This window comes from Maribellus maritimus (assembly GCF_022267315.1).
Lineage (GTDB): Bacteria > Bacteroidota > Bacteroidia > Bacteroidales > Prolixibacteraceae > Draconibacterium > Draconibacterium maritimum.
Genome location: NZ_JAIKLE010000003.1, coordinates 115,344 through 297,147 on the forward strand (window position 1 = coordinate 115,344; position 181,804 = coordinate 297,147).

The 181,804-nt window shown below is 38.8% G+C and carries 164 protein-coding genes and 1 tRNA gene (1 of these 165 running past the window's edge); 96 read left to right on the plus strand and 69 right to left on the minus strand.

What is annotated here, in order from left to right; translation table 11 throughout:
* From argC to K5G00_RS03840, 4 genes are all read right to left on the minus strand, one after another.
* Positions 1 to 245 carry the 5' end (the start) of an N-acetyl-gamma-glutamyl-phosphate reductase gene (gene argC, locus K5G00_RS03825; protein ID WP_238764410.1) on the minus strand. 724 nt of this gene lie to the left of the window's left edge, so 245 of the gene's 969 nt are visible here — the first part of the coding sequence; the start codon lies at positions 243 to 245; the stop codon falls past the left edge of the window.
* A 7-nt stretch (positions 246 to 252) separates the two neighbouring features.
* The gene (locus tag K5G00_RS03830; RefSeq protein ID WP_238764411.1) at positions 253 to 1,446 is read right to left on the minus strand and encodes an argininosuccinate synthase; all 1,194 of its coding nucleotides are present in this window, start codon (positions 1,444 to 1,446) and stop codon (positions 253 to 255) included.
* A gap of 105 nt (positions 1,447 to 1,551) precedes the next feature.
* Entirely contained in the window at positions 1,552 to 2,226 is a 675-nt protein-coding gene (locus K5G00_RS03835; protein ID WP_238764412.1) for a GNAT family N-acetyltransferase, read from the minus strand.
* 11 nt (positions 2,227 to 2,237) lie between these two features.
* The gene (locus K5G00_RS03840) at positions 2,238 to 2,717 is read right to left on the minus strand and encodes an arginine repressor (RefSeq protein ID WP_238764413.1); all 480 of its coding nucleotides are present in this window, start codon (positions 2,715 to 2,717) and stop codon (positions 2,238 to 2,240) included.
* 221 nt (positions 2,718 to 2,938) lie between these two features.
* Between K5G00_RS03840 and carA the strand changes: the two genes are divergently transcribed.
* Both carA and carB read left to right on the plus strand, forming a co-directional pair.
* Positions 2,939 to 4,030, plus strand: coding sequence for a glutamine-hydrolyzing carbamoyl-phosphate synthase small subunit (gene carA, locus K5G00_RS03845; RefSeq protein WP_238764415.1), 1,092 nt, complete (start codon positions 2,939 to 2,941; stop codon positions 4,028 to 4,030).
* Positions 4,031 to 4,046: 16 nt separating this feature from the next.
* Positions 4,047 to 7,274 (plus strand): carbamoyl-phosphate synthase (glutamine-hydrolyzing) large subunit, encoded by a 3,228-nt coding sequence (gene carB, locus K5G00_RS03850; protein ID WP_238764416.1) that lies wholly within the window; start codon positions 4,047 to 4,049, stop codon positions 7,272 to 7,274.
* A 332-nt stretch (positions 7,275 to 7,606) separates the two neighbouring features.
* Here carB and K5G00_RS03855 read toward each other — a convergent pair whose 3' ends face one another.
* From K5G00_RS03855 to K5G00_RS03880, 6 genes are all read right to left on the minus strand, one after another.
* On the minus strand, positions 7,607 to 7,924 hold the full coding sequence (locus K5G00_RS03855) for a heavy-metal-associated domain-containing protein (RefSeq protein ID WP_238764417.1): 318 nt from the start codon (positions 7,922 to 7,924) through the stop codon (positions 7,607 to 7,609).
* A gap of 1 nt (position 7,925) precedes the next feature.
* Positions 7,926 to 8,402: a DUF302 domain-containing protein gene (locus K5G00_RS03860; protein ID WP_238764418.1), complete on the minus strand. Its 477-nt coding sequence runs from the start codon at positions 8,400 to 8,402 to the stop codon at positions 7,926 to 7,928.
* A gap of 206 nt (positions 8,403 to 8,608) precedes the next feature.
* Entirely contained in the window at positions 8,609 to 9,106 is a 498-nt protein-coding gene (gene tpx, locus K5G00_RS03865) for a thiol peroxidase (RefSeq protein ID WP_238764419.1), read from the minus strand.
* Between the two features lie 89 nt (positions 9,107 to 9,195).
* Complete coding sequence (gene cysK, locus K5G00_RS03870; protein ID WP_238764420.1) at positions 9,196 to 10,107, minus strand: cysteine synthase A; 912 nt, start codon at positions 10,105 to 10,107, stop codon at positions 9,196 to 9,198.
* 231 nt (positions 10,108 to 10,338) lie between these two features.
* Positions 10,339 to 11,679, minus strand: a complete 1,341-nt coding sequence (locus tag K5G00_RS03875; RefSeq protein WP_238764421.1) for an ABC transporter permease — start codon at positions 11,677 to 11,679, stop codon at positions 10,339 to 10,341.
* Positions 11,680 to 11,690: 11 nt separating this feature from the next.
* Positions 11,691 to 12,614 carry an ABC transporter ATP-binding protein gene (locus K5G00_RS03880; RefSeq protein WP_238764422.1) on the minus strand — a complete coding sequence of 308 codons (924 nt, stop codon included), beginning with the start codon at positions 12,612 to 12,614 and terminating at the stop codon, positions 11,691 to 11,693.
* A 261-nt stretch (positions 12,615 to 12,875) separates the two neighbouring features.
* Here K5G00_RS03880 and K5G00_RS03885 point away from each other — a divergent pair, with 261 nt between their 5' ends.
* The 6 genes from K5G00_RS03885 (at position 12,876) to K5G00_RS03910 (ending at position 20,407) form a co-directional block, all read left to right on the plus strand.
* On the plus strand, positions 12,876 to 14,882 hold the full coding sequence (locus K5G00_RS03885) for a histidine kinase (RefSeq protein ID WP_238764423.1): 2,007 nt from the start codon (positions 12,876 to 12,878) through the stop codon (positions 14,880 to 14,882).
* A 119-nt stretch (positions 14,883 to 15,001) separates the two neighbouring features.
* Positions 15,002 to 15,790: a LytR/AlgR family response regulator transcription factor gene (locus K5G00_RS03890; RefSeq protein WP_238764425.1), complete on the plus strand. Its 789-nt coding sequence runs from the start codon at positions 15,002 to 15,004 to the stop codon at positions 15,788 to 15,790.
* A 49-nt stretch (positions 15,791 to 15,839) separates the two neighbouring features.
* Positions 15,840 to 16,640: a hypothetical protein gene (locus K5G00_RS03895; RefSeq protein ID WP_238764427.1), complete on the plus strand. Its 801-nt coding sequence runs from the start codon at positions 15,840 to 15,842 to the stop codon at positions 16,638 to 16,640.
* A gap of 67 nt (positions 16,641 to 16,707) precedes the next feature.
* Entirely contained in the window at positions 16,708 to 17,109 is a 402-nt protein-coding gene (locus tag K5G00_RS03900; RefSeq protein ID WP_238764429.1) for a hypothetical protein, read from the plus strand.
* Between the two features lie 300 nt (positions 17,110 to 17,409).
* On the plus strand, positions 17,410 to 18,903 hold the full coding sequence (locus tag K5G00_RS03905; RefSeq protein ID WP_238764430.1) for a hypothetical protein: 1,494 nt from the start codon (positions 17,410 to 17,412) through the stop codon (positions 18,901 to 18,903).
* Between the two features lie 112 nt (positions 18,904 to 19,015).
* On the plus strand, positions 19,016 to 20,407 hold the full coding sequence (locus K5G00_RS03910) for an AGE family epimerase/isomerase (RefSeq protein ID WP_238764431.1): 1,392 nt from the start codon (positions 19,016 to 19,018) through the stop codon (positions 20,405 to 20,407).
* Between the two features lie 17 nt (positions 20,408 to 20,424).
* On the opposite strand, the gene K5G00_RS03915 is transcribed toward K5G00_RS03910, so the two are convergent.
* From K5G00_RS03915 to K5G00_RS03960, 10 genes are all read right to left on the minus strand, one after another.
* Positions 20,425 to 21,585: a hypothetical protein gene (locus K5G00_RS03915; protein WP_238764432.1), complete on the minus strand. Its 1,161-nt coding sequence runs from the start codon at positions 21,583 to 21,585 to the stop codon at positions 20,425 to 20,427.
* Positions 21,586 to 21,617: 32 nt separating this feature from the next.
* A complete protein-coding gene (locus K5G00_RS03920; protein WP_238764433.1) occupies positions 21,618 to 22,172 on the minus strand; it encodes a c-type cytochrome in 555 nt (184 codons plus the stop codon).
* A gap of 12 nt (positions 22,173 to 22,184) precedes the next feature.
* Positions 22,185 to 22,685: a DUF3341 domain-containing protein gene (locus tag K5G00_RS03925; protein ID WP_158868486.1), complete on the minus strand. Its 501-nt coding sequence runs from the start codon at positions 22,683 to 22,685 to the stop codon at positions 22,185 to 22,187.
* On the minus strand, positions 22,678 to 24,063 hold the full coding sequence (gene nrfD, locus K5G00_RS03930) for an NrfD/PsrC family molybdoenzyme membrane anchor subunit (protein ID WP_158868485.1): 1,386 nt from the start codon (positions 24,061 to 24,063) through the stop codon (positions 22,678 to 22,680). Before nrfD (K5G00_RS03930) ends, K5G00_RS03925 begins: the two co-directional genes overlap by 8 nt.
* Positions 24,064 to 24,073: 10 nt before the next feature.
* Entirely contained in the window at positions 24,074 to 27,016 is a 2,943-nt protein-coding gene (locus tag K5G00_RS03935) for a TAT-variant-translocated molybdopterin oxidoreductase (protein ID WP_238764434.1), read from the minus strand.
* A gap of 33 nt (positions 27,017 to 27,049) precedes the next feature.
* A complete protein-coding gene (locus K5G00_RS03940) occupies positions 27,050 to 28,381 on the minus strand; it encodes a cytochrome c3 family protein (protein WP_238764435.1) in 1,332 nt (443 codons plus the stop codon).
* A gap of 301 nt (positions 28,382 to 28,682) precedes the next feature.
* Positions 28,683 to 29,813, minus strand: a complete 1,131-nt coding sequence (locus tag K5G00_RS03945) for an AI-2E family transporter (RefSeq protein ID WP_238764437.1) — start codon at positions 29,811 to 29,813, stop codon at positions 28,683 to 28,685.
* A 175-nt stretch (positions 29,814 to 29,988) separates the two neighbouring features.
* Positions 29,989 to 30,912 carry a class I SAM-dependent methyltransferase gene (locus K5G00_RS03950; protein WP_238764438.1) on the minus strand — a complete coding sequence of 308 codons (924 nt, stop codon included), beginning with the start codon at positions 30,910 to 30,912 and terminating at the stop codon, positions 29,989 to 29,991.
* Positions 30,909 to 32,483, minus strand: a complete 1,575-nt coding sequence (locus K5G00_RS03955) for an asparagine synthase-related protein (protein WP_238764439.1) — start codon at positions 32,481 to 32,483, stop codon at positions 30,909 to 30,911. The genes K5G00_RS03950 and K5G00_RS03955 overlap by 4 nt, the downstream gene beginning before the upstream one ends.
* Positions 32,474 to 33,817 carry an oligosaccharide flippase family protein gene (locus K5G00_RS03960; RefSeq protein ID WP_238764440.1) on the minus strand — a complete coding sequence of 448 codons (1,344 nt, stop codon included), beginning with the start codon at positions 33,815 to 33,817 and terminating at the stop codon, positions 32,474 to 32,476. Before K5G00_RS03960 ends, K5G00_RS03955 begins: the two co-directional genes overlap by 10 nt.
* A 157-nt stretch (positions 33,818 to 33,974) precedes the next feature.
* Here K5G00_RS03960 and K5G00_RS03965 point away from each other — a divergent pair, with 157 nt between their 5' ends.
* The 8 genes from K5G00_RS03965 to lon all read left to right on the plus strand — a co-directional run bounded on the left by K5G00_RS03965 (position 33,975) and on the right by lon (position 43,158).
* Positions 33,975 to 34,697 (plus strand): DNA alkylation repair protein, encoded by a 723-nt coding sequence (locus tag K5G00_RS03965; protein ID WP_238764441.1) that lies wholly within the window; start codon positions 33,975 to 33,977, stop codon positions 34,695 to 34,697.
* A 103-nt stretch (positions 34,698 to 34,800) separates the two neighbouring features.
* Positions 34,801 to 35,568 (plus strand): Bax inhibitor-1/YccA family protein, encoded by a 768-nt coding sequence (locus K5G00_RS03970; protein ID WP_158868477.1) that lies wholly within the window; start codon positions 34,801 to 34,803, stop codon positions 35,566 to 35,568.
* Positions 35,569 to 35,734: 166 nt separating this feature from the next.
* A complete protein-coding gene (locus K5G00_RS03975; protein ID WP_238764442.1) occupies positions 35,735 to 36,082 on the plus strand; it encodes a hypothetical protein in 348 nt (115 codons plus the stop codon).
* Positions 36,083 to 36,251: 169 nt separating this feature from the next.
* On the plus strand, positions 36,252 to 37,289 hold the full coding sequence (locus K5G00_RS03980) for a TQO small subunit DoxD (RefSeq protein ID WP_238764443.1): 1,038 nt from the start codon (positions 36,252 to 36,254) through the stop codon (positions 37,287 to 37,289).
* Between the two features lie 402 nt (positions 37,290 to 37,691).
* Entirely contained in the window at positions 37,692 to 38,855 is a 1,164-nt protein-coding gene (locus tag K5G00_RS03985; RefSeq protein WP_238764444.1) for a GNAT family N-acetyltransferase, read from the plus strand.
* A 47-nt stretch (positions 38,856 to 38,902) separates the two neighbouring features.
* Positions 38,903 to 40,114, plus strand: coding sequence for a GNAT family N-acetyltransferase (locus tag K5G00_RS03990; protein ID WP_238764445.1), 1,212 nt, complete (start codon positions 38,903 to 38,905; stop codon positions 40,112 to 40,114).
* Positions 40,115 to 40,237: 123 nt separating this feature from the next.
* The gene (locus K5G00_RS03995) at positions 40,238 to 40,501 is read left to right on the plus strand and encodes a type B 50S ribosomal protein L31 (protein WP_158864054.1); all 264 of its coding nucleotides are present in this window, start codon (positions 40,238 to 40,240) and stop codon (positions 40,499 to 40,501) included.
* A 206-nt stretch (positions 40,502 to 40,707) separates the two neighbouring features.
* Positions 40,708 to 43,158, plus strand: coding sequence for an endopeptidase La (gene lon, locus K5G00_RS04000; protein ID WP_238764447.1), 2,451 nt, complete (start codon positions 40,708 to 40,710; stop codon positions 43,156 to 43,158).
* Positions 43,159 to 43,264: 106 nt separating this feature from the next.
* Here the strand turns inward: lon and K5G00_RS04005 are convergent, their stop codons facing one another.
* Entirely contained in the window at positions 43,265 to 46,594 is a 3,330-nt protein-coding gene (locus tag K5G00_RS04005) for a glycoside hydrolase family 2 TIM barrel-domain containing protein (protein ID WP_238764448.1), read from the minus strand.
* A gap of 232 nt (positions 46,595 to 46,826) precedes the next feature.
* Positions 46,827 to 48,410: a M81 family metallopeptidase gene (locus K5G00_RS04010; protein ID WP_238764449.1), complete on the minus strand. Its 1,584-nt coding sequence runs from the start codon at positions 48,408 to 48,410 to the stop codon at positions 46,827 to 46,829.
* Positions 48,411 to 48,684: 274 nt separating this feature from the next.
* On the opposite strand from K5G00_RS04010, the gene K5G00_RS04015 reads away from it, so the two are divergent.
* From K5G00_RS04015 to K5G00_RS04025, 3 genes are all read left to right on the plus strand, one after another.
* Positions 48,685 to 50,475, plus strand: a complete 1,791-nt coding sequence (locus K5G00_RS04015) for an ATP-binding protein (protein WP_238764450.1) — start codon at positions 48,685 to 48,687, stop codon at positions 50,473 to 50,475.
* 114 nt (positions 50,476 to 50,589) lie between these two features.
* Positions 50,590 to 50,970 (plus strand): hypothetical protein, encoded by a 381-nt coding sequence (locus K5G00_RS04020; RefSeq protein WP_238764451.1) that lies wholly within the window; start codon positions 50,590 to 50,592, stop codon positions 50,968 to 50,970.
* Positions 50,971 to 51,249: 279 nt separating this feature from the next.
* Positions 51,250 to 51,834 (plus strand): T9SS type A sorting domain-containing protein, encoded by a 585-nt coding sequence (locus K5G00_RS04025; RefSeq protein ID WP_238764452.1) that lies wholly within the window; start codon positions 51,250 to 51,252, stop codon positions 51,832 to 51,834.
* Between the two features lie 164 nt (positions 51,835 to 51,998).
* On the opposite strand, the gene K5G00_RS04030 is transcribed toward K5G00_RS04025, so the two are convergent.
* Together K5G00_RS04030 and K5G00_RS04035 are read right to left on the minus strand one after the other, a co-directional pair.
* Positions 51,999 to 52,724 (minus strand): hypothetical protein, encoded by a 726-nt coding sequence (locus K5G00_RS04030; RefSeq protein WP_238764453.1) that lies wholly within the window; start codon positions 52,722 to 52,724, stop codon positions 51,999 to 52,001.
* Between the two features lie 139 nt (positions 52,725 to 52,863).
* The gene (locus tag K5G00_RS04035) at positions 52,864 to 53,454 is read right to left on the minus strand and encodes a hypothetical protein (RefSeq protein WP_238764454.1); all 591 of its coding nucleotides are present in this window, start codon (positions 53,452 to 53,454) and stop codon (positions 52,864 to 52,866) included.
* A 419-nt stretch (positions 53,455 to 53,873) separates the two neighbouring features.
* On the opposite strand from K5G00_RS04035, the gene K5G00_RS04040 reads away from it, so the two are divergent.
* Complete coding sequence (locus tag K5G00_RS04040; protein ID WP_238764455.1) at positions 53,874 to 54,125, plus strand: hypothetical protein; 252 nt, start codon at positions 53,874 to 53,876, stop codon at positions 54,123 to 54,125.
* 91 nt (positions 54,126 to 54,216) lie between these two features.
* Here K5G00_RS04040 and K5G00_RS04045 read toward each other — a convergent pair whose 3' ends face one another.
* A complete protein-coding gene (locus tag K5G00_RS04045) occupies positions 54,217 to 55,299 on the minus strand; it encodes a fatty acid desaturase family protein (RefSeq protein WP_238764456.1) in 1,083 nt (360 codons plus the stop codon).
* 322 nt (positions 55,300 to 55,621) lie between these two features.
* Here K5G00_RS04045 and K5G00_RS04050 point away from each other — a divergent pair, with 322 nt between their 5' ends.
* On the plus strand, positions 55,622 to 56,560 hold the full coding sequence (locus tag K5G00_RS04050; protein WP_238764457.1) for a hypothetical protein: 939 nt from the start codon (positions 55,622 to 55,624) through the stop codon (positions 56,558 to 56,560).
* A gap of 220 nt (positions 56,561 to 56,780) precedes the next feature.
* On the opposite strand, the gene K5G00_RS04055 is transcribed toward K5G00_RS04050, so the two are convergent.
* Positions 56,781 to 57,380 (minus strand): DUF6623 family protein, encoded by a 600-nt coding sequence (locus tag K5G00_RS04055; protein ID WP_238764458.1) that lies wholly within the window; start codon positions 57,378 to 57,380, stop codon positions 56,781 to 56,783.
* A gap of 143 nt (positions 57,381 to 57,523) precedes the next feature.
* Here K5G00_RS04055 and K5G00_RS04060 point away from each other — a divergent pair, with 143 nt between their 5' ends.
* Complete coding sequence (locus K5G00_RS04060; protein ID WP_238764459.1) at positions 57,524 to 57,685, plus strand: hypothetical protein; 162 nt, start codon at positions 57,524 to 57,526, stop codon at positions 57,683 to 57,685.
* A 36-nt stretch (positions 57,686 to 57,721) separates the two neighbouring features.
* Here K5G00_RS04060 and K5G00_RS04065 read toward each other — a convergent pair whose 3' ends face one another.
* On the minus strand, positions 57,722 to 58,174 hold the full coding sequence (locus tag K5G00_RS04065) for a hypothetical protein (RefSeq protein WP_238764460.1): 453 nt from the start codon (positions 58,172 to 58,174) through the stop codon (positions 57,722 to 57,724).
* Positions 58,175 to 58,228: 54 nt separating this feature from the next.
* The gene (locus tag K5G00_RS04070; protein ID WP_238764461.1) at positions 58,229 to 58,480 is read right to left on the minus strand and encodes a hypothetical protein; all 252 of its coding nucleotides are present in this window, start codon (positions 58,478 to 58,480) and stop codon (positions 58,229 to 58,231) included.
* Between the two features lie 225 nt (positions 58,481 to 58,705).
* On the opposite strand from K5G00_RS04070, the gene K5G00_RS04075 reads away from it, so the two are divergent.
* Positions 58,706 to 59,095 carry a hypothetical protein gene (locus K5G00_RS04075; protein ID WP_238764462.1) on the plus strand — a complete coding sequence of 130 codons (390 nt, stop codon included), beginning with the start codon at positions 58,706 to 58,708 and terminating at the stop codon, positions 59,093 to 59,095.
* A gap of 418 nt (positions 59,096 to 59,513) precedes the next feature.
* Here K5G00_RS04075 and K5G00_RS04080 read toward each other — a convergent pair whose 3' ends face one another.
* From K5G00_RS04080 to K5G00_RS04095, 4 genes are all read right to left on the minus strand, one after another.
* A complete protein-coding gene (locus K5G00_RS04080) occupies positions 59,514 to 60,053 on the minus strand; it encodes a hypothetical protein (protein WP_238764463.1) in 540 nt (179 codons plus the stop codon).
* Positions 60,043 to 60,402: an STAS-like domain-containing protein gene (locus K5G00_RS04085; RefSeq protein WP_238764465.1), complete on the minus strand. Its 360-nt coding sequence runs from the start codon at positions 60,400 to 60,402 to the stop codon at positions 60,043 to 60,045. Before K5G00_RS04085 ends, K5G00_RS04080 begins: the two co-directional genes overlap by 11 nt.
* 5 nt (positions 60,403 to 60,407) lie before the next feature.
* On the minus strand, positions 60,408 to 61,280 hold the full coding sequence (locus tag K5G00_RS04090) for a hypothetical protein (RefSeq protein WP_238764467.1): 873 nt from the start codon (positions 61,278 to 61,280) through the stop codon (positions 60,408 to 60,410).
* Between the two features lie 704 nt (positions 61,281 to 61,984).
* Positions 61,985 to 63,226, minus strand: a complete 1,242-nt coding sequence (locus K5G00_RS04095; RefSeq protein ID WP_238764469.1) for a PQQ-binding-like beta-propeller repeat protein — start codon at positions 63,224 to 63,226, stop codon at positions 61,985 to 61,987.
* A gap of 536 nt (positions 63,227 to 63,762) precedes the next feature.
* Between K5G00_RS04095 and K5G00_RS04100 the strand changes: the two genes are divergently transcribed.
* Positions 63,763 to 64,362, plus strand: coding sequence for a hypothetical protein (locus K5G00_RS04100; RefSeq protein WP_238764471.1), 600 nt, complete (start codon positions 63,763 to 63,765; stop codon positions 64,360 to 64,362).
* On the opposite strand, the gene K5G00_RS04105 is transcribed toward K5G00_RS04100, so the two are convergent.
* The gene (locus K5G00_RS04105) at positions 64,363 to 65,706 is read right to left on the minus strand and encodes a sensor histidine kinase (RefSeq protein WP_238764472.1); all 1,344 of its coding nucleotides are present in this window, start codon (positions 65,704 to 65,706) and stop codon (positions 64,363 to 64,365) included.
* A 405-nt stretch (positions 65,707 to 66,111) separates the two neighbouring features.
* The gene (locus K5G00_RS04110) at positions 66,112 to 67,056 is read right to left on the minus strand and encodes an NAD(P)-dependent alcohol dehydrogenase (protein WP_238764474.1); all 945 of its coding nucleotides are present in this window, start codon (positions 67,054 to 67,056) and stop codon (positions 66,112 to 66,114) included.
* Between the two features lie 297 nt (positions 67,057 to 67,353).
* On the opposite strand from K5G00_RS04110, the gene K5G00_RS04115 reads away from it, so the two are divergent.
* The 6 genes from K5G00_RS04115 (at position 67,354) to K5G00_RS04140 (ending at position 73,605) form a co-directional block, all read left to right on the plus strand.
* A complete protein-coding gene (locus K5G00_RS04115) occupies positions 67,354 to 68,034 on the plus strand; it encodes a queuosine precursor transporter (RefSeq protein ID WP_238764476.1) in 681 nt (226 codons plus the stop codon).
* 61 nt (positions 68,035 to 68,095) lie between these two features.
* Positions 68,096 to 68,755, plus strand: a complete 660-nt coding sequence (queC, locus tag K5G00_RS04120) for a 7-cyano-7-deazaguanine synthase QueC (RefSeq protein WP_238764478.1) — start codon at positions 68,096 to 68,098, stop codon at positions 68,753 to 68,755.
* Complete coding sequence (queF, locus tag K5G00_RS04125; protein ID WP_238764480.1) at positions 68,748 to 69,218, plus strand: preQ(1) synthase; 471 nt, start codon at positions 68,748 to 68,750, stop codon at positions 69,216 to 69,218. The genes queC and queF overlap by 8 nt, the downstream gene beginning before the upstream one ends.
* Before the next feature lie 177 nt (positions 69,219 to 69,395).
* On the plus strand, positions 69,396 to 70,835 hold the full coding sequence (locus K5G00_RS04130) for an amidohydrolase family protein (protein ID WP_238764482.1): 1,440 nt from the start codon (positions 69,396 to 69,398) through the stop codon (positions 70,833 to 70,835).
* A gap of 132 nt (positions 70,836 to 70,967) precedes the next feature.
* Complete coding sequence (locus K5G00_RS04135) at positions 70,968 to 72,311, plus strand: FAD-dependent oxidoreductase (protein WP_238764483.1); 1,344 nt, start codon at positions 70,968 to 70,970, stop codon at positions 72,309 to 72,311.
* 79 nt (positions 72,312 to 72,390) lie between these two features.
* Positions 72,391 to 73,605 carry a 4Fe-4S binding protein gene (locus K5G00_RS04140; RefSeq protein ID WP_238764484.1) on the plus strand — a complete coding sequence of 405 codons (1,215 nt, stop codon included), beginning with the start codon at positions 72,391 to 72,393 and terminating at the stop codon, positions 73,603 to 73,605.
* On the opposite strand, the gene K5G00_RS04145 is transcribed toward K5G00_RS04140, so the two are convergent.
* Complete coding sequence (locus tag K5G00_RS04145; RefSeq protein WP_238764485.1) at positions 73,590 to 76,730, minus strand: leucine-rich repeat protein; 3,141 nt, start codon at positions 76,728 to 76,730, stop codon at positions 73,590 to 73,592. The genes K5G00_RS04140 and K5G00_RS04145 overlap by 16 nt on opposite strands.
* A 196-nt stretch (positions 76,731 to 76,926) precedes the next feature.
* Here K5G00_RS04145 and K5G00_RS04150 point away from each other — a divergent pair, with 196 nt between their 5' ends.
* Positions 76,927 to 77,844: a Ppx/GppA phosphatase family protein gene (locus tag K5G00_RS04150; RefSeq protein ID WP_238764486.1), complete on the plus strand. Its 918-nt coding sequence runs from the start codon at positions 76,927 to 76,929 to the stop codon at positions 77,842 to 77,844.
* A 2-nt stretch (positions 77,845 to 77,846) separates the two neighbouring features.
* Here the strand turns inward: K5G00_RS04150 and K5G00_RS04155 are convergent, their stop codons facing one another.
* From K5G00_RS04155 to K5G00_RS04180, 6 genes are read right to left on the minus strand one after another with little or no spacing between them, the layout of a single operon-like run.
* Positions 77,847 to 78,716, minus strand: a complete 870-nt coding sequence (locus tag K5G00_RS04155) for a protoheme IX farnesyltransferase (RefSeq protein WP_238764488.1) — start codon at positions 78,714 to 78,716, stop codon at positions 77,847 to 77,849.
* Position 78,717: 1 nt separating this feature from the next.
* Positions 78,718 to 79,665, minus strand: coding sequence for a cytochrome c oxidase subunit II (coxB, locus tag K5G00_RS04160; RefSeq protein ID WP_238764490.1), 948 nt, complete (start codon positions 79,663 to 79,665; stop codon positions 78,718 to 78,720).
* Positions 79,666 to 79,675: 10 nt separating this feature from the next.
* Positions 79,676 to 79,960 carry a cytochrome C oxidase subunit IV family protein gene (locus K5G00_RS04165; protein WP_238764492.1) on the minus strand — a complete coding sequence of 95 codons (285 nt, stop codon included), beginning with the start codon at positions 79,958 to 79,960 and terminating at the stop codon, positions 79,676 to 79,678.
* Positions 79,961 to 79,974: 14 nt separating this feature from the next.
* Positions 79,975 to 80,595, minus strand: a complete 621-nt coding sequence (locus tag K5G00_RS04170; RefSeq protein WP_238764494.1) for a cytochrome c oxidase subunit 3 family protein — start codon at positions 80,593 to 80,595, stop codon at positions 79,975 to 79,977.
* An 11-nt stretch (positions 80,596 to 80,606) separates the two neighbouring features.
* A complete protein-coding gene (locus tag K5G00_RS04175) occupies positions 80,607 to 82,220 on the minus strand; it encodes a cytochrome c oxidase subunit I (protein ID WP_238764495.1) in 1,614 nt (537 codons plus the stop codon).
* Between the two features lie 13 nt (positions 82,221 to 82,233).
* Positions 82,234 to 83,055: an SCO family protein gene (locus tag K5G00_RS04180; protein WP_238764497.1), complete on the minus strand. Its 822-nt coding sequence runs from the start codon at positions 83,053 to 83,055 to the stop codon at positions 82,234 to 82,236.
* Positions 83,056 to 83,606: 551 nt separating this feature from the next.
* Between K5G00_RS04180 and K5G00_RS04185 the strand changes: the two genes are divergently transcribed.
* The 17 genes from K5G00_RS04185 (at position 83,607) to K5G00_RS04265 (ending at position 103,152) form a co-directional block, all read left to right on the plus strand.
* Positions 83,607 to 84,524, plus strand: a complete 918-nt coding sequence (locus K5G00_RS04185) for a 4Fe-4S dicluster domain-containing protein (RefSeq protein ID WP_238764499.1) — start codon at positions 83,607 to 83,609, stop codon at positions 84,522 to 84,524.
* A gap of 18 nt (positions 84,525 to 84,542) precedes the next feature.
* A complete protein-coding gene (gene nrfD, locus K5G00_RS04190) occupies positions 84,543 to 85,904 on the plus strand; it encodes an NrfD/PsrC family molybdoenzyme membrane anchor subunit (protein WP_238764500.1) in 1,362 nt (453 codons plus the stop codon).
* A 6-nt stretch (positions 85,905 to 85,910) separates the two neighbouring features.
* On the plus strand, positions 85,911 to 86,792 hold the full coding sequence (locus K5G00_RS04195) for a c-type cytochrome (RefSeq protein WP_238764501.1): 882 nt from the start codon (positions 85,911 to 85,913) through the stop codon (positions 86,790 to 86,792).
* Between the two features lie 15 nt (positions 86,793 to 86,807).
* Positions 86,808 to 86,999, plus strand: coding sequence for a cbb3-type cytochrome oxidase assembly protein CcoS (ccoS, locus tag K5G00_RS04200; protein ID WP_238764502.1), 192 nt, complete (start codon positions 86,808 to 86,810; stop codon positions 86,997 to 86,999).
* Between the two features lie 8 nt (positions 87,000 to 87,007).
* Positions 87,008 to 89,464 (plus strand): cytochrome-c oxidase, cbb3-type subunit I, encoded by a 2,457-nt coding sequence (ccoN, locus tag K5G00_RS04205; RefSeq protein WP_238764503.1) that lies wholly within the window; start codon positions 87,008 to 87,010, stop codon positions 89,462 to 89,464.
* Positions 89,448 to 89,642, plus strand: coding sequence for a cbb3-type cytochrome c oxidase subunit 3 (locus K5G00_RS04210; RefSeq protein WP_158864161.1), 195 nt, complete (start codon positions 89,448 to 89,450; stop codon positions 89,640 to 89,642). Before ccoN ends, K5G00_RS04210 begins: the two co-directional genes overlap by 17 nt.
* Before the next feature lie 11 nt (positions 89,643 to 89,653).
* Entirely contained in the window at positions 89,654 to 90,226 is a 573-nt protein-coding gene (locus K5G00_RS04215; protein WP_238764504.1) for a cbb3-type cytochrome c oxidase N-terminal domain-containing protein, read from the plus strand.
* 52 nt (positions 90,227 to 90,278) lie between these two features.
* Positions 90,279 to 91,643: a cytochrome c oxidase accessory protein CcoG gene (gene ccoG / locus K5G00_RS04220; RefSeq protein WP_238764505.1), complete on the plus strand. Its 1,365-nt coding sequence runs from the start codon at positions 90,279 to 90,281 to the stop codon at positions 91,641 to 91,643.
* 18 nt (positions 91,644 to 91,661) lie between these two features.
* On the plus strand, positions 91,662 to 92,102 hold the full coding sequence (locus K5G00_RS04225) for a FixH family protein (RefSeq protein WP_238764507.1): 441 nt from the start codon (positions 91,662 to 91,664) through the stop codon (positions 92,100 to 92,102).
* A 25-nt stretch (positions 92,103 to 92,127) separates the two neighbouring features.
* Positions 92,128 to 92,889, plus strand: a complete 762-nt coding sequence (locus K5G00_RS04230) for a sulfite exporter TauE/SafE family protein (RefSeq protein WP_238764509.1) — start codon at positions 92,128 to 92,130, stop codon at positions 92,887 to 92,889.
* Positions 92,886 to 95,276, plus strand: coding sequence for a heavy metal translocating P-type ATPase (locus tag K5G00_RS04235; RefSeq protein WP_238764511.1), 2,391 nt, complete (start codon positions 92,886 to 92,888; stop codon positions 95,274 to 95,276). Before K5G00_RS04230 ends, K5G00_RS04235 begins: the two co-directional genes overlap by 4 nt.
* A gap of 293 nt (positions 95,277 to 95,569) precedes the next feature.
* On the plus strand, positions 95,570 to 95,794 hold the full coding sequence (locus K5G00_RS04240; protein ID WP_238764514.1) for a DUF4492 domain-containing protein: 225 nt from the start codon (positions 95,570 to 95,572) through the stop codon (positions 95,792 to 95,794).
* Positions 95,795 to 95,801: 7 nt separating this feature from the next.
* The gene (locus tag K5G00_RS04245) at positions 95,802 to 97,358 is read left to right on the plus strand and encodes a cytochrome ubiquinol oxidase subunit I (protein ID WP_238764516.1); all 1,557 of its coding nucleotides are present in this window, start codon (positions 95,802 to 95,804) and stop codon (positions 97,356 to 97,358) included.
* Positions 97,359 to 97,372: 14 nt separating this feature from the next.
* On the plus strand, positions 97,373 to 98,503 hold the full coding sequence (cydB, locus tag K5G00_RS04250) for a cytochrome d ubiquinol oxidase subunit II (RefSeq protein ID WP_238764518.1): 1,131 nt from the start codon (positions 97,373 to 97,375) through the stop codon (positions 98,501 to 98,503).
* 412 nt (positions 98,504 to 98,915) lie between these two features.
* The gene (locus tag K5G00_RS04255; RefSeq protein ID WP_238764520.1) at positions 98,916 to 99,662 is read left to right on the plus strand and encodes a glycosyltransferase family 2 protein; all 747 of its coding nucleotides are present in this window, start codon (positions 98,916 to 98,918) and stop codon (positions 99,660 to 99,662) included.
* Positions 99,663 to 99,667: 5 nt separating this feature from the next.
* Entirely contained in the window at positions 99,668 to 101,737 is a 2,070-nt protein-coding gene (locus K5G00_RS04260; RefSeq protein WP_238764521.1) for an LTA synthase family protein, read from the plus strand.
* Entirely contained in the window at positions 101,734 to 103,152 is a 1,419-nt protein-coding gene (locus K5G00_RS04265) for an ArnT family glycosyltransferase (RefSeq protein ID WP_238764522.1), read from the plus strand. Before K5G00_RS04260 ends, K5G00_RS04265 begins: the two co-directional genes overlap by 4 nt.
* A 32-nt stretch (positions 103,153 to 103,184) precedes the next feature.
* On the opposite strand, the gene K5G00_RS04270 is transcribed toward K5G00_RS04265, so the two are convergent.
* Genes K5G00_RS04270 through K5G00_RS04290 form a run of 5 tightly spaced genes read right to left on the minus strand, consistent with a single transcriptional unit; the run spans position 103,185 to position 109,763 of the window.
* Positions 103,185 to 103,940, minus strand: coding sequence for a class I SAM-dependent methyltransferase (locus tag K5G00_RS04270; protein WP_238764523.1), 756 nt, complete (start codon positions 103,938 to 103,940; stop codon positions 103,185 to 103,187).
* Positions 103,941 to 103,942: 2 nt separating this feature from the next.
* On the minus strand, positions 103,943 to 105,379 hold the full coding sequence (locus K5G00_RS04275) for a glycosyltransferase (protein ID WP_238764524.1): 1,437 nt from the start codon (positions 105,377 to 105,379) through the stop codon (positions 103,943 to 103,945).
* A 9-nt stretch (positions 105,380 to 105,388) separates the two neighbouring features.
* Positions 105,389 to 106,096, minus strand: coding sequence for a VTC domain-containing protein (locus K5G00_RS04280; RefSeq protein ID WP_238764525.1), 708 nt, complete (start codon positions 106,094 to 106,096; stop codon positions 105,389 to 105,391).
* A gap of 5 nt (positions 106,097 to 106,101) precedes the next feature.
* Entirely contained in the window at positions 106,102 to 106,782 is a 681-nt protein-coding gene (locus K5G00_RS04285) for a DUF4956 domain-containing protein (RefSeq protein WP_238764526.1), read from the minus strand.
* Positions 106,783 to 106,793: 11 nt separating this feature from the next.
* Complete coding sequence (locus tag K5G00_RS04290; RefSeq protein ID WP_238764528.1) at positions 106,794 to 109,763, minus strand: right-handed parallel beta-helix repeat-containing protein; 2,970 nt, start codon at positions 109,761 to 109,763, stop codon at positions 106,794 to 106,796.
* A 128-nt stretch (positions 109,764 to 109,891) separates the two neighbouring features.
* Between K5G00_RS04290 and K5G00_RS04295 the strand changes: the two genes are divergently transcribed.
* Both K5G00_RS04295 and K5G00_RS04300 read left to right on the plus strand, forming a co-directional pair.
* A complete protein-coding gene (locus K5G00_RS04295; protein ID WP_238764530.1) occupies positions 109,892 to 111,016 on the plus strand; it encodes a T9SS type A sorting domain-containing protein in 1,125 nt (374 codons plus the stop codon).
* Between the two features lie 134 nt (positions 111,017 to 111,150).
* Entirely contained in the window at positions 111,151 to 113,136 is a 1,986-nt protein-coding gene (locus K5G00_RS04300) for a DUF2079 domain-containing protein (RefSeq protein WP_238764532.1), read from the plus strand.
* A gap of 134 nt (positions 113,137 to 113,270) precedes the next feature.
* On the opposite strand, the gene K5G00_RS04305 is transcribed toward K5G00_RS04300, so the two are convergent.
* Positions 113,271 to 114,902, minus strand: coding sequence for an ArnT family glycosyltransferase (locus K5G00_RS04305; protein ID WP_238764533.1), 1,632 nt, complete (start codon positions 114,900 to 114,902; stop codon positions 113,271 to 113,273).
* A 151-nt stretch (positions 114,903 to 115,053) separates the two neighbouring features.
* Between K5G00_RS04305 and K5G00_RS04310 the strand changes: the two genes are divergently transcribed.
* From K5G00_RS04310 to K5G00_RS04320, 3 genes are read left to right on the plus strand one after another with little or no spacing between them, the layout of a single operon-like run.
* Positions 115,054 to 117,273, plus strand: a complete 2,220-nt coding sequence (locus K5G00_RS04310) for an APC family permease (RefSeq protein ID WP_238764534.1) — start codon at positions 115,054 to 115,056, stop codon at positions 117,271 to 117,273.
* 59 nt (positions 117,274 to 117,332) lie between these two features.
* A complete protein-coding gene (coaD, locus tag K5G00_RS04315) occupies positions 117,333 to 117,818 on the plus strand; it encodes a pantetheine-phosphate adenylyltransferase (protein ID WP_158864203.1) in 486 nt (161 codons plus the stop codon).
* 10 nt (positions 117,819 to 117,828) lie between these two features.
* The gene (locus tag K5G00_RS04320) at positions 117,829 to 119,247 is read left to right on the plus strand and encodes a TlpA family protein disulfide reductase (protein WP_238764535.1); all 1,419 of its coding nucleotides are present in this window, start codon (positions 117,829 to 117,831) and stop codon (positions 119,245 to 119,247) included.
* Here the strand turns inward: K5G00_RS04320 and K5G00_RS04325 are convergent.
* Positions 119,235 to 119,858 (minus strand): NUDIX hydrolase, encoded by a 624-nt coding sequence (locus K5G00_RS04325; protein ID WP_238764536.1) that lies wholly within the window; start codon positions 119,856 to 119,858, stop codon positions 119,235 to 119,237. The genes K5G00_RS04320 and K5G00_RS04325 overlap by 13 nt on opposite strands.
* A 31-nt stretch (positions 119,859 to 119,889) precedes the next feature.
* Here K5G00_RS04325 and pyrE point away from each other — a divergent pair, with 31 nt between their 5' ends.
* Together pyrE and K5G00_RS04335 are read left to right on the plus strand one after the other, a co-directional pair.
* Positions 119,890 to 120,522, plus strand: a complete 633-nt coding sequence (pyrE, locus tag K5G00_RS04330; RefSeq protein ID WP_238764537.1) for an orotate phosphoribosyltransferase — start codon at positions 119,890 to 119,892, stop codon at positions 120,520 to 120,522.
* 70 nt (positions 120,523 to 120,592) lie between these two features.
* Positions 120,593 to 121,042 carry a hypothetical protein gene (locus tag K5G00_RS04335; protein ID WP_238764539.1) on the plus strand — a complete coding sequence of 150 codons (450 nt, stop codon included), beginning with the start codon at positions 120,593 to 120,595 and terminating at the stop codon, positions 121,040 to 121,042.
* A gap of 21 nt (positions 121,043 to 121,063) precedes the next feature.
* On the opposite strand, the gene K5G00_RS04340 is transcribed toward K5G00_RS04335, so the two are convergent.
* Positions 121,064 to 121,807 (minus strand): biotin--[acetyl-CoA-carboxylase] ligase, encoded by a 744-nt coding sequence (locus K5G00_RS04340; protein ID WP_238764541.1) that lies wholly within the window; start codon positions 121,805 to 121,807, stop codon positions 121,064 to 121,066.
* 145 nt (positions 121,808 to 121,952) lie between these two features.
* On the opposite strand from K5G00_RS04340, the gene rsfS reads away from it, so the two are divergent.
* From rsfS to K5G00_RS04375, 7 genes are read left to right on the plus strand one after another with little or no spacing between them, the layout of a single operon-like run.
* The gene (gene rsfS / locus K5G00_RS04345) at positions 121,953 to 122,324 is read left to right on the plus strand and encodes a ribosome silencing factor (protein ID WP_158864215.1); all 372 of its coding nucleotides are present in this window, start codon (positions 121,953 to 121,955) and stop codon (positions 122,322 to 122,324) included.
* A gap of 8 nt (positions 122,325 to 122,332) precedes the next feature.
* Positions 122,333 to 124,387 carry an ATP-dependent zinc metalloprotease FtsH gene (gene ftsH, locus K5G00_RS04350; RefSeq protein WP_238764542.1) on the plus strand — a complete coding sequence of 685 codons (2,055 nt, stop codon included), beginning with the start codon at positions 122,333 to 122,335 and terminating at the stop codon, positions 124,385 to 124,387.
* Complete coding sequence (locus K5G00_RS04355) at positions 124,388 to 125,002, plus strand: LutC/YkgG family protein (protein WP_238764543.1); 615 nt, start codon at positions 124,388 to 124,390, stop codon at positions 125,000 to 125,002.
* 30 nt (positions 125,003 to 125,032) lie between these two features.
* Positions 125,033 to 125,239 carry a putative signal transducing protein gene (locus K5G00_RS04360; protein WP_238764544.1) on the plus strand — a complete coding sequence of 69 codons (207 nt, stop codon included), beginning with the start codon at positions 125,033 to 125,035 and terminating at the stop codon, positions 125,237 to 125,239.
* The gene (locus K5G00_RS04365) at positions 125,236 to 126,066 is read left to right on the plus strand and encodes a phosphatidate cytidylyltransferase (protein WP_238764545.1); all 831 of its coding nucleotides are present in this window, start codon (positions 125,236 to 125,238) and stop codon (positions 126,064 to 126,066) included. Before K5G00_RS04360 ends, K5G00_RS04365 begins: the two co-directional genes overlap by 4 nt.
* Positions 126,063 to 126,716, plus strand: coding sequence for a phosphatidylserine decarboxylase family protein (locus K5G00_RS04370; protein ID WP_238764546.1), 654 nt, complete (start codon positions 126,063 to 126,065; stop codon positions 126,714 to 126,716). Before K5G00_RS04365 ends, K5G00_RS04370 begins: the two co-directional genes overlap by 4 nt.
* A gap of 9 nt (positions 126,717 to 126,725) precedes the next feature.
* Positions 126,726 to 127,472, plus strand: coding sequence for a CDP-alcohol phosphatidyltransferase family protein (locus K5G00_RS04375; protein ID WP_238764547.1), 747 nt, complete (start codon positions 126,726 to 126,728; stop codon positions 127,470 to 127,472).
* 234 nt (positions 127,473 to 127,706) lie between these two features.
* On the opposite strand, the gene K5G00_RS04380 is transcribed toward K5G00_RS04375, so the two are convergent.
* The 8 genes from K5G00_RS04380 to K5G00_RS04415 form a co-directional block, all read right to left on the minus strand.
* The gene (locus K5G00_RS04380) at positions 127,707 to 128,870 is read right to left on the minus strand and encodes a sigma-54-dependent transcriptional regulator (protein WP_238764548.1); all 1,164 of its coding nucleotides are present in this window, start codon (positions 128,868 to 128,870) and stop codon (positions 127,707 to 127,709) included.
* Positions 128,871 to 129,018: 148 nt separating this feature from the next.
* Positions 129,019 to 129,654, minus strand: coding sequence for a rhodanese-like domain-containing protein (locus tag K5G00_RS04385; protein ID WP_238764549.1), 636 nt, complete (start codon positions 129,652 to 129,654; stop codon positions 129,019 to 129,021).
* A 25-nt stretch (positions 129,655 to 129,679) separates the two neighbouring features.
* Positions 129,680 to 130,291: a rhodanese-like domain-containing protein gene (locus tag K5G00_RS04390; RefSeq protein WP_238764550.1), complete on the minus strand. Its 612-nt coding sequence runs from the start codon at positions 130,289 to 130,291 to the stop codon at positions 129,680 to 129,682.
* Between the two features lie 4 nt (positions 130,292 to 130,295).
* The gene (locus K5G00_RS04395; RefSeq protein ID WP_238764552.1) at positions 130,296 to 130,898 is read right to left on the minus strand and encodes a YeeE/YedE thiosulfate transporter family protein; all 603 of its coding nucleotides are present in this window, start codon (positions 130,896 to 130,898) and stop codon (positions 130,296 to 130,298) included.
* A 25-nt stretch (positions 130,899 to 130,923) separates the two neighbouring features.
* Entirely contained in the window at positions 130,924 to 131,454 is a 531-nt protein-coding gene (locus tag K5G00_RS04400; RefSeq protein ID WP_238764554.1) for a YeeE/YedE thiosulfate transporter family protein, read from the minus strand.
* Positions 131,455 to 131,465: 11 nt separating this feature from the next.
* Positions 131,466 to 132,407, minus strand: coding sequence for an NrfD/PsrC family molybdoenzyme membrane anchor subunit (nrfD, locus tag K5G00_RS04405; protein ID WP_158864239.1), 942 nt, complete (start codon positions 132,405 to 132,407; stop codon positions 131,466 to 131,468).
* Positions 132,408 to 132,425: 18 nt separating this feature from the next.
* Positions 132,426 to 132,959, minus strand: coding sequence for a 4Fe-4S dicluster domain-containing protein (locus tag K5G00_RS04410; RefSeq protein WP_158864241.1), 534 nt, complete (start codon positions 132,957 to 132,959; stop codon positions 132,426 to 132,428).
* On the minus strand, positions 132,956 to 135,211 hold the full coding sequence (locus K5G00_RS04415; RefSeq protein WP_238764556.1) for a molybdopterin-containing oxidoreductase family protein: 2,256 nt from the start codon (positions 135,209 to 135,211) through the stop codon (positions 132,956 to 132,958). Before K5G00_RS04415 ends, K5G00_RS04410 begins: the two co-directional genes overlap by 4 nt.
* A gap of 513 nt (positions 135,212 to 135,724) precedes the next feature.
* Here K5G00_RS04415 and K5G00_RS04420 point away from each other — a divergent pair.
* Together K5G00_RS04420 and K5G00_RS04425 are read left to right on the plus strand one after the other, a co-directional pair.
* Complete coding sequence (locus K5G00_RS04420; protein WP_238764557.1) at positions 135,725 to 136,117, plus strand: QcrA and Rieske domain-containing protein; 393 nt, start codon at positions 135,725 to 135,727, stop codon at positions 136,115 to 136,117.
* Positions 136,118 to 138,814: a cytochrome b family protein gene (locus K5G00_RS04425; RefSeq protein WP_238764559.1), complete on the plus strand. Its 2,697-nt coding sequence runs from the start codon at positions 136,118 to 136,120 to the stop codon at positions 138,812 to 138,814. It abuts the gene before it with no gap.
* A gap of 2 nt (positions 138,815 to 138,816) precedes the next feature.
* On the opposite strand, the gene K5G00_RS04430 is transcribed toward K5G00_RS04425, so the two are convergent.
* Together K5G00_RS04430 and K5G00_RS04435 are read right to left on the minus strand one after the other, a co-directional pair.
* Positions 138,817 to 139,380 (minus strand): molybdenum cofactor guanylyltransferase, encoded by a 564-nt coding sequence (locus K5G00_RS04430; protein ID WP_262921278.1) that lies wholly within the window; start codon positions 139,378 to 139,380, stop codon positions 138,817 to 138,819.
* 42 nt (positions 139,381 to 139,422) lie between these two features.
* A tRNA-His gene (locus K5G00_RS04435) sits at positions 139,423 to 139,498 on the minus strand.
* Between the two features lie 112 nt (positions 139,499 to 139,610).
* On the opposite strand from K5G00_RS04435, the gene K5G00_RS04440 reads away from it, so the two are divergent.
* The 7 genes from K5G00_RS04440 (at position 139,611) to K5G00_RS04470 (ending at position 144,807) form a co-directional block, all read left to right on the plus strand.
* Entirely contained in the window at positions 139,611 to 140,513 is a 903-nt protein-coding gene (locus K5G00_RS04440; protein ID WP_238764563.1) for a carbohydrate kinase family protein, read from the plus strand.
* A gap of 38 nt (positions 140,514 to 140,551) precedes the next feature.
* On the plus strand, positions 140,552 to 141,121 hold the full coding sequence (locus K5G00_RS04445; protein ID WP_238764564.1) for an RNA polymerase sigma factor: 570 nt from the start codon (positions 140,552 to 140,554) through the stop codon (positions 141,119 to 141,121).
* A complete protein-coding gene (locus K5G00_RS04450; protein WP_238764565.1) occupies positions 141,118 to 141,627 on the plus strand; it encodes a hypothetical protein in 510 nt (169 codons plus the stop codon). The genes K5G00_RS04445 and K5G00_RS04450 overlap by 4 nt, the downstream gene beginning before the upstream one ends.
* A 15-nt stretch (positions 141,628 to 141,642) precedes the next feature.
* Positions 141,643 to 142,740, plus strand: coding sequence for a DUF4097 family beta strand repeat-containing protein (locus tag K5G00_RS04455; protein ID WP_238764566.1), 1,098 nt, complete (start codon positions 141,643 to 141,645; stop codon positions 142,738 to 142,740).
* Between the two features lie 124 nt (positions 142,741 to 142,864).
* Positions 142,865 to 143,584, plus strand: coding sequence for a head GIN domain-containing protein (locus K5G00_RS04460; protein WP_238764567.1), 720 nt, complete (start codon positions 142,865 to 142,867; stop codon positions 143,582 to 143,584).
* A 28-nt stretch (positions 143,585 to 143,612) separates the two neighbouring features.
* Positions 143,613 to 144,107 carry a hypothetical protein gene (locus tag K5G00_RS04465; RefSeq protein ID WP_238764568.1) on the plus strand — a complete coding sequence of 165 codons (495 nt, stop codon included), beginning with the start codon at positions 143,613 to 143,615 and terminating at the stop codon, positions 144,105 to 144,107.
* 64 nt (positions 144,108 to 144,171) lie between these two features.
* Positions 144,172 to 144,807 (plus strand): hypothetical protein, encoded by a 636-nt coding sequence (locus K5G00_RS04470; RefSeq protein ID WP_238764569.1) that lies wholly within the window; start codon positions 144,172 to 144,174, stop codon positions 144,805 to 144,807.
* Positions 144,808 to 144,865: 58 nt separating this feature from the next.
* On the opposite strand, the gene K5G00_RS04475 is transcribed toward K5G00_RS04470, so the two are convergent.
* Complete coding sequence (locus tag K5G00_RS04475) at positions 144,866 to 145,747, minus strand: sugar phosphate isomerase/epimerase family protein (RefSeq protein ID WP_238764570.1); 882 nt, start codon at positions 145,745 to 145,747, stop codon at positions 144,866 to 144,868.
* 171 nt (positions 145,748 to 145,918) lie between these two features.
* On the opposite strand from K5G00_RS04475, the gene K5G00_RS04480 reads away from it, so the two are divergent.
* The 9 genes from K5G00_RS04480 (at position 145,919) to K5G00_RS04520 (ending at position 152,988) form a co-directional block, all read left to right on the plus strand.
* Complete coding sequence (locus K5G00_RS04480) at positions 145,919 to 146,413, plus strand: MarR family winged helix-turn-helix transcriptional regulator (protein WP_238764571.1); 495 nt, start codon at positions 145,919 to 145,921, stop codon at positions 146,411 to 146,413.
* A 188-nt stretch (positions 146,414 to 146,601) separates the two neighbouring features.
* On the plus strand, positions 146,602 to 147,921 hold the full coding sequence (gene kamA, locus K5G00_RS04485) for a lysine 2,3-aminomutase (RefSeq protein WP_238764572.1): 1,320 nt from the start codon (positions 146,602 to 146,604) through the stop codon (positions 147,919 to 147,921).
* The gene (gene ablB / locus K5G00_RS04490) at positions 147,884 to 148,753 is read left to right on the plus strand and encodes a putative beta-lysine N-acetyltransferase (RefSeq protein WP_238764573.1); all 870 of its coding nucleotides are present in this window, start codon (positions 147,884 to 147,886) and stop codon (positions 148,751 to 148,753) included. Before kamA ends, ablB begins: the two co-directional genes overlap by 38 nt.
* A 1-nt stretch (position 148,754) precedes the next feature.
* Positions 148,755 to 148,955, plus strand: a complete 201-nt coding sequence (locus K5G00_RS04495; protein ID WP_238764574.1) for a hypothetical protein — start codon at positions 148,755 to 148,757, stop codon at positions 148,953 to 148,955.
* 17 nt (positions 148,956 to 148,972) lie between these two features.
* Entirely contained in the window at positions 148,973 to 149,176 is a 204-nt protein-coding gene (locus K5G00_RS04500) for a hypothetical protein (protein ID WP_238764575.1), read from the plus strand.
* Between the two features lie 4 nt (positions 149,177 to 149,180).
* Positions 149,181 to 150,608 (plus strand): sodium:solute symporter family protein, encoded by a 1,428-nt coding sequence (locus tag K5G00_RS04505; protein WP_238764576.1) that lies wholly within the window; start codon positions 149,181 to 149,183, stop codon positions 150,606 to 150,608.
* A 36-nt stretch (positions 150,609 to 150,644) separates the two neighbouring features.
* The gene (locus K5G00_RS04510; protein WP_238764577.1) at positions 150,645 to 151,577 is read left to right on the plus strand and encodes a DMT family transporter; all 933 of its coding nucleotides are present in this window, start codon (positions 150,645 to 150,647) and stop codon (positions 151,575 to 151,577) included.
* A 31-nt stretch (positions 151,578 to 151,608) separates the two neighbouring features.
* The gene (locus tag K5G00_RS04515) at positions 151,609 to 152,112 is read left to right on the plus strand and encodes a YkgJ family cysteine cluster protein (RefSeq protein WP_238764578.1); all 504 of its coding nucleotides are present in this window, start codon (positions 151,609 to 151,611) and stop codon (positions 152,110 to 152,112) included.
* Between the two features lie 69 nt (positions 152,113 to 152,181).
* Entirely contained in the window at positions 152,182 to 152,988 is an 807-nt protein-coding gene (locus K5G00_RS04520) for a hypothetical protein (protein ID WP_238764579.1), read from the plus strand.
* Between the two features lie 72 nt (positions 152,989 to 153,060).
* Here K5G00_RS04520 and K5G00_RS04525 read toward each other — a convergent pair whose 3' ends face one another.
* The 3 genes from K5G00_RS04525 to K5G00_RS04535 all read right to left on the minus strand — a co-directional run bounded on the left by K5G00_RS04525 (position 153,061) and on the right by K5G00_RS04535 (position 156,100).
* The gene (locus K5G00_RS04525; RefSeq protein WP_238764580.1) at positions 153,061 to 154,017 is read right to left on the minus strand and encodes a bile acid:sodium symporter family protein; all 957 of its coding nucleotides are present in this window, start codon (positions 154,015 to 154,017) and stop codon (positions 153,061 to 153,063) included.
* A 457-nt stretch (positions 154,018 to 154,474) separates the two neighbouring features.
* Positions 154,475 to 155,029, minus strand: coding sequence for an REP-associated tyrosine transposase (locus tag K5G00_RS04530; protein ID WP_238764582.1), 555 nt, complete (start codon positions 155,027 to 155,029; stop codon positions 154,475 to 154,477).
* A gap of 870 nt (positions 155,030 to 155,899) precedes the next feature.
* Positions 155,900 to 156,100, minus strand: a complete 201-nt coding sequence (locus tag K5G00_RS04535; protein WP_238764584.1) for a hypothetical protein — start codon at positions 156,098 to 156,100, stop codon at positions 155,900 to 155,902.
* A 260-nt stretch (positions 156,101 to 156,360) separates the two neighbouring features.
* Between K5G00_RS04535 and K5G00_RS04540 the strand changes: the two genes are divergently transcribed.
* The 12 genes from K5G00_RS04540 (at position 156,361) to K5G00_RS04595 (ending at position 169,662) form a co-directional block, all read left to right on the plus strand.
* Positions 156,361 to 157,539 (plus strand): sialidase family protein, encoded by a 1,179-nt coding sequence (locus K5G00_RS04540; protein WP_238764586.1) that lies wholly within the window; start codon positions 156,361 to 156,363, stop codon positions 157,537 to 157,539.
* A 173-nt stretch (positions 157,540 to 157,712) separates the two neighbouring features.
* Entirely contained in the window at positions 157,713 to 158,036 is a 324-nt protein-coding gene (locus tag K5G00_RS04545) for a hypothetical protein (RefSeq protein WP_238764587.1), read from the plus strand.
* 60 nt (positions 158,037 to 158,096) lie between these two features.
* Complete coding sequence (gene porQ / locus K5G00_RS04550) at positions 158,097 to 159,122, plus strand: type IX secretion system protein PorQ (RefSeq protein ID WP_238764588.1); 1,026 nt, start codon at positions 158,097 to 158,099, stop codon at positions 159,120 to 159,122.
* Between the two features lie 244 nt (positions 159,123 to 159,366).
* Entirely contained in the window at positions 159,367 to 160,071 is a 705-nt protein-coding gene (gene cmk, locus K5G00_RS04555) for a (d)CMP kinase (RefSeq protein WP_238764589.1), read from the plus strand.
* Entirely contained in the window at positions 160,061 to 160,939 is an 879-nt protein-coding gene (locus K5G00_RS04560) for a 4-hydroxy-3-methylbut-2-enyl diphosphate reductase (RefSeq protein ID WP_238764590.1), read from the plus strand. Before cmk ends, K5G00_RS04560 begins: the two co-directional genes overlap by 11 nt.
* Positions 160,940 to 160,996: 57 nt before the next feature.
* Positions 160,997 to 163,471, plus strand: a complete 2,475-nt coding sequence (gene priA / locus K5G00_RS04565; RefSeq protein ID WP_238764591.1) for a replication restart helicase PriA — start codon at positions 160,997 to 160,999, stop codon at positions 163,469 to 163,471.
* 194 nt (positions 163,472 to 163,665) lie between these two features.
* Positions 163,666 to 164,661, plus strand: coding sequence for a bifunctional heptose 7-phosphate kinase/heptose 1-phosphate adenyltransferase (locus K5G00_RS04570; RefSeq protein WP_238764592.1), 996 nt, complete (start codon positions 163,666 to 163,668; stop codon positions 164,659 to 164,661).
* A 118-nt stretch (positions 164,662 to 164,779) separates the two neighbouring features.
* Positions 164,780 to 165,583, plus strand: a complete 804-nt coding sequence (locus tag K5G00_RS04575) for a ParA family protein (RefSeq protein WP_238764594.1) — start codon at positions 164,780 to 164,782, stop codon at positions 165,581 to 165,583.
* A gap of 10 nt (positions 165,584 to 165,593) precedes the next feature.
* A complete protein-coding gene (locus K5G00_RS04580; protein WP_238764596.1) occupies positions 165,594 to 166,457 on the plus strand; it encodes a ParB/RepB/Spo0J family partition protein in 864 nt (287 codons plus the stop codon).
* A 59-nt stretch (positions 166,458 to 166,516) separates the two neighbouring features.
* Positions 166,517 to 167,143, plus strand: coding sequence for a DUF5683 domain-containing protein (locus tag K5G00_RS04585; protein ID WP_238764597.1), 627 nt, complete (start codon positions 166,517 to 166,519; stop codon positions 167,141 to 167,143).
* Between the two features lie 5 nt (positions 167,144 to 167,148).
* A complete protein-coding gene (locus K5G00_RS04590; protein ID WP_238764598.1) occupies positions 167,149 to 168,777 on the plus strand; it encodes a lytic transglycosylase domain-containing protein in 1,629 nt (542 codons plus the stop codon).
* Positions 168,778 to 169,017: 240 nt separating this feature from the next.
* Entirely contained in the window at positions 169,018 to 169,662 is a 645-nt protein-coding gene (locus K5G00_RS04595; RefSeq protein WP_238764599.1) for an NADPH-dependent F420 reductase, read from the plus strand.
* Between the two features lie 66 nt (positions 169,663 to 169,728).
* Here K5G00_RS04595 and K5G00_RS04600 read toward each other — a convergent pair whose 3' ends face one another.
* The 4 genes from K5G00_RS04600 to K5G00_RS04615 form a co-directional block, all read right to left on the minus strand.
* The gene (locus K5G00_RS04600; RefSeq protein WP_238764600.1) at positions 169,729 to 169,902 is read right to left on the minus strand and encodes a helix-turn-helix domain-containing protein; all 174 of its coding nucleotides are present in this window, start codon (positions 169,900 to 169,902) and stop codon (positions 169,729 to 169,731) included.
* Between the two features lie 12 nt (positions 169,903 to 169,914).
* Complete coding sequence (locus tag K5G00_RS04605) at positions 169,915 to 172,008, minus strand: ATP-binding protein (protein WP_238764601.1); 2,094 nt, start codon at positions 172,006 to 172,008, stop codon at positions 169,915 to 169,917.
* 144 nt (positions 172,009 to 172,152) lie between these two features.
* Positions 172,153 to 172,734, minus strand: coding sequence for a superoxide dismutase (locus K5G00_RS04610; RefSeq protein WP_238764602.1), 582 nt, complete (start codon positions 172,732 to 172,734; stop codon positions 172,153 to 172,155).
* Positions 172,735 to 173,043: 309 nt separating this feature from the next.
* The gene (locus K5G00_RS04615) at positions 173,044 to 173,643 is read right to left on the minus strand and encodes a superoxide dismutase (protein ID WP_238764603.1); all 600 of its coding nucleotides are present in this window, start codon (positions 173,641 to 173,643) and stop codon (positions 173,044 to 173,046) included.
* Between the two features lie 274 nt (positions 173,644 to 173,917).
* On the opposite strand from K5G00_RS04615, the gene K5G00_RS04620 reads away from it, so the two are divergent.
* Complete coding sequence (locus K5G00_RS04620; RefSeq protein ID WP_238764604.1) at positions 173,918 to 175,219, plus strand: MATE family efflux transporter; 1,302 nt, start codon at positions 173,918 to 173,920, stop codon at positions 175,217 to 175,219.
* Positions 175,220 to 175,334: 115 nt separating this feature from the next.
* Here K5G00_RS04620 and fabF read toward each other — a convergent pair whose 3' ends face one another.
* Together fabF and K5G00_RS04630 are read right to left on the minus strand one after the other, a co-directional pair.
* Complete coding sequence (gene fabF / locus K5G00_RS04625) at positions 175,335 to 176,579, minus strand: beta-ketoacyl-ACP synthase II (RefSeq protein ID WP_238764606.1); 1,245 nt, start codon at positions 176,577 to 176,579, stop codon at positions 175,335 to 175,337.
* Positions 176,580 to 176,630: 51 nt separating this feature from the next.
* Positions 176,631 to 177,191: a TetR/AcrR family transcriptional regulator gene (locus K5G00_RS04630; RefSeq protein WP_238764608.1), complete on the minus strand. Its 561-nt coding sequence runs from the start codon at positions 177,189 to 177,191 to the stop codon at positions 176,631 to 176,633.
* A 348-nt stretch (positions 177,192 to 177,539) separates the two neighbouring features.
* Here K5G00_RS04630 and K5G00_RS04635 point away from each other — a divergent pair, with 348 nt between their 5' ends.
* The 3 genes from K5G00_RS04635 to K5G00_RS04645 all read left to right on the plus strand — a co-directional run bounded on the left by K5G00_RS04635 (position 177,540) and on the right by K5G00_RS04645 (position 181,587).
* Positions 177,540 to 178,556, plus strand: coding sequence for a YeeE/YedE thiosulfate transporter family protein (locus K5G00_RS04635; RefSeq protein ID WP_238764610.1), 1,017 nt, complete (start codon positions 177,540 to 177,542; stop codon positions 178,554 to 178,556).
* 401 nt (positions 178,557 to 178,957) lie between these two features.
* On the plus strand, positions 178,958 to 179,887 hold the full coding sequence (locus K5G00_RS04640) for a magnesium transporter CorA family protein (RefSeq protein ID WP_238764612.1): 930 nt from the start codon (positions 178,958 to 178,960) through the stop codon (positions 179,885 to 179,887).
* A gap of 710 nt (positions 179,888 to 180,597) precedes the next feature.
* The gene (locus K5G00_RS04645) at positions 180,598 to 181,587 is read left to right on the plus strand and encodes a CehA/McbA family metallohydrolase (protein ID WP_238764614.1); all 990 of its coding nucleotides are present in this window, start codon (positions 180,598 to 180,600) and stop codon (positions 181,585 to 181,587) included.
* Positions 181,588 to 181,804 lie beyond the last annotated feature (217 nt).

The following is a 181,804-nucleotide window of genomic DNA, read 5'->3' on the forward strand; positions in this document are numbered from 1 at the left end:
ATAAATTCTTTTGATTTGCCGTGCCCCATACAAAGAAAAATGACATCGACCTTTGAAAAAGGCAATTCTTCCGTAAATTCAATATCCGTTTCACCTAATAAATCAACATGCACATCAGAAATCAAATTTCCGGCATTACTGGAACTCTGAACAAATATAACTTCTGCCTGAGGATGATTTAGCAAAATTCGCAACAACTCTCCGGCAGTGTAACCGGCTCCTCCAATAATTCCAACTTTAATCATCCGTTTTTTATATTTTCTTGTTTACCGAACTATAAATCTTTAGCGAATTGGATAATATTTTGGTAAATCCCTTGATATCATCACCGGTCCAGGCTTTTACAGTCTCTCCGTACTCGCCAAATCCCGAATTCATTAAATCGTGTTCTGACTCAATGCCCTGCAATTCGAAATGATATGGTTTCAATTTTATAAAAACTTTCCCGGTAACATTTTCCTGTGTTGATTCAAGGAATGTTTCCATATTGCGCATCACTGGTTCATGATATAACGCTTCGTGCAAAAACATACCGTACCAGTTGGCAAGCTGTTCCTTCCAATATATCTGCCATTTGGTAAGTGTATGTTTTTCCAGTAAATGATGGGCTTTGATAATTAACATCGGAGCGGCGGCCTCAAAACCAACACGGCCTTTTATTCCAATGATAGTATCTCCGACGTGAATATCGCGCCCGATTGCATATTTTGATGCTATTTCTTCCAGAGCCTGAATGACCCCGGGCCCGCTTTCAAAAGTTTTCCCATCAATGGTTTTTAATTCGCCTTTTTCGAAACCAAGTTCAATTACTTTTTCATCGCTGCATTCGAGCTGACTTGGATAAGCTTCATTTGGTAATCCTTTGGATGAAGTTAATGTTTCTTTTCCTCCCACACTGGTTCCCCACAGTCCCTGGTTAATAGAATATTGCATTTTGATAAAATCTTCTTCCACACCGTGCTTCTGCAAAAAATCAATTTCTTCCTGGCGACTTAACATTAAATCCCGGATAGGTGTGATGATCTCAATCTCCGGTGCCAAAACCTGAAAGGTCAAATCAAAACGAACCTGATCATTACCCGCACCTGTACTACCATGTGCAATATAAGCGGCTCCGATTTTTTTTGCATAGTCGATGGTTGCAATGGCCTGAAAAACACGTTCGGAACTTACAGAAATCGGGTATGTATTGTTTCTGAGAATATTACCATAAACCATGTACCGAATACATTTCTGATAGTATTCTTCTGTTACATCAAGGGTGACATGTTCCTTAGCACCAAGTTTATATGCTTTTTCCTCAATCTTTTTTAGTTCCCCGTCAGAGAAACCACCTGTATTTGCAATTGCAGTGTAAACTTCAAAGCCTTTTTCTTCCTTTAAATATTTTACACAAAAAGAGGTATCTAAACCTCCGCTAAATGCTAGAACCAGTTTTTTACTCATGATAAATATCTTATAAAGAGCAACGAAGACGCCCAAATCCAATTTTAAAACTATTCATTTATTTTGCTGTCTGTATAAAAAATATCTATACTAATTAGCGCTCCGTTACTCTTTGGTTGTTTCTTTGTTATTGTTGATTTCCAGTTGTTTTTTAAATCCTGCCTTAGGTTTTATTTTCTGAATAATATCCATCAAACTGCGTTTTTTAACCGCATTGCCGTTTACTTTTTCCTTATTTTCCCACGCCGGATCATACAGCATTCCTGTGCACAAACATTTCGTTCGTTCCGTACGCATCAAAATATCGTAATTCACACACCCTTTACAACCGTTCCAAAACATGTCATCGGTGGTCAGCTCTGAAAAAGTAACCGGACGGTACCCCAACTCATGGTTAATTTTCATCACCGCCAAACCAGTGGTCAGGCCAAAAATTTTGGCATTCGGATATTTTTTTCTTGAAAGCTCAAAAGCTTTGTGTTTTATTGCTTTTGCCAATCCGTAACCTCTGTATTCGGGCACAACAATTAATCCTGAATTAGCTACAAAACCTTTGTTTCCCCATGTTTCTATATAACAGAATCCGGCAAACTTATCACCGTCGAGTGCCAAAATAGCTTTCCCATCTGTTATTTTTGCAGTTAAATATTCCGAAGAACGACGTGCAATACCGGTTCCACGGTGTTTTGAAGCTACATCAATGGCGTCATTTATCTGGTCTACATATTTAATATGTTTTTCACTTGCAACTTCTACCCTGATATTGTTTAATTCCTTCATCAAATTAAATATTACAATTTGCCCCTCAAATTGGGCATTACATTTATTAACGCATTCACTAAATCTGTTTTTGCAATTCCTTCTCTTTGAATAAGAAGAATTGTGTCATCTCCGGCAACCGTCCCGATAATCTCCCAAGGCTCGGCTTTGTCAATCACAGCGGCGATACTGTTGGCATAACCGGGCGATGTTCTTACCACAGCCAGGTTGCCTGAGAATTGAATATCTTTAAATCCGTCAGCCAAAAAGTTAACACGGTTTCTTTCACTTGAAACTTCTTCTCTTTCTGCTCCCGGAATGGTATATACATATCCTTTGGTAGGATGTGGTACTTTGGCAACCTGCAAAACTTTTAAATCACGCGACAATGTTGCCTGCGTTAATTCAAAGCCTTTTTTTCTCAGCTGCATCAATAATTCCTCCTGGCTGTGAACCTTGCCGTTCAAAATTATTTTTCTGATTTCAAGTTGCCTTTCTACCTTTTTTTTCATTATGAATAAATATTCATTTTCTTTGCAAAATTATTCATTTTTATTAAAAAACAAACCAAATGTTTAAGAAATATTACTATTTTTGTCGGAGAAATGATTTTAATAACATCATTTTAATTTCAATGGGAGAAAAGTTAGTAGTTATTCATAAAAAGACTGAAGAAAGATGCGTTTAAACTATTTTTAGTGGAAACGCATTTTTTTTAATAGAACAACTGAAAATGTTAAAAGTAAAACAAGCAAAACTCACCCTGGAAGACGGGACTGTTTTTACAGGTAAATCGTTTGGAAGTGAAAAATCGGTAGCTGGCGAAGTTGTTTTTTACACCGCAATGACCGGCTACCCGGAGAGTTTAACAGACCCTTCATATACAGGGCAGATTCTGGTGTCAACCTACCCGATGATTGGGAATTATGGTGTTCCGTTTGATTCAAAAGAGAATGGAATTCATAAGTTTTACGAATCTCACAAATTACACATTAGCGGGTTAATAATTTCGGATTATTCCTTTGAGTTCAGCCATTGGAATGCTCAAAAAAGTTTGTCCGACTGGCTCAAAGAATACGAAGTTCCGGGTCTTTTCGACATCGATACACGAGCCTTAACAAAAATTTTACGTGAAAAAGGATCGATGTTAGGAAAAATTGAATTTGAAAACGAAACCATCGATTTTTATAACCCAAACCTGGAAAATCTGGTTGCGAAAGCAAGTTGTACTAATCGGGAAGAATATGGAGAGGGTGAACACCGAGTTGTATTGGTAGATTGTGGTGTAAAAAACAACATTATCCGCTGTTTGCTTGACAGAGATGCTACGGTAATCAGAGTTCCGTGGGACTATGATTTTACAAAAGAAGATTACGATGGTGTTTTTATCTCCAACGGTCCGGGCGACCCGGCCATGTGCATGGAAACAGTAGGCTATATAAAACAAGTTGTTGAGGAAAATAAACCGGTTATGGGAATTTGTTTGGGAAACCAGCTTTTGGCATTGGCTGCCGGCGCTCAAACCTACAAATTAAAATACGGACACCGGAGTCATAACCAACCGGTAATCCTGAAAGATACAAACCGTTGTTATATCACCTCGCAAAATCACGGTTACGCTGTTGAAACTGAAACCCTTCCACCTGACTGGGAAATACTTTTTACCAATGCCAACGATAACACAAACGAGGGTATAAAACATAAAACCAAACCATTCTTTTCCACACAGTTTCACCCGGAAGCTTCAAGCGGACCTACTGATACAGAGTTTTTGTTTGATGACTTTATCGACAACATCAAAAAGTACAAAGGATTGGGGAATTAGAAAATAAAAAATTACCATGATAGAAACACATATTAAAAAAGCAGTCATCCTCGGTTCGGGGGCATTAAAAATCGGAGAGGCCGGAGAATTTGATTATTCCGGTTCACAGGCGTTAAAAGCACTTAAAGAAGAAGGTGTTGAAACCGTACTCATCAATCCGAATATTGCTACGATTCAAACCTCGGAGAATATTGCCGATAAAATTTATTTCCTTCCGGTTACACCCTTTTTTGTTGAAGAGGTTATCAAAAAGGAAAAGCCACAAGGTATTTTGCTCGCCTTCGGAGGACAAACCGCGCTGAACTGCGGAGTTGCTCTGTTTGAATCCGGTGTCCTGGAGAAATACAACATTGAAGTTGTTGGAACGCCGGTTCAATCAATAATTGATACTGAAGATCGCGATATTTTTGCCAAAATGCTGGGTGAAATCAATGTAAAGACCCCACAAAGTATTGCAGCTTCAAATATGTCGGAAGCAAGAGCAGCGGCACAAAAAGTAGGATTCCCTATTATTATCAGGGCAGCCTATACACTGGGAGGATTAGGTAGTGGTTTCTGTGAAAATGAAGAAGAACTGGAAGCACTTGCATCAAAAGCGTTTTCCTATTCACCCCAAATTTTAGTTGAAGAATCGATAAAAGGGTGGAAGGAAGTCGAGTACGAAGTGGTTCGCGATAAATACGATAACTGTATTACAGTGTGTAATATGGAAAATTTTGATCCGCTTGGAATTCATACCGGTGAAAGTATTGTTGTTGCTCCGTCTCAAACACTATCGAATGCCGAATACCATAAACTGCGTGCGATTTCGATCAAAATTATTCGCCGGGTTGGTGTCGTGGGTGAATGTAATGTTCAGTTTGCGCTCGACCCGTACTCAGAAGACTATCGGGTTATTGAGGTAAATGCCCGCTTATCGCGTTCATCGGCACTGGCATCCAAAGCAACGGGTTACCCGCTGGCGTTTGTGGCTGCCAAGCTGGGACTTGGATATGGTCTACATCAGTTGAAAAACTCGGTCACAAAAGTTACAACGGCAGCTTTTGAGCCAGCACTCGATTATTGTGTCGTAAAAATTCCACGATGGGATTTGAATAAATTTATCGGCGTTTCCAAAAACATAGGAAGCTCCATGAAGAGTGTGGGTGAAATTATGGCAATCGGCCGAACCTTTGAAGAAGCCATTCAAAAGGGTATCCGAATGGTTGGACTGGGAATGCATGGTTTTGTTGGAAACCGGGATGAAATCAATATTCAGGAAATTGAAGAAGAACTTTCAAATCCGACCGACAGAAGAATCTTTGCCATTGCCGAAGCATTTAATAAAGGATTTTCTGTTGATGAAATTTACGATAAAACAAAAATTGACCGTTGGTTTTTACAGAAACTAAAAAACATCTTCCTGATTAAAAAGGAACTGCTGAAATTTGAAAAACTGGAAGAACTGCCGGTTGATTTGTTAAAGATTGCAAAACAAGCCGGATTTTCTGATTTTCAAATTGCCAGACTCGTGATAAACAGCCCGAACAAAAATATTCATGAAGATTTGTTACGGGTGCGGGAATACAGAAAAGCAAACGGTATTGTTCCGGTAGTAAAACAAATAGATACGCTGGCAGGTGAATATCCGGCACAAACCAACTACCTGTATCTTACGCACAACGGCTCCGAACACGATATTGATTTTTACAACGATAATAAATCAGTAATCGTTCTTGGCTCCGGGGCTTACCGGATTGGAAGTTCGGTAGAATTTGACTGGTGTAGTGTAAATGCTGTGGAAACCATCAAAAAAGAAAATTACCGTTCGGTGATGATCAACTATAATCCGGAAACCGTTAGTACAGACTATGATACCTGCGACCGGCTTTATTTTGATGAACTGACTTTTGAACGGGTAATGGATGTTTTCGACTTGGAAAACCCTTATGGGGTTGTGGTTTCAATGGGTGGACAGATTCCGAACAACCTCGCCATGAAACTGCACGGACAAAATGTACCGGTACTGGGAACTTCTCCTCTTAAAATTGACAATGCAGAAGATCGTGAAAAATTCTCTTCACTTTTGGATGAACTTAAAGTGGATCAACCTCGCTGGGCGCGACTTTCAACCATTGATGAAATTCACAAATTTGTGGATGAAGTGGGTTATCCGGTGCTTATTCGACCGTCGTATGTTTTATCCGGCGCTGCCATGAATGTGGTTTCCAACCCCGACCAGTTGGAACATTTCCTCGAAATGGCTGCCAATGTTTCAAAAGAACACCCGGTGGTTGTTACTGAGTTTATCGAACAGGCCAAGGAAATTGAAATTGATGCAGTAGCCAATAAAGGCGAAATTGTTGCTTACGCCATTTCTGAACATGTTGAATTTGCAGGAGTTCATTCGGGTGATGCGACCATCGTTTTCCCTCCACAGAAACTGTACGTGGAAACCATCAGAAGAGTAAAAAAGATTGCACGCCAAACGGCCAAAGGGCTTGAAATTACCGGCCCATTTAACATGCAGTTTTTGGCAAAAGACAATGATATCAAAGTCATCGAATGCAACCTCAGGGCATCGCGAAGCTTCCCCTTTGTATCAAAAGTAATGAAAATCAATCTGATTGAAATTGCAACAAAAGTGATGCTGGGAATTGATGTTCCGAAACCCGACAAGTCGTTGTTCGAGCTGGATTATGTGGGAGTAAAAGCACCGCAGTTTTCCTTTGCGCGTTTATTAAATGCCGATCCTGTATTGGGGGTTGATATGGCTTCTACCGGAGAAGTTGCGTGTATTGGAGAAAGCTATTACGAAGCTATTTTGAAATCGATGCTTTCTGTGGGTTATAATTTCCCAAAAAAGAACATTTTGATTTCATCCGGTCCGTCGAGAGGTAAAATAGAATTGCTTGAAAGTGCCAGATTGTTAAAAGAAAAAGGATACAATATTTTCGCTACAGAGGGAACGCACCGTTTCTTCTCGGATAATGGAATAGAAAATACCTTGTTGCATTGGCCCGATGAAGAAGACAGGCATCCGAATACCATAGAATATTTAAAAGAGAAAAAAATTGATTTGGTAATAAATATTCCAAAAAATTATACAAAAAGGGAATTAAAAAACGGGTATAAAATCCGCAGGAATTCAATTGATTTTAATATTCCGCTTATTACCAATGCGCGGGTGGCAAGTGCTTTTATCTACGGAATTTGTAAATACAACATTGAAGATATTACGATTAAAGGCTGGAATGAATATTAAGCAGTAGCAACAACAAATAAAAAAGCATCAGCTAAAAACTGATGCTTTTTTATTTAATTCAAAATAACTTTAATTTTCCAAATCTTTGTCCCGAAATTCATCTTTCGGTTGGTGGTTTTTTCTGACGACAAAACTCTGACATTAACATGCCAGCTTGAAGTTTTATCGTTTAAAACCAAATTGTTTCTGTAATTTTTCTGACTCATTGTTTAATATGTTATGGCAAGTCTAAAATAGATAAATCATTTCTATTTGTAACCTTTTTTTCTGCCAATCGACGAAAATTACAGATAAATGAAGAATTGAACCCGCGAAAAGACTCTTGCAAAAAGCTACGACCCCTTTTTTATTGAATACCCGCGTTTTTCAATTGCAGCTTCAATATGGGCTAAATCGGTTTTCGAGGCATCGTATTTTACAACTGCCGTAGAATCTTCCAGGTTTGCCTTTACAAAACTTATTCCTTCCAATTCGTTGACTCCTTTTTCGATAGAATTTACGCACATATCGCAATGCATTCCTCCGACATTTACAATGGTCTCAACCAATTCAGCATTCGCCGGCTGATCCTGTCCCGATTTTTTTTCTTTGTTTCCCGGCTGACAGGCAACAAATGCCAATACCACAAAAACATACAAATACTTTTTCATTTTAATTGTTTATTACAGGTTCTAAGATTTTTAAATTTTCTTTTGTAGCAACATTCATCACTTCGCTGACTTTATTGCCTAAAAATTTTGAAAATAAACCGGCATTCAACATGGAAACATAAGTCTTTCCACTTTTTTCATAAACTGCAACACGACAAGGCATTAAGGCTGAAACCATTCGTTCATTATCGCCTTTTAAAATTTCATGCGCATGTACCGGATTGCATAAAGAAATCACTTTCACAGGCTGCACGTCAAATCCATTTTTCTGCATGGTAGCCTGCAAATTGTACTGATGCGGGATACTCCAGCCATTCTCTGTTACCGATTCTTCAATCGTTTGCAAAGTCTCATCAAACCCAAGTTTACTTTCATTTACAATAAACATCTGCCCCGGCAATACAAACAATATTACCAAAAAAGGAATCACTATTCCGGCTACTACACCAGCTATAAAAACCGATAATTTACTCTTCATATTACATTGTTTTCTAATTATCCTGAACATGTTACCGGAGAAACATACACCTTACTCCGTTTTTTTCAGTTCATTAAATTCAATAACAACTTTTTCAAACCTTTGTTTGGAAAAGTTGAACAAAGACAATCAAGTACAAATTAAAGGTTTACAAAATCCTTGACAGCAGGCGTTAGGAGGAAATTGTTTTCACAAACAAAATTCTTCTATTTTACCGCCTCTAAAGCGCCCTCATAATTGGGTTCATCCACAATCTCCGGAACTTGTTGAGTAAACAAAATCTTTCCCTCTTCATTCAAAACAATTAATACACGCGAATGTAAGCCCTGCATGGGTCCCTCTGCAATTTCCAGTCCGTAATCTTTTCCAAAGTCACCAGATAAATCGCACAAAGTAATTACATTTTCTATTCCTTCCGCTCCACAAAAACGGGCCTGTGCGAAAGGTAAATCTCTTGAAATATACAAGACTTTTGTGTTTTCAAGATCAGTGGCTGCTTTATTGAATTTCACAACCGACGTTGCACACGTGCTTGTATCGATACTTGGCGAAATATTCATTATAATCTTTGAGCCTTTAAAATCGCCCAAATTTACACGTGATAAATCACTTTTAACCAGGGTAAAATCTTTTGCTGAATCACCTACACCGGGGAGTTCTCCAACCGTGTGAATCTCATTTCCTTTCAGGGTTATTTTTGCCATAATAATTTTTATTTAAGTATTCGCTGAATAAAACAGTTTAAGAAGTTTAAAGTTGAACTATATTCAAAATTTAATACTCTCAATTACAATTAATACAAATCATCAACGGAAAGATAGCGTTCACCATGATCATAAGTAAACGTAAGAATTTTCGAGCCTTCCGGTATTTCTTTTATTTTCTTCGCTACAGCAGCCAGAGATGCACCGGAGGATATACCTGCAAACAGACCCTCTTTCAACGCAGCTTTTTTTGCGTACTCAAAAGCTTCTTCTTTGCTTATCGGGATTGTCCCGTCGAGTAAATCGGTGTTTAAGTTATCGGGAATAAATCCTGCTCCAATCCCCTGAATGGGATGTGGTCCCGGGTCGCCACCACTAATCACCGGGCTTCCGTCGGGTTCAACAGCAAAAACTTTTATATTCGGAAAATGCTGTTTTAAAACTTCTGCCACTCCGGTAATATGTCCCCCCGTACCAACACCGGTGATTAAATAATCCAGCCCATCAGGAAAATCATTCACAATTTCGAAAGCTGTATTTTTTCGGTGTGCATCAACATTGGCAGGATTTGAAAACTGAAAAGGAATCCAAGAATCCTGAATCTCTGATGATAGTTCCTCAGCTTTTGCAATAGCTCCCTTCATTCCTTTCTCTCGCGGAGTTAAAACCAACTCGGCGCCTAAAGCTGTTAAAACTTTACGCCGTTCAATCGACATCGATTCGGGCATGGTTAAAATCAGCCGGTAATCTTTTACAGCAGCAACAAGCGCCAATCCAATTCCAGTGTTTCCCGAAGTGGGTTCAATAATTGTTGATCCTTGTTTTAAAATTCCTTTGGCTTCGGCGTCTTCAATCATCGACAAGGCAATTCTGTCTTTAATACTTCCTCCCGGATTTGTCTTTTCCACTTTCACCCAAACTTCGTATTCCGAGGGATACAACCTGCTTAACCGCACATGTGGAGTATTTCCAATAGTCTCCAAAATACTATTTGCTTTCATATTTATAATTTTAAAATCGGTATAAAAAAAGCCCCCCTGAAATCAGGAAGGCTTTCGTATAAATTATTTTATTTATTCACAATCTATCCACGAAAAGTACCTTCCCTTAAATCCGGGATACAGCAACACATGCAGGTATTTATTTTCGCGTTTCTCATTCACATGCAATATACTCAACTTTTGCAAATTCTAACTTAGAAACAAGAATCGCTTTAAATTGTTTCAAAAAAATTAACTTTTATATCGCAACCACTTTATCAATTCTTTAAGGTTTACTTTTTTACCGTACATTAAAATACCGGTACGGTAGATTTTAGCCGCTACCCAGATTGCTCCAACAGTCGCCAAAACAAGTAAAAACATAGAAAGTAACAGCTCCCAGGTAGGAATTCCGTAGGGCACTCTGGCCAACATCGATACCGGAGATGTAAACGGAATGATTGAACCCCAGAAGGCCACAGGCCCTTCTGGATTTTTAGCAATGGGGAATAACAACATGATGGAAAGAATTAGCGGTATGGTAACCGGAAAAACCAATTGCTGTGCATCTTCGTCGCTGTCGACTGCTGCTCCAACTGCTCCCAGCAAAGAACTGTACATCAGATATCCCACAAGGAAATAGAACACAAAAGAGAAAAGAATTAACGGCAGATTCAGGTTGCCAATCATTTCCAAAACTTCAGTTACCTGATTTTGTCCAGCCATTTGAGATGCCGCCGGACTCATAGCAGACTGCGACTCCATAATGCTTTGTCCCATTTGCTGAGCCGATTCAGGAGTAAACAATCCCTGAACAACTCCCAGAGCAACTGCACCTAAAACAATCCAGATACCTACCTGTGTTAAACCAACCAGCGCTGTCCCGATTATTTTTCCTGCCATTAGCTGCATCGGTTTTACGGACGAAATGATTACTTCGATTATCCGGTTCTTTTTCTCCTCCATCACGCTCCGCATTACCATAGAACCATACATAAATACAAAAAAGTAAATGATAAAACCCATAACGTAACTGGCGATAAACGCAATAGTCGAAGAACTTTTTTTGGTTTCTCCCGATTCCGATATTTTAAGCGTATTGAGTTTTATACTGGTTTTGGTTCCTGCCAGCCTGTCTTCCAAATCCGGAATGCGGGTCTCTTCCACCACTTTTTGGCGTTTGTCATTCTCGATAAAACGACTTAGTTTTCGTTCAATTTGTTCGCTTAATTCGATAGGAACCTGTTTTACCGATAAAAGCTGGGCAACATTTGCAGAATATATATTTGCGGGGATGTACAACAAGGCGTAAAAATCACTCTCTTTTAAATTCGATTTCAACTCATTATATTCTTCCTCGGGTATAAAATGGAAGGTTGTGTAGCCTTGCTGTTCCAGTTCACCCAAAAACAATTGCGACTCGTCGTATACAGCAATAGTCCGTTCTTCTTTATCGTTATTAATGGAAAGAAAAATAATAAGTGCAAACATTCCCGCAAAAAGAAACGGCACCAGCAGTGTAAGAACAATAAACGATTTTTTCTTTACCCGTTTTAAATATTCCTGTTTTAATATTAGTAGTGTTTTATTCATCTTAAACTGATTTACTTTTTATTTGATTCTTCAACAGCGGTAATAAATACATCATTCATGCTTGGAATAATTTCTTCAAACGAGATGATTTCGGCCACGGGAAGCAACTGCTGAATAAGCTTATTATTTGAATCACCGTTCAAGTATTGCACTGTAAGTTGATTTTCTTTTTCACTTTCAGCATGCCCAAGTATTTTCATTTTTTGCCCAAGTGCCTTTTCAACCTCTTCGAACTCCCCTTTATATTTTACTTCGAAAATATTCTGTTTGTATTTTTCCCGAATTTCATCGGTTGGGCCGTCAACAATCTTTTTTGATTTATTTATCAGCGCAATATGATCGCAAAGTTCTTCAACCGACTCCATGTTGTGCGTCGAAAAAATAATTGTAGCCCCTTCATCTCTCAAATTTAATATCTCACGTTTTAAGAGATTGGCATTAATCGGGTCGAAGCCACTAAAAGGTTCATCAAAAATAAGCAACCTGGGTTTGTGGACTACGGTAGTAATAAACTGTACTTTTTGAGCCATTCCTTTTGAAAGTTCTTCCACTTTTTTGTTCCACCAGGTCATTATTTCAAACCTTTCAAACCAATGTTTCAGATTTCTGGTGGCCTCCTGTTTGCTCAATCCTTTCAATTGCGCAAGGTAAATGGCTTGTTCACCGATTTTCATTTTCTTGTACAAACCTCGTTCCTCGGGCAAATATCCAATCCGGGCAACATCTGAGCCTTTCATTTTACGGCCTTCCAGAAGTACTTCCCCACTATCCGGAGCGGTAATCTGATTAATGATCCTGATTAGTGTCGTTTTTCCTGCTCCGTTTGGACCAAGCAATCCAAAAATACTTTGCTCGTTTACCGAAATACTTACATCCGACAAAGCTTTTGTGGTGGCAAAAGTTTTATCAACATTTCTAGCGCTAAAAATCTCCATAAAATTTGTTTTAGAAATAGGTAACTTTTTTAACTCAATAGTTACAAATTATAAGGTTCTAAAAATAGCAGAACAATTTATTGAATTCAAATTTAAATCTGGTAAACATCATGTTTTTACCGACGAACCCTGCTTTTTTACAAAAGATACTGACAACATGGGGAAAAGACTCAACAAGTTTGCCAAATTAGAGTTATCGGAATTTTTGTATTTTGATTTAAAAAATTTATTCTATTTTTACTTATCATAAAAACCCAATCAATGCGTTTCGCTATTTTCCTCATATTTATAATTCTGCTCTCTTTTTCAGGATGCAAAAAGTTGCAAAAAGAAAACCCGACCAATTGTAAGATTCTCAAAGATTCTATTGTCACAAATTTGATGAATCAATCCGGTTTGTTTCCAGATTCAACAATAAAACTGGTACAAAGCTATCAACTCGTTGATTCATTGGCATCAGATAGCAACTTCTTTTTTAGTCTTCAGCAAATACTTGCCCAGAGCAGCTTTTTCCAGGGAAATATTGATTCCTCAATTTATTTCTTTTCTGAGTGTTATCGTTATTGGGAAAAAGATAGTTCAAAACTAGGAAAAGAAAATCAGGCGAAAATTATTCACAACATTGGATTTCTTTACCAAAACCTTGGAGATATTGAAAAAGCCCTAAATAACTATAATGAAATAACATCAATGGCTGAGATACCTGAAATTTATAAAACTCAAGTTACAGCATATCTAAACAAATCAAACATATTAATGGATCAGGACGATTATGCAAATGCAATTGAGTCAGTTGAAAAATGTATTGAAATCTCAGACAAATATAAAGACTCCACTTTAATGATCTCATCTCTTCAAGCATATGCTGACTTATACACCAATTGTGGTTTTTTTGATGAAGCAAAGCAACAGTTTCAGGAAGTTTTAAAATACGAAACATTTTTTACACCCTTGTCTCACTTTGTACATCATAATAACAAAGGAAGAATGTTTTTTTTAGAAAACGATTATGATAATGCAAAACAGGAATTCCTTTTGGCCCATGAGATATCAAAGGAACTGAATACATTTAATCAGTTCATTTCTGTTATGAATTTATTAGAATTACTTCTTACCCAAAAAAACACTGCTGAAGCAAAAAACTATTTAAACCTATTGGATGAATGGTTTTGGATGAGTGAGCAAATACCCGCCTTTCTTTTTAATTGTTATAGTTTGAAAGCTGAATACAATAACCAAATGGGGAATTTGTTACAAGCGAAAGAATTTTTTCAGCGTGCTGACTCTGTTCTTAAACAGAATGAAATCGACAATGTTATAAGAAAGCTACACTATAAAAGAACCTCTAACTATTTCTGCAAAATCGGCAATTACCATAAAGCATTTTATGAATTAGCCGAATTGAATAAAACCAATAGTAACATTCTTCAAACAGATAACCGAAGACAAGTTGCAGCACTTAAACACAAATACCAAAGAGACACTACGCTTATTGCCCAAAAAAACGCGTTAAAAAATCAAGAAGAAAAAATTACCAGCTACCGTTTCCAACTTATAAGTTTGATCGGCTTTTCGTTGATGCTTATGTCCATTGGAGTGATTGCCTATTTATACTATAGAAAAAACAAACAACTTGAAATTGAAAAGAACATGCGAAAAGTTGCCGCTTTAAAAATGGAAAATATCCGCGGACGACTATCTCCTCACCTGATTTTCAATACAATTAATAGTATTCAGGAGAATATTGAAAACAAAGAAACTTCAACAACACAATTTGACAACTTAACAAGAATAATCCGTCAAAGTTTGGTAAATACAGAAAAAACAGCAATCACTTTGAGAGAAGAGATATGTTTCGTAAAAAGTTTTATTGGACTTCAACAAACCAGAGCAAGGCAAGAATTTTCTGTTTATTGGAGAATTACTCGCGAACTTGATGATGAATTAGTTCCGGGCATGATATTACAAATTCCGGTAGAAAATGCAATTAAACACGGGTTTGTTCACAGTTCCTTCAACAACGAATTAACTATAACAGCTAAAAAAGAAACAAATTTTCTTATTCTTACTGTTGCAGATAATGGAATAGGAATTCATAACGCTCATAACTCAACCAGAGGAACAGGAACAGGATTAAAAGTTTTAACAAATACCATTCACAATCTGAATTTATCAAACAAAAAAAAGATGTCTTTTGAAATATTAAACAATGGTGTAAAAGGAACAAAAGTTATTATTCGAATTCCGGTTACTTTTAACTATAATTGAAATTAAAAAAACAAATTACCCCCAATTATGAACCAAATAATCCCCTTTTAAAAATCTCTCACAAAACGATTCAGTGAAATAAAACTATTCTTGACAAAAATTCAATTAACTTATTGAATATGGCTATCCAAGAGATAAATGTTGCGATTATTGACGATCAAAAGATTTCAATAAAAAACCTTCGGGAAGAGATTGAATCCTTTCGTGAACCAAAACTTAATGTTCTATTTACTACAACCGACCCGGCTACAGGATTAAAGAAAACTCTTTATCATAAACCTGATATTTTATTTCTTGATATTGAGATGCCTGGCAAAAGTGGCATAGAATTGTTACGGGATCTTCACCATAATTCAGATTTTGACTGCCATGTAGTTTTTCAAACCAACTATGAGAAATATACTATTGAGGCTTTACGTGAAGCCGCTTTTGATTTTATTATAAAACCAGTGGAGCGCCCTGACCTTTCAAACGTGGTAAACCGTTTTCTAAAATTGAAATACAAAAGTAGTTTTCGTGATAAAATAAACCGAATAAACAACGAAGGGAACCAACGCATCTCATTACCCACTGTTGAAGGATTACTCTTTTTGCAGAAGAATGAAATCATTTGTATTCAATATGTTTCTTATGAAAAAGGGATCAAGCCATACTGGTCGGTAATGGTTTACGATAACCGAAAAATTATTTTGAGGCGAAATATCAAAGGGCAGGATATCCTTGGCATCCTAAATTCTCATGATTTCTTTATGATAAATTCGGGTACCATACTCAATTTAAATCACCTCAGCTTTGTTGATTATAAAAGCCGGGATTGCATTATGGTTCCCCCTTTTGACAAAACCAAACATACCATCGCCCGAAACAAGATGGGAAAATTCAAAGAGAGATATGATAACCTCCATTAAGTAACCGAAAAAACATTTTCATTTCACATAATAAAAAGAACTAAAAAACATGAAAAAAATAATTTTTATTCTCTTCGGAGTGTTATTTATTAACATTTCTGGCTTCTCCCAGGATATTATTACCAAAACAACAGGAGAAGATATCGAAGCGAAAGTTCTAGAAGTTGACAGAACTGAAATTAGATACAAAAGATATAGTAACCTTGATGGCCCAATTTTCACTTTGCAAAAAAGTGATATTTTGATGATAAGATACGAGAATGGGACAAAAGATATTTTTAATACCCGCACCGAATCAAATACAGTGAGTTCAAGGGCACAAAACAAATCATTTTTTGGCAATGAGAATATAGAACGACCCACAAAATGGGAAGGTAATGGAGAGGGCATTTCTCCCGGTAGTCATTTCTGCACAGATATTGGTTTCTATGCAAAAACTGGAGATTATGGTAGAAATCGGATTGCAATAAATGCCATTTACATGTATCAGATAAATCCGTTCTTAGGGCTTGGTTTTGGCACTGGAATACGTGCATTCACCGAGGAAGACGTAGTTTTAGTCCCCTTTTATCCAAGTATAAAAGGATATCTACTCAATAATGATGTTTCTCCCTATCTCTCTTTAAATATAGGTTATGCTGTTGATATATCAGGGAATGAACAAAGCGGATTAAATCTGTCTCCCAAGGTTGGAGTATTTAAAAGAGTATCAGGCAAATCGGTAGCCTATTTTGAATTTGGGTACGAAATGCAAAAACTTGAGTTCGTTACGGTTTATTCTTCGGGGAATGCTTATTACTCCGGCGAAAATTCAGGAGCTATCTGCTTTAACATAGGTTATACATTTTAATAATAAACATAGCATAATATTCTATAAACATACACAACAAAAAATCAAACTTTAAAAATCAAAAATCATGAAACTTAAAAATTTACTTCTTTTATTCTTTATTGTGCCAACAATGGCATTCTTTAGTAGCTGTCAGGATGACGATGATGATATTAGTAATTTCGGCGAAGTTATTTCCGGCACTTACAGTGGCACTTTAAAAATTTTTGAAACTGGTGATTCCGAAAGTGGTTATGTCAAGCTTGAGAGAGCTTCAGATACTTCTGTGTTTCTAAGTTTATTATATTGTGAGAAATTAGAAGTAGATATCGATGAAAATTATGAATTAGTCATTGCAGTAGTAGACAATAATCACTACAAACTTGAGTCTGGATCTAACTATCTGATATCAGGAAACATAAGAGATGATGAATTAAATTTGAATGTTAAAATAGGTAATAATACCTTAATATTTGATGGTAGTAAATAAAGTTATAATATCATAAATACTTTAATTTGTGCTTTTACCAAAATTAGAGTGTTTATGATATTCTTTGTACTATCCAAGTTACCAAAGCAACACAAAAAACATTAATCTAACTAAAATTGAGACACTTAAATCATTCATGATATTAATTTAAGTTCCAATTCTAAAAGAAATCGGGGAGTATTCAATACGAAAAATATACAAAGACTCAATTTTTGTAGTGTTTCACCCATTTTACGCAAATATTTCTTTTGCCTTCTCCAATTTAGAAAAAAACATTATTAAGTCAAAACTAAACAAATCATGAAATTCTATAATTTATTTTTTATCGGGATTATACTAAGTGTATTTATTTTAAGTTGCGACAAAGAAGAAGATCCTTCTTTTCAGACCAAAGATATGAGTATCTATGATATTAAAAGCGAAACTCTCTGGGACTACTGGATTATTGGCGAAAAGGGGGACTATCTTTTTGTCAATGAATCCAATGGAATTCCGAATAAGCTATTCCTAAGCCTGGGAAATGCTAGTGATGGTTATTCTATTTTCATGGACGATTCCGGGCGACCTCAAAAAACTATAATCGGAGACTATATTTTTCTTTTCGACAATTTCAATGGAAATAACTTGGATATGGCAGTCATATTTCCCTCAGGAGAATTAAAAATTGAAAGAGCCATAAATACAGGGGAAAACTGGGATTTATATTCTGAAGATACTTCAGATAACCGGGAATCGATGATAAAATGGACTGGAAACATCGCTAGTGGAGTTGCATCTGGAATAAAAGCATTTGAAGCAAAGCAACCTAATGTTGAATTCCTATTCCCTCTTATCGATTCCGAAGAAACCATTCTGCATACAATAAATGGCTTCACTGTAGATGACTATGAAATTCTAAACTTAAACACAAAGACTTTTCAACCAATATCAAAGATTATTGGGTGTTCCAATAAAGATACAGAATGTGCCCTAAATATTGCAACAACCGCATCTTTGATAAGCAATTCGAGCTTAGAAAAGTTTACGAACAATGAACAAAAAGCATTAGCCATGCAAATACTTTCACTCACTATTACCACAAATAAAGCGAGTGAAGTTACGAACAACAGTGCTCTTTGTAATGTAATTACAGAGTTCGAAGAATATACAAATACAACCAGCACTTATGAATTCAATGTTGGCATCCGTTATTGCCCTGAAAATGATGAGCCAACAGTTTCAGGAACAGTACTCTCACAAAAAATAACATATGGTCCAAATTCAGATTACTCGTTTGACGTTTCATTTAAACTAAATGAATTGGACTCCAATAAAAAATATAAATATTGTGCTTTTATCCAACACGATGATTTTATCGAGTTTGGACACACAAACACATTTGCAACAGTATATGTAAACATTGAATCACTGGCACAAACCGGTTCCGCCAAAGGTTCTTTTACGTATAATAACAAGTCCTATGAATACGAATACTATATTGCAGAAACATGTTTTTTAAGTGGTGATACTTCGTTTATCGGAGAATGGGGTATTTACACAGATTTAAATAGCAAACATCATCCAGCCAGCGATATTGGGCTGGGGGAAATAAATTGGACATGGACCTATTGGAGTAATAACTCTTCAGTATCTGACACGCATACTCCATATATAAAATTTAAAAATGGAGAATATTATTTAGGAAATCCTGTTTACTTATCTGCCACACACGTTGGAGATAAGAGTACAACAATTAATGAAAATAATTTGAATGTGACTAACGAAATTAATTGTTGCAATCGTGAACAGCTATGACCATATTTCCTCAATGACTCCCTTTCTAACTAAAAATACTTAGTTGAAATTAATAAATTCACAGCCAAATTCTTCCTATATTTAATCTCAAATTCAAACCAGACCTATTCAAATGAAAATCAATATTTTTCTGATTTTGGGAGTGGCCCTTTTTGCTGTTAGCTGTGCGGAAAGAATCAATCAAAAACAGCAGCTTGTCAACGAACTAAACTTGTCGCTTCAAACCGAAATTCTGGATGCCTGGTATCCCCGGTCAATCGACTCTGTGTATGGGGGCTTTCTGAGCAATTTTACATTCGACTGGCAGCCCAGTGGGCCGCAAAACAAGATGATTGTTACCCAAACCCGCCACTTGTGGACACTTTCTGAAGCTGCAATTTTCTATCAAAATGATAAATACCGAAAAACAGCTGATCATGCATTTCAATTCCTGAAAAACAAAATGTGGGATAAGCAATACGGAGGTTTTTATACCACCCTGAACCGGGAAGGAGAGCCTGGTACCACCAATTTTGGTGGCGCAAAAATGGCCTACGGAAATGCATTTGGTATTTACGCCCTGGTGGCTTATTATAATCTTACCAAAAATGAAGAAGCGTTGGAGTTGGCAAAACGGACTTTTTTATGGCTGGAAAAGTATAGTCACGACCCGGTGTATTCAGGATATTTCAATAATCTGGAGAGAAATGGAAATCCCCTTAGTGCGGGGAGAATGGAGGAAACTCCGGTTGAACGTCCCGAAGAATTACCGGATTATAAAAGAATGAGTCAGAAAGATCAAAATACTTCGATTCACGTTCTGGAGGCATTAAAAGAATTGTACAAAGTTTGGCCGGATGAATTGGTTAAAATTCGGCTTAACGAAGTCTTTAATCTAATTTCAGAAAAAATAGTAACACCCAAAGGCTATCTCACGCTTTTCCTGGAAAGAGATTTTACACCCATTTCATTCAGGGATTTTACAGAGGAAATAATCCGGCAAAATCTTTCCACCGACCATGTTTCTTTCGGACATGATATTGAAACCGGCTTCCTGTTGCTGGAAGCGGCACACTCTCTTTACGGGAAGATTGATAAAAAAACACTTGCATTGGCCAAAAAAATGGTCGATCACACCATTGACAACGGTTGGGACGAAAAAAAAGGCGGAATTTATGATCGTGGCTATTATTTTCAAGGTTCCGATACCATAACGATTATGCACGATGCAAAGGTTTGGTGGAGCGAGGCTGAAGCTATGAATGCTTTGCTGCTGATGTCAAAACTTTTCCCGGATGAACCCAAATACAGGGAATATTTTGATAAACAGTGGGAATACATCCAAACCTTTCAAATTGACCATAAACACAAAGGTTGGTATTCAGAAGGAATTGACAAAAGCCCGGAACAGGTTTCAGCCCCAAAAGGTTCAGACTGGAAAATCAACTATCATAACTTCAGGACGATGCGAAACTGTATTAAAATGCTTCGCGGCGACCATGAATTGACAACAACAAAACACTAGGCAAATTTTCCCTTTTTCTAAAAATGATGATAAACACTTTCTTCCATATAGGGATGATTCTTCGGTACCAGATTTGCTTTTGCCAACCAGGTTGAAACGACCCATGCAAACAATCCAAGATAACCAACAAATGTCCCGATTTCCAGTAGCCCAAATTTTGCTTCATGCACGGTTGCCGGCCAAATGATGTAATATAATTCAGTATATTGACCAATCATTAGTAAAATAATAACCGGCGTAATTATCAGTTTACTTCTTGATGTTTTTCTTGGCATCAAAACAATAAAAGGAATAAACCAGTTAATTAAAATATTAGCAAAGAACAAAACTTTGTATGCACCATCCCAGCGGTGAACAAACCAGGAAGTTTCTTCGGGGATATTTCCATACCAAATGAGCATAAACTCGGCGAAATTAAAATAACCCCAAATTATACTTGTCATAAATATATAGCGGGTAAAATCATGTAAATGACTGCGGTTCAACAAATCAAAATGACCTGTTCTGGCAAGTATAATTATAATTAATGTTATTACTGAAGAGCCGTGTAAAAATGCAGCAATAAAACTTTTCCCGGCAAACAAAGTACTAAACCAGTGTGGTTCAAGCGACATTAGCATGTCGACCGCAAAAATGCTAAAGGAAAAGGCGATAACAAAAATGAAAACCTTTGAATAAAATTCAGATTTATGAAAATATTCCATTCCGCCAACCTCATCTTCCTTTAAAGAAATCTTCCTTAAATATTTTGAAAGCAATGTCCATGCTCCGAAGAATACAACAACCCGTGCAAAAAAGAAAGGAATGTTTAAATAGGGTGATTTATGTTGAAGCAAATGGTCGTGTTGAACCACTTCATCATGTGTCCATTCAAAAATGGAGTGCATTCCAAAAAACATAATCAGAAAAAATACTCCGGCAAAAGGGATATAAGCAACCATCGCTTCGGGAATTCGTTTGAATGCTGCCGACCAACCTGCATTTGCGATATACTGAATGGCTCCAAAAAAAGCAGCTCCAATAGCCAGCATTAAAAAATAATAATTGTTTAGCAGATAGTTTGCCCAGGTTCTTTTTGCATCAAAAATAAAACCCAGTATAAATGAAAGCACACCTATGCCAATTAATACATATGTGAGCATTTTAAATTTATTCGATACAACTAATTTGTTCTCCATAACCGGTTATTTTTCTCTTATTCGGTATGCTTCTACTGTAATTCCTTTTTAATATACATCGCTATTTTCCAGCGGTCTTCGGGTTTTATCATCGAACCGTGTTCACCCATAACACCAAAACCAACTGTTATAACATGATAAATATCGGCTTCCGGATTGGCCAGCATTTTTTCACTCAACAAACTGGCTGGCGGATAAGGATATTTTTTATTGACATACAACGCTCCCTGTCCGTCTCCTTTTTCGCCATGACATTGCATACAGTAAATACCATACATTCTTTTTCCACGTTCCAGATTTTGAGGAGTCGGTTCCAATTCATTCATCAGTGTTTGCGCTGCCAATGCCCTGTCTTCATCTGTTTTTTCAAAAGCATAGGGGACCATTCCCCGTGGGATTGTTCCTTCCACAGGGGGTTGCATGGTTTTACCATCCGAAAAATTGGAATTGGGTGTGTAACTTTCATAAGCTGCAGAGTGTGCCATGTCGCGACCATATTCCCAGCCCGTGGTCCGTCGGTTGTAATCACACGAAGCCAAAAAAATAAAAAGTAAGCTGAATAATCCTATATATGTGGTATTCTTCATAATCAATAAAAGTTATTCAATTTTTCCGTGCTCTTTAATAATTGAATCTATCTCTGCGGCATTTTCTCCCAGACTATCTTTATCCAGTACCATCACAAATTTATCGTCAGTCGCCCGCTCATGAAAAATCTCCGCCTTTTTTCCGGGAAAGATTTTCGCCCGCACAGAGAAAGTAAAAAGTGTAAGCAAAGTAATGGAAAGAATAGTGGCCACAATGGTAACCACAATAAATGAGGGAAATGAATTAAATGGTTTTCCTCCATACTGAAGAGGCCAGTCGATAACCGCAGCGTAATAAAGAAAGCCTAAAATACCAAGCGCCGCAAACAAACCATAAAAAAATGCAGCATGCGTAATCCTTGTTTTTTTCTCCATCCCCTCCAAAATCTCATGAATAGGATAAGGAGTATACACTTCAACGGGTAAAATGCCTCTGGCTTTTACTTTTTCAAAGGCCTCAACAAGACTGTCTTCGTCGTTAAAAACACCCAACATATACTTCTCTTTATTCATGACCGGCATGTTTTAAGTGATCTTTGCGTGGCTTATTAAACTTGGCCACACTTTTAATTTCAGAAATGGCAATAATCGGGATAAAGCGAAAAAACAATAGAACACCAGCGATAAACATTCCCAATGTTCCTACAAAAAATCCAACTTCAACCCAGCTTGGTGAATAGGTTGCCCAGTTTGCAGGCAAATAATCATGGCTCAGCGAAGTAATTACAATATTGAACCTTTCAAACCACATTCCAATGTTGATAATGATAGAAATTACAAAAACCATCCACATTTTCTGGCGTACTTTTTTGAACCAAAACAACTGCGGAACAATAGCATTGGAAATAAACATGGCCCAAAACTGAAAAGCATATTCACCAAAAATCCTGTTTTTGAAAAAGGTATATATCTCATATTCAGAACCTGAATACCAGGCTAAAAATATTTCTGTCATATAAGCAGTTCCCATTATCAATGAAATAAAAATCAGAATCCGGCAAACTGCATCGATATGAGAATCAGTAACAAAATCATTTAATTTATATAAAACCCGCATCAGCACAACCAGGGTCAGCACCATGGCAAAACCAGAGAAAATTGCCCCTACAACAAAATAGGGTGGAAAAATAGTTGTGTGCCAGCCCGGTTCAACCGAAACGGCAAAGTCGGTTGATACAATGGAGTGAACGGATACTACCAGTACCGCAGCAATTCCCCCCAGAACAAAACTCAAACCTTCAAAACGTAACCATTCTTTGCTCGAGCCGGTCCATCCAAACGAGAAAAAACCATAAACCGCTTTTTTAATTTTTGATTTTGTGGTATCGCGAATCGTTGCAAAATCAGGAACCATCCCAAAATACCAGAAACTTGCTGAGATAAGCAGATAGGCCGAAATTGCAACAAAGTCCCAGAAAAGCGGCGAATTAAAATTCACCCAAAGCGGACCCCGCGTATTTGGATATGGAAAAATATAGAAAAATAACCAGGGGCGTCCCATATGAAGTAAAGGAAATAAACTTGCGCAAAAAACAGCCACAACGGTCATTGCTTCTGCAGCCCGGTTAATTGCGGTACGCCATTTCTGCCTTAAAATCAACAGGAAAATGGAAAACGCGGTACCGGCATGCCCGATTCCAATCCACCACACAAAATTAATGATGGCCCAGCCCCAGGCAATGGAGTTATTTACTCCCCAGGTTCCAATCCCTTTTGTAACCGTAATATATTTGGCGTACAAGCCAAATCCAAACATCCCCAAACTAATTAAAAATGCGGCATACCACCAAAGCGGTGTTTTATCGTTAATAGGAGCCGTAATCTCCCGCGAAATTTGCGAAAAACTTTTATCGCCATCTATTAATTTACCGCGTACCTCTGTTTTATACATAGGCTTTTATTTAAGCTTTTTTGTTTCTTACTTTCGTCAAATATCCTACTGAAGGAAGCGTGTGAAGCTCTTCAAGCAAATGATAGTTTCTTTTGTTTTTAAACAATTTGGAAATTTTACTTTCCGAATTATTCAAATCACCAAAAACGAGTGCATTCCCCGGACAAGACTGGACACAAGCCGGCTGAATTTCGCCATCTTCAATCGGACGGCCATCCACTTTTGCCTGCGCTTTTTTCTCTTGAATCCGCTGAACACAGAAAGAACATTTTTCCACTACACCACGTGAGCGCACTGTTACATCAGGATTCAATACCATTCTTCCCAACTCGCTGTTTGATGCATAATCAAACTCATCATTGTTGATGTACTGAAACCAGTTAAAGCGACGAACTCTGTACGGACAGTTATTCACACAATATTTTGTTCCTACGCAACGGTTGTAGGCCATTTGATTTAATCCTTCCTCGCTGTGCGGTGTAGCCGATACCGGACAAACATTTTCGCAAGGTGCGTTATCGCAATGCTGACACATTACCGGCTGATGATATACTTCCGGGTTTTCAGCATCGTTCGAAAAGTAGCGGTCTACCCTTATCCAGTGCATAATCCGGCGATTTCGAACCTGTTCTTTCCCAATCACCTGAATATTGTTCTCAGCCTGACAGGAAATTGCGCAGTTTCCACAACCGATACAGGAACTCAAATCAACAGCCATCCCCCAGTGATGCCCTTTAAACTCAGGTTCCGGGTAGAGTGTAACATGGTGATCTTCCACCTCCTCATGTTTTTCGTTACCTGAAGCCGGATCGATCTTCCACTCGTCATAAGTTGTTTCGCGAACTATTGGCCGTCCTTCCATGGAATGATGAGTTTGCGAAAGCGCCAGTTTGTATGTTTTCTCCGTTTTTACCACTTCGGCTCCTGCAAGCCAGAATTTTTTTGCACCATTTTCGACAATTGTTTGGGCAAACATATTTTTACCCACTCCTTCACCTACTTTCCCTGCAACCTGACGTCCGTAGCCTAACGCAACAGAAATCGTATCAGGCGCCTGTCCCGGTTGTACAAAAACAGGTAATTCAACACCATTAACCGTGATAACACTTTCGTTGGCAACTCCGTTTTCTTCCGCCCATCTTACCGGTACAGCAGCAAAATTATCCCAGCTAATTTTAGCAATCGGATCGGGTAATTCCTGCAGCCACGGATTGTTGGCAAAGTTGCCGTTCACCATTCCCATGTTCTCATAAAATGCAATTTCCCAACCTGACGATGCAGGTTGGATTGCAGAAAGTGCATTTTCTAATCCATTTTCACTGTAACTTATATTTTGAGAGATTTCCTGTTCTGATTCAAAAACTCCTTTTTGCAGGGCGTCATTCCAAAACATTTGCGTATTTGCAAATTCATCTTGCTGAACAAATATTTCATTCTCCCAATTGTTTTTCAGAAACGTGTAAAAATCGGGAGACTCTGTCCCACTCCATCTCGCCAACGACTCCTGTGGCTGTCGGCTGTCGAACAATTTTGGAATGGTAGGCTGCGCCAAACTGTACACCCCTGATTTGGGTTCAGCATCGTTCCATGCTTCCAGATAATGCGGTTCAGGGCAAACAAACTGACAGGCAGCAGTTGTTTCATCCTTTCTGTCAGCAAAAGAAACCGACAAAAAAATATTTTCCAGGGCCGTTTTTATCGTTTCTCCTTTGGGGTGATTGTACACCGGATTTACTCCCCAACACAAAACTCCGGAAATATTGCCCGAGTTCAGTTCAGAGAGAAAAGACTCGAACTCATCATCCAGTCCCTGGCGGGTATTTAATGTTTTCTTCAGGGAAATAGCGGAGCCATAATTCCCTAATAAATTATTTATTGCATTTACAATAATTTGCACATTCTCGTCATTACTACCCGAAACCACCAGCGATTCTCCTTCATTTTCAATTAAGTCTTCAACCAGGGCGGATAAATCAACCGAAGATTTTTGACCAGACACTGGTGCCATACCTTTTGCGGAGAGCAACTGATTATACAAATCGGCAATAATTACAGCTTCTTCTGAAGGTTTAACCGGAAAACGTACATCTGCATTTGAACCGGTTACAGTCATCCCTGTTTCGAATTGGTAGTGACGATTCATTTCGTCCGAAGTTTCCAAAACCCTTCTTCCGGCAGTATAAGCCTTTGTATATTCCACCGGCGAAAGCCACGTTCCAAGAAAATCGGCACCAAAACTCACAATTACCTTTGCTTTTTCAAAATGGTAATCCGGAAGGAAAGCCTTTCCAAAACTTGCCTGATTCGCCTTCAAAATTCCTGTTGCCGACACAGCATCATATTGCAGCCATTCAGCATTTGGATATTCTTCAAGAAATTCACCAATTACCTTTTTTGTTGAAGGAGATATAATGGTTGAGGTCAATAAAACCACTTTTCTGTTTTCGGCTTTTAATTCCGCAAGTTTTTGAACGATTTCAGCATCCACTTCTTCCCAGGCAGTTGCACTTCCTTGTTTTAGAGGAGTTTTAAACCGCGCGTCATCGTATAAGTTCAGAACCGAAGCCTGCACCCGTGCTGTGGTTCCCTGTTGAGAAACAGAAGACAAATTATTTCCTTCAATCTTTATCGGACGGCCATCACGTACTTTCACCAATACACTGCAATATTCATTTGCATCAAAATAGGTTGATGCATAATAATTGGCCATCCCTGGAGTAACTTCCTCGGGCTTTATCAGATAGGGAATTGCTTTATCAATCGGTTTTTTACAACTCGCAACAACCGCCGCTGCTGCAACGCTAAAACCAAAAGTTTTCAGGAAATCGCGCCTCGACGAAGCCGACTCTTTTTTGAACAACTCCCTTTTGGTGTCGACTTCAAGCTTTAGCTCGTTCTTTTTAAATGCTACCGGATCTTTTAATTCGTCTAAACTTCTCCAATATTTTACCATAGTCTGAACTTACAAACTTTTGTTTTTACAATTTTAATAGTGACAACGCATACAATCGTTAGCGCCAATATCCTCGGCGGTTATGGTATCAATTCTTCCCGCCTTCAAATCTTCATGTAATTTGATATATTGATCGTAATAGTCATTCTCTTCAAAATTCACCTGTGTTTCCCTGTGGCAATTGATACACCATCCCATCGAAAGGTCGCTGTGTTGGCGCATAACATCCATTTCTTCAACCGGACCATGACACGTTGCACAGTCAAGTTTTGCAGAGCCAACATGCACAGCGTGGCTAAAGAACACATGATCGGGGAGATTGTGGATGCGTGTCCATTCAATCGGCTGCCCTGTTTCATTGGCCTCCACAACTTTGGAAATTTCAAATTTTCCACTGTTTGTACCTTCCCTGATAATAATATGACAATTCATACAAAGATTGGCTGCGGGAATTCCTGCAGATTTTCCTTGCTCAACGGTTGTGTGGCAATACATACAGTCAATACCATTTTCACCTACATGGACAGCGTGTGAGAATTTTACCGGCTGATCGGGAGCATAATTTTCCTGGCGTCCCAGACGAATAGCATCCGTCACTATCATTTTTATCTGCCAGCCAAATGCTCCAATAAGTAGAATTACAGGAATAAACTTCCACTTTATTTTTTTAAGGAAAATTAATTCTATGATTGCCCAGGTAAGTAACAAACCTAAAAATAAAAATAAAATTAAATTATTGTAACTGGGTTTTGAAGCTACCGGCCCTTCCGCTGCCATATTATCCAAAAACGATTTTACTGTTCGCAGATCGTCTTCGGTTAATTCAAAGTTTTGGTGTGAAGCTTGTATTTTAACTCCAGTTGGATTCATTACTGCATTTTGAAAGGCAGCAAAATCCATATGTGCATATTTTACGGCGATATCGTGCGCTGATGGATTCCAGTTTAGCGTATCAACCTGTCTGATGTTATGGCATGAAACACAGGATTGACTTTCACTTCTGAAAGGTAAAAGCCCGCGAAAAAAACGCTCTCCTCTTTTTACTTCATCAATTTCATGCCCTTCTGACACAGCGTGATCAATTTCACCGGGAGTTGCAGTAGTTTCTTCATGCCCGGAAGCAGCACTATCAGTCTCTGATAAATGAGCACTGTCCTTTCCCGGAATTATTGCTTCATTTTCAGAATTTTGATTCCCAGTGGTGTCGTCTGGTTGTTGAGCAACCATAGTACTTTCAGAAACCGAAGCGGAATCATCCTGTGAATAAGCAAATTTTACATAAAAAAAAGGAATAATTAAAACAACAAGAAGAATACGAAAGGATACTTTTTTTGTACCTAATCTCCCACGAAAAAAATTTCTCATTCTGTCCAGTTTAGCATTAAAACAAAGGCCTGTCCAATAAAACATAAGATTTAACAAACTACATCTGCAAAGGTTTCAGAAAAAGCCTAAAAACTTCTAGAAAAGATAATTAAAATCAGGATTCTTTTCAAATTAAATGAACATTAATTTAAAATAAACTTACTCAGAAACCGACAAATGTTTACATAATATCAAACTCACCAAATCATATTTTCTGAATTTCAACAAATTCAACAATTGAGTAAAAAAAAGGGAGTGGGAAATTAACAGGAAATAAAATTTACAATTTTAAACTCTACCTTTATTCAGCATTTTTTTCATTTTCTAATTTCTCAGTAAGTTTCCTCACCAGTTTCAGGTTATCAAAAAATTCTTTGGCGATAACCCTAAGAATTGTATAGACCGGAATTGCCAGGATCATTCCTAAAATTCCCGCAAGGCTTCCCGCCGCCATGATCACCAAAAAAATTTCAAGAGGATGTGCTTTTACGCTGCTGGAATAAATTAGCGGCTGAAATAATACATTATCGATAACCTGAACAGAGGCGAAAACAATGGTCATAAATCCTAATAATGGTAGCGTATGGCTCATAAAATCGGCATTTATATTCAGCGCTGCACCAATAAGCAGACCAACTGCAGCTCCCATCCATGGCCCCAGATAAGGAATTACGTTAAACATTCCGCAAAATAAACCAATTACAACGGCGTGATTAAATTCAATTCCGACAATGGTTAATCCCAGAGTATCAAGCAACATGACCATAAAAACTTCGAAAAGTAAGCCAATAAAATAACGTCGCAATAAATGGGAAATAGAGTCCATTATATGTGCCACCTTCTCTTCCATTTCTGTTGGAACGATAAGCAAAACGCCCTCGCGAAACATATTTTTCTCTTTCAGGAAAAAGAAGGTAATAAAGGAAACGGAAAAAAAAGCAATTAAAAGTTCACCCAGCGTACCTGCCACAACTCCAAAAATATTGGAGAGCCTCGATACATCTATCTCCGAAGTCAACTGTTCTGTCAGTACATCCATAAATGTTTTGTTCTCCAAAGAAAGTGTATTGCTACCGGTAAGCTCAAGTAAATGTGAGATTGGCTCTTCAATGGAATTGATCAGCGCTTCCAGATCGATTTGTGAAAGTGTTTCAACTTCACTGATTAGAAGCGGGATGATAAACCTAAAAAAGGAAATAAAAACAATCCATAATACAACCAGGGTTAAAAATGCAGCCAAACCTTTGGGAATTCTGATGTTTTTAATGTGAATCCCGCTCAGCCACCGCACAAGCGGACGACCAATAAAAGAAAGAACAACCGAAATAAGCACATAAGTAACGATTGCACTAAAATACCAAATCAAAAAAACGGTAAATATTCCGCCAACTATAAATAAAATATTCCGGGTTCTGCCTTTTAGTTGAATCATTTGATTTCGATTTTAAACAAATATAAAGCAAGAAAAACTTACTTCAAATCATTCGCATTGAAAGTATCCTGCTACGCCGTGTAAGCCAAAAAACTGTTCCAACAACGCGAGTATCACAGCACAATAAAAAATAAGATTTCGAACCTGTAGTCAACACCACTACCAAAGATATTTTTTACTTTACTTTCTTTTCCCACTTCGCCAAAATACGCAGAGGAGCGTTATAAATGAAATTACATACCTGATCCAACTTCTTCCAGCACCAAAAATTAAAAAACTTTAGAAAACCATGCATTCGTAAATGTACAGGGATTTTGTTTCCAAACGTAAAAAACTCATATGACTCCAAATCAGCAGCTTTGTATAAATCTTTTAATATTCTTTCATCAAAAGAATGAATATGTGCATGAAGCGGAGTCGGGTTATTGCAGTGAACGCAAAGAGAATAACGAATTCTTTCCTTGTAAGGCGTTGTTACGATCAGGCTTCCTCCGGGTTTTAGAACGCGTATAAGATTCGCCACAAATTTTGCGGGATCAGCCACGTGTTCAATAATCTCCGACGCAACGATGTAATCATAAACATTCTCTTTAAATGGCAAAGAAAATACGTCGGCAACCACTGCTACATGATTTTCAAAAGGGTATCTTTTCAACGCTTCTGAAGTATTCTCCAATGAAATATCCATAGAAACAACTTTATAGCCCCGGGGACATAACTCTTTTGCCACCCAGGCTTTACCACAACCCACATCAAGTATTTTTCCTGATTTATTCTTTATTTGTGAAAGAATATATTCTCCCACTCTTTTATTCATATGTTCGGTACCACTGTCACGCTCTTCAAAATAGTCAAATTCAACTCCATCCTTTTGGTAATGATCAATATAATTAAAATTGGTTTCCTGTTTTTGGTGAATATCTGGTTTTGAAAGGTTCTCCTCTTTATCCTGGCGAAGAAAAACCGGAACATTATAACGGATACTAAATTCCTGCTTACAACTTTCGCAGACCAATGTATTGGACTGCTCCATTATTTTCAGGTCGTGACTTTGGCAATAAATACAAAGCAAATCATTCTTCAAAACACTAATCATCATTTATTTGTCATTAATTGGTTCAAAAACTGCAAATACCACTGTATAATGTAACTATTGTAAGCATTAGGTTTTAACGGTCTTTGATAAGAATAATCTTTGCGGGAACTCATTAAATCAATGGTGATTTCGCGGTAAAAAATATCATCAAACAGCGGGTAATACATATTTTTCAAAAAAGCCGGAGAAATTTTTAAAACCAGTCTTTTCAAATTTGAAGGAGTTGAGGTTGGTCTCATGCTGTTTTTTAAATGAAAGTCTACCTTATGTGGTTTAAAAAATAGCTTTTCCAATGTTTTGTTGTAAAAACCAACTCCTAATTTTTGCTCAAACGGCAAATTCCGAAATAAATCAATAAAATCTTTATCAAACAACGGCATTAAAACTTCTACGCCAAAATAGAACCAGGCATGGTTGGCGTTGCTTATAAATTTACACTGCCTTTCCTGAAAATCCCATTGCTCATATTTCTGCCATGGCTCAGCCGCTGTATTTGCCAAAAACCATTCTTCAACACAACTTCCAACACCTCTCAATTGCCTTGCATTTAAAGGATAAGAAGAACTGTATTTGTTTACCATTTTCGAAAACAAATACCGGTTGTTTGCTGTTCTGACGTGTGAATCAAGATGTGAGCCTGCAAAAAAATCGCCTGAATAACCCGGCATAGCTATCGTTTTTGTCGTTATCATTTTGTTTTTCTGCAAATAACCGATAGCAAAATAATCCTGTAAAAAGGGCATCGATGAAATATGACCGGCAAACTCCGCATAGTTCAGAAACTGCTGCGTTTTTGAAAATCCCGAGATAAAATCCTCGTTGTATTCAATAAAAACATGTGAATACCCCAGCTGTTTTGCCACTTTTTCTGCCGGTTCGACTTCCACATTTCCTTTTCGTCCCCAGGTTGCACAAAGAACATTTTTATGCCCAAATTCCTTTAACAAACAAGCCAGGAGTCTAGAATCATAACCTCCGGTTAGCGGAAGCAATACCTGTTTATTTTTTAAAAAATCAGAATATCTTTCAAACAAAGACAAAATGGATTGATGTAGTTTTTCTTCCTCAACTTTTCTATCCAAAATATCACCCACTACATCAAAAAATGACATGTTAGTCACCCGACCATTTTCGAAAACAACAATCTCTCCCGGATTTACCTGGTATATTTGTTTAACAAGTGTGTTGTTATTGGGTGTTACACCAAACAATAAAAAATAGTTTTTTGAAAACGAATCTATTTCCGGAGTTGAAAACTCTTTTACCAATAAATACGGATCATCCGAAACAGCTATCTCATTTCCATTCTGAAAATAAAAAAGAGGATAACTCCAGGTATGACTGCAAACCAGCCAAACCACAGAATCTTTATTTATAACTATTGAAAACTGTCCGTTAAGTTGAGTAAAAAACTTTTTTATGTTTTCAACAGAATCCGAATGCTGCAATATCAATCTTCGAAAGCCGTCCCCCGAAATATACTCTCCGTTCAACCAGGTAAAACCGCAAACCGAAATTCCTCCGTCGGAAGTCCAGCTATATTTCTCAAGGTTGATTTTTGGCCTTACATCCATAGTCTGAGTAAAATTAAAGGAAGTAAAATTACAATCAAGATTTTAAAAACGAACTTCAGTATATCACCAGGTTTTACCCCCGCCAGTTTTAGCGAATAGGCTCCAAGCGCAACAAAAAATGCAAAACCGGTGAAACTGTATAAGCCTATTGCCCACGAAATATTTTTTAAAATTATTCCTCCAATTAACAACCCGGCAATTCGGAAAGCCATTAAAAGAATATTGAAAAACATTGAAATTTTCTGTTTCTCCATTACGATCATTATTGCCGACAGCGGTGAGATCAACATAACAACAAATAACCAGGGTGCAATAAGTTGCGCCAAAAAACCTGAAAACTCCCATTCTGCCCCAAAAACCAGCCGAAAAATAGCTTGCCCCCACAAGGTCATTACGGTAAAAGGAATTATTCCTATTAGAAATTGTTTTTTAAAAAGTGAAAAAGTAAGCCGGCTCAAATCTGGAACATTATCTTTTAACGACCGGGCCTTTTGTATATAAACACGCGAAACAGAAGTACTTAATAATTGAACCGGAGTACTCACATAACGGTGCGGAAAAGAATATAAGCCAAGCATTGTACTGCCAAAAAAAGGCTTAATCAGAAATACAGGCAACTGACTACTTAAAAAGTTAAAGATCTCGGAAGCAACAGAAAATTTTGGAAAATTAATGTACCTTCTTCCATAATTCCGTTCTTCTTTTGTGAAACGAAATTTATGATTCCATTGTGCTTCCGGAATCATTCGCGCATAAACAAAATAAATCAACAGTTGCGCCAAAAAAGCGCCCATAAATAATCCGGTGTCAGGAAAGGCAAAAAACAAACACTGCAATATTCCTGTGGTAACTGAACGCGTAATTTCCAGAAAAGAAAGTTTTTTAAACTGTTTATTACTGATTAAAACATTACGTAAAAGTTGTACAGCAGCAAAAAAGAAAGAATACAAAGGGATAAGTACCAATTGCAAAACCGACGTTATTAACTCTACTCCTTCAACCAGAATATAAACAAAAATTCCAAGCGCTACGACAACATTAACAAGCACATTGATTTTCTGAGCCAACCAAAAAATATGTCTCTTTTCCGTTTTTGTTTCTGCCAGAATGATTGCATTTTCATACTTTCCCGTGGAAATTATTGAAAGTGTGGAAGCAATTGTAATATACAAGACAAAAAGTCCAAAATTCTCAGGAGAATAAATCCGGACAATTATTAAAGCAAAAAGCGCCGGAAATAACCGCGCCAGAAACATTCCTGAAAAAAGGCTCAGAATATTTCGGTAAAACTCGCTTTGAAATACTTTATTAATCGACTCTCGCAGGGCAGGCATGTATTTTTTTTAAGCTGTGTAAAAATAGAAAATAGAATTGGACTTAAAAACGGACAGGAAATGAAAAACCCAACAAATAAAATTTACATAGCGAGAGTTTATCTCATTCATAAAATTAAAACAATTAATAATCTTTATTTTTGGAAAAAATTTTTTCATGGACTTTATTCTCGACAATCAGGAAACCGAACAAAAATTTCAAAAATTATTGTCTCTTATCAAATTGCGGAAAAACGGTGATGTTTCTTTGATGATGAGCCAAAAAGGATTAAAATACAAACTAAACTGGGGTGTTTCGCTGATTGAACTAAGGGAAATTGCCAAACAATTTGACCCCGACCATTTACTTGCTTTAAAACTCTGGAACAAACAGTGGCGCGAAACCATGATTCTGGCTTCCCTGCTTGATGAGCCAGAAAAGGTAACAGAAGAACAGATGGACTACTGGACCAAAAGTTTTGAAAATACAGAAATTGCGGAACAGGTTTCTGCCAATCTTTGGGTGAAATGCAAATTTGCTTTTGTAAAAGCATTGGAGTGGTGCCGGGGGAAAAAATACCTGGTTCATTTTACCGGAATTCATTTAATGAGCAGACTCGCTGTGACAGAAAAAAATGCTATCGACGAGATGTTTGAGCCTTTTTATGCTGAACTGGAAGTACTGGCGCGAAACACAAAACTCCACACCATTATATACCGCTCGGTAATTGCTTTGGGTAGTCGTTCGGCATTATTAAATACACAAAGTGTAGAACTCGCTCTTCAAATGCAGCAAAGCGACTTTGAAGACACTGTCAAACTGGGGGAAACACTTTACGAAGAACTAAGCAGCCCTTATTTTAAGGAGGTCTGGAAAACAAATCCAAATAAGAATTTGTAATAATACCTGAAAAGCTGTCAGTATTTTGCTTCTGGCAGATTTTTTGAATTGTGTGACAACTGGTTTACATTAAGATTTTGAAAACATTTAAACAAAACAGAAAATGAACTTATCAAAAACATCAAATCCGGTTTTTAAAGAGAGGGTTTTTAGCCGGGGATATTCATCGGCATCAGATGTTATGACGGTGAACGGAACAATAAACAAAACCGCTCTGATGTTACTTTTGGTGGTAGCAGCTGCCGTTTTCACCTGGAACAAATTTTTTGACGTTGCCAACATTAATCCGGAGGCAGGATTTTCAGCCGTTGCACCATGGCTGGCCATTGGAGGGATTGGCGGATTTATAACGGTTCTAATCACTGTGTTCCGTCCGCAAAGTTCGGGAATTTCAGCACCGATTTATGCCGTTTTCGAAGGACTCTTTCTAGGCGGTATTTCTGCTTTTTTTGAAATGCAATACAACGGAATCGTAATGCGGGCCGTTGCACTAACACTGGCCGTTTTTGCTGCGATGCTGTTTTTCTACCGCTCGGGGATTATTAAAGTGACAAAAAAATTCATGTTGGGAGTTTTCGCCGCAACAGCCGGAATTGCGCTGGTTTATTTTGTAAGTTTTATCGCCGGACTTTTTGGCGCCAATCTTGGCTTTTTGTATGGAAGCAGTAATTTCAGCATCGGTTTTAGTTTGGTGGTAGTCGCTATTGCAGCGCTCAACCTGGTGCTCGATTTCTCTTTTATTGAACGGGCCGCCGGATCAGGAGCTCCAAAATACATGGAATGGTATGGCGCATTTGGCTTGATGGTAACTTTAATTTGGTTGTATCTCGAAATATTAAGGTTACTGGCTAAAGTGGCCAACCGGAATTAAAAAAATATTTTAGGTAAAGAATGGCATCCCTGTAAGTTGTAAACAAAGGAATGCCATTTTTTTCATTTGTTACAAAGGGAGGAAACTTCTTAAAACATTCCTGCCATACTATGTGTTCCGTATTTTGATGTTTAAAATATTTAAATTTATAAGAAACCTTAGTTGGATGAATTTCCTGACGCTATTGCTGCTTATCCTGACAACATTTTCTTCGTGTACTGTACGGAAAGCAATGCAGGCTGAGTTGAAACAGGAAATAACCCAAACTTTGAATCCGATAAAATCGGCTACCATCGCTTCATATCATTGTCTTAGCTACGACGAAATATCTGCAGTCCTTAAAACCGGAACCAATGTAGTAAAGCTAAATTTCTTCCCGAATTCAATTACACAAGCATTCACTTCACAAAATACAGTTAGCGGGAAATATTTATTCCCCATATCGGTAAACCTAAATTCTGCGGTTACCATTCCGCTATACATTCTTTTTCGCCAAATCAAAGCATTTGTTTAATTCTGAAATCAAAGCTTTTCCGTTTAGTCTTATCAAAAACTATTTTTCACTTTTAAATCCTTCTGTTTTGAAAACGGGGGAGCATAGTTAGATTACAAATCGACAAAGTAAATGTTACTTAATACCCAAACAAGTGTAAACTGATTTCAGATGAATTAAATAGATCGAAATGAATTATATAAAAGAAAAAACAAATCCAAAAGAATCGTTTGACCTCGCCGGTCTGATAAGTTTATCTCTGCGGCTTGTGGTCGGCTGGACATATTTCTCTGCATTTTGGAGAAGAATCATATTAACCGATAAGCTAAACCCTGACTTGCCGGGTTATATCGGAGAAAAATTTAATCATTTTCTCCCCAATGCACTCGGAATAAAACCACTTATCGGGTTTCTGGTCAGCCATCCCGAGTGGTTGTGGTGGGCAATGGTCGTTTTCACCATTACTGAAGGTATTGTTGGCTTGTTTTTGATGTTTGGATTATTTACCCGGTTAATGAGCATCGGCATTCTGAGCCTTGCTTTTGGAATTTTACTGGGCTCCGGCTGGATAGGAACCACCTGTCTAGATGAGTGGCAAATCGGAATCCTCGGAATTGCGGCCGGTTTTACCATCTTTCTTTCCGGTGGTGGAATATTTTCCATCGACAACCAGCTTTTTGTAAAAAACAAAAAGATAACAACAACAAAATGGTTTGCGTGGCTGGCGTCCGGCGAACTGCCTTTGTCAAAACAATACCTGAAAAAACTGACCTTTACAGGTGCCATATTAATTCTGTTTGTCAGCCTTTTTACCAACCAGGTTTTTCATGGTGGAATTTGGGGAACGTTGCACAATAAATCAGTAAAACCAGACATTGAAATTTCAAATGTTTTTGTTACGGATAAAAGTCTCAACTTTACAGTTTTCCGGACAGAGGGTGTAGATGTTTACGGTTCATTTTTAATCGAAATTGCATTGAGCAATCAGAACGACGAGAAAAAAATAGTACTGAATGGCGACGATTTAGCAAACTTTCCCGCAGAAAACATTTCAAACCATTTTGTAACCAAAGTAAAAACCGGAAAACACAGTCTGATTATCCCGCTTGGCGGCAAAGCCGACATTACCATTCCTTTTGAAAAACCGGAAGGACTTTCTCCGGGCACTTACAAACTGGTATTGACCGACGTTAGTGGAATATTCTGGACAACAGATATTGTTTTATAAATCTTTGCTAATACAGGATAACATCCCTCTGAAGTATCAGCAACAGGGATGTCATCCTGTTATTATCTTTTTGTTTCACTAGTTAATGATATAAATCTCCCGACTCCAAAAAAAACAATGTCATTTTACAGCTTATTTATTTTTTCCTGATAATTAAACTGCGCAAAATGACATTGATTCCTCCCAAAATACCGGTACAGGAATAGCCTCCGCCGGTAATTACGGAATTTCCCGCAGAACGCGCAAAAGACAACCCTATATATTACTGATATTTACACAAATAACAGCCCCGGCGGTACAGAAATTCTAATTTTATTGCCTAAAAAATACAAGTACAAAATTGAATTAGATTTTACATTTTTATTCCGATATATTAAATTCGTCGCAAAAACCAGAGCGTTTATGCAAGTTATTCCAGTAACCGATAAACAAACCGTAGACGAATTTCACAAGCTGCCGGAAACCATTTACAAAAATGATTCGAACTGGGTTCCGCAACTCCGGCTAATGCTCGAAGACTCTTTTGATCCAAAAAAAAATGCCAAATTTAAAACAGGAGATGCACGCCGCTGGATTTTAAAAAAAGATGGGAAATACATTGGCCGGATTGCCGCATTCTATGACGATGATTATGCGGGTGGATATGAACAACCCATCGGCGGATGCGGATTTTTTGAATGTATTGAAGATAAAAGTGCCGCATTTCTTCTTTTCGACACAGCAAAAATTTGGCTCAAAGAAAATGGGATGGAAGCCATGGATGGTCCCATAAACTTTGGAGAGAATTTCTTTTACTGGGGATTACTTTCCGACGGTTTTAAATCCCAAACTTTTGGGATGCAATACAATCCACCCTATTATCAGCATTTTTTTGAAGCATACGGTTTTAAAACTTTTTACGACCAGTACAGTTATTCACTTGATATTACCAACCCCGACCTGCCCGACCGTTTTTGGAAAATTGCTGCCTGGGTAGCCCAAAAACCGGGATTCTCCTATCAGCATTTTCGTTTCAAAAACCGGGACAAATATATCCGTGATTTTATCGAAATCCACAAACAGGCATGGAGTCATCACGGGAATTACAAACCGGTACGTTTTGAGCAATTAAAAGAAATGTTAGACAGTTCAAAACTGCTGCTCGATGAAGAATTTATCTGGTTTGTGTACCACAATAACAGCCCCATCGCTTTTTATATGATGATTCCCGATTTCAATCAGATTCTGCAAAAATTCAGCAACGGAAAGTTCAATCTGTACAAAATCATCAAATTTTTCTACTACAAAAAAATGAAAGCCATTACACGTTGCAGGGTGATTGTTTTGGGAGTTATTCCCAAATATCAGCGGATGGGGATTGAGTCAGGAATATTTTATCAGTTAAAAAAAGTGATGCTCCGAAAAACGTGGTACAATGACATGGAGATGAGCTGGGTGGGTGATTTTAATCCCAAAATGAATGCCTTGTTCAAATCGTTTGGTGCCAGACAGACACTCACGCATAAAACCATGCGTTATCTTTTCAACCAAAATAAAACGTTTAAAAGGGCTCCGATTATAGATTAATGTCCGGCATTTCCCAAATTTGAGCTACCTTCGCAAAAAAAGACGCCATGAAACTTGTAGAAGTAAACGATAAAAAAAGCCGGAAACTATTCCACGAGGTTCCCCGCACCATATATCAAAACGATTCCAACTGGGTTCAGCCTCTGGAAGGAATGGTTGAGGATACCTTTAATCCGGCCAAAAATAAAACCTTTAAAAACGGAAAAGCAATTCGGTGGGTGCTAACCGATGACAATAACAATTTGCTCGGGAGAATAGCAGCCTTTATCAATTTAAACACTGCCAAAACCTATGAGCAACCGACCGGCGGTTGTGGTTTTTTTGAATGTATCGATAAACAGGAGGCTGCAAATCTACTTTTTGATACCGCAAAAGAATGGAACAAAAAAAATGGGATGGAAGCCATGGATGGTCCGGTAAACTTTGGCGAAAACTACGTAAACTGGGGTTTACTGGTTGACGGTTTTATGCAACAGGGATATGGAATGCCCTACAATCCCCCGTATTATGAAAAACTTTTTCGCAATTATGGATTTGAAGTTTATTTTGAACAATATTGTTATCACCTCGATTACACTGTACCTTTCCCCGAACGTTTCTGGAAAATTGCAGAATGGATTGCCAAAAAACCACAATACAATTTTCGCCATTTTGATTATAAGGAAACAGATAAATTTGTAAAAGACTTCTGTACGGTTTATGATGCCGCCTGGTCTTTCCATGAACACTACAAGCCACTTGACCCAGAAGATATCCACGATTTTATTACCTCTTCCAAAGCGATTCTCGACCCTCAAATGATTTGGTTTGCTTATCACGAGGAAAAACCGATTGCTTTATTTGTTATGATTCCTGACATCAACCAAATTCTTAAAAAACTCAACGGGAAGCTAAATGTTTTGGGAATAGCAAAATTCCTCTATTACAAGTGGAAAAAAACCATGACCCGAACCCGGATAATCATTATGGGAATCGACGCAAAATACCAGCGTTCGGGAGTTGAATCGGCAGTTTTCTGGCATCAGGAACAGATTATGAAAAAGAAATCGCACCGGCATTACAAGGAGGTTGAACTTTCGTGGGCCGGCGACTTTAACCCCAAAATTATTGCTGTTTACGAAGCTACAGGAGCAAAACGGGCTAAAACACATTATACTATGCGTTATCTTTTTGACCGGAACAAACCCTTCCTGCGAGCACCGATAATTGGCTCCGAATCGCTTAACGAAAAAGTAAAGGCAAAAACAGGTAAAATTTAACACTACTTTTTTGGATTATAGCGATCTATAACTATCTTTGCAGGCCAAAATAAAAGTTGTAATAACAGAAAGAATGGATTGCAGTAATTGAAATGTAACCATTCAGATAAAAAATAAATAAAAATGAAAAAAGGAATACATCCCGAAGATTACAGACTGGTAGCTTTCAGAGATATGTCAAACGGACATACTTTTTTTACCAAGTCTACAGTTAACACCAAAGAAACTGAAGTTATCGACGGTGTTGAATACCCGCTGTTCAAAATTGAAATCTCAAATACCTCACATCCTTTTTACACCGGTAAAGTTAAACTGGTGGATACAGCAGGACGTGTTGACAAATTTATGAGCCGTTACGGGAAACACATGGACAAGAGAAAAAAATAAACGAAATAAGGCAATAGAAAAAACATCCGTCTTTTTGATGGATGTTTTTTTTTGTGCCAATATGAAATTTTGTCGGGATATTCCACAAATTCCTGTGAACATTTCCGATTAAAATCGTATTACTTTTTATGGCACAACTATTGACCAACACCACCTAATAAAATCAGAGCGTCTGAATAAGACAGTTTGTCACTAATTGGAATTATATGGGTAAAATAAAACATACAGGTATTCAAAATATATTTACAGGAATGGTCGATAATGATTCTGAGTTTATACCAATCATTGCCGACGGAGACGACAAAGAACTAAAAAATACGGAGATCCCGGATGTTCTTCCGATTCTCCCATTGCGCAATACGGTGTTATTTCCGGGAGTTGTACTTCCGATTACTGTTGGACGTGAAAAATCGTTGAGGCTGATAAAAGATGTTTATGCCGGCGGAAGACTATTGGGAACAATTGCGCAAAAAGATTATACGATTGACAAGCCCAAAACAACCGATTTGTTTCAAACAGGTACGGTTGCGGAAATTTTGAAAATTCTCGAAATGCCCGATGGCTCAACATCAGTAATTATCCAGGGAAAAAGAAGATATAATATTCTCGAATTTGTAAGCGAGGACCCTTATTTTAAAGCAAAAATTGAACCGCTGAGTGATTTTGTTCCTGAAAACGACAATGAATTCAGCGCCATTGTGGGGTCGCTAAAAGACCTTTCCATTAAAATTGCTCAATTTTCGGCTAATGTTCCGCCTGAGGCGACTTTTGCTGTTAAAAATATTGAGAATTCTACTTTCCTCATCAATTTTATTTGTTCGAATACCGATCTGAATGTGTCTGACAAGCAAAACCTATTGGAAATAGAGAGCATCAAAGAAAGGGGTGTTCAGGCCATTAGCTACCTGGTAAAAGAGGTCCAAATGCTGGAGCTAAAACAGGACATACAGAAGAAAGTAAAAACCGACATGGACAAGCAACAGCGCGAGTTTATGTTGAACCAGCAAATGAAGACGATCCAGGATGAGTTGGGCGGAAATCCGGTGGAACAGGAAATTAAAGAACTCAAAGCAAAAGCCAAAGAAAAAAAGTGGGATGAAGATGTAGCCAAGTTTTTTGAAAAAGAAGTGGAAAAGCTGGGGCGTTTAAATCCGGCTGCAGGAGAATATTCTGTTCAATATACTTTTTGCCAGACTTTGCTTGATTTACCCTGGAACGAATATACCAAAGATAATTTCGACCTGAAGAATGCCAGTAAAGTATTGGATGAAGATCACTACGGACTGGAAAAGGTAAAGGAAAGGATTCTGGAACACCTGGCAGTGCTGAAACTAAAAAATGACATGAAATCTCCGATTCTGTGTTTGTATGGCCCCCCGGGAGTCGGAAAAACATCACTCGGAAAATCGGTTGCACGGGCACTGGACAGAAACTACGTCCGAATCAGTTTGGGTGGATTACATGATGAATCCGAAATCCGGGGGCACCGGAAAACATACATCGGTGCAATGCCCGGCCGGATTATTCAAAATATACGAAAAGCAAAATCATCCAACCCGGTTTTTATTCTGGATGAGATTGACAAAGTTTCAAAACATTTTCATGGAGATCCTGCTTCTGCTTTGCTCGAAGTTCTGGATCCGGAACAAAATGGCGAATTCCACGACAATTATGTGGAACACGATTATGACCTTTCAAGGGTGATGTTTATTGCTACAGCAAATACATTAAGTACCATTGCTCCTCCTCTTCGCGATCGGTTGGAGCTTATTGAGGTAAGCGGATACCTGGTGGAAGAAAAAATAGAAATTGCCAAACGACACCTGATTCCAAAACAGCTGGAGAATCACGGTTTAACAAAAAAGGACGTTTCATTTTCCAAAGATGCTATTGAGCTTGTAATTGACGGATACACCCGCGAATCGGGTGTGCGCGAACTGGATAAGAAAATCGCCAAAGTAGTGCGACGCATTGCTAAAAAAATAGCTTTTGAAGAAAGTTACAATAAAAAGCTCAGCAAAGCAGACATAAAAGAATACCTCGGAGTTACGGAATATTCCAAAGAGAAATACCAGGGTAATGATTTTGCAGGGGTGGTAACCGGTTTAGCCTGGACAGCGGTTGGCGGAGAAATTCTGTATGTGGAAACCAGTCTCAGTAAAGGAAAAGGTTCGTTGACACTCACCGGTAACCTGGGCGATGTGATGAAAGAATCAGCCATGCTGGCCCACGAATATCTAAAATCGCATGCAGAACAACTGGAACTGAAGCCTGAAGTATTTAATAACTGGAACGTTCACATTCACGTTCCCGAAGGTGCGATTCCCAAAGACGGTCCTTCGGCTGGTGTCACTATGGTTACGTCGCTTGCGTCAGCTTTCACTCAGCGAAAAGTAAAAAAGAACCTTGCCATGACAGGTGAGATTACACTCCGGGGAAAAGTACTGCCCGTTGGCGGAATAAAAGAAAAAATCCTGGCGGCAAAACGTGCCGGAATTACCGAAATTATTCTTTCGGAAGACAACAAAAAGAACCTGGAAGAAATAAAAGATATTTACCTGAAAGGATTAAAATTCCACTTTGTAAAAACCATTATGGACGTGCTGGACATTGCACTTCTGAAAACAAAAGTGGAAAAACCGGTATTGGTGAACTAATACCTCTTGTATTTTCGGTTTTTGAAAAGTATTTCAACTGCCGGAGAACAAAAAAGGAGCACGTTCTACGTACTCCTTTTTTGTTTTGTATGGGAAAAAGTCAATACTATTTCACCATTCTGTATGTCTTCTGTAAATCTTTAACTTTTGTCAGCGGAACCAGTTTAAATGAATAATTATACTGTTTTTCCAACAAACGGTATTTTTCTATTGGCCTGGCATTTATCGACCAGGAATCATTTCCGCCCACACCTGCCAGTTCAGCACTGATATTTACGGTCAAATCCTCCGCCTTTTTCAATTCATTGGTATGTTGTGCTTCCCTGATATTTTCAGCAGAATAGGGCCAAACCGATGTTTGTACCGGCTCATTTCCAACAACCATTAAACCATTGTTTTGATTATTGGTAAGCGACAGCCATCGCACACAGGTATGGTTGCTGCTTTCCTGTGGTTTTACATAGTTGTAATAAAAATCGTCGACTTGGCCTGAATAAACATCTACTTCTGCAGCACCATTCCTGTCAACATAATTTTCAAAAGGTCCTTTCCCGTAAAAACTCATATTGCTAAAATTATCCGGGACACCCGTTGTCATTCCCACACGAATAGGTTCGGGCATTTCTTCAGGGATATTTAAATCAAACTGAACCACAATTTCACCTTCAGAGGAAAACTGATAAGTCAGCAATAATGTCAAATCTTCATAAGTCAGATTTGCCTGAACTTTTGAGCTTTCTTTGTCAATATCCAGGGAATTTACTTTTAATAAGCCGGGCAGTTCGTTCCATACATTTAACGAGTTCTGTGCTCTCCAGCCGCGCTCATCATTGTCGGTAAGCGGGCGCCAGAAATAGGGCTGCAAGGCGGCTGTCAGCAACTCTTCATCTCCTTTTTGCATGGAAACAAGCAAACCACTTGATTTTGAAACTTCGGCTTTAAAACCTTTTCCTGACACGACAACAGATTCACCCGATTCTTCGATTGTAAGATTTGACGCTTTACTTTGATTGTCAGCAGAAACCGAGGTCTCCAGCGGAAGTTTAAACTGTTCTTTTGCCACTTCGTGTCCAGCCTTTGCCCAGTTTTTTTCTTCTTTTAACTGAACACTCAAACGCAACCAATATTCTGCATTTGGCGATGTTTTAATATCATGGAACGGAATCTGAACAACTTTGGCATCGCCGGGATTCAGAATCAACGATTCGATCTCACCCGACTGAATTTCTACTCCATCCTCTTTTAGCGACCATACCAGTTTTAATTCAGCAAGGTTGGTAAAATTGTGTCGGTTTCTGACTCTTACCAACCCATTTTCCAAATCAACAGCCGAAAATTCAACCGGCTGCATGACATATTTAGCTTCGTAGGTTTGTGGTTTTGGTGCACGGTCGGAAGCAATAACACCATTAATACAAAAATTATTTCCATTGGGAGTGTCTCCAAAATCTCCACCGTAAGCAAAAAATTCTTTTCCGTTTTCATCTTTTTTCAAAAGTCCCTGGTCGATCCAATCCCAGATAAAACCACCGATAAGATTGGGGTATTTACGAATCAAATCCCAGTATTCCTGAAAATTCCCCAGTGAATTCCCCATGGCATGTGCATATTCGCATTGCATAATCGGGCGTTTTATATACGGACTTTTCGCCATCGCCTCCAGTTGTTCCAGGTTGGCGTACATACGGCTAAGTACATCCACAAATTCCGGGTCGGTGGGATTTCCGGTACGTCCCAACTGACGTTGGTTGTATTCAGTAGTTCCGTAAGCCACATAATCCTTGTGTTCCGGCTGGCCTTCAGCTCCTTCGTAGTGAATAAAACGGGTAGGGTCAAAATCTTTTACCCAGCCTGCTGCTCCCGCATGGTTGGGGCCGGTTCCCGACTCGTTCCCCAACGACCAGGAGATGACAGACGGATGGTTTTTGTCGCGTTCAACCATACGAACCACCCTGTCGGCAAAGGCCATATGCCATTCCGATTGATTGGTCAGGTACCCCATAGAACCATGAGTTTCTATGTTGGCCTCATCAATTACATACAATCCGTATTTATCACACAAATCATAGAAATACGGATCGTTGGGATAATGACAAGTACGTACCGCATTAAAATTGAACCGTTTCATCAGCAGCACATCCTGCAACATGTCATCGCGTGTAACCGATTTCCCCCGTAGGTAATTGTGGTCGTGACGATTTACACCATAAAGTTTTACTGATTTTCCGTTGATCAGAAGCTGCCCATTTTGGGTTTCTACTTCGCGAAATCCCACTTTTGCCGACCGGGCTTCCACAACTTCCCCATCTTTGTCTTTTAGTGTTAATACCACAGAGTAGAGTACCGGTTTCTCGGCAGACCATTGTTCGGGACTGGAAATTTTCTTCTCCATCAACCCAAAATAAACGTTGTCACGCTGCGGGTAACGTTCAAAAACAATATCCGCGACATCAATACTGATAGGTTTATCAAAGATCGGTTTGTCCTGAGGAGAAAACAACTCTGCTTCCAGGGTCCACCCGCTAATTGGCACATCAGGATTTCGGCTGATGGTAGGTCTTATTTGCAGCAGTGCATCCTGATAATTGGCATCCAAACGTGTACGTACAAAAAAGTCTTCAATAGCAATTTTTGGCTGGGCAAGCAACATCACTTCCCGGTAAATCCCACTCATTCGCCAGTGATCCTGATCTTCCAGATAACTGCCATCGCTCCAGCGAAACACCTGAACTGCCAATGCATTCTCCCCTGTTTTCAAAAAGTTGGTGATATCAAACTCAGCTGGTAAGCGGCTGTCCTGGCTATATCCAACTTTCTCGCCGTTTACCCACACATACATTGCCGAGCTAACACCACCAAAATGAAGAATTACACGTTGATTACTCCACTCTTCAGGAACTGTAAAAGTTTTTACATATGAGCCCACAGGATTGTCGCGGGCAATCACCGGAGGATTAGGTCTTGAAGGTGCAATAACATCTGCCATAAAACGTGAAAACAATTCCTGTCGTGACAAGCCTTCCGGAACATCATAATTTTCCTGGTACCACTCCATTGGATTTACTCCATCGGGAACCGGAGACTCCGGTCCAAACGGGTAGCCCGAATTCATATAAATAGGAGTTCCATACCCTTCCATTTCCCAGTTCGACGGTACTTCAATATCGTCCCAGCCCAAAACGTCTTTATTGTAAAAGTCCACGGGCCGATTTTCTTCCTTTTCTACAAAATTAAACTTCCATATCCCATCTAAAGAAATCATTCTTGATGTTTCCCGATCTCCTTTTAAAGCATCACTTTGCGACTTAAAAGAATAGGACGTTGCATGCGCGGGCAATTTATTCTTAGCAATTACCGTCGGGTCTTCCCAATCGGAATTCTGTGCCCATGCAAGAGATGTAAAAAGGATTAAAACAAGTGTGTATAATTTGTTCATTGTACAGTAAATTATTGATTTTTATTGATTCTCTCTTTTTTAAAGACGTAGATTTTTGCATATACACCTATATAAATATAATTTTTGAAAATTATATAACGCCGGTGTCATTCTAATGCATCGTAAGCGGGATAAAATATTTGTTTCCCTAAATTAAAAAAGGCGTTTACCGGCACTTTAATCTTGTTTAAAAAACAAAACAACCGGAAAAGAAGGAGCCTCGCGCACCAGCCTACATTTCCTCCGAAGAAGGAATCAGTTGTGCCGACAGATCCGGATCTGTCATTTCTTTATCCAGGGGGAACATTGGTCTGTGAATCCGCTGGTATCCGAGGCGTTCCAAATCCTGATCTACGCCACCGGGAGTCAGCGCCATGATCCAGTCGGCCCTCATATCATAAAGTTCGGGTACCAGATAACCAATTTTAACCACCACAATATCTGCTTCCCGGGGGACCAAACCAAGTTCAGTAAAATCCCTTTCGTAATGGTAAGGTTTGCGTTTTTTTGTTACAATCACTTTTACACTGCCCACCTGAATGACAGCGATCTCGCCCGCAGTGGGATCATGGGTTTCAAGGGCCAATACTTTACCGGAAAGTTTTACAGGCGGAGCAAAACGGTCATCAACAATGGCACCTGCCACGCCGGTCACATCACCTCCTACACCCGCCACAAGTGCTTTTTCGACTAATTCCGGTCCGGGAATGGAAGCATAAATCAGCGACGGGCCATTTTCAGATTGAAACTCCGGACGTTTAAGAATTTCAGTCAAAGTCCAGGTAACATCCCCTGCACCTCCTGCAGTTGGGTTGTCTCCCATATCGCTGATAATAAACGGATGTTTATCGCTTTTTACGGCCATATCCAAACATTCACCGAGTGGGGCCACCGGAGCCACAAACTCAAATTCATTCCGCACATCCCAAAAACTTTGTGCAAGATATTCCGCACCGTCCACCACTTTTTTCCGGTCATCGCCGGTAACCATAACATATCCCCGGTTACGCGGTTCATCAGCCCAAGCATACCCAATCCAGATGGCTGCATCAATTACACCTTCCTGGTCAGCTACCCCCGGAACCCGGGCATACAAACTTTTCCCGGGCTCAATTCGCGTGCTGGTTTTTTCTCCCGGTAATAAAATCGGCACCGGTATCCAGGCTTTGTATGCTGGTTTTCCTTTCCCGCTCTCCAACCTGTCGAGCAGATTTTCAAGTGCCCGTTGTTTTGACTCCAGTGCGTCTTCATGGGGTGCCATCCTGTAGCAGGTTATCAAATCGGTGTGGTGTGCCAGACGTTCACTTACATTTCCGTGCAAATCCATCGATGTTGAAATTACTGTCTCAAGGCCTACTACTTCACGTATTTTTTTAATCATGTCTCCTTCCGGATCATCTAAACCAATAACGCTCATCGCTCCGTGAATGTCAAAAAATACACCATCATAAGGAAGGTTCTCTTTTAGTTTAGCCAGCGTTTCATTCATTAAACTGTCGTATGCTTCGCGTGTTACAATACCTCCCGGAATGGCATGCCCGCGAAGTGTTGGAAACCATTCCGCCCTTTTTCGGTCGGGAGCATCTTCCGCCAAGAACGGATAATATGAAAATATTTCTTCTCCCGTTCGGACACGAAATGCATCGGCATTGGTAACCGCCGGAGAAAATGTACTTGATTCAATTGCCAGTCCGCAAATGGCTATCCGGGGAAGCTCGGTTGCACCGGTTTCGTTGTTTTGCTTCCTGTTTCCTGAATGACAAGACGCTAACAATAAAAACGATATAATAATGATGAGAGAAGAACCTTTATTCATACCTAAAAATATTATGGGTTATCAAATTATCCAGGTAAATATAAGAAGCTTTTTTGGGAGAGCAGACCGAAAATCACACGAAAAGTCATGGCATCGATCCAACACGTAAAATCAAAGAGCAAAACTTCTTTTTCGAAAGGTTAAAATCGACCTGAATTCTCTCCGCATGTAAAAAACAAGCAACAGGCATATCTATTTTTTAAAATTCCCGTAAACACAAGCGCACTGTTATTTGTATATAAAATAATGACTTTCAGCACATGACTGTAATTATATGAGTAAAACATTGTCCACATTTATCAAAAATCTTTCAGGATTTATTCCCTACCCTAATTTAGGTAAGACAGAATTGTTTGTGGAGTGGAAAAACCGGTTGTTGTTTTTTCTCCTGGAAGCGATGGTTGTTCTGGGCACCGTGGCTTATATCCCGAGTATGCTGCTCTCTGTAAAAGAAAAACTCTGGTCTGTTGCCGCCATTGATTCTCTGGTTTATCTTTCTGTCGTTTATATCACTTTTTCAAAAAAAATGTCTGCCAACACAAAGGTTCTCGGCAGCATTGTTATTTTTTATTTTCTGGGTGTTGCCCTTTTGTTGTTTCTTGGGAAAGACGGAGCCGGTTTTAACTGGTTGTTTATCTATCCTATCCTTTCCAGCTTTTTTTATGGACGAAACGGAGCAACAAAGGCTACTCTGACAAACATAATTACACTGGCCCTTTTAGCCCTTCCTGTTTATTTTGAATGGACAGAGCTTGGTCTTATCAGTGAATACGGAATTGCGGGATGGATAGTAAACTCTGTGAATTTTATTGTTATCTGTGCTCTTATTTCTTTTTCACTTGCCGTCATTATTTCCAATATCGATAAGTCGTTAAAAAAAGAAAAAGAACTTACCCACCTGCTAACCGAAAATCAGGAGAAACTGGCTGTTGAGAAAGAAAGAGCGGAAGAATCAGACCGCTTAAAATCTACTTTTCTGGCAAATATGAGCCATGAAATACGAACACCGATGAATTCCATTCTGGGTTTTTCCAATTTATTGTCAGACCCGGAGATTTCACCGGATAAAACGCAAAAATACAACCAGCTTATTCACCTGGCAGGCGGACAATTAATGAATATTATCGATGACATAATCGATATTTCAAAAATTGAATTAAATCAGATGACGATTAAAAAAGCTCCGATGAATATCTGGCAGTGTATAACAGAGATCCTTGAAATTCAGCAAAACAGAATCGACTCGCTTGATAAGGATTTGTTACTAAAAACCGATGTCCCGGCTGAATACCGGCGCTTGCTGATTGAGTCGGACGAATTGCGGGTAAAACAAATTTTAAACAACCTGGTGGGTAACGCTGTAAAATACACCCAGGCAGGAAGTGTTACATTTGGATACCGCCCAAAATTGCAACCAAATGAAAAGGTAATTGAATTTTTTGTAAAAGATACCGGACGTGGGATTCCCCCGAACGATCAGGAAAAAATATTTGGCCGTTTCACGCAGGCGGGAAATGTGGATTTTAAAGAAGGAACCGGTCTGGGACTAAGTATTACCAAGGGTTTGCTTGATCTTCTGGAAGGAAAAATCTGGCTGGAATCGGAAGAGGGAAAAGGAAGTAAATTTTATTTTACACTTCCTTATAATGAAAGCATAGTTAAAAACACAAACAAACCCCAACCATCAGTCATTTCCGACCTGACCGGAAAAACGATTTATATTGCTGAAGACGATACCTTTTCATTTTATTACCTGGAGGAATTGTTAAAACCAACGCATATTAAAATCCAAAAGGCCGGTAACGGCAAGGAATTGCTTGAGCTGATCAGCGAAAAAACACCGGATCTTGTTTTGCTCGACATAAACATGCCGGTTATGGATGGTTATGAAGCGATTCAGAAAATCAGGAAAACACAACCCAACCTGCCGGTAATTGCACAAACCGCTTATGCTATGGCCGAAGAACAACAAAAATGTATCAAGCTCGGGTGCAACGACTATATTGCCAAACCCATAAAAAAGGACCGTTTTTTTTATTTGTTAAACACTTATCTCAAAAATTAGATTCCCTACTTCTGATTTTTACAAATTTTAGGGGAACAAAGGATTACAATATTTCATGTCGCTTTATCTTATCCATAAATTTGACTATTTTAGGTCATCTTTAAATCCGTAAAAATGAATCTTTTCCTTCGTTTTGGTACCTCAATTGTAATATTGGCACTGTTATCATACACTGTTGCCATTGTTACCGAGCAACGCAAAAAAAGGATAGACAAAACCATACTCATTTTTTTAACACTGGGCGTTTTTCTCGATATCACAGCTACTGCGTTTATGATTCTGGGTTCTTCAAAAGGAGGATTTACACTCCATGGAATACTGGGATATTCTTCGCTGCTCGCCATGTTTACCGACGCTGTGCTTATATGGCGGCATAAAACAAAAAAAGGCTTACATTCTTTGGTCCCGGCAAAGCTGCATCTCTATTCAAGATACGCGTACCTCTGGTGGATTATTGCTTTTATAACAGGCGGGTTACTGGTAGCTTTCCGGTAAAAAACCGATATTACAACCTGATAAAAAAAACCCTTCACCCTTCAAAAAAGTCTTTTCAAGCATAACAAACAGTCATACATCGATTTGCATGAAACTTTTCAAACATATGTGCGTCTTTTTTAATATACAATTGACAGAAAAAACAGAAAACAACCCGAAATAGCTTTCTTTTTCCACTAACCGAAGCAGGAAAACGGGAGAATGAGAGCTGTTCTTTTTTACTAAAATAATTACTAACCGAAGTGACACGCGTATTGTTAACTTCAAAAAAAAGATGTCATGAAAACAAAACAATTCACATTAGCACTGCTTGCAGTTGCCTTAACATTAAGTGTGGCTGCCACAAAAATTCCGAAAATGAACATCGTAGCACTCGATGATTCAAAAACACTGATTGCTGCCGAAACGGATCCCGGAGTATCATCTGAAATTTTGATTGAAGACCAACGTGGAAGGATGGTTTACTACAAACTTAGCAAAGCATCTCCGGAATATAAATCGGTTTTTGATTTTTCAAAACTGGAGGATGGAACATATACTGTTAAAATTAAATCGGGAAAGGTATCGGCTACCCGTGTAATGGAAGTAAATGACGGAAAAGTTGTTGTAAGCGCTGCAATAAAAACCCGCATCGACCCCTACTTTTCGTGTGATGACAGAATCCTCAAAGTATCTTACCTCAACTTCGACAAGAATGATATTTCGCTGCTGATCTACAAAGGCAGTCAGCTGGTGTTTCAGTCGGGTTTGGGCACTGAATTTAATGTCCAAAAGGGTTTTAATGTTTCGAATTTAATAAGAGGAGACTATCACGTTGTTCTGGCAGGAACAGGAGAAGATTTTAGTTACCGTCTTACACGGTAAATGTTCTATAAATTAAAGTTTGAGCCCTTGCTGTTTGCAAGGGCTTTTTTTCCAATCGGGTTATCCTCAAAACCATAATAGCTTTTGTATATTTTAAAATTCCTGCCGACTGCCATTTACGGATAGGTTCGGTTTCCCTTCCGGCAACATGCAGCACCTTATACCTATTCGCTAAACATAAATGTAATTCGGTTAAAATAGATGGTTGTGGTCGCCTCAAAAGCCGAATCGGTACCAACGATTAACCATGCCTCTCCGTTTCCACTGGCGGTAAGCGTAAACGATATAATGTTGCCAGACACTGTCTTCAAGGCATATTCGTTTGTATTGGTATCGTTCGAAAAATCGCCAATTACAATCATATCCTCACCACTCTGCGCTTGGTTTCCTTTGTCTATATTCATACGGTACCAGTCTGACTCATCCGTCTCAGGTTTGGGTTCTGTTGCACATACACCGGCTTTTATATAAACACTTTCGCCCGCGCTACCTCCAACACCGGCTGAAACATCGGCAACATTTGATGCAAATTCAACCGTAAATTCAACCTTATAAACTTTGTTGGCCTGCAATCCTGAAATCTTTCGTTTTACAAACATAAACAAGTCATCGCTGTGGTTATTGCCCGATATTTTCAGAGCCCCCCGGGTCTGATCCAAAGGTTCGGGCAATGTGGCATATTCAAACAGCATCTCATAAAATGAATCGTTTCCCGCGGGATAATCGGCAAAACCAGCTGTCCATCCTTCAGTATCCGAATTAAATTCATAGGAAAATTCTTGCGGTGCAGGAGCATTTTCATCTTCATCGCAACTCAAAAACAAAAGTGAGGCAGCAATCACTGCAATAAATAATTTTCCACTAAAATTCATTGTTTCCTTCTTCTTCATCGCTTTTTATTTAAATCGTATGAATCAGATGAAAGAAAAACAATCGGGGTTGCTTCGCTGGTGTAAAATGAAAGGGTAATTTTAAATCGGGGCGGCTGTACTCCAGTCGATTTGGTTACATGAATTTGCCCCGGAATAGCTATCTTTTGCTTAGTTCCATCCGGGTATGATGCAGTTCCATGTTTATTTTGGTATATCGTTCGAGCGCACTTTTTTTATGCCCCTCAAACTCCTTCTTGAGTTCTTCGTAATCCTTTTTTGTACGAACCGTAACTTTGTTACTTCTTCTATAAAGCAAAAACAGCACTCCCAGGAAAACCAACAATCCAAGAATTATTACAGACATTATCAAGGTATAAAATTCCTTTTCAATATTCATCCCAAAAACACTGATGGCATTTTGATTTTTAATGCTGGTTTCCAGTTCAGCTTTTGTATCTTCCAGTTGCTGATTGGTAGAACTTAAATCATCCCGAAGTCCGGCTACGGTATTTCCCTGTTCTGCCATTCTGTTCTCCAAAACCGAAATTGAATCCGTTAATGCACGATAAAACTCATTTAACTGTGTTTCATTCAGAAAATAATTCCCATTCCAGAAATTCAGATTTTCTTTAAATACACTGTATTGCTGTTCCAGATTCTTCTCTTGTTTCCACGCATTGGTATCTTTTGCAAAAGATGTGATTGCCAGGAGAAAAAGCAGATTCGAAAGCACTGTAAATTTTTTCATCTTTTTTGAAATCTTCAGGTTAAAAAATAAAAGTATCACCTTGCACACAATAAAAAAACTCAATTCAATCAGTTAACGAATAAAAGTTTAATCTGTTGTATGATAAAAATACAACTCCCGTAATTTTAAAACAAATGGCTCATTATTAACGTCCAAAAAAGAAAACGATAAAAGGTAAAATTATTGTTTTTGATTGTTTCTGCAAACCCGGCTGCTTGATAAACAAGCAATTTTCCCTTTTTTTAGCTTTGCAGGGTAACGTAAAGCAGGATGGCGAGCCGCTGTTGTGTAATTGCTGTTAACCGCCGCATCTGAAAGTTCCCGCAAGGTTTACGGGTGTTTAGGATTTAACCTTTTGTATACAACTGACTATTAGTTATATTTGGGTTAAGTTAATGGTAACTGAAAAAAATAAGAGAATGAAACCGGATAAAAACAAAGAAGCTGAAAAGAAAAACGAAACGATTCAGAACAAAACAGATGAATGGATAGATAAGGCGGACAAATTTATTGATGAAACTTCTGAAAAAATCCACGAAAGCAAAACCTACAAAAAAGCTGATGAGGCGATGGAAAAAGCGACCAAAAGTATTTTCCGGAAAGCCGGCAGATTGTGGGGAAAATCGGAGCGTTATTTCAAAAACAAGGGGAATAAAAAGGACCCGGAATAGTTTAAATACCGACGGTTTCAGTTATGGTTTTCTGCTCGCAACAAAATTCCCATACTATTGGTAAAAAGACTTTATAACGCCGATTCTGCACTTAAGCCTTTGGCATTCCCAGAATTTTCAGCATTCGTACATGCTGGATTACGGCACTCAGAAAACTGCTATTTACATGATAGGGCATCCCGAATTTTTTAGCTTTTTCCTGTACAATTCCGGCAATCTTCCGGTAATGTATATGACTGATATTGGGAAACAAATGGTGTTCCACCTGGTGATTTAACCCGCCAACCATCCAGGTAAACAGCCGGTTTTTTGGAGCAAAATTACATGTGGTATACAATTGATGTGCAGCCCAGTTGTTATCGATTTCACCGTTTTCATCCGGCAATGGGTACTCGGAGGAAGGCACTACATGAGCCGTTTGAAAAATACTTGCCAAAACCAGTCCCCCGGTAAAATGCATCAGCAAAAAACCTGTGACTACCCAATACCATGCAACCGGAACCGTAAAAAGCGGAACGACCAGGAAAAAGAAATAATACAGAATTTTCGAAACAATAAGGTCAATCAGCAAACTGCGGTATGTTCGTTTTCCGCTGAGCTTTACACCCATTTCTTTCTTGTACCTTTTTAATCTTCTAAAATCGGTAACAGCTATCCACGAAATGGTCATTAAGCTGTAAAAAAACCAGGCATACAAATACTGGTAGCGGTGCATTTTTTTCAAAGGCCGGTGGGGCGAAAGCCGCAGTACCTCCGGCGGAGCGATATCTTCATCGTGTCCTTCGATGTTGGTGTAACCATGATGAAGTGTATTGTGCTGGTACCGCCAGTTGGGAGGAAATCCACCCAGCAGATACAATGAATTGCCAAACAGTTTATTCATCCACTTTTGTTTTGAAAAAGAACCGTGGTTTGCATCGTGCATTGTAGCCATTCCTACTCCCGACATACCAAATCCCATAACTACCCAACAGGCCAGCACCGGAAGTACCGAAGTAAAAACACCTGAGATGATAAGAATCAGCGGTGCAAAATAAAGCAGCGCCATTACTGCCGTTTTAAAAATAATGGCTTTATTTCCGTAGGGCTCTATGTTGTTCGTTTTAAAATATTCGTTTACGGATGTTCTTAATTCAGTTAAAAAATCTATTTTGTTTTTAGAATATCTGATCATTTTTTACTCTTTATCTTTTTGTTTCTAAAGTCCGGGTTCTAACAAAATCCAGTACAAAATTTGATTTCACTTTTGTTTTACAGGGACTCAGATACCCTAACATCTATTCTGATAGTAAGGTTTAGCTGTTTCTGGTTTTATTCTCAAAATTTTAAAATCGAAAGTTTGTACGCCGCATTTTGGTGCGGGAAACATACGAGATGAAGCAAAAAAACAACATAAGGGCAAGGGGAACATAAAATCTGAGCAATTGAATTTTACCAGGTGAAACAAAATAAAATCATTCACGTAACTGTGTTGTTTCCAACTGATAGTTACAACAATGAAAACAAACCTTTACCTTCTTTTTTTTACGGCGATGGCTGTTCTTGTCGCGAACTGTGAAAAATCCGGCGATGAACCTCACACAGGGAATGAACCCGAAAATCTTTCCGGGAAAATTGTTTTTCAAAAAGTGGCTTCGCACACGTTAAAAGTGGCAGCTGCAAATGCAATGCTCAATTCAACATCATACGGCGATGCAATGATTTATACACGTCCCGTTTGGTCTGATGATGGCTCCAGATTTGCTGCATTTGATTTGCTAAACACTGCTGCCCCCGGCTCTTCATCTGTTTTTGCCCTCAAAATTGCCGATACACAGAACAAGACCTCTGTTAGCCGGGAAATCGGAAGCTCAACACAAATTGACTTAAATGGATCGTTAAGCTGGTCGCCCGATGGAACGACCATTGCTTTTCCTGTCAGCCCTTACAACAAAATCATTTATCTGAATACACAAAACGGAGATACCGTTCAAACTGAATTTTCAGATAAAATTTCCGGTGATATAACCTCACTTGCCTGGCATCCCGATGGAGATATTGCCATAAACATTGTTTTCCGGCACGATTTTCAAAACGACAACGGAATATGGCTGATTGAACCTTTCAGCACAACATTAAAGAAAAAAATAGCTTCCGTAACAGGTATCTACGGGATTGAGTTTATGGACTGGAATAAAGCGGGTTCAGCGCTGTTGTTATCGGACTCGTCATACAACGATATTTACATTTTGAATACAAATACAGGTGATATTACCCCAATACCAAATCTTTACGGATTGGCCCCTTGCTGGTCTGCTGATGGCAAATACATAATATATACAGGCATATCGGAACACAATGGGGCTGCTCTGGTTCCCGGTTTGTTTGTTTCGGATGTGAATGGTTCATTTGAAAAACTGCTTGTTACAGATGCAGGATATTCCGACTGGCATTAAAAACACACTCGTTTTTCTTCCTTAAGGAGGAGTAATTACAAACCGCCAGAACAGAAGTGTTTTTTCCTGTTGATTTTTTCGCAAAACAGATAAGAATCTGGGACGAACCGTTAATTCATCACGACTTATTGTTCGCAACTTTATTGTCGTTAAAAATGACTTGTGAATTTGCGTCCCGGTACAGACTATACGCAGACAGAGAAAGACAGGGTATAATTAATTAAACAAAATCTCCCCCCGCAGCGTAAAATTTAATCTTGTTGTAGCTTATATATTTACCAAAAAACGAGACACCAACCGAAATACTAATTCCGTAGTAAACAGGTATTGCAGGTTCCAGAATAAACTGATTTACGTTTTCCTTAATCGTTTTGTGCTCTCCGGACAGCTCAAGATTGTCATAAGTCTTAATTCTGTTTGCACCGTCCCATACATGAACACTATGAATTTTTGTACCATACCATCTTTCCGGGTCTTCGTGATGTGAAGCAACAGCGCACCTGAAGAGAACAAATATTTTTGATAGTTTTAGCCTTGTTCCGTTTAAAATAACCGGTGAATGTAAAGCAATATGAAACCAGTTGTTGGTATCCTTTTCACCATAAAATTTTGCACCATCTCCCTGTCTTAAAATTCCAAGCCAGGCATCGCCATCATCTATCGTACAAACACCGAGTCTGTGACCAATGAGAAAATTTGGCCGTTCAACCTGTGCTGAAACGCCATGTGCCCAGGCCGCATATTTTAGCTGGGGCGGAGAAACTAACCTTGATGACAGCTTTCCTTTTTGCGTAATATTTCGATTTATACTATTTCCCATGATTATATAGAATGATTCTTAATATAAAGAAAAATTGCCGGAAAATCAAATTTGACTTATCGGGTCATTCGCCTCATAAACCGTTTTCGTCCTGCCACTCCGTATGAATTCAAATCATCGTGCATTTCAAAAATTATTTTGTTTTGGAAATGCAGACACCCCTCCCCGCCGGAGCGAAACAAATGCCGGGTGCTGACTATTCATTTCTCTTTCAAACTACGATTCAAATTAATATTATCCCCGCACAGGTTTCTCCTCCTCACAGGAAGAGTACCCGGGAGCGAACGAGGGGGAGGTGGTTATGAGCTTTTATACCTCCCACCAAAAAAAACTGCTCCCTTTTAAAATGCGTAGCCAATACCAATCAGAGGCAGGATAAAATTATCGGGGGAATAAATGGCTGAACCTTTAAAAAGAAAGCCTTTGGGCCCCTGATAGCGGTAACCGATACGCATCGTAAAAAAACCACCGCCGCCAAAAACGTCGACAATGGAACCCGCTCCCGCTTCAAAAAAACTTTTGGGGCCACCACTTACAAGTGCCAGTTCGGCCAGGGGCAAAAACGGATCCCAAATCATAAAGCCGCCTTTCAGGGCAAGAGCCAGACGCTCATCAAACGGAAAAAGTCGTTCGTAACTGTACATCAGCAAATCCTCGCAGTAAACCGCATTGAGCCTCATGGTATAAAACCCTGAGCTGTCGGAGGCCTGACTGTTTGTGGCGATTTGATTTGTCTGTGAAAAGGAACCAATGGAAAAGGTTAACATGAAAACAAGAGCAACAACTCGTTTCATGACCGTAATTTTTGGTTTACAATAAGGTACAAAAATTAACGGTCAGGTACAATGTTATAAAACGCTTACCCGGCCATACCCTGCGGGTACTTTTAATTTTCTGCAATTGTTTTTTGCCGATACAAGCGACATACCACTTCCCCTGTCTCCGGTATTTACCGGGACGAGTAGCATATTTACCCGTGCGAGTAGCTCCCCGACCCATCCGGGTAAACGATTTTCACTATTCGGGTAAGGGATTGGGGGAAACGGGTAAAAAATCTGGATAAACGAGCTGAAGAAAAGGATGTATTGTTTACTATTCATCTCTTCCACCCCCTCATTTGCAACAAAGCAGTTGGGAAAATTCGCTATTCACCGATAAAAATATCAAAAAAACACTTTCAGGTATTTTAACCACCGATACACTTTCTCCATTTACCGACAGAAGAATTCGATTGGCTGGATATTGCTGTTTTCGCCTCCAATAAAATGTAATCTTTGTTCCCATTATTAGAAAACAGAAAACAATTAGAAAAGATGAAAACGTTAATGAAACAAATTACAGCCGGAACATTTTTAGCCATTTTATTATTCGCCGGAAATGTAAAAGCAGAAGGAACAGAAATAAAAGCCTCAGGCCATGAGAGAATGGAAACAACACTACAGTTGGAAAACTGGATGACAGACGAAGCAATCTGGAATACAAAGGCTGCATCGACTGCAGATTTTACGACGGAAACAGAATCAGCGCTGAAACTTGAAAACTGGATGACCAGTGATTTGACCCGGATTTACACAAGCACAGAAAACATGGAAACAGAAAACGAACTGGAACTGGAAGCATGGATGACCAACGACACTGGTTGGAGTGCTTCTGAAACAGCTACAGACAAAGAATTAGCACTGGAAAGCTGGATGACAGACAACAATATTTGGTAAATTTTTTCATAGTATAGTTTAGTTAGGAAAAAGAGGGTGCAGGCAATTGCATCCTCTTTTTTTTGTGCTTCTGATTATTGTATGGATCTGCCCCTCGCTTACAACGAGGAGTGGTGAAGGGCCCCGGGCAATCTTCGTGTCTCCCCGGCCAATTTTAGTGCTCCCTGGTAAAATTGACCGCTCCCGGGCAATTTTTAAAGTTTCGCCGGAATATCAGGCTCTCCCCGGCATTCTTTTCTCTCTTTTACTTCGAAAAGAACGTATTATATGGAATAAAAGAAATTCCGCACATCAAAAATATTCTGAAAGCTTTGTGAATGGAGGGATTTAGCTGGATTTATTTTATGATATTCTTTGGTTATTATAAAACGAAGGGCAACTTATCCACCTTGGTAAATATGAATACGATAAAGAAAAGTTAATTACCGAAAGTGATTACATCAAGATCATGGTTGGTGTAACTGGTAAAATCTCTATCGTCAGTTACAAATTTCCATTGCTCTCCTAATTCGATGTAGTAACTATCGTTAAAATCAATGTTTTGAAAATGTTTTAGAACCTCAGTCATGTTTATACCACTAAAACTATCAGTGATACGTTCACAAATTCCCAATATCGTATTTATATGAATTCGAATTTCGTCTGTTGTGTTCTTATATTGTTGCGTACCAACATAATCCCGTTTAAAATCAGCTGAGTAGTTTTCAGTTGCATCTTTCCATTGTCCAAAATCCAACCTCAAGTATGTATTGGCAAACTCTGACAGCACCATGCTATTTAAATAAACAGCTGATTTAGACGACCTTATTCTCTGCAAAAATGATGAATAGGCACTTTGTTTATTTGCATTGTAGTTTCCCAGCGGGCAAAATAGGTACATCCAAACGTTATTATCGAAAAAAAAAGAATCGTTTGGATTTGGTGTGTAGGAATTAATATTAATAATGTTAGCTGCCATAAATAGCTTTGTTTGCTGAGTCCTCAAAGTTCTTTTTGTTGGCAAAATATTGTTTGGCTCGCTCAATTACTTTGGAAAGAATCACTAAATCGTCTTCACTCAGGCTTTCTACCTTAAGATGTTCCCGAATAAATTCAGGAGAATAAAAACCATACAATTGCCCGATGCATGCATTCAAGAACGTTGACACAATCAGATCTACATTTTTAAAATCGAGAGAAACAAAGTAGTCTTCCTTGAATGCTTTATTTATACGATCAAAAATAATTTGTCCATCATCAGATGAAACGGCTGCATTTCCACCGATGATTTCGTAAATATTTATTTTAAAAGCTTTTTTCTGAGTCATAATGATTAAAAGATTGAATCCGCATTTATTTCCGAAGATAAAACGTAAGAGCTATGATCGTTTATATTGATATCGAGATTAACGATAGTTCCTAACAGTGTATTGTCGAATTCTGTTGCAAATATAACACCTTTTCTTTCTTCCCAATATCCATTAGATGAAACGATTTGAATATAACCTTTGTTCAGCTTTAGGAAATCGCGGATAAGGCTTAAGCCCAATCCGCCGGGAATTGTTCCTGTTCTGGTTGTATTTCCTTCTTCAACCGCCCAGGAAATGGCTTCCGAACCCGACAGTGATTTATTGAGGTAATGGTTTACATTACTTTTAATGCTTTTCCCTAAATCGGCAACGGTAAAAGCCAGCCTCTTTTTCTGCGGAAAATACTGTCCGCAACTAAAAACATGGCTGCAATGCCCGTGTATATTGGCGTTATTAAATATTTCAAAGATGCTTTTGTTAATCTTACTTTTTAACAAAGGCGACATACTTGGTAAATCGGGTTGCGATAAGAGCTCTTTATCGAGATAATCTTTAAATGCCTTTTCTTCAGTAACCTTAAATTTCCTGAATTTTATGGTGGTTTGGTGCGTATCGGGCAAAACTACGCTACCAAAATTGCTAAGAAAATGATTTTTCGATAATATTAATTCAACCGATGGATTTACATTCACAAAGTTTACCGAAACAAACTCTTCCTGCAAACGCGATAGTATGGCTCCCAGTGCAGCACACAAATTGGCTTCCAGCCAGTAAGTAGATTTAAAATCGAGCTCCAAATCGTCAAAGCCCATATTTTTGGTTTGCTCGTATAGCTCAACTATAAAACCAAAACCGGCTTCTTCGCTCATTAATTTTGCAGGCATCCTTATCTTCATGGCAATTCTATCTCCATTTTCTTTAGTTCTTCCTGAATATACGCAATTGCCAACGTTTCGTTTTCTTCAATGATTTTGGCTACTGCTGTTTTGGCAAGCTCTAAAAGTCGCTCTGATTGCTTTTTTATGGCATTACTTTTTCTATATAATTGACAATTTTTTCTTCGTATAAATGTATTATATATAAGTTAAAGATGGAAATATAACAATTTTTACAGATGAATTATTATTTGAACAGGTTGCTTTGTTGTATACGTCGGTCACCGGTATATTTTTATTGTTATTCACCCTTCGACTTCGTTCAGGATGACGGGTGAAACAAAGGCAGGGAAAAAAGTTGGGAGTTTTTAGTTGGAGGTGGGATAAATGCTGAATGATGTAAACCACCTCCTCCGACCATCTCAAAACCGTCTCGTCCCCCCCCTCAGGGATGGGGACAAACGCTTCGATGGAACGTCGCCAAAAACTGCCGGTTACTGCTTCTTTAAGTTGCGTAATCCAAAAAATAACACAGGCATTTATGCCCGTAAAAAAGAGCTATATCTCTTTTCAGACTTTAGTCCAATAAATTGATATTATCCTGCGGCCGACAGATGGAAACAAAAAATCACCCTCTCCAAACGCTTTGATGGAACGCCTGTGTAGAATCGCCGGGGACTGATTATTGTTTGCTTTAAAGAGTATGTTTAAACTACCGGTGAAATTCAGGCTTTAATATCGTAAACCAGTAAAACACTACCATGCCTGACAAACAACATTTTGTTGTAAATCGACGGATGTGCCCAGTGTGGTCCCTCACCATCTTCTACCTGGAAGGTACTGATTACTTTCAGTTCCGAAGTATCGGGTTTTACCAGCGCCACATGTCCACGTCTTTCTTCATAAAAATACAACATCCCGTCGGCAGCAATTACCGAACCTTTGGTAAACCAGTTGGTTTCCCAGTTGGTTTTTCCGGTTTCCCAATCCACAGAGGCCCAGTTGCCCCGGGTATTGTCGGTCATGGTTGAGCCGTAAATTGTTCCATCGAGTAAAACCAGGCCGCCATGATGTGTATCGAGGATATCGTTACGCCATTTTAGCGAAATTGTGTTTGCATCGTCGGACATATGGAGCAGCAAACCGGGTTGTTCGTTGCCATAAGTCACAAAAATATCGCCGTTACTAAAAAGAGGGATATTGGCTGCTTCTCCGCTCCCTTTTTCGGTATGATACTGAACGGTATTGTAAGTCCAGAGTACATTGCCGTTGGAGGCATCAAATCCCACGAGGTCATCGGAAGTTTGTACAAGCACTATTTTTTTACCGCCCCACTCTACCAGCGATGCGGAGGCATACGATTTATCGCCTCCCGTACTTTTACTTTTCCAGCGTAATTTACCTGTTTTTTTATCGTAGGCTACCAGCGTAGTTTGCTCTCCACCGGTAACATACAGGGCAGCATCGTCGGTTAAAAGCACCGATTCCACATTTCCCCAGTACATATATTTCCCGTTGAATTCGCTTAAAGGTTGTTTTTCCCAGATTACTTTTCCTCCCCTGGTACTCAGGCAAACCAGTTTCCCCATTCCGCCCACCAGGTAGATTCTGTTTTTTTCGATGGTTGGTGTCCCTCTCGACTCGGGATAAGCCCGGGGCCATGCGCGGCTGTATTCCTTTTCCCAAAGCAGCTTCCCTTCCATATTGTAGGCTCCTATCACATCGAGTGTATCGGATCTTAAGCCTGTAACATAAATTACATCCTTGTATACCACAGGTTGAGACAATCCCTTGCCAATATCCTCAATTTTTAGTTTTAAGGGCGGGCCGTCGGGTGGCCAGGTTTTTAACAATCCTGTATCCGGAAAAATACCGTCGCGGGTAGGACCTCCCCATTGCGCCGTTTCGTTGCAGGAAACAAACAGGAACACCAGGAATACGGTGCTAAGAAGTGTTAATTGTTTCATAAAAGAATTTCGCTTTAGCTGGTTTTATTTGGTATAAAGAAAAGGAAAAAATTAAAATGATTGCCGGCTGGAGTAAAAAAAGCCCCGGAAAGGTTCTGAGTCGGTTGTTGCATTTGATATGCACAAAGGCAGCAGGCGTTAATTGAGAATGGGGCACGACAGTCACCCCCTCCGACCGTATGAAAACGGTCTCGTAGAGATGGAGACAAACGCTTCGATGGATCGCTACGAAGAACTGCCGGGTACTGCTGCTGTAAGTTGTGTATTCAAAATAACACCTGCATTTATACCGGTAAAACAGAACTAACCACCCCACCCTTGCTTCGCTCCGGCACCCCTCCTGTGCCAGTGACAGGAGGGGAAACTTCTGCTCCCCGGGTATATTTCTTCTTCTGTTAAATTCACAAAAAATCAGCACTCCTGCCTGAAGAAATGAATACAAAAAGAAGAAGCACCGTTTTTCAGAATTTTTCCTTAATTTGTTTCTAAAAAACAACCAGGGTGGAGAAGCAGCAAATCAATTAAATCTTTCCAACATGAAAAAGGGAACCGGAATAGTTCTGCTTTTTTTCTGTCTGACAACATGGGGACAGGACACGGACAAAATATTTTACTACCTCAACAGCAGTTTGTCGGTGGGAAATTTCTCCGGCGGGCAACTGGGGTTTAATTTAGGTGTTAACGAACGTTTTTCTTTTCATCTGGAATATTCGGCCCTTGCCCGTCCGGCCAAAGAAAAACCCGAAAATTATTCGGGCGGTCTACTCAGTATTTTTGCGTTGGGAGCCACCAATCCCACAGATAACGTAGAGTCTTTCCGAATTCTGGGCGGCGTTTTTCGCTCGCTTCGCCCCGGAGCAAAAACACGAATCAATTTTAAAGCCGGGGTTTCATTTATAACAAAAAGCGAAGCCTTCAATTTTATAAAAGACCCGGCAGAAGGACTGTTGCTGGTTCCGAATTACAGTTGGGAAAACCGGAAAGAAAACCGGGTAGGCATTGTTCTGAAACCCGAATTTGAAACAGTTTTTAATCATTTTGCCGGACTGGCGGTAACTCCTTTTCTGGAAATCACCTCACAAACTACCGTTGGCGGTTTGTCCATTGGATTGTTACTGGGAAAAGTTGCGGAATAATTATGCCTTTGGAAAGCTAACGTTCACCCGGGTACCTTTACCCAATTCACTTTGAAATGAAAGTGTTCCCCGGTTAAGCGAAATAAATTCCTTACAAAGTACAAGTCCCAGGCCGGCTCCTACCTCGCCGTTTGTACCCCTTTTTGATTTTCCTTCTCCAAATTCAAGAAGCGACTGTAGCGTTTTTGGGTCCATTCCTTCCCCCGAGTCGGTAATCTGAAAACCAACTTTTCCGGCTTCGTTTGTTGTAACAATAGAAACTTTGCCTCCCACAGGTGTAAACTTTACTGCATTGGAAACCAGGTTGCGGATAATGGTTTGCAGCATATTTGCATTCCCTGAAGTAAAAACATTCCGGCCCGGAACAAAGTCCAGCCCGATGGATTTCATCAAAGCTGAGCTTTTAAACAGCTCAAGGTTTTCGTTTACGATACGATTGACATCCAAAATTTCAGTTTCGTAATTACTCAGATTGCTTGAACGGGAAGCCCATTCAAGCAGATTCTGTAAAAGATGAAAGGTGGATTGGCTAAGTGTACGTAGTGTTTCCATAAATCTTTTTCGCTCCTTTTCATCCAGTTCCGATTCATTCTCCAGCAATTCCAACACATTCATAATATTCCCTACGGGTCCTCGCAAATCGTGGGCAATGATGGAGAAAAATTTTGTTTTTGATTTCAGCTGGTCCCGTAAATCCTTGTCCAGACGCATATTTACTGCTGTAAGAAATCCAAAAGTAAGGGCAATCATTAATAATCCGGAAATGATATGCAGTGCAATTCCTGATTGAGAAATAGTGGAAGGTTTAAAGTCAGGACTCGTCAGCACAACAATTACATTGAGCAAGATTACAAAAAGAAAAATAAAAAAAGAAAAGGCATTGATTTGAAAAATACGTTTCAGGTATTTCTGTTCAGCAGACAATCTTAACATCGCGGCAAAGGCAAGCACACAATAAAAAATAAGAAAAACAGCGTGAATAATCAACTGGATTCGAAAGGAATGAAAGACAAAAAAGAAAAACAAAGATTGAACAAAATCCGTCACAGGAATCCCGATAATTATCCATTTGTACAATTTTTGCTTTTTAAACTTCCATATTCCACACAGGTACAAATAGAGACCTGCTGTAACAATTATGCCGGGTGCTACCATCGACAGATATCCGTTTTGGGGAGGAAGCAAGCGGAATAAGAGACCGATACCGATAACAAAACTTCCCAAAGCCCAGTAAACCGTTCCCTGTGATGCAGCAGTCCGGCGCAAAACCAACATATAAAATCCCATAATTAAGGTTATACCTGAGTTGAAAAACGTCAGAATCTGAATAATACTATGATGCATGGTTTGATTTTTGGGTGTTTTTTTTGTCGAACTGTCTGCTAAATGTAATAATGTTATTCCGGATTACAAATAAAAAGGCATTTATTTGATATCAGTAGGCTCCGATCAATACAAAAGATTTGATGTAATGATGTACAAAGCCAGATAATCAGAGATGTACGAAAATTAGATAACACCGGCATTCATGCCGGTGAAACGAGGCTACATACCCCTTGGGACTTTAGTCCAATAAATTGATATTAAGGGCTAAAGCCCATTTGTTCTTCATTGTTATTCCCTTGGATAAAAACCAGGGTTAGTCGCCAAATTGTTGTTATTACACAGCTTCTTAAGTATGAGTTTATCCGTTTGTATCGAAACACAAATTCTCACCCGGTAATTTGTAGCCTGACTCGCCGTTAAAAGCTATTCCACCTTAATCAGCAGCTTTCCCTGTGCATGGCCTGTGTTTGCATATTCCATGGCTTCGGGCATTTGTTCGAGGGTATAAGTCCGGTCAATTACCGGTTTGATTTGGCCTTTGGCTGCAAGTGCTGCAATAAATTCCAAATCCGCCATATTTGCTTTTGCCGAAACTGCCAGCATTTTCTTTCTCCCCAGCGACAGTAATTTTCCAAATAATAAAGATTTGAGAATTTGTGTCATTGAACCTCCTACCATCAAATATGTACCTCCCGGAGCCAGCAAACGCCGGTAGGTCAAAAGCGCTTCGTTCCCATTTACTGCCAGAATCAAATCAAAACGTTGCCGGGTGCGGGTAAAATTCTCCTGGGTGTAATCGATTACAGTTTGAGCGCCAAGCATTCTGCTTTGTTCTGCATTTCGGGTGCTGCACACCGCTGTAATCTCTGCGCCAAAATACCGGGCAAGCTGCACGGTAAATGTACCTACTCCTCCTCCGCTTCCTACAATTAACACCTTTTGTCCTTTTTGAATCTTTCCCTTACCACGCAAAGCCTGAATGGCAGTTATTGCGGCAAGCGGAACCGCCGCCGCTTCCGCAAAGGAAAGTTCAACGGGCTTTTGGATAACTTTATCTTCAGGAGCTACGGTATACTCAGCAAAACAGCCAAATCCGCTACCTGACAAATCTCCCATCACCTCATCTCCTTCTTTCCACAGGCTCACACTCCTGCCCACCAATTCTACACGGCCGGCAACATCGGCTCCAAAAATCTTTCGTTTGGGCACGATTCCCAATCGCATCGACCGGTAATCTGCTGCATTTACCGATGACGCAACAACTTTTATCAGCACTTCATTTTCTTTGGGTACAGGTTTCTCCACATCAGTATAAACCAACTTTTCGGCTCCTCTTTTTTGGTAAATAATTGCTTTCATTTTTTGCATAAGTGAAGGTTTTAGTGTGTAATCCTGTTTGAAAAATAAAAACATTCTGCGGTTCACAAAATAAAAGGTACGGATAAAAGCTGAAAGACAAAAGCAGGAGATCAGCACAAAAAAGGTAATGGACAAAAGAAAAAGAACAAACGTATTCCCGGGGAATCAAATGGAGTCGTTAAAAAACAGGCTTATTGTGAAACGGAAATTGAGTATTGTCGCTTATCGCTAAAAATCAGAGAAACTTTTTATATTTGCGCCATTATTAACGACGTGTTCTTGATAACCACGTAAAAAACAAGAAGTATGAATAACAAAGTTTCTGTTTTGTTTATGCTGGCAGGTATATTGTTCGCAACCTGCCTTTTGATTTCCAACATCTTAGCATCAAAAATAATTATGATTGGCCCGTGGTCGGCCCCCGCCGGAGTTTTGATTTTTCCACTGGCCTATATCATTAACGATGTAATTGCAGAAGTGTGGGGATACCGAAAAGCCCGTCTGATCATCTGGGCCGGATTTGGGGTAAACCTGCTTGCAGTATTATTTTTTAGTATGGCTGTTGCCGTTCCTTCGGCCCCGTTTTATGAAGGACAAAATGCTTTTGCAAGCGTACTTGGAAACACACCTCGTATTGTAGCAGCCAGTTTGCTGGCTTACCTTTTTGGCTCGTTTCTGAATGCCTTTGTTATGAGTAAAGTCAAAGTCATAACCGAAGGAAAATCTTTTTCGCTTCGTGCCATTGTTTCTACCCTGGCGGGCGAAAGCATCGATTCTCTGATTTTTATATTGGTAGCCTTTGCCGGTGTTTTCCCTGTAAATGTGTTATTGGGAATGATTGTTACACAAGCCGTAATAAAAACCGTTTATGAAATTATTGTACTTCCGCTAACGCTTGTGGTAGTAAAAAAAGTAAAACAACTGGAGGGCGAAGACACCTTTGATTATTCGGTATCCTATAATCCTTTTCGTTTACGACAAATTTAAACGTGCCGGACTGTGAGTTACAGTTTGGTTGTTCCTAAAAAATTAAAAAGCTTATTTTATCATGAACAACAATGTATTGCTTATTTTTTCGGGCGGACAGGATTCCACAACCTGTTTGTTCTGGGCAAAACAACATTTTAACAAGGTTTCTGCGCTGGGCTTTGATTATGGTCAGCGGCACAAAACAGAACTGGAAGCAGCGCGCCACATTGCTGTACAAGCAAATGTCCCTTTTGAAATTCTAAAACTGAAATTACTCCCTCAGCTGACAGCAAATGCACTAACATCAGCCTCCATTGAAGTGGAAAAAGAAAAACCTGATGAACGCCCTCCCAACACATTAGTAGAAGGGAGAAACATGCTTTTTCTGACTTACGCAGCAATTTATGCCAAATCAAAATCGGTTAAAAATCTGGTGACCGGAGTTGGTCAGGCCGATTTTAGCGGTTATCCCGACTGCCGGAACGATTTTATTGTTTCCCTTAACCAAACGCTTAATCTTTCGATGGATTACGATTATAAAATCCATACTCCGCTGATGTGGAAAAACAAAACAGAAATTTGGCAACTGGCCGACGAGCTTGGCGTGTTTGAACTCGTACAAAACGAAACCGTAACCTGTTACAACGGCGTAAAAGGAAAAGGTTGCGGCAACTGTCCCGCCTGCTATTTGCGAAACCGTGGATTGGAGAACTACTTAAAACAAAAAGAAAATGAATAAGTTAAAACATCTGGGGAATAAAACAGCATACAATTTTAATTACCAACCGGAGGTTTTGGAGAATTTTGAAAACCAACACCCTGAACACGATTATTTTGTAAAATTTAATGCACCGGAATTCACCAGCCTCTGTCCGATTACAGGTCAGCCCGATTTTGCTACAATTTACATCAGCTATATCCCGGATAAGAAGTTGGTGGAGAGTAAAAGCCTGAAACTGTATTTGTTTAGTTTCAGAAATCACGGTGCTTTCCATGAAGACTGTATTAATATTATAATGAAGGATTTAATCCGGCTGATGGAACCAAAATATATCGAGGTTTGGGGAAAATTCCTTCCCCGCGGCGGCTTAAGTATCGACCCGTACTGCAACTACGGAAAACCGCAAACAAAATACGAAGAGATGGCCTGGCACCGTTTACAGCATCATGACCTTGAGCCGGAGGATATAAACAACCGGTAAAAAAAGCCCTGCACAAATCCTCAAATCCCCGGTACTTTTAAAACATAAGATTTTATTAGCATAACAAATCTTATATCCAAAACATACTGTAAATCAAACAATAAACTATCCCTCCCTATTGATTTTCTTTTTTATTTTTTGTAATTTAAGGAATTAAACACCATTAAATCCTTATTTATGAAAACGCCGTTTATCGATCTTCATACACATCCGGCCATGAAACCCCTTGGAAGAAGTTATTACCGGAATCAGGGCGAAAACAACGCAAACCGAAATGCAAAAGACAGTTTGTGGTATTACGATCCGCCAACGCTACTGGATAAAGCAACCAATATTGTTACTACACTCACAAAATTCAGGCAGGCCGATTTTACATCGCTGGCAAAAAGCGGAGCTGAAATTGTTTTTGTTTCCCTGTGTGGTCTTGAAAAGGGCTTCGTCGTTAATAAACTAGGCACTCACCTGGTGGGTGATGCCGTTGCCAACCTTGTAACAGGTTTAGGGAAAAAGCGAATAGACCATGTACAAAACATGTCGGACTATTTTTCTGACTTGGAAATGGAGTATCATTTTTACCTCCAGCTGGAAGGAGTTAAATATAAAGTGGATGGCGACTGGTACCAATATAAAATTGTTTCGTCGTTTGCAGAAATTGATAAAGAATATGATCCCGATGTAAAAACCATCTTTGTTATTTTATCCATTGAAGGAGCGCATGCGTTTAACGGAGGGCTTCAACTCGCAGGCAGAACAATCAATAAAAAAGAGATTCTAACCAATGTTGAAAAAGTAAAAAACTGGGACAGGAGATTATTTTTTATGGGCTTAACCCATCATTTTTATAATGAAATGGTTGGACATGCCCGCAGTTTAAATGCAAAAGTAAGTAAGTTCTGCAATCAAAAAGACGGAATGGACGAAGGATTTAATGCGTTGGGATGGGATCTGGTACGTCGGCTTCTTGACAACACCAACGGGAAACGTGTGCTCATCGATTTAAAACACATGAGTGTAAAAGCGCGAAAAGAATATTACCGGTTTCTGGCAAATGAATACCCCAATGAAATCATCCCGCTAATTGTAAGCCACGGCGCGGTAACCGGACTGCGATCGTTTGAAGAAAAAGTAGAGGACGACCTTTTTAACTTTGGAAAATTCCAGCCCGATGATATTAACTTTTATGATGATGAAATTATAAAAGTGGCTAAATCAGGTGGTTTATTTGGCATTCAGTTTGATGAGCGGCGTGTGGGAAGCGAAACGGTACTCAAAAAGACAGGCCCCAATCTTACCCGCAGGAAAATGCTTTTCCACAAATCAAAAATGATATGGAATCAGATCCAGCATATTGCAGAAGTACTTAACCGCCACGATATGTTTGCCTGGGGAATACAGTGTGTAGGAACTGACAACGACGGGATGGTAAATCCGCTGAATGGTTTTTGGACAGCTGAAGATATGCCGGTATTTGACAGTTACCTGGAAAAACATGCTTACAACTTTATAGCCTCGGCGCAGTCGGACAACCTAAAAAGCTACAATAAAATGACAGCTTCCGAAATCGTTGAACGTTTTATGCATGGCAACGCCTATCATTTTCTGAGAAAAAATTTCTAAACACAACCATATTCCATAGTCTAGATGTTAGCATATAAAATGTAGAGTCGCAATCTTGTGGCTTTACATTTTTTGCATGGCTTAAACAGATTTTACTATTTTTAGGCAAAAATCTAATAAATCATCAACCAAATGAAACGCCGAGACTTTGTTACCCGAATTATTGTTGCAGGAAGTGCCCTTTCCATGGGCGTTAGCTGCGGACGAAAAATTGAAGGAGACCAGCAGGAAACTCCTGCGCCGCTTTCTGAAGCAACGGAACCACAACGAACGATTACCGAACCAGCCCGTGAAATCCCGGTTATTGCAGAAACAGATGTACTGGTTATTGGCGGAGGGCCGGCCGGGGTAGCTGCCGCCATTGCGGCAAGCCGTGCCGGAGCTGAAACCTATCTGGTGGAACGTTATAATCACCTGGGCGGTTTGTGGACAGGCGGGCTTGTTCTGCCGCTGTTGTCAACCCATGCAGTAGATAAACAAAAACGAAGGAAACAAGTCATTTACGGACTTGGAGGAGAAATGGCGCAACGGCTTTTTGATATGGAAATGGCCATTCATGAGGTAAATCCGATAATTGATCCCGAGGCCGGCAAGTACATTCTGGATGAAATGATTGTTGAATCGGGTGTAAAGATGCTGTATCATTCCTGGGGTGTAAACGCCATTATGGAAGGGAATACCATAAAAGGCGTGTTTATTGAAAGTAAATCAGGAAGGCAGGCTGTGTTGGCAAAGGTAGTGATTGACTGCACCGGCGACGGCGATGTTTTCCACTGGGCCGGTGATAGCTATGAAACCATGAACTATCATATTGGTCTGGTGCACCGTTTGGGAAATATCGACAGGATTGACAAAAACAAACCAGGCTACAAAAAAATGCCGCTCGGACAACCCACTCCAATCCCAAGTGTAAACTGGGTAAATATGCACGGTCTGAATGATCAGGATGGAATTGACATGCAGAATCTTTCCCAATTGCAACTGCAATACCGGAAAGAAATCTGGGAAAGTGTGGAAAGAATAAAAAAAGTACCGGGGCACGAGAACGTGTTTTTGCTCGACACTGCATCTCAAATGGGTGTTCGTATGTCGCGCATCGTGGAAGGAGAATACAAACTCACCCTTGAAGATACCATGACTTTCAAACAGTTTGACGATGTTATCGGAATCAGCGGCGCCTGGACTTCCATGTTATATAAGGGAAATAAAGTTCTGGCGTATGAACGTCCGCTCTGGCAAATTCCATATCGTTCGTTGTTACCGAAAAAAACGGAAAATTTACTGGTAGCAGGCCGCTGTTTTTGTTTTGAACAAGCTTTGGTTGAAGACACACGTATAATCGGGACCTGCCTGATTACCGGACATGGAGCGGGTGCCGCTGCAGCAATCGCCGCGAATGACCGTGTAACAGTACGCGAAATCGACCGGCAAAAACTAAGGAAAACACTTGAGGAGCAAAATGTGTGGTTTGGCTAAACAGAAACCGGCAGCAAGCGGGTTTTAATTCTTCCTGCTAACTCACTGCAATAGGGGCTAAAGATTTATAAAATCAAAAATGAACCTAACAAAACCAAAATACATCCGCCGAGTTTCAACAGTAGTGGCTGTTTTGCTGGCTTTGCCCTTGCAGCTTGGCATTTTTACCGGACTTTATATGTGGCTGAGTCCCTTTGCAATGCTCAACTCTCTGTTTCTTTTAAAATCAATGGTTTGGCTTAATATTTTGGGTTGGAGTATTCTGCTTGTTTCGTTTTTTCGAAACCGGTGGTTTTGTCGTTACATGTGCCCGGTAGGATTAGGCTGTGATTCGTTTTCAAAATGGGGGAAACACTCCCGGGCATTTGTAAAAAAAATTCCCCGGCTTGGCAGATGGCTCGCTTTACTTTCTCTGGCTGCCGCGCTAACAGGCATCCCATTTTTTATCCTTCTGGATCCCCTGTCGGTTTTTAACGGTTTTTTTGCCGCTTTTGCATCAGACATTTCACTAGCTGTTATTGTCTCTTTTATTGGTCTGCCCGTTCTGTTGATTATTCATCTATTTCTCCCCGGCATTTGGTGCGGAAAACTTTGTCCGCTGGGTGGCCTTTTTGATGAACTCTCCACCTGGCGAAAATGGATAGCAAAAACACTTCTGAAAAAGAAAAATATAAGCACGGAGCAAAATGTTGGCCGGCGTATGTTTATTGCTTCAGGCACCGGATTGCTTGCCGGTGTTTTTATTCCTTCGCTGTTACATGCAGAGCGCAAACAATTTTTCAGACCTCCGGCTTCGCTCCGGGGCAACTTGTTTAACACCCTGTGTGTACGTTGCGGCAGTTGTATAAAAGCATGCCCCTCCGATATCATCATTCATCACTCCGGAAAGAAGAACCTTACTGCCTGGATGACCCCGGAAATCAGCTTTGAAAATAAAGGATATTGTCTGGAAGATTGTAATTTATGCGGAACAGTCTGCCCCACGGGTTCAATTTCTCCTTTTACATTAAATGCCAAAAAGAAGTTGTTTATCGGAAGCATAAATATCAGATTAGAAGATTGTTTGCTAAGCGATTTTAAAGAATGTGACCGTTGTAAATCAGTTTGCTCCTACGATGCCATTCAGATAGTCGCTAGCCAAAATATAATGATGAAACCCCTTGCCGATTTGAACAAATGTGTTGGATGCGGTGCCTGTGCAGCTGTTTGTCCAACAGAAACCATTTCGATGATTCCCCTGAAAAAAACAACATCGTCCGAAGAAGTTTCCCAAAACACTTATGAATTTTTTTGAGTCAACCCGGCCAACCCGGCTACAATAAAACCACCCAAAACATATCCAATCATTTTCTGAATATAAAACCATGTCTTTATTCCGTTCGCTGAATTACTAAAAATAAACTCACTATATTCATCATTCAATTCAACAATCGGAAGCGTTGCATCCAGGCTTGCCCAGGCCATTTTGAAGTAGTCGGGGCCTGAACTCTGACAGGTAAAAAGCAAAACAAGAAAACCAATACAGGAAAATCCAAGCAACCAAATTAACACCCGGAAATACCTGCCTCCCAGCCCAAAACCAATTGTTGACTGCAGAAGAACCAGACCAAACCAACGCATGTATTCCCGTTTCTTTTTATCGTTTTGTTCCCAGGCTACTGTACGCGACCTTTTTCTTCCGGCGTGTAAAACAGCATTGGCTTTGGAAGGAAAACCCGATTCGTTTAACACTTTCGCCAGGTATTCGTAGGGTTGGGGTGAAAATGTTTTGTCACGTTCCAGCCAATTGATAAACTCCGATGATTTTCGTTTTGCCATATTTCCTTCACCTGTGGCTCCATATCCGCCTAATCCATGATAAGTAAACCCTTCCAGTTCCAACTTATCGGGCCATGAGTTAACCCCTTTATCCTGTATGGCACCAACAGTGGCGTTCCAGAGAATCATTTCCGATGAACTGCTCCACACCGGGGGAACACTCCTTCCCGACCCTAAACGCAACTCAGAATTTATATTTGTTGAAGTTAATTCCAGGCTTCCCATTTGAGAACCTGAAAAATTTACGGTAGAACCAATATTTGAATAACACAAACTCAGCTTTTTATCTTTATTGAAGTAGGCGTACCGGGCAAGTAAGTTTTGTTCTATAACAAGATTGTCAAAACTCAGGTCACCTTTAAAAGTACTGTAATTCAATTCCAGATTTCCGGCTATTTTCCCACTCACCAGGCTTACATCGTTAAATACTGAATATCCGGACATAAAAACAGCTCCTTCGACTTTTACGGAGTTCATATCCAAAAAACCATTAAAATTACTTCCACTCATCACAATGGTATTCCCCACGCAAGCCGCACCTAAATTTACTTCTTTAAAACTGGCTCCGGAGTCCATAAACAAAGAATTACCGATTTTTGAAGAATTCAGATTCAATTTTCCTAAAAAAATAACGGACGGCATTTCGAGGTTTCCTCCAATTTCTGCATTTACCAGGTTTACCTCCTGAAATTGTGACTCCTGATCTATAAACACAGACCCTTTAATTTTCGCGGAGTTAATATTCACGAGGCCTCCAAAACTACACCCCGACATTTCAAGGTTACCGGCAATACATATATTTCCCATGTTTACCTTTTGAAATACCGACTTTCCCCGCATAAAAACAAAACCTTCGGTAATCACAGAATTCATATTCAGGTCGCCGTTAAAGGTACTTCCCGAAACAGAAATCAGTCCGTTGATCCGGGCACTTCTCATTTCTACTGATTCAAAAACAGCACCGCCGTCCATATAAAGCGAACCACCAACTTTTATTGAATTTAACCCCAGTCTTTGAAAGAATCTGCTCCCAGTCAGTTCAAGGTTACCTGCAATCTCGCCACTGGTTATATTTACCTCCTGGTATTCTGATTTATCTCTTAAAAAACAATTTCCTCCTATTTTTACAGAACTGATGTTTAAATATCCGGAAACGGTACTGTCTGTCAGTTCAAGATTTCCTGCAATCTCAGCGCTTCCAATATCTACTCTTTGAAATTTAGCTCCATCACGCATAAAAACAGCACTTTCGCCTTTTAACGAATTCATATCAAGGAAATCGTGAAATTCACTGCCATTCATTGACACTGTTCCTCCTATGCGGGCACTTCCCAATTTAAGCATTTCAAAACTGGCACCATCATCCAAAAAAAGTGATCCCGCGACATTTATGGAATTCATATTTACAGTATCTGAAAATTTGCTTCCACTTAACTCCAAGTTTCCATCAATTTGAGCGCTGCCAAGATTTACCTTCTGAAATTGTGCATTTTTACGCATAAAAACAGAACCTTCCACCCTGATAGAATTCATTTCCAGCGCACCATTAAAAGAGCTGCCAATCATCGATACCATACTTCCAATCTGGGCACTTCTCATTTCAACCAGGTTAAAAGTGGCCCCTCCATCCATATACAAAAAACCACCAATTTTTACTGAACTCATTTTTAAGTCTCCGGTAAACGAGCTTCCCGTCATTATCACGTCACTTTCAACCCGGGCATTTCCGAGATAGATATCTCTAAACGAAGTTTTTCCACTCATATAAATTGTTCCTTCAACATGAACCGAGCTTACATCGAGAAAATCATTATACGTGCTCTCCATCAGAAAGAGATTACTGCCAATACGTGCGCTGTTCAAATCGATCTGGTTAAAAACCGCGTTGCCGGCCATGGAAAGATAACCGCCAATATTGGCCAGGTTCATATCAAGTTTCCCGCTAAATGTACTCCCGCTCAATTCGACCATTCCTTCAACAAAAGCATTGGCCAGTTCAACGGCTGTAAAGCTGGCCTTATTCCGGAGATACAAAGAACTTCCTATTTTAATGGAGTTCATATTTACCTTTTGGGTAAAATGGCCGCCATCCATTTCGAGGTTGGCACCAACCTTTGCACTTATCATATCAACCGCCCCAAGAACAGTAATTTGCTTAAAAGAAACATAACTATGTAGTTGCGCTCCGTTTAAATCCAGGCCACCACCTACCCAGGAGTCTTCAAGCGAAAACCAATCATTTATTTCGAGGTTCATTAATTTTAGCGAGCCCTCAAAACGGCAAAACTCGAGCCATAACTGCCAGGATAGTTTTACATGCTGGAGATTAATATCTTCTTTAAATTGTGCACCTTCAATCCGGACACCTTTGAATTTGATTGCATTTTTAAAAAATTCTTCATTTAACAGTGTCTCCAAAAAAGCAGCTGATAAAATTCTTTTTTCATCCTCGTGGTTCCATTCTTCTTCTGCTTTCGGACTGGGATCTCTATTGAATTTTTTATTAAAGCTGGCAATACGTCCTGCACGGATTTCGTCCCAAACCCAACATTCGGCATCCGACCACTCCTTTCTGAACCGGTTTTCAATTGAATCTGACATTGCAGGTAATTTTATAACTTCAATAAAATTAAGACATTAAGGTATTAAAAGCAATTTTAAAGATTATAAACCAATGCCAAGGAATACAATTGACGTGAAAACCCAGACGATACCCGAGGAAATTTATTCTTTATGTCTGCTTGTCGTTTTCTTAAGTTTATTTTATATTGCTTTACATTTCTCTAATGTTAAATAGATGAGGATTGCTGTTATCGACCTGGGAACCAACACCTGTAATCTGCTTGTTGCCGAAATAAATTCAACAGAATACAGTATTCTGCACCAAAGTAAACAATTGGTACGTTTGGGCGATGATAAAATTAAAACAAATGAAATCAGCCCCGATGCAACCCAAAGAGTTTTACAGTCTTTTTCAAAACACAAGGAAATAATTAAAAATTTTCAGGTTGACAAGGTACGAAGTATTGCCACATCGGCGGTACGTTCAGCGTTAAACAAGGTTTCTTTTTTGGAACAGATTGGAAACCAAACCGGTTATGTAGTAAAAGTTGTAAGCGGTGAAAAAGAAGCAGAATTAATCTTTAGCGGCGTTTTGCTGGCCTTTCAGGATTTTAACAAACCAGCGGTTATTCTGGATATTGGAGGGGGCAGCAACGAGTTGATTGTGATGAAAAACAAGCAGATGACATGGAAAGAGAGTCAACCAACCGGGATGGCACGTGTTATCAATCAGTTTCAAATTTCGGATCCTATTTTACCTTCAGAAATGCAGGAACTTCAGAAATACTTTTCCGTCCAACACAAAAATGCCTTTGAACAGTGTTGTTCTCAACAAGTAAATACACTTATTGGTTGTTCCGGGGCATTTGATACGATTGCCGACATTATCGATCAAGTGACCCCCGGTGAAAAACAACGGATAACCCAACCCATTTCGCTGGAAAACTTTGATAAAGTATATAAAAAAATCATTCAGTCAACGCGTGAAGAAAGACTTGCTATGAAAGGAATGGATATGGTGCGTGTTGATTTAATTGTTCCGGCGGTAATTCTTATCAATCAGCTGATTTCCGATGCAAAACTTACACAGATTGTACAAACTGATTTTGCATTGCGTGAGGGAGTTTTGTTTGAAATGATGCAAAAGCCCTAACTTTAAAAGGGCCCGGAACGAAGCAGCCCGTCGGTGACCAAAAAGATCATCATAAATAAATACAGAAAGTTAAGCTTGTAAAAAGCCGGCCGCACTTTAAACTCCTCTTTTACAAACACCGCCATCGACAGCGACGACAACAGATAAAAAGTATAAAACAACAACACAAAAATTAACAAGCGGTTATTAAATACAAATAAAATAACCAGTAATGCCGATGCAATGGTGGTAAGAATCCAGGTATAAGTAATTCTTTTTATTTGCATTTCATTAAAAATCTGATTTAAACTTGGCAGCTTGGCTTTTTTATACTGGTCTCCAAACATAAGCAGCAAAAGCCAGAAATGCGGAATCTGACCAATAAAAAAGAACACGGAAACCAACAGAATGACTTCGGAAGTTAAACTTCCTCCAGCTCCGGCCCAACCAATCATAGGGGGTAAGGCCCCAACAAAAGAACCGGGAATCACGGCAAAAGCCGTAACTTTTTTTAGTGGTGTATAAACGGCATTGTAAAAAAACAAGGTTATAAAACCAACAATCAAAGCAGCTGTTGGTGCGGTTAGCAGGAGTATCAGAGCGCCGATTACCACATACAAAATGGCAATAAGCAAACCGTTAGCTGCCCTAACTCTTCCGGCTGGAATCGGGCGGTTTTGAGTGCGTGGCATCAAAGCATCGGTTTTCCGTTCCTGCCAATGGTTAAGTGCCGAAGATCCACACGACAAAAAAAACACACCTGCCGTAATTGCCCACCCCAAACTGTCTAATACACCGGTATACAAAACATAACCCGTTAAAGCCGATAAAGCGACAGAAAACGAAATTCTTGCTTTTCCCAGTTCCAGTATGTCTTTGAAATATGTTTTCAATCTATTTTAAGGTTTTGAGGTATTCGATAATATTTGTTATATCATCTTCTGAAAGTTGGCCTTCATAAGATAACATCAATCCTTTGTTAAAACCGTCAACCACATCGGCATTTGGATCATAAATTGACCGCCTTATATATTCTTCGTCAACCACTATTTCCCTTTCGTCGCCGCCTGTAACAACGGTTTGTTCTTCTCCCCAAATTCCTTTAAAACTTGGGCCCACCAGTTTCGAACCATCAATGGAATGACAGGCAAAACAACCAATACTTTGCATAATTCTTCTTCCGGTAGCGGTTGGCGATTCAACCTCAGCAGCAGAAGCAACCATGGTTGTATCTGTCAACCAGTTGGTAAAAGTACTGTCTTCCATAACTTTTACTGAAGTGTACATATACGAGTGCTGTAATCCGCAGTATTCAGCGCAAAACAATTCATATTCTCCTTCTTTCTGAGGCTCAAACCACATAAAATTGTCTTTTTTCCCCGGAACCATATCCTGTTTAACCCTGAATGCCGGGATGTATAAACTGTGCAGTACATCCATTGCCACGAGGTTTAACTTCACCGCTTTATCTTTGGGAAGATAAAGCGTATCAGTCCGTTTCCCGTTTTCGTACTCAAAACTAAAATTCCACATTCTTCCGTAAACGGTTACTTCCATTGCATCCTTTGGAGGATTGTGCATGGGTTTCCACCCGGCCCAACCAATGTAAAACATCAGCATCGTCAATGCAAACGGAATAATTGTCCACAATAATTCCAGTTTGACACTGCCTTCTATCTGAGTTGGTTTCGGATGCCGCTTTTTATTGTATTTATATACAAAAACCAACATTACAACGGTTAGCCCGATGAGGAAGAAAAACGAAATTCCAAGGATGATCAGGAACGCCTGGTCTACTCCCTGAACAAAATTTGATGCTTGTGTTGCTTCTGAACTATACATAACTTTAATACTATCGGTATAAGTAATCTAATAGAGTTATTACAATGGTGACTACAAATACTGCAAAGACAAATCCCACCATGATTTTTATATAGGGTTTATCAAACTTTAGATGCATAAAATAAGTCAACACGAGATACGATTTTACAACCGCAAAAAGCAAAGCTCCGGCTACCGTATATTTTCCCAACTCAATGCTGGTGATTTCCACCGAAGAAAACGTCAAAGCCAGCAAAACCAAAAGGATTATAACATAAAATTTGTAGGATACAATATGGTGTTTTTCTTCTGACATAGCAATAAATTTAATTAGGTTATTAAATAGAACAAGGGGAACAGAAAAATCCAGATAAGATCAACAAGATGCCAGTATAAACCCGCATTTTCAAGCAAAGAAGGTCGGTTGGAGTTTACTTTTCCTTTGTTTACACCAACCATGGCAAATCCAATAATCACCAGTCCAATAATAATATGAAGCGCATGCAGGCCGGTCATGATAAAATAGAGACCAAAAAAAAGAATTTCGCCCTGGCTCATTGTTTCAATCATGTGTTCCGAGCCGGGCCAAATGCCGTGGCTGAATTTTAATCCCCACTCAAAATACTTGTTAACAAGAAAAACAATTCCGAGTAAAACCGTTACAGAAGAGAGTAATAAAGTAAGTTTTTTATTCTTTTTCTGCAGTGCGGTTGTCGCCATTGCAATCGTCATACTACTTATCAGCAGCAGAACGGTATTTAAAGTTCCGATAAATCGATCCAGTTCCTCTGCGGCCAAATGAAAAGCATCGGTATTCATATATCTGTACACCGCATATATAATAAAGAGGACACCAAAAAGCAGAAGTTCGGTAAAAATAAACAACCACATTCCTATTTTCGATGCTTCCGCATCGTAATGGTCGTGAGTAATTTGTGTTGATTTTTCCATATCTGGTTTAGTTATTTGTAGTTGTAAGGTCCGTCGTCTTCGGCAATAACCGGAATTTCATCAAAGTTTTCAAGCGGCGGAGGCGAAGGTACTGCCCACTCCAGTGTTTTCCCGTGCCATGGATTACTTTCAGCTTTGGGGCCTTTTCGGGCAGAGCGAACCAGGTTGGTAATGATAATAATTAAACCTGTCGCCAAAATCCACGACCCAAATGTACTCAGTATATTTCCGCCATGAAATTCTTCAAGATAATCGTAATAGCGTCGCGGCATTCCCATTAAACCCAGATAAAACATTGGGGTATACAGGGCCAGAAAACCGATGAAAAATACCAGCCAGCCAATGTTTGCCCACGCTTTGTCGTACATTCTGCCAAATATTTTCGGGAACCAGTAATGAATAGCGGCAAAAAATGAAAATCCGGTTCCTCCAAAAACGATGTAATGGAAATGGCCCACTACAAAAGCGGTATCATGAACATACACATTGGTTGAAAGCGCACCTAAAACCAAACCGCTTAAACCGCCAATCATAAACACAAATATGAATGAAACAGCCCAGTAAAATGGGGTTTGTATATTTATTGAGCCTTTATACATAGTTGAAATCCAGTTAAATACTTTTATTGCACTGGGAATGGCTACAATAAATGTCAACAATGAAAAATAGTATTGTGCCGTACCGCTCATTCCGGCGGTATACATATGATGCCCCCATACCAGCCAACCTACAAATGCAATTGCCATTGTTGAGGCGATAATGGCCTTATATCCAAATACATGTTTTTGTGAAAAAGTCGGAATAATTTCGGAAATCGCACCCATTGCCGGCAATATCATAATGTATACTGCAGGGTGTGAGTAAATCCAGAAAAGATGCTGATAAAGAATTGGGTCTCCACCCAGCGCCGGGTCAAAAATACCAACACCAAATACTCTCTCCAGTGCAATAAGCACCAAAGTAATACCAACCACCGGTGTGGCCAGCAACTGAATCCACGCTGTGCCGTACAGTGTCCATACAAACAGCGGCAGTTTTGTCCATTTTAAGCCCGGACATCGTAATCGATGAATCGTAACCAAAAAGTTTAGTCCGGTTAATATGGAAGAAAAACCGAGTACAAAAGCACCAAAAACGGCAGGTAACAGATTTGTACCTGTTTTAAAACTATAGGGGGCGTAAAATGTCCAGCCCGTATCGGGTGTTCCAGACCCAAACAATAACGCGGAAAGCACCAAAAATACGCCTGCCACATAAAGATACCATGACAATAAATTTAATTTCGGAAATGCCACGTCCTTTGCGCCAATCATTATCGGCATAAGAAAATTACCAAAAACGGCAGGCAATCCGGGCACAACTATCATAAAAATCATAATCACGCCGTGTACCGTAAACGTTGCATTATAAGTTTGCGCGTTCATAATCGTTTTTCCGGGAGCCAGCAATTCAAATTTCATTGCTAAGCCGAGCAATGCCCCCACAATAAACATTGTTCCAATGGAATAAAGATACAGCAAACCAATTCGTTTATGGTCGGTCGATAAAATCCACCCCAGCAAACCTTTGTATTTCCCTTTGTATTTCAGGTAGTTTGCTTCATTTTCAGCATGTGTTGTATGCATATAAGTTTATAGTTTAATTTATCGTTTTCCTTTTGGGTTTTACTACAAGATACAACATAAAAATGAAAGCGATAAACATTATTAGCGTTGCACTTATTTTTGTAACATTTAAAACATATGTTTGTCCTTCCGGATCGTAGGAATAACAAAACCGGAGTACTTTGTTTATGGTTGGACCTGATTGTCCTTTCGAAGCTTCCACAATAGCAAGCTTCCATTCCAGCGGAAGGAAATACAATCCATTCAGATATCTTGTAATTTTTTCATCAGGGCTAACAACGGTCAGGGATGCTGCATGCAGAAAATCATTTCCGGTTTTTTTGTACTTAAATCCCGTTGCATTTGTAGCCCGAACAATACTTGCACTGTCACTTACAAAAAATTTCCAGCCTTCTTTGGCTGCTTCAACTTTATCTGCATTGTTCATCAAATTCAGGTAATTTGTTTTTTTGCGTATCCCAAGGTCGATGGTTTCCGAAGGATCAAAACTTATGGTTAATACCTGATATTCATCGCCGGGTGTTAAATCTGACTTATCCATTACACCGGCAACAGCTTCCATAAGGGGACTGCATATTCCGGGACACCGATAATATACAAAGTTCAGAATGGTTGGTTTGTCGATCAAATCGGACAACCACACTTGTTCACCTTTTTCATTTATTAAGGAAATACTGTCGGGTAAAAATTCATCCAGATGCTCTACAATTCCAATTTCTACGTCCTTATCTGTTGCAGCGGGATCAATCACCGCTTGTCCATTAACCTTTAGTAAACCAAAAAACAAAAAAATAAATATACCTGCCAAACTGAAATTCCTTTTCGAATCTCTCATTTTAAACACCATATTACTTTAAAAAAATTTATTACAGGTTTAGTTTTTCAAAGTATTGAAACGGCTAAGCCTGATTAATGTTTAAGAAGTTAGTGAGAAATTGGGATTTTTTTCACATTTTCTTTCGAATTCGGTAAAAAAATGATTTCACCTTACATTTTAGCCCAAAGACACAAAATCAGTCCGATTAAAAATAACACACCTTTGCATGTTATAAAACATGCTTTCCGATGTGAGTTGAATTAAGTTATGTAAAATAAAATCACAAAAAATAAACTAATGACAACAATCAAAATATATAAATGTTTATATGTGAAACAATTTTTTTCTCCCTGAAAATCTACACATTCATTATCAACGAATTAATATATTTATCTTTCTGTAAATGGCTGCAATTTTCACTTAACATATTCATAGCCAGACAATAAAACCCTTTTTTGTCTTTTATTATCAGAACTTAAGGCCTGCTTGCAACTTTGGGTTTAATGGTTATTTTCGTGTTACAAATTCTAAATCAAAAGGAAAATTCAACAAGCAGTAAAAACCATTTTATGGAAAGAAATACGCGTAGAAATTTTATTCGAAAATTGGGAGCGACCGTTGGTGCGGCAGGTGTTGTTGGGGGCACCAGTATTTTGAGTTCCTGTAACAGTGTTGAAACATCAAGTGGTGATAAAATAAAACTGTTAACGTCAAGTGGCGAACTGGTTGAAGTTGACAAATCGCAGCTCACACCTGCTGAAATGCCTAACCTTTCGGAAAACCAAAAACGTGGTCGGGAAGGACTCCCCGGAAGAAGCTGGGTGATGGTGATTGATTTATCAAAATGCCGGAATGCAAGAGAGTGTATGAAAGCATGCCAAAACCACCATCAGTTAAGACCAGAGCAACATCACATCAATGTTTTGCAAATGCAGGATGCCGAACATACTGCTCCGTATTACATGCCCAAACCATGTCAGCACTGCGACAACCCGCCCTGTACAAAAGTTTGCCCGGTAAATGCAACTTTTAAAAGAAACGATGGTATTGTTTTGATCGACAATGAACGCTGTATCGGGTGCCGTTTCTGTATTGCTGCATGTCCCTATTCTGCCCGCGTTTTCAATTGGTTTGAACCACGCGATGCAGAAAAATACAAAGGCGTAACCTATAATATAGAAGCCAATGTTCCGCAGAAAAAAGGTACTATTTCAAAATGTTTGTTTAGTGCCGATCGTTTGCGCGACGGCAAGTTACCGTCCTGTGTCTCCGCCTGTCCGAATGGCGTTTACTGGTTTGGCGACAGAAACGAAGATGCAGTGACCAACGGAACAACAAAAGAAACGGTTAGTTTCAGTAAACTGATAAAGGACAACGCGGCATATACCTTAATGGAGGAACTTGGTACCAAACCACGCGTATATTACCTGCCTCCAAAAGACCGAGCCTTTCCGTTTGAAGGCGATTTAATTGAACATCATTCCTAACCGACAAAAGAATAATTTATGAATACTATAAAGTCTCCGGAAGAATCGAGAAAAGTGTTGGATACGATATTTTCCGACCTGACACGTTCGATTACCCACAAGGATGAACTCACACGCTTTTGGTTTTTTATACTAATTATGTTTGCCGGCGTTGGTTTGTGGGGATGGATCATACAAATCGACCAAGGACTTGGCGTAACCGGAATGCGGGATTATGTTTCATGGGGAATGTACATTGCCAACTTTGTATTTTTTGTGGCGATAAGTTTAATCGGTTTTCTAATCAGCTCAGCACTTCACCTGTTAAAAATTTCATGGTCAAAACCTATCTCCCGGGTAGCTGAGCAAATAGCAATTGCCGGAGTTGCCCTTGCCGGAATCATTATTGTTATGGATATGGGGCGCCCCGACAGATTTCTGAATGTTTTTTTGCATGGCAGATTTGCCTCTCCCATTATTTGGGACGTAACCGTTGTAACTACCTACTTAACCATTTCGGCGCTTTTGTTTTACCTGCCTTTAATTCCCGATCTGGCACTTCTTCGTGACAGGATGACCGGAAAAGTCCCTGCCTGGAAATTAAAAATATACACCATTTTAGCATTGGGATGGAAGGGTAATCCAGAACAATACAAAACCGTTTACCATGCCATGCGGATACTAATGATCCTGATTATTCCGGTTGGCTTGTCAATTCATACCGTTACATCGTGGTTATTTGCAGCAACATTGCGTTCGGGATGGGATACTACAATTATGGGACCTTACTTTGTAGCCGGAGCATTTGTGGCCGGAGCCGCAGCAGTTGTTATTCTAATGTATATTTACCGCCTCCGTTATGGTTTAAAAAACTATTTTGAAGATTTTCATTTTGATTATATGGGGAAATTACTGGTCTTTGTGAGTCTGGTTTACCTGTATTTTAACATCAACGAATTTCTGGTTCCGGGTTATAAAATGAAAACCGCTGAAGGTGTTCATTTACAAAATTTATTTACCGGAGCATTTGCTTCCATGTTCTGGCTGGTACAGGTCGCAGGATTGATAATTCCCATCCTGCTGATGTTAATTAAGTTTTTCAGAAAACCCTTACCATTAACCATCATTTCAGTAGTTGTGCTGATAGCTGCCTGGTTTAAACGATATCTTATTGTAATTCCAACCATGGAGCATCCGTTTCTACCGGTTCAGAATGTTCCCGACTATTTTAAAAGTTATGCTCCTACAAGTATCGAAATAATGATCACATTATTCTCTGTATTTGCTGCACTTTTGATTATTACAATCCTTGCCAAACTGTTTCCGGTGATAACCATTTGGGAATATGCAGAAGAAAAGGGAGTGGATAAAAAATATTTTTCAGAACAACCAAAAAACTAAAAGGATATGAAAACAAAAGTAAATCGTTTGATGATTGGCATCCTGATGTTTTTGGCGCTTCCCGGAATGGGTCAGGATTGGCAGGTTCCGGCGGATCAGTTAAATATTGAAAATCCATCTTCGTATAATCTCGAAAATGTAAAAAAGGGGAAAGACCTGTATTTACAAAACTGTAAATCGTGCCACGGAGACCCGGGAAAAAACAACCATCTTCCGCTTGTTCCTCCGCCGCCGGATATTACTTCGGAGCAAATGCAGGCAAATACCGATGGTGGTCTTTTTTATAAAATTACAAAGGGACGCGGAGGAATGCCTCAGTTTGAAACCACCATTTCGGCAGACGACCGCTGGCGTTTGATTAATTTTATCAGAAACTACAATTCCGAAAAAGAACAGCTTCTTATTGATGCGCCGCCGGTAAACGCAAAAATCCTGGCCTCGGTAAATGAAGCAGAGAAAAAAGTAGAGATATTAGCTGAATATGAAGACAAATCAGGCAGTTATCAGCAACTGGAAAATGCCCCGGTTTTTATCAGCGCAAAAAAAGCTTTTGGCAACCTTTTGTTGGGACAGGCTTTAACCGATAAAAATGGCCGCTCCGTTTTTTCTGTTCCGGAAACGGTTATCGGCGATGAAGAAGGGAATGTAACGATTGTTGTTACACTTGATGAAAATTACAAAGCAGAGCAGGTTGTTCTGGAAGAGGCTAAAGTTGGAAAACCCAAAGAAGTGCCTCAACTCATACGAAAAGAAGTGCTGTGGTCGACCAACGAAAATGTACAAATCTGGTTGCTTCTCTCCTACCTTGGAGCTGCCGGTGCCGCATGGATTGCCATTGGTTATGTTATCTTTCAGTTGATAAAAATTAAAAGATTCAGCAAACAATAATTCAAATCGCATCGCATGAACATTTTTTATTTATTGATAGGCGTAAGTTTGTTTGCTGCACTTATTTTTTTAGGTGCGTTCATCTGGGCGGTTCGCGACGGTCAGTTTGACGATAACGAGACTCCGGCTATCAGAATTTTGTTCGACGATGATTCTCCTTCCGGAGAAGAAGAAAAAAAAGAGGAAAGTAAAAAACAAACGAGTTAAATTATATTATGGAAAATCAGAAGTTTTATTACGACAACAAAACAGTAAAGTTGTTTATCCTCGCTACCATTATTTGGGGAGTAGTTGGGATACTTGTCGGGATATTGGCGGCATTGCAGCTGGCCTTTCCAGCTTTTAATTTCGGATTGGAATATACCACTTTTGGCCGGATAAGACCACTTCATACCAACGCGATTATTTTTGCATTTGTTGGAAATGCCATTTTTGCGGGGGTATATTATTCCATGCAAAAGCTGCTAAAAACAAGAATGTTTAGTGACCGGCTTAGTAAGATTAACTTCTGGGGATGGCAGTTGATTATTGTTTTGGCTGCGGTAACGTTTGTTTTGGGTATTTCAACAGCAAAAGAATACGCGGAACTCGAATGGCCGATCGACATATTAATTGCAGTGGTTTGGGTTATTTTTGGCTGGAATATGATTGGAACCATTCTGAAAAGACGTGTCCAGCATATTTACGCAGCTATCTGGTGGTACATCGCCACTTTTATTGGGGTTGCCATATTACACGTGGTTAACTCTTTCGAACTGCCAATCTCACTTACCAAAAGTTATTCAATTTACGCAGGCGCACAGGATGCTGTTGTTCAGTGGTGGTACGGCCATAACGCTGTAGCCTTTTTCCTGACAACCCCTTTTCTTGGCTTGATGTACTACTATCTGCCCAAAGCAGCCAACCGGCCAATTTATTCATATAAACTTTCCATTATTCATTTTTGGTCACTCATTTTCCTGTACATGTGGGCAGGGCCTCATCATCTTTTGTATCAGGCACTACCTGAATGGGCACAGGCACTGGGTGTTACCTTCTCCATCATGTTGATCGCACCTTCGTGGGGCGGTATGATAAATGGTTTGCTTACGCTCCGGGGAGCATGGGATAAAGTTCGCGACAGTGCTGCATTAAAATTCTTTGTAGTTGCCGTTACCGCTTACGGCATGTCTACATTTGAAGGCCCGATGATGTCATTAAAAAGTGTAAACCAAATCACCCATTTTACCGATTGGACTATCGCTCACGTTCATATCGGCGGAATGGGATGGAACGGCGGATTGGTTTTTGGGATGCTCTACTGGCTGATTCCAAAACTATTCAAAACCAAACTTTTCTCTGAAAAGCTTGCCAACATTCACTTCTGGATGTCGACGCTTGCCATTTTAATTTATGCAATACCATTGTACTGGTCGGCAGTAACACAGTGGTTAATGTGGCGCGAATATACACCGGAAGGCTACCTGGCTTACCCCAACTTTCTGGAAACACTAACGCAAATCCTCCCGATGTACACGGTACGAATTCTTGCAGGTGTGCTTTTCCTTGGCGGGTTTCTGGTCATGTCATTTAACCTTTTCAAAACGATGACAACCGGCAAAGTTGAGGACAATGAAGCGGCCGAAGCACCGGCTCTTGTTCCTGCCGGCCCAAGGAATCCGGTGCAGGAAACTGTTCACCGTTGGATGGAACGTAAAGGAGTACGTTTTTCTGTCTGGGTATTTATAGCCCTGGTTATTGGTGGCGCAGTGGAAATTATTCCTATGATTTTTATCAAATCAAATGTTCCCACCATCGACTCGGTAAAACCCTATACGCCGCTGGAACTGGAAGGACGTGATATTTATATTTCGGAAGGATGCTATGTATGTCATTCACAAATGGTTCGTCCTTTCCGCTGGGAAACCGACCGTTATGGTGAATATTCCAAAATTGGTGAATTTGTATACGATCACCCTTACCAGTGGGGTTCGCGCCGCACAGGCCCCGACCTGGGACGTGCTGGAGTAGTGGGAGGACCGATGTATAAAAATGCCGCCTGGCATTACAATCACTTTTTGGATCCGCAAAAAATGAATGAACAATCAATAATGCCCAATTATGCCTGGTTTGCCGAAAAAGATGTTAATCTGGAAATGACTCCTAAAAAAATCAGGGCAATGCAAACCCTTGGAGTCCCTTACGAAGAGGGTTACGATCAGAAAGCCATTGACGACTATATGATCCAGGCAAAACTTATTGTTGATGATTTAAAAGCATCGGGAATTGAAATTGAACCAACCAAACAGATGGTAGCCATGATTGCTTATATGCATAAACTGGGGAAAGATATTTCAGTGCCGGGTGACTCGGAAACGACAACTTCCGGGGAAGCAATAAAAGAAAATGTTGAACTTTTATCGTCACAAGCTGATCTGGATGCGGCAAAACAAATTTTTCAAACCACCTGTATCGTTTGCCACGGCTCCGATGGGAAAGGGATAGCTACTTTCCCCAGTCTGGTCGACGATGAATGGATAAACGGAAATCAGCCGGAGCAGGTTTATACTTCCATTGCAAACGGGAATGTTGCCAAAGGAATGATTGCCTACAAAAACCAGTACAACGAGGAGCAGATAACACAACTGGCAAGTTACATTTTATTAGTACTAAACAATGAAAATAGTAAGTAACCTACTTGAAAACATTGAAGGAATCCGGATCTATTATATCATTGGATTACTGATTTTTGTGATCCTTTTTATTGTAATTTTTATTCGAACGATGAAAAGATCAAATACTGAAATGGAGGACATTAAAAATTCGATCCTTCATGATAATACAACAGAAAAAACGTTACATCATAATTAAAAAACAAAGAGATGGCAAAAGAAAATTACCAAATCGACAAGCATGAAGACAACATTACGGAGCATGATTATGATGGGATTAAAGAACTCGACAATCCGCCGCCACGATGGATAATGGCTCTTTTTTATATTACAATTGGTTTTTCAATCATTTACGGAGCATATTATTTCTGGCTTGGAGTAGGAGATCATCAGGATGCTGAATATGCAAAAAAATCGCAACGCCACGATGAAAAATACCAAATGGTAAGTCTTTCAGCTGCTGATTTGGCCTGGTTAACCGACGACACTTCCCTTCAGGAAGGAAAAACCATTTACAACGAAATGAATTGTTTTGCCTGTCATGGAATGAATGGAGAAGGAAATGCCATCGGACCAAATTTAACCGATAAATACTGGTTAAACGGCTGTGATTTTGAGAGTATTTTCAACATTATAAAAAACGGAAACCCGGCAAAAGGGATGACCGCTTTTAAGGGCCAGATTAGTGATGAAAAAATTCAAAAGGTGGCCAGCTATGTGCATACATTAAAAGGAACTTCGCCTGCAAATGCAAAAGAAGCACAAGGTGAAGCCTGTGAATAAAATATAAAAACAGGGAATTTATTTTCCCTTTTTTTGATCGCAAATCGAACATATGTCAATTACCGAACTTTCATTCCGCGACCGCCCCATAAACATGGACGCAAAAGGCAGCCGAAAATGGGTATACGCAAAAAAGCCATCGGGGAAATGGTACGGACGACGTACACTTTTTAGCTGGTTTCTTTTGCTTTTTTGGATTGCAATACCATGGATTCGCGTAAACGAAAATCCTTTCATTCTGTTGGATATTGCCAACCGGAAGTTTATCATTTTTGGAGCAATATTCTGGGCACAAGACACCTTTATCCTGGCTCTTCTTATGCTTTCCTTTGTGCTGTTTATTGTTCTCTTTACGGTTACATTTGGCAGAATCTGGTGCGGCTGGGCATGCCCGCAAACCGTTTTCCTCGAAATGATTTTCCGGAAAATTGAATACCTCATCGAAGGAGATTATAAAAAAAGATACAAACTCGACCAGGGCCCCTGGACAAGCGAAAAAGTATTAAAAAAAACACTAAAACACGGCCTGTTTATTTTTATCGCCATTGCGATGACCAATGTTTTTCTGATGTGGTTTACCGGTAGCGAAAGATGGTTGGAATTGGTAAGGGAACCCTTCCGGCAGAACCTTTCCGGATTTATCGTTATGATCGTTGTTTCAGGCATTTTTTACTGGATATATTCTTTTTTCAGGGAACAGGTTTGCACAATGGTCTGCCCCTATGGCAGAATGCAGGGAGTGCTACTCGATTCCAATTCCATTGCAGTTTCTTATGACTACAAGCGGGGAGAACCACGGGGAACCAAAAATGAAGGCGATTGTATCGACTGTCACCAGTGTGTGTCGGTATGCCCCACCGGTATCGATATCAGAAATGGGACGCAGCTGGAATGTATTAATTGTACCGCATGTATCGACCAGTGCAACAAAATAATGCACATTACCAACAAAGCTCCCGGTTTAATCCGTTACGCTTCTGAAAAAACCATCAAAGAAGGACATACTTCTGTATGGAATGCCAGAAACCGGGCTTACTCCGTTGTTCTGCTGGTTATCTTCTCGTTTTTTATTTATACACTTGTATCTCGCCCGGTTATTGAAACAACCATTTTACGCACGCCCGGATTATTGTTTCAGGAAAACGGGGACAATACAATTTCAAATGTTTACAACCTTACAATCGTTAATAAAACACACGAGGAGATGCCGCTCGAAATCCGGCTTCTGTCACACAAAGGAAGAATACAAATGGCAGGAAACTCGATGATTGTAAAAGATCAGGGCCGGTTCGAGTCAACATTTATTTTGTTTATTCCAAAAGAAGAACTAAATAGCGACAAAACCGAAGTTGAATTCGGTGTTTTTAACAATAACGAATTAATTGAGACATACAAAGCTACATTTGTCAGTCCGTAAACTTAAAAATAGTGTGAGATGAAATGGAATTGGGGAACGGGAATTTTTATTTTTTTGACTTTGTTTTTAATGGCTTCTGCCGGTTTTATCATTTTCGCAATGAATCAGGATGTAAACCTTGTTCACAGGGATTATTATGAAAAAGGTGTGGATTATACTGAACAGATGAATGTAAATGCCCGATCGGTGCCCTACAAAAATGCGCTTAACGTTAATTTACAAAACGATGTTTTTCAAATTGATATTGATGATCTGCTGGCTGCTAAAATCGATTCCGGAAATGTACTTCTGTTCCGGCCATCGAGCAGCAAAAACGATGTTTTAATTTCTTTAAACAAACAGGCAAAAACGATTCAAATATCAAAAGACGAACTCATCAACGGGAGATACATTTTAAAATTTTCCTGGTATTCCGAAGGATTAAGATACGAACTGGACCGACCAGTAAATATTCAATAAAAAATTTTTTAGCAATTCAGAACAAATGACAATTTTACTTTCAGCTTTTTTACTTGGCTTAATGGGAAGCTTCCACTGTGCCGGAATGTGTGGCCCGATTGCAATAGCTCTTCCGCTGCACGGAAACACCGTTTCTCAAAAAATATTTGGCGGGGCCTTGTATAATATCGGAAGAACACTCACTTACGGAATTATGGGTGCTGTTTTTGGCCTGCTTGGCCAGGGAATTCAAATGATTGGCTTTCAGCAAAAAGTATCGGTACTGATGGGTGGAGTAATGATAGTCTCAGTACTTTTCCCGGCCTTATTTCGTAATCAGTATTCTCTCGATAAAAGTTGGTTTTCAGTTGTTGGAAAACTTAAAAAATCCATTGGTCAGCTATTTACTATCCGCTCGTTTTCAAGCCTGTTTTTTATTGGATTGTTAAACGGCCTGCTTCCCTGCGGCTTGGTTTATATGGCTATTGCAGGAGCCATCGGAGTAGGAAATGTAGGCGAAGGTTCATTGTACATGATTCTTTTCGGGCTGGGCACAATTCCCATGTTGCTGGCAATTTCTCTGGCCGGTAATGTAATGAGCCTGACTGTTCGAAAAAGAATCAATCGACTTATTCCGGTTTTGGTGGTGGTGGTTGGACTGCTTTTTATCCTGCGTGGGCTGAGTCTGGGAATTCCGTATTTAAGTCCGCCCAAACAAAAAATAGAACAAAAATTTGAAAAAAGCCTTGAAAAAAATTCAGCAAACCTGCATTGGGATTCCAAACCGGAGTGCTGTTCAATAAAATGAATCCAGAAACAAACAATAACTGTATACACTGCGGAGCCGACTGCGGGAAAACTCCGGTAACCTGGAACGACAAAAAATTTTGTTGCAACGGTTGTAAAACGGTTTACCAGTTACTGAACGAAAACAAACTTTATAATTACTATCAGCTTGAAGAAAGCCCGGGTATAAAAGTTGAGACCACCGAATTTGGGAATAAATATGCATTTTTGGATAATGAAGAGGTAAAGCAAAAACTCATTTCATTTTCTGAAAGCGGAATTTCAAAAGTAAAATTCTTTATTCCTGTTATTCATTGTGCCTCATGCATCTGGCTTTTGGAAAACCTAAAAACCCTGCACAAAGGAATCAAATATTCCTTTGTAAATTTCACCCGCAAGGAAGTAGATGTTACTTTTGACGAATCCGTGATTTCATTACGTCAGGTAGTGGAATTGTTAAGTTCCATTCACTACATTCCTGACCTTTCGCAAAATCCTTCTGAGAAAAATCAGGAAAAACATTCCTATAAAAAACTGCTGTATAAAATAGGCCTGGCCGGCTTTGTTTTTATTAACGTGATGACCTATAGTTTGCCGGCTTATTTTAACGGAGAGCCGCTAAGTGACAAGCTACAGCATCTCTTTAATATTTTAAGCTATATTCTTGTAATTCCTGTAGCTTTTTACAGTGGCAGCGATTATTACATTTCCGCGTTCAAAAACCTATTGAAAAAAAACATCAGTATCGATCTGCCCATCGCATTGGGAATAATTGTCCTTTTTCTTGTAACCAGTTACGAAGTCTTTTTCACCGGCGGTCCCGGGTATTGCGACAGCCTTTCAGGACTTATCTTTTTTCTTTTGGTAGGAAAATGGTACCAGGGAAAAACTTATCAAGCACTATCGTTTGAACGAAACTACAAATCATACTTCCCTATTGCCGTCACAAAAATCAATAAACAAATTGAAGAAAGTATTCTGCTCGAAAAAATAGAAGTTGGCGATGAGTTGATTATCCGTAACAAAGAGTTGATTCCTGCTGACTCAGAACTGACAGATGGCGAAGGACAAATCGACTACAGCTTTGTAACCGGCGAATCGAGCCCGGTGGTGAAAAAGTCGGGTGACTTTATTTATGCCGGCGGAAGACAAATGGGCGGAATCATAAAAGTAAAAGTAAAAAAAGAGGTGAACCAAAGCCACCTTACCAAACTGTGGAATCAGGACAAAACCGTTGAAAAACCTTCAGATTCGTTAAAATCACTCTCCGATAAAATCAGCCGGTACTTTACACTTATTGTTATTACCATCGCTATAAGCGGATTTGCCTATTGGATGTTCAAGGGTGAAACACATACTGCTATTTTTGTATTTACTGCCGTTTTAATTGTGGCGTGCCCTTGTGCTCTGGCATTATCTATTCCCTTTACTTTTGGAAATACGATGCGCATTTTTGGCAAATCGGGCTTCTATATAAAAAACACGGATGTAATTGAAAAACTATCTCACATTACAGCCATTGTTTTTGATAAAACCGGAACACTTACTCAGCCAAATAAAAATAAAACTGAATTTACAGGGAGCAAACTTTCAAAATCTGAAACGGATGCGGTCTTCTCGCTTGCAAAACAATCGACTCACCCGCTGAGTAATGCAGTTGCAAACTCGCTTGAACACGCCGAATACATAAAACCGGAACATTTTGTTGAAGTTGCCGGTCGGGGAATTTTTGGAAAGGTAAACAAACTGGAAATAAAGATCGGTTCGGAAGAATATGTAAGTAGCCGGGCTCCGGCAGAAAAGGTTGAATCATCAATGGTTTATGTTTCAATAAACAACAAAATTGCAGGGTATTTTACAATAAGTAATCTTTACAGGAATGGAATCGATTCCGTATTAAAATCGTTACAAAAACAATTTAAGTTGTTTCTTATATCGGGCGATAACAATGCAGAAGCCCAAAATCTTTCAGAATATTTCGAGGGAGATAAAATGCATTTTAATCAAAAACCGGGAGACAAAGCAGAACTTATTCAGCAATTGCAGCAACAAGGTGAAACGATATTAATGACCGGCGACGGATTAAACGATGCGGGGGCACTAATGCAAAGCGATGTTGCGCTTACTGTTGCCGACAAAGTGTACCATTTTGCTCCTGCCAGCGATGCCGTTATGGAAGCCGGCCAATTCCAACGCCTGGCAAAATTTATCAGTTTTACGAAAACTTCACTCAACATTGTTAAACTTAGTTTTACCATTTCTTTTTTCTACAACATTATTGGAATTGCTTTTGCCATCACCGGAAACTTATCTCCTATCGTGGCTGCTATTCTTATGCCCATCAGTTCGGTTTCAGTAGTTGCTTTTGCAACATTTGCCACCCGTTTGGCCGGCCGGGTAAAATTGTAAAAAACATTCGTTCCAATATTTCAGCTTTTCCCCGACACAAAAAAGCAGTTAAAAAACTACCTGTCAAAAACTTAATACAACAAATACCTTTTTCATTTAAAACATAAAATACATTCCCACAAAAGAATTGGTTTAATTTGCAATAAAAACACATTTTTGTCCTTTTTTAATCTCAATATTAATACCTAATTTAGAATAATTCTAAGAACTTTTCTATCAAACATATGTTAAAAAATACATAGTAAAAAAACCATCGTGTGCTTCAAATAAGGTATTTTTAAAGGGAATTAAGCATGAACAGGCAAAATATTCTTTTAAGGATTTGGAAGTTTTATATCAGTGGATTTAAAAACATGAGTAATTGGGGGCGACAAGTTTGGCTAATTATCCTGATTAAACTGTTTATCATGTTTGTAATCCTTCGAATTTTCTTTTTCCCTGATTTTCTGAAATCAAACTTTGAAACCGACAAAGAAAGAAGTGAACATGTACTTGATGTTTTGACTAAATCAAAATGAAAAAATAATGATTGAAATTGCTGATGTATCTTTAGTTGACTGGTCGAGGGCACAATTTGCGCTCACGGCCATGTATCACTGGATTTTTGTTCCGCTAACCCTTGGTATTACTTTCATTATTGCGTTTATGGAAACGCTTTATGTTAAAACCGGAAAGGAGGAGTGGAAAAAAATTACCAAGTTTTGGATGACTCTGTTTGGAATAAACTTTGCCATTGGGGTTGCTACCGGAATTATTCTTGAATTTGAATTTGGAACCAACTGGTCGAACTACTCCTGGTTTGTTGGAGACATTTTTGGAGCACCGCTGGCAATTGAAGGAATTCTGGCGTTTTTTATGGAATCAACCTTTATTGCCATCATGTTTTTTGGGTGGAATAAAGTGAGTAAAAAAACTCACTTGCTGGCTACCTGGCTCACCGCAATCGGCGCCAACCTTTCTGCACTCTGGATTCTGGTTGCCAACGGCTGGATGCAAAAACCGGTGGGAATGATTTTTAACCCTGAAACTGCGCGTAATGAGATGAATAATTTCTGGGAGGTACTCTTTTCTCAAACCGCTGTAGACAAGTGGTTACATGCTACTTCATCCGGGTTTGTGCTTGCCTCAGTTTTTGTGATTGGCATCTCAGCATGGTATCTCTTAAAAAAGAGAGAAATTATGCTTGCCAAAAAGAGCATCCTCGTTGCAGCTGTTTTTGGATTAATTTCGTCGGTATACCTGGTTATGACCGGAGACAATTCCACGAGAACCATTGCCAACGACCAGAATATGAAATTTGCCGCTCTTGAAGGATTGTACAATGGAAGCGAAGGAGCCGGCCTGGTTGCAATTGGCGTTTTTACCGAGTCGGAAACGGATCCGCAAAATGAAAACCTAAAGGACTTCAGTATGAAACTTGAAATCCCAAATTTTCTTTCTTACATGGCCTTTCTCGACTGGAATGCCTTTGTACCGGGAATAAACGACCTGATAAACGGAAATGAAAAATATGGTTACATGCCGGCAACCGAAAAGATTGAACGCGGTAAAGTTGCCATTCAAAAGCTTGGCGAATTTAAAAATGCAAAAAAAGCCGGAAATGGACAGTTGGCCAACGCTCTAAAAACGGAATTAACCAGCGCCGGTTTTCAGGAAGACTATTTTAAATACTTTGGCTATGGCTATTTTGACGACCCGCAGGATTTAGTTCCCAATGTTCCGCTAACGTTCTACAGTTTTCATGTAATGGTATTACTCGGGTTCTTTTTTATACTTCTGTTTGTTCTGTCGCTCTTTTATATCGTAAAGGGAACATTCGACAAAAAACGGTGGTTTATGCGACTGGCCATTATTGCCATACCGCTTGCATACATTGCCGGACAGGCAGGCTGGATTGTTGCCGAAGTAGGACGTCAACCATGGGTAGTACAGGATTTGATGCCAACAATGGCCGCAGTTACCAGAATTAGTGCGGGCTCAGTTCAAACAACATTCTGGTTATTTGCTGTTCTCTTTACTGTTCTGCTGATTGCTGAGCTGAAAATTATGTTCCGTCAGATTAAAATTGGACCAAAACATTAATAGGAGGAAAAATCATGTTTGAAAATATATCACATTTAGGATTACAACAATATTGGTGGGTACTGGTTTCTGTACTCGGGGCACTTTTTGTTTTCCTCACCTTTGTTCAGGGTGGTCAGACTCTTCTTTATTCCGTTGGAAAAACAGAAGGAGAAAAAACGATTATCTTAAATACTTTGGGAAGAAAATGGGAATTTACATTTACTACGCTGGTAACGTTCGGAGGCGCATTTTTTGCCTCATTCCCTCTTTTCTACTCCACGAGTTTTGGCGGTGCTTACTGGGTTTGGCTGGCGATTCTGGCGGCGTTTGTAATCCAGGCAGTAGCATATGAATACCGAAAAAAACCGGCAAATTTACTTGGGTCCAAAACTTTTGAAATTTTTCTGGTTTTAAACGGATTACTCGGAACTATTCTCATTGGAACAGCGGTAGGCACATTTTTTAACGGAGCGATGTTTTCGCTAAACGACATGAACCAGGTGGATTGGCAAACCCCATTCCGTGGCTTGGAAGCTGTCCTTACTTTTCATAACGTAGCACTTGGCCTTTCGGTATTTTTCCTTTCGCGTGTATTGGGAGCATTGTACTTTATTTTTACTGTCGACCACGAAACTATAGTAACACGCGCAAAAAAGCAGTTACTATACAATACGGTTCCCTTCCTCGTATTCTTTCTTTATTTTCTGATTTGGCTTCTTTTAAAAGAAGGATTTGCTGTTAATCCCAACACAGGCGAAGTGTTTATGGAAAAATACAAATACCTGCACAACGTTTTGCAAATGCCATTCAATACGATAATTCTGTTGCTTGGAGTTGTTGGCGTACTTTGGGGAATCATATCCACGCTGTTTATGAAAAGTGAAAAAGGTTTTTGGTTTGCCGGCACAGGAACTGTTCTCACTGTATTTGCGCTGTTTTTAATTGCCGGATTGAACAATACTTCATTTTATCCGTCGATTTATGATTTACAATCTTCTCTTACGATTCAAAATGCTTCATCCAGCAAATTTACGCTAACAACCATGAGTTATGTTTCACTTTTAATTCCGTTTGTTTTGGCTTACATCGTCTATTTCTGGAGAATTATGAACCGGAAGAAAATTTCCGAAGAAGAGATGAACAAAGAATCGCACGCTTACTAGTACAAATACCAAATCTTAAAAAGATTGAGCATTAATATCGTTTGAAATTTGAACATTGAAATCTGAAAAACTATGCATACAGAAGCCATATTATGGATGTTAAGCTGGCCAGTCTTAATCATCATATCCTACCAAATCGTAAAACTGGTTGTAAAAAAATATGAAAGTAAATTAGAATCAGGGGACGACTCAGAATAAATTTAAAAAGTTGTTTCAGAATTCAGGAAAGTTTGGATCTTAATTTATTTCAAAATCCAAAATTGGAAATACAATTTAAAAAATTAAGATCCTGAATCCGGTTCAGAAGAATGAGTAAGCATTTTGGAACAACTTTTTCTTTTCCTTTTTCAGGAAAAATAATGCTTATACCTTTTATTTTCTTGCTATTTTTACCCCCCTAAATTCAGAACAGATGGTTAACGGGAAAAAGGTAATTGTTGTTCTTCCGGCATACAATGCTTCTAAAACACTAAAAATCACATACAACGAAATTGATTTTTCAATTGTTGATGACGTCATTCTTGTTGACGATTTAAGCAAGGATGATACGGTTGAAGTAGGCAAAAAGCTGGGGATTAAACATATTGTTGTTCATGAACAAAACAAAGGATACGGTGGCAACCAGAAATCGTGTTACAACAAAGCACTTGAACTGGGTGCCGATATCGTGATTATGCTCCATCCTGATTATCAATATACTCCGAAACTGATTCCAGCAATGACACATCTGCTGGCCAGCGGATTATACCATGTGGTTTTAGGCTCCCGAATTCTGGGAAAAGGTGCCTTAAAAGGAGGCATGCCGCTTGTAAAATGGATTGCCAACCGCGGACTTACGCTTTTCCAGAATATTTTGATGAACGCTAAACTTTCGGAATACCACACCGGTTACCGTGCTTTTACACGTGAAGTACTCGAGAGTGTAAACTACAATGCCAACTCTGATAATTTTGTGTTTGACAACCAGATGCTGGCTCAAATTTGGTATGCTGGTTACGAAATCTCCGAAATCACCTGCCCCACCAAGTATTTCGATGATGCTTCGAGCATCAACTTTAAAAACAGCAGCGTTTACGGGATCGGTGTTTTGAAGACTTCGCTCCAGTATCGGCTACAAAAGTGGGGAGTAGCAAAAAATAAAATTTTCCAAGCCCGGTAACAGCTATGTTCTCAAACAAGTATTGGCGATATAGTTTACTTGTTCTTCCCATACTGTTTTTGTGGGGAGGGCTAAGCATACATATCGCAAAATATGGGAATGATCCCAACTATGTTTATCTCGCAAATTCTGTCGCAATTGCGAATGGGGAAAGTGTAGGCTATCACGATCATCCGGGGACAACCGTTATGCAAATAGGAGCTGTTAGCATTGCGGTGAAAAACTGGTTTTCAAATTCAACCGACGAAAAAATTGTTACACATGTATTAAAAGAGCCACTGCTTTTTATGGATGCCATCCAACATGTTTTGGTTGTGATGAATTTTTTGATTCTACTGTTTCTTGGCTTTTTTGTTTTGAAAAAAACAAATTCTGTCTGGACTGCACTTCTTTTTCAAATTACCGGCTTTTTAAGTGCGAACACACTTGATCATATTTGGACAAAAGTGGAACCTGAACCGGTTTTGTTTTTTATCACCTGTATTTATGTTATTACAATTCTCTATTTCTATTTTTCAGAAAATAAAAATAAGTTCCAATATGTGATTGTATTTTCGCTGATAATTGGAGCGGGATTGGCAACCAAGGCAACCTTTCTCCCTCTAATCGCCCTCCCGTTGATAATTATTCCGTCCACGAAGAGGAAACTGATTTTCATAGCTGGTGTTATTATTTCTTTTGTACTTTTTACCATTCCTGCCATTCCTGAGTACAAACACATGTATTACTGGTTTCGCGATTTAACAAATCATACCGGGAAATACGGACAGGGGGAAAAAGGATTTATCGATATTTCCACGTATTTACCAAACATGCTCGAACTTCTGAAAAATAATCCGGTATTTGGTATTGTAACAGGACTGGGGATTTTGACCGTGGCGCTGTGTTTTTTTCTGAAAATTCACAAAAAAAATGAAAGATCAAACACATGGGATTTAAAAATACTGGCAGGTTTGATTGCTGCGAATATTATGGGAGTTTTGGTTGTCTCAAAGCATTATATCGTTCATCCCGACCATTATCTTATACCTGAACTTCTTTTAACCGGAATCACCATCTTTTTTATCCTGAAAATTTTACTAAAATCGCATAAAATTGTTTTGCCTGCTATTGTTATTGGCTTAGCTGCTTTTCTGGCTTTTACGCAACCTCAAAAACTCAAATATGCCGACTACGGATATAAAATTACCAACGAAGAGCTGGATTCAACGGAACTGATGCTGGAAAGAAATTACGCGGAGTATACAAAAATTTACTATTATCCTAATTCTCTTAACAAATATTCTGCGTTGAAATTTGGCGATGTCTATTCAAAAAACAGGTTGTTACCTTATTTAAAAAATTTGTATCCCAACACTTATCTCTACAATCATAACCACGGAATGTTTCAAAACTGGAATGCAAAGGTTTCTTTGGAGGATATCGTTGAATTCAATGGAAACAAAATCCTTCTGGTAGGCGGGCCAAAAGATAAAAATGCATTAAATGAGTTGGAAAACAAAGGAATACCGTTAAACGAAATTTATAAAGGGCGCGTTCAGGTAGTTTATGAACTCGATACATTAAGACTTTTAAATACCGCATCTGTAAAAGATACAGAAGTTGTTGATTCCTGCGATTTTGAGACTACAACAAAAGATGGCCGTCTTTTTCTGGGGACAAACGGGAAACCTTTTGGCAACGCCTCCACCCGCACGGAAGAAGTATTTAAGTCGGGAAAACACGCAGTTAAAGTGGATTCGCATACAGAATTTGCCATAGAATATTTTCTTGATGGTTTAAAGAACGGGGAGCCTTATGAAGTGACTATCTGGCGAAAAACCGATAACAACAGTGCCCGTTTGGTGGTTGGCTCTGTTGAGCCTAATCTTTTTTACGACGCCCAAAATGATTATCTTACTACCGATGAAAACGGGTGGGAATTTTTGCGGCTGGAATTCCGGGTAACACCGGAAATGGAAAATAAAACATTAAAGGTTTATATTTGGAATAAAGATAAAAAACAAGCGTATTTTGATGATTTGACCATTCGAAAAATCTCAGATAAGCAGGACTTTGACACAGCAGCAAAGTGAAAAACAAAATCAAAAAAATAGAAAACTGGTTGTTCACCATCCCTTTGCTTTTTGTAGCGATAGTAAAATTCCCGCATTTAAGCCTGCCCTACTTTTGGGACGAAGCCTGGTCATATTTTCCTGCTGTTTACAAAATGTACGAAACCGGTCCGGGGCTACTTCCGGGAGCTTTGCCCTTATGGGATGCAAAGGGACATCCGCTGTTTTTTTTCTTTTTATCGTCGTCGTGGATGCAATTGGTTGGAACTTCTGTTTTTGGGGTACACGTTTTACCTTTCCTTATTTCACTGGCTACTTTAACAGCTCTTTTTTTCGTGGTAAAAAAACATACCAACCTGTGGGCTGCAAATATTGCCGTATTGTTATTTAGTGTGCAGTCGCTGTTTTTGGCGCAGGTAACCATGCTTCTTCCTGAAATGTTAATTACACTGCTACTTTTGCTTGCTATCAATTCCTATTTAAATCAAAAATATCTGGCATTTGCAATTTGGTCATCAATAATGGTTTTAACCAAAGAAACCAGCATCGTTTTTGTTGGTGGATTTTTACTTTACCACCTGGCTGTTTACCTGAAACCCGGAAAAGAGTCACGAAAATATATTCTTGAAAGTCTTCTTATTCTGCTGCCAATTCTTGTATATGGCAGCTTCCTTATTCTTCACAAAAAAGAATTTGGTTCTTTCTTTTTCCAGGAACACACAGGTTATATTCAGTTAAGTTTTGCTTCCATTATGAATAAGTTAAAAATTGCCACCGGGATTATTTTCACACGTTACGGAAGAAATATTATTTTGCTGGCGGTAGTGGTGGCGCTTGTTTATCTCTTGCTCAAAAAGAAAAAACTGAAAAACAAAAATTTACTGGGCCTTCTGGTTTTTCAAACTGTTATTTTTCTTCTTTTCTCAGCACTTAATTTTTACACACAGCGGTATATGCTGGTACTACTGGCTCTTTTTGTGATTATAGCCGGTGTTTTACTGGAGCAGGTGAGGTTCAAAAAAATGATTGTAAATGGCTCAATACTTGCCTTAATTATAGCTGTTCCCCTCTTTTATACTTTTACAAAAAAGTCGAGTGCCGACAGTGATTTGGGATATGTTCAGGTAGTAAAAGTACACCAGGAAATGGTAAAATACTGCGAGGAGCAGGCCTGGCAAGATGAACCGATTGCAGCCAGTTTTAACCTTATTTTTTGTTTGAGGAACCCACATCTTGGTTATGTATCCAACGGGAAGGGCTTTTCAAATGTAGTGAATCTTGATAAGTTTAAGGACGCCGGCATTTTTATAAATGAATGTACATCTTATGGAGCCGAATCTCAACTGGATTCCATAAAATCTGAAAATAAAATGGTAAAGGAATTCCGGCTAAAACATGCCTGGGGTGAGATTTATACAAATCAAACCGTAAAGTAATAATTTTTAGGATTAACGGCTAAACACCCAAATTAAACTTTCCTGATTACTATGGTGACAAACATTGACATTTGTTTTGAAATTCCGGAGAGGCATTTATCCATAAGTTTAAAAAAACCATAAGAAAATCCAGGCACCAGCGATTTGAAGGAAACACCTCCGCTAAGCAAATATCTGAAAGGCGTGTGATAATTTAAATATTGTAATTTCAGGTTGGGAAATTTTGAGTTAAAAACGTCACTATCCCTTTCAAAAACAATCCAGGGCAGCGCTCCGTTTGCACCACTCAGGGGACCCGATGACGGGATGGTCCAGTTCCCTTCAACATCAAAAGGTTCATGGTGAAAATTTTTGTAGATAAATCGCCCCCACAAACTATTGGCGGGTTCTATCATTATAAGCAATCCGTCTTTTTTCAGCACCCTGTTTACTTCGGATAAAAACCGGCCGGCATCCGGAATATGATGAAAAGTATCAATCATAAAGATGGAACTGATTTCGTTGTTATCAAACGGCATGTCGAGGGCAGAGAAAGTAAGATCGTTTGAAGGCAAATCCAGAACGTCGGCGCACAAAACATCAGGATCAAGTTCTTTCAAAAAACCTCCTCCCGAACCGATTTCAATCACCTTTCCGGTTGGCAATTGCGGCTTTCGTTTTAACAATACGTCATACCACTCCCGGTATAACCGCCGAAGAAAAACCTTTTCCCAAATAATTTTACCGTGAAAAACCGTTCTTTCCGGAGAATCCAATTCATATGGAATATCATATTTCAAAAAACTCAACACTATTTGAATTTAATTTTTAAAAGCGCGAACCACCACATTTTTAGAAGAAGCAAACCGTGTTTAAACCTTGAAATATTGGTATCTCCATACTTTCTTTCCTGGTATCTTATGGGCATATCAACTATTTTAAGATTGAGTTTAAAGGCCCCAAAAAGTAAATCAAAATCGCCAAAGGGGTCAAAATCACCAAAATAAGACCGGTTAGCCGCGAGCTTTTCGTAATCTTTTCGAAACATCACCTTTGTCCCACACAATGTATCTTTTACAGGTTGCTCAAGTAACCAGCTAAAAGCAGCGCTAAAAAATTTATTACCAAGCGTATTCAGAAAACGCATTGCATTTTTTTCCAAAGGATAAATAAGACGGGTTCCATTAATAAATCCTCCCTTGTTTTGTGCAAGCGCATTATAAAACTTTGGCAACTGTTCAGGGGGGACAGTCAAATCCGCATCCAGAATCATCAAAATATCACCTTTTGCAATACTGTAACCTGCTCTTACTGCATCGCCTTTTCCCTTACCGGGCTGCTGTAATATTTTAATATCGTGTGTTTCTTTATATTTTTCCTTTATCTCCTGAATTTTCGCCCAGGTATCGTCGGTGGAGTTTCCTTCAACAAAAACAATTTCCAGGTGCTTGCCAAACCGGGGCAGTCGTAAAATGGCATTTTCAATATTCCCACTTTCGTTTCTTGCCGGAATAAGCACGGAAGTAGAATATTTGTCACTTACTTCTTCCTGTTTTACATCCACAATGGGGCGGGCAAAAGTGTATTGATTCAGGGCAAACCAGTTAAAAAAAGGAAGACGGGAAACAAATTTATTTAAAAAGGCCGACAAAAGCGGGATATAAAACGGGAAAAGCATTGACGAATTCTGTTTGTAAGTTTCAAAGCCCGACAAAAACAAAAGGTTCGACAAATCTTTAGCCGATATCCAACTCTGCTTTGGTCCTTTCTTTTTTATTCCTATAAATTCGGCAAACTTTATAAACGGCTCCCAAAAACTATTATAGTAAGTAACGATTATTTTGGTTTCGTTGTGGCAAATGTTATGCAGTCCCTGAAACACTTCCTGTATATCTACCAGGTAACCAATTAAATTTGACAAAATAACAACATCAAATTTTTTCTCCAGTTGAATGTCCTCTGCCGGCGCACAAATAAAATCAATTGATGGAAATTGTTTTTTTGCCTCTTCAATCATTTTCTCACTGAAATCAATCCCCGTTTTTTCCTTTCCGTCTATTTTTCCAAGCAATTCTCCGGTTCCGCAACCAATTTCAACAACAGAAGCGCTTTTGTGAACAAAAAAGCTGACATATTCGGTTATACTGTCCCAATAATAACTTCTACTTTTCCGGTATTTGATTCTTGACGCTGCGATTTTATCAAAATACGCTCTGAGTTCCTGTTTCTTCTCTTTATAAATATCCATTCTGTTTTCTTACAAGGCAATTTCATTTTTAAAATGGCTCATGCCGGCTACAAATTTCGAATTTTTATCTAAACGAAAAGGAAACTGGTTGCTTATTTTTTCTGCCTCCCGGTCAAATTCCTGATCGTACTTTAACTCAATCACTGTTTTTAATCTTTCTGTGTAGGAATGCTGCAAATGATTCCAGGTTGGCCTAAGATTGTAGTATTCCATTTCAGTATCTAATGTAATTCTGAATTTTTTATTGAGTGTTGTAAAATAGTTTCTGAAATAGGAATTAAACAAAACCGGTTGCAAGCCCTTAAGTTTTTCAGAGATTTCAACTGGCAAACCAGCTTCGGAGAACAGTTGTTTCAATGTACTGGAGTCAAAAAATCGTTCATCAAAAAGAAAAGAAGGTACAGGATATGATTTTTTTGTTCCGGTTAATCCCTTTTTTATTTTAAACTCAAGAATTGGAGAAGCAATCTCTCCAAACTGATTGTCATACCACCGCAAACGAACTTTCCAGCGGTCACCGTGTCCAAAAAGATTATCAAAATAACAATCCAGGCCCGGCGTATCAAAATAAATATTATTCACCCGGCGCGGCACAAAAGCAGGAACAAAAAAAGCACTGTTACGCTTAACAACAGCTTCAGCTGCTGGCCCTGAATACCCTTCTGCTATAAATTTTCTTTCGTATCTGTACGTTGTTAATTCGGTATACCCGTTCATAACGCTTAAAACGAATTATTGTCAACAAACGAAATCCGAATTTCAGGGTTTATTTCGTTCAGCCGTATTTTGAATTGCTGAAGGTCGTCGGTCTTTTTAATTTCAATCCAGAAAGCCGCTTCAATTAAATCAGCGGTTTCGTCGTAACGCACCAGTTTAGAAGCTTTAAAAATATCCCGTACAACGAAGTCAATATTTTCAAGGCCGGGTTTTCTTTGGCCTGTACTGCTTACCGTTAGATATAAATTTTGTTTGCGAGTTTTTGATGAAGTCAGATATCGAACCCAAATAATAGCCAGTAAAACAATTGCTCCAACTACCGTAACAATTCGTTGGTTGGCCCCCATTCCCAAACCAATGGCAATGGTAAAAAAGAGGTAAGCCAATTCTTCGGGCTCTTTTATGGCCGAACGAAAACGAACAATGGATAACGCACCTACCAATCCCAGCGAAAGAGCAAGTGAAGATTTTACGATGGAAATTATAAGCATCGTTGTAAATGCAATCAAAAAGAAATTCGCCCCAAATGCTTTTCTCCCCGATAAGCTTTTGGCACAACGCGAATAGGTAAATTCCAGGATGAGTGATAATACAAGAATAATGATTGCATTAATTACAAAATCCCCTATAGAAATTTGTGCATTTTCGGTAATCAGAAACCGCTGAAATAGATTCCACTTGTCCATTTTAGATATTTTTATTGATATAGTTTTTCTACTAACTTTTTTTCTTTTCCGTAAATGGTTTTTCCGTTTAATATAAGAACCGATCCCTCTTCAATTTGATGAAAAATCATGTTCCTTTTTAATTTTAAATTCTCAATCACAATCTTTCCCGGGCCATATTCCGCTTTCTTTACAAAAGCAACCAGCCCGTAAACTGTTTGATTCATTTCAATTTTATCCAGCACCAGTTCTGACAAATCCTTTGACGCTACACCAATATTGGCTTTATCAATTTTACAATCGGTAACGGTTAAAAAGGAATGCTCTCCACCCGAAATGGCTTTGTCGCTGATTTTATACATCTCGCATCCGGAAATTTTGATCTGACTGCCTGAAAAATCGATGGCATCATTTCCCGTATTTTTAAACAAACAATTTTTTACTTCGCCTGTACAAAAATCAGAATCAAATGCATCGGCAAATGTATTTTCAAAGCGACAATTTTCCACATAAAAATCAGAACGAACAACATTCAGGGCATCGTCGCAATTAACATTGGAGGCAAAAACAGAGTTTTTGATCTCAACATCAGCTTCATAAAACGAAACAGCTGCGGGCGTTTGCCAGCCTCCTTTTTGCAGGTTACTCAAGTTCTGAAACTCGGCAAAATTCAATACTGATTTTCCGTTGGGCTGAATGATATTAAATCCTTGTGCCGATTTATCGCTTGAAAATATTTTCACAGGCTCAGTAGAGGTACCCTGCATTTTCACGGGGACAAATGAAAAGAATCCGGCTCCATTTGTCAAATTTATCTTTGTGCCAGGCATAAACACAACTTCTTTTACTGCTGAAGGGATCACAACATCCGAACTGAAGGTATAACTTCCCTCAAAAATTATTCTCCCGTCAGTTACAGGAAAATTCGATGCCGCTCTCTTTTCTGCAATTTGTCTGGTCGTTAATTCAGATGAATACTTCCAGGGATGTACCTCTGTTTCATACATCTTATTATCAATAGAAAACAGAATTTTTGCCGGAACAGCTTCTACTGAAATTGAAACTTGATTGGCCCGGATACCTTTAAATGGTTCCAGTAAGGGCGTAGGATCAAAACTCTCCGGTAATCTGTCACTCATTAATGCACCCAACAATTTCACCTCTCCGTTGTGAAAATTAAGGACATCAATTTGTTTTTTATCCCGGTTATAATAAGCTTGAACCATTAATGGGATCAAGTTCGGATTTACATCCGTTGTATACTCCTTTCGAAATTTTCCAAAATCAATTTTTTTGATTTCACTCCCCAGTTCGAATGCATTTTTTTCAATGTCATCCAGATTATCCTGTATCCATTTTGCTTGTTCCTCAATATATTTGAAATCAAAAGAATAATAAGGAAATTCTTTATAGATTTCTGCTGAAATTGAGTCTGCTTCTTCTCTGTATGATAAATTAAGTTCGCTCATAAATTCGGGAGAGCTGTATTGGCTGAGATAAGCAATGTATTTTTGAATAAATAAACTATCAGCGAATGGATGGAAGAGCATTAACTCGTCCTTAACGTAATCTGCCAGCTTGAAAGGAGGAACCATTCCAGTAACACGTTGATCGAAACGTTTGTAAATTCCATTTTCAATATACCCATCAAAAGCAATAGGTTCCAGCAAACAGGTAACCGGGTTGTAATAAAATCGTTGGTTATGCCATGTAAAACCATGGTAAGCCTGAGTTAAATCAATCAACGAGTAATATCTTGCGAGTTTATCAACATCGAAAATTTTTGAAACCGGTTGGGTCTGATTCTTATATTGTAGCATTAATTTCTGACCTTCCTCCAGTAGGTATATTTTCATGGAATCGGCCACAAGCTGCCCCTGTTTAAAAGGGATTACAGGTGTAGCGTTAAAATAATCGATGTCCCATTGTCGACCTGTTGTTCTGCCCTCCAGCATCTGTTGCCAGAATATGCTCTCATCGAAACGCAAAATCGGTCCTTCCCTACGGTTTTTGCTTTCTACCAACTGTTTTTCAAAATGTTCTTCCCATGCATAAATTCCCAGCGATTTATTATTTAACCGGAGCGGGACAAATCCATATCGTGTTGTCAGCACCCCCTCCTGTTCAAAAATTTTGTGAGCCAGCCACTCGTGCACGAAATTACGGGTTGAGGGGTTCTGAACAGAAAAGGTTCGCATATGCTTCCACGCAAAATCCTTTTTCAATTTAACCCTTAACGACCACTTATCACCCTGGATATGGTCGAGCCAGTCGCCTTTTAACCTACACTTACCATTTAAAAAGTAATCCCCATCAAAAAAAACGAGATTTGTATAGTCCTCGTCGGAGCTGACAAGCATCGTTTTTTCAAATGCTGTTATCCGTTTTTGCTGTAACTTGTCCAAGCCATTCGAATCTATATACAAATTTACCGACTCTTCATCTTTGTATTCAGGATAATCTTTTTTATTCTGAAGAAGAATCTCCATGTCGTCAAAATATACGGTATCCGGGCTGTTGTTCCAGACAAATATTTTCACCTTCCCCGAATAAAAATTAGGAGGGACAAAGTATTCAACAAAAATCTTTTGCCAACCATTCTGTTCTTCCAGTACATGTTTCCCGGCCTGATAAAAACCGTTTCCTCCGTCGATTACGACAACCCCGCCATCGTTTTTACTTTTTCTCCAGGCGGTCACCTGTATATAATCATCCGCCTTCACATTTTCAATATCCACGGTTAATCCATAAGGTCTGCCGGGGAACAGTTTCGAAGAATATTTTCCAGAATAGGCAAAATCATCGGACTGAGTTTCCACATTTTGAAAGTAGATATCTTTGTCCAAAGCTTCAGAAAACAGTCTTTTCTCCGGATTAACTTTTTCAACGTCACACAAAAATACCGTTTTCCTGTCTTTTCCTTCTTCTGTTTTTGCGGGAGAACACGAAAAAAATATCAGAAATGAAAAAGCAAATATTGCCAGATATATAAAAATTCTCATTAATAAACCGTATGAGGCAAATGTAATAATTCATTAATGTTTTTTTCATTATTTTGTAATACTTTTACTTTCAAAGCACCAATTAATAGTTATTGACTAAGCCTTAAAAAACAATAGGAACAAGCTAAATGATACGTTATATTATTCTCACTTTATTTATTCTTTTTATTCTTGATGCTGATGCCCAAACCGATTCTGTTAAGTACTCATTTTTTGTTGCTGGTCATACTTACGGAAAACCGGGTGTAAACAACATTGGATTACATCCCCCTTTTAAACAAAAATTTGGATACATAAAAGAACGCCCGGAAATAAAGTTCGGTATTTTAACCGGAGACATTGTTTACCCCAACCCGGTTGCCCAAGATTGGGACGAAGTTGATGCAGATATCGATTCTCTGGGGCTGCCTGTTTATTTTGCGGTAGGAAACCATGATATGGAAAACAGGGAGCTTTTTGAAAGCAGGTATGGCAGCACCTATTATTCGTTTACGTTTGAAAATGACTTATTTATCTTTTTAGATCCCAACATCGATGCCTGGAATATTTCGGGCGATCAACTGTCTTTTTTGAAAAATGCAGTAGAAGAACACAAGGAAGATGTGGATAATATCTTTGTCTTTTTTCATCAAATGTTATGGCGGGAAAACAATAACAAGTATTCAGTTATTTACCCGAATTCTTTTGCAGGAAGAGCCGGGTCCATCAATTTCTGGTCTGAGATAGCCCCGTTGTTCCTGTCGTTGGAGAACAATGTATTTATGTTTGCCGGTGATTTTGGGGCAGCCGACTGGAGCGATGATTTTATGTATGATAGTTATAGCAATATTAGCCTCATTGGGAGCGGAATGGGTGAAGGCCCCGGTGATAACTTTGTGGTAACAAACATCCACACAGACAAAACAGTAACTTATGACCTTATTTGTTTAAACGATAGTTCACTTCACTGTTTTGGCGAATTGACAGATTATCGTTTGACGCCGCAAAAAACAACGTCGGTTGGAGACGCAACGGAAAACATTAAAGTATATCCCAATCCAACACATCAAAATTTTACAGTAGATTTTACATCTCCTTTTGGAAAAACTGTCACTTTTTTACTATTTAATCCACAAGGAAGTAAAGTATTTGAAAAAAAAGTAGCAGCAAATTCAAAAGTAAGTTTCGCTCCCGTGATAAAAAGTGGAATTTACTTTTTCAGAGCTGAAGAAAACGGAGAAATTATAAAATCTGGAAAACTGGTTATTCAATAGCTAATTTCTTTCCAACCAACGATTATTCAGAAAAAGAATCTAAACAACAAATGATTAAAACTCCCAGAGAAGCATACATTTTACTCCGCATTATTTTTTAAGTTTGCAAACGAAATTTGAAGTAATCTCTAACAATGAAGATTGGGTTCCGTCAAAAGCACATTCCGTATTTTATCCTCGTTTTTTTTGGCATTCTCCTTTTCACAATGGGAATTACCAATCACTACCTGTTTCGCACCGTAACGTTTGATTATGGCAACTATAATTTTGCTTTCTGGGACTATTCCCATTTCAAAATAAGCCCCATCCCCTATTTCCGAAGCAATTTTTTACAAGATCATTTTTCTTTCACGCTCATGTATTTTGTTCCGGTATTTTGGTTGCTAAACTGGCTAACACACTCCTATACTTTAATAATTATTCAAAACGCCTTAATTTTAATTGCTGCCTGGTACACTTATAAAACCATAAAACTTAAAACCGATAATGTATGGCTCGGTGCTGGTGTTCTGCTTTATTATTTTTTACTTTTGGGAAGGTACACTTCATTTTCTGCAGATGTAAATCTGGCCATTATTTCATCGTGTTTTATCCCGATATTCATTTATTATTTTGTGACAAAAAAATATGTCACTGCATTAGTTATTTTGATTCTTTCACTTTTCTCGCGTGAAAATATTCCACTGTGGTTTATTTTTATTTTTATCGTCCTGATTTTGGAAAACAGAAAAGATAAAAAGGCCGTGAAATACTGTTTTTCAGGAATTTTTATTTCCATCATTTATTTTATCCTTTTGTTTAAAGTCTTTATTCCTTCAATAGAAACAAAAAATGTTGGTTATACTTTGTTTAATTATTCAGCGTTAGGGGCCACGCCCGGCGAAGCAATTTTATATATTTTCCGCCACCCTGTGGAATCAATCAAACTGTTTTTTGTAAATCATCTGGACGATCCGGCCCATAACGGAGTTAAAGCTGAATTTTATCTCGTTTATCTTATTTCGGGCGGATTTGTTCTTCTGGCAAAACCAAAATATTTAATTTGGTTTATCCCCATAATTGCGCAAAAAGTATTAAATGATGTTCCTACACGCTGGGGAATTGCCACCTACTATTCCATTGAAGTGGTAACCCTGCTGCCATTGTCTGTTTTTCTGACATTGTCTTCTGTTAAATCGCATTCATTTCAAAAAATTCTTACCATACTTGTGTGCACAGCTACTGTTTCAGTAACAATACATAAACTGGAGCGCTCCAACAACAGGATTCCCTATACGTTAAACCCCTTGAAAGTAAAAATTTATGACAAACACTTCTTCGAGGCTCCGTTCAATGTAAAAAAAGTCAACCGTTTGTTGAAACAAATCCCGTCGCAAGCCAGCGTAAGTGCGTCAAATACTATTTTGCCCCATTTGGCACAGCGACAAAAAATTTATTTCTTCCCGGTTATAAAAGATGCCGGGTATATTGTTTTTTCTGTTTACGACAATAATTACCTGCATTCTCAAATGGGGAATGAAAAAATAAGGAACAATTATCTCTCCAGCCCGGATTGGAAAATTGTTGCCAAAGAATTTCCGGTATTTCTTTTAAAAAGAGACACCACATCATCTCAAAGAAAAGATTCTGCAAATATCATTTTTAACAAGACCGATACCTTAACTTGCGATTTTGAAAAAACGGACACAATTTCCGGTTATACACTTTTTTCTGATGGTGAAAAGGCTGAAATGGCAAAATACCTCACAAACGAAAAATCGTTAAGCGGGAGCCACAGTATAAAACTTTCTCAAGAGAACAGATACGGTACCAGGATATGGCTCCGCAACCTAAGTCAATATGATTACCTCGAGATAAGTCTCTGGGGTTGTAGCCAGGAGAAAAACCAGGTGCATATTGTAGCAGAATATCTAAAAGATTTTGATTTCTATTCAAACGAAAGCGACACTACAAATGCGTCGGGTTGGCAAAAATATGTGTTAAGGTTCTGGATTCCAAAACAAACAGATCGAAAGGATTGTGCTTTCTTTTTCAGGGGAAGCGGAGACGGCCCTGTTTACATAGATGATTTGAAAGTGGTTAAAAGAGTGTTAGCCTCAAGCCCTATTGCAAAAGAATAAACACAACTTATATTTTGACATATATTATTGATACAATAATTCATATACTATTGAACCACTGAGAAATAAAAACAGTATCAAGATTATTCAAACTACAGGAGTAATATTCTCCAAAATTCTTTTCTTTTCCCTGTTTATTTTCTGTAAACCAAATAGTTTGTTTCAAGCGAATGCTCTCTTGTCAATGGATTTAAAAATTCGAGACCAATCCGATTCATTCTCCGCAGCCGGATAGGGATAACTATATCGAAAGTTTTTATTTCTTTTTTAAGATTATTATAACCAGCTTCAGTTGTATAAATCCAAACACCACTCTGTTTCATCATATTCCGGTAATCGTTGTCTGTAAGAATTTGGATTACCGGCTCATCAGCATAAAAAAACACTTCATATTCCTGCCAATGATGTTTATATAATTTATCGCCCTCTTTTCTTTCTTTATTAAAGACAGCCAAAGCTTTCCTTGCCCCCTGGTAGTCATACAAATGGGGAATAACAGAAACATTCAGAAACAAACTTAAAGTTCCGGCCAGAACAAATGAAACCAAAGTGACACGTAATGATTTCTTGTTTTGAAATCGGAAAGCAAAAATTACAACAATTAAAAAAAACAGTATCAACACGATTGGCAACCAGCCATTATTTCCCTGATTGATGAATAGAGCAACGCCAAATACCAGAAGTATTATTCCAATGACAGCCCATTGAAAGCCCTGAACCGTTTTTTCTGTCTTTATCGAAAATGAAACGTTTTGTGCCATCCATCTGCCGGTCAACACAGCAATGGGGAAAACGGCCATTAAAAAATAGTTCGGCGATTTCCCTTTGGCAATGCTTAAAATGACTGTAAAAATCAAAACACTTCCCAATAACGCAATTCCCCAAACATCGCTCTTCTTTTCTGAGAACCAACTTTTTATTTCAGAAAAAACTGCAAATACCACAAATACCGTCCAGGGAAGAAAAATCCACAAAGAATTGTACAGGTAAAAAAACGGATCGTTACTCGAACCGGCATATTCACCCGAAATACGACCAAAATTGTTGGTGATAAAAAAGAAACGAATTCCTTCCGTTCCAAAACTTTTATATAAATGAACAAGTGATGGTGAAACTACAATGAATGCGATTATAATTCCCAAAAACCATTTTGGATGAAAAATGTGACGATAATCTTTCCTGGCAATCAAATAAATAAAAACCATAAAAAAAGGGATTACCGCCCCCACCGGTCCTTTGGAAAGCATTGCCAGTCCCACACCAACAAAACCCAAAACAAAATGAATCGGGGTGCCTGATTTCAGGAAAGCAGTAAGTTGCCAAAGTGCCAGAACCACACCGGTTTGTAAAACAGTGTCTGTATGAATATCCAAAAGATACAGTACAAATACCTGCGACGTTCCGGCAATTAAAGCAGCATATTTCCCAGCAGTTTTTGAATACAATAATTTACCCAAACGATAAGTAAAATATACTCCGGCCAGTGCCCAGAGCGTAGGAAATATTTTAAAAGCAAAGTTTGTATTTCCAAAGATTTTAATCCCCAGTCCGGCCAGCCAAAAAAGAAGGTGTGGTTTCTGATCATATAACTCTTTGTTGATTTTAAGTGTCAGCCAATCATGCGACTCAACCATTTGCCTGGCAATTGCTGCATACAATCCGGAATCGCCCGTTAAATCAATAAAAAGTCCAAAAATATAGGCCAGCACAAGAAGTAAAAAAGCATAGCCCCACAAAATATTTTTATACGATTTCTTCACAGGCATCCGGCAAAATTAGTCTTTTGAACAAAATAACGATTAAAGTTGACAGGTAGTTTGTGTGGTAAAATAAAAATAGTTTTAGAGGAATATTTTGATAATCGATTTGTTTTTTCAGATTTTTACTCCAATTTTAAAATTATAAAACGATCAACTTATGGCTAAATCGCTGGTAAATACCAATGCAAAATTTGGCACAATGCCAGTTTTTCTTACTGCTCTGTCAACTATTCTTGGAGCTATTTTATTTCTTCGTTTTGGCTGGGCCGTTGGCCAGGTGGGTTTTTTTGGTGTAATCGGAATCATTTTGCTGGGGCATGTGGTAACCATTCCAACAGCCTTTGCTGTTGCAGAAATTGCCACCAATCAACGTGTACAGGGTGGAGGAGCCTATTACATCATCAGCCGGTCTTTTGGATTAAATATTGGAGGAGCGATTGGCATTGCACTTTATCTGTCGCAGGCTATTAGCGTTGCTTTTTATGTCATTGCTTTTGGAGAAGCTTTTGAGCCAGTGATTGAATGGATAGCCCAAAACTATGGTTTTTATATCCCCGACCGTCGCTGGATTTCTATCCCCACCATGTCCCTTCTTTCTTTGCTCATCCTTTTTAAAGGAGCCAACGTTGGGATGAAAGCATTGTATGTTGTTGTTGCGGTCCTTCTAACCTCATTGGTTATGTTTTTCCTTGGAGACTCTCCTATAAAACCAGAGGAAATAAATTTTCATGCACATATTTCAAATAACCTCAATTTCTTTTTTGTTTTTACCATCATTTTCCCTGCTTTCACAGGCTTGGCTGCCGGTTTGGGTTTATCGGGAGATTTGAAAGATCCCAAAAAATCAATCCCCAGAGGAACACTTTGGGCGACTGTTGTTGGCATGTTGGTTTATGTTGCCATTGCATACAAATTTGCAATTTCAGCATCACCTTACGATTTAGTAAGCGACCAGTTGATAATGAGTAAAATTGCTGTTTGGGGGCCGATTATACCAATCGGGCTGGCTGCAGCTTCACTGAGTTCAGCGCTTGGTTCGATTATGGTTGCACCACGAACATTACAGGCTTTGGGATTTGATGATATTTTTCCCCAGAAAGGACTAAATCGTTGGTTTGCCAGAGGGAAGAAAAAAGACAACGAACCGGTAAATGGTTCGTTGATTACCATAATCATAGCATTTGTTTTTGTAGTTGTAGGTGATGTCGACTTTGTGGCTCAAATCATATCTATGTTTTTTATGGTGACCTATGGTGCCATTTGTCTTATATCTTTCCTTGAACATTTTGCCGCCGATCCTGCATACCGTCCAACATTCCGCTCCAACTGGTATGTCTCACTAATAGGTGCACTTTTTTCCTTTTGGCTGATGTTCCAGATGAACGCTCCCTATGCAGCCACCTCTCTGGTTATCATGTCAATTATCTACTATATTATCATGCTCAACAACGAGGAAAATCAAGGCCTGAACAAACTTTTCAAAGGCGTTATTTTTCAATTGAGCCGGCAACTTCAAATTATGCTACAGCGCGCCGACAGCAGCGAAAAAGAAACCAGTTGGCGCCCGTTTGGAGTTTGTATCTCACACGATACGTTTAAGCGACGTTCGGCCTTTGATATTATGCGGTGGTTGTCCTATAAATATGGCTTCGGAACATACATTCATTTTATAAAAGGCTATCTCAACGAAAAAACAACAGAAGAATCAAAAAAAGTACTTGACCGCTTAATCCTACTTTCAGCGGGAAGTAAAAACAGGGTTTACCTCGACACCATAATTTCACCTTCGTACACATCGGCAATAGCTCAGGTTGTGCAGCTCTCCGGTATTTCCGGCAAAGGGAATAACCTTATCCTTTTTGAATTTTCGAGAACAGATCCGGGAAATCTAAAAGAAATTACGGCCAATTACGGACTGGTCGAATCTGCTGGTTTTGATATTTGTATTTTGAATACATCGTATAAAAGTTTTGGTTACAAAAACGAAATTCATATTTGGATTAGCCCGGAAGATTACCGGAATGCAAACCTGATGATTTTGCTGGGGTATATTATTTTGGGGCACCCCGACTGGAAAAAAGGCAAAATAAAAATATTCGCGCTTTATCCGGAAGAACTAATGGATGAAAAACGGAAACAATTGATGGAGCTTATAAAAGCCGGTCGTTTGCCCATAAGCCCTTCAAATATTTCGATGGTTCCGTTTGATACTCAAAACAGAAAAGAAGTGATCACTAAATACTCGGCTGATGCAGATTTAACCCTCATCGGATTTACTTCCGAAATGTTGACAAAAATTGAGGAACTTTCTGAAGGATATCAGGATTTAGGTAACATTTTGTTTGTGAGTGCAAACCGGGCAAAAGCAATAAATTAATTTACATGGCGTTTTTTCAAAACAGTTTTAAAGCTTATTTTAGAAGCAAAATTTGAAAGATGGATAAGATAGCCATATTCCCCGGATCATTCGATCCTTTTACTGTTGGACATGAATCGATCGTTAGAAGAGCAGTCTCGATGTTTGACAAAATTATTGTAATGATAGGTTTTAATGCCAACAAAAAATCTTTCTATTCCGTTGAAAAAAGGTTACGATGGATTAATCAGGTATTTGATAAAGAAGACAAAATTGAGGTTCGTATCCACGAAGGATTGACCATCGATTTTTGTAAAGAAGTGGGGGCAAAATATATTTTAAGAGGTTTGCGAACTTCGTCTGATTTTGAATACGAACGAGCCATTGCGCAAATAAACAAGAAAATGCATCCCGAAATTGAAACAGTGTTTCTGCTTACCCTACCGGAGCATACTCCTGTTAATGCATCAATTATACGTGATATTGTTTTACATGGCGGAGATGCCAGTATGTTTCTTCCTAAAGGATTAAACATGGATGAATTCAAAATGGAAAACAAAGACTAAACTTCTGTTCATGAACAAGTTATATGTTCTGACCATTATCCTGCTTTTATTTGGTAAAGTATCTTTTTCAACTGTTCTGGAAGGTCAAAACCGGGAATATGCAGGAAAAAGAATTGCTTTTTACACTTATTCCGACCCGATTGCGAAAAACGAACTGGAACTGTTTTCGATTGAGTTTGACAGTGAAGGACATTTCAGGACAGAAGTTCAGCTTACTAAAACAACATTTGCTTTTTGTTATTTTGGAATTTACAGAGGCGAATTTTTCCTCGAACCGGATAAAACGATTCAACCCGTTTTCCCTCCTTCCCGGGAAAAATCGTTTGCCGATCAAAAAAATCCCTTTTTTGAGCCTGTTCTTTTTTGGTTTAAACTAAAAGACCCTCAAGGTTTAAATCAAAATATACTCGACTTTGAAGCCCGTTTTAGCCAACTTACCAATAGCGAAAAATATTTTAACCGGCTCTATTTTAAACAATCACGCGAAGTTTACGACTCAATTGTTTTCTTTCTCAACAACGATTTTTCAAAATCCAATAATCCTGTTTTTGAAAATCATAAAAAACTCAAAATAAAATTTTTAGAATCTGAAGTTTTCAGACAAAACCCGGAGGACGGCTCTGCAATTCTCTCAACTGTTCCCCCCGATTACTGGCAACATCCCGCATTTATAAGTTACTTCGAAAGAATTTTCACCAACAGGCTCAGTTTTGATGCGAAATCGAAAGATGGCGATAAAATCAAAAATGCCATCGCCCGGCTTGATGTTGACTATCTGACCGGTTTTGTAAAAAATAAATACAATTTAACCGGTCATGTTACACAACTGGCAATATTAAAAATGCTTTACGATGCTTTTTATTCCGGTGAATTTTCCCGTTCAGCTATTATTCAGCTGCTGGAGTCAGAACAATGGAAAAAAAATTCGTCGGAGACAATTAATACCTATACAAAAAATGTAATCGAAAAACTTACATTTTTACTCCCCGGCATAAAGGCTCCGGTAATTTGTTTAAAGGACATAAATGGACACCACAAATGTTCAGACGAGAACAAAGACAAATTTAAATATTTGATTTTTGCCGATGCTGAGATGATAGTTTGTCAGGAACATTTAAAATATTTGACCAAAATTGAAGAACAGTTTCAGCAACATCTGGAAATTATTCCGGTAATGCGGAAAACGGATATTATTGAAATGAAAATGTTTCTTGATAAAAACCAGATTCCGGGAATGCAACTCGTTGACGAGACAGGCGAATTTATTCGCAAATATAAAGTAAAGGCCTTTCCCAGCTGTTTTCTTCTTGATGAAAATCATAAAATCGTTTTTGAAAATACCAAAGCTCCTCTCGACGGGTTTGAGCAACAGTTTGGATCCTTTTTACAACAAGAACTTTTCAAACGACAAAGAAATCAAACCCGGTAAAGGTTGATTATTTGTCTTAGATTTTCGTAAGTATTTTCCAAAACCTCGCCAAGTTCAGCAGGTGCAAACCATTTTATTTTTGTAATGCCTTCTTCTTGTTGAGGGACACCTGTTTTTGCTCCGCTGTAATTCATCTCATACCAAAATGTCTCTTTAAAAATCCACTCACCTTTGCTTTTTTTGTAGGGCGATTGGTAAATATGATAAGTTGAAGGTAATTCTCTGGCAATTTGTAATCCTGTTATTCCACATTCTTCCTCCACCTCCCGAATGGCTGCGTCTCTTGTTGTCTCACCTTTTTCCACTTTACCTTTTGGTAAATCCCACACCCCATTTCTTAGTATAAATAACTGCTTCCCTTCACCGTTAAAAACGACTCCGCCGGCAGCATCAATTTGTATAAAAGCCGATTTAAATACTTCAAAAAAATCAACAGGAGATGAATGAGTTAAAACAGCCTCCGCTACATTATTCAGAATAAAATTCTGAAACCACCTCCGGACATCAAAAACATTAAATGAATCGGTTCCCTGAATGGTTGTTTTATTTAATGTTATATTCTCCCGGGTGGAAATGTTTATCAATTTTTGATTAAAAAAAACTTTATACATTTGCTCTTAATTAAAAAATTACTGCAAAATTATGGAATCAACTCAAATTGAAGTAACAAAAAAATTACTTGAAATAAATACAATAAAAATACAACCGTCAAGCCCTTTTACCTGGGCATCGGGATGGAAGTCGCCGATATATTGCGATAACCGAAAGATACTTTCTTATCCGGAAACCCGTACATTTATCTGCGATAAATTTGTGGAATTAATCCGCGAAAAATACCCCGATGCAGAAGTAATTGCAGGGGTTGCAACCGGTGCAATTGCACACGGTGTGCTGGTAGCTGACAAACTTGGATTACCATTTATTTATGTTCGTTCGAAGCCCAAAGGACACGGACTGGAAAACCTGATTGAGGGAGACCTGAAACCCGGACAAAAAGTGGTAATTGTTGAAGATTTGGTATCAACCGGTGTAAGTAGCCTGAAAGCAGCGGAAGCTGTGAGCAATTTTGGAGGAGAAGTAGTTGGAATGGTGGCAATTTTTACCTATAATTTTCCACATGCAAAAGAAAACTTCAAAAAAGCAAAAGTTGAACTGACAACATTAAGCCGGTACCAGATTTTAATCGACCTCGCTCTGGCAGAGGGTGAAATTACCAAGGAAGAAGTTGAATCGCTGATGGAATGGCGCGAAGACCCGGCAAACTGGGGTAAATAGTAGAATTTTCGGAAACCTAGGATAGAGATCCCGCTTATGCGGGATTTTTTTTCATTACAAAAAGAAAGTTATGAGTTTACACAAATATGTAAGTGACGTAAAAGTAATTAACCAAAACGAACAGGTTGTTTTTAATTACCTTTCCAATTTTGAAAATCTGGCGGCTTATCTCAATTCAGGATTGATTGAAAAAATAACCAAACAAGTACCGCAGGTTAAAATTACCGATTTTCAGTCCAATCGTGATTCCTGCAAATTTAAAATTACCGGGATGGGAGTTGCTGAAATTAAAATTGTAAACCGCGATCCTTTTAAAACCATTAAAGTTGAAAGTTCGGGGAGCCTTCCGCTAAGTTTTACTTTCTGGATTCAACTGTTACCTGCCGATGCCTTTAAAACAAAAATGAGGCTCACATTACACGCAGAAATGAGCATGATGATAAAAATGATGGCAGGAAACAAACTGGAGGAAGGCATTAACCAATTGGCTGATACACTGTCGAAACTTCCTTATAAATAAATTTTGACTCCTCCGCTGAAATCAAAAAATATACTCAACTTCCTTAAACATATACTCAGAAAGTTTTCCATTTTGCCTCTTTAAAATTAATTGGCCGAATTCACCAATTCCAATAATCTTTGCTTCAAATTCACCATCTCCGTCTTTAAAAGTACTCCATATATTCTTTCGAAAAAGCCGATCAAGGTACATGAAATCAATATACTCAAAGTCTCCCTCCTCCAATTTCTGATACCACTTAAAAATCAGTTCCACGACTTCATCCAACACCTCATGAATATTGTATTCTTCGCCTGTGATTTGTTGTAATGAAACCGGATTTTGAGCATCGGAAACAAACTCTTTTTGGTTGAGGTTTAAGCCAATTCCCAAAACCGATGAAAAAATATTTCTTCCTTTTACACCATTTTCTATTAAAATACCGGCAATCTTTCTACTTCCCAGATACAAATCGTTGGGCCATTTTATCGATACATCCGAAGTTTCGCTATTAAGGAAGTCATACAAAGCAAGGCTAACAATCTTTGATATAGCAAATTGTCTTTCAGCAGGTAAAAACCCGGGGAACAAAATTATGCTGGTCAGCAGATTCTTTCCTCTTTCACTTTCCCAGTAATTGCCACGTTGTCCTCTGCCTTTCTCCTGAAAATATGTCAAAACGACAGTGCCTTCTACTGCCTGTTTCGACATAATTAGCTGGTTGGCATAGTTGTTGGTAGATTCAACTGCGTTCAAAACAATATAATTTTTGTCTGAAAAATTCATACATTTTTACTTTAACTCGTCAACTTTTTATTGATGAAATGGTTTTTTACATCACAGCATGGTTGGATGCACTAAAACAGAAATGAAAGTACAAAAAATGGGAATAAGGCAAAAAGATTATCTTTGTATGGTACAATAAAAATATATGACAGGGAAAAAGGAAGAAACAGACAAAACAATTGAAGCAATTCTGGAAGGAATTAACCGAATTAAAGGAAAGGAAATAACAATAATTGATTTAAATACAATACATCATACTGAATGTGGATACTTTGTAATATGCCATGGAAACTCAAATACGCAGGTAAATGCGATATCACAATCAGTTGAAGAAGTTGTTGAAAAACATACAGGAGAAAAAGCCTGGCACCGCGACGGATACAAAAACGCAATATGGATTTTAATTGATTACGGAGAGATTATGGTTCATGTTTTTCAAAAAGACGCAAGAGAATTTTATAACCTTGAAGGCCTTTGGGCTGACGCAAAAATTACAAAAATAGAAGCAGAAAATTGAAATTAATTATGGCAGACGATAAAAATAAACAAAATAAGCCAACCAATCCATTTGGCTCATTTAACTCTAACAAAAAGAATGATGGGAAAGGGCCAAAATTCAATGCCTATTGGATCTATGGGATAATTGCCATTGTTTTCATTATTGTTCAGTTTTACTTTAGCAATTCACGAGGCCCGGTTGAAACCAACTGGAGTGAAGTAAAATCAACGATGCTGGCTAACCAGGATATCGAAAGGATTGTTGTTGTAAATGAAAAGCACGCCAACATTTACATAAAAAAAGACAGGCTCGATAAATACGAATCTGAATTTAGCGGCAACTTTTCAAAGCCTTCAGAGAGCGGACCTCACTTTACGTTTAATATTGGTTCGGTGGAAACATTCGAACGCAATTTACGTGAAGCCCAGGAAGGAACGGATTATGAAGTGCTTCCCGAGTATAAGGAAGAACGTAACTGGGCAGGAGAAATTTTATGGACCATCGGCCCGTTTGTACTAATCATTTTACTTTGGTGGTGGATTTTTAGAAGAATGAGCCGAGGAGGAGCCGGTGGAGGAGCCGGTGGTATTTTTAATGTTGGAAAATCACAGGCAAAAATATTTGATAAAGACCAGAAAGTTTCAACTAATTTTAAAGATGTTGCCGGGCTGGCAGAAGCGAAACAGGAAGTGGAAGAAATTGTGGAATTCCTTAAAAGCCCGGCGAAATATACCAAATTAGGTGGAAAGATTCCTAAAGGGGCGCTTTTAGTAGGGCCTCCCGGAACCGGAAAAACATTATTGGCAAAAGCTGTGGCAGGGGAAGCAAACGTACCGTTTTTCTCTATGTCTGGTTCCGACTTTGTTGAAATGTTTGTTGGTGTAGGTGCTTCGCGTGTGCGTGACCTGTTCAAACAAGCAAAAGAAAAGGCACCTTGTATTGTATTTATTGATGAGATTGATGCAATTGGGAGAGCACGTGGAAGAAACCCCAATTTTGGTTCAAATGATGAAAGAGAAAACACCTTAAATCAATTATTGACCGAAATGGATGGGTTTGACACCAACAGTGGTGTTATTATTCTTGCTGCTACAAACCGTGCTGATGTTCTTGACCGGGCACTGATGCGTGCCGGACGTTTTGACCGGCAGATACACGTTGAGCTGCCCGATTTGAACGAACGAGGAGCAATATTCAATGTTCATCTCCGCCCACTCAAATTGGATCAAAGTGTAAATGTTGAATTTCTGGCGAAACAAACACCGGGTTTTTCAGGTGCCGATATTGCCAACGTTTGTAACGAAGCTGCATTAATAGCAGCGCGTAAAAACAGGGAAGCAGTTACCAAACAAGACTTTCTGGATGCTGTTGATCGTATTATTGGTGGTCTGGAAAAGAAAAATAAAATCATTTCACAGGAAGAAAAGAAAACCATTGCCTACCACGAAGCCGGCCACGCTACCATTAGTTGGCTGCTGGAACATGCTCATCCGCTGGTAAAAGTAACAATCGTACCCCGTGGAAAAGCTTTAGGTGCGGCCTGGTATTTACCTGAAGAACGCTCTATCACGACCAAAGAACAACTGCTCGACGAAATGTGTTCGGCATTAGGAGGACGAGCTGCAGAAGAAATAATCTTCGGAAAAATCTCTTCCGGTGCACAGAACGATTTGGAAAAAATTACCAAACAAGCTTATGCAATGGTTAGCATTTTTGGCATGAGCGAAAAGGTAGGTAATGTAAGTTTTTACGACTCAAGCGGACAGAACGATTACACATTTACAAAACCATACAGCGAAAAAACAGCAGAGTTAATCGATGAAGAAGTAAAGATTCTTATCGATGCACAGTATGTAAGAGCACTAAAAGTTCTGAAAGACAACGCTGAGGGACACAAAAAGCTGGCAGATCGTCTCTTGGTAAAAGAGGTTATTTTCAGTGAAGATCTGGAAGAAATTTTTGGAAAACGTCCCTGGAACAAGGAAACCGGTGTAGCAGAAAAACAACGCCAAAATGTTTCTGAAAATAAGGAAATTGAAGAAAAATCGGAAGATTCTGAAAGCCAGGTAATATCTGCATAAATGAAATCGGCAAGGCAGGAGATATTAGAGAAATTAAAAAACACCCAACATTTCTTGCCTGAAAAGCCGGATTTTGACACTCCCGTTTATCATTCCATTGAAGAGCCGCTGGATGTGGCTTTTAAAAAAAATCTGGAAAAGGTAAACGGGAGTGTTTATTTGTTTGATACCAAAAACGAACTTTGTTCTGAACTTCAGCTTTTGCTGAAAAAATATTCAGCAGAAAATATTGGTTGTAAAGAACCTGAACTCCAAAAACTTTTAGAAGAATATAACATCCAATTTTCAACCAGTGACCATTTTAATGAGAATATTGAAGCGGGAATAACCGGCTGCGAATTTCTTATTGCCCACACGGGGTCAGTAATGATAAGTTCTATACAAGCCGGCGGGCGCCAAATGTTTGTTTATCCGCCTGTTCATATTGTAATAGCCCAAAAGAAACAGGTCGTTGATTATCTTGAAAGTGCCTATTCAGGTATTGTTAAAAAATACAAAAACAATTTGCCTTCGGCGGTTACAATTATTACAGGTCCCAGCAGGACTGCCGACATCGAAAAAACACTAATTCTTGGAGCACACGGCCCCAAAGAGCTTCATGTATTTTTAGTCTGAAAAATAATTCAATTTATTTACCTTTGTAAAATGGAAGAAGGTTGGAAAGAAGTGTACATGACTGCCCATGAGTATAAAGCTGAGATGGCACGGGAAATTCTGGAAAATAGCGGTATCAAAGCAGTTGTTATGAACCAGCAGGATACAGCATATAAAGTTTTGGGAGAGTATCTGGTTTACGTGGCTGATGCGGACTATACACGCTCTGTTGAACTACTTAAAAATTTAAAAAATTGAACAACCTCCTAAAACGTTCATTAACCGGGATTATTTACGTGGCCGTAATTCTGACAGGAACAATGATTCACCCGATTATTTTTGCTCTTGTTTTTTTGCCACTTATGGTTGTGACACAGCTTGAATTTTACATTCTGATGAAAAACGGTGATTTTAATCCTCAAAAAATTATTGGTTTGGTTACAGGAGGACTGTTGTTTGTTGCTTGTTATTTTGCTGCCCGAAAAATCATTCCCTTTCAATTTTGCCTACTTATTTTTCCTTTTTTAATAATCATCCTACTTTCAGAGGTCTTGCGCAAAAAAGAAAATTCCCTGCAAAATAACTTTATCACAATAGGTGGCTTTATCTATGTGTCCATACCATTTGCTTTACTAAATTTTATTGTCTTTCCCGGTTTTCCGGAAAACAGTCAGTTTTATCCCTGGATTTTGGCCGGACTATTTTTTATCATATGGATTTACGATTCAATGGCATACTTAATAGGTTCAAAATTTGGCAAACATAAAATGTGTGAAAGAATATCACCCAATAAATCGTGGGAAGGACTGATTGGAGGTGCCGTTTTTGCAATTATTATGGGAATACTAAATGCAGTAATCTTTCAGTCGCTTTCGGTAACCGTATGGATTGTAACTGCAGCATTGGTTGTTCTGTTCGGAACATTTGGAGATCTTTTTGAATCAAAAATAAAACGCGAACTAAAAATTAAAGACTCAGGGAATATATTGCCCGGGCATGGTGGCTTTCTTGACCGCTTAGACAGTTTATTATTTGTGATTCCGGTTATTTACGTCTGGTTAATATTAGGAGGAAATATTTCATGAGAATTCACAGAGAAGGTATAAAAATAATCCCCATCGCTTTTTTCTTTTTGGCGGTATTAGATGCGTTGGTCTATTTTTTTCTGAAAGAATACTTAATTTTCTATTTTTTAATGGTTGCGTCATTGGTATTGGCGGCACTTATTGTTTTCTTTTTCAGAGTTCCAAACCGCAAAATTGAGCTAAACGAAACACATGTGCTTGCTCCCGCCGATGGAGATATTGTGGCCATTGAACCGCTTTATGAAAAAGACTATTTTAAGGATGAGCGTATCCAGGTTTCCATTTTCATGTCGCCGCTGAATGTACACCAGAACCGGGCTCCGGTTTCGGGAGAAGTAGTTTATGTACATCATAAAAACGGGCGCTTTTACCCTGCATTTATAGCGAAATCGTCAGAAGAAAACGAACGTTGTTCAACCGTTTTTAAAATGAAAGACGGGACACAAATTTTGTCTCGGCAAATTGCCGGAGCAGTGGCCCGACGAATTGCAAACTATAAAAAACCGGGAGATTTTGTAGTTCAGGGACAGGAGTACGGATTTATCAGATTTGGATCACGTGTTGACGTTTTTCTTCCGGCAGATGCTAAAATAAACGTTTCGCTGCATCAAAAATCCATAGGTGGAAAAACCATTCTTGCAACACTTTAATTTAAAGAAATGAAAAAAATTGTTGGGCAAATACCCAATTTTATTACTTCTTTAAACCTCTTATCAGGTTCTTTGGCTGTAATCTTTGCCATCGACGGGCATTTAATATGGGCTGGTGTATTTATCTGTTTTGCTGCTGTTTTTGATTTTATGGACGGTTTGGCAGCTCGTCTTCTCCACGCATATTCCGAAGTCGGCAAACAACTGGATTCTCTTGCCGACGTGGTTTCGTTTGGTCTTGCCCCCGGAGCTATTCTTTTTACCCTTTTTGAATTTTCTCTGTTTGACAAAAATTTACCTGTTTATGAAATCTCGGGGCAATGGTATGAATGGTTAATTCTTTTCTCTGCTTTTTTAATTCCGGTTTTTGGAGCTATCCGCCTTGCCCGGTTTAACTCTTCTTTTTCTGAGGAACCATTTTTCCGGGGGCTTCCCATTCCTGCAAATGCTTTGCTTTGGGCATCACTGGGTTTAATTCTCCAATTTCCGGGAAATGAAAAACTGTTTCAACTTGTTTTTACCACCAAAAATTTATTATTCCTCGGTGTTTTCACATCAGGAATGATGGTCATCAATCTGCCAATGTTTTCACTAAAAGTTAAATCATTATCGGTAAAAGAAAATTGGTATCGCTACTTGTTTCTTCTCATTTCGGGGGCGATGATAATTATTTTCAAAGCTTACGGATTGGCTTTCTCTATCTTTCTGTATATTATTCTGAATGTTATCTTTTATCTGGCAAAGGTGGATCTTTAAATTAAAGATTTCCCGGATTTTCAAGCCAGTAATACAAAAGAAAAGCCCCTGGTAAACCGAAGATAATTTTTTCCCGAGGGAAAGATTAATAATACGCCATGACAAATTGTACTCTTCCGTTTCCAGAGGCTTCTTAAAAAACACGCAATAATTAAAAATGTTCTCTTTCAGGAACATTTGTATCAACTGTAACAATAAAAAAGACAAGTTGTTCTTAATTTTGGGAAAGAAGTTTTATTTTAAAGGTGCAGCAAAACGTAAAACATCGTCATCGGTTATTTTTTTATCACACAAAATAATTAACCTTTCAATCACATTTCTAAATTCACGTATGTTCCCGGTCCACTTTATTTTCTGCAACTCAGCTATAGCTTCATCTGTAATTTCTTTTTCCGGCATTCCATATTCTCCGCAAATCTGTTTGATAAAATAGCAGGCCAATAATGGAATATCTTCCAGCCTTTCATTTAAAGAAGGAACATGGATTAAAATTACACTTAAACGATGATATAAATCCTCACGGAATTTATTATCTGCAATTTCGTTGGAAAGATTTTTATTGGTTGCCGCCACCACCCGAACGTCGACTTTTATTTGTTTGTCGCCGCCAACCCTTGAAATGATATTCTCTTGCAAAGCACGCAGAACTTTTGCTTGCGCCGACAAACTCATATCACCGATCTCATCAAGAAAAAGAGTACCACCGTTTGCCTGTTCAAATTTTCCTTTTCGCTGTTTAACAGCCGAAGTAAATGCACCTTTTTCATGACCAAAAAGTTCACTTTCTATCAGTTCAGAAGGAATGGCAGCACAATTTACCTCTACAAACGGACCGGATGTCCGGTTACTTTGCTCATGAATCCGGCGGGCTACCAATTCTTTTCCTGTACCGTTTGAGCCTGTTATCAACACCCTTGCATCAGTTGGAGCAACCCTGTCTGCCATTTCCACAACTGCGCCAATGGCTTTTGATTCGCCAACTATCTCGTATTTTTTACTAACCTTCTTTTTTAAATTTTTAGTTTCTGTCACCAGATTCGACTTGTCCATCGCATTACGGATTGTAATCAGCAAGCGATTCAAATCAAGGGGCTTTTCAATGTAGTCAAATGCGCCTTTTTTTATCGACTCAACAGCGGTATCAATATTGCCATGCCCCGATATCATAACCACAGGGGTATCAGGCGCCAAAACATTCATTCTTTCCAAAACCTCTATCCCATCCAGTCCAGGCATTTTAATATCGCAAAGAACTATGTCATATTCTGTATTTCTTACTTTTTCAATACCTTTATTTCCGTCTTCAGCCAAATCCACTTCGTATTTTTCATACTCCAGGATATCTTTCAGTGTATTTCGGATACTTCGTTCATCATCAATTACCAGAATCTTTGACATGTGTTTAATTTTTGCAATTTAGAATGTAAAAATAGTTGTAGTTGCTGGAATAAAAAACTGAAATAAAAAAATCCCAAAGAATTTTCTCCGGGACCTTGTCAAACTATTTTAAAACAAAAATCTTTTCCGTTGTTGCAAATTTTACTTGTTAGCAACCTCCAGCTGCAACAGTACTTTTTTGTCTTCGCTGCACCTGAACAGGCTTTTTTGCCGTTGTTGAAACAGCAGCTCCATCTTTTGGGGCAGCTTTTTCCGCAAAATCATATCTTGGAATTCCTTTTTTGAAAGAGTTGTTGTCTTTTGCAGCCAACAAGTTTTCTTTATTTTCTGCATAATATTGATACCCGCCAGCCAAAATCTTTACGTTGTCGAAACCGACCTGCCGAAACAACATCCACGGGCCGTTAGCCTGTAGTTGATTTTCGCCATACAAAACAACCGTGACGCCCATTTCATTTAATTTCTCCAGCCGTTCAACATTATCTTCCTGAGTCAAATCATTGGCTGATATGTTTTCTGCTCCGGGAATATGCCCTTGCCCAAAAATAAAATTGTCGCGGATATCAAAAAGAACTACATTTTGAGCTTCCTTTTTTATAAAACCATCCAGTTCCCATGGATAAAAATAAGCATTTTCATCACTAAGTTGTTGTATACTTTCATTCATATCCAAATGATAAGTTAGCAAAGGCTTTGTCATCGTAACAAAACCAGCAAGCAAAATCACAACAAAAATTACGACTGCAATTAATGTTCTCCAAGGATTTAATTCGTGTATATGCATGATATTCTTCTTATCAGATTTAACTTTAACAACCTCCTGAAGCTACTGATGTTTTCTCTTTACGGCGCACCTGAACCTCAACTTTTGAGTCGTTGAAATCGTCAACCTGTGCTCCTGTAAAATACATTTGAGCTCCTTTTCTAAAAGAATAAGTTTTGAATTCAGTTTCTTCTGCATCCGGGCTTGGCTCAACAGGATCGATAATCGTTTCCATCCAGCAATTTAAACCACCCTTCATTACATAGGTACTGTTAAATCCAAGCCGTTTGGTAAGTACCCAGGTCTGATCGGCTTTAATATCGTCGTTGGAAACAAAAACCACTTTTGTTCCCGGTACTCCGAAATATGATAAGTTGTCATCGGCCATTAGTTTTTCAGTTGGTATATTTAATGAACGCGGCAGCGAATATTTCTCGAATTCCGCTTCACTTCTTACATCAACCAGTAACAAAGACGGATCGCCCTGAATGAGCCTTTTTGCGACTTCATCCGTTGAAATATACCTTGTTGGTTGAACAATTTCTTTTAGAAGTGTTTCCGGTTCAATTTGTTTCAACTGTTTTGCAGGTTTCAGCATTAAAGTGCCAACTGCCAATACAATCATGAGTATGGTTAGAAATATATAATTTCGATTCATCAGATTAGAATTTATATTCTTTCATATTTTTTCGAACACGCTTTTCAATTATCATCGTTCCCCAGAAAGCTGCAAGCGCAACCACTGTAAACGCCAGAGCAAACCAGGCTGCAGGAATTCCGGTCACATCAGTTAATGTAACATTCCCTAGATTTCCACTGTTGTAAAAACCTTCAATAAGCGGATATCCAAGAGAAAAGATAAAAATACCAATGTACAATCCGATGGTAAAAAGCAGTGCATCCAGTTTACCAATTGCGATGGCTGTAAAACTTGTTCCGGGGCAAAATCCACCCAGGATAAATCCCAGTCCCATTACTACTCCACCAAAAATCATTGGGGTTACATAGGTTGGAAGAATAAATATTTTGGAAAGATCAAGCCAGCCAAAATAGTCGAAATACATCAGGCCAACCATTGCAACAATTAATGCGGTGAAAAACACGCGGAGCACAACAAAATTGTATCCGTAAAATACACCGGTAATATTTCTGGAAGATGAAAAGCCGGAAGCTTCAAGAATAAAGCCAAAAGCTACTCCCAACAAAATGGCGATTACAAAATCCCAGCCTCCACCGATTATACCATTTGGAATTAAAGGTCCCATGTTTACTATCTTTTAATTTGTTTTTCTAAATCCATAATTTTCTAAAGAAATACGCCAGGATGTAACCTGTTCCAAAAATGGAGAACATAACGATTACACCGCCCAAAGCAAAAGTTGCACTTCCACTCAACGCAGCACCACTGGTACATCCTCGACCAAACTGACTGCCAATTCCAAATAGCGCTCCACCAATCAAAGCAAAAATCAAACGTTTTCTTGATGTGATTTTAGGGCCATGATCTGTACGAAATTTTTTCACGCGGCCAAAAATTATTCCTGATAACAATCCTCCCAGAAAAACTCCCAGAGATTCAAAAACCAACCATGTATACATTGGCGAATGGTCGTCACTCACAAATTGCCCCATATAAGCATTTTCCTTTGTACCCTCGGGGGAAATTGTATTTGCCGTTGTCACCACCGAACTTTTGATTGCCCCGCTGGCTCCAAGCCCCCTTCCTGTAATAAAAACAGTGGCTATAATAAGCAGTCCGAGTAATACTCCTCCCAGATAAGGATTTATATATTTGGGTTGATTATCCATTGTATTTTTCATAATCCTGAATTTTAATATAAATATCTTGTTATCTGACCGGCTTCAACCATAATAAAGCGGAACATAAATCCACCAAACAAAATTAATGCTGAAGGTAGCCATTTGGGAACATGATAACCCCACAGTTCAAGTGTCTCCAAGGTTGCCGGAAAAATCAGTCCAAGCAAAACAACAAATACCCAGAAACTAACCGTAAATTGTCCGCCAAGAAACAGTCTGGCTGCCTCAATCGCTGTTTCCGAACCAGCAAGGAACCCCATGAATAAATGGACAATCAGAAATAATTCAACAAAAATAAAGATCAGATCTATCCGACTTAAAATCTTTCGTTCCTTTTCATCCTTGCTTATCCAGATTGTAGCGGCCAATCCCGTTGAAAAACCGGATACAAGAAAAAGTGGCCCGAGTATAGAAGTATTCCAAAGTGGCCGGGCATTAAATGCTGACAATAAAATGCCGGTGTAAACCCCAAGAATAATGGAATAAATCATCATTACCCACGCCAGGTAAACACGGTACTTGATTACAAATGCCTCAAATTTATCGAGAAACTTAAATTTCCAGTCCCACCAGGGAAAGATTTCCTTCATATAACTTGCTACCCACACAAATGATATTGGCGTGATTATCATTAATGTCCAGGCACCCCAGCCCATTGGTGATTCAAGGCGAATAGTTGTATACAATTGCCAGAAATACAATTTATGTTTTAAGTCCCAGAATAGTGCTCCAAGACCAAGAACAAGTGCAATGGGAGCAATAATCGGTGCCCATTTTACAGTAGCCTGCATCTTTTTTTCTTTTCCCCGAACAACAAAATATCCGGCAAAAAACAATACTCCGGCAGCCAAGCCTCCCAAAAACAAATAGAGAGGAATCTGCCAGTGCCAGATATTCAGGTAGGGATCAATGTTGGGTATATTTCGTCCGCTTACAAAAAGTTCTTCTTTCATCTTGCAAAATTTTACGGGTTATGTAAGAAAATACAATTGAGGTTTTGTTCCGGCTTCAGGAGCTAAAACTTTCCATTTCCGGTCTTTTATTGCCAGAGAAACATCACTGTTCGGGTCATCCAAATCTCCAAAGTGAAGACACTTGGTTGGACAAACCTCAACACAAGCCGGGTTTTGGCCTTTTTTGACACGGTGGATACAAAAAGTACATTTATCAACATACCCTTCCGGATGCGAATACCTTGCATCGTAAGGACAGGATTGGATACAGGCTCCACAACCAATACACTTGTTGTGTTCCACCAAAACAATACCACCATCCTCAATATGACTGGCTCCGGTTGGGCAGCATCTTACGCATGGAGAATTATCGCAGTGATTACAACGCTCTGAGCGAAATTCCAAATCAAGACTTGGATAGGTTCCGTCAACGCGTTCCACAATCCAGTCGCGGCAATAGCCGTGCGGAACATTATTTTCTGTTTGGCAGGCTACCACACAGTCGCCACATCCGACACACTTTTTGGTGTCAATTGCCATTGCGTATCTCATGCTTTAACCTCCTTTCCTTCCAAAGCTGGATCTTCAGTTAAAAATGTAATAAAGTTTCCTCTCATTCCGGTTCCTCCCATAATCGGGTCAACGGCAACATTGGTAATCATTTCTGTATCGCTCGCTCCACGGCCAAAAGCGCGTGAAAGTTTTTTATTGTTATGACCAAATCCGTGTACCATATAAACAGAATCCCAGCGAATTCTCTCGGTTACCCTGACTTTCACGGGGAAAGAAGTTATTGCGCCATCCTGGTTTTTCAGCCAAACTTCCTGATCTCGTTTTAATCCCCACAAATCAGCCACTTTGGGATTTACCCAAACACTGTTTTCACTCATCAAATCTGATAAATTTGGATTGTTTGAAGTACGGCTAAACGTATGCATTGGAGCACGTCCGTAAATAAGTCGGTAAAAATTTGCCGGTGGTTCCGGGTGTTTTGTATATTTCGGAATCGGATCAAATCCATGGTCGGCGAAATCGACAGAATATAATTCTATCTTTCCTGTACTTGTGTTAAACTCAAAATCTTCTCCATCACCAAGATATAGAGGACCACTTTTTCTCGGATATTTTTTTACTCCGATTTTTTTCATTTCCTCCAGCGAAGTCCCCAACTGTTTTAACTGCCAATCAATAACTTCAGAATAGTCTTCAAAATTAAAATAATCATGAAGTCCTAATCTTTCACCAATTTGTTTTGCGATCCACCAGCCGGGTTTTGTATTGTATTTCGGCTCAATTGCCGGCATTCGTAAAGCGATATTGGGCTCACGATTCGCAGCAGAGCGGATTACATCGTATCTTTCCAAATAAGTTGCTTCCGGCAGAACAACATCGGCGTAACCAGTAATATCCATTGGCATAGTATCCATCACCGCAATAAATTCAACGGCATCAGCAGCCTCCTTAAATAATCGTTTATCCGGCATTGAAAGCGGAAGATTTGTTCCGGCTACCAGCCAGGCTTTTACCTGGTGTTTGTAATTGTATTTTGGAACCGAAGCTTTTAATAATTCGGTAGTAATTCCCATTGTTGCGAGCGGATATCTTCCTGCATTCCAATCTTTCCATGTCCATTCTGGTTCATGAAAATGCGGATGCGGATAAGCAGGAACAGAAACTCCTTCGGGGAAATAAAGCCCGCCTCGTTTTCCCCAGGCGCCAAGCAGAGCTGTTAGAATCGCCATTGCTCTTCCCCTTTGGGTATCGTCACCGTACCAAACCACGTGGCGTCCGGGATGAATAACCACCGCAGGAGCAGCTCCGGCCATCGCCCTTGCAGTTTTCCTAATTTGTTCCGGTTCAATGGTAGTAATTCCATACGCCCATTCCGGAGTCATATTTTTTACGTGATCCTTCAGGTATTCCAGCCCAAAAGTGTATTTTTCAACATAATCTTTATCGTACAGTCCTTCATAGATCAATACATGAATCCACGCCATAAGAAGCGCAATATCTGTTGCCGGTTTTATGGGTAGCCAGAAACTGGAATGAGCCGCCGCCGTTGAATATCGTGGGTCAACAGTAATAATTGTCGCCCCTTTATCGATAGCGTCAGACATTTCCTGCACCTGTGAATTGTGCATGTTTTCACCAATATGTGAACCGATTAAAACCAAACAATTGGTGTCGCGAATATCGGTACTTTCCGGCGAGCCAACATAAGCTCCGAATGTGGAAAAATAAGCAGATGAACGCGGCCCCCTACAATTGGCAAATGCGGGTTCTGCATTGCTTTCCGAACCATAGGCACGCAAAAGGTGATGCAATTGCCCGCCGGGAGTTCCGTGGTTAAATAAACCAAAAGCTTCCGGTCCGTACTTTTCTTTTACCTCTTTCATTTTGTTGGCAACTTTATCAAGCGCCTCTTCCCAGGTAGCTTCTCTAAAATGCTGAGTTCCGTCTTTTCGGGTTTCCCGGATAAGCGGCGTTTTCAAACGGTCCTCATCGTAAACCATCCCAACACCGCCAGTTCCTCTGGGACACAAGCGACCGTTGCAATGTGGGTCATTTTTGTTTCCAACAATCTTTCTAATTTTACCACTTTTGTCAACATAAGCCCAGCCGGCACATTTCCAGAAACATACCTCGCAATAGGTAGGATACGGAGTTAGTTCCTCATCACTTACCGGGTCAACAGAATTTGATTCAAAAAGACCAAAGCCTTTTGAACCCAAAGCCTTATAAGTTAATGCTGCTGCTCCGGCACCGACTGTTGAAATTTTTATAAAATCCCGTCTCGTTTTCATTCGTGATTCTTATTTGTTTCAGAAATAATTTCTCTTTTCAACACTCCAGAAATATAAAATTCCACTTTGCTACAACCTTCTATATGTAAATATTTATATTTCTAGATACCTGGGCAAATATATAAAGGAATTTGCTTTTTTCCCGGCTTGTCATTCCTATTTGAAAGCGTTAAAAATAAGCAAGTTAAATTCCATCATTTTCAAATTAAATAAAATAAAAAAAGACCAAAAAATCTATTTTCACAATCCATTCAGAAACAATATTTTAATTATTTATATATTTACATTATTAGAACAAACAATAAAACACAAGCCACCTAATAAAAAACATAAGTTCTTAAACTTAATTTAAAAAATCAACTAAACAGAATAGCAAAAGTTCAATTCCTCCTTACAAACTGCATGCTATAAAACATAATTAGCTAATAATTGTAGATTTAAGTCCGGAGTCATCGTTTTTTGAGCATTTTTTAATTTCTCCATTTTATTACATTTGCCTGAAAGAAATTTCAAATGGAAATAAAAAACAGAAGGACGTTTCTGCAGATAATCAGTGGGGGAATTATCGCGTTTTTTATATTTATTTGGAATAAACTCACGCTAAACCACATTGAAATAAGCGGAGAGAAAGAAAAAATGTTGCCCTTCAATAAAAACAAAACGATTTCTTTTTACGGCAATTATATAATCGTAAATCAGGAAAATAAAACCACCGTATTGTCATCGCATTGCACACATTTGGGGTGCAGAATCGACAAGCAGGAAAACGGACGTTTGGTATGCCCATGCCACGGTTCCGAATATGATTTGAATGGAAGTGTTTTAAAAGGGCCGGCATATAAAAATCTTCGGATTGTTCCTTCGGAAATTACTGATGAAGGGAAGAATATATTAATCAAAGGATAGATGGCAAAGAAAAAAAATAAAACAACATTTGGAACACTGGCGCTGGCAATGTTTTGGCTGGTGGCTGTTTCCGGTGTTTTTCTGGCCATTCCTTTTGATGTAAAATCGCCTTATTTAAGCATCAGCAATATGATGGTGAGCAATCCGTGGGCATCGCTTATTCGAAATTTTCACTATTGGAGTTCTCAGTTTTTTCTCGTTTTCAGCCTCATTCATTTGTATGATCATTTTCATTATAAACAAAAAGTCGGCTTAAAAAAGGGAATGGCCTTCCGACTAAGCCTGGCAGTTCTGACTATTTCTCTGGCGATGATTTCGGGCTTTCTTTTAAAAGGAGACGCCGACAGTGAGCAAGCCCGTCAAATCTTGAAAACCCTGTCGGAACGAATTCCGCTGATTGGAGAATCGTTGGCTTACTCGCTTCTTGGAGATTCAGAAAACTATCAGTTGATTTATGTTCATCATATTGCCACTTTTACCATTTTTATTGCCATTGCAATGGTTGAACACAGCCGGAAATACTGGCCTCCGATTTCCGATTTCATTCTTTCATTTGTTGGAACTTTGGGAATCAGCTATTTGTTAAGTGCGCCTTTACACGACAATTTAAATCCGGCAGTAAAAGGCCCGTGGTATTTTGTAGGATTTCAGGAAATTTTGCACTGGCTAAAACACCCTGAGTGGTCACTGCTTCTTTTTCTCGGAGTTTTGCTTTTGATTTATTTTGTGAACTCAGCGAAAGGAAAAACAATGTTTCTTAGCAAAAGAACATTGCTTGTTTTCTCTGCTTTTTATGGAATTCTTACTATTATCGGATTGTTTTTTAGAGGAGAAAACTGGAAGTGGGAAACGCCCTGGAACAACGAATATTCATACAGCGTTTTGCACAATTTCAAAACACCAAAGGTTAAACTTTCTCCTGACTACACCATCCGGGAAGCAATGTCTTCACCTGTAATTCAGGGAAGAAAAGAAAGCTGTCTGGCTTGTCACACAAATACTCATGGTTTTACTGATTCGCATTCTCCGGAAGCAATCGGCTGTTTTTCCTGTCACGGAGGAAATCCTTTTGCTACGGGAAAAAAGCAATCGCACCGAAATATGATTTTAATTCCGGGCAACTTAAACACGGCAAATCAATCGTGCGGTACAACCCAGTGCCACCCGGAAATTGTGGAACGAGTTCCGACCGGATTAATGGCAACACTTAGCGGAATGATTAGTGTTGACCGTTTTGTTTTTAATGAGCAAGACAATCCGGATATTTTAACCGATGTACATCGTTTGGGAAACTCAGCCGCCGATGAACACCTTAAAAATTTATGCGTTCGTTGTCATTTAGGAAATCCCAAAACAGTATACGGGCCAATTACTGAAACAAGCCGCGGAGGTGGATGTTTAGCCTGCCATTTAAATTACAGCGAAGAAGCAAAAAACGCTCTCGCACAAAATAACGGAGATTTAATCAATGCCCACCCGGAAATTAGTTTAAAAATTACCAATAATCATTGTTTTGGGTGTCACAGTCGTTCCGGACGAATTTCAACCAGTTACGAAGGCTGGCACGAAACCACTTTATTGGCTTCTGAAATGCCAGACAGCAGCAACTACCGGCTAATTGAAGAAAGCCGTGTTTTTATCAAAAAAAAGGAAGATGTTCATCATCAACTGGGATTGCAATGTATTGATTGCCATCATTCATACGAAGTTATGGGCGATGGCAACCATTATGCGCACCAGGAAGACCAGCAAGATGTTCAATGTTCCGATTGCCATATCGACGGGCAACCAAAAATCATTTCTGCTGAAGACCTTGACAACGAATCTGCCATTATTGCCGCACTCCGTTTTGGAAATATTTCTGAACGAAAATTTCTTGTTACAGAAAAACACAACCGAGCACTAATCAACACTTTTGTTGAAAATGACTCGATTTATTTTCTCACCAAAAACAGCGGCAAAAAGATGACGATGAAATCGCCGGCTGCTGTCTGCACACGAGACAATGCTCACTCCAGCCTCTCCTGTTCAAGCTGTCACACGTCGTGGGCGCCAACTTGTATTGGTTGCCATAACTCTTTTGACGAAAACGAGCGCGCCTACAACATGATAAAAAATCAGGAACAAAAAGGCGGTTGGGTGGAATATATTGGAGAATACAAAGCGCAGCAACCAACTTTGGGAATTCGTAAAACAGAGAACAAAACAGAAGTAATTCCCGTACTTCCGGGCATGATTCTGACGATTGACAAAAAATCATTCTCGAAAAATGAAAACGATGCGGATATTTTTCACCGACTCTACGCACCTGCAGCGCCGCACACAACTTCGGCAAAAGGAAGAAGCTGTGTAAGCTGCCACAACGATCCGGTTGCTTTGGGATACGGAGAAGGTGAATTAAAATACGAAATAAAAAACGGCGAAGGAAAATGGCTTTTCAATGCCAAATACGAAAATATTGAAGACGGACTTCCGGCGGATGCATGGGTTGATTTTCTGAAAACACGAGATGGCAAAGTTTCAACCCGTTCAAATGTATTTCCGTTTAGTGTTGAGCAGCAAAAAAATATTCTCACTGTAGGAGCATGCTTAACCTGCCATTCTGAAAATTCAGAACTCATGAAAAAAAGCCTTAATAATTTTGATGATCTTCTAAAAAATAGAAGCAGCAGATGTGTTTCTCCCGATTGGGAGTAAATTCAAAAAACAGAATTCAAATCTTCAGGAAAATTCAGATTCCGAAACAAATCAGAATATTTATCAAGCCAATCATCCACACTCACAAAATTCGTTTTTATTTGCTGTAGGAGAAAGTACATTTTAAAATTTCCCGATTCAATTTGTAACTTAAAATCATCAATTGCATTTTTATTATAAAGTGCAATCAAAGGCTCTCTCCCACTTTTGTGAACAGGAACCACTGCATCAAAATCTTCTTTCTGAGCAACCAGGAAGGAAACAAAATCTATTTCAACAAAAGGAGCATCAACGCTGATGACAAAATTCCAGTCATTTTTCGACTTTTTCAAGCAGGAATAAATTCCTCCAATCGGGCCGCAATCATTTATTTCATCAGAAACAATCTGAATTCCGTCAACTTTATGTTTCAACGACTTTGAGCTAATCAAAATTTCGCCGCAAAAAGATTGACAAAAATGAATAGCTCGCTGCAAAAGAGTTTGCCCTTCGAGTTCGAGTAGTGCCTTGTCTTTTCCCATTCGGCTGCTTTTTCCGCCCGCTAATATAATTCCGGTAAGTTGCATTCTGTAAAAATAAAAAAGTCCCGGAAATACCGGGACTTTTTTGGGTGGTAGACCGGATTTGAACCGGCGACCTCTGGAACCACAATCCAGCGTTCTAACCAACTGAACTACAACCACCATTTATTTTTGCGGTTGCAAATATAATATTTTATTCTTTTTACTATTCAAAAAATCAAAAATAAATCGGAAAGCAAAGTACAAAAAACTATTTTTGAAAAAATACTTAAACTATGCAAAAAAATCAAACTGAAAACATCGTATGTTTTGGTGAAATACTCTGGGATATGCTTCCGTCAGGAGCAAAACCCGGTGGTGCACCTATGAATGTAGCCATCCATCTAAAAAAGCAGGGACAAAATCCTGCAATAATCAGCAAAACAGGAGATGACCAGGAAGGTAGAGCACTAATCCGCTTTCTTGAAAAATCGGGATTGAATAGCAATTATATCGCTACCGACAAGGAGTTACCTACCAGTAAAGTGCTTGTTCATCTGGACGAAAATAAAAATGCGACCTACGAAATATGCAAGCCGGTTGCATGGGACAACATAAATTCCAATGTCGAAACAGAAAAACTGGTTTCAAATGCTGACATTGTTATTTTTGGTTCTCTGGCCTCCCGAACTGAAATAACAAAAAACACATTGATCCAACTGTTAAAAAACTCTGACGCCAAACGCTTATTTGATGTTAATTTACGACCTCCGTTTGATAATCGTGAAATCGTTGAAACATTTCTAAATCTGTCCGACTTTGTAAAACTAAATGATGATGAATTGGTAAAAATAGCGTCCTGGCATAACAAATCAGGAAAATTAACCAAGCTGACTCAATGGGTTTCCGAATTTTATGAATGCCCCGATATTTGCGTTACCCTTGGAGCCAATGGAGCCCTGTTGTTCATAAACAACACCATTTTTGAACACCCTGGATTTAAGGTAACCGCAGTAGACACTGTTGGTGCCGGCGACTCTTTCCTCGCAAGTTTGGTTGCGAACCTCGAAAAAAACTATTCACCGGAAAAATCACTGGAATACGCCTGCGCTACGGGTGCTTTTGTCGCATCACAACCCGGCGCCGTTCCCGACTACTCAGAAAAAGATATTGAAAAATTAATTCAAACAACGATGTAGTAATTTGCAACCCTTTTTACTTTTCCTTGTCGTTATAATTGAAAGAAATAAAATTGGGACCAAAAGAGCAAATACATAAAAGTATTGTTGAAGCCTGTAAAAAAGGCAAAGACAAAGCCAGGTACGAGCTCTACCAATTGTATTCGAAGGCTATGTTTAATGTGTGTTACAGAATAATGAACAACCGCGAAGAAGCTGAAGACATGTTACAGGAAGCTTTTACGCAGGCCTTCATGAAAATAGAATCGTTCCGGTGGGAATCGAGTTTTGGAACATGGTTGAAAAGAATTGTAGTTAATACGTGTTTAAACGCGATAAACAAAAAAAAAGTGGAACTAACGTATTGCGAGGAAATCTATCATTATGACAAACCAGAAGAGGAGGAAGAAGCAGAAGTACAATTTACGGTGGCAAATATCACCAGGGCGATGGAGTTGTTACCTGAAGGAGGGCGAATGGTTTTCTCGCTGTATTTACTGGAAGGATACGATCACACTGAAATTGCTCAGATTATGCGCATTACGGAATCGACCTCAAAAAGCCAGTTTATGAGAGCAAAGCGACGCATTATTGAAATATTGAAAGAACAAAAATCCCGGGGATTATGAAAACAGATCGTTTGGAAGAATTTGTGAAAAACAACCGCGAGGAGTTCGACCAATTCGAACCATCGGCAAGAGTTTGGAAAAATATAAACCAGGCCAGCCATCAACCGAAAATGAGACGGTTGAATACTCCCTTGCTCCGTGTTGCTGCTGTACTTGTTTTGGCAGTTATATTTACAGTCACTCTGTACAGAACAAATATTTTTACACAGGGAAATTATGCACGGAAGATAAAAGATCCTGAATTACGAGAACTTGTGGAGGCCGAGGCATATTATGCTCATCAGGTCAACGGCAAACTAAAGGAAATTAAAAAATGTTACTACACCAATCCAGAGTTAAAAAGCGAAATCGAAACCGATTTAACCGAACTGGAACAGATGTACAATGTATTAAAAGGCGATTTGAGAGAAAATATTTCAAACAAAGCAGTAATCGAAGCCATGATAGACAATAACCGCACTCGCCTAAAACTGGTTGATGAAGTTTTGGAGCAAATAAATTGTTAAATTGAAAACAGGAAAATGAAACAACTGAAAATAATATTGGCTACATTCTTTTTGTGCTGGATGGTCCCGGGTTCGGTTTTCGCCCAGTTTACAGAAACAAAGGAGATTTCAAAACATTTTAAAGTTTCGCCGGAAACCCGGATTGAAATCGCCAATAAATATGGAAAAATTGAGATGAACACCTGGGAAAAAGATTCAGTTGTTATCAACATTGACATCCGCGTTGAAGAAAAAAAGTTATCGAGGCTGGAAAAATCAATGGATGAAATAAAATTTGACATTACAGACAACCAGCACTTTCTGATTTTCAGAACCTCGGTTGGAGAAAACAGAAGCGCACTTGAAAAAGAATTTTTGAAATTTAAAGAAACACTCCTTCAAACCGATGGCAACATGGAAATCAATTACACGGTTTGGCTACCAAAAACAAATAAATTAAAAATAGAAAATAAATTTGGTGATATTTTTATAGGCGATTACTCCGGGGAAGTGGAAATAGACCTGTCAAACGGAAACCTTAAGTCACACGATTTTAATGGACGGCTCGATCTAACCCTGAATTTTGCCGACGCCACCATAAACCAGATGCAAAACGGAAGGCTGGACTGTAATTACAGCGACTTATATCTGAGAAAAGCCGAATCCTTACGTATTGTAAGTAAGTCAACAACATATGAGATTCTGGAAATAAAAGAACTCGACGCCGATTCAAGAAGAGACAAATTCCGTATTCGCCTGGCTGATTTAATTGATGCCGAAGGAAGCTTTTCCAACTTCAGAATAAATGAACTAAACGATCGTGCAACCCTCCGAACCGAATATGGCGACATAGATGTTGAAAAAACAAATCCCGACTTTAGTAATATTTTTATTGAATCGCGTTCAACAGATATTAACCTTTATTTTCCGCCGGATGCTAATTTTGGTTTTGAAATTACGCACACCAAAACAGAACTTGATTTATGCCGCGAGATGAATATCGAAGAAGAAAATGTATTGGATGAAAAAGAGAATAAAATCGAATTAAAAGGTTCGTACAACCAAAACACGAATACCAATACAAAACTGTTTATTAATGCCACCTCCGGAGAGCTCAACATATTCTCTGATTAAGAAAAAATAACTTCCCGGAAAAAAAATTAACTTTTTTGCACACTATTTGCAACCCTTCGAAAAAGCTCTTGTCTCTTAGAAATAGAAAGACAAACAATTAACAGAAAACAAATTTTTTAAAGTCATGAAAACAATTAAACTTTTACTTTTTTGTTCCGTTATTATTTTATTTGGAGCAACAAGCTGTATCGACGATTTTACGATCAGCGGCAATGGGATACCGGCCACAGAAGGCAGAATCACCCTCGATTTTAACAAAGTTCAGTCAGAAGGAGAATTTGATGTTCACATCACCAATGGTGATGAATTTGAAGTAGTAGTAAATGCAGAATCAAACATCCTCCCCTACATTGAAACCAATGTAAATAGAAACAAACTTCGCATCTATATCCGCGGACTTCACAATGTAAAAAATCGTTTACCCATGGAAGTTTACATCACAACTCCGTATATTGAAGGAATAACCCAAAGCGGATCAGGTGTTATTACAACCGACTATTTTATTACAGATGACATGAAGGTAACGATTTCAGGATCGGGAAGAATAGAAACAGCAATGGACGCCTTAAACCTTGACGCAGTAATTTCAGGTTCAGGAAATCTCGATCTTTCCGGCAGTTCAAATTTTGGCGATTTTCTAGTGAGTGGGTCCGGAAAAATTAATGCAAATGACTTGTCGCTGCGAAACTGCGAAGCTACCATCTCAGGTTCAGGAAACATGTGGGTAAATGTAGACAATTATCTGAAAGCATCGATTTCAGGCAGCGGAAGTGTTTTTTATTACGGAAATCCCAGCATTGAAAAACATATTTCCGGCTCGGGAAACGTTATACCATATAATTAACAAATATTCATTCTGAATTCAGCTACTTATGAGACGAATTTTAATACTATTGGCTTTCACTCTTCCCTCCATTTTTTCAAATGCGCAGGGCTATGGACATGCAGTGGGTATCCGGGGGGGACTTTCACCGGGTTTTGAATATCGGTTTTACACCGACGATGTAAATTCTTACAAAATTTTATTAAGTACACGCGACCGTGGATTACAGTTGCATGCACTAAAAGAATTTCACCGCTACGATCTTTTTGATTTTTCAGAACAACTGGTTTTCTTCTATGGTGCCGGGATTCATGCAGGTTATGAAACATGGGATGTGGTACACTATGATTACACCACACGTTGGTATTCAAAGAAAACATCGGTTATTGCAGGAATGGACGGGCTGGCCGGACTGGAATATGTCTTTTACGAAATTCCTTTGTCAGTAGGCCTGGAAGTAAAACCATATTTTGAGTTGTTTGGCCGTGAAACATTTGACTTGCAACTCTTTGATTTTGCTTTTACCGTTAAATATCTTTTTTAATACGTTCAAACAAAACAGACTGGAAACATAATAGTTAACAAACAACAATTAATTTTTATTAGCCATGAAAAAAATAATTTTACTGCTTATTCTGGCAGTCGGGGTAAACTATGTCAATGCCCAAAACATTTTCAGAAACGACGACGAAGTACAAACCATCTTTTCAAAAAATAGAAGCAATGGTGGCTATGGTGCTATTACCTTTGGATACACTCAAATAGACGGGAAAGATGCTTTTATTTCCGGAGGGCGTGGTGCTTTCATTTTTGATCATTCTCTCGCCATTGGATTGGGAGGTTACGGCTTTGTAAACAACCTTGATTACCATACCTATTACGATAGCCACCCACTGGATTACACGCTGGCAGGAGGTTACGGAGGTATTTTCATCGAACCTATTCTAGGAGGAACAAAGCCGATACACCTGTCATTCCCTGTTCTTTTTGGCCTTGGCGGAGTTGCACTGATTGAAGACTACGGCTGGGATTACTGGGACGTTCATCCTTTTGATGAACTCGATCACGACCTGTTTTTTGTAGTTGAACCTGCCGCAGAACTGGAGTTCAATCTTACACGCTGGTTTAGAGTTGCCGCAACCGCAAGTTATCGGTTTACTTCAAATATCGATTTATACGATACTGACGAAGACGTTTTACGAGGGCTGAATTTCGGGCTTACCTGTAAATTTGGTAAGTTTTAAAACAAAAAGAGGTTGTCTGTTCCGACAACCTCTTTCCTTTTTTTATATAAATATATTTTTACATTTTCACATAATCCTGGCTATTTAACCATTCCACACTTTTTTGGCAGCTTACAATTGGTTCAAAATTGTACTCTTCTACCTCAACAATACCATACTTAAATCCTGATTTTTCTTTTTCTGCAAATATCGATTCAAAGTCAATGTTTCCGCTGGCACCAACTTCCTCTTTGTCTTTAATATGCCACAATTCAAATCTTCCCGGATAGGTATTAAAATAATCCACAGGTTCTTTTCCTCCTTCAATAATCCAGTACAAATCCAACTGAAACATCACTTTTTCAGGATCTGTTAATTCCAACATCCAGTCGTAAACAGGTTTACCTTCCAGCTCAGTTGTAAACTCATTGGCATGATTATGGTAACCAAAACGGATTCCCGCAGCATTACATTTTTCACCAACGGCGTCAAAATAGGCACAATACCGTTTCAACCCATCCATACTTTCATATCCAACACCCCCCATCCAGGGCTGAACAATCCATTTCACACCTGCTGCTTTGTGCGCTGCAATACATTCATCCCACCAGGCCATAGTACTTTCCCAATTGGTTGAATCCGGCACATCCTGGCCGGTGTGTGAGCCCAAAAACTGCAAACCATTTGTTTCACACAACTCCTTAAAAGCAACCGGTTCCATTCCGTAAAATTTACCTTCTCCATAACCTGCGGCTTCCACAAACTTGTACCCTATTTCGCCTACTTTTGCAACAGTACCTTCAACATCAGAATTCATAGCTTCGCGAACCGAATACAATTGTAAACCAATAAATTTACCATCTTCGGAACCTGACTGCTGGCAAGAGAACATCCCCATTGAAGAAAAGGCCAGAATACCGGCCATCATTAAGTTTCTAAAAAACAATTTTCCAGATTTCATTTTTAAACAGATTTTCGTTTGATTATGGTTTCAAAATTAACTCTTTTTATGAATCAAAAATAAAGATAAAGTTTTTCAGCAAATCAATCAATAAATGTTATACAGGAACTTTACCATAGTGATTTACAAAAAAAATAAATATTACCTTTGTCTTTTGGTAAATATGCTTTTATGGATACTACTGAAATTCTAATTAAAATAAGGAAAATAGTACGTTCCATCAATTTGGAATCAAAAAAAATTCAAAAAGAATATGGCGTTAGCATTCCGCAAATTCTCAGTTTGAATTATTTAAACGAATCGAAAAATTACCAGACTACACAGGGAGAATTACGCAAATTTTTACACCTGAATTCAAGTACGACAAGTGGAATCATCAACCGGCTTGAAAACAAAGGTTTCGTTGCCCGTTTGCCGAAATCAGGTGATAAAAGAGTCGTTACCATCTCACTCACCTCAAAAGGAGAAAAACTTTTAAAACAAATTCCTTCCCTCCTGCATTTACAACTTTCAAACAAGCTGCAAACACTGGATGAGAACACACTGAAAAATGTGGAAGGTACCCTGGAACTGCTTGTTAATCTTCTGGAAATCGACCAAATTGAAGCCTCTCCAATGCTGACCATTGAAGATCATCTGGAAGAAAATACCTTAGACAGGATATAAAATTTGTTTCTACAAAACATAATTGATTTAAATAAGAAACTTCCTCCAAAACATAATATTTCAGCACATTTACACACAAAGCACTAAAAAACAACAAATTAATCCAACAAGAACAATAAAATACAGAATGTTCGTCTTTTGTCAGATCAAATATATTGAGTACTTTTGTTCGCACAGAAACAATCTTTATGGATATATTTAATGATATACAGCAAGAAATTGCAAAAAAAATTAAGCCGGACAGTAACATTTCAAACTGGAAAGACTGGAAATGGCAACTAAAGAACTCAATCCAATCCATTGGAAAATTTGAACTTCTGACAGGTATAAATTTTCCGGAAGACGAAAAAGAAAGATTAAAAACAACATTGGAACGTTTCCCGTTGTCAATAACGCCTTACTATCTTTCACTAATTGATAATAAAAACTATGAAAACGACCCGGTATTTAAACAGGCCTTCGCAAGTGTTGATGAGCTAAATATTTTAAAAACAGATTTAAAAGATCCATTATCGGAAGATAGTGACAGCCCGGTAGAAGGTATTACCCACCGTTATCCGGACAGGGTACTTTTCCATGTTAGTAATATTTGTTCTATGTATTGCCGGCATTGCACAAGGAAACGAAAAGTAGGTGACGTTGATTCGATTCCCAATAAACAACAACTGTTAAAAGGAATTGAATACATCAAAAACACACCTCAAATCAGAGATGTGCTATTATCTGGCGGCGACCCGTTTATGCTTTCTGACGATTATATTGATTGGTTACTTTCGGAGATAACTGCAATTCCACATGTTGAAATTGTTCGCATAGGAACAAGAATGCCCGTAGTTTTGCCATACAGAATTACAGACAACCTTGTAAAAGTGTTAAAAAAATACCATCCGCTATGGATAAATACACATTTTAATCATCCGAGAGAAATTACATCATCGTCAAAAGAAGCGCTGGCTAAACTGGCCAATGCCGGATTCCCGCTTGGAAACCAGTCGGTGTTGCTGGCCAATGTAAACGATTGCCCCCGAATAATGAAAAACCTTGTTCATAAATTGGTACAAAACAGAGTTCGCCCGTATTACATGTATCAGTGTGATTTATCGGAAGGGTTGTCGCATTTCCGCACACCGGTCGGAAAAGGAATCGAAATTCTGGAGAGCCTCATCGGTCATACAACAGGATTTGCAGTTCCAACCTATGTTATTGATGCCCCTGGCGGCGGAGGAAAAATACCGGTAATGCCCAACTATATCATTTCCTGGTCGACAAATAAAGTGGTGCTTCGAAATTACGAAGGTATTATTACTACTTATAAAGAACCGGAAAAGTATGAATCTAAATTTTGCGACCGTGATTGCGATAATTGCGATCTCGATTTACAACTTGATGAGGCAGACGAACAAAAAGCTTTAGGAATCGAACAGTTATTGTCGGATGAAGACTCCACAATTTCATTGGTTCCGGATAATAATGAACGTTATAACCGAAGGGAAGAAGATGCAGGATAAAATTGAAAAATTAGGAAAATCGACAATACACCACGGAAAATTTAATGACAGAATCTATTTAATGAAGCTTCACCCGGAAAACGTGCCGGAGATTATCTCGGGCATGGAAGAACTGGCTGAAGAAAACGGGTACTCTAAGATATTTGCAAAAATACCACCTGAAGCGCTGCCCGATTTTATTTCAAATGAATTCTCGATTGAAGCTTTTGTTCCGCGGTTTTATAAAAACAAACAGGATTGTTTATTTGTATCGAAGTTTAAAGATGACAAACGGAAAAAGGTTCCAAAAAATGAGTTGAAAAATTTTCACGAACTTTTACACAATTCAGATTCAGTAAAATCAAAAAAGTTAAAATACAAACATTCATTAAAGTATAAACTCGAAAAATTAAGTCCGGAAGATATTCCTGCAATCACAGAAGTATTCTCAAGGGTTTTTGAGACCTATCCTTTTCCTGTTCATGATCCGGAATACATTTTAGAGACAATGGAGGAAGGAGAAACGCAATATTTTGGGTTAAAAGAAGGCAGTAAACTAATTGGCGTTTCGACAGCAGAGGTTGATATAAGCAACAAAAATGCTGAAATGACCGACTTTGCCGTACTGCCAGAGTACCGGGGACAAAATCTGGCGTTCAGGTTATTAACAAAAATGGAGCAGGAAATGAAATACAACAACATAAAAACTGTGTATACAATGGCACGGCTAAAAGCCCCGGGCATGAATAAAACTTTTCTGAAATCGGGATATCAGTTTACCGGGACGCTGCTGAACAACACCAATATTTCGGGAAACATTGAAAGTTTGAACATCTATTATAAACATTTATAATATGCACTTAGGAAAACTGTGTAAATATGCAGGGGAATGTCCGGTTTATCAGGATAAAATCAAAGATCTTGGCAAACCAATATTTTTGGTTCGTAATGTATTTTGCAATCGCGGAATAAAAGGCTGGAGCAATTGCAAAAGATTTAATGCACTCGAAGCCGGAGAACCTGTAAATGAAAACACAACACCATATAAAATTTGAAAAACGATAGTATAAGAATGACAAAAGTGAACGACAAAACAGAACTGGAGATTATTGAATTCCTTGACGAAAATGGCCCAAGCTTTTTAGGAGAAGTAGTGAAAAATTTAAAACTATCCTATTCTAAAGGATTAAAACATACCAACCAACTTCTTTCAAGAGGCATTATCAAACATTCTGATCCTCCATTACAATATGAACTAAATTCAGACCCAAAATAATTCAATGCATTGGATTGATTATGTAATTTTTGCGGTTTACCTGATTTTCATGCTGGGAATCGGGTTCTATTTTATGCGAAAGAATAAATCTGCCGACGACTATTTTGTTGGTGGCAGAAAAATGGGTTCCTTTCATATTGGATTATCAGTGGTTGCCACCGATGTGGGTGGAGGCTTCTCCATTGGACTCGGAGGATTGGGGTTTATTATGGGCTTGTCGGGCACCTGGCTGCTTTTCACCGGGCTTATCGGTGCATGGCTGAGTGCAGTTTTATTAATTCCAAAAGTTTCAGAACTAGCTAAAATCCACAATTTTCTTTCGTTCCCTCAATTTCTAAAACAGTTGTATAACTGGAAAGTAGCTTTAATTGCCGGGATTATTTCGGCTATAGGCTACCTTGGCTTTACCAGTTCGCAAATTTTGGCCGGAGCAAAACTGGCATCTGCAACTTTTCCAAATATTTCGCTCGAAACTGCCCTTATTTTAATGGGTATAATAGCCGTTGTATATACATCAGTTGGTGGAATTAAAGCCGTAATTTACACCGATACTTTTCAATGGATTTTATTGATGGGAGGACTAATTTTTGTTGGAATTCCGGTATGTTATTTTGGTATTGGCGGTTACGACATTTTAAAGGAGACCTTGCCAGCCAGCTTTTTTAGCTTATCAGCAGTTTCGTGGCAACAAATTGTAAACTGGTTTATTACCATCGTCCCCATTTGGTTTATCGGGATGACGCTCTACCAGCGAATCTATGCAGCCGGAGATAAAAAAACAGCGCAACGTGCCTGGTTTATTGCCGGTTTATTTGAATACCCCGTTATGGCATTCACCGGAGTAATTCTGGGTTTATTTGCCAAAGTTGCTTTTGAAAACGGCATTATCCACGCGGGAGCAAACGAAATATTAGATCCTGAAATGGGGCTTCCCATTTTGCTTCGAACCATTTTACCGGTTGGATTAACGGGGATAGTTTTGTCGGCTTACTTTTCGGCAATTATGTCAACTGCCGACAGTTGCCTGATGGCTGCATCCGGAAACATTATTACCGATCTTTTGAACAGACACAATTCAGCAAAAATAATGTCGCTGTCACAAATAACCACATTGGCAATCGGAACAATCGCTCTTTTTATTGCCTGGAAAGTTCCCAATGTTTTGGAGCTAATGCTGCACTCCTATTCTTTTATGGTTTCAGGTTTATTTATTCCTGTGTTGGTTGCAATCTTTATCAAAAACAGAAGTACCAAAGGCGCATTCTGGTCAATGATTACCGGAGGTGGCATTACGCTTGCCCTGATAATCAGCCAAATTGAACTCCCTTTTGGACTGGATGCCAATATCTACGGAATTACATTTGCCATTCTTACATACCTGTTTTTTCATCTTTTTGATAAAAGAGATGCAATTCCTCAAGTTTCACATTAAACGAAAAGGTTATTTTTGTGCCAACTATTTTTGGGAATGAAAAACAAAGATTTTTTGGCATTTGCATCAGCTTTAGGTGCTGCATTTTTCTGGAGCTTCTCTTTTATTTGGTTTAAAATTGCCTACCAGGGATATAATCCGATTACAGTGGTCATTTTCAGGCTGGCAATCTCAGCTCTTTTAATGAGCGTTATCGCACTGGGGATGAAACGAATGCAAAAAATTTCGCAAAAAGATTTTCGTCTGTTTGTTTTGATGTCGTTTTTCGAACCCTTCCTTTATTTTATAGGAGAGAGCTACGGATTAAAATACATTTCCTCCACCGTTGCTGCCGTAATTGTGGCAACCATCCCACTCATCACACCGGTAGTTGCCTGGTATTTTTACCGCGAACGTGTAAAATGGATGAATGTTATTGGCCTTATGTTTTCATTCCTTGGTGTTGGACTGGTCGTACTAAACGGTTCATTTCATTTTGAAGCATCGCCACTGGGCGTTGGACTTGAATTTATGGCAGTTTTAGCTGCGATTTCCTATTCCATCGTTTTACGAAACCTGGTTGGGCGCTACAACACGCTCACCATCATTGTCTGGCAAAATCTTATCGGCGTAGTCCTGTTTTTACCTGTCTGGCTGATATTTGAGTTTAACGATTTTGTAACCCGCCCCTTTCATACGGAAGCTTTTCGGGCGATTGTTTTTCTGGCTGTTTTTTCTTCCACACTGGCCTTTATATTTTTTACCCAAAGCATTCGAAAACTGGGTGTTAACCGGTCAAATACCTTTATAAACCTGATTCCGGTGTTTGTAGCTATTCTCTCTGTTTTTATATTGAATGACAGTTTAAGTTTGCAACAAATCACAGGAATTATAATCGTTGTGAGCGGACTATTTCTTGCACAATTGAAAAGAAAAAAGAAAAAGGGAGTTTTTGAAACCATTGAAATTACAACACAGCGGAAAGGATAATCAAAAGTGAACAGTTTACGGTTACAAAAAAATGAAAAAGATAAAATATAAAACACCGGAAGAATTAAAGATCCTTACGGATAAAACCAGGGCGGAAACACATGCTCTTATCAAGAAGCTCAAAAAGAAAAAGCCCAAAGAACTGGATGATTTTGTACACGGACTGCACATCGACGCGTTTTCAGAATTTAGTTGTCTCGATTGTGCCAACTGTTGCAAAACAATTGGCCCTAGGTTAACGGATAAAGACATCGACCGGCTGGCCAAGCATCTCAAAATGAAACCTTCTGAATTTCTGGAACAATATGTAGAAACCGATGAGGATAATGATTTTGTTTTCAGAGAACACCCCTGCCCTTTTCTGTTACCCGATAATTATTGTATGGTTTATGAAAACCGGCCAAAAGCATGCCGCGAATATCCACACACCGACCGAAAACGTTTTTATCAAATATTAACCCTTTCTTTTAAAAACTGCGAAACCTGCCCGGTGGTTTATGAGGTTTTTGAAGAGATGAAAACAAAAAACTGGTAGAAAACAAGGCAAACACCTTTGGATTTCTCTGCATAATTTGTTTATTTTTATTTTACTAATTCAGACATAATGGTCAAAATAAAAATGTTTTTGTTTACCATCCTTTTGTTGGCATGGAACGCCTCGTTTTCCCAATCTTCCAAAGTAAATTTTGAAACGATAAAAACTTTCGAAACAAAAGAAGCTCACCAGGGAATTGCCGTGGATGCAAATTATTTTTATACTATAAACTCACGAGGCATTGGGAAATATGATAAAAACAGTGGTGAATTTATTTCTGACTGGACAGACGATTCCAACCAAATCATTCATTTTGACGGAGGTGTGGTAATAAACGAAAAGCTTTATGTTACGCATTCCAATTACCCCGGAATACCAATGACAAGTTCCATCGAGATTTTCAATAAAAATACTCTAAACCATATTGAAACCCACAGCTTTGGAATCAGGTACGGCTCATGTACCTGGGCAGATTTTTATAATAACTTTTGGTGGGTGTGTTTTGCGCATTACGACAAATTTAAAAATGAAACAAATACAAATAGTAGCTGGACAACCCTGGTGAAATTTGACAAAAACTGGAAGGAGAAAGAATCATGGATCTTCCCTGAAAATGTACTTTCTGAATTTAAACCAATGAGTTGTTCGGGCGGTTCGTGGGGCCCCGACGGAAACTTATATGTGACCGGACACGACAGCGCAAAAGTTTTTGTTTTGCAAATTCCGGAAATGGGATCCGTCCTTAAATACGTAAAAACGATAAAACTTGAGATTTTCGGGCAGGGAATTGCCTGGGACAGATCGGACAGAAAACATATTTATGGAATCATTCGGAAAAATAATCTGGTAGTAAAATCAAAAATAAATTTCAAATAAACAATACAAACCAACGCTGACGCGGATTTGTAATCATATACCAATTGCAAAATCGGTATAACGAAATAAATACTATTTTCTTTTGCCCAACCTTGTTGCAACAAAACTGATAATAAGTATCTGAACCGGATGGAAAATCATTATGGGAAGCAACATAATACCTGTAGTAGCCGATTGCTGAAACAATATTTTTGCAAACACAGTTCCATGCACCAGCGACTTTTTTGTTCCGCAAAACTGTGCTGTAATCTGATCTTCTGCGGTAAACCCCAATAAACGCGAAAAATAAGATGTAAAAAAATAAACAGCATAAAAAAGAAGGATAACTGCTGCAATTATCAGAGAAAGATCAAGCATATCAACCACACTAAAGACTTTATTTTCAAAAGAATGAGAAAAACTTTTGAAAATAATCAGCAGAATTACCGATTTATCAAACAAAGTCAGGTAGCGATTATATTTACGGGCATATTCTCCCCAATAGCGTTGAAGTAAGAGTCCTACAACCACAGGAAGTAATATTTCAGTTACCAGTTTTACATAAATTTCTCCCAAATTAAAATCGATGGCAGTTTGTTGTAAAAACAGCCCCATCCAAAGTGGGGTTACAACAATTCCAATCAGCCCTGAAATACTTGCATTAAAAATAGCTGCCGGAATATTCCCCTTTGCAATGGAAACCATTACTACCGATGAAGATACTGTAGAAGGTAATGCCGCCAGGAATAAAAATGCGAGCCAAATAATTTTTCCGTTTTCCGTTTTAATAAACGGATAAAAAGAAAGCACGATGGCAGGAAAAACAATAAAAGTGCTTAGCTGAACAAGTATGTGAAGTTTCCAGTTCTTCAAGCCTGATTTTATCTGTTGGGGACTCAACTTTAGCCCATAAAAAAAGAAAATCAAAGAAATGCCAACACTTGCGATCAAGTCGAGAGGAACACTACTTTCAGGACTTCCCCACTGCGGGAAAAACCACGCTAACAAAATAACTCCGATAATGGCCAGGATAAACTTATCAATTTTCATTACTATTTCTGCTCCCTTACTTCAGCATATCAAAAAAATGAAATTCTGCATTAGAAAACTTTTGTAAAAATATTTGAGCTTACATCACCGACAAAATTCCACAAGCCATTTTAAATAAAAACTTTATTTTGATAACATAAGAACTTGTATTAAAAGTCTTACAAATTCTTTCTCCGAACACTCATGATAACATAGTCAAGTAGGTACAGGGAATTTCACCTCATACCTCTTAGAACCGTACGTGATTGTCTCCAATCATACGGCTCTTATCATACAAACTTATACCAAATGGTACGGTGATAGAACTGGTAACGATAATGCCTGTACACATACTTTAAATGTGCAATGGCACGCTTTTTACTGTTCCTGAACCTTTTAAACCGGTTCCTTATCCATTTTATCAGTCGGTTATGCAGTCGGTGAAACCATCGCTGCCGCACGATTGCATCGTGTGGCTTTACTTAACTATAATAACATTCTCCAAAATTCCTTTTTCGCCCGCATAATCAGCAGCACTGCTGTACATATAATCCTCTGCTCTGAATACAAAACCCTCTTCAACAGGATTTTGATGAATATAACTTATTTTCTCATCGATTACTTTGTTGCTCCATAATTCAATTGGTTTATTATCGTGTCTCCAAAATTGATATTTATTTACATTTGAAGATTTGTTACCGGCCTTTAAAAACTGCTCAAGCAAAAAATCGTTCCTGCTTTCTTTTGGATTTTCCATTATGGCTTTCACAATTGCCTTACTGGTAAATCGTTTAAAATCTCCCAGTAGTAATTCCGGCTTTTGATCTCCGGTACTTCTAAAAACCAAATGTACATGGTTGGTCATAATACACCATGCAAAAATTTCCATTCCTTTTTTCTGTTGGCAGTATTGTAAACTGTCGATTATTATGTTTTTGTATTCATTTCTCGTAAAAACATCCAACCAATCTATTACAGCAAAAGAAACAAAATAGACTCCGTCAGGATTATGAAACTTATAATTACGACTCATAGATTTAGATCCTCTTGATTTTAAGCTATAAAATTAAGGAATTGCTGGTAAATCAACCACTCAAAGCTGCCGCACGATTGTATCGTGTGGCTTAAGCTAATTTCTACTTTACTTCCACGCGAAAGATTCGCGCGGGAGCGGAGAAATATCAAATATATTCATGATGGAAATTTGTATATAAATGGAAAGAAAATAATAACAGTCATTACTAAAAAGATTATCCCAAAAATTAGATAAAAATTTAATAATCGTATAATCTTCTCATATTCGTTATTAGTCGTAGTCCTAGTTTTAAATAAATTAAAAAGCGCTTCATTAACTTTCAAATCCTTATTATTTTTAAATAAAACACGACGATATTTTAGAATAAAAGTTAAACGTAAAATAAAACATGTGAAACTGAGAAGTCCTAAAATAATAAAAGTAGTCATATGAATTATTCTAAAAATTGGTAATTATAGGCATTATACCTGTTTCTCAAAGCTGCCGCACGATTGCATCGTGTGGCTTAAGCTAATTTCTACTTTACTTCCACGCGAAAAATTCGCGCGGGAGCGGGGGGAAAGATTCGCGCGGGAGCGGAGCCTCGGTTTTGTCAGAATGTACCGCTTTCTCGATGCTTCATCGCTAGGTTCGCTTTCGCTCATCTCTTTTATCCATACATGATTCCTTCAAGTCGGAACCTTTTCTTTCCTCGCTTCACACATGCCAATTGCTCAATATACATTAGAAAAGTTGTTTGAAGCCGCTCCCTGTAGAGAGACTCCGGAGGGTCGGTTCCTCCATCTTATTTGCAGCTATGTAAAGAACGCTTGCCTTTACTCACGGCACACTCTCGCGCCAGCGAGGGGGAACAGAGCTTTTAAACTTCTATTTCATACCCCCAAAGCTGTCGCACGATTTTATCGTGTGGCTTAAGTTAATTTCTACTTTACTTCCACGCGAAAGATTCACGCGGAAGCGGGGGGACTCCCGAACGCCTTTAAAATGCTCCTTACAGCTATTTTCATCTGGAAAATCTTCTGCAAATTTGATAATATTCATATCATTTCGTTTTTTCCAGTTTAGCATTTTTTTATCTTGTGGCATTATTGCAGAGTATCGAATAAATCTATTTAAAAACTCAATTGAATACTATAAAGTAGTATAAGTATTTTGCAAAATAATAGAATTCTAAAAAATTGATTTTAAAGAACTATCATATGTATCATAAGATACATAAATTTGAAACGATTTTAAAACTTAAAAAATGAAATATTCAAAAGATAAAATTGTAGTAGCCAATCTTTATTAAAGATTTTGACAAAACAATTCACATAAATACCATAACAATGCAAAACTTAATAGTATTATTATTAATTACTCTAGTGACTGCAAGCTCTCCTCAAACACACACACAAAGAATCCTTCCTGAAAATTGGGATCCTTATGCAGCTGGAGACAAAGTAATTGCTGACCTTATAAAAGTTACTTCATCTCGGGTCAAAGGTGCACACGACGCGGAATTTACTTGTATTGGAAATAAAGCTTATGTAGTCGCCGAAGTAAACGATTCCATACCTGGAGAGGCTTCTGGGTGGCCATTTATTTATACTTCTTTGTCTGTTATAAATCTCGAAAAGCTTGAAGTTGAAAAGATTATCCCCATGGCTAGAGGAGGGCAGATTTTTGAAAATGACAGCTTGCCCATTGGTGCTTGTTTTGTCCCCCGGATCATACAAAAAGATGATAAAACATTAAGATGTTATTTTACTTCCACTCCAATTAATAGGTATTCTCAAATTTGGTTCATTGATTTTGATATAAAGTCTGAAACCTTTAAGAACCGTATTTTCCGAGCTAAATTGAAGACGAAGCGAGGAATATTTGATATGCAATCCCAATATTTTCATGAAGATTCAACTGTAAAACCAACTTCCGGTTTTTATATCTTTGATTCATTTAAAGAATTTAATGGGAAAACATATGCTGCGCTCAATAATTACGGTGCTAAGCAAAATGGGCTTTCTGTATTAAACGAGACACTGGATACATTTCAACTTCTTGGTTATTACAAAAATTCTAAGGAGTTAAGTCTATCGGAGTCTGCAGTAAATTGTCTGCCTGATGGTAAGTGGACAGCCATATGTAGAAGAGATGGAACAAAATGGTCGGATGTTAATTATTTTATGTTGACCAGCAATGACGGGGAAAATTGGAGTCAGCGTGAACTTTTTGATTTTATTGTTGACGGGACGAATTCCAAACCAACTTTTGATAAATTTAAAGGTATCTATTATTTGGGCTGGCAGGCTAAGACTGAAATCAATGGTAAGGAAGTTTCCCGTTGCCTCTTTAATGTTGATGTTTCCCGTGACGGTAAGAATTGGGAACGGAAATATAGTTTTAAAACAGACAAAACATTTCAGTATCCAACGTTCCATGAACATAAAGGAAATATTTGGCTATCGGTAACTCAAGGTGATATCGAACATGGAAAAAAGAAAATTATGTTTGGAAAATTAGAATAAATCGTAATCACAAAAAAACCAAAGCTGCCGCACGATTGTATCGTGTGACTTACACCTAAATTTCTACTTTACTTCCACGCGAAAGATTCGCGGGGGAGCGGGGGAGCGGGGGGAATAAAAGCAAAAAATAAGTAAATTGCTTTCACTTTATAAATCCTCATCATAAAATAAAAATGGGATACAACGGTTTAGGCATGCAACGCTGGATTTCAACAATGAAACCCAGAAAGTTTTTGTCCAAAAGAAGCAAACCCGATGGTGGTGGAATGGAACACCTCTTCAACCAGGAAATTGAGCATTATTTTCATTTAAAAAAGAATAAACTCGATAAGCTGTTGAAGAAAAAATATTCCCTTCAATACAAAGAAAAGTTAAAAAGGCAAATCTCTGACGAACACCGCAGAAATACTATTTTCACTTTGTTAAGTATTATTATCTCCTTTGGTATCCTTCTCCTGCTCTTTTTCTATTTTGGTGCTAAAATGCAGGTTTTTTAATTTTTCCAAAAATAATATTTAAATACCTTTGGCGTTTTACATGAAACTGTTCAACAGCGAATGAAACAAATTTACTTCATTTCTATATTTTTCCTGATTCTGGCAAGCGGAAAAGCACAGATTGGCGGGGAGAGTACCTACCAGTTTCTGGAACTTACCAATTCGGCACGAATGGCAGCACTGGGTGGAAACCAGGTGGCACTCTATGATACCGCTGACCTGAACCTTCCCTATCATAACCCGGCTGCACTACAGAGTTCGATGGAGAATATTTTGCTGGTAAATTATGTAAATTACCTGGCCGACATAAATTATGGTTATGTTTCGTTTGCCCGCTCATACGAAGGAATTGGGAATTTTGCACTGGGAATGCATTACATAAACTACGGCGATTTCCTGGAAGCAACCGAAGAAGGAGAATTAACAGGGAATAACTTTTCGGCTGCGGAATATGCGCTAAATATCATTTATTCAAATCAGTTTAAACGGTGGCGTTATGGGGCAAATTTAAAACCCATTTTATCCTCGCTTGAAAGTTATCGTTCGTTTGGGATTGCCCTCGATTTGGGAGTAAGTTATGCCAGCCTCGACAAATACACCAATGTTGCTTTGGTTGCACGGAATATCGGTACACAAATCACCACTTACTATGAGGATGGAAACCGTGAAGCCATTCCGTTTGATTTGCAGGCAGGAATAAGCCGCAGACTAAAACATGCACCTGTTCATCTGTCGCTTACACTTCAGCACCTTAATAAATGGGATTTAGCCAGTGAAGAAAAAGACGATGATGAACTTGATATTTCGATCAATGACCGGGAAGAAAGTATGGCTAAACAATTTATGCGTCATGTAGTGCTGGGAGTTGAAGTACTTCCAAGCGATAACTTTATCATTCGGGCGGGGTACAATTACCAGCGCAGACAGGAGTTAAAGTTCGACGAAAAACTATCAACAGTGGGAATGTCGCTTGGTTTTGGTGTAAAAATAAAACGATTCCGGCTCGATTTTGCAACAACACGCTACCACCTCGCAGGTTCTTCCAATCATTTTTCCCTGGCAATCAACCTAAACGACAAATTCTAACGTAAACGTTTTAAAGCGAATGACTCTAACTTTTACTAAAAATATCTCCCTTTTCTCCCTCTCTTTGAAAAAAGAGGAACGATTTTTCAGCAGATGCAATCAGGGTGAGTTTATTAATGAAAGAATAAATCTCCCGATACACCTTTATTTATCACATTTCAGACAAAAAAATATTTCAAATTCCAATAAAGGACAATTGTGTCCGTTTTAAAAAACTTTTATATTTGTTCCTAATTCAGCAAAAATGAATGATAAAAAAATTGTTATTGCAATCGACGGGCACTCATCGTGCGGAAAAAGTACAATGGCAAAATCGCTGGCCCGCTTGCTTGGTTACATTTATATCGACAGCGGAGCCATGTACCGCGCAGTTACACTTTATTCACTCAGAAAAGGCTGGATACCTAACGGACAACCGGATATAAAAAAAGTTATCGAAGGATTGAACGACATCAGAATAACTTTCCGGTGGGACAATGAAACAGAAAAAAACACCACGTTTTTAAATGGTGAAAATATTGAAGAAGAAATCAGGAAACTGGAAGTTTCTCAAAATGTGAGCCCGATTAGTACCATTGCTGAAGTGCGGCACGAAATGGTAAAACAACAGCGGGAAAACGGGAAAAACAAAGGTATTGTTATGGATGGCCGTGATATCGGGACCGTGGTTTTTCCCGATGCGGAGTTAAAAATCTTTATGACAGCCTCGCCGGAAACAAGGGCTCAGCGACGATTTCTTGAACTAAAAGAAAAAGGGTTGGAAGTAAATTTTGATGATATTCTGGCCAATGTAAAGGAGCGGGATGAAATAGATTCTACCCGAAAAGTAAGTCCGCTAAAAAAAGCTGACGACGCGTTGGTACTCGACAATAGTAATTTAACACGCGAACAGCAGCTGGAGTGGACACTGGAAAAAGTTAAAGAAAGGACAAAAAAACATGAAGGTTGAGATAGACAGAAGATCAGGATTTTGTTTTGGAGTTATAAAAGCGATAAAATCGGCGGAAAGTGAGCTCAAAGATTCACCACAGTTGTATTGTCTGGGCGACATTGTACACAATGGCGAAGAGGTAAAGCGGCTTGAAAAAATGGGATTGAAGTCGATTTCAAAAGAAGAATATTTTAAACTGAAAGATTGTAAAGTGTTAATCCGCGCCCACGGAGAACCTCCTGAAACATACGAACACGCAAAAAAAAACAATATTGAATTGCTCGATGCCACCTGCCCGGTTGTTATTACCTTGCAGGAAAGGGTCAGAGACTCGTACCAAAATATCCGTTCGCATAACGGGCAGGTTGTTATCTACGGGAAAAAAGGACACGCCGAGATTATTGGCTTAAGCGGACAAACCGATTACAGTGCCATAGTTTTGGAAAACAAAAACGATATTTCCAAAATCGATCCATCCCGTCCGGTTTCCTTGTATTCGCAAACAACCAAACGTATCGAGGATTTTTATGAAATTGCTGAAGCGGTAAAAAACCACGTTGATCCGGGCTTGCGTGTCGACATAAAAGATACCATTTGCAGACAGGTTTCCAACCGCGTTCCACACCTGAAAAAGTTTGCAAAAAACTATGACATGGTCATTCTGGTTGCAGGCGAGAAAAGTTCCAACGGAAGATATCTGTTTTCCATTTGTAAAGAAGAAAATCCAAACGCTCACCTTATTGCACGGGTTGAAGACATTCAACCCGAGTGGTTTGAAAATGTAGAATCGGTTGGAATTTGCGGAGCTACTTCAACCCCTAACTGGCTGATGGAAAATGTTCAGGAATGGATAAGCAAAACATTCGAAAAAACTGTAAGTCAATAAAACTTCGCCGATCCATTTTTTTGATTTACATTTAGACGGGATTCAAACCCGCTTTTTATGTCAGATTTATATGCCGAAGTGATATTGCCTCTCCCGTTGCACGATGCTTTTACTTATAAGGTACCCGGGCATCTTGAAAGTGATATTGCAGAGGGAAAACGTGTTGTGGTTCAATTTGGTCAGAAAAAATTGTATTCGGCACTGGTAACCGCTCTTTCACGCAAAAAGCCGGAAAACATAGATGTAAAAAAAATTCATGAAGTTCTCGATGAGCAGCCGGTTGTGCTTTCTGAAAATATAAAACTGTGGCGCTGGATAGCAAAATATTACTGTTGTACACTTGGCGATGTTTTTAAAGCTGCACTTCCAGGCGGCTTGAAACTGGAAAGTAAATCAAAAGTATTTGCAGTTGATGATGGAACTGAAGCTGAACTGACAGAAAAAGAACAAATGTTGCTTCAACAAATCGGGAGTGAAAACTCCACAGTTGATGAGCTTCAGAGAAAACTTCGAAATGATTTTTCCTACCCGGTTTTGAAGTCATTATTTAAAAAAAACTGTATTCAGATTGAGGAAAAAATAAACGCGCGTTACAAAGCCAAAACGGAAACGTTTGTAAAACTTCATCCCGAAATAGAAAATAAAAAAATACTGAACAACAAACTTAACGACCTGCAGAGGGCAAAAAAACAACAGGCACTGCTTTTGCATTTTTGCAAAAAAATAAACGCTTTTGAGAAAGATGTTCTGCTTTCTGTTTCAAAAAAAGAGCTTTTGGACGGAACCGGCTTCACTCCGGCTGTTTTAAAAGAACTGGCGAAAAAGAAGCTTGTTATTCAGTTCCAAAAGCAGGTTTCGCGCATCGAAGAAGAAACCGAAAACAGCCAGGTGAGTATAAATTTGTTAAACAAACACCAGGAGAAAGCGCTGACTGAAATTCAGGCATCGTTTGAAAAAAAACAAGTGACGCTGATTCACGGAATTACCGCCAGCGGAAAAACAGAAATTTATATTCATCTCATCGACGAGATATTAAAATCGGGGAAACAGGCGCTTTATCTGGTTCCGGAAATTGCGTTGACAACTCAGATTGTGCGGCGTCTTAAAAATGTTTTTGGCAAAAAAGTCGGCATCTACCATTCCAAACTCAGCAGCCAGGAAAGAGTAGAAATCTGGGACAAAGTGCTCCAATTTCAAACCAAACCTGAAAATGGATACCAGGTGATTTTGGGCGCACGTTCGGCCATTTTTATGCCTTTTTCGAAACTGGGGCTTGTTATTGTTGATGAAGAACACGAAAATTCTTTTAAGCAGTTTGATCCCGCTCCGCGTTATAATGCGCGCGACATGGCGGTAATACTCGGGCTTCAGAATAATGCAAAAGTCTTGCTGGGATCCGCCACCCCCTCTTTTGAAACCTATTACAATGCGATAAACGGGAAATACGGCTTGGTAAATTTAAAAAAACGGCATACAAACGTTGAGCTTCCGGAAACACTGGTTGCAGATGTAAAAAGAGCCTATAAACGCAAACAGATGCATTCGGTGCTTTCACCCGAATTATATGAACTAATGCAAGGTGCAGCAGAAAAGAATGAACAAAGTATATTGTTCCAAAACCGGCGCGGCTATTCACCTTTTGTGGAATGTTTCACTTGTGGATGGATTCCCAAATGTAAAAACTGCGACGTAAGTTTAACCTATCACAAATACAAAAAAAGGCTGACGTGTCATTATTGCGGATATAGCCAGCAAATGCCCGACTCATGTGACAATTGCGGTTCGAACGAAATAAAAACCCGGGGATTTGGAACTGAAAAAATTGAAGACGAACTTAAACCGCTTTTCCCAAATGCCAGTCTTGCCCGAATGGATTTAGATACGGCAAGATCGAAAACGGCGCTGGAAAAAATAATTCAAAACCTGGAAAGCCGAAAGACTGACATTTTAATTGGAACACAAATGGTTACCAAGGGTCTGGATTTTGAACATGTAAGTGTAGTAGGGATTTTAAACGCCGACAACCTGCTGAACTTCCCTGATTTCAGGGCGCACGAACGTGCATTTCAACTTATTTTACAAGTAAGCGGACGCGCAGGCCGCAAAAATAACCGGGGAAAAGTGGTTATTCAAACTTCACAACCCGAACACCCTCTTTTAAATCTTATCATTTCGCAGGATTATACATCGGTTTTTAAAGCACAAATGGAAGAACGGAAGCTTTTCAGATACCCGCCGTTTTTCAGGTTAATTAAAATTGTAGTAAAACATAAAAACCAGCAAACCGTTGACCGGGCAGCAATTCAACTGAAACAATTTTTGGGCAGAAACAATAAATTAATTTTGCTGGGGCCTGAATATCCCCTGGTTAGCCGTATTCAACTTTGGTATCAAAAAGAAATCTGGATAAAATTTGATAAAAGCCTGCACCTTGACAATACAAAAGATTTTATCATCGACTGTGTAAGCAGAACCAAACACCTTCCGGATAACAGCAACTGCATTATAAATATTGATGTTGATCCGATGTAATGAAAAACAAAATGGTTTTATAACCGATGTAGAATATTATTTATCCGGAGACATCGTAATGAGCTGCAAAAAGTTAAAGTAATAAAAGTATGTTCCCTTTTTTCATATCGCCAAACATGAAAGTGTAATAAACCTTGTCCCGTTTTTACAGCTTTGATTTTTTACTAGATTTGTAGCACTTTAAAGGGATTTTAGTGGATATAGCGGAGGTAAATCAAATTTTTGATAAATTCAGTTGCATGCGGGTCTTGGTAATCGGCGATGCGATGATTGACATGTATTTGTGGGGAAAGGTAGAAAGAATATCTCCGGAAGCTCCCATTCCCATTGTTTCGGTAACCAAACGTGAAAGTCGTCTTGGGGGAGCAGCAAATGTAGTGCTGAATATACAGGCGTTGGGAGCCACACCCATCTTGTTTTCGGTTATTGGCAACGACGAAAATGGCAGAAAATTCAGGAGATTTCTGGAAAAAAGAAACCTTTCATGCGAAGGAATTTTCTCCGACGCCAAAAGAAAAACCACCGTAAAAAGCAGAATTATAAGTAACGGGCAACATGTTGCCCGTATAGATGAAGAAACGACAGCGTATATTGGGAAGGAAGTGGAAAATAAACTGATCTCCGCCATAAAAGAAACAATCAATACATCAAAAACAGACGCTATCGTTTTTGTCGATTATGATAAGGGAGTGATTACACCCGGTCTTTTCCGTGCCGTTCATAAAATGGCTTTAAAAAAGGGCATTCCAACAGCTGTCGATCCTAAAAAACGAAATTTTGATCTTTATAAGGATGTTACCTTATTCAAGCCAAATTTTGGAGAATTTGTAAGTGGTACAGGATTGACTGTAAAAAAAGACGACATTAAAACACTGAAAGAAGTGGCCAATACTTTTAAAAGAAAACAAAATTTTAAATTAATATTTATTACGCTCTCTGAGCTGGGAGTATTTATCAGTAACGGAGTAAACGAACAGCATTATCCGGCCGTAATACGCGATATTGCAGATGTTTCAGGAGCGGGAGATACCGTAGTAAGTGTAGCCAGCCTGGCCGTTGCGGCAGATTTATCGCCAAAAATAATGGCAATGATGTCGAACCTCGCAGGTGGTTTGGTGTGCGAAAAAGTGGGAGTCGTCCCGATCGACAGGGAACAACTCATGGATGAAATGCAGACTCAAAAATTTTGATTTTTTAAAATCTTCGCTTCCAGCTTTTTAAAAATAAAACAGCGGTGTAAATCAAAAAAATTTAAGAGGTTTCCGCTAAATTATTAACTTTGAAACCACTCAATTAAAAAAAATACAGATGGGAAAAATAATATCACTGGCAAACCAAAAAGGAGGCGTAGGGAAAACCACGACAACCATAAATTTGGCAGCCAGCCTGGCTGTTTTGGAAAAAAAGGTTTTGGTAATTGATGCTGATCCACAGGCAAATGCAACATCGGGGTTGGGACTCGATGTTAAAAACGTACAATCAAGCATTTATGAATGTATTGTGGATGAAGTGGAAGCCGAAAAAGTGGTTTTAAAAACCGAAATCGAAAATCTTGATTTAATTCCGTCGCACATTGATTTGGTTGGTGCCGAAATAGAAATGTTAAACTTACCCAACAGAGAAAAGGTGCTCAAGAATTCCATCGAGCAACTCAAAAATATTTACGACTTTATTTTTATTGACTGTTCTCCTTCGCTTGGATTGATAACGGTAAATGCGCTAACAGCTTCCGACTCGGTTGTTATTCCTGTACAGTGTGAATATTTTGCTTTGGAGGGACTGGGAAAATTACTAAACACCATTAAAATCATTCAGAACCGGTTAAATCAGGATCTTGAGATTGAGGGATTTTTGCTTACCATGTACGACTCCCGCCTGAACCTTTCAAATCAGGTTTACGAAGAAGTGAAAAGACATTTTCAGGATATGGTTTTTGACACGGTTATTCAGCGAAATATAAAATTAAGTGAGGCCCCAAGCTATGGGAAACCGGTTATTTTATACGATGCCAGTTCAAAAGGTGCCATTAGCCACATGAACCTGGCCCGCGAAATATTGCAGAGAAACTCAATGACCACAATGTCGAAAGAAAAAAACGTAGTTATTATTTAAAAATATGGCCATGGCAAAAAGGAATGCATTAGGAAGGGGACTTGGAGCGCTTATCGATGATGCAGAAAAAATGAAAAGCGCCGGAATTAGCGAGATTGAACTCAATAAAATTGAGGCAAACCCTTTTCAGCCCAGGTCGAAGTTTGATACAGAAGCACTGGAAGAACTGGCTGCTTCAATTCGGGAGATTGGCCTCATTCAGCCCATCACTCTCCGAAAGATTGGCGAAGATAAATTCCAAATCATTGCCGGTGAACGCCGTTTCAGAGCAGCACAAATTGCAGGCTTGGAAACCATTCCGGCTTATGTGCGCAAAGCCAAGGACGACGGAATGCTGGAAATGGCACTGGTTGAAAACATTCAGCGCGAAGATTTGGACGCGATCGAAATTGCGGTAAGTTATCAGCGACTGATGGAAGAATTGAAATTCACACAGGAAGAAATGAGTTCACGTGTAGGAAAAAAACGTTCAACCATTGCCAATTACCTGCGTTTGTTAAAACTTCCTGCAGTGATTCAAAAGGGCCTTCGCGAAAAAGTTATTTCCATGGGACATGCCCGGGCCATCATAAATATTGAGGAAACAGAGACCCAGATTATGATTTACAACCAAATCATTAAATACGGATTCTCTGTGAGAAAAGTGGAAGAAATTGTTCGTGATTTGAATGATGATTCTGCCGACAAATCTTCAAAATCTCAAAGAGAAAAACTTCCCAGAGAATACCAGGTTATAAAAAAACAACTGGACAGTATTTTTAAATCAAGAATTGGGTTCTCGATGAATGACAAAGGAAAAGGTAAAATTACCATTCCTTTTAAATCAGCTGAAGATTTGGAAAGAATTGTTAAAATAATTGAAAATCAAAAATAAACCTTTTGTTTCCGGTCATATCTTAGGGTATTCTTCTATTTTTGTGCAAAATTTTAAAGGTGAATTTTAAATCGGCTTTGCAAAAATTTTTCATATTCTGCTTATTGTTACTTGCAGAACAAACTGTTATTGGTCAGGGACTTGTTGAAGCTGACACAGTTGCTACCGTCACGCAAAAACCGATAGAAGAGGAGAAAGTTCACTCTCCCAAAAGGGCAACTTTATATTCAGCCATTTTACCCGGGCTTGGACAGGCATATAACAAAAAATACTGGAAAATACCTTTCGTTTATATTGGTTTTGGAACCATTGGCTATTTTATAGATTGGAACAACGATTACTATCAGTTAACCAAACGTGCTTATATCCATTTAAGAGACGATGATCCTGAAACCACCGACTATTTGAAACTGAGAGGAATTGAATATTACGATTTGGAGAATGCCACAGATAAAGCAAATCTGGAAACTGCCCTTTCAAAACGACAGGAATATTACCGTCGGAACCGCGATTTTCTGATAATTAGCATGGTAGCTTTTTACGGTTTAAATATTATTGATGCGAGTGTGGACGCCCATCTTTTCAATTTTGACGTTTCAGATGATCTAAGTCTAAATTGGCAACCCTCAATGTTGCATTTTCAAAATGATCTGGTATATTGCATAAATCTTACTTTCAATTTTTAATACGTATGAACTTGATTACAAAATCGATAATACTTTCTTTTTTTATTTTATTCTCGGGGGACTTACTGGCTCAGGAAACAGACTCACTCAATGTTTTACAGAAAGAAGATGAGCTTGTTGTCGACACTTTACTGCAACAGGACACACTTTCGTTGGAAAAACAACTACTTCTCGATGAAGATTTAAATGATATCTTTTCTGAAAAAATGGATAGCCTGGTAAACACCTGGTATATCGAAAATGCGTTTACTCTAGACAGCATCGACCTCACATTAATAAAAAACTATCCAAAAAATCTTCCGGATTCGGTTTATATTGAAAGATTACAAAATATTGAACAGGTTATCGACTTGTCGTACAACAATGTGGTAAGAAACTTTATCAAATTGTATACGGAAAAGAAACGGGATTTATCAGAAGTAATCATAGGCCTTTCGTACTATTACTTTCCAATTTTTGAAGAAACTTTGGATAAATATGATATGCCGCTGGAATTAAAATACCTGGCCATTATTGAGTCGGCGTTAAATCCGAGAGCCCGTTCACGGGTTGGGGCAACCGGGATGTGGCAATTTATGTTCGGGACGGCAAAAAATATGAAACTTGAAATAACCAGTTTTGTCGATGAACGTCGCGACCCTGTAAAATCAACCGACGCAGCAGCACGATATTTAAAAAGGCTGTACGATATATATGGTGACTGGCATCTTGCCATAGCTGCATACAATTGTGGCCCGGGCAATGTAAACAGAGCCATCAGGCGCTCAGGAGGAAAAAGAAACTACTGGGAAATATACTATCGTTTGCCCAGGGAAACCCGCGGCTATGTGCCTGCTTTCATTGCAGCCAGTTATTTTATGAATTATTATGGTGAACACAATTTGATTGCCAATTTTCCTGAAGCCTCCATTGATACCGATACAATTATAGTAAGCGACTACCTTCACTTTGATCAGCTGGCGGCTACACTAGATATGTCAAAAGATGAACTCCGGTCCTTAAATCCGATGTACCGTCGTGATGTTATTCCTGCAAAACCGGAAAAAACTTACCCCTTAGTGTTGCCGGAGGACAAAATAATGGACTTTATAGATCAGGATACGCTTGTTTTTGCGTATGAAAGGGAGAAATATTTCCCGGACAATACACTTATGAAACCAACTGAGAGTTCGGGATATTTTACTCCGGTCGACATAGAAGGAAAGGCCAAAGTCGTTTATACCGTAAAATCGGGCGACAATGTAGGATTCATATCTTCGTGGTTTCATGTTCGCGCTTCCGATTTAAGATATTGGAACAACATTCATCGCGACCTGATACGTGTAGGGCAAAAGCTGGTTGTTTATGTTCCGGAAAATCAAAAAACAAAATACGAGAAGATAAATTCCCTGACTTTCGCACAGAAACAGGAAACGATTGGAAAATCGGGAAGCAGCTCCTCAACCAAAAAAACTGAATCCAAACCTGTTGACCCAAATTTTATATATTATACGGTAAAAAAGGGTGATACACTTTGGGATATCGCGGAAAAATATGCCGGAATATCCAGTACAGAAATCATGAAGCTAAATAATCTTTCAAACGACCGAGGGTTGTACATTGGTCAAAAGCTTAAAATCAAAAGAAAGTCATGATTTGTTTTTGTTGCTCAAGCCAGGATCATTCTGCCTGGTGAATCATTTTTTATTTTAGAAATTATTGCTGAATACCAAATTCAGGTTATAACAAAGAAGGAGACTTTCTACCACGACTGCTTTTCAATAATTTGAAGCGGATTTATAAAAAACTTCAAATGCTTTTTATTGTTTTTTTGCGAACAATAATCCCCTATTATTCATTACTATAGTGAATGGTTAACGACTAAAATTGAAAACATGAAGAAGGTTGGAATTATAGGTTCAGGAAATGTTGGGCAGGCGCTTGCAAAAGGTTTTGTTGAAAACGGCTACCAAACAACGATAGCATCAAGAAGCGAAGAAAAAAGAAAAGAACTGGAACAGGCATTTGAAGGAAAAATAAAAACGGATAGCCTGGAAAACACTGCCCGGAACAATGAAATTATTGTATTTGCAGTAAAGGGAGGAAAAGCAAAAGAAGCGCTTGCCGTTTTGAAAGTGGATAATTTAAAAGGAAAAACCGTTATTGATGCGACCAATCCTATTGAAGACGCTGCTCCGGTAAAGGGAGTTCTTGTGTACTCTACTTCCATAAATAAAAGTTTGATGGAAGAGCTGCAGGAGATGGCAACTGAAGCAAAATTTGTAAAAGCTTTTAATTCAGTTGGTGCGGGGCATATGGTCAATCCATTATTTGAAAGTAAACCTACGATGTTTATTTGCGGAAATGACGCAGAAGCAAAAAAAGAAGTAAGCGAAATTCTTGACAAATTTGGTTGGGAAACTGCCGACATGGGATTTGCGGAGGCTGCCCGAGCTATTGAGCCGCTTGCGATGTTATGGTGTATCCCGGGATTTAGCAACAACAGCTGGAACCACGCATTTAAACTCCTCAAAAAGTGAGCTGTTTAAAAACTGTTTAAAAGAAAAATACCGGATTATAATCTCCGGTATTTGTAACACTCTTTTTTACTTTGGTTCCCAAAAACAACGTTTGGGTGAAACAATCTTTTCTTCGGCTTTTAATACTTTCATTGCTCTGTCTACTTCCTTTTTATCAAGTCCTGAAGCTTCAGCAATTTCACCGGCTTTTAGAGGTTTTCCGGCTGCCTTTAAAGTTTCCAATACCTTTTCTGCACTCATACTTTTGTTTTTTTATTTTAAATTATTTACAGGGATAAAAATAGAAAATCTGCTCCCTTTATTTTCCTGACTTTTTATTGTAAGATACCCTCCATTCAATTTTATAAATTCGTTTGCAAGCTGTAACCCTATGCCTGTGCCGTTTTCGTTGTTTGTGCCCAGTTGGTGATAATTGGAATCAACCTGCAACAATTTATCAACTTGATTTTCAGGAATTCCAACTCCCTCATCCTCGATCTTTACTTCAGCCATTTGGCCTTTTGGTATAACCTGTACCAATATCTTTTTCCCCGGGGGTGTAAACTTCACCGCGTTCGAAAATAAGTTTCTCACGGTTGTGGAAATCATTTCCCGATCGGCAAACACTTCTATTCCGCTGCAAAGTTCTGACTTCACATTAATCGATTTTAATTCAGCGGCATGTTGCAAATTTTTTATCGTTTGTTCAACTACGTCGTCAATATTAAAAATCGTCTTTTTAACTTTCATTCTTCCCCCCTGTACCAAAGACCAGGTTAAAAGGTTTTCCAGCAGCTTCAGAGCCTGTTTTGACGTTTCGTAGGACAGCTCAGCAAGTCTTTTTTGCTCGTATTCCGGGAATTTATCAAATTCCTTTGCCAGTAGTTCTGTTAGATTGAGAACCGAACCGATCGGATTTTTTAAATCATGGGCAATAACAGAATGAAACTTATCTTTCGATTTAACCAACTGGCTTAATTCCTGGTTTAATTCTTCAAGCTTTTTTGTTTGCTCTTTAATCTTTTTGTTTTTTAAAGTCAATTCGTCGTTCAACTGCTTAACCTTACGTAGCTTGATTAAAATATTGAACAAGGCAATAAAAAGAACAACTAAAAAAACAAGCGAACCCAAGGAAACAATTCGTCGCAACCGCTTTTCATTGTCGATGTTTAATTGTAATATTTCATTATCTTTTTCTTTTTCTATTGTCTCAACTAACACATCGACATTTGAAATCGCGTCAATAACCGAACGATTAAACATTGAATCGTGTATAAGGAAGTATTTTTTGTAATACAATAGCGCCAATCCGGTATTATTTATTTCAGTATATGCATCAGCAAGTATTCTGTTGGCTCTTGCCTGTTGATTTAAAATTATGGTTCCTTCTGTAACTTTTAAAGCTGAATCGGCATAAATTATTGCCTTATCAAACTGGCTATCATTCAGATAACTTTCACCAATCAAACAAAATACTTCAGACAAGTTCAGACTGTCTCTTAATTCCTTAAATACGTTACCTGCATTAAAATAGTTTTTATACTTTAACCCGGAAAATCCGAGACTGCCATGAATCTCAGCCAGCAACTCAAATGCTTCCCCCAACAAAGTTTTATCCTTAATAAACTGAAATCCGGATTTCTGATTCTCAAACCTTCTATTTATATCCCGGATCAATTTGCTTAAGTTTTGAACTGCTTCTTCGTATTTTTCTGTTTTCATTTGCAGGTTAGCCAAATACATTTGCACATACCCCAATTCAACAGGATCGCCAAGCTTTTTTCCTATCGTCAAAGCTTTATTCAGATATTCTTCTGCTCTATCAAAGTCATTTATGTATAAATAATTAACTCCAATATTGGCAGAAGCCAGGGCAATTCCTTCTGGTTCATCGGTCTCTGTAAACACATCCAGTGAAATCTTATAAAACTCAATAGCCCGGTTATGGTGTAACATCGCCTCATAACAATTTGCAATTTCAAGGGTTACCCAACCCACATAAGGGCCATAATTATCAAGCTGTGCATATCCGTAAGCTTTATTTAAATAGTTGAGGGCAATGTTGTAACTCCCTTTTTCCAGAAAAGAGCCGCCCATTTCCATGTAGATATCAACAAGCCCCCAATTAATTTTATGTTGCTTGGCGAGTTCAATATTTTCGTGAGCGAACTCAAGATACAGTTCATAATCGGAACGCCTCACCTGTTGTATTATTTCCAGTCGGGCATTTAGTAAAAACTCAACATCGTCAATACTGTCTAACCTATAAAACAAATTTTTCAGGCTATCTTTTTCGTCGATTGCAGAGGTCTCTTCCCAAAAACAGAAGACGCTTAAGAAATATAGTAAAATCGTTATTCCTCTCATTTACAACAAAAAAAACGAAAAATTATAAGCACTAATATAAATAAGAATTTTCTATTCGTGCCGATTTTTTCGTTTTTCCGCTACAAGGGATTTTTCAAAATCCCTTGTAAAATGACAATAAATAAACCTGGTTTGCGAAACCAACTATTCTGCAAATCTTTCTGAAATAACTTTCCAATCTAAAATTTTCCAGAAATCCTCAATATATTTAGGACGCAAATTCTTTTTATCGATGTAATAAGCGTGCTCCCAAACATCGCAGGTCAGTATTGGTTTTTTACCATCGCGGATTGGGTTGCCTGCATTGCTTGTTTGAAGGATCTCTAGTTCGCCTCCATTGCCCTTTACCAACCAGGCCCAGCCCGAACCAAAAAGAGTTGCAGCAGCCTTTGAAAACTCAGCGGTAAAATTTTCTACAGAACCAAATTTCGCCTCAATAGCGGCTTTCAAATCGTCTTTAGGTTCTTTACATCCTTCCGGACTAAATTGCATAAAATAAAAAGTATGATTCCATACCTGCGCACCGTTATTAAAAATTCCTCCTTCAGCCTTTTTAATAATTTCTTCCAAACTCTTGTTTTCAAACTCGGTTCCTGTAACCAGGTTATTTACATTATTTACATAAGCCTGGTGATGTTTTCCATAGTGAAATTCAATGGTTTTTTCACTGATAAATGGTTCCAATGCATCATTTGCATAGGGAAGTTTTGGTAATTCAAATGCCATAATTTTTCAGTTTAAAAGTTAATTTCTTTTTGTTGATTCTTTTCTTGTAAAGGTAAAACATATTAAACTGAAAAAGGATTAAACAAAAGGTTAATTTGAAAGAAGTTTAAATAAGAAAAAAAACATACTGGAAAGCGAAAACTGAAATCTTATGATATAACGAAAACCTTTTAATCTTCCTTTAGAGTATTTTAGGCAGAAAAAAGGCTCAACATGCACAGGAGTAACTCAACCAATTAAACATAATATTCCACAAGAAGGCAACAAAAACCCCGGAGCCTCTGCCCCGGGGAAAAAACCAAAAATCAACTAACCTTTAAACCGCCTGGCGACTTCATCCCAGTTGATGAGATCCCAAAATGCATTTACATAATCCGGACGTCTGTTTTGGTAATTCAGATAGTACGCGTGCTCCCACACATCAATTCCTAAAATTGGCGTACCCTGAACTTCCGCAACATCCATCAAAGGATTATCCTGGTTGGGCGTTGACGAAACCGCCAGCTTATTCTTTTGAAGTACCAACCATGCCCAACCAGATCCAAACCGCGTAACCGCAGCCTGAACAAAAGCCTCCTGGAAATTTTTTACTGAACCAAATGAATCATTGATTGCATCGAGAAGTTCTCCTTCCGGAGCTTTAGCTCCACCCGGAGCAATCACATCCCAATACAAATTATGGTTATAATATCCTCCTCCATTATTTCTAACCGCTGTTGAATGTCCTGAAACTCCACTCAGTATATCCTCTATTGTTTTTCCTTCCAAATCAGTTCCTTCAACAGCGCCGTTTAATTTTGTAGTATACCCCGCATGATGTTTGGTATGATGTATTTCCATCGTACGTGCATCAATGTGAGGTTCCAATGCTGTGTAATCGTATCCTAATTTTACTAGTTCAAATGCCATAGCTTTTATCGTATTAAAAGATTTAAATGTATTTAATTCTGAAACAAAAATAACTGCTATTTAGAATTAATCCAAATCTTTACTGCACAAAACAAATTGAATTCATTTATTGTTCATAGGCACAATCAATAATAAGCTATATTTCTTTCTTCAATTAGCTGAAACACCGGCTCAAAGTCCCACTATTAAAGAGTTTTATATCTGAGTATTTTTTTCAAATAAGAATATTTTTTCTGAAACAGAAGTCAAAACTGTTACCTTTGGCTGTCTCAAAATGAATAAAGAAATTTTAAAACTAGCAGTACCTAATATCGTAAGCAACATTACAGTTCCGTTGCTCGGATTAATCGATTTGGCTTTGATGGGACATCTCGGCTCTGAGGTATACATTGGTGCTATTTCGCTGGGAGGTGTAATTTTTAATTTTATTTATTGGGGCTTTGGTTTTTTGCGTATGAGTACTTCAGGTTTTACAGCACAGGCATTTGGCGAAAAAAACCGGCAGGAGAGTATTACCATTTTAATACGGGCCTTACTTGTTTCAGCCTCGATAAGCCTGTTTATTTTAATGTTACAAGCTCCAATTGCATGGGCCAGTTTTAAAATTATTGGCGGCAGTGAAGAAGTTGAAACACTGGCCAACGAATATTTCAGGATAAGAGTTTGGGCCGCCCCTGCAGCATTAAGCTTATTTGTTTTTAACGGATGGTTTTTGGGTATGCAGAATGCGCGTTTCCCAATGATTATTGCCATTTCTGTTAATATTGTTAATATTCTGTTTAGCATATTATTCGTTTTTGGACTAAATATGAAATCAGCGGGAGTAGCTTTAGGAACAGCGCTTTCGCAATATGTTGGTTTAACCATTGCCATCATCCTTCTGTTCAAAAAATACAAATACCTGTTACCTGAAATATCAAAACAGGGAGTTTTAAACATTAAAATACTACTCAATTTTTTCAAAGTAAACAGCGATATTTTTATCCGTTCGTTTTGTATCATCCTTGTGTTCACCTTTTTTACTTCAAAATCAGCAAGTATCGACGATACCATTTTAGCGGTCAATTCTCTGCTGATTCAGCTGCTATTGTTTTTCTCCTTTTTTATTGATGGATTTGCTTTTGCCGGTGAAGCCATCGTTGGAAAATATGTAGGGGCAAAAGAGCCGGCAAACCTTAAAAAAGTAGTTCGACTTCTTTTTGTATGGGGGCTTGGTCTTGCTGCTATGTTTACCATGATTTATGCTCCCGGTACAAACATCATTTTAAATCTGCTCACCTCTCAAACGGATGTAATCCAAAGCGCCCAACCTTTCCTTTTTTGGGTGATTCTTATCCCCTTTACCAGTTTTGCGTCGTTTATCTGGGATGGAATTTACATCGGAGCCACTGCTTCAAAAGCCATGAGGAATACATTAATCGCATCCACATTTTTGGTTTTTACTCCGGCGTATTTCCTTCTAAACTCCCTGCTGGGAAACCATGCCCTTTGGCTGGGCATGATTTTATTTATGCTTTCACGCGGTGTCATCCAAACATTCCTTTATAAAAAGGCAATTTTGCAAGCTCTCGCTTAATATACTATTCAACAACTCTTACCAAATTCCTGATAATAAACTCGTTCGACATCTTCCTTGAAAAAGATTTCGAAATAAATCCGGAAGGACGACAAGACAAAATAAACGAAACCATCTATTCTATTTTTTTGAAAATGGTTGAAACCGTATGCCCTCCAAAACCAAAAGTATTACTCATTGCTGCATTTATTTCCGTTTTGACCGGCTTTTGAAGTACGATATTTAAGCCTCCCGGAATTTCCGGGTCAATATTTTTAGTATTAATGGTAGGCGGCACCTGGTTACATTCAACAGCTTTCACCGTTGCAATAGCTTCAATGGCACCGGCTGCGCCTAACAAATGCCCGGTCATTGATTTTGTAGCGCTTACAAATACTTTTTTTGAGGTCTCCCCAAAAATCTTGTCGATTGCCAGGCACTCTCCGATATCTCCAACCGGGGTCGATGTAGCATGTGTATTGATGTAGTCCACCTCTTCGGGTTGCATTTTTGCATCAGCAAGTGCGTCAGTCATGGCCAGTTCTGCACCAACCCCTTCAGGATGAGTAGCCGTAACGTGATAAGCATCCGCAGCGGCTCCGTATCCAACCAATTCGCAATAAATTTTTGCACCGCGCTGTAATGCATGCTCCAACTCTTCCACCATCAGCAAACCGGCACCCTCCCCCAGCACAAACCCATCGCGTGCAAGATCAAACGGGCGAGATGCTGTTGCTGCATTTTCGTTGTTTGTTGACATTGCTTTTATGGAATTAAAACCGCCAACGGCAGCTTTTGTTATGGCAGCCTCCGAACCTCCCGCCAATACAATATTCGCTTTTCCCAAACGGATTTGATCAAAAGCGTTTGCAATGGCATGGTTCGACGAAGCACAGGCGGAAACCGTAGCATAATTAATTCCACGAAAACCATAACGAATGGAAATATGTCCGGATGCAATATTCCCAATCATTTTTGTAATAAAAAAAGGACTAAATCGCGGAACCTCATTATTTTGCCCAAAAGCCAAAACTTCTTCTTCATACGATTGTATTCCTCCTATTCCGGTAGCAAGAATTACACCCACTTTATTCAAATCTGTCTTTTTAAGATCCAGGTTTGAATCGTGCAAACACTCTTCACTTGCAATTAATGCATATTGTGTATACCTATCCAGTTTTCGGGCCTCTTTTCGATCAAAATAATTCAGAGGATCAAAATCTTTTACTTCGCAGGCAAATTTAGTTTTGTGATTTATCGGATCAAACCGGGTTATTGGGGCGGCGCCGCTCTTCCCGGCAAGCATATTTTCCCAGTAGGCATTTACATTATTTCCAATGGGAGTCACAGCGCCCAGTCCGGTAATTACTGCTCTTTTCATATCAATAATTTTTATGATTTCTACTCGATAAATTGAGATTAACGTATTATTTTAAGGTCTTAAATCGTCAAGAATAGATTGGCAATAGTTTTTATAGTCCAAATTTCCCAAAACAGCCGACAATTGTAAACTGGCTACCAAACTTGAAAAAATCACCATTGCTTTACTTTCAGCACTATCGGCAAAAGCAAATACCCCCTTGTTTTTGCCTCGCTCCAGAAGAAAGGCCAGCCATCTTAAAATCATGTCAACCATTTTCTTTAGCTCTTTTTGTGTTGATTCATCCAAGGTTTTTACATCCGGGCTCAAAGAACCAACCAAACATTTCTTTTTTTCGCGACGGCTTTTTACATATATCTTCACAAATGCATCCAGTTGTTGCCATTCATCAAAATTCCGGCTTTCCATATTTTCTACCATTTCTTCAAAACGCTGAATATTTGTTTTCACAATACTCGTTACCAGATTTTTTTTGGATGGAAAATAATAATGAATAGCGGCATTCTTTATACCAAGCTCAGTAGATATATCCTGATAACTAAAAGCATTGTATCCTTTTGTTCGTATCAGGTTTTCACCCAACTCCAGTATCTTTTCCCGTGTTACCGACATCCATTCTTTTATTATAATTTCGAAACAAATATACTTACTACTAAGTAAAAAACAAATATCTAAACTTTTTATTACTAGTATATTTATAAATTTCAACTATTACCTTACATCAAAAGATACTTACTTAATCATCAGTGGAAACAATAAAAAAAAACAGATAAAGTACGATAACAAATTTTAACGCATTCAGAAAAACACCACCCAAAACTTTTAGTACCTTTGCTTTTCATTTAAAGCCGACTAAAATTTCAAAACAATCTTTAACTACTGATTCGCTGGTTTTGCGGACTGATTTATTTGTCTGTTTGCGCAAATGATGTGAGAAACAAACATATTAAAACAAATATTATGATTCTAACTGTATTTCTGGGATTCATCTTTGGCGGTATTCTTCAGTATGCTAAACTGAATAAATTTAATACTATCAGCGGTGTAGCAACGTTGAGCGATTTAACAGTAGCCAAAGCCATTGCCATGGCTGTAGGACTTGGCGCAATTCTATTGAATGTTTCTATTGGGATGGGATGGGCCGGCTACCACGTAAAACCTTTTGTTGTAGGGGGCATTATTCTCGGCGGCCTTATTTTTGGTGTAGGCATGGCTATTTTAGGATATTGCCCGGGAACGCTTGCCATTTCATTAGGTGAAGGTTCTACCGATGCGCTCGTAGGTATAATTGGCGGTTTATTTGGCGGTTTAATTTACACTGTGCTACTTCCGTCTATCCAGGGAATTTTAGGTCCTGATCTTGGCAAAATATCGGTAAACAGCATCGCAGGGGGGAACTCAGCAGCATTTTATGCTGCCACCGTTGTGCTCGGATTAATTTTTATTGGCATTGCTTTTGGCGTCCACAAAATAGAGAAACGCCCTGAAAAAAATATGAAATGGCTACTTGCCGGTATTTTACTTGCCTTGTTAAATACCATCGTCTTTTCAAAAGGTGTCAGTAACCGCCCCATCGGTGCATCAACCACATTTCCGTATGTAGCCGATTGGCTAAGCGGATTTACCAGCAACAGTTATTTTGAAAAAATTCAGGTTCCAGGAAACTGGGAAGTTTTCTTTTTATTGGGAGCGCTTCTATCGGGATTGATTCTCTCCCTGATTCGGGGAGAATTTAAAATTCAGCTGATTCATGAAAACTGGGTAAAATACAAAAACAATTCTGTTGTATCACGTGCCATTTGGGCATTTATTGGTGGATTTGTTTTGATTTTCGGCGCCCGCATGGCCGGAGGCTGCACCAGTGGACACGTAATTTCCGGAGGAATGCAACTCGCTATAAGTAGTTTGGTTTTTGCTGTATTTGTCTTTGCCGGACTGTTGATCACCGGACGTGTTTTCTATGGTAAAGCAAAATAGAAAGAATTTTAAATAGAAAACGATTAAGCAACTGACTAAAGTCCCAAAAGATGTGCAGCTCTGTTTCACCGGCATAAATGCCGTTGTTATTTAGTTTTCACATAGCCTGTTCGGCTGGGTATTCGCCTTAAAGTCCAAATCAAAAGGGCTTTAGTCCGGTATGACGCAACAAAAATAGTGTTCGCAAATAGCGACTCTTTGTATTACTCCAAGCTTCACTTCAAAAAAAATAAGCGACCTCGGGTTCTTTTTCCCGATAGAAAAGTTACTTTTGCAGCGTCAATAAAAAATTATCACAAAATATGGACGAAGGCCCGTATCATACGAAATTTAAAGTAATAACCAGTCTGTAAAGGGCATTCGCAGTCTCTTTACAGGTAAAAAACGTAAGGAGGCGAACCATGATTAAAATCTTCAAAACGTTCGGGGGGTATGTTGAAATACCTAAAATTGAAAAAGGATGCTGGATTAACGTAACGGCACCAAACACCTCAGAAATTCAACGCTTAAAGGACGACTTCAGATTACCGGATGACGTCATCCGTGACATTTTGGATGCCGACGAACGACCACGTGTGGAGTTCGACGACGACTGGACCTTGATAATTATGCGAATTCCGGTAGAGAATCAAAATAACGGAGTTCCGTTTTACACCATTCCGCTGGGAATTTTTATCCGAAACGGATTTACGCTTACCATCAGCTTACAAAATAACGAGATTTTACCCAGCGAGCAGCCTTCGCCTTTTCGGGATCAATACCAGCAAATTACCGACAATTACAATTTTATATTACGGCTGTTTGTTCGCTCAGGCAGCATGTATTTGCGTTACCTGAAACACATCAATCAGCAAACCACAGCCATTGAACAGGATTTGGAAAAATCGATCAAAAACCGGGAACTCAACAAGTTGCTAAAAATGGAAAAATGCCTGGTGTATTTTATAACTTCCATAAAAGCCAACGAAATTGTACTGGCCAAACTACGAAACGCAAAAAAAATAACCACCGAAATTAATGAAGATTTGCTTGAAGATGCCATCATCGAAAATAAACAGGCGCTGGAAATGGCCCAAATTTATTCCGATATACAAAGCGGAATGATGGATGCCTTTGCTTCGGTTATCTCCAACAATCTGAATGTAGTAATGAAACAACTCACCATTGTTTCCATTCTTTTAATGATTCCTACGTTAATTGCCAGCTTTTTCGGAATGAATGTGCCTAACCTGTTTGAAAATTCGCCGGGTGCTTTTTGGCTTATTGTTCTGGCTTCCATGTCATTATCATTCATGGGCGTTGTTTTTCTCCGAAAACGACACTGGTTTTAGTCCTTCCGGATAGCAACAGGTTGCTAACATCCAACCGCTCAAATGGTTATTGGAGTCATCTTTTTGTCAACAATTCCAACAAAGTTTAGCTTTTTATTTTACAGGAATAAAAAAACATCTTTGGCTTCCTACACCTGTAAAAAAGGCACACCGGTTACCTCATGTATCGCGGCCCTTTTTTCTCCTGACCGGGGAAGGCGACAATGTTCAACTGATTTATCATCAGCCATACAACAGGGGAAAAATAAGAAACACGGGAGGAGTAACTTCTTACCGGGTGATGAATAATTTAACCATGAGGATTCTGTTTTAATTTGCTTGCCCCCGCAAAATAAGACAAAAATAAATTAACACAACACCGACTCATTTTCAGAATATTAGCAAGAAAAGCATTAATCGTGGTAAACCAGTTATATTTTTTAAAAAGCATCCTCAACAGGACTTTGCCGGAGTCCCACGCCCCGCCCGTAACCCGCTCAGCATTTAAATCAGGCTGCAAAAACTCATATTACAGGTCTGTTTATGTTCCATTATTGCTCACTTTAAACTATTTTTAAACCAGAAAAACCAAATTATACCAACAATGAAAAAGCCCAAAACAATACATCTGCGTCTCCTTACTCAAACTATTTTTCAGTTACGGTTATCTTTCTTTTTAAGAAGTCTTTCATTCGGCAAAAAACAGTAAGTCAATAATATAAAATAAATCAATGATGAAAAGACGTAATTTTTTTAAACTGACTGGAATCTCCGTCGTATCGACACTCGCATCAAAAGTTTTTGCATTTCAGGAAAAAGGAAATATCCAACATAAAAAAACACTGACCAATCCTTTTGAAACGAAAGGAAAATGGTACAAAGCTGCCCTGCATGTGCATACCACCAGCAGCGACGGCGATGTGGATGTTGCAACACGTTTAAAACAATACAGAGAAAAAGACTTTGATATTGTAGCAATTACCGACCACAGAACAACAAATGATCTATCAGGCTTTTCCGACAAGAATTTTTTGGCTTTGAGCAGCATTGAGTTTCATCCTGAAACTTATTCAGGAGCTCCTACCCATCATTTGTTGGGCTATGGATTACCACATCCATACGCTTATAATGGTGATTTATCCGCACAGGAAATGATAGACGATATAAAAAGTAAAGGCGCAAAAGTATTTTATGCGCATCCGTACTGGACCGGGCATACTTACATTGAAATGACCGAAGTATCAGGGTATCTGGGAGTAGAGGTGCATAATGAGGTATGCCAGGATGCTAACAGTGGAAGCGGGCGAGTGCATTGGGATCAAATGTTGAATAAGGGATATGTATTATCAGGTTTGGCGAGCGACGACGTACACAAAAGTAGCGAGGTGGGCAAAGCATGGACAATGATAAAGGCCGATAAATTAGACGATAAAAGTATTCTTGCAGCACTGGAGCTTGGCGCTTTTTATGCTTCCTCAGGCCCCGAAATAAAAAATTACCAATTAAACAGCGAAGGGGTAATAAAAGTAGAATGTTCAGCTGTTAAAAAAATAGTATTTAGAACAAGCGGAGCCGGTAACGGAAGTGTATTTAAAGCTAAAAACGGGAATGATCTCAGAAGCGCGGAATGGGATTTGAGCAAAAAGAACCCCAAATGGGTAAGATGCGAAGTGACAGACAAAAATGGCAATACTGCGTGGACAAATCCTATCTTTCTGTAAAATAAAATGGTTAGAGGTATTTGGGAAGGAAACAATTGGTATCTTCCCAAATACCTGTTAAAAATTCTTTTGTTTACTGATTATTCTCAATACTCCACTTTCTGTATTGCTCTTTTAGCTCCTTTACTTTTTCAGGAAATTGGTCAGCAACATTTTTTATTTCACCGGGATCGCTTTTTATATTTACCAGGAAAAGTGAGTCTTTGGGTAAAAAATT

What these genes read in the sequence shown, in the direction of transcription:
- K5G00_RS03830 (WP_238764411.1), bottom strand. Translation starts at nt 1,446, where the DNA reads ATGAGTAAAAAACTGGTTCTAGCATTTAGCGGAGGTTTAGATACCTCT.
- K5G00_RS03835 (WP_238764412.1), bottom strand. Translation starts at nt 2,226, where the DNA reads ATGAAGGAATTAAACAATATCAGGGTAGAAGTTGCAAGTGAAAAACAT.
- K5G00_RS03840 (WP_238764413.1), bottom strand. Translation starts at nt 2,717, where the DNA reads ATGAAAAAAAAGGTAGAAAGGCAACTTGAAATCAGAAAAATAATTTTG.
- carA (WP_238764415.1), top strand. Translation starts at nt 2,939, where the DNA reads ATGTTAAAAGTAAAACAAGCAAAACTCACCCTGGAAGACGGGACTGTT.
- carB (WP_238764416.1), top strand. Translation starts at nt 4,047, where the DNA reads ATGATAGAAACACATATTAAAAAAGCAGTCATCCTCGGTTCGGGGGCA.
- K5G00_RS03855 (WP_238764417.1), bottom strand. Translation starts at nt 7,924, where the DNA reads ATGAAAAAGTATTTGTATGTTTTTGTGGTATTGGCATTTGTTGCCTGT.
- K5G00_RS03860 (WP_238764418.1), bottom strand. Translation starts at nt 8,402, where the DNA reads ATGAAGAGTAAATTATCGGTTTTTATAGCTGGTGTAGTAGCCGGAATA.
- tpx (WP_238764419.1), bottom strand. Translation starts at nt 9,106, where the DNA reads ATGGCAAAAATAACCCTGAAAGGAAATGAGATTCACACGGTTGGAGAA.
- cysK (WP_238764420.1), bottom strand. Translation starts at nt 10,107, where the DNA reads ATGAAAGCAAATAGTATTTTGGAGACTATTGGAAATACTCCACATGTG.
- K5G00_RS03875 (WP_238764421.1), bottom strand. Translation starts at nt 11,679, where the DNA reads ATGAATAAAACACTACTAATATTAAAACAGGAATATTTAAAACGGGTA.
- K5G00_RS03880 (WP_238764422.1), bottom strand. Translation starts at nt 12,614, where the DNA reads ATGGAGATTTTTAGCGCTAGAAATGTTGATAAAACTTTTGCCACCACA.
- K5G00_RS03885 (WP_238764423.1), top strand. Translation starts at nt 12,876, where the DNA reads ATGCGTTTCGCTATTTTCCTCATATTTATAATTCTGCTCTCTTTTTCA.
- K5G00_RS03890 (WP_238764425.1), top strand. Translation starts at nt 15,002, where the DNA reads ATGGCTATCCAAGAGATAAATGTTGCGATTATTGACGATCAAAAGATT.
- K5G00_RS03895 (WP_238764427.1), top strand. Translation starts at nt 15,840, where the DNA reads ATGAAAAAAATAATTTTTATTCTCTTCGGAGTGTTATTTATTAACATT.
- K5G00_RS03900 (WP_238764429.1), top strand. Translation starts at nt 16,708, where the DNA reads ATGAAACTTAAAAATTTACTTCTTTTATTCTTTATTGTGCCAACAATG.
- K5G00_RS03905 (WP_238764430.1), top strand. Translation starts at nt 17,410, where the DNA reads ATGAAATTCTATAATTTATTTTTTATCGGGATTATACTAAGTGTATTT.
- K5G00_RS03910 (WP_238764431.1), top strand. Translation starts at nt 19,016, where the DNA reads ATGAAAATCAATATTTTTCTGATTTTGGGAGTGGCCCTTTTTGCTGTT.
- K5G00_RS03915 (WP_238764432.1), bottom strand. Translation starts at nt 21,585, where the DNA reads ATGGAGAACAAATTAGTTGTATCGAATAAATTTAAAATGCTCACATAT.
- K5G00_RS03920 (WP_238764433.1), bottom strand. Translation starts at nt 22,172, where the DNA reads ATGAAGAATACCACATATATAGGATTATTCAGCTTACTTTTTATTTTT.
- K5G00_RS03925 (WP_158868486.1), bottom strand. Translation starts at nt 22,685, where the DNA reads ATGAATAAAGAGAAGTATATGTTGGGTGTTTTTAACGACGAAGACAGT.
- nrfD (WP_158868485.1), bottom strand. Translation starts at nt 24,063, where the DNA reads ATGTATAAAACAGAGGTACGCGGTAAATTAATAGATGGCGATAAAAGT.
- K5G00_RS03935 (WP_238764434.1), bottom strand. Translation starts at nt 27,016, where the DNA reads ATGGTAAAATATTGGAGAAGTTTAGACGAATTAAAAGATCCGGTAGCA.
- K5G00_RS03940 (WP_238764435.1), bottom strand. Translation starts at nt 28,381, where the DNA reads ATGAGAAATTTTTTTCGTGGGAGATTAGGTACAAAAAAAGTATCCTTT.
- K5G00_RS03945 (WP_238764437.1), bottom strand. Translation starts at nt 29,813, where the DNA reads ATGATTCAACTAAAAGGCAGAACCCGGAATATTTTATTTATAGTTGGC.
- K5G00_RS03950 (WP_238764438.1), bottom strand. Translation starts at nt 30,912, where the DNA reads ATGATGATTAGTGTTTTGAAGAATGATTTGCTTTGTATTTATTGCCAA.
- K5G00_RS03955 (WP_238764439.1), bottom strand. Translation starts at nt 32,483, where the DNA reads ATGGATGTAAGGCCAAAAATCAACCTTGAGAAATATAGCTGGACTTCC.
- K5G00_RS03960 (WP_238764440.1), bottom strand. Translation starts at nt 33,817, where the DNA reads ATGCCTGCCCTGCGAGAGTCGATTAATAAAGTATTTCAAAGCGAGTTT.
- K5G00_RS03965 (WP_238764441.1), top strand. Translation starts at nt 33,975, where the DNA reads ATGGACTTTATTCTCGACAATCAGGAAACCGAACAAAAATTTCAAAAA.
- K5G00_RS03970 (WP_158868477.1), top strand. Translation starts at nt 34,801, where the DNA reads ATGAACTTATCAAAAACATCAAATCCGGTTTTTAAAGAGAGGGTTTTT.
- K5G00_RS03975 (WP_238764442.1), top strand. Translation starts at nt 35,735, where the DNA reads ATGAATTTCCTGACGCTATTGCTGCTTATCCTGACAACATTTTCTTCG.
- K5G00_RS03980 (WP_238764443.1), top strand. Translation starts at nt 36,252, where the DNA reads ATGAATTATATAAAAGAAAAAACAAATCCAAAAGAATCGTTTGACCTC.
- K5G00_RS03985 (WP_238764444.1), top strand. Translation starts at nt 37,692, where the DNA reads ATGCAAGTTATTCCAGTAACCGATAAACAAACCGTAGACGAATTTCAC.
- K5G00_RS03990 (WP_238764445.1), top strand. Translation starts at nt 38,903, where the DNA reads ATGAAACTTGTAGAAGTAAACGATAAAAAAAGCCGGAAACTATTCCAC.
- K5G00_RS03995 (WP_158864054.1), top strand. Translation starts at nt 40,238, where the DNA reads ATGAAAAAAGGAATACATCCCGAAGATTACAGACTGGTAGCTTTCAGA.
- lon (WP_238764447.1), top strand. Translation starts at nt 40,708, where the DNA reads ATGGGTAAAATAAAACATACAGGTATTCAAAATATATTTACAGGAATG.
- K5G00_RS04005 (WP_238764448.1), bottom strand. Translation starts at nt 46,594, where the DNA reads ATGAACAAATTATACACACTTGTTTTAATCCTTTTTACATCTCTTGCA.
- K5G00_RS04010 (WP_238764449.1), bottom strand. Translation starts at nt 48,410, where the DNA reads ATGAATAAAGGTTCTTCTCTCATCATTATTATATCGTTTTTATTGTTA.
- K5G00_RS04015 (WP_238764450.1), top strand. Translation starts at nt 48,685, where the DNA reads ATGAGTAAAACATTGTCCACATTTATCAAAAATCTTTCAGGATTTATT.
- K5G00_RS04020 (WP_238764451.1), top strand. Translation starts at nt 50,590, where the DNA reads ATGAATCTTTTCCTTCGTTTTGGTACCTCAATTGTAATATTGGCACTG.
- K5G00_RS04025 (WP_238764452.1), top strand. Translation starts at nt 51,250, where the DNA reads ATGAAAACAAAACAATTCACATTAGCACTGCTTGCAGTTGCCTTAACA.
- K5G00_RS04030 (WP_238764453.1), bottom strand. Translation starts at nt 52,724, where the DNA reads ATGAAGAAGAAGGAAACAATGAATTTTAGTGGAAAATTATTTATTGCA.
- K5G00_RS04035 (WP_238764454.1), bottom strand. Translation starts at nt 53,454, where the DNA reads ATGAAAAAATTTACAGTGCTTTCGAATCTGCTTTTTCTCCTGGCAATC.
- K5G00_RS04040 (WP_238764455.1), top strand. Translation starts at nt 53,874, where the DNA reads ATGAAACCGGATAAAAACAAAGAAGCTGAAAAGAAAAACGAAACGATT.
- K5G00_RS04045 (WP_238764456.1), bottom strand. Translation starts at nt 55,299, where the DNA reads ATGATCAGATATTCTAAAAACAAAATAGATTTTTTAACTGAATTAAGA.
- K5G00_RS04050 (WP_238764457.1), top strand. Translation starts at nt 55,622, where the DNA reads ATGAAAACAAACCTTTACCTTCTTTTTTTTACGGCGATGGCTGTTCTT.
- K5G00_RS04055 (WP_238764458.1), bottom strand. Translation starts at nt 57,380, where the DNA reads ATGGGAAATAGTATAAATCGAAATATTACGCAAAAAGGAAAGCTGTCA.
- K5G00_RS04065 (WP_238764460.1), bottom strand. Translation starts at nt 58,174, where the DNA reads ATGAAACGAGTTGTTGCTCTTGTTTTCATGTTAACCTTTTCCATTGGT.
- K5G00_RS04070 (WP_238764461.1), bottom strand. Translation starts at nt 58,480, where the DNA reads ATGAATAGTAAACAATACATCCTTTTCTTCAGCTCGTTTATCCAGATT.
- K5G00_RS04075 (WP_238764462.1), top strand. Translation starts at nt 58,706, where the DNA reads ATGAAACAAATTACAGCCGGAACATTTTTAGCCATTTTATTATTCGCC.
- K5G00_RS04080 (WP_238764463.1), bottom strand. Translation starts at nt 60,053, where the DNA reads ATGGCAGCTAACATTATTAATATTAATTCCTACACACCAAATCCAAAC.
- K5G00_RS04085 (WP_238764465.1), bottom strand. Translation starts at nt 60,402, where the DNA reads ATGACTCAGAAAAAAGCTTTTAAAATAAATATTTACGAAATCATCGGT.
- K5G00_RS04090 (WP_238764467.1), bottom strand. Translation starts at nt 61,280, where the DNA reads ATGAAGATAAGGATGCCTGCAAAATTAATGAGCGAAGAAGCCGGTTTT.
- K5G00_RS04095 (WP_238764469.1), bottom strand. Translation starts at nt 63,226, where the DNA reads ATGAAACAATTAACACTTCTTAGCACCGTATTCCTGGTGTTCCTGTTT.
- K5G00_RS04100 (WP_238764471.1), top strand. Translation starts at nt 63,763, where the DNA reads ATGAAAAAGGGAACCGGAATAGTTCTGCTTTTTTTCTGTCTGACAACA.
- K5G00_RS04105 (WP_238764472.1), bottom strand. Translation starts at nt 65,706, where the DNA reads ATGCATCATAGTATTATTCAGATTCTGACGTTTTTCAACTCAGGTATA.
- K5G00_RS04110 (WP_238764474.1), bottom strand. Translation starts at nt 67,056, where the DNA reads ATGCAAAAAATGAAAGCAATTATTTACCAAAAAAGAGGAGCCGAAAAG.
- K5G00_RS04115 (WP_238764476.1), top strand. Translation starts at nt 67,354, where the DNA reads ATGAATAACAAAGTTTCTGTTTTGTTTATGCTGGCAGGTATATTGTTC.
- queC (WP_238764478.1), top strand. Translation starts at nt 68,096, where the DNA reads ATGAACAACAATGTATTGCTTATTTTTTCGGGCGGACAGGATTCCACA.
- queF (WP_238764480.1), top strand. Translation starts at nt 68,748, where the DNA reads ATGAATAAGTTAAAACATCTGGGGAATAAAACAGCATACAATTTTAAT.
- K5G00_RS04130 (WP_238764482.1), top strand. Translation starts at nt 69,396, where the DNA reads ATGAAAACGCCGTTTATCGATCTTCATACACATCCGGCCATGAAACCC.
- K5G00_RS04135 (WP_238764483.1), top strand. Translation starts at nt 70,968, where the DNA reads ATGAAACGCCGAGACTTTGTTACCCGAATTATTGTTGCAGGAAGTGCC.
- K5G00_RS04140 (WP_238764484.1), top strand. Translation starts at nt 72,391, where the DNA reads ATGAACCTAACAAAACCAAAATACATCCGCCGAGTTTCAACAGTAGTG.
- K5G00_RS04145 (WP_238764485.1), bottom strand. Translation starts at nt 76,730, where the DNA reads ATGTCAGATTCAATTGAAAACCGGTTCAGAAAGGAGTGGTCGGATGCC.
- K5G00_RS04150 (WP_238764486.1), top strand. Translation starts at nt 76,927, where the DNA reads ATGAGGATTGCTGTTATCGACCTGGGAACCAACACCTGTAATCTGCTT.
- coxB (WP_238764490.1), bottom strand. Translation starts at nt 79,665, where the DNA reads ATGTATAGTTCAGAAGCAACACAAGCATCAAATTTTGTTCAGGGAGTA.
- K5G00_RS04165 (WP_238764492.1), bottom strand. Translation starts at nt 79,960, where the DNA reads ATGTCAGAAGAAAAACACCATATTGTATCCTACAAATTTTATGTTATA.
- K5G00_RS04170 (WP_238764494.1), bottom strand. Translation starts at nt 80,595, where the DNA reads ATGGAAAAATCAACACAAATTACTCACGACCATTACGATGCGGAAGCA.
- K5G00_RS04175 (WP_238764495.1), bottom strand. Translation starts at nt 82,220, where the DNA reads ATGCATACAACACATGCTGAAAATGAAGCAAACTACCTGAAATACAAA.
- K5G00_RS04180 (WP_238764497.1), bottom strand. Translation starts at nt 83,055, where the DNA reads ATGAGAGATTCGAAAAGGAATTTCAGTTTGGCAGGTATATTTATTTTT.
- K5G00_RS04185 (WP_238764499.1), top strand. Translation starts at nt 83,607, where the DNA reads ATGGAAAGAAATACGCGTAGAAATTTTATTCGAAAATTGGGAGCGACC.
- nrfD (WP_238764500.1), top strand. Translation starts at nt 84,543, where the DNA reads ATGAATACTATAAAGTCTCCGGAAGAATCGAGAAAAGTGTTGGATACG.
- K5G00_RS04195 (WP_238764501.1), top strand. Translation starts at nt 85,911, where the DNA reads ATGAAAACAAAAGTAAATCGTTTGATGATTGGCATCCTGATGTTTTTG.
- ccoS (WP_238764502.1), top strand. Translation starts at nt 86,808, where the DNA reads ATGAACATTTTTTATTTATTGATAGGCGTAAGTTTGTTTGCTGCACTT.
- ccoN (WP_238764503.1), top strand. Translation starts at nt 87,008, where the DNA reads ATGGAAAATCAGAAGTTTTATTACGACAACAAAACAGTAAAGTTGTTT.
- K5G00_RS04210 (WP_158864161.1), top strand. Translation starts at nt 89,448, where the DNA reads ATGAAAATAGTAAGTAACCTACTTGAAAACATTGAAGGAATCCGGATC.
- K5G00_RS04215 (WP_238764504.1), top strand. Translation starts at nt 89,654, where the DNA reads ATGGCAAAAGAAAATTACCAAATCGACAAGCATGAAGACAACATTACG.
- ccoG (WP_238764505.1), top strand. Translation starts at nt 90,279, where the DNA reads ATGTCAATTACCGAACTTTCATTCCGCGACCGCCCCATAAACATGGAC.
- K5G00_RS04225 (WP_238764507.1), top strand. Translation starts at nt 91,662, where the DNA reads ATGAAATGGAATTGGGGAACGGGAATTTTTATTTTTTTGACTTTGTTT.
- K5G00_RS04230 (WP_238764509.1), top strand. Translation starts at nt 92,128, where the DNA reads ATGACAATTTTACTTTCAGCTTTTTTACTTGGCTTAATGGGAAGCTTC.
- K5G00_RS04235 (WP_238764511.1), top strand. Translation starts at nt 92,886, where the DNA reads ATGAATCCAGAAACAAACAATAACTGTATACACTGCGGAGCCGACTGC.
- K5G00_RS04240 (WP_238764514.1), top strand. Translation starts at nt 95,570, where the DNA reads ATGAACAGGCAAAATATTCTTTTAAGGATTTGGAAGTTTTATATCAGT.
- K5G00_RS04245 (WP_238764516.1), top strand. Translation starts at nt 95,802, where the DNA reads ATGATTGAAATTGCTGATGTATCTTTAGTTGACTGGTCGAGGGCACAA.
- cydB (WP_238764518.1), top strand. Translation starts at nt 97,373, where the DNA reads ATGTTTGAAAATATATCACATTTAGGATTACAACAATATTGGTGGGTA.
- K5G00_RS04255 (WP_238764520.1), top strand. Translation starts at nt 98,916, where the DNA reads ATGGTTAACGGGAAAAAGGTAATTGTTGTTCTTCCGGCATACAATGCT.
- K5G00_RS04260 (WP_238764521.1), top strand. Translation starts at nt 99,668, where the DNA reads ATGTTCTCAAACAAGTATTGGCGATATAGTTTACTTGTTCTTCCCATA.
- K5G00_RS04275 (WP_238764524.1), bottom strand. Translation starts at nt 105,379, where the DNA reads ATGGATATTTATAAAGAGAAGAAACAGGAACTCAGAGCGTATTTTGAT.
- K5G00_RS04280 (WP_238764525.1), bottom strand. Translation starts at nt 106,096, where the DNA reads ATGAACGGGTATACCGAATTAACAACGTACAGATACGAAAGAAAATTT.
- K5G00_RS04285 (WP_238764526.1), bottom strand. Translation starts at nt 106,782, where the DNA reads ATGGACAAGTGGAATCTATTTCAGCGGTTTCTGATTACCGAAAATGCA.
- K5G00_RS04290 (WP_238764528.1), bottom strand. Translation starts at nt 109,763, where the DNA reads ATGAGAATTTTTATATATCTGGCAATATTTGCTTTTTCATTTCTGATA.
- K5G00_RS04295 (WP_238764530.1), top strand. Translation starts at nt 109,892, where the DNA reads ATGATACGTTATATTATTCTCACTTTATTTATTCTTTTTATTCTTGAT.
- K5G00_RS04300 (WP_238764532.1), top strand. Translation starts at nt 111,151, where the DNA reads ATGAAGATTGGGTTCCGTCAAAAGCACATTCCGTATTTTATCCTCGTT.
- K5G00_RS04305 (WP_238764533.1), bottom strand. Translation starts at nt 114,902, where the DNA reads ATGCCTGTGAAGAAATCGTATAAAAATATTTTGTGGGGCTATGCTTTT.
- K5G00_RS04310 (WP_238764534.1), top strand. Translation starts at nt 115,054, where the DNA reads ATGGCTAAATCGCTGGTAAATACCAATGCAAAATTTGGCACAATGCCA.
- coaD (WP_158864203.1), top strand. Translation starts at nt 117,333, where the DNA reads ATGGATAAGATAGCCATATTCCCCGGATCATTCGATCCTTTTACTGTT.
- K5G00_RS04320 (WP_238764535.1), top strand. Translation starts at nt 117,829, where the DNA reads ATGAACAAGTTATATGTTCTGACCATTATCCTGCTTTTATTTGGTAAA.
- K5G00_RS04325 (WP_238764536.1), bottom strand. Translation starts at nt 119,858, where the DNA reads ATGTATAAAGTTTTTTTTAATCAAAAATTGATAAACATTTCCACCCGG.
- pyrE (WP_238764537.1), top strand. Translation starts at nt 119,890, where the DNA reads ATGGAATCAACTCAAATTGAAGTAACAAAAAAATTACTTGAAATAAAT.
- K5G00_RS04335 (WP_238764539.1), top strand. Translation starts at nt 120,593, where the DNA reads ATGAGTTTACACAAATATGTAAGTGACGTAAAAGTAATTAACCAAAAC.
- K5G00_RS04340 (WP_238764541.1), bottom strand. Translation starts at nt 121,807, where the DNA reads ATGAATTTTTCAGACAAAAATTATATTGTTTTGAACGCAGTTGAATCT.
- rsfS (WP_158864215.1), top strand. Translation starts at nt 121,953, where the DNA reads ATGACAGGGAAAAAGGAAGAAACAGACAAAACAATTGAAGCAATTCTG.
- ftsH (WP_238764542.1), top strand. Translation starts at nt 122,333, where the DNA reads ATGGCAGACGATAAAAATAAACAAAATAAGCCAACCAATCCATTTGGC.
- K5G00_RS04355 (WP_238764543.1), top strand. Translation starts at nt 124,388, where the DNA reads ATGAAATCGGCAAGGCAGGAGATATTAGAGAAATTAAAAAACACCCAA.
- K5G00_RS04360 (WP_238764544.1), top strand. Translation starts at nt 125,033, where the DNA reads ATGGAAGAAGGTTGGAAAGAAGTGTACATGACTGCCCATGAGTATAAA.
- K5G00_RS04370 (WP_238764546.1), top strand. Translation starts at nt 126,063, where the DNA reads ATGAGAATTCACAGAGAAGGTATAAAAATAATCCCCATCGCTTTTTTC.
- K5G00_RS04375 (WP_238764547.1), top strand. Translation starts at nt 126,726, where the DNA reads ATGAAAAAAATTGTTGGGCAAATACCCAATTTTATTACTTCTTTAAAC.
- K5G00_RS04380 (WP_238764548.1), bottom strand. Translation starts at nt 128,870, where the DNA reads ATGTCAAAGATTCTGGTAATTGATGATGAACGAAGTATCCGAAATACA.
- K5G00_RS04385 (WP_238764549.1), bottom strand. Translation starts at nt 129,654, where the DNA reads ATGCATATACACGAATTAAATCCTTGGAGAACATTAATTGCAGTCGTA.
- K5G00_RS04390 (WP_238764550.1), bottom strand. Translation starts at nt 130,291, where the DNA reads ATGAATCGAAATTATATATTTCTAACCATACTCATGATTGTATTGGCA.
- K5G00_RS04395 (WP_238764552.1), bottom strand. Translation starts at nt 130,898, where the DNA reads ATGGGACCTTTAATTCCAAATGGTATAATCGGTGGAGGCTGGGATTTT.
- K5G00_RS04400 (WP_238764554.1), bottom strand. Translation starts at nt 131,454, where the DNA reads ATGAAAAATACAATGGATAATCAACCCAAATATATAAATCCTTATCTG.
- nrfD (WP_158864239.1), bottom strand. Translation starts at nt 132,407, where the DNA reads ATGAAAGAAGAACTTTTTGTAAGCGGACGAAATATACCCAACATTGAT.
- K5G00_RS04410 (WP_158864241.1), bottom strand. Translation starts at nt 132,959, where the DNA reads ATGAGATACGCAATGGCAATTGACACCAAAAAGTGTGTCGGATGTGGC.
- K5G00_RS04415 (WP_238764556.1), bottom strand. Translation starts at nt 135,211, where the DNA reads ATGAAAACGAGACGGGATTTTATAAAAATTTCAACAGTCGGTGCCGGA.
- K5G00_RS04420 (WP_238764557.1), top strand. Translation starts at nt 135,725, where the DNA reads ATGGAAATAAAAAACAGAAGGACGTTTCTGCAGATAATCAGTGGGGGA.
- K5G00_RS04425 (WP_238764559.1), top strand. Translation starts at nt 136,118, where the DNA reads ATGGCAAAGAAAAAAAATAAAACAACATTTGGAACACTGGCGCTGGCA.
- K5G00_RS04430 (WP_262921278.1), bottom strand. Translation starts at nt 139,380, where the DNA reads ATGCAACTTACCGGAATTATATTAGCGGGCGGAAAAAGCAGCCGAATG.
- K5G00_RS04440 (WP_238764563.1), top strand. Translation starts at nt 139,611, where the DNA reads ATGCAAAAAAATCAAACTGAAAACATCGTATGTTTTGGTGAAATACTC.
- K5G00_RS04450 (WP_238764565.1), top strand. Translation starts at nt 141,118, where the DNA reads ATGAAAACAGATCGTTTGGAAGAATTTGTGAAAAACAACCGCGAGGAG.
- K5G00_RS04455 (WP_238764566.1), top strand. Translation starts at nt 141,643, where the DNA reads ATGAAACAACTGAAAATAATATTGGCTACATTCTTTTTGTGCTGGATG.
- K5G00_RS04460 (WP_238764567.1), top strand. Translation starts at nt 142,865, where the DNA reads ATGAAAACAATTAAACTTTTACTTTTTTGTTCCGTTATTATTTTATTT.
- K5G00_RS04465 (WP_238764568.1), top strand. Translation starts at nt 143,613, where the DNA reads ATGAGACGAATTTTAATACTATTGGCTTTCACTCTTCCCTCCATTTTT.
- K5G00_RS04470 (WP_238764569.1), top strand. Translation starts at nt 144,172, where the DNA reads ATGAAAAAAATAATTTTACTGCTTATTCTGGCAGTCGGGGTAAACTAT.
- K5G00_RS04475 (WP_238764570.1), bottom strand. Translation starts at nt 145,747, where the DNA reads ATGAAATCTGGAAAATTGTTTTTTAGAAACTTAATGATGGCCGGTATT.
- K5G00_RS04480 (WP_238764571.1), top strand. Translation starts at nt 145,919, where the DNA reads ATGGATACTACTGAAATTCTAATTAAAATAAGGAAAATAGTACGTTCC.
- kamA (WP_238764572.1), top strand. Translation starts at nt 146,602, where the DNA reads ATGGATATATTTAATGATATACAGCAAGAAATTGCAAAAAAAATTAAG.
- ablB (WP_238764573.1), top strand. Translation starts at nt 147,884, where the DNA reads ATGAACGTTATAACCGAAGGGAAGAAGATGCAGGATAAAATTGAAAAA.
- K5G00_RS04495 (WP_238764574.1), top strand. Translation starts at nt 148,755, where the DNA reads ATGCACTTAGGAAAACTGTGTAAATATGCAGGGGAATGTCCGGTTTAT.
- K5G00_RS04500 (WP_238764575.1), top strand. Translation starts at nt 148,973, where the DNA reads ATGACAAAAGTGAACGACAAAACAGAACTGGAGATTATTGAATTCCTT.
- K5G00_RS04505 (WP_238764576.1), top strand. Translation starts at nt 149,181, where the DNA reads ATGCATTGGATTGATTATGTAATTTTTGCGGTTTACCTGATTTTCATG.
- K5G00_RS04510 (WP_238764577.1), top strand. Translation starts at nt 150,645, where the DNA reads ATGAAAAACAAAGATTTTTTGGCATTTGCATCAGCTTTAGGTGCTGCA.
- K5G00_RS04515 (WP_238764578.1), top strand. Translation starts at nt 151,609, where the DNA reads ATGAAAAAGATAAAATATAAAACACCGGAAGAATTAAAGATCCTTACG.
- K5G00_RS04520 (WP_238764579.1), top strand. Translation starts at nt 152,182, where the DNA reads ATGGTCAAAATAAAAATGTTTTTGTTTACCATCCTTTTGTTGGCATGG.
- K5G00_RS04525 (WP_238764580.1), bottom strand. Translation starts at nt 154,017, where the DNA reads ATGAAAATTGATAAGTTTATCCTGGCCATTATCGGAGTTATTTTGTTA.
- K5G00_RS04530 (WP_238764582.1), bottom strand. Translation starts at nt 155,029, where the DNA reads ATGAGTCGTAATTATAAGTTTCATAATCCTGACGGAGTCTATTTTGTT.
- K5G00_RS04535 (WP_238764584.1), bottom strand. Translation starts at nt 156,100, where the DNA reads ATGCTAAACTGGAAAAAACGAAATGATATGAATATTATCAAATTTGCA.
- K5G00_RS04540 (WP_238764586.1), top strand. Translation starts at nt 156,361, where the DNA reads ATGCAAAACTTAATAGTATTATTATTAATTACTCTAGTGACTGCAAGC.
- K5G00_RS04545 (WP_238764587.1), top strand. Translation starts at nt 157,713, where the DNA reads ATGGGATACAACGGTTTAGGCATGCAACGCTGGATTTCAACAATGAAA.
- porQ (WP_238764588.1), top strand. Translation starts at nt 158,097, where the DNA reads ATGAAACAAATTTACTTCATTTCTATATTTTTCCTGATTCTGGCAAGC.
- cmk (WP_238764589.1), top strand. Translation starts at nt 159,367, where the DNA reads ATGAATGATAAAAAAATTGTTATTGCAATCGACGGGCACTCATCGTGC.
- K5G00_RS04560 (WP_238764590.1), top strand. Translation starts at nt 160,061, where the DNA reads ATGAAGGTTGAGATAGACAGAAGATCAGGATTTTGTTTTGGAGTTATA.
- priA (WP_238764591.1), top strand. Translation starts at nt 160,997, where the DNA reads ATGTCAGATTTATATGCCGAAGTGATATTGCCTCTCCCGTTGCACGAT.
- K5G00_RS04575 (WP_238764594.1), top strand. Translation starts at nt 164,780, where the DNA reads ATGGGAAAAATAATATCACTGGCAAACCAAAAAGGAGGCGTAGGGAAA.
- K5G00_RS04580 (WP_238764596.1), top strand. Translation starts at nt 165,594, where the DNA reads ATGGCAAAAAGGAATGCATTAGGAAGGGGACTTGGAGCGCTTATCGAT.
- K5G00_RS04590 (WP_238764598.1), top strand. Translation starts at nt 167,149, where the DNA reads ATGAACTTGATTACAAAATCGATAATACTTTCTTTTTTTATTTTATTC.
- K5G00_RS04595 (WP_238764599.1), top strand. Translation starts at nt 169,018, where the DNA reads ATGAAGAAGGTTGGAATTATAGGTTCAGGAAATGTTGGGCAGGCGCTT.
- K5G00_RS04600 (WP_238764600.1), bottom strand. Translation starts at nt 169,902, where the DNA reads ATGAGTGCAGAAAAGGTATTGGAAACTTTAAAGGCAGCCGGAAAACCT.
- K5G00_RS04605 (WP_238764601.1), bottom strand. Translation starts at nt 172,008, where the DNA reads ATGAGAGGAATAACGATTTTACTATATTTCTTAAGCGTCTTCTGTTTT.
- K5G00_RS04610 (WP_238764602.1), bottom strand. Translation starts at nt 172,734, where the DNA reads ATGGCATTTGAATTACCAAAACTTCCCTATGCAAATGATGCATTGGAA.
- K5G00_RS04615 (WP_238764603.1), bottom strand. Translation starts at nt 173,643, where the DNA reads ATGGCATTTGAACTAGTAAAATTAGGATACGATTACACAGCATTGGAA.
- K5G00_RS04620 (WP_238764604.1), top strand. Translation starts at nt 173,918, where the DNA reads ATGAATAAAGAAATTTTAAAACTAGCAGTACCTAATATCGTAAGCAAC.
- fabF (WP_238764606.1), bottom strand. Translation starts at nt 176,579, where the DNA reads ATGAAAAGAGCAGTAATTACCGGACTGGGCGCTGTGACTCCCATTGGA.
- K5G00_RS04630 (WP_238764608.1), bottom strand. Translation starts at nt 177,191, where the DNA reads ATGTCGGTAACACGGGAAAAGATACTGGAGTTGGGTGAAAACCTGATA.
- K5G00_RS04635 (WP_238764610.1), top strand. Translation starts at nt 177,540, where the DNA reads ATGATTCTAACTGTATTTCTGGGATTCATCTTTGGCGGTATTCTTCAG.
- K5G00_RS04640 (WP_238764612.1), top strand. Translation starts at nt 178,958, where the DNA reads ATGATTAAAATCTTCAAAACGTTCGGGGGGTATGTTGAAATACCTAAA.
- K5G00_RS04645 (WP_238764614.1), top strand. Translation starts at nt 180,598, where the DNA reads ATGATGAAAAGACGTAATTTTTTTAAACTGACTGGAATCTCCGTCGTA.